Raw genomic sequence first — 168349 nt, forward strand, 5'->3', positions numbered from 1 at the left:
AATATTACTGGAAATCAAAATTTCCAGTAATATTTGATTTATAAGAAACTATATTACACAAAATTATCTACAGTCTCCAAATCTATCTATTCTCCTCTCTTGGGAGTTTCTTCATTTTTACTTATCAGCAAAGCTAATACTTTTTATTAATCTATCTTCTCCAATAATAGTATTCTTAAAAATTCTAGTTGCATTTTCTTCATATTCTTTTGGTTCTAACATCGCAGGTGAAAAATGAGTTAATAAAAGTTCTTTACAATTGCCATCTCTTGCAAGTGTTGCAGCTTCGCTAAATGTCATATGTTTTTTTCTTATAGCTTTATCTATATCATCATCACTTCCAAAATTACCTTCACAAATAAACAAATCACTATCTTCTATAAAATTAACTATACAATTTAAAGGTCTAGTATCCGTAATTAAACTTATTTTTATTCCTCTTCTTTCATCACCAAGTACCATTTCTTTTTTATATTCTTTGCCCTCATAATTTATTATTTCTTCATAACCTTTTTGTAGCTTATTCCATAATATTTTAGGTACATTATTTTTTTCAGCTTTTTCTACTGAAAACTTCCTATCACGCTTAAAATATAAACTATATCCTATACAAGGTGATGAATGATCAACTTCTAATGTTGTAAGCTTTATTTCACCACATTTTTCAACAACTTCAAGATTATCATCATTAACCTTAAAATTAATTTCCCTAGGGTTTTCTATTATATTTAAATCATATGTAAGATATTTTGCTATAACAGTAAGTCCTTTAACTACTTCTGTTATTCCTTCTGGTCCAATTATAGTTAACGGTTTTTCTCTTCCGCTATTTGCTATAGTTGATAAAAGTCCTGTTAAACCAATAATATGATCACCATGACAATGTGTTATACAAATTACATCTATGGATTTAACCCCCCATCCAATCATTCTCATAGATACTTGAGTTCCTTCCCCACAATCTATTAGAATTTTTCTTCCTTTAAAATTTAAAAGTGTTGCAGATAAATTTCTATAGGGCATTGGCATATTTCCACCACAGCCCAATAAACATAAATCAACCATACTCCCACCAACTTTCTATATTATGCATTTAATTTAAAGGTACAATTAGGATAATTTTTACATCCTTTAAACTTTCCATACTTACTTTTTTTCTTTTTAAGCTTTCCTCCACATCTTGGACACCTATTTTTTTTCAGTTTTTTCTCTGCATTTTTTACTGTTCTTTTAACATTTTTAACATGAGCCTTTCTTTCTTTAAATGAATTAACATTTAACTCTTCTAATTTCTTAAATATTCTTTCTACTTCTTCAATTGTATACTCTTTAGTTTTATATGATTTTATTATCTTATTTACTTTATTAATATATGTAACATCAGTAACTGCATTTACATTTAACCTTGCTCTTTTACTAAATAAAATAATAGATTTTATCTTTTTGTATCTTATTTCAGGAATTAAATCTTTTATTGCCTTTATATGACCATTATTTTGTTTTATAGGATTTCTTAAATTTTCATTTTTATTTATTAGTATTTGACTCCAGTTTTCATCATATTCATTTCCTTTTATTATTCCCTTATAATTTTTTGTTTCTATAACAAAAACTCCATATATAGATATAACAACATGATCTATTTGTGTACTACCATTTGCAGTTTTTAGCAATACATTATTTAGCACCTTATATTTTCGTTTATTTAATTTTCTTAATCTTTTACTTACTTGTTTTTCTCCAATATATCCTTTTATCTTAGCTTTATATACCCTTATAAAAACAAATGAAATAACCACTATTCCTATTATTATTTTCATATTATCACCTAAAATATCTTTATTGAGATATAATATTTACTTAAAAAAGCCCCAAATAATAAATTTGGAGCTCCTACATTATTTTAAAAGCTATTTAATTATATCTTCTTTTATTTTTTTCTTTTGCAAATTTTCTAGCATTTTTTATTCCACCAACACTTGCAAACATATTATTAATTTTTTCTTTTTCTAATTTTCTACCTTTTAATTCTGAATATTTTAATTCTTTTTGAATCTTCTTATAGCTTTCAAATCTATTTATATCAATTATTCCATCTTCTATTGCTTTTCTTACAGCACATCCTGGTTCACTTTCATGCTTACAATCTGAAAATTTACACTGTGCTGCTATTTCATCAATATCAGAAAAAGATTTATCTACATCTCCAGTAATAAGTTGCAACTCTCTCATTCCAGGTGTATCAATAACTACGCCTCCATTAGGTAGTACTAAAAGCTCCCTATGAGTTGTAGTATGTCTTCCTTTATCATCATTTCTTAAACCATTTGTAAGAAGAATTTCTTCTCCCATTAGTTTATTTATAAGAGTTGACTTTCCTATACCTGATGAACCTATGAATGCTACTGTTTTATTATTACCTATATAATTCTTAATTTCTTCATAGCCTTCACCATTTATAGAGCTTGTTACTAATACATCAATTCCAAATGCAACGGCTTCTACCTCTAATTGCTTTTCTAAAACATTATCACAAAGGTCAGCTTTTGTTAATACTATTACAGGTGTTGCCATACTATCCCAAGCAACTGATATATATCTTTCTAATCTTCTAATATTAAAGTCATTATTAAGTGCCATACATATAAACACAATATCTATATTTGCAGCCACTATTTGAATATCTCTTCTATTTCCAGCAACTTTTCTTTCAAAAGCACTTTTTCTTCTTAATACATGATGAATTATAGCATTTCCATTACTATCATTTAATCTATCTACCATAACCCAATCTCCTACAGCTGGAAAACTTTCTGTGCCTAATGCTTCATGCTTAAATTTACCTGAAACTTCTGCTAAAGCCTCTCCCTCTTCTGTAATAATTTTATATTTATCTTTATGCTGAACAGATACCCTTGCTAAAAATAAATTATCTTCATACATTGTTGCTTCAATTTCAAATCTTTCAGTTAGTCCAATATTATTTAAATTTGTTTTTTCCAATTTTCTTTCCTCCGAAATGCACTTAAAGTTTAAATTAATTTCAACTAAACCCTTAGTGAGGAGGTATCAAAAGTTTCATTACAATTCTGTAAGGCTAATTAATACCCACCTCACTAATTAATACACTATCCATTTCAATGCTTATTATTTTCATCATAATACATCACTCCTTTTACGAAATTAAAGGTATGAGAACCTAATTCTCATACCTAGTTTATCATTATTTTTTTAATATATCTACTATTAATTTCCTAATTTTAATTACCCTTTTACACTAATATACAATTAAATTTCACTTTATATATTTATGCATAATAAATTTAGTTTCAAGCTTCTCTCCTACTTTAAAAGAATGTTTACCAATTTCTTTAAATCCATTCCTTTCATAAAATGAAATTTCTCTATCATTTCTTTCACATATACCAAGCCATATAAATTCTTTACTATCATTTCTTGCAACTTTAATTACTTGTTCAATAAATTCCTCGACTATATCCTTACCTTGATAATCCTTTAATATATATATCTTTTCTATTTCCATTGATCTTGGATTCTTAATATCTTTTTGCGCTTTATATTTGTTTAATTTTACATATCCACCTAACATGTCATCTATATACATGAAATAAACTCCAGAGTTTTCATTTATTATTTCACGACTTAGCTTTTCAACACTAAAGCTTTTATCAATATATTTTGCCATATTTACCGGTGTATTATCTTGACCATATGTATCTACATAATTAATTATTGATAATTCTTTAAGTGTAAATAAATCATTTAATGTACACTTTTTTAAAGCAACTTTCATTACGTTATCCTCCCTTAAATTCCTCACTCTTATTCCTCTATTGTATTTTCATAATAATATATCAACAACCTATCCACTTATTAATTACACTATTATTTATTTTGTTTTTCATTCCATTCTTCTTTTAAAATTCCATAGAAAAGTTCATCATGATATTCATCTTTATAACCAACAACCTTTCTATTTTTAATAGCATGTCCCTCTCTTCTCATTCCTATATTTTCCATAACACGATAAGAACCATAATTTTCTGCATCACAAGTAGCATATAATCTATGCAATTTTAATTCCTCAAATGCAAATCGAACTAATTCTTTGCCTGCTTCGGTCATATACCCCTTCTTCCAATAATTCTTATGTAAAACCCATCCTAGCATTGCTTCATCTAATGTATCATTTAAATAAATACCACATCCCCCTATTACATTTCCTGTATCCTTTAAAGTCACTGCAAAATCGTATTGTTTTCTAGGATTTTTATTAGCATTTTCTATACATTCTACTAAAAATTCAACTGTATCATCTTCTGAATTAGGTCCCCATATCATATACTTAATATTTTCTATATCAGAAGCATAAGCATGCACCGCAGCGAAATCATTTTCATTAAATTCCCTTAATATTAATCTATCAGTTGTCAACTTTATTTCTCTTTCATCATTAATTCCCATATCCTATTCCCTTCCCATATTTCAATAATTTTTAACTAATCATTACCAATTATTATAACATATATTTAATCACTTTTCCATTATATGTATTTCAAAGAGGTTATTGTAATTTTTTATTACAATAACCTCTAAAGTAATTAATATCTATAAAACAAATTCTAACTGACAATCATAAGGTTCTTTTGAAACAATTTTTTCATTATATTCTTCAGCTTCAACACATCCCATTACTTTGTAAAATGCTTGTGATTCCTCTGAAGAATGTGCCGAAATATATAGTTTTTTTGCACCAAGTAGTTTTGCTTCTTGAATAGCAATTATGAAAAGTTCTTTACCTATACCTCTGCCACGACTTTTATAAGAAACGTGAATAGATGATAATTGTACATATTCTTTATGTGCTCCAAAGAATTCACTTTCTATAGAAAAAAATCCTATTAAACTTTCCCTATCAAATGCGCCTATAACAACTCCATTTGTTCTTATAGTATTTTTTAAACATTTTACTAAAAATTTATATTCTTCTTTACCCCATTGTTCTATAAATGGAACATCTTCTAATTCCCACTTATCTCCATGTTTTCTCCAACATCTTTTTACCTCTTGATATCTATTAAACTTTGAAAATAATTCTTCGTTTATTTCTTCTTCTTTTAACTTTTTATAAATAATCTTATCCATTTTACATCCTCTTCTCATGCTTTATTTAATAAATTTCTAAGGCATCATCTGGTAACTCTTTTATATGTTTAATAAAATTAAAACTTCTTTGTGCTTCATCATAATTATACTCATATCCTAATTGTTTAGATACACTATAAGCAACCTCTTCAAATAACTCACAAGTTATAAAAAGCGCTGTCCATGATGAATTATAATCACTCATATTAAAAGTACTCATTAATTTATCCCATAATTCTTTATCTATATATTCTTTAAGAAACTTATTAGATTTTCCAATACTAACTTTAAAATTTGTCTCTATTCCAACCTTCCACTTAATCATAGTTATTAATCCATCTCTTACATAGTTATTCATAACACCTATTGAATAGAGAATTTCTTTTCTCCATAATCCTTTTGCACAATATGGTGCTACCCACCAAAAATTATTACATTCACTAAAGTATTCTTCATAACTAGGTTTTTTAATCCAGTAATCTTCATCACTAGCAGGCTTAACTTCTGGTAAAATATTATCTTTATCTAATAATTGAACTACTAATTTATCTTTGTTATATTCCTCAGTTAACATATTAATTGGTTGCAGATGCAAATCTATTCTATTTCCATCTGTAAATTGCATCAAATAAGTATATCCATTATTAAAGTCAATATTAATTCCTTGCATTTTATCCAATTTATCTGGTTCTTGAAAAATAATTGGTTCTCCAAAATTACTTGTCCATTTTTTATCTTCTATAAAAGTTTTAGTTTCTGTTACCACATATACAATATCATAATCTTGAAATATATCTTTTTTTATATTAGGATTAGCTCTTGAGCCATTCATATATACAGCTCTAATTCTTTCATCTCGTTTAGCTATATCTAAAATCAAATCATACATTTCCTTTTCACTTCTCATAAACTTCTCCTTATATAACTCAATAGTAATTACTATTTAATTTTAATCTTGGTAAGTGATAATATGTTGGATTTCATTTTTTAAATCTTTTAATTTTTCTCTAAAAAATGTTGGATATGCTCTATACTCATTTAATTTATCTATAGGTAACCAATACATATTTTCTTTTACCCCTTGAGTATAACTATTGCTATTTAATTCTTGAGTCCCTCTCGGTTTCATTAAGAAATATAAGGCTATCTCATGACATTCCCTTCCTTCTAAAGTACCATCTCCATCAAAGAAATTTTCATGTATAAATGCTAATCTTTCTACTTCATACTCAACACCAGTTTCTTCTAACACTTCACGCTTTACAGCTTCTTCTGCAGATTCTCCAATATGAACTCCACCACCAATAGAATAATAATAACTTTCTCTTTCATTTCCAGCAAAAAGAACATGTCCATTTTCTATAATAATTGCCGCTGCACGATATCTAAACCATTTATTTCTCTTTGTAAATCCACAATCATACTCCATTTATACTCACCTCACCCTTTAAAATATAAATACTAATATTATTATACCATTGCTTATTCTCAAATAATCAGTCTCATTTTTAATTTCTGAATTCTTACAAACCTCAATTTATTTAATTTATTATTAATTCTAATAAAAAACGTATTACTAAACTAATATTAATTTAGTAATACGCCTTTAAACTATATATTATTTTCTAATATATTTTTAAATACTTTATTATGCTCTATATCTTTACTTAAACTTTGAATAACTCTTATTATTTCATCTTCAGTTATTGCCTTTTTTGAATTTAAAGCAATTCCTATTACATAAGCCTTTATTATCTTATAACTATTAATTAATACATTTATACTTAAGTTTAAGCTTTCACCTTTATTAAATGGAATTAAGTCCTTAAAAATTTGATTAACTAAATAATTTTCTAAAATATATGAGTATTCTTTAAGTCCTATAAAACCCTCTTGATTTTCACTTATATATTTGCTTAAATCATCATATTTTGAAATACCCTCTTTATATTCTACTACACATTCTTTAAGCCTTATTCCCTTTATATTATTAATAAGTTTTTCATCTATAAGGCTTAAATAAAATTCATTACTTTCATTAAAAGGACTTCCTTTTAACTCTTCTAAATTTACATTATCCTCACTAAAATCTTCTAAAAGCTCCTCTATACTTTCAAAGTCATTTTTCTTATAAAACTCTTGGATTATATTATAAAAATTCTTTAATATATTTAATCTTTCTTCTATAGTAAAATTTCTATTTTGAATTATATTTATTGAATTAACTCTTATATCCCAAAAATATTGAAGTAAACTATCGCTATCTTCAAAGGCTTCTGTATCTATTATCCTTCTAATTTCAATAGCACTTTCATCTATTTTTTCTTCACACTCAATAAACTCCATTTTTTCTTTATTTAAAAATGCAATTTTACATGCTTCTTCACATGATGGTAAAGCCGATTTTTCGTATACATCATCTATAATATTATATACTCGCGGAAACCTCTTACAAGTTATACAAAGATTTTCTTCACCTATTCCTCCATGAATATCACATAGTAAATTATCATTTAAAAATGGACATCTATTTTCTTCTTTTAAAATCATAAACCCTTTATTAAAATAATCGCCACTATTTTTATTTTCTCTAAATTTACCCTTAACTAACTCTTTAAGCTCTCCAGTACAATTACTATACTTTTTATATGTATCTTCATCTATATTTATATCCCATCCTGCACAACATGTATCTACACATTCTGATCCAATACATTTAAAAGTTAACATATATTTTGGCATAAACATATTTGCTTTCATTTTTTACTCCAATCATTTATATTTATATTTATATTTCCTATTAATAATACATCAAAATTTATATTATGTAACTAAAATTAGCTTGTAATATATTTAAAAAAAGTAAAATACATTTGAGAATTTTATCTCAATTGTATTTTACTTTATTAAAAATTAACTACATTTCTGTTCCTCAATTCTTTCAACTATTATTTCTTTTACCCTTCTCTCCTCAATTTTAGAAATAGAAATACTTAAATCTCTATATACAAAACTTTCTCCAACCTTAGGTAAATATCCAAATTCTTTTATAACCCATCCGTTAACAGTTTGTACTTCAAAATCATCTACTTCTTCCTTCATATTAAATTCTTCAAAAAAATCCCCTAATGAAACACTGCATATAACCGAATACTTATCTTCATCTATCTTTTTAAAATATTCTACAACTTCATCATGCTCATCCCATATTTCACCTACTAGTTCCTCTAATACATCCTCAAGTGTTATAATTCCCATGGTTCCACCAAATTCATCTATAACTACAGCCATATGATTTTTAAGATATTGAAACTTCTTTAAAAGTTCTGAAATCTTAGTATTTGAAGTCACATATAATATTGGTTTTATAATACTATCAATATTAACTTTTTTATCATCTAGTGCATCATAAAAATCTTTTTCATGAATCACACCAATTATATTATCTATATTATTTTCATAAACAGGAATTCTTGAAAATTTATTTTCTTTAAAAACCCTTCTTACATCCTCTATTGTAGCTTCTTTAGATATTGAAATTAAATCAACCCTTGAGGTTAGTATTTGATCTGCATCTAAATCATTAAATTCTATAGCTGAACGTATAAGCTTACTCTCATGTTCATCTATTCCACCTTTAATTTCAGCTTCTTCTACAATAGTCAATAATTCTTCTTCAACTTCTATTGGAATTTCTTCAACTTTTATTACCTTAGAAATAGTCTTTTTCCATAACCCAAACACAAAATTTAGTGGGGTAAATATAATAAGCAATACTTTTAATATTGGTGTAGAAAACATTGCAAATTTTTCAGGACTCTCCTTTGATAAGCTTTTAGGAGATATTTCCCCAAATATTAATACAACTATAGTCATAACGATTGTTGAAATTGTTACACCTGCATCCCCATAATATTTAGTAAAAACTATAGTAGCTATTGATGCTGATGCTATATTCACTATATTATTACCTATTAATATGGTTGAAAGTATGCTATCAAACTTTTTAGCGAGATTTAATGTACTTTCGGCTCTTTTACTTCCATTTACAGCTAAGTTCTTTAGCTTAATTTTATTTAAGCTAGAAAAAGCTGTTTCTGTAGCTGAAAAGTAAGCTGACATAATAATAAGAATAGCAATAACAACAATCAATATCAGGGCATTATCATCCATTTTAATATCACTCCATTTTTATAAATATTTTAGTTTACTAACAATATATGTAGAATCAATTAAAATATTATATAAATTAAGTTCATTAATTTTAAATATAATAAAAAAATAAAAACAGATGAATTTAATGCAATTCATCTGCTTTTATTTCTACTATCTTTTAAATGTTACTTCTTTTTCTTCATTTACAGTTATAAATGACTTGCTTGGTATAGTCTTTGCTATAACTCTACCTTCTCTTATTGAATATAAAACCTCTGCTCTTCTTCTAACAGCATCATAACCACTTTCAGAATTTAGTAATATTAAATTCCCTGGTTTACCTATTTCTATTCCATATATATCTTCAATATTTAATGTTCTTGCACTATTAGTAGATATAAACTTTAATGATTCATTTATATCATCATAGCCCATCATTTGGCATACATGTAACCCAAAATGAACTACTTCTATCATATTACCAGTTCCCATTGGATACCATGGATCAAAAATATCATCATGTCCAAAAGAAACATTTATTCCTGCTTCGTTTAATTCCTTAACTCTTGTTATACCTCTTCTCTTAGGATATGTATCAAATCTTCCTTGAAGATGAGTATTTACTAAAGGATTTGAAACAAAGTTTATTCCAGACATTTTTAATAACCTAAATAACTTATATGTATATGCATCATTGTACGATCCCATTGCTGTAGTATGACTAGCTGTTACCTTATTTTTAAGGCCTGTTTCTAAAGCTCTTGCTGCTACTACTTCTAAAAATCTTGATTGCTCATCATCTATTTCATCACAATGAACATCTACTAATACATTATATTTTTTAGCTAATTCAAATATTTTATTTATAGATTCTACACCATACTCTCTTGTAAATTCAAAGTGAGGTATAGCCCCTATTACGTCAGCCCCTAACTTTATAGCTTCTTCTATTAATTGAATACCATTAGGATAAGAAAGAATTCCTTCTTGTGGGAAAGCTACTATTTGTAATGTAACATAATCTTTAATTTCTTCCCTTACTTCTATCATTGCTTTTAAAGCAATTAAACTCTCATCAGTAACATCAACATGAGTTCTTATAAATTGAATTCCATTAGCAACTTGCCATTCTATAGCTTTTTTAGCTCTAGTTTTAACATCTTCTTTAGTTAAGAATTCTTTTCTTTGAGACCATCTTTCTATTCCTTCAAAAAGTGTTCCACTTTTATTCCATTCTGGTTCTCCAGCTGTTAAAGTAGTATCTAAATGTATATGTGGTTCTATAAAAGGAGCAGAAGCTAATGCTCCATTTCCTTCTATAATTTCTTCATCATTTACAACATCTAAATTTTCTGCTATTTCAGTAAACTTTCCATCAACTATTCTTATGTCAAATAATCCTTCTCTATCTAAAAGTCTTACTTTTTTAATTAACATATTATCATCACCTTATTTTTCAGTTATTTTTGTTCCTATTACGTAAACTATCATTGTTGTTAAAATTGCATTTAATGCTATAACTCCAACTGTTACAACATTTGCAACTATAAATCCTACTAAGAAAGCTATTATTGCTATCCAGTTTACATTTTTAAACTTTGCATTTTCAATATTATCATATTTTCTTTTCTTTATAAAGAAATAATCTGCTATTATTATTCCACCAACTGGAGGTAACATTGAGTTTAAGAAAGTTAAGAATGCTGTAAAGTTATTATTTAACCATATTGATCCTACTGTTCCTATAAGTCCTCCTATGATTACCATTTGTTTTTTAGGCAACTTAGTTATGTTTGATAATCCAAGTCCAGATGTATAAATTGCATTATCATTAGTTGTCCAAATATTTAATCCTAAAACTAATATTGCTGGTATTACTAAACCTTGTGAGAACATTACATCTGCTATATCAGAATTTCCTGTAACCATTGCACCTACTGCTCCAAATAAGAACATTAAAGAATTTCCTATAAAGAATGCTACTACTGTTGTTCCAACTGCTACTTTTTTATTTTTTGAGAATCTAGCAAAGTCAGGTGTTGCTGTTCCTCCGCTTATAAATGAACCAACACATAAAGTTACCGCTGTTACCATTGCCATTTTACTAGTTGGCTCTATATTCATTAACCCTTGTACTCCACCTACTGAATTAGTTGCCATCACTGCTGATGTACTTCCTAATATAGCTATTGCTGGTACTGCTATTGCACTTAATATTGTTAAAGACTTCATTCCAAAATAAGCTGTTGCTGTCATTAATAATCCTGTTACTGCTACTAATAAATATAAATTTATATTAAATCTATTTGCTACTGGTATTGCAAACATTGCTATTCCAACACCAAACCATCCAATTTGTGTAATACTAGTTATAAATGATGCAAGATATGAACCCTTTTCTCCAAATGAATACCTAGCAAGTAAATGCATCGAAAGTCCTGTATCTGTTCCTATATATGCTAACAATCCTGTATAACAAGCTAATATTAAATTTCCTAATAATACTGCTATGAAGAACTCTTTTAATGTTAAGCCTGTCCCTAGATTTCCACCTGTTAACATACTAGCCGAGAAAAATGTAAATCCAAGCATTACTACAAACATTGAAAGAAATCCTTTCTTATCTTTGCTATGCACATGACCTAATGCGTAATCATGGTCCTCCTTATTTACATTGCTATCCATTTTTAATTTTACTTCCATTTTTAAATCTCCTTAAACATAAAATTTAAAAACCAGTGCCTAAGGTATAAAAAAACGACCTTTCTTTTTATAGAAAGGTCGTTACTACTTAAAATTAAACATGGTATAAATATATTAATTTAATTTATTTTTATCATATTTAAAGCTTTATCTGTCGTACAATATCCGACCTTTTTAATCTCTCTGGATTAATTTTAAAGGACTAGTTTTTCTTGAAATCATTATATACTCAATTGTCGAAAATAGTCAACACTTTTTTATATAATTATAAAAAATATCCCCAAGGTTAATCTTAATATTAGGCTCTGTTTTAAATGAAGGTTGATTATATATTAAATTTAAAAGGACACATTGCTGTGTCCTTTTTGAGTATATATTATATTATAAAATTTATTGCAATTACCAAAAGTCCGCCAATAATTAAGGAAACTGTACTTAATCCTGCACTTATAGTAGTTTTTATATTATTAGTTTTATCTTTTTCCATTTTACTAACTTCGAGATTTGCATTAGCAATATATTGAGCATTATTTTGTCCAAGACCTTGCATAGATAATCCCATTGGATTTCCTCCAATAGAAGAAAGAACTCCTCCGACAACAAAAATTATGCCTTCAACAAAAAGTACATCTCTTAATTCATAATCTTTAAAATTTGTAATTATAAGTGCGACTCCAAATAATACTATACCCCAAATAATTCCGAAAATCACACATTTCCCAATAGTTTTTAATATACTTTTTTCCATAGATTTGCCCCCTTTTTTATGAACTAATAAAATATTCATATCTTTATTATATATCAAATATAACATAACTAAAACATTTATTGCATTTTATATATATATATTAACTATTTATATAAATATTGGTTGTCTTTCCTTGAACTCCTTTACCATAGTATAACTATGTGCTATATTACTATGAACTATCAAGTTTTTATTTCGTATTGTTTCTTTTTCTGTACTAAATGTATTTATCCATTTATGCCACTTTAAATAGTTCTCAAGATATTTTGTAGCCACCCCATTAAATTTCGCCATCCATCTCTTTAAATTAGAATGCAGACTATTTATGTGATTTATATGATATATATCTTCTTTGTGTCTACCTCTTTTAATTCTCTTGTGCTCTAATTTCATATCTGTAGCAAACTGAATATATGACTTATGAGAATCTGTGCATAGAATAGAATTTTCCCCTATACGATTACCATATAGACGTTCTAACTCATTAGCAGTAACTCTACCAGTACACAGTAATTCAATTATTATATTGCCTTCTCTATCAAGAGCAGTACCTACACAAACTTGTTCTTTACTGATACCTCTCTTTTTAACTTGTTTACCTCTCTTACGAGAAGGTCTTGGCATATTGGCAGGCTTAGTTCCTTTGTATGAGTAAGCAAAGAAAACTTCATCTGCTTCAACTACACCATCAACAGAGCCTACTCCAAGAAATTCACTAATACAATTAAGTATTTTGTGTCTCCAATAAAAAGAAGTTGCAATATTAATTTCTACTTCTTCGGCTGATTTCCTTATAGAGTAACCATTCAACATACATTTAGCATATTTTAACCATTTATCTAAGCCCATTTTGCTTCTATAAGTAGCAGAGTTAGTCAAATCGGAGAATGATTTTTTACAATTTCTGCATAAATATCTTTGCACACCATTTCTTTTTCCATTTCTAACTACATTAGTGCCATTACAATGACAACAAACTCTACCTTTAGAAAATCTCATTTCTTTAACTTCTTTAGTTACTTGTGCAACTTGAGAACCCAAAACAAGATATTCTTCTAACTGAGTTAGTAATTCTTGTTGCTCTTGTTCTGATAAGGCTTTTGCTTGTGATAATACTAATGCTACATTATTCATGGTGATACCTCCGAAAATTGATTATATCTATATTATAACCTATTTTCAGAAAAGTATCATATATCAACCACTATTTAAAACAGAGCCTAATATTAAAGTAACCTTGGAGATTATTGTATTTTTATAAATTTTCTATTTCTTTCATTAATTCTTCAATAAGGTCCTCTTCTTTAACTTTTTTAATTATTTCACCTTTTTTGAAAATTAATCCTTCACCTTTTCCACCTGCAATACCAATATCAGCTTCTCTTGCTTCCCCTGGGCCATTTACAACACAGCCCATAACTGCAACCTTAATATTTTTATTACAGTTTTCAAGTCTTTTTTCTACTTCTTCTGCAATTTTTATAAGGTTTATTTGAGTTCTTCCGCAAGTTGGACAAGATACAAAAGTCATTCCTTGCTTTCTTAAACCTAAGGCAACTAACATTTCCTTTGCTACTTTAATTTCTTCTATTGGATCACTAGTTAATGATACTCTTATAGTATCTCCTATCCCTTCCGCTAATAATGTTCCTATTCCAAGTGTAGACTTAATAGTTCCTCTAAAAACAGTACCTGACTCCGTAACCCCTAAATGAAGAGGATAGTTACACTTTGTACTCATTAATCTATATGCTTCTATCATCATAGGAACATCAGAAGATTTAATTGATATTACTATATCATGAAAATCTAATTCTTCTAATATCTTTACATGTCTTAATGCAGATTCAACAAGACCTTTTGCTGTAGGTTTTCCATCTCTTTCTAAAATATCCTTTTCTAAAGAACCTGAGTTAACTCCAATTCTTATTGGAATATTTTTAGCTTTACATGCTTCTGTAACAGCCTTTACTCTTTCAACATTACCAATATTACCTGGATTAATTCTAATTGCACTAATTCCATTTTCAACACACTTTAAAGCTAATTTATAATCAAAGTGTATATCTGCTACTACAGGCATTGGTGATCCTGCACATATATCTTTAATTGCTTCTGCAGCAATCATATCTGGTACAGCACATCTTATTATTTCGCATCCGGCAACATGTAATTCTCTTATTTGATTTAATGTTGCTTCTACATCTCTTGTATCTGTATTAGTCATAGATTGAATTGAAACTGGTGCATCTCCTCCAACATAAACAGATCCAACCTTAACTTTTCTTGTAATTTTTCTTTCCATTTTTCCTCACTCCTATAAACTAATAGGGAATAATATATCTTTTAATGTTACTACAATCATAAAGCCTATTAATATCATAAACCCTACATAGTTTGCTGCTCCAACAACTTTATCTGGAACTTTTCTTCTTGTTATTAGCTCTATTAATAATATTACAGTCCATCCACCATCAAGTGCAGGGAAAGGTAATAAATTAAACACAGCTAAGTTAATACTAATGAATCCTAAGAAATATGTCAATGTCATTAATCCATTTTTAGCTGCTTGCCCTGACATTTTAATTATAGTTACCGGTCCACCAACATCTGTTTTAAAGTTTATATTTCCAGTAACCATCATCTTAAGACTCTTAAATGTTTGTGTTACTAATGAAATTGTCTCATTAAATGACTCTCTTATAGATTCAAGTATTGTTGGATTTTCTACAGGTGTATAGTGAAATCCTATTTGATACATTTGTGTTCCATCTTGTTCAATTAATCTTGGAGTAACTGTAATGTTTTCCTTTTCTCCATTTCTATCTACTACTAAATCTACAGAATCTCCCTTAGAAAGTTGAATACCCATTGATACATCTGTAGTCGTAAATACTCTGGCCCCATCTATTGTTAATATTTTATCTCCTACTTGTAAACCTGATTCAATTGCAGGAGTATCTGGCTCTAATTTACTTATTGTAGTTTCTGTATATCCTCTATTACTAATTATTATAGAAAATGCTATAATTGCAAAAATAATATTCATTGTAGCACCAGCTAATATAACTGTAATTCGTCTTAATGGTGATTTAGAAGAAAAGCTTCTTTCATCTTCAACGTCTTCCTCTTCACCAAGCATCTTAACATATCCACCTATAGGAAATAGTCTTAATGAATATTGAGTCTCCTTTCCCTTTTTAGAGAAAACCTCAGGTCCCATTCCTATTGAAAACTCTTCTACCTTAATACCATTTACCTTAGCCATAATAAAATGTCCTAATTCATGAACAATAATTAGTAAGCTAAAGCCCAATATTGCCATTATAATATACACTTACTTCACTCCTAACTCCCATTTATTTCTTATATATTTTCTTACCTTTTTATCTAACTCTACAATATTTTCTAAAGTTAGCTCATCATAATAGTTTTCTTTAAATACATTCATACACTCTTCTATTATTTCTGCTATTTGTAAGAACTTTATTTTTTCCTCTAATAATAATGCTACTGCTTCTTCATTAGCACCATTTAAAATAGTAGGTGCAAGACCTCCAATTTTACCTGCATCGTATGCAAATTTTAAACACTTAAAAGTATCTAAATCTGGTTTTTCAAACGTTAATGATCCTACTTCATAAAAATTAAGTGGCTTTGCAATCATACCTTTTCTTTCTGGATAATTTAATGCATATTGTATTGGTAATCTCATATCAGGCGTTCCCATTTGAGCTATAATACTTGCATCCTTATACTCAACCATAGAGTGAATTATACTTTGAGGATGAACAACAACCTCAATATTGTCATAATCAGTATCAAATAAGAAATGGGCTTCTATAACCTCTAACCCTTTATTCATAAGACTAGCTGAATCTATAGATATCTTTTGCCCCATATTCCATTTTGGATGTTTTAGTGCTTCCTTTACTGTCACATCTTTTAAATCTTCTAAGTTCTTTCCTCTAAATGGACCTCCTGAAGCAGTTAATATTATTTTATTAATATCTTTATTCTTATATCCACTTAAACTTTGGAAAATAGCGCTATGTTCTGAATCAACTGGTAATATTCTAACATTATTTTCTTTTGCTTTATTCATAACAAGTTCCCCTGCTACAACTAATGTTTCCTTGTTAGCTAAAGCAATATCCTTTTTTGCTTCTATTGCAGCCATAGTTGGTTTTAATCCTATCATTCCCACAACAGAAGTAACCACAGTATCAATCTCATCTAATGTTGCAATTTTAATTAATCCATCAATCCCGCTAAAAACTTTAATTTCTGGATAGCTTTCATTACAAAACTCCTCAATAACTTTAGCAGAATTTAATTCCATCATGCCTACATATTTTGGTTTAAACTCTTTAATTATTTCTTTAATCTTATCAACGGAAGAATTAGCAGTAATTCCTATAAGGTTAATCGTCCCCTCTGAATTTCTAATTACGTCTAAAGTTTGTGTCCCAATGGAACCAGTTGCCCCTAAAATTGAAATACTTTTCATTTATACCTCCTACAATGTTCCTTCATATATTAAATCTTTTGCTATTAAACAGTATATAGGACCTATGAATATTCCTATTATTCCAAAGACTTCTGCTCCTATATACATAGATAACATTACTACTAATGGATGAATATCTAATTTAGAGCTTAGAAACTTTAATTCTAATATCTCTCTTACTACCTGTAATAATAAGTATAAAGCTATCAATCCAACTACTAGTAAGTATTTCTTCATTATTATATTGTATATTATAATTGGAATAAATACAATTATTGTTCCTACATATGGCAAAATATCTAAAATTCCGCATATAAGCCCTAAAAATATTGCACTAGGAATCCTTAATATTTTAAATCCTATAATAGTAATTATCATACATATTATTACTAATTTAATTTCTATTTTTACTACTTCTCCTAAATTATTTTTTTTCTCCCTTATAGTTTCTACAACATCATAAGGTAATAAACAATTTAACAACTTTAAAAATAACTTTTTATCCACTAAAGTAAAATATACAGTTATATTGGCTATAATATATGATATTATTCCTTGCCCTGTAACTGCTAAACTACTTTTAAAAGAAGTTACTGATGATAATCCTTGTGATCCATTATGTAGCATTTCTTCTAAATCTACATTAAATATAACTTTAATTGTGTTAAGCCATTCCTTTAAGTCATTTATATGATTTATGTAAAAGCTCTGAACTAAATCTATAATTGAATTTCCAAAATAAAATACAAAACAAAACATAAGCACATTAATTACTAAAATTGTTAGAGCTCCTGCAATTTCATTCTTTTGAAATACTTTTTTCATTAAATCATAAATTGGAGTACATATTATTAATAAAATAATAATAGATAAAAATGGTTTAAAATAATTCTTAATAACAAAAGCTATTACAATAAAAAGAAATAGCAATAATAATAAATTAACTAGTATTTGATATTGATAATGCTTTTTATATCCATTATATATTCTCATTTTACCTCCTTATTTCTACTACGATAACTTAGTTTATATTACTTCATACTATTAATTTATTATATTCATATATTTTTTAGACTACTTTTCATTCAAATAAAAAAAAGATACAATAGTTTATTTCTATTGTATCTATTAAACTTAAATTCCTATTACAAACGTTAAATAGTAAAATACTACAACTGCATTAAATAAGATTGAATCAAATCTATCTAATATTCCACCATGTCCTGGAATTAAATTACTATAATCTTTTAATCCTACATATCTTTTAATTGATGAAGCAACTAAGTCCCCAAATTGACTCATTATTCCGCATAAAGCACCAATTAAAAAGAAATGAATAAGTTTAACTTCTGGAACATAACTACTTACTATAATTCCAAATATCCCACATCCAAGTGTTCCTCCTAAAAATCCTCCTATTGAACCTTCAATAGTTTTCTTAGGGCTAACCTTTGGACATAATTTGTGCTTACCAAAAAATCTTCCAAAATAGTATGCAACAGTATCAGAAACCCATGATCCAATAAATATTAACCATACTAAATATCCACCATTAACTTTCGAATTTACTAATGGAATAAAACTAAATAGAATTACTACATATATAAATCCTAAAAATGTTACTGCAACATCTATAAATGAATATTTTAAATCTATAATTGGTATTATTAAAGCTAACACAATTGCTATAACTAAAATATACATCATATATTCAAAATTATTGTTTAGCGCGTAATAAACTACTAATAAAATGTAACTTATTATTGGAATACTCTTAATTTCTTTAGTCTTTAAGGCATGATAAAACTCATATAATCCACATACTGATAATGCTATAGTGAATAATTTTAATGGTAATCCGCCTAAAAGCACAAATATTAGTAGTGGGGCAAGTACAACTGCACCTATATATCTACTATTAATTTTCATACTTTTCCTCCTATGCTATACTCCACCAAATCTTCTATCTCTATTTTGATAATCATATATAGCTCTTTGTAAATCTTTCTCTGAAAAATCAGGCCAATTTACATTTGAATACCAAAATTCAGAATAAGCACATTGCCATAATAAGAAATTACTTATTCTTTGTTCTCCTGATGGTCTAATTATTAAATCTGGATCTGGTGAATCCTTAGTATATAAATAATCTGAGAATAATTCTTGATTTATATTTTCCTTATTAATTTTACCTTCTTGCACATCATCTATAATATTTTTTACTGCTTTTATTATTTCATCTCTTCCACCATAATTAAAAGCAAAATTTAATACTAATCCTGTATTATTTTTAGTTAATTCTATAGATTCTTCGATTTCTCTTCTACAATCATCTACAAGTGCATTAATATCACCTAACACCCTTAAAACTACTCCATTTTTATGTAGTTCGCTTACTTCTGTTTTTAAATATTGAACTAAAAGTTTCATTAAAGCATTAACTTCATCTTTTGGTCTTTTCCAATTCTCAGTTGAAAATGCATATAAAGTAATATATTTTACACCTAGTCTATCAGCTTCTTTTATAACCCTTCTAATAGTTTCTACACCAGCTTTATGACCCATAGTTCTAGGTAAATTTCTCGCTTTTGCCCATCTACCATTACCATCCATAATTATAGCTATATGTTGAGGTATATTATCAAAATCTAATTCAAAATTATTTTCTTGTACATTCTTATTAGCTTTAAAATAACTTAACATTCTTTCTGCCTCCACTTTATTTTAAATAAATCATATCATATTTAAAGTGTAAAGTAATATTTATGAATAAAATTTAATAATTACACTTAAGAAAAAAACCTGCTAAATAGCAGGTTTTAAATTGACATAATCTCTTTTTCCTTAGCTACAATTAGTGAATCTATTTCTTTAACATATTGATCTGTTTTCTTTTGAACAGCATCTTCACCTTTTTTAACTTCATCTTCTGAAATATGTCCGTCTTTCTTTAATGCTTTAATTTTTTCATTAGCATCTCTTCTAATAGATCTTATTGCTACTTTTGCATCTTCACCTAATTTTTTAACATTTTTCACAAGATTTTTTCTTGTTTCTTCTGTTAATTCAGGAACTAATAATCTTATTATAGATCCATCATTAGAAGGATTGATTCCTAAATCTGATTTTAAAATTGCTTTTTCTATTTCTTTTAATAAAGATTTATCCCATGGAGTTATAACTAACATTCTTGGTTCTGGAGCAGATATGTTACCTACTTGCTCTATTGGACATAATCCACCGTATGCTTCAACTTGAATTCTATCAAGCATCTTTGGATTAGCTCTTCCAGCTTTTAATGTAGTTAAATCTGATGATAATACAGATATTGTCTTTTGCATTTTAGATTCAGCAGTGTTTAAAACTTCTTTAATCATATATACCTCCCTATTATTTAGATACGATTGTACCTATTTTTTGACCTTCCATAACTTTTTTAATATTTCCTTCTTCACTTATACCGAAAACTAGTATTGGAATATTATTATCCATACATAATGTAGTTGCTGTTGTATCCATAACTTGTAATCCTTGTTCGATTACTTCCATATAAGTAAGTTTATCATATTTTTTAGCATCTGCAAACTTATTTGGATCCTTATCATATACACCATCAACATTTTTAGCTAATAATATAACATCAGCTTCAATTTCAGCTGCTCTTAATGCTGCTGCAGTATCAGTTGAGAAATATGGATTTCCCGATCCAGCTCCAAAGATTACAACTCTTCCTTTTTCAAGGTGTCTAACAGCTCTTCTTCTTATGAAAGGTTCAGCTATTTCTTTCATTTCTATTGCAGTTTGAACACGTGTCATAACCCCTATTCCTTCTAATGCATCTTGTAATGCAAGTGCATTAATACAAGTAGCTAGCATTCCCATATGGTCAGCAGTAGTTCTGTCCATACCTTCACCAGTTCTACCTCTCCATATGTTTCCTCCACCTACAACTAAACCAACTTCTACACCCATGTCAACTAAAGTTTTAACTTCTCTTGCGATTCTTCCTACTACTTCGAAGTCAAAACCAAATCCGTTGGCTCCAGATAAAGCTTCCCCTGAAATTTTTAACATTACTCTTTTATATGCGATATTTGCCATTGTAATCCCTCCTTGTGGTATATATGTACTCTTTTCCTTAAAAAAAGAGAACACAAAAGTGTTCTCTCGATATTACATACCCATAGTCTTAGCAACTTCTGCAGCGAAGTCTTCTTCAACTTTTTCGATACCTTCTCCTCTTTCGAATCTAGCGTATCTTGTAACAGTTATTGGAGAACCTACTTCTTTAGATTTTTCTTCTAAGAACTTAGATATTGACTTATCTCCATCTTTAACCCATGCTTGATCTAAAAGACAAACTTCTTTGTAGTACTTTTGAATTCTTCCCATTACCATTTTTTCAACGATATTTTCTGGTTTTCCTTCATTTAATGCTTGAACTCTGTAGATTTCTTTTTCTTTTTCTAAAGCTTCGTTATCTACTTGTTCTCTGCTTAAGAATAATGGATTTGCAGCAGCAACTTGCATACAAACTTCTTTAGCAACTTCTTCTAAAGCTGCAACATCTGTAGCTTCGCTAGCAACTTCTACCATAACTCCGATTCTTCCACCACCGTGGATGTAGCTAGCTATAGCACCGTTTTCTATGTTGAATTTAACAAATCTTCTTACTGTCATGTTTTCGCCTAATTTAGCGATTAAAGCTGTTAAAGCTTCAGTTACAGTAGATTCACCATCAAATTTTTCAGCAACTAATTCTTCAACAGTTGTAGCTGAAGTGTTAGCAGCCATTTCTGCAACTTTTGTTGCAAATGAAACGAATTCTTCATTAGCAGCAACGAAGTCAGTTTCACAGTTAACTTCTACCATAGCAGCAGTTTTCTTGTCAGCTGAAACGAAAGTCTTAACTATACCTTCAGCAGCAACTCTACCAGCTTTTTTAGCAGCAGCAGCTAATCCCTTTTCTCTTAAAAATTCAACAGCTTTTTCTATATTTCCTTCAGTTTCAACTAAAGCCTTTTTGCAGTCCATCATTCCTGCGCCAGTCATTTCTCTTAATTCTTTAACTGATTTAGCAGTTATCATTATTAAATTCCTCCTTGACATTAAATGTAAACCTTATTTTAGGTTAAAAGGTAAATGAAGTTTCCCTCACCTACCTCTTAAAATTATTACTCAGCTAATTGTTCGCCTTGTCTTCCTTCGATAATTCCATCAGCAAGTTTAGCAGTTATTAATTTAACAGCTCTGATAGCGTCATCGTTTCCTGGGATTACGTAATCAACTTCTTCTGGGTCACAGTTAGTATCTACGATAGCTACTACTGGGATTCCTAAGATTTTTGCTTCAGATATAGCATTCTTTTCTTTTCTTGGGTCAACTACAAACATAGCTCCGATGTTGTTAACATCTAAGTTAGTGATACCACCAAGGTTAGTTTGTAATTTTTCCATTTCACCCTTTAATTTGATTACTTCTTTCTTAGGTAAAACTTCAAATGTTCCATCTTGTTCCATTTGTTGTAATTCTTCTAATCTCTTAATTCTAGTTTTGATAGTCTTGAAGTTAGTTAACATACCACCTAACCATCTGTTGTTAACGTAGTGCATGTTTGATCTTATAGCTTCTTCTTGAATAGCTTCTTGAGCTTGTTTCTTAGTTCCAACGAAAAGAATGTCTTTTCCTTCTGTTGATACTTCTCTAATGAAGTTGTAAGCTTCTTCTACCTTCTTAACTGTCTTTTGAAGATCTATTATATATATTCCGTTTCTTTCTGTGAATATATATGGAGCCATCTTAGGGTTCCATCTTCTTGTTTGGTGTCCAAAGTGAACGCCTGCTTCTAATAATTGTTTCATTGATATTACTGACATTTTGTTACCTCCTGGTTTTTCCTCCACAGCCTTCATTCTTATAAAGCTTCCCAAATTCAGGCACCAACTTTATAAATTGGGCTGTGTGCGTATTTTATTACCTAGGTTAGTATATCACAAGCTTCTTATACTAGCAACATATTTTTTGCATATTTTATCTTTCACGTCATAAAAGAATAAATTCACTATAATTTTATTACTTCTAAACACTAATATACTACCTTTTTAATAATAATTATCTTTCTTATTATTCCCGAAATACAAAATTATAAACAATTGATAAAATATAATAAGTCAATAAACAATCATTTACTGCATTTTTTACTTTTAACACATTATATAACCATATATATGCAAAAGAGATTATACTCTCGTATAATCTCCATTTATTTTTATCTTATTTTCTTTAATTCATCAATTAACTTTTCATTTAAAATTTTGATATGAGTTCCCTTCATACCTAATGATCTAGACTCAATTACACCAGCACTTTCGAATTTTCTTAAAGCATTAACAATAACACTTCTTGTAATTCCAACCTTATCAGCAATCTTAGAAGCTACTAATAACCCTTCGTTGCCATCTAATTCATTAAATATATGGTCAACAGCTTCCAATTCCGAATAAGATAAAGTTCCAATTGCTAATTGAACAACAGCTTTCTTTCTCGCATCATCTTCTAACTCATCTTGTTTAGCTCTTAACATTTCCATTCCAACTATAGTTGCACTATGCTCAGTTAATACTAAATCATCTTCAGTAAACTCATTACCAAATCTCGCTAAAAGTAATGTACCCATTCTTTCTCTATTTCCTATTATAGGTACTATAGTAGAAATTTTATTAGACACTTCGCAAACTCCCTCACCTTTAAAAACGCAATTCCCATTGCTTTTTGAATTTGCTAAAGTTTCTGTGATCTTTAATAAAGTTTCATTATATCCTAATGGAAATCTACCTTCATCTAAAACATATTTCTTCATTATTTCACATTCAAAATCTGTTGAAAAAGTATGTCCTAAAACTTTTCCCTTCCTACTAATAATATATACATTACATTCTAGCACTTCGCTTAAAAGATTGCATATATCATCAAATACAACTGGATCAGCTCCACCCGTTTGTAAAATCTTATTTAATCTTCTCGTTTTATTTAATAATGATGACAATTAAATACTCCCCCCATCATACTTCTTATCTACTAAATGTTAATTTTCTAAATAATCAAAATCTTATGATATCTCTTATCTTTTATAGTATCATAATAATTTTTTATTTACAACATATTTTACACTCTTTCGACACTCAGTTTTGTTAGGGGTTATATTTTATTCTTCCTTTTTGTCATTTTCTAACTTATCATTTTCTAAAGGCATTGTATTTCCACATTCACCATTTGAACAAACTGCATAATTTCCTTTTGTTTTAGAAAACTTCATTGTCATATAACTTCCACATTTAGGGCATGGTTCTTTAATTGGCTCATTCCAACTTACAAAGTCGCAGTTAGGATAATTTGAACATCCAAAAAACTTTTTACCCTTTTTGCTTCTTTTAGCTAATATCTTACCTCCACATTTAGGGCATGGCACATCTAACTCTTCAACTATAGGTTTTGCATTTTTACATTCTGGATATCCTGGACATGCTAAGAATGTTCCGTATCTACCTTTCTTTATAACCATCATTCTTCCACATTTATCACATGGAACATCGCTTACTTTATCTTCAATTACAACTTTAGAAATTTCTTTTTCTGCTTTTTCTATAGCAACTTGTAATGGTTCAAAGAATTCACCAACAACTTTTTTCCACTCTTCATTTCCTTCTTCAATATTATCCAGCTTTCTTTCCATTCCTGCTGTAAAATCTACATCAACTATTTGTTTAAAATAATCTGACATTATATTATTTACAATAAACCCTAATTCAGTAGGAATTAAATTCTTCTTTTCTCTTATTACATACTCTCTACTTAATAAAGTTGAAATAGTAGGTACATATGTACTTGGTCTACCAATTCCCTTTTCTTCAAGTAATTTTACAAAAGAAGCCTCTGTATATCTTGCAGGTGGTTGAGTAAAATGTTGTTTTCCTTCAACAGATGAAGGTTCTAATACTTCTCCCTCTTCTAAGCTTGGTAGTAATACATCATTTTCATCATCTTCTGTTGTATAATCATATACCTTCATAAAACCATCAAATTTTATTGTAGATCCAGAAGCTTTAAAAGTATATTTTCCATTAGCAATATCAATGCTATTTGTATTTAATGCACATGATGCCATTTGGCTTGCAATAAATCTTTTCCATATTAAGCTATATAACTTATATTGCTCAGGTGTTAAATTAGCCTTTGCTATTTCAGGTGTTATTTCTATATGAGATGGTCTAATAGCTTCATGAGCATCTTGAATATTCTTCTTGCCCTTATATACTCTTAACTTTTCTGGTATATATTCTTCACCATAGCTTTCTTTAATAAATTCAATTGCTCTTCCTTGTGCTTCTTCTGAAATTCTTACAGAATCAGTTCTCATATAAGTAATAAGCCCAACTGTACCAAACCCTTTAACATCTACACCTTCATATAAAGCTTGAGCTATTGACATTGTTCTTTTAGTAATAAAGTTTAATTTTTTAGCTGCTTCTTGTTGAAGAGTACTTGTTGTAAACGGTGGAAGTGGATTTTTTAGTCTGCTTCCTTTTTTAACTTTTTCTACCCTATATTCATTTTCTTTTAAATCACTTATTACCTTATTAGCTTCATTTTCATTGCTAATTTCTATTTTTTTATTTTCGTATTTCGTTAATTTAATTGGGAACTTTTTTCTTTCCTTCTTTAAAACACAATCAACGGTCCAATATTCTTTTGGTTCAAATGCTTTAATTTCTTCTTCTTTATCACATATTAATTTTAAAGCTGCAGATTGAACTCTTCCTGCGCTAAGTCCCCATTTTACATTTTTCCAAAGTATTGGACTTATTTCATAACCAACTAATCTATCTAAGACTCTTCTAGCTTGTTGAGCATCAACTAAATTTAAATTGATCTTTCTTGCTCCTTTGATAGATTCTTTTACAGCACCCTTTGTAATTTCATTAAAAACTATTCTACAAGTTTCATCTTCAGAAATTTTTAAAATATTTGCTAAATGCCAAGAAATAGCCTCTCCCTCTCTATCGGGGTCGGTTGCAAGATATATTTTATCTGCTTTCTTAGCTGCTTTCTTTAATTTAGCAATTAATTCACCTTTTCCTCTTATAGTTATATACTTTGGAGTAAAATTATCTTCTATATCAACACCTAATTTACTTTTAGGTAAATCTCTAACATGCCCCATTGATGCTTCAACTGTATAATTCTTTCCTAAATACTTACTTATTGTTTTTGCTTTTGCAGGTGACTCTACTATAACAAGATTCTGACCCATACCATCAACTCCTATATATTGCTTAGGAGCTTTTACCCCCCTAAAACATCTAACTAATCTTTACGTAATAATTGCCTGGCAGGCAAATAATTTCATTTTCATTTTGCATTTCAAATAATAACTCAAATAAAGCTATTCTGTCAATATTTACACTTCCAATTATTTTATCTATATGGATAGGTTCTTTTCCTATTATTTCTAACAAATTTACTTTTATGCTACTTTTTTTATTATTTTTACTTTCTTTTTTAATTATATTAAGAAAATCATATAAATCTTCTTTTCCTATAAAAGGGCTAGCACCCTGATGTATTAACAAATTACAACCAGCACTACTTTCATTAAATATTGGTCCAGGCACAGCTAAAACATCTTTCCCTTCATCTAAAGCATAATTTGCCGTAATTAAAGAACCACTTTTCCTTGATGCCTCTACAACTATTACCCCTTTATCACTAAAACCACTTATAATTCGATTACGCTTAGGAAAATTATACGATAATGGTTTAGTTCCTGGTAAAAATTCTGACATTAACAATCCTTCACTTACAATTTGATCATATAATTTTTTATTAAACCTAGGATAAACTACATCTATTCCACACCCTAATATCCCAATCGTTTTTCCCCCTCTGCTAAGTATCTGCCTATGCATTACAGAATCTATTCCTGCTGCTACACCACTTACCACTCCATAAGAAATATCAAATAATTCATTAGCTATAAATTTAGCAACCTGTTCTCCATAAATAGTATTTTTTCTTGAACCAACAACCGCTACCATTTTATAATTTACTAATGACAAATCTCCTTTATAAAATAATACATAAGGTGGATTATTAATACTCTTTAACTTTTGAGGATATAATTCTGATGCTAATGTTACGTATTTTATTCCATTTTTATGTAAATATTCTTCAAAAGCCTCTTCTTCAATAGTATTTCTATGCTTTAATCTAGATATAAAAAACCTATTTATTTCATTTTCATTAATTATATTATCAATATTATTATAAATATTTTCTTCATTATTATACTTTTCTATTAATTTAACCTTTGATTCTTCACTTATTTTCAATAAAATAAACCATATCTTATACTTATCCATCTACGTATACCTCTCTTTAAATTATTTCCCCAAAAACATTTTTTCTAAATCCTATTGCTTCAATAATATGATAATCCATTATTTCATCTCTACATTCTAAATCCGCTATAGTTCTTGCAACTTTAACTATTTTGGTATATCCTCTAAGTGTAATATCATATCTTTTATAATATGATTCAAGAACTTTTTTCCCTTCTTTACTTAAATTACACATTTTTAAAACATCTTTTCCAACTACTTCTGAATTATATCTATAATTTGATCCTTTAAATCTCTCTTTTTGAATTTCCCGTGCAAGTATTACTCTATGTCGCATATTGTCAGAATTAATTTTATCTTTTTCTCCATAAATCTCTGTAGATTTTATTCTTGGAACAAAATTTAAAATATCAATTCTATCTAATAAGGCTCTAGACATTCTATTAATATACCTTTTTTTCTCTATCTCACTACAAGTACATACTGAAGTAGAATCATAATCAAGCATTTTTCCACAAGGGCATGGATTAAATGTTCCAACTAAAATAAAATTACTTGGCAATGTATAACTTTCTTTTAACCTTGAAACATTTATAATTCTATCTTCTAATGGCTGCCTCAATAATTCTAAAATTTCCTTTTTAAACTCAAGAATTTCATCTAAAAACAATATCCCATTATGTGCAAGTGTTATTTCTCCAGCTTTAATATCCCTTCCCCCTCCGATTAAAGCAGTTTTAGTTATAGTATGATGAGGTGCTCTAAATGGCCTTTTTATATCATATCCATCATTTAACATCCCCGATACACTATAAATCTTTGCAACTTCCATTTGCTCTTCTAAAGTCATTTGAGGTAATATTGATGGTAAAGCTTTTGCTAACATTGTTTTACCACATCCAGGCGAACCAAAAAGCATAATATTATGTCCTCCGGCTGCAACTATCTCCATTGCATGCTTTGATTTATACTGTCCCATAATATCTTCAAATTTATTTATATAAATTTCTTTCTTAACTCTTTTTTTCTCTCTCTTATAAGGAAGTAAATCATTATTTTCAATAAAGGAAATTGCTTGATTTAAAGTTTTAAAAGGATAAAAATTTCCTAATACAAAGCTTCTCATTTCCTTTAAATTTTCCAACGGAAATATGAAGTTTTTCTTTTCATTAATATCTCCTTCAAAAATTATAGGGATAGCTCCTTTAATGCCCTTTAATTCACCATTTAATGATAACTCTCCAAAGATAATATAATCATCTAATTCTTTCTCATCTATTTGTCCTGAGGCCATTAAAATTCCTAACGCAATAGGCAAATCTAATAGTGTCCCAATCTTTCTCACATCAGCCGGAGCTAAGTTTATAGTAATTCTCCCTAAAGGAAATTCATAACCACTATTTACAATTGCAAGTCTCACTCTCTCCTTAGATTCTTTAATCGATATATCAGGTAATCCAACTATATTAAATATAGGTATACCTTTCGTTATATCTACTTCAACATTAATCAATACTCCATCTAGCCCACTATGAGTTGCACTTATTATTTTTATAGCCATGTTTTTAAATCACAATCCCTTCATATTTCAATAGTACCTCTTCATTATTGACAATGTGATATTTCTTTAATCTCAAATGAATAAAAATAATTTCATAGTCCATCATTAAAATAAGGAGTGATTTTATGAATAATTACAAAAAGTTAATTGGTGAATTTGGTGAAAGTTTAGCTCGTGATTACCTAATATCTAAAGGTTATAGAATTTTAAATATGAATTATAGAAATCGATTTGGCGAAATCGACATTGTGTGTATGAATAAAGATTTGCTAATTTTTTGCGAAATAAAAAGTAGGTACTCAAATTCATTTGGTTTCCCAATAGAATCTGTTACCTACTATAAACAAAATCAAATTATTAAACTCTCAAAATTATATTCAATGTCTAAAAAATATTTTGATTACAATATTAGATACGATATAATCGAAATAATATTTAACAACTTAAACTCTTCTTATATTATTAATCATATAGAAGATGCTTTTAGAGCATATTAACTAACGTTCTAATATATTATTTAAAAATGACATTCTATGTATTTCTGTTGGCCCATATTCTTTAAGCCCTTCTATATGCTTAGATGTTCCATAACCTACATTTTCTTCAAAAGCATAATATGGGTATTTTTTTGAATATTCCTTCATTAAGTTATCTCTATATACTTTTGCAACTATAGATGCAGCTGCTATGCATGCAGATTTTGTATCTCCTTTAATAACAGATTTATTAGGTATTTTTATTCCCTTTACTGTATATCCATCAGATAAAACTAAATCTGGTTTAACTTCTAAACTATTGCATGCTTCAAGAAATACTTCATTATTACAAACACCAATTCCTCTAGAATCTATTTCCTTTGAATCACGCGAAGCAATATGATAAGCTAATGCCTTTTCTTTTATAACTTCTGCTAACTCTTCTCTTTTCTTTTCATTTAACTTCTTAGAGTCATTTATCCATAATATTAACTCTTCATCTACAACATTTAAATCTAATACTACAGCACATGAAACAATTGGTCCCGCTAATGGTCCTCTCCCAACCTCATCAACACCAGCAATAATATTAAATCCTTCAAAAGACTTATCAAAATCATACATACTTCTTACTCTTTTGATTTCATTTTCTATCTTTTCCTTAGCTCTTTGAAGTTTATCACCTAAGCTATTGATATTTTTTCTTTTATCAGCCTTTAATATATCTATAATATTAATTAATTCTTGAGAATCATGTAATTCATTGACATTAATTTCATCAACTTTTTCTTTAACAATTTTATAGCTTAAACCGCTAATATCCATAGTTAATATATCCATTATCTCTTTTCCTTTTTCTTTTCATTTCTCTTTTCTTTTCTTATTCTTCTTTTTCTTTCTTTTTCAGTTTCTTCTTTTACTACAGTTTCAACTTCTTCAAAAACATCATCAGGACGCTCTAAAGAAATCTTTCCTAGCTTTCCACCTCTAAATTCATCAATAAGCATTACGGCAATTCTATTATAATTAATTTCATTACGAGCCATAATACATCCTCTTTTTCTTGCAATGGCATCAAGATTATCTAATGGATTTTCTTGTATTTCTGTAATACCAAATCTCTCTATCAATCTATCTGGATAATACTCTTGAAGTCTTTCAACAAGCTTAAGCGCTAATTCTTCTATATCCATTATTTCATCTTTTATAGCTCCTGTGAAGGCTAAATTTAACGCAGTTCTCTCATCTTCAAATTTAGGCCATAATACACCTGGAGTATCTAACATTTCCATATCAAGAGATGTCTTTATCCATTGCTTGCTCTTAGTAACACCAGCTCTATCTCCTGTTTTAGCAATATTATTTCTTGCCATTTTATTTATAAATGTAGATTTACCACAGTTAGGTACACCAACTACCATAACTCTCATCATAAATTTAACTAATCCTTTAGCTTTAGCTCTTTCATGCTTTTCTTTTAATAGTTCTAATAATGCAGGTTTTATTTGTTGTAATCCTTGACCTTTTAAACAATTAACTTCTAAAACCTTAACATTTTCATTAGATAATTCTTTTATCCAATCTTTAGTTACCTTTGCTTCCGTCAAATCACTTTTATTTAATAAAATTATTCTTGGCTTTCCAGCACAAAGTTTATCTATATCTGGGTTTGCAGAACTTCTTGGAATTCTAGCATCTCTAATTTCTATTACAGCATCAACAAGCTTTAAATTATCTTCAATTTCTCTTTTTGTTTTTTTCATATGACCCGGGAACCAATTTATTGTAGCCATAATTCATCCTCCTTTAACTAAATATCTATTATTTATTCTTAACAATTATATTTATCTAAATCAACTTTCAATAAATATTGAACTTTAAGTTTTGTTAAGTTAATTAAAATTTCTTTTATTAAGTTTAAATCCTTCAAATGAAACTCAACTCTCTTCCATAGCTGAGTACACTAAAGTGTACCTTCAACTTAGCAAATTAAAATTTGGACTTTCAAGCAAGTTCAACTAACTAAATCGAAGATTTAGAGTTTCACTTATATTATTGCAAACAAAAAGGGACTTAATACTAAGTCCCTTAATATCTTTATTAACTTTAAATTATCTAGTTAATAATTCTTTAACTTTAGCAGCCTTACCTACTCTATCTCTTAAGTAGAATAACTTAGCTCTTCTTACTTTACCTCTTCTTGTAACTTCCATCTTTTCGATGATTGGTGAGTTAACTGGGAAAGTTCTTTCAACTCCAACTCCGTAAGCTAATCTTCTTACAGTGAAAGTTTCTCTTAAACCACCGTTTTGTCTCTTTATAACAGTACCTTCGAACATTTGAATTCTTTCTCTGTTACCTTCTTTAACTTTAACGTGTAATTTAACATTATCCCCAACGTGGAATTCTGGTAAATCAGTTCTGATTTGTTCTGCTTCTATAGCTCTTAATATTTCGTTCATCGTGCATTCCCTCCTAAATTGATAATTGACGCTCTTAACAAAACTTTGACAGCGGAACGCCCGTACTAGCACAAAAGTTATTGTAACATAAGTTTTTTTATATTTCAAGATATTATTTTTTACTATTTAATAATTTTTTATCCTCTTTTGTCAAAATAACATTTTTATATAAATCTGGTCTTCTTTCCCTTGTAATTTCTAGAGACTTTAATCTTCTCCATTTTCTAATATTCTCATGATGTCCTGAAATTAATACTGCTGGTACACTTTCTCCCTCAAAAACTTCCGGTCTTGTATATTGTGGATATTCTAATAATCCATCAGAAAAAGATTCATCTTCATGACTTTCAGATTTATTTAAAACACCAGGAACTAATCTCAAAATAGAATCTATTACTGGAATAGCAGCCATTTCTCCACCTGTTAATACAAAATCTCCAAGTGAAATTTCTAAATCTACTTCTTTAAATGCTCTTTCATCTATTCCTTCATAATGTCCACAAAGGAAAATTAAATTTTCTTCTTTGGACAATTCTTCTGCCATTTTTTGATTAAATGTTTTTCCTTTAGGACCTAAAAAAATAACCTTCCCATTATTATTTTTTCTACATGCTCTTATAGCATCTACTACTGGTTGAGCTGCCATTACCATACCAGCTCCACCCCCATATGGATAGTCATCAACCTTTTTATGTTTATTTAAAGTATAATCTCTAATATTTTCAGTATTAATAGAAATTAATCCTTTTTCTTGTGCTTTTCCTATTATACTATGATTAAATATATTAAACATTTCAGGGAAAAGAGTAAGAATACTAATCTTCATCCATCCATTCTCCTACTGGTTTTATAGTTATTTTTCTTTCTTCTATATTAATATCCAACACTATATCTTTTAATACAGGTATTAGTAATTCTTTAGGTTTTCTAATCCAATATACATCATTATTTTTAGTTTGAATAACATCATATATTTTACCTAATTCTTTACCAGTTGTATCGAATACTGTACATTCTCTTAAATCAGCTAAGAAATAGCAATCTTCTTCAAGTTCAACTGCATTTTCTCTTTCTACTTCCATAAACTTTTCCTTAAGTCTTTCAGCATCTTCAATTTTATTGATTCCTTCAAGCTTAACTATAACCCTATCTTTTTGATATTTACAGCTTTCTATCTTAACTTCTTTACCATTTATTAATACATGCTCTAAATCATCAAACCTTCTCATATCATCAGTTAATGGAATAACTTTAACTTCACCTTTTAAACCATGAGTATTTACTATCTTACCTACTTTTAAATTTTTACTCACAAACTTCACCTCTTATGTAGCTTTATTTTTTCCTATATTATTTATATCAAACTTTTCATCTTTTAGCAAAGTAATTATTGTTTACCTCTACATTAATGTACATATTAAATTCATCATGAAATAACCCTATTTTTATAATAAAAAAAGAGTTAGGAAAATCCTAACTCTTTACATCGATAATTTCAACTACTGCTTTTCGATCTTCGTTTAGTGCTGCGGCTTTTACTACGGTTCTAATAGCTTTCGCTACTCTACCTTGTTTACCGATTACCTTACCCATATCTTCAGGAGCAACCCTTAATTCAAGAATTAAGTCTTGCTCTCCTTGAACTTCATTTACACGAACTTCATCAGGATTATCCACTAGGGATTTAGCAATTATTTCAACTAAATCTTTCATAAGAGTCTGCAAATACATTATGTACTATGCAGAGTTCACCTCCCAAAAATTACTTGTTAAGACCTACTGTGTTGAATAATCTCTTAACTACATCTGTAGGTTGTGCACCATTGTTGATCCACTTTGTAGCTTTTTCTTCATCGATTTTGATTTCTGCAGGTTCTGTTATTGGATTGTAGTACCCGATTTCTTCGATGAATCTACCATCTCTTGGGCTTCTTGAATCAGCAACAACAACTCTGTAGAAAGGAGCTTTCTTAGCACCCATTCTTCTTAATCTGATTTTTACTGCCATTAATTTCACCTCCTTCAAAGGGTTATATATATAAACTCTTAAAAAGGTAATTTACCAAATAGACCTTTCTTGGACTTTTTAGTCAATGACTTCATTTGCTTCATTTGCTTTCTCATCATTTCGTGTCCTTTTATGAGTTTGTTAACTTCTTGTAATGATGTACCAGACCCCATAGCTATTCTCTTCTTTCTTGAAGAAGATCCTACTATAAGTTTTGGGTTTCTTCTTTCCTTTGGAGTCATTGAATGTATTATTGCTTTTACTCTAGCTAATTGCTTTTCACCAGCATCAAAGTCAATTTCCTTCATTTCCTTAGGAACCCCCGGTATCATCTCCATGATTTTACTCAATGATCCTAATTTTTTCATCTGCTCCATAGCAGTTAAATAGTCATCATAAGTAAAGTCATTTTCCATCATTTTTTGACCTAACTCTTTAGCTTCTTTTTCATCAATAGCTTCTTGAGCCTTTTCGATTAATGAAAGTACATCACCCATACCTAATATTCTATTAGCCATTCTATCTGGATGGAATACTTCAAAATCGTTCATCTTTTCCCCAACACCAATAAATTTAATTGGTTTTTGAGTCATATGTCTAATTGATAAAGCAGCTCCACCTCTTGTATCTCCATCAAGCTTTGTTAATATAACTCCTGAGATATCAAGTGCTTCGTTAAAGGTTTCTGCAACATTCACAGCATCTTGCCCTGTCATTGAGTCAACAACAAGTAAGATTTCTGAAGGATTAACTTCAGCCTTTACATCTTTAAGTTCAGTCATCAGCTCTTCATCTATATGAAGTCTACCAGCTGTATCTATAATTACAACATTATTTCCGTTTTCCCTACCGTATTTTATACCTTCTTTGGCAATTTGTACAGGGCTAATTTTATCACCCATTTGGAAAACTGGAATGTCAATTTGCTTTCCTACTACCTCTAATTGTTTAATAGCTGCTGGTCTATATATATCACATGCAACTAAAAGAGGTTTCTTGTTCTTGTCTTTTCTTAATTGTAGTGCAAGTTTACCAGCCATTGTGGTTTTACCCGCTCCTTGTAGCCCAACTAACATAATAACAGTTGGTCCTACACTTGAGAAGTTAATTTTACTTTCACTACCACCCATAAGATCTGTAAGTTCATCATTAACAATCTTGATGACTTGCTGAGCAGGTGTTAAGCTTTCTAAAACTTCACTACCTACACATTTTTCACTAACATTTTTAACAAAAGTTTTTACAACTTTAAAGTTAACATCAGCTTCTAATAATGCAAGTTTTACTTCTCTCATGGCTTCTTTTATATCTTTTTCACTTAATTTACCTTTGCCTCTAAGTTTCTTAAACGTTTCTTGTAACTTATCAGCTAAACCTTCAAAAGCCATGGTAACCCTCCTATGCCTATAAATTTTCTAGTGCTTCTTTATAACTCGTATAATCTTCATTTGATAAAGAATATTTCTCATTAATTTTTTCTAATAAATTAATAATTTTCTTTTCTTTTTCAAAAGACTTTTGTAGTAAATTTAATTTACTTTCATAGGCTAGAAATTGTTTATAGCATCTTTTTATAAGGTCATGAATCGCTTGGCGACTCGTGTTGTTTAATTCAGCAATCTCAGCTAATGATAAATCCTCATTGTAATATAGCTCCATGATACTTTTTTGCTTTTCCGTAAGTAATGGACCATAAAAATCCATTAATAAGGAAATCTCAACTCTATCTTCCATGCATATCACCTTACCCACATATGAGATTCTAACAGAATAATAATTAGGTGTCAAGTATTTTTACTTAACACTTAATTATTTTTTTTAAATCTCAATATAAAGTGCTAAACTACTGCTATTCCTATGATTTTATACCTATTGGTATCTATAGTTATTTTAATTAGTAAAATAATTTTTAGCAACAAATTTTTTTAGTTAATAGTTTTGAGTTTATAGTTAATAGTTAGGATTAAAACTTCTTTAAGAAGTTTTATATATTTTATAAATTTAGCACCAGCTAAATTTAACCCTTAACTCTTAACTTTTAACTAAAATAGTGCTTCTACAAAGCTTTCTGGATCGAAAACTTGTAAATCATCAATACCTTCTCCTACACCTATATACTTAACAGGTATGTTTAAAGTATTTTTAATTGAAATTACAACTCCACCTTTAGCTGTTCCATCAAGTTTAGTTAATATTATTCCATCTATCGGACAAACATCCATAAATTGCTTAGCTTGAATTACAGCATTTTGACCTGTTGTTCCATCTAAAACTAATAAAGTTTGCTTATGAGCGCCAGATAACTCTCTATCTATTACTCTATTAATTTTACCTAACTCATCCATTAAGTTCTTCTTGTTGTGTAATCTACCTGCTGTATCACAAATTAGCAAATCAACACCTCTTGATTTAGAAGCATTAATAGCATCAAATACTACAGCTGCAGGATCTGATCCTTCTTCATGCTTAACTATATCAACTTTTGCTCTTTCACTCCAAACAACTAATTGATCAATAGCTCCAGCTCTAAAAGTATCTGCTGCTGCAAGTAAAACTTTTTTCCCTTCAGCTTTATTCATTGCCGCAAGTTTACCTATACTAGTAGTTTTACCAACACCATTTACACCTATTACCAAAATTACTTCTTTTCCAGTAACACTTTCTTCACTTTCTTCATTATTATCCTTCATCATATCAGCTATTACACTCTTTAATGCAGGTCTAACTAATTCAACATCATTAATTTTTTCTTTTCTTATTTTATCTTTTAATCTATCGATAATTTCCATAGTAGTATCCATACCTATATCAGCCATTATAAGTATTTCTTCTAATTCCTCATATAAATCATCATCAATAGTTACAGCTAAATTTAAAGCTTCATTTATTTTATCTGTTAACGCATTTCTTGTTTTAGTTAATCCATTTTTAAGATTGTTAAATAATTTTCCAAACATAATCTTAACTCCTCCTAATTATTAGATAAGTCTACTGATACTACTTTTGATATTCCCTTTTCTTCCATAGTTATACCATACATTACATCACTAGCTTCCATTGTTCCTTTTCTATGTGTTATTACTATAAATTGAATATTTTCAGAAAATGCTTTTAAGAATTCTGCATATCTATAAACATTTGCATCGTCTAAAGCAGCCTCTATTTCATCAAGAATACAGAATGGCGTAGGTTTCATTTTCAATATTGCAAATAATAATGCAATTGCAGAAAGAACCTTTTCTCCCCCTGACATTAAATTAATGTTTTGAAGCTTCTTCCCTGGTGGTTCAACATTAATAATTATATTAGAATTTAATATATCATCTCCACCTAAAATAAGCTCTGCACTACCACCTTTAAATAATTCTCTAAAAGTTTCTCCAAAGTTTTCGTTTAAAATCTTAAAGTTTTCTTTGAATAACTCCTGCATTTGGATTGTCATTTCTTCAATAACCCCAATAAGCTCTTCTTTAGCCTTTTGTAAATCTAATTCTTGAGATGACATAAATTCATATTTTTCACAAACTTCATCATATTCAACAATTGCTGATAAATTTACAGTTCCTAAAGAAGCTATCTTTGATTTAAGTATTGAAATTTCTTCTTTTAAATCATTAACACTTTCAACTTCTATAGCAATTTCTTTTGCTTCTGCAAGAGTTAAATTTAATTCTGTATTCAATCTATTATATAATGACTCCTGTTCGCTTTCTATTCTAGCAAATTGTATTGCCCTTTTATTAAGCTCACCTTCATCTATCCTTATAGCTTCAATTATTTCATTAGTAGAACTTTCTTTAACTTTATATTCATCTTTAATTTTGACTTTTAAAATTTCATCTTCCTTAAAAATATTTTCAAGTTCTATTACTCTTACTTCAATTTCCTTTAATACATTTTTCTTATTATTAACATCTTCACCTAAAGCTTTTATATTGTCTTTGTTATTAGCTATACCTACTAATAATTGCTTTATTTTTACTTCTTTTTCTCTTATCTCTAAATTTTTAGATGATAATTGCATTCTTTGACCTTGAAGACTTTCTTCTAATGTAGCACTATTAACCTTTAAATTAACTAATAATTCCTTTTGTCTTTCTCTTTCTTTAGTATTATTAACTAATTCCTCTTCTATAACTTTTAATCTTTCTTTACGTTCTTCTCTTTTTGCATCTAATTTATTTAACTCTTCTTTCTTAATTTCAAGTTTTTCAATTAAATACTTAATATTACGTTTATTTTCTTCTATATCTTTTTTTGCTTTTTCTATACCTTTACTTAGCTTATCTCCATCATTAACAAGCGCTTTTATATCTCCATCTAAAACTGTTAATTCGATGTTTTTACTGTGTATTTCTTCTCTTTTATTTAATATTTCCTCGTCTAACTCTTTAATAGTACGTTTTATTTCATTAAACACATTAACTTCATTATTATAAGTTTGTTTTAACTTTAAAATATTTGAAGCAAGCTCTTCAATTTCTCTTTTTCTACCAAGAAGATTTGCATTCTTCCCCTGAATACTTCCTCCAGTTAGTGCTCCCCCTGGATTAATTACCTCACCAGTTAAAGTTACAATCTTATAATTATGTCTTCCTATTTTAGAAATATTAAGAGCACAATCCATATCTTCAGCAATAATAGTTCTACCTAAGTTGTAGTCAATTACACCTTTATATTTTACATCATACTTTAAAATATCTGATGCAATCCCTAAGTATCCTTTAGCTTTTTGAATTTCTACAGGTACATCTAATCTTTTCCCCTTAATTATATTAAGTGGCAAGAATGTAGCTCTTCCAAGACCTCTTGATTTTAAATAAGATATTAAATTTTTCGCATCATTTTCAGTAACCGTAATAACATTAGAAATTGATCCACCTAATGCAATTTCAATAGCTGTTTCATATTGCTTTTCTACTTCAAAAACTTCTCCAAGAACCTTAATATCTTTTATTCCTTGTACTCGCCCTTTTTCAATATGATCCATTAAATTCTTAACAGTCCTATTATATCCCTCATAATGCTTTTCTAAATTAGATAAAGTTGTATGAGTTGCTTCTGATTCATTTATTTTCTTAGATAACATCTTTAGCTTATTATCTTTATTATTTAAATTAGAATGCGTCTTAGATAATTCTTTTCTTATAGAAACTACTTCCTCTTCAATACTTGAAATATCATCTCTTGTATTTTTAAGCTTTTGCTTAAATTCTTCAATAGTTCCTACATTTATAGCTAAATTACCTTCTAAAGTTACTATAGAACTTTCTAAAGACTCTTCAATTTCATTTTTATCTTTAATATCTTTTTCTAATAATTGAATACTATTATTAATATTCGAATTCTTAGAAATAATTTCATACTCATTATTTTTAAGAGTTGATAACTCTCTTTGTGTTTTATCTATTTTTATAGTAATTTCATTAATTAAAGATTCTATCTCTCTTATTTCAGTAGTTTTATCTTTATTTTCCTGAGCCTTAGCATTTAAACTTTCTTCTAACTCTCTTTTTTCAATATATAATCTATCTAAAGAATCTTTAAGTCCTTTTATTTCATTTTCTTCTTTTTCAATTAATGAAGTAAAATTATTAATTCTTTCATTAAAAAGTTCAATATCTCTATTATGATTAGAATGTTCTTCTTTTTTGTTATAATATTCTTCTTTTTCTAACTTATTTTTTCTCTCTAAGCCTTCGACTTTTTCTTGTAGTTTATCAAGTTCTTCTTTAAATCTTCTAAGTTCTTCCCTCTTTTTATCTACAACTTCTTGTCTCTTTTCTATTTCAGAACTTAATCCTTCAATATCTATAGATACTTTATCAATATAGTTTACTAAAACAGAAACCTCTTTAACGTTTAACTGCTCAGCCAACTCTTTATATTTTAGAGCCTTCTCTTTTTCAACTCTTAATGGCTCTAGTCTTTCTTCATATGTAGCAATAATATCTCTAATTCTAACAAGATTATTATCTGTATTATCAAGCCTTTTTTCTGCTTCTTCTTTTCTAGACTTATATTTTACAATTCCTGCTGCCTCTTCAAGAAGAGCTCTTCTCTCTTCTGGTTTACCACTTAATATAGCATCTATTTTACCTTGTCCAATTATAGAATATCCCTCTTTACCTATTCCTGTGTCCATAAATAATTCAGTAATATCCTTTAATCTACATTTTTGATTATTAATTAAATATTCTGTTTCACCTGATCTAAATATTCTTCTTGTAACAGTTACCTCATTATATTCAGTTGCTAATTCACCATCTGAATTATCTAATGTAAGAGATACTTGTGCAAGTCCTAGAGGTTTTCTAAATTGAGTCCCAGAGAAAATTACATCTTCCATCTTCCCCCCTCTAAGACTCTTAACACTTTGCTCTCCTAAAACCCATCTTACAGAGTCAGATACGTTACTCTTACCGCTACCATTAGGTCCAACTACTGCTGTTACACCTTTTTTAAACCTTAGCTCTGTTTTATCTGCAAAAGATTTAAATCCACGTATCTCAAGCGACCTTAAAAACATAAATACACTCCTTATCTAATTTAGAAAATTGCTGGTACTAACCCAAGTATAAATGCAATTAGCATAAACACTGTAATAACATAAAGCATTTTTTGTCTTGTCTTTGCCTTCATAAATAACACACTCCATTCTTCCTTTAGTTTATATTAAAGCTAAAGAAATATCAATAAAGCAATGACAAGATTCAAAAGGTGTAAATAAAGATTGCTTAATTCCTTATTTTGTACCCCTTGCCCTTGTCATATAAGTCAAATTTATCTCATGGCTAGCTATCTGTAACACTCTCACTTCTTTAGTATAGAGATAACAACTGGCACAGCCCTAAATATGAAATTTTAATCTTAATGAGAAATTAAAACTCTATCTTAAGCTTAAAATTCAGTTTATATTTTAAATTCTTCTACTTTTTCAATAACAGTTAATTTTAGCCTACCCTTTTTTATTTTATTATTTGTATGTACATATGTCTTGCTATTTCTGCTATTTAAAAATTTATTAAAATAATACTTTCTATTAGTATATAATTTACTAATATCTTTTTCATTTATTTCTATAATTATATCTTTTTCTTGTGGCGCTTTTTCCTTTAGACTTTCACAAATTAAATACCCTTCAACAAGTTCCCTAAATGCAGGGTGGAAAGGACCATCAACTATATCTTTTCCTGTAGTAATAGTATCTGTTGGCTGAAGGCCAATTCTTATTACTTTTACTTTAGCTTCATTATATAATTTTAACATTTCTGCTGAAATATATACAGCTTCATCTAATGAATAAGGCTTATAATCTCCTCTATTATACATATCTTCCATTGGAGTATCCTTAATGACTAATGATGGATATATTCTACAAATATCTGGCTTCATTGCTATAGATTTTTTAGCACTTTCAATATCTATTTCAAAATTATCACCTGGTAATCCTGGCATTATTTGATGCCCTAAAGTGAACCCAGCTTCCTTTATTAATTTTGATGCTTTTTCAACATGCTCTACAGAATGACCTCTTCCTGATTTTCTTAATACTTCATCATTTAAGGATTGCACTCCTAACTCAATTATATCTACACAGTATTCCTTTAAATAACTTAAAATATATGGAGATATGGCATCTGGTCTTGTAGATAACCTTATTTTGTTAATTAACCCTTTTTGTTTATATTCCCTAGCTACTTCTAGCAATTCTTTTTGTTTAGCCACACTAATAGCTGTAAATGTTCCACCAAAGAATGATACTTCTACTGTAGCACCTTTGTTAATTGTGCTTAAATACTCTTCAATTGTATTTCTTACATCTTCAGCAAATACTTCTTCATATTTCCCTGCAATTCTATCTTGATTACAAAAAACACATTGATGAGGACATCCTTGATGTGAAATAAAAATAGGAATTATATAATAATTCTTACTCATTTTTTTCCTCCAAAATTTCTAATGCTGCCTTTGCTGCATTTTGTTCAGATTCTTTTTTACTATATCCTTCTCCACATGTTAATTCTTTATTATCAATAATTAGTTTTGTGTAGAATTTTCTTCTATGTGGTGGTCCTTCAAACTTAATAAGCTCATAAACTATCGATATTTCACCATTTTTTTGAAGATATTCTTGCAATCTAGTCTTATAATCTAAAATAATATCATTATTTATCGCTTTTTTAATTATTTCTTCAAATCTACCTATAATATAATCCTTAGTAAATTCTAATCCCTTATCTAAGTATATAGCTGCAATTAAAGCTTCAACTGCATCGGCAATTAATGAAACTCTTTCACGCCCTCCTGTTAACTCTTCACCTTTACTCATTCTTAAAAGATATCCTAAATTAAGAGATTTACCTATTTCATATAATGAATTTTCACAAACAATCAAACTACGAATTTTTGTTAATTCACCTTCGCTTTTATCTTTATAATTTAAAAATAAGTATTCAGTTATGCATACTTGAAGAATAGCATCTCCTAAAAATTCAAATCTTTCATTATACTCTTCATCTCTATGCTGATTTGCATAAGATGAATGTGTTAAAGCCGTAAGCAATAATTTAGGTTCATTAAATTTAATCCCTATTATTTCTTCCGCTTCTTTCTGATAGAAATTATTCATTTTTTACACTCCTTCAAGTTTATTCTTCAACTTGCTTACAAAAACAAATTCAAGAATAAACTATTTGATAAATTTTACTTAAAGTAATTTATAACATAAAATCCCGCAAATTCTGCGGGATCTTATTTATTCCTCAACATGTGACTTTACATATTTAACTACATCGCCAACAGTTACAAAACCTTCAGCATCTTCGTCTGGTATTTCCATATCTAACTCATCTTCTAAAGCCATTATTAACTCAACGATATCTAAAGAATCTGCATTTAAGTCTTCTAAAAATGATGAATCCATAGTAATTTCATCTTCACTAATGCTTAACTTATCAGCAATGATTTCTCTAACTTTCTCAAACATTCTTTCACCTCCTAAACACACCCATTTAGATAATATTATATATTTTTAATACAGTCAATATGCATTACTTATATTTATTATGAAAATAAATTTAAAGATTATAAATTTCTAAATACATAATATTAAATAAACTTTTTATGCTTTTAATTCTAATTCAACTTTAATTTTATCTAACACTTTATTATCATAAAATTGTTTACTTTGTCTTATAGCATTTTTAAAGGCCTTCCCATCTGAACTTCCATGTGCTTTAATGCATATACCATCAACACCTAAGAAAGGAGCCCCTCCATATTCCTTATAATCAAATCTTTTCTTTATATCTTTAAAAACAGGTTTCAATAAAAGTGCACCAATTTTTGCAGTTATCCCTGAAGATAACATACCGTCCTTAACAATATTTAATACTGTTGATGCCGTACCCTCATACATCTTTAATATAGTATTCCCTGCAAAGCCATCACAAACAAGTACATTTGTATCCCCTAAAGTAACATCTCTAGGCTCAACATTACCAATAAAATTAAGAGTTTCTTCATTCTTTAATAATTGGTATGTATTCTTTGTTAAATCATTTCCTTTTTCTTCTTCTGCTCCAATATTAACTAATCCAATGCTAGGATTCTCACCATTTAGCACACCTTTATAATATTCTTTTCCCATATGTGCAAATTGAACTAAATATTCCGGTTTACAATCTACATTTGCTCCAGCATCAACAATCATAAATGGTGCATTCTTTCCTGGCATAATAGGTGCTAAGGCTGGTCTTTTAACCCCCTTAATTCTTCCAACTATAAAATTACAGCCAGCTAAAAAAGCTCCAGTGCTTCCTGCAGATAATACTGCATCACACTTTTTCTCTTTAACAAGACTTAAAGCTTTACAAAGACTTGAATCTTTTTTCTTTCGTATAGCCATAACTGGATGCTCATTAGTACTTATAACTTCTTTAGCATCAACTATGTTAATTTTGTCACCATTGTAACCTTCCTTTGCTAACTGCTCCTTAATAACCTCTTCTGGGCCTGTAATATAAAATTCCAAATCGTTATATTCATTTAAAGCTTGAATAACACCATTAATAACTGCTTGTGGTGCATTATCTCCACCCATACCGTCTATAGCAATTCTCATTTCTTTCACCCCTTATTTCTTTATATACAAAGAAAAGAAAGTCAAATGACTTTCTTTTATTCTTCAGTTGAAGCAACTACTTCTTTACCTTTGTAGAATCCACAGTTCTTACAAACTCTGTGAGCCATCTTCATTTCGTGGCATTGTGGACATTCAACTATTCCTGGTAAGCTTAACTTAAAAGTTTGAGCTCTTCTAGAATCTCTCTTTGCTCTATATGTCTTTCTAGCTGGATTTCCCATTATTACACCTCCTTATTCCCCAAACAACTCTCTAAGCTTTGCAAGCCTAACATCTACATCATAATCTAAACAACTACAATTTTCAACATTTTTATTCGCACCGCATACAGAACATAGTCCTTTACAGTCCTCTTTGCAAAGTCTTTTGATAGGTAAGGTTGAAATAATACAATTTTCAATAATTTCGGTAATATCAATTGTATCACCATCTACAAACATTATTCCATCATCTTCAAGATCTGGATCGTTTGTAAACCTTTCTTCTATATCAATATCTATTGGATAGATAAAGGTATCTAAGCATCTCGAACAATTTAACTTTAGTTTTGTTTTTATCGAAGCCTCTATTAATATAACATCTTTTTCAGATATTGCAACCCCTTTAACATCAACTTTTTCAATTGCTCTAATTTCTTCTCCTTCGAATTCAAAAGGTTCTAACTCGAATGATAAAGATATTTCTTTTTTCCTATTTTTTTTAGACAATAAATCTGAAAAATTAATAATCATATCTTATGCTCTGGAAGATTTCCTCATACCTTTAAAGGTATATTATACTTTATGTATAGCTCGAGCCAAGCGATTTTTCACTCCTCGCCAAAATTTACTGAATTCAAACACAATTTATTATATAAAGCTAAGACATAAAAGTCAAGCTTATTTACATAATTACTTTTGTATTAATTCTAAAGTGTCTCTTGCAATCATTAATTCTTCGTTTGTAGGTATAACAAATGCTTTAACTTTGCATCCTGGTTTTGATATTTCTCTTACCTTACCTCTAACATTGTTAGCTTCTCTATCTACTTCTACTCCTAAGAATTCTAATCCCTTTAAGCACTCTTCTCTAGTTTCTGGACCATTTTCTCCAACACCAGCAGTAAATACTATAGCATCAACTCCGCCCATAATTGCAGCATAAGATCCTATTGTAGCTCTTACTTTATATTCAAATACTTTAAGTGCTAATATAGCTCTTGGATCTTTATCTTTGAATGCTCCATCTTCAATATCTCTGAAATCTGAGCTTATTCCTGAAATTCCAAGAACACCTGATTTTTTGTTCATTAAATCATTTACTTCATCAGCTGATAAACCTTCTTCTTTCATTAAGAAAGTAACTATTGCTGGATCAATGTTACCACATCTAGTTCCCATAGCAACTCCTTCAAGTGGTGTGAATCCCATTGAAGTATCTACAGAAACACCATTTTTAACAGCACATACACTTGCACCGTTTCCTAAATGACAAGTGATTATTTTTAAATCTTTAATATCTCTTCCCATAACTTCTGCTACTTTTTGAGAAACATATTTATGAGAAGTACCGTGGAATCCATATTTTCTTATTCCATGTTTTTGATATAATTCATATGGTAAAGCATAAATGTATGCTTCTTCTGGCATAGTTCCATGGAAAGCAGTATCAAATACAGCTACCATTGGTGTATTTGGCATTAATTCTTCACAAGCATTAATTCCTATCATATTAGCTGGGTTGTGAAGTGGTGCTAATTTAAAGCATTCTTCTATGTATGCCTTAACTTCATCGTTTATTACAACTGATTGATTGTATTTTTCACCACCGTGAACAACTCTATGTCCTACTGCTGAGATTTCATCCATAGATGAAATAACTCCATTTTTCTCATCAACTAAAGCTTCTAAAACTAGCTTTATTGCATCCTTATGATCTGCCATTGGTTGTTTTATAATGTATTTATCTCTACCTTCAACCTTTTGAGTTAAAACAGAGCCTTCAATTCCTATTCTCTCAACTAATCCTTGAGCTAATGATTCTTCTGTCGACATATCGATTAATTGATATTTAAGTGAAGAACTTCCACAGTTTATAACTAATACTTTCATTTTTGAACACCTCTTAAAACTATTTAATTTTTGTCTATTTTGTATTTTGAGCTTGTGCTTGAACTGCTGTTAAAACAACAACATTAACGATATCTTCTGAGTTACATCCTCTAGATAAGTCATTAATTGGCTTTGCAAATCCTTGACACATTGGTCCTATAGCTTCAGCTCCTGCAAATCTTTGAACAAGCTTATATCCAATATTTCCTGATTGTAAATCTGGGAATATTAATACATTTGCCTTACCTGCAACTTTACTATTTGGAGCCTTTTGAGCTGCAACACTTTCAACTATAGCTGCATCTAATTGAAGCTCACCATCAATTAATAAATCAGGTCTTAACTCTTTTGCAAGTTCTGTTGCCTTTCTAACCTTGTCAACCATTTCATGGTCTGCACTTCCCATAGTTGAGAATGATAACATAGCAACTCTTGGTTCAACCTTACAAAGGTTACGTGCTGTATCAGCTGTTGCAATTGCAATTGCAGCTAATTGTTCATAATTAGGATTTGGATTAACAGCACAGTCAGAGAATAATAACATTCCATTTTCTCCATACTTAGATCCTGGTACCATCATAATAAAGAAACTTGATACTACTGAAACCCCTGGTGCAGTTTTTATAATTTGTAAACCTGGTCTTAATAAATCACCTGTTGTATGAACAGCACCTGAAACCATTCCATCAGCATCATCTAACTTTACCATCATTGTTCCAAAGTATAATGGATCTCTAACGATTTTATCTGCTTTTTCTATAGTCATACCTTTATTTTTTCTTGACTCATAAAATGCATTTATATAATCTTGTAGTCTATCTGATTTTTCAGGATTTATAATTTCAACTCCTGTTAAATCAACTCCAAGCTCTTTAGCCTTTTGTAATATTTTTTCTTCGTTACCGATTAAGATTGGAAATGCTAAACCTAATTTGTGGATTTTTTCTGTTGCAACAATTGTTCTTTCCTCATCACCTTCAGGTAAAACAATTCTTTGCTTATTTTCTTTAGCAGCGTTCCATAATTTATCCATAAGTTCCATATCTAATTTCCCCTTTCGAATTTATACGGTCTCATCAACAATACTAATATACTCCCATGTATGCATATATTTCAATACCTAAATTGCGCAAAAAATTAATTCTTTATATTATAAATTTTCTGAATTTTATACACGTTTAAATCTTATATAATATTTATATTATATAAAACCTTTCACTTTTCCTCCTCTATGCTATAATATTTTTATATTTCCCAAAAAGGAGTTAAAATATGAATATAACAGGAATAATTACTGAATATAATCCATTTCATAATGGTCATAAATTCCATTTAGAAGAAGCAAAGAAACAAACAAACTGTGATGGTGTAATATGCATTATGAGTGGAAACTTTGTACAAAGAGGCGGCCCTGCCATAGTAGACAAGTGGCAAAGAACTGAAATGGCTTTAAATAATGGAGTTGATTTAATAATAGAACTTCCAACTTTTTATGCTGTCTCTTCTGCAGAATTTTTTGCAAAAGGTGCTGTTTCAATATTAAACTCTTTAGGAGTAGTTGATAATATTTTCTTTGGCTCCGAGTGCGGGGACAGCAAAAAACTATTAGAAATTGCTAAGGTCCTTGTAAGCGAAGATTCTGATTTTCAAAATTTATTGAAAAGAAATTTATCATTAGGTCTTACTTTTGCAAAATCTCGAGAAAAAAGCTTAATAGAATATTTAAATGATGAAGATATAAATAATATCGTCACTTCATCAAATAACATTTTAGGTATTGAATATATAAAAGCTATTTTAAAACTAGGAAGTTCCATTAATCCTGTAACCTTAAGGCGTGAAGGTTCAAATTATAACGATAAAGAGATATCTACTTCTTTCTCTTCTGCAACTTCAATTAGAGAAGTTTTAAAATCTTCATCCCCTATTGAAAATATTAAAAATTTGATTCCATTAGAGTCTTATGAAATTTTTAGTAAATTGCAAGAAGAGAATTATGATTTTATCTTCGATGAAGAAATGTTCAAGTATATTAAGTACAAAATCCAAACTAACTGTATAAATTTTAACAATCTTTATGAAATAACAGAAGGTTTAGAAAATAAAATAATTAAAGAAATATCTTCATCTAATTCATACGATGAATTTATATTAAAAATAAAAAGCAAAAGATATACATATAGTAAGATTTCAAGATTACTTACACACATATATCTAGGACTTGATAATGATTGTTTTAAAAATATAGAAGATACTAACAACTTATATGCTAGAGTTTTAGGCTTCAATAAAAAAGGAAGAGAAATTCTTTCATTAATTAAAAGTAATTCTTCTATTCCTTTAATAACTAAAGTACCAAGATTTTCAGATAATCCATTATTAAAATTTGATTTACAAGCAACAGCTGCTTATTCAATATTAAATAATAAAGTTAATCCTTATAATGATTATCTTAAAAGTCCTATAATAAAATATTAATATTACAATATATACAGCATATAAATACTATAGATGGGAGGGATGACCATGTATAGTATTATTTTTTTACTAATAATCATATTTTTACTACTGTTACTTTTATTCAAATTATTAAAAGTTAACAAAAATTATTTTATGTGTATCTTAATTACAGTATTTATTTTTTTATTTGTTTCTAATCTTCAAAGTTGTATTGACGCTGCCTTAGTAGGGGTAAATCTAGTAGTTAAGACTATAGTTCCAACAATTTTTCCTTTTTCAGTTATATGTAATTTACTAATTTCCTATGACGGTGTCAGTCTATATTCTAAAATTCTAGGACCTTTGTTTTGCAAACCATTAAAACTTTCAAAATCATCATCTTTTCCAATAGTAGCAAGTATATTAAGTGGTTACCCCCTTGGTTGCAAATATTGTTGCGATCTTTACTCTTTAGGTTACATAGACAGAAAAGAATTTGAAAGATTATTAAATATTGCAAGTAATGCAAGCCCTATGTTTTTAATAGGATCTATCGGAGCCACAATGCTCGGAGATATAAAATTAGGATTTATTTTACTTATAGGTAATTATTTAGCTCCAATGATTGTAGGTATTTTAACAATTAAACAAAGTAAAAATCTATCAAATATGAAGGAAGTTCCAGCAAATACATCCAATATTAATTTTGGAACTGCATTAAAATCTGCACTTGATAATGGTGTAAATACAACTTTACAAGTTGGCTCTTTTGTAGTTTTATTTTCTATAATTATAAGCATAATAAAAAATAATGCTTATATAAGCATTATTTTTAGTAATATAGAAAATTTTTTAAATCTTCCTCAGTATTCACTTTATGGTATATTTTTAGGTAGTGTAGAATTTACAAATGGTTGTAAACTTATAACTACATTACCTTTAACAATCCCCTTTAAGTTATCTATAATTAGCTTTATTTGTTCTTTTTCCGGATTATCAGTAATAGCTCAAATAAGCTCATTTGTATCAAAATACAATGTATCTTTAGCAAAATATAGCTTTTATAAATTGATTCAAGGAATAATTAGCTTCTTTATTACATTTGTAATAAGCAGTGTATTTACACTTAAATACACTGCTTATACATCAACATTTATTCCTGATAACTACAATATTACAATAATAATTTACTTATTTATATTACTATCACTGATATGTACTTTAATTATTGCAATATCAAAGAAATTACATCGTTCTTAATTCTGCTATATTTTCTTTAATTATAGTGCCTGTTTGTGTTAAGTTATCATCTATATCCTTTGCCACTTTTTCAAATGAATCTTGCATAGATTTTATTAATGCAGCTTTTTGCTTTTCAATTTCTGCATCTAATTGTGTTAATATTTCATTTGAATATTCTCTAGATCCTATTCTAATAGCTTTAGCATCTCTTTGTGCTAAAGCTATTATTTCATTAGCTCTTAACTTTGCTTCTCTTACAATATCATGACTTTCAACATTTTGCTTCATGATTTCAATTGTTTCTTTTTTTACACTATCATATTCTTTTTGCGCATCAGCAAGAATTCTATCCTTCTCACTAACAATCCATTGCGCCTTTTTAAATTGATCTGGAAGACAATTCATGATTTGTTCAATTACTTCATTAAATTCCTTTTTATCAATTATTGTTTTACCTGTAATAGGCATTTTCGCGGAATTTTCCACCATATCTTGTAGGTATTCTAACAATTCATATACACTCGAATCCATATTCTCCAAAAATATTCCCCCTAACTTCTATCCCTTAATTTTCTTAACAACATCTTCAACTATTTCATCTGGAACTAATCCATTAATTTTGCCACCAAACTTTGCAACCTGCTTTACTGATGATGAACTTAAAAATGAATTCGCAGCAGCTGTAGTCATAAACAATGTTTCAATCTCACAATCTAACTGGTTATTCATAAGCGCCATTTGAAATTCATATTCAAAATCTGTTACAGCCCTTAATCCTTTAAGTATAACCTTTGCATCATATTTTCTTGCTAAGTCTACTAAAAGCCCATTAAAACTAACAACCTCTACATTAGGTAAATGTGATGTTACTCTTTTTATTAATTCTACCCTCTCTTCAATAGAAAACAATCCTACCTTGTCGATATTAACCAATACACCAACTATAAGTTTATCAAAAACTTTAGACCCTCTTGTAATAATATCTAAATGCCCATTAGTAATAGGATCAAAACTTCCCGGATAAATTGCTACTCTCATATTCTTCTCCCTAAGTTAATTAATTTTATAATAACAAACTGTTGTATTACCATATTTCTTAGATTTGTATAACTTTATGCTACCATAACCTTCATATATTTCTTCTATAGAATCTATTTTAGTAACTATAATACCATCTTCATTTAACATTTTATTTTCTTCTATAATTTTCATTGCCTCAGGAATCATCTCTTTACAATAAGGTGGATCTATAAAAATAACATCCATTACCTTTCCTTTTTTAGCTAAATCCCTTAACACATCATACGAATCCTTATTTAAAGGAAAACAAAAATCACTAAATTTTAAATTATCAACATTTTCTTTTAATAATGGAAATGTTACAGCACTCTTATCTACTAAATATACTTCTTTAGCACCTCTACTTGCTGCTTCTAAACCCAAGCTACCAGTTCCAGCAAATACATCAATTACTATCGCATCTAATAAATGATTTTGTATAGTACTAAACATAGCTTCTTTAACTCTATCTAAAGTCGGCCTAGTTTCCATAGTTGCTGGAGGTATTAACTTACGTCCTCTTGCTTTTCCTGCTATAATTCTCATTTAATTTCCTCCTTTGTCATTAACATAATAATTCTAACATATAATTAATTTATTAACAATTTTTTTATTAATGGAAATTCACTCTTTACTTTTGCTCATAGGAGTAAGTTCACCTAACCAAATTAAAATTTGGAGGTTCACTTAATTAAAACAGATATATTTACTCCATCTTTCTAATGAATTTTTAACTTCGTTACAGAACTTTACCTTTTCTGGTTCATCTGAATCAAGTAATAACCTTGCTTCGCTTTTAGCACATTTTAATATATTTAAATCATCATATATATTAGCTAAAATAAATTCTTCATCTCCACTTTGCCTTCTACCAAACATTTCACCTGAACCTCTTAACTTTAAGTCCTCTTCTGATATATAAAAACCATCAGTTGAAGTCGTCATTATTTCCATTCTCTTTTTGGTATTTTCACTTTTTGCTTTTGCAATTAAAAAACAATAGGATTCATAGCTACCTCTACCAACTCTTCCTCTCAATTGATGTAATTGTGCAAGACCAAATCTTTCAGCATTTTCAATTATCATTACAGATGCATTAGGTACATTAACTCCAACTTCAATAACCGTTGTTGAAATAATAGCTTTTGTTTCATTATTTTTAAATCTTCCTATTATCTCATCCTTTTCTTTTGGCTTCATTTTTCCATGAAGAATTTCTATTGGTATACCCCTAAACATACCATCACTTAATTCATTATAAAGTTTTTCTACAGAATTTAATTTCATATCTTCATCTTCTTCAATTAGTGGACATACTATGTAAACCTGTCTACCCTTCTCTATTTCATCCAAAGCTAAATCATAAGCGGAATTTCTTTCATTTTCATTAAAAAATCTTGTATCTATAGGTTTTCTTCCAGGTGGAAGCTGATCTATAGCAGAAATATCTAAATCCGAATAAACATATAAAGCTAAAGTTCTTGGAATTGGTGTAGCTGTCATTACCATTACATCAGGTCTTCTACCCTTATTAATCAATCTGCTTCTTTGCTCAACCCCAAATCTATGTTGTTCATCCGTAATTACCATTCCTAAATTTTTAAAATCAACATCTTCTTGTATTAATGCATGAGTACCAATTACAATAAGCGGCTCATCCGTTGTAATAAGTTCCTTAATACGTCTTTTTTCTTTCATTGATGTACTTCCAGTTAATAATTCTATATGTATATTAAATGGTTCTAATAATTTCTTCGCCTCTAAATAATGCTGATTTGCTAATATTTCTGTTGGCACCATTAATGTAGCTTGATATCCGTTTTTAACTACATTAAACATTGCAATTAATGCAACTACTGTTTTTCCACTACCAACATCCCCTTGAACTAATCTATTCATCGGCCAGGGACTTTTTTGATCTCTTAATATTTCTCGCACAACCCTTGTTTGTGCATCTGTTAAACTATAGGGAAGTGCAGCTTTTAAATCTCTTAATTCATCAACTAATTGAAATGTAATTCCATTCTTAGTCCTAAGATTCTTTTTTAACATTAAAAGTTTCATTGAATAAGTAAATAGCTCTTGAAATTTCAATCTGTTTATTGCTAATTCAAGTTCCCTTCTCCCTTTAGGAAAATGTATATTTTTAATAGCAAAATCTAAATTAGTCATTTTATATTTATCTAATAGATATTTAGGTAAGTTATCCCTAATTGTTATTTGTTCCAAACAATTCCCTATAAGCTTAATTAAAATCTTATCGCTTAAATCACCTTTTAAACTATATTTAGGTACTATTTCGTTTTCCTTTGCCATTTTAACTCCAATAATAGGGTTAATAACTTCTAATCTATTAGTTACCTTTTTGAACTTTCCCATTAAATCATAACTTTGACCTATTTTAAAAGTATTTTTTATAAATCCCTGATTAAACCATTTCCCCAAAACTAAATGTCCTAAATAATTAAATCTAATAGTTGTTAAAGTTTTTCCTGTTTTAGTTCTAACATCTCTATCTATTCCAACACAAACACAAGATAAAACTTGCTTATCTTCTTCATCAATTTCGTTAAAAGGAATATTACTTCTTAAAAATTCATAATCCCTAGGAAAATACAAAAGTAAATCTAACACAGAAAAAATTCCACATTTATTTAATTTTTCTAAAAGCTTTGGTCCAACTCCCTTTAAACATTTTACATCTTGTGATATATCCATAAAACTTCTCCTAATCTGTAAAATTACAAATATATTTTACGAAACTGTAATATAATAATAATAATAATACAATTTCTTATAAAATCTTAAATATAATTTTATAATAGTATAATAAAAAAATAAAGTACAAGAAGATAATCTTCCTGTACTTTAAATAATTATTCTACAGCCATTATGAAGTAATATAAAGGTTGATCTCCTTTGTAGAATTGTACATCACAATCTTCATATTTTTCTTCTAATTTTTCTGTGAATTCTTCTATTTTACTTTCATCTACATCTTTACCATAGAAAATAGTTATAAGTTCACTATCTTCATCAACCATAGATTCAAGAACTTCTTCTGCTACTTCAAAGTAATCATTACCAACCTTATTGATCTTACCTTCAACAAGTCCTAACATATTACCTTCTTTGATTTCAATACCATCCATTTCAGTATCTCTAACAGCATAAGTAACAGAGCCTGTCTTAACAAGTTCTAATGCTTCCATTAATGCAGCTTCATTTTCATCTACTTCATGTTCAGCATTGAACATTGTAATACAAGTTATTCCTTGTGGAATACTCTTAGTTGGTATAACTCTTACGTCCTTTTCAGAGATTTCAGAAGCTTGAGTAGCTGCCATAATTATATTTTTATTATTAGGTAAAATAAATATGTGATCTGCATTTAACTTTGAAATACATTCCATCATATCTTGAGTAGATGGGTTCATTGTTTGACCACCCTCAATAACATAGTCAACTCCTAAATCTTTTAACACATGAGTTATTCCTTCACCCATAGCTACTGAAATAAATGCATATTTCTTCTTTTCTGCTGCAACTTCAGCTTCAACTTGCTTTGCAGCTTCTTGTTCTTCTTTAGAAGTTAAAAGTTCTCTATGCTCTTCTCTCATGTTATCTATTTTAATCTTAGATAATTCACCAACAGTTACAGCTTTAGATAAAACTAATCCTGGATCATTTGTATGGATATGTACCTTGATAACATCATCATATCCAACTACGATCATAGAATCTCCTAATGGTTCTATTTCATCTTGGAATGCTTTTGCCTTTGAAGCATCTCCTAATATTATAAATTCTGTACAATAACCGAACTTTATGTCTATTTCTTCAGTTCCTTGTGCATTTGTTCCTGTTGAACCATTAGCCACTATATCTTTTATTTCAGCCTTTATATCGTCTTTTAATGCATCATGCATACCTTGTAATATGATATATAATCCCATACCACCTGAGTCAACAACTTTAGCTTTTTTAAGAGCTGGTAAAAGATCTGGAGTTCTGTCAAGCATTACTTTTGCTTCTTTAACCACTTCATTTAAAAGTTCAACTATATCAGTTTTATCACTTTTTATAGCACCTTCTGAGGCTGCTCTTATAACAGAAAGTATAGTACCTTCTGTTGGCTTCATAACAGCCTTATAAGCAGCCTTACTTCCTTCAACAAAAGCATTAGCTAACTCAGCACTATCTACACTTGTTTTACCTTCTAATCCCTTAGAAATACCTCTAAGTATTTGAGATAAGATAACCCCTGAGTTTCCTCTTGCTCCCATTAAAGCACCCTTAGCTAACTTTTTAGAAGTTTCACCAATAGATTCTGAGTTTAAGTTTTCAATTTCTTTAACTGCAGCTTTAAATGTCATTGACATATTTGTTCCAGTATCACCATCTGGTACTGGGAATACATTTAAAGCATTAACAAAGTCACTTTCCTCTAACAATCTATTACTAGCATTAACAACCATATTATAAAAATCATGGCCGTTTATTCTATCATATTTCATCCTGTTCCCTCCTAGACTCTAACCGCTTGAACATTAACCGTAACTGAAGCAACCTTTAGTCCAGTATAATTTTCAACACTATAACGTACCTTTTGAATAATATTATTAGCTATTACAGAAATTTTAGTTCCGTATTCAACCATTATAGATAATTCAATTACTAATTTATCTTCATCGTTAAAATTTAATTTAACACCTTTACTTAAATTCTCAATTCTCATTAACTCCCATAAGCCTTCTGTAGCATTCTTAGATACCATACCAACAACACCATAACATTCCATTGTTGATAATCCTACTATTTTTGCTAATACTTCTTCAGAGTAATGTATACTTCCAAGGTCATTTGAATATCCTACCATACAAAATCCTCCTTTTTATCTTTCCATATAAAACATTGTATATTAGTTACCATATTAATTCAAGAGAATTTATCCTTTTCATTCTCCATTTACCGTCATTTTATAATTTTTTTTAATATTTTTTTTAAATAGCCTTGCTTTTTTTATATAACTTATGTTAAAATCAATTTTGTCCTATTGAAGAGAAATTATCTTCATATAACAAGGAGGTGTTTTCAAGTGGCAAGAAGATGCGAAGTTTGTAATAAAGGTGTAGTATCTGGAACTCAATACTCACACTCACATCGTCAATCTAAGAGAACTTGGGCTCCTAACATAAAGAGAGTAAAGGCTTTAGTTAACGGAACACCAAAAACTGTTCACGTTTGTACAAGATGTCTTAGATCTGGTAAGGTTGAAAGAGCAATATAAGTTCAAATAGAAAATGCAATTGATATAATCAATTGCATTTTTTATTTGCTTATTTTAAAACTTTTTTAAATAAAAGGCATACTATCCTTAATAACATATGTTATTTTTCTCATATGTACTTATTTTTTTCTAGTAAAAAATTTAATAATTGATGATATAAATTTAGGTAATTTAATTGCTACAATTTTCATTTTTCTCCCTCCATTCATTTACCCTTTAACTAACTTTGTGCTATTTACTCTTTATAAAATAAAAAACACCATTCCTTACTACTAATTGTATGCAGTAAAATGTGAAATGGTGCATGTTTTTTTAATCTTTTGAAAATATTATAAGTATATTTCCATTAGAAAGCTCTATTTCTATCTCATCTGAAATAAATTCATTTGAAACAGTTCGTGAATCTCCAACTTCTAAATTATATTTATTCAATTCATATTTTGCTTTCTTAATAGAAAATTCCCTTATAGTTTCATTATATGCTAAAAACGATATATATTTATACTCTTTTTCATTTTTTATGCTTGTATTAGAATTTACTAATAATATTTTATTTCTATCATCAATAATTTCTGCTCTAACATTATATTTTAAAGCCTTTAATAATAGTCCTAAATTTCCTAATGTATGATCAAATCTTTGCCCTGTAGCTCCTAAAAAGTATATCTCAGTGACTTCACTAGAAATAGCAAGCTCAAAAGCCTCTTCAGAATCAGTAAAATCCTTCTCACATTTATATTTATATTTTACAGATCCCCTTTTTTCTAAGGCTTCTATAACTTCTATATTAGAAGAATCAAAATCCCCTACTATATAATTAGGCTTTATATCTAAGTCATAAAGATAATTACACCCTTTATCAACTCCAATAATTAAATCGCAAAAATCTGCATATTGCTTTATAATTTCATCTTTTGGTTTTACACCTCCAGACATTATTAAACACTTCATTATTAGCCTCTTAATGCTTTAATATTTTCTTCTATATTTCCATTTTTAAATACAGCTGATCCAGCAACAATTACATTTGCCCCTGCTTCAACAACATCTTTAACATTATTGCTATCTATTCCGCCATCAACTTGAATTAATATATCTTCGTTATTTGCTTCAATTGCCATTTGTTTTACTTCTCTAATTTTATCTAAAGAGTAAGGAATAAAGCTTTGTCCTCCAAATCCTGGATTAACAGACATTATTAAAACCATATCTAAGCTTCCAATAATGTTTTTTAATACAACAGTAGGAGTTGCAGGATTTAATGCTACTGCAGCTTTAATCCCTTTAGATTTAATATATTGAATAGCTCTATCTAAATGTTTTTCTGATTCATAATGTAAAGTTATTATATCAGCTCCTGCTTCTATAAAATCATCTATGTACCTTTGTGGATTATTAATCATTAAATGAACATCAAAAACTTTATCTGTTTTATTTCTTATTGCTTTAATTACAGGCATACCAAATGATATATTAGGTACAAACTCTCCATCCATTACATCTATATGAATAAAGTCTGCTCCTGCATCATGAAGCTTTATTACTTCTTCTCCTAATTTTGAAAAATCTGCTGATAATATTGACGGTGCTATTTTAACCATTAATATTTCCTCCCATCCATTATTTCTTGTAGTGTTTTTATATAAAAATCATATCTAACCTTATTAATTTTCCCTTCTTCTACTGCATTTTTAACTGCACAGTTAGGCTCCTTATAATGTGAACAACCCCTAAACTTACATTTATTATTATACTCTTCAAATTCTGGGAAGCAATATTTTAAATCATCTTTCTCTATAAAAGTAACTTCTAATGTTGAAAATCCTGGTGTATCAACTATGTATCCATCTTGTACATCAATAAGCTCACTATGTCTTGTAGTATGTTTTCCTCTTCCTAGTTTATTTGAAACTTCACCAGTTTCCATATGATATTTTTCAGTCAATGTATTAATTAATGTTGATTTTCCTGCTCCAGATGGTCCACATAACACAGTTACATTACCATCTAACTTTTCTTTTAAAACTTCAACACCTAATCCCTTCTTAGCATTAATATATAATACCTCATAACCTATGGAGTTAATTTTTTCTTTTACAACTTCTCTTTCTTCATCAGATACTAAATCTACTTTGTTTAAACAAACAATGGCTTTTATATTATTATGTTCACATAATACTAAAAATCTATTTAATAAATCATAATTAATATCTGGATTCTTAATTGCAAAAACAACAAATGCTTGAGTTACATTAGCAACTGTTGGTCTAATAAGTTCAGATGTTCTTTCATGTATTTCAGAAATAACACCTTTCCCATTCTCTACTACTATTTCTACATCATCTCCAACAAGTGGTTTCATATCCCTATGTCTAAACTTTCCTCTTGCTTTACACTCTATTAGTCCATCAGCAGTTTTTACATAATAAAAGCCACCAATTCCTTTGATTATTTTTCCTTTCATAGTACCTCCAAACTTTTTACTCTTCTTAATTATAATAAACACTATTATAAAACAATTGCAATATTTTATTTAATAAAATTTAAAAAAAAAATGAGATTACACTATGGTAATCCCACTATATATATTTTTTAGTTTAAATATTTTTAATCTGAATATTTTATTTGCACCTTTAACTTACTGAATCAGTTGCCATTCCAGTATCATAAGTACTATTTGTTGTATTATCTGTATTATCTAGATCTGTATTTGGTTTTGTGTTAGTTGGTTGATCTTCTTCCCCATCATTAACATCACTACCATTATTACCATTATTACCATTATTACCATTATTACCATTATTATCAGATGAAGTAATTTTTGATATTTGGATTTTAACGCTTTCACCTTTTTTTATTTTGCTATTAAATCCTTTTACAACATATGAACTCATATCTCCATCCTGAGGTGTTCCACCTGAGATAGTATACGATATTCCTGCAGCGCTTAAACTACTTACTGCTTCATCTAATCTCATTCCAACACTAATATATTGGCTAACATCTATTGAAGTTTCTGTATACTTTCCATAAGTAAGTGTAATAGCAGATCCACTTGATACTTTAGTACCTGCTTCAATAGTTTGATTTAATACTAAGCCATTTTCTGATTCATTATCTGTTTGTTGCTCTTTTAATTTTACAACTAATCCTAAACCTTCTAACTCACTCTTAGCACTATCAACATTTTGCCCTAAATAATTTGAAACTGAAACATACTTTACTTCTGGTCCTTTACTAATAGTAAGTTCTATTATTGATCCTTTCGGTACTTCAGTGCCCTTATCTGGTGATTGTCTAATTAAATATCCATATTCTACACTATCATTATATTCTTCAGTAATATTATATTTTAAACCCTTTTGGTCTAAAAAGTCCTTAATATAATTAATTTCTCTATCTCTTAAATCAGGTACAGTAATTTTTTCTAAGCCACCTGAAACCTTAACATTAATTGTATCACCTTTTTTTGCAGTTCCATCAGCTTCTGGTGACATTTCTAGTATTGTACCTTCCTCTTTATCACTCTCAACAGTTTCTATAACATTTAATTTTAACCCTAATTTTTCTAGTTCTTTTTTAGCATCTTCAGTTAGCATCCCTACAATATTAGGAATTGTTACACTTTGAACCTTAGAACCACCAATTAACCCACTTCCAAAGGTAATTCCAAGCATTAAAGCTAAAACTATAACAACTATACCTACTATAATTCCAATATTTCTATTTCTATTTCCTTTTTTTGAATTTCTCTTATCATTGAAAGAGTCTTCATCTTCATCCTCATCTTCGTCATCATAATCATTTTCAAAATCAGACTTAGTATAAAGATTATTATTAGTATTATTATTTTGTTTAGAAGCTACATTAGAAGGTTGATTATTTAATAAATCCTCACTTCTTATAGGTTCCATTATAATAGTTCTTCCATCATCATAATTATCTCTAGTACCAATATTCACACTAGGATTTTCCTTTATTTTTTGTAAATCATTTATTAATTCTCTACAATTTTGATATCTATTAACACTTTCCTTACTCATACACTTCATAATTAAATTATTTAAACTATCTGGTATGGCTGGATTCTGTTTTTTAGGTTCAATAGGCTCAGATTGAATATGTTTTAATGCTATTGTAACTGGCGATTCCCCATCAAAAGGAAGTATACCTGTTACCATTTCATATAACACAATACCTAAAGAATAAATATCTGATCTTGAGTCTACAAATGCTCCTTTAGCTTGTTCTGGTGATAAATAATGAGCAGACCCCATAATTGTAGTTGTATTTGTTATCGTTGCTGAAGTTGAGCTTTTAGCTATTCCAAAATCAGTAACCTTAACTAATCCATTCTCTGTAACCAAAATATTTTGTGGTTTAACATCTCTATGAATAATATTGTTTTTATGTGCACATTCTAATGCCTTTGCTATTTGAATTGCAATACTTATAGCTGTAGTATAATTCAGTTTTCCACTGCTAATAATTAAATCCTTCAAAGTTTTACCATTAACATATTCCATAACAAAGTAATCAATATCTTCTTCTTCTTCATGTCCAACATCTAATACATTTACAATATTAGCATCTGAGAAATTGGCTACCGCTGTAGCTTCTTTTTTAAACTTATCTGATATATCTTTGTTATTGGCGAATTCTTTTTTTAATATTTTCACGGCAACTAATCTACTTAGCTTATTATCTCTAGCTTTATAAACAATAGCCATTCCACCTTCGCCAATCTTTTCCATCAGCTCATATCTATTCCCTAATACTTCACCGATCATCTCTACACCTCTCCTCCAAATAGCAAGACCGTAATATTATCTCTTCCCCCTCGACTTTTCGCTAATAAAACCAACTTGTCACAGGCATGATTGTAGTCATTAACTTTATTTATCTCTTCCAAAATTTCTTCATTTAATACTTCATTTGATAATCCATCTGTACACAATAAATATTTATCATAAGAACTCAAATCATATTTAAATATGTCAATCTTTACTATATTGTTTGTGCCTAACGCACGTGTAATAACATTTTTCTTTGGGTGATTTCTTCCTTCTTCTTCTGTTATTGTTCCAGAATCAATTAATTCTTGAACTAAAGAATGATCCTTAGTAATTTTCACTATTGTACTATCCTTTATTCCAAAACAACTACTATCTCCAACATTAGCAATAATAATTTCTCCATTACTAATCAAAGCTGCTACTAAAGTAGTACCCATTCCTCTATACTCACTACCACTTGTTGCACTTTCATAAATTTTAGAATTAGCAAAACTTACAGCATTTTCAAGGACCGAACTTCCTTCATTCTCATAATTATCTCTAACATAAGCCTTAACAGTATCAACAGCTATTTTGCTAGCTACTTCACCAGCATTATGACCACCCATACCATCAGCTACTACATATAATCTGTATCTAGGCTCTTCAATGTATCCAGCATAATCTTCGTTTAACGACCTAACTACACCTACATCACTTTTTATACCCACCATTTTGTTCTTCGCCCCTTTATTTTTGTGTTTCTAAATAACTTCTTCTAAGTTGCCCACATGCAGCATTAATATCTGTACCCATTTCTCTTCTAACTGTTACTTCAATTCCATGCGCTTTTAATATTTCTTCAAAATCTTCAATAGTTTTTTTAGATGGTCTTTTTAATGTATTTTCCTTTATTTCATTTACTGGAATTAAATTCACGTGACCATTCATATCCTTTAAAAGCTTAGATAAAGATTTTGCATCTTCTTTACTATCATTAACTCCTGATACCAGTGAATACTCATATGTAATTCTACGGCCTGTTTTATTCATATAATACCTACAAGCATCTAATATCTCTGCTATAGTATATTTATTGGCAATAGGCATTATAACCTTTCTTTTTTCATCGCTAAATGCATGTAAAGAAATTGCCAAAGTAATGCTTAAATCTAAATCTGCTAATTCAATTATTTTTGGTACAATTCCACAAGTTGATAAAGTGATATGTCTTTGACCTATATTTAATCCATATTCTGCATTAACTAATTTTAAAAACTTCACAACATTATCAAAGTTATCAAGCGGTTCTCCACTTCCCATTAATACTACATTAGAAATTCTTTCTCCTAAGTATTTTTGTGCAACAATAATTTCTGCTAAAATTTCTCCTGCACCTAAATCCCTTATTCTACCGCCAATTGTAGAGGCGCAAAATTTGCACCCCATTCTACAACCAACTTGAGTAGATATACATATTGAATTTCCATGTTTGTATTTCATAAGTACGCATTCTATTAAATTATTATCCTTCATAGATAATAATATTTTCTTCGTATCATCTACACTAGATTCATATACTTCAACTATTTTAGGAATATCTATAATGAAGTTTTCCTTTAATTTTTCCTTTAAACTTACAGGAATATTTTTCATATCATCAAAATTCCATATATTTTTATATATCCATGAAAAAACTTGTTTTGCTCTAAAAGCACTTTCTCCATTTTCCTTCATCCAGTTTTGTAATTCTTCTAATGTGAAATCTAAAACATTATACATTTGTTCACCTACTATTTCTTACTTATCTTTGTAACTAAGAAACTATTATTTCTTACTTATTTTAGCAACAAAGAAACCATCCATATATTCATTTGGTAATATTGTTAATGAACCATCATTATTGTATATAAAGTTATCCATGTTACCTAAGAATATTTTTTCTACCTTAGCATCTTTGTACTTATTTAAGAACCATTCAATATTTTCTTGGTTTTCTTCAACATTTAAAGTACAAGTTGAATAAAGCATAGTTCCTCCTGTTTTTAAATAAGTCCAAGCATTTTCCATAATAGCTCTTTGAGTTGGAACTAAATCCTTAAGAGACTTTCTTGATTTATTCCATTTAATTTCTGGTTTCTTTCTTATTATTCCAAGCCCTGAACAAGGAACATCTATTAAAACCTTATCTGCAAATGAAACATATCTAGAATCTAATTTTGTTGCATCCATTGCTTCTACTTCAACATTATCTAATCCTAATCTCTCTAAGTTTTCCTTAATTAAAGATAACTTATTTTCATGTAAATCAAAAGCGTATACTTTTCCTTCGCCTTCTAAAAGTTCAGCCATATGAGTAGTCTTTCCACCTGGAGCTGCACAAAGATCTAATGCTATATCTCCTTTTTCTAAATCTAAAAGCGGTGTTACAATCATAGCACTTTCATCTTGAACTGTTATTAATCCTTCGTTAAACAATTCATTATTTTCTATAGAACTACCACCCTTTATTATTATAGCTTCTGGACAAGCATATCCTTCTTCTACATCGTATCCCATTTCTTCAAGTCTTTCATATACTTCATCATAATCAGCTTTGCTTGTATTAACTCTTACAGTTACTTTAGGTGTAGCATTTAATCCCGCTAATATTTTTCTTCCATTTTCTTCACCATATTGTTTATAGATCATTCTAATAAACCATGGTTCATAAGAATATTGATATACTAATCTATCAATCTTATCCTTAATATCCATATCATCAGGATTCTTAGTATAACTTCTTAGTATTCCATTTACTAATTTAGAATCTTGAACTGAAATTTGTTTTGCTAATTCAACAGCTTCATTACAAGCTGCAAACTCAGGAACCTTATCTAAGAAATGCATTTGATAAATTGCCATTCTTAATATATTTAAAACTCTTTCATCCATTAATGATATATCTTTAATGTAATTTGATATTATCATATCTAATGTCTTTTTTCTTCTTATAGTTCCATAAACAAGTTCCGTTACTAAAGCTCTATCTTTTTCGTTTAAATCTACTTCATTTAATTCATTAGATAAAACTAAGTTAGAATAAGCTCCTTCAATTAAAACTCTATTAATTATGTTTAATGCTACTTCTCTACTATTCATACGTTACCTCTTAATCATTATTTCTATTGCTAATTGCAATTAATCTTATTAGTTGTAATATTGACATTAATGCTGCTGCTACATAAGTCATAGCTGCTGCACTTAAAACACTTTTAGCTCCTTTAATTTCATCACCATATAGAATATTTTTATTTTCTAGTATATTTAAAGCTCTCTTAGATGCATTAAATTCTACTGGTAATGTAACTAATTGATAAAATACGGCTACAGTGAAAAATATAATCCCTAGGTTTGTTAACATTGGGATACTAAATAATAATCCAAGCATAAAGATTATTATTGACGCTTGACTGCTAAAATTAACAGCTTTTGCTATAGATGTTCTTAATACTAAAGGTTTATATGCTTGCGCATGTTGAATTGCATGACCAACTTCATGTGCTGCTACTCCTGCTGATGCTATACTAGCCCTATGAAAAACTTCAGTAGATAATCTAATTTGCCTACTTACAGGGTCATAGTGATCAGTTAACTCACCTCTAACCTCTACAACCGGCACATCATAAAGACCTGCTGAATCAAGTATCATTCTTGCAATATTCTCGCCAGTATACCCATTTATTGTTCTTACAGACTTATACTTTTTATAAGTACTACTAACCTTCGTTTGTGCCCAAAAAGCAATTATAACTGCAGGAAGCAATAAAATCATAGTTCTATCAAAATAAAATCCAGGATACATCATACACCTCTCCTTTCATATTATACTAATTTACATCCAACCTCAATATCTTTACCATTTATATATTGCTCAATCGTAAGTGGTTTTCCATTTGGAAATTGTATTTTTTTAACTAATAATATACCTTTTCCACAAGAAACTTTCATACCTTTTTTGCTTACTTCTATTATAGTTCCTGCTTCTTTATTACTACTTTCAGCTAAAACTTCTGATTCATAAATCTTCATATTTTCATCTTTATAAGTAGTATGTGCTATAGGTCTTGGATTAAGCCCTCTAATTAAATTATGGATAGATTCTGCTGAATTATTCCAATTTATTTTACCAGTTTCTTTAGAAAGCATTTTTGCATAGCAAGTTTCTCCTTCTTGCTTTTCACCTTTAATTGAACCATCAGCTAATCCTTCAATAGTCTTTATTAAAAGTTCTCCACCTCTGTTCATTAAAATATCATGTAGTTCTCCAGATGTCATATTATCTGTAATTTCTACTTCATCTTTCAATAACATATCTCCTGTGTCTAAACCAACATCCATAAGCATTGTTGTATTACCACTCTTCTTTTCACCATTAATTATAACCCAATTTAATGGTGCTGCACCTCTATACATTGGTAATAATGAAGCATGTAAATTTATACATCCATACTTAGGTATATCTAACACTTCTTTAGTTAATATTTGGCCAAATGCTACTACTATTATAAAATCTGGCTTTAATTCCTTTAAATATTCTACTGCTTCTCTATCATCTTTCAACTTTTCAGGTTGAAACACCTTAATATCATGCTTTACAGCTACTTCTTTCACTGGAGAAAAGACCATTTTCTTTCCTCTTCCTCTTGGTCTATCTGGCTGTGTAAACACAGCTTCTACACCAAACTTTTCTATTAAAGCTTCTAATGACGGAACAGCAAAATCAGGAGTTCCCATAAATACTATTTTCATTAACTTTCCTCCTATTTTACATGATCAATATATAATATACCATCTAAATGGTCATTTTCATGAAGTATAGCTCTCGCTAATAATTCTTCTCCTTCTAAAACAAATTGTTCACCTTTTTCATTAAATGCTCTTACTTTAACATAATTAGGTCTTTCAACTTGCTTTGTTTCTCCTGGTATACTTAAGCACCCTTCGTCATCACATTGAGTACCACTAGTTTCTAAAATTTCTGGATTTATAAATACCATAACTCCATTTTCATCACCAATATCTATAACAAATATTCTTTTAAGTATACCTACTTGTGGTGCTGCTAATCCAACTCCATTTTCTTCATACATAGTGTCTACCATATCTTCAATAAGAGTAAGTTCTCTATTTGTTATTTCAACTACCTCTTTACATTTTTTTCTTAAAACATCATCACCAACAGTTCTAACTTTTCTTATTGCCATCTTTTTGTCCTCCTAGAATAAATTATTTGGATTTATATCTATACTTATTCGTATATCATTATATACGTTCTTGTTCTCATCATAAAGTAATTCTTTAATTTTTTTTGCAAAATCTGAATTAAATTCACCTTTTATAACAATTTGCCATCTATAATTATCCTTAACTTTAGAAATCATACATGGAATTGGTCCTAAAAGTTCAACATCAAATTCCTTTTCTACTAAAGGTTTAATCACATTAGATATTTTATGCATAAAATTCTTTAATAAATCCTCTTTTTTAGCTGTACCATTTATTAATAATAATTTACCAAAAGGCGGATATTTCATCATAGCTCTAATAGTAAACTCCTTATCATAAAACCCTTCATAATCATAATTTATAGCATATTGTAAACTGTAATGATCTGGAGTATAAGTTTGAATTATAACTTCTCCTTGTTTATCACCTCTACCTGCTCTCCCTGCTACTTGTGTAATTATTTGAAAAGTTCTTTCTGCTGCTCTATAATCTGGTATATTTATAGACATATCTGCAGCTAAAATACCAACTAATGTAACATTTTTAAAATCTAATCCTTTAGAAATCATTTGAGTTCCAATTAAAATATCTGCTTCACCATTTTTAAAGCTATTATAAATTCTTTCATAAGAATTTTTGTCTCTTGTAGTATCAACATCCATTCTTATTACTCTTGCATTTTTAAAGTATTTTTTTACTTCTTCTTCAACTCTTTGAGTACCTGCGCCAAAAAACTTAACATATTTACTTTTGCACTTTGGACACTCTTTAGGTTCTCTTTGCGTTTTCCCACAATAATGACATACCAATAATCCATTTTTATGATAAGTCATGGAAATATCACACTCTTCACATTTAAAAACATACCCACAGCTTCTACAAGAAACAAAGGTAGAAAATCCTCTTCTATTTAAAAACAAAATCACTTGTTCTCTTTTTTGCAACCTATCTTCAATTGCGTTAAATAACTCTCTACTAAATAATGATTTATTTCCACTTCTAAGCTCATTTCTCATATCAACAGTATTCATCGGCGGCATTGCTTTACCATCAACTCTAGAATTAAGCTCTAACAATTCAATCTCTCCAATTAATGCCCTGTAGTATGTTTCAATAGTTGGTGTTGCTGAACCTAAAATTACTTTACAATTCTTTAATTCACTTATAAATTCCGCTATTTCCTTTGTTTGATATTTTGGATTTTGTTCAGATTTATATGTATTTTCATGTTCCTCATCTATAATAATAAGCCCTAAGTTTTGTGCCGGTAAAAAAATAGCACTTCTAGCCCCGACTATAACTTTTGCTTTTCCTTCTTTGACCCTAAACCATTCATCAAATCTTTCCCCATCAGACAACTTGCTGTGAAATAAAGCAACATTTACTCCAAACCTTCCTTTAAATCTTTCAATCATTTGTGGAGTTAGTGCAATTTCTGGTACTAATATAATTGATGATTTATTTTCTAATAAAGCCTTTTCAACAAGTCTCATATAAACTTCTGTTTTACCAGAACCTGTTACACCTTTAAGTAAAAATAAATTACTACTAGAGCTATTGTACTGATTTATTACCTTTTGCTGTTCAATAGTCAATTGCTTCGCATTATCATCATTATATTTTCTATTATTATATCTAAAAACAGTTTCTTCTTCTACTGCTAAAATATCTTTTTCAATTAGTTTATTTAATTTATATTGAGAAATTGAATAATGATTTATAAGTTCACTCTTAGTATATTTTCCAGAATTATTTTTTAAAAATTCAATAATATCTTTATACCCATCTGGTTTTTGTATACTACTTAAATCTTCACTTTTTAATACTATAACCTTTTTACTTTTATTCTTTGCACCTTTCATTATACCAACAGGAATCAATAGTCTAAAAGCATCTATATATTTACATAATGTCTTTTCCCTCAAAAAATCGATAAGCTTAATATTGTCAGCATCAATTACAGGTTCTTTCACTAAAATAGTTGAGATATTTTTAGTTCTAAACTTTATGTCAACTTCTTCTTCATTTTTTACTGTTAATACAAAGCCTTCAGATGTTTTATTTCCTTTTCCAAAAGGAACCTTTACTATCTGTCCTACTTTAATATCACTTTTAAACTCTTCTGGTACTTTATATGTAAAAGGTCTATCTATTTCTAATGCTTCAGAATTTACAATTATTTCAGCATATAAATTCAACTTATCACCTTCTTACTTTAAGCTACAAAATAATATAATCACATATTTAATATTTAAAATTGAATACTATATAAAGAAAAGCGCAATTAGCGCTTTTCTAAAATCATATCAAATATATTACTTGCAACTTCTTTTTTACTCATTTTTTCAAGTTCAAGCTTTTCATCATTTTTAGATAAAATGACGACTTTATTATCTTCACTTCCAAAACCTGTATCAGAAGATGTAATATCATTTGCTACTATAAAATCTAAGTTCTTATTTTTTAGCTTTTTATTTGCATTTTCAAGTACATTATTACTTTCTGCTGCAAATCCAACTAAAATTTGATGTGTTTTTATCTCTCCTAGAGATTTTAATATGTCATTGTCTCTAGTTAAACAAAGATTAAGGTCACCATCACCCTTTTTAATCTTTTCTTCACTGTATTCTTTTGGTTTATAATCAGCAACAGCTGCTGATTTAATAACTATATCTGCCCATTCAAAATACTGTAAAATTTCATTTTTCATTTCTTCATTAGTTTTTATGTTAATTATTTTTACGTCTTTAGGCGGATTTAAATTTGTAGGACCTGATACTAAAACGACTTCTGCTCCTCTTTCTCTTGCTTCTTGAGCAATCGCATATCCCATCTTTCCAGTTGATCTATTTGTAATATATCTTACTGGGTCAATAGGTGCAATAGTTGGACCAGCACTAATCAGTACTTTCTTTCCTAACAAATCCTGCTCTTTTTCTTCTAGTTCTTCTAATACTCTTTCAACTATTGTATTAACATCTGCTAATTTACCAATTCCAACATCACCACAAGCTAATCTACCACTAGCTGGCTCAATAAATTTATAGCCAAAATCCTTCAATTTAGAAATATTATTTTGAACTATTTTATTTTCATACATATTTGTATTCATAGCTGGTGCTATAAGAACCTTAGCCTTTGTTGCCATTATAGTTGTTGATAACATATCATCTGCAATTCCATTAGAAATCTTACCAATAATATTTGCAGTTGCAGGAGCAACTAACATTAAATCAGCCTTTTGTGCTAATGATATGTGTTGTATTTCCCATGCTTTAGGTTCTGCAAACATATCAGTAACAACCATATTTTGACTTATAGATTGAAATGTTAATGGATTTACAAACTTTGATGCACTTTCAGTCATTATTACATGAACTTCAATATCTTTTTTTCTTAAAGCACTAATTACATCTAATGCTTTATATACTGCAATTCCTCCAGTAACGCCAATAACAACACATTTACTCATAACTATTTATTTCCTTCATCACATTTATGATAAGAAATTTCACCTTCATTTACTTCATTTATTGCTAATGTTAATGGTTTCTTTGAAGAAACTGAAGTTAATGGTTTAGCACCATCTATTATTTGTCTTGCTCTTCTTGATGTCACTATAACTAGTGAATATCTGTCTTCTACCTTTTTTAGTAAGTCCACCACTGATGGATTAATCATAGAGTTGTTCATGAATTAAGCCCTCCTTAGAATCTAATATTGTATCTTTTATTCTATCTACTCTACATTTTTCTGCGGCAATTATTCCTTCTATTTTTGTAACTGCCGTATCAACTTCATCATTAACTACTGCATAATTATATTTAGAAACATAGTTTATTTCTTGATATGCATTTTTAAATCTTGTCATTAATGATTCTTCAGTTTCACTTCCTCTTTTTATTATTCTATGCTTTAATTCTTCCATAGATGGAGGAAGTATAAAAATAAATACTCCTTCACTAAAGTTTTCTTTTACCTTTAGTGCACCTTGAATATCTATTTCTAATATTACATTTTTACCTTCTGCTAACATTTCCTCAACTTTAAACTTTGGAGTTCCATACATGTTACCATGAACATTAGCATACTCTAAAAAGTCATTTTTTTCTACTCTTGCAATAAAGTCTTCTTTAGTAAGGAAGTGATAATTTACACCATCAACTTCGCCTGCTCTTGGACTTCTTGTAGTTGCTGAAACAGAAATAAATAAATCATCTCTTTTTTCTAAAAGCGCCTTACAAATGGTTCCCTTTCCAGCACCTGATGGACCGGAAATTACAATCAATAGTCCTCTATTATGCATTATTCATCAACCTCATCTACAGCTTCATCTTTAACTACTAATCTATGTGCAACAGTTTCAGGTTGAACTGCTGATAAAATAACATGATCACTATCAGTAATTATAACAGCTCTTGTTCTTCTTCCATAAGTAGCATCAATAAGCATGCCTCTATCTCTAGCTTCTTGGATTATTCTCTTAATCGGCGCTGATTCTGGACTAACTATTGCAACTAATCTATTAGCTGATACAATGTTACCAAAACCAATATTAATTAATTTTATTCCCATTCTTCTCCTCCTACTATTCTATGTTCTGCACTTGTTCTCTAATTTTTTCAAGTATATTTTTTATATCAATAACTATATTAGTCATTTGGATATCGCTAGATTTTGAACCAATTGTATTAGTTTCTCTATTCATTTCTTGAACAATAAAGTCAAGCTTTCTTCCAATAGGTTCGTTTAACTTTAAGGTTTCTCTTACTTGATTAATATGGCTTTTTAATCTTATTATTTCTTCATCAACAGTTGCCTTATCTGCTAATATACAAACTTCAGTAGCTACTCTATTTTCATCTACTTCAACTGCTCCTAATAATTCCTTTAATCTATCTTCTAGTTTTTGTTTAAATGCTTTTGGAATACTGTCTGCAAATTCTTCAACCTTTACTACTAATTCTTCAATTTGCTTAACTTTAACTAATATATCTTCTTTTAATTTATTACCTTCAACTTCTCTCATACCAATCATCATATCTAATGAAGCACTTATTAAAGGCTTTAGTTCTTCCCACATTTCATCAACTTTATCTTCTTCTTCAACCATAGTAATTACTTCAGGGAATCGTGCAATTTGCATTACTGATATATCATTTTTAACATCTAAGTTATTTTCAATTTCCTTAAGACATTTTAAATATTCTTGAGCTAAATTAATATCTAATTTAGGAATTCCACTACCTTCGTTATAACTTTTTAAGTTAATAAATACATCAACTTTTCCTCTACTAAGAGAATTGCTAATCATTTTTCTAATTTCTTCTTCTAAAGAAATTATACTTTTAGGCATTCTTATATTTACATCTAAGTATCTACTATTTACACTTTTCATTTCAACAGTAAAGATTCTTTTTTTGCCTTCTTCACTACTGCTTCTACCAAAGCTAGTCATACTCCTTATCATATTATTCTCCTCACCGCTTATTATTTTTTATCTTTCAATAAAATTTTATTGCGTTCTTAATAACAAATTTAGTTTATAACCTAGGGTACTTTAGTGTCAATATTTTGTTAACAAATTGTTCACAATTATTTTTTCCAAAGAAAAAGAAGCTAGATAAATTCTAACTTCTTTTTGTTATAAAATATTAATATTTTCGTCAATTATTTAAGGAAACTCTGCTTGCCTCGGTTGCTGAGTACACTAAAGTGTACTTTCAACTGACCAAATTAAAATTTGGAGTTTCAAGCAACTTCGAGTAGCCAAATTAAAATTTACTACTTTTAAAATGAAACTCAGCTTCTTTCAGGCGCTGAGTAAGTTCGAGTAGCCAAATTAAAATTTGGACTCTCACTTATAGTAATATCAACTTGAATATAAATATAATTGCTAATACGTACATTATCCAAGAAACGTTATGTTTCTCTTCTTTCTTAGAAAATATATTGTATAAGAAATTAATAATTACATATGATAATATTCCTAATGTTAAACCATCACCAATACTATATGTTAATGGCATAGCTGCAATAGTTAAGAATGCTGGAACACCTTCTGTAATATTATCAAAGTCAATTTCTTTAACTGCTCCAAGCATTAAATAACCAACATAAATTAGTGCTGGTGCTGTTGCACAACCTGGAATAGCTATAAATATTGGAGAGAAGAACATTGCTATTAAAAACAATACTCCAGTAGTTATTGCTGTAAATCCTGTTCTTCCACCTGCTGCAACACCTGTTGAGCTTTCAACATAAGTAGTTACTGTAGAAACACCTAATAAAGATCCTGCTGTTGTACCAACTGCATCTACTAATAAGGCTTTTCCTGCATTAGGAACTTTTCCATCTTTATCAAGCATTTTTGCCTTAGAACAAACACCTACTAAAGTTCCAACTGTATCAAAGAAATCAACAAATAAGAATGTAAATATTACTGTAATAAACATCTTAATATTTTCTGGACTAAATGCATGCACTAAATCTACTTTACCTGCAATTTCACCTATTCCTTCAAACTTAAATACCCCTGTTGGTAAATAAATTCCAAGTGCAGCTGCAGCCTCAGTATTGATTAAAGCATATCCCCATGCAATTAATGATGAAATTAAAATTCCCCAAAGGATAGATCCTTTTACTTTCTTTTTATCTAAAACTGCAATTATAATTAAACCTATTACTGTAATTATTACTGCTGGTGAAAATTGTCCTAATTCAACCATTGTAGATTCATTTGCTACAACTAATCCTGCATTAACCATACCTATGAAAGCAATAAATAATCCAATACCTCCAGTTACAGCTAACTTCATATTTTTAGGAATTGCATTTACAACAGCTTCTCTTACTTTAAATAATGATAATATAATAAAAATAATACCTTCAATAAACACTGCAGATAATGCTACTTCCCACGAAACTCCCATTTGTCCAACAACAGTATATGCAAAGTATGCATTTAATCCCATTCCTGAAGCTAAAGCAAATGGTAAATTAGCAAACACACCCATAAGAATACATGCAATACCAGCTGCTAAACATGTAGAAGTTACTAATGCACCTGCTGGCATTCCCGTTGTAGATAAGATATTTGGATTAACTGCGATAATATATGCCATAGTTAAGAATGTTGTTAATCCACCGATCACTTCCTTTTTCATATCAACTTTTTTGTTTGATAAAATAGGAAGAAGTTTTTCCTTCATCGTTAAATTTTCCATTATAATTTCCCCTTATACTTTATATTTATAAAACTATTGCTAGTTTCATTTTAGTAGTCATGCTTTAACAATAAAAAAGCTACAAAGTTATAAGATATACTTTGTAGCTAAATTAACACTAATATTATTCGTATTATATTAAATTTCAAACAAACAACACTAAAACACGAATGTACAAGCTACCTTACAATTAAATTATACGGTATACTTACCTGTAAGTCAACATTTTTACGTATGTTGTTTGATTTTAATTATGTAATATTCGTAATTTAAAATTGTTTTTCAATTTCTTCCTTTTTTATATTACTATTAATTGCTAATGCAAGCTTTATTCTTGCCTTTTGTCCTGGTAAAGTATCCCCAAAGATTACACCTAAATCTTTAAGCATTTTTCCTCCACCTTCATATCCATAAGATTCATGTACTCTTCCTTCAAAGCATCTTGAAACAACAACAACCGGAATTTCCTTATCTAGTGCTTTTTTTATACCTTCAACCATTCTAGGCGGTACATTTCCTCTTCCTAAAGCTTCAATAACAATTCCACCAAAACCTTTTTCAACTACAAAATCAATTAATGTAGAGTCCATATCAGCAACACATTTAATAACGGCTACATCTTTATTTATTTCTTTCACTTCATACTTTTCAGATTTTTTAGCTTCTCTATAAAACATTACCTTATTATTATCAACTATTCCAATAGGTCCAAAATTAGGAGTTCTAAAAGCATTTAAAGCCATAGAATTTGCTTTTATTACTTCTGATGCAGAGTTTAATTCACCATTAAAACATACAAGTACTCCTCTACCCTTTGCATCTTCAGAAATAGCCGTACAAATTGACGCTGCTAAGTTAGAAGGTCCATCATACCCTAACTCTGAGCCACTTCTCATTGCTCCTGTAATTACAACAGGCTTGTCACTATTTATTGTTAAATCTAAAAGATATGCTGTTTCTTCTAATGTATCTGTACCATGTGTAATAACAACACCATCTATATCTTCTCTATTTAATAACTCTTTTGAAAATTCACTTAACTTTAACATCATCTCAAAAGTCATATGTGGTGACGGCATACTTGAAAAGCTATAAGACTCTATTTCTGCATATTCCTCTATACCTGTTACCATTGACATTATCTCTTCTCCAGTTAAACTAGGCACTGCTGCTTTAATTCTTTCATCAACCTTCATAGATATAGTTCCGCCATTAAAAATTACCGCTATTTTCTTCATTTTCATCCTCCCAACTTTTTACGCTTTAACTAATATACGTTTTATCCATTTCACCTTTTTAGTTTTAAACTACATAAAGGCTTTTTTAGTTTTAATTTTCAAGTTACAAATGACAAGTATTAAGTTACAAAAATATTTAATTCATGTAAAATTTAATAAATTATATTTCTTTTTCAAAAATTATTAATGGCCTAACCCTAAACATTCTATTTATATACTCTAACTTCAAACTCTTATCACTCTTAACTCACTAAATAATTATTGGCAGGTCGACACTTCCTGCATCTCTAGTTACTGAAATTCTCAGCGCATGAGGAGCCCTTTCTCACCTCAATAATCATTTATATACACAATTTCATATTATACATTTTCAAATTATTTATAGCAAATAAATTATTTATTTTCTTTAATATTAATTAACTTACCACTATAAACTCTATTTTCAATTTTTTTATCAGTTATAGGATACATAGTTGTTACATAGATATATTCTTTTTCTTCATCAACTTCAACTCCTAAAAGCAAATTAGTATAAACCCTCTTAATAAATTCTACAGCAGTCTGTCCCTCTCCATTTTTATAAATTCCAATATAGTCAGGGTCATCTAGAATTTTTTTCATCCAATCAAGAATGCTTGCCTTGGTTTTCCTATCTAATTGTTTTCCATGTCTTTTCATAATATGCTTTAGCACTCCTGGGGAGGCATATATCACTCCAGTAAACTCTATACCTAACTCATTAGCTATCTTTTGCCTTAAATATCCTACTCTTTTATAGGTACAAAATCTGCTCTCCATACTATCCCTCTTCACTATAATATATTAAGCATAATACTATCTGCTTAATATATTCTATTCTAGTAAATGGACAGTTTACACTAAAAAATGAAAATATTTTATATTTTTTTCTTTAATATTCGTGTTTTTACATAAAAAAATAATCTACTACTAAATTATAAATATTTAGCAGCAGATTATCCCTATGTTATAGTATTATACAAATTAAACCGCCATTACCTTCATTAATAATTTTTTGAAGTGTCTTTTGGATTTTAACTTGTACATCTTCCGGCATCTTATATAACTTATTTTGCAAGCCTTCTTTTACTAAAACTTCTAATGACTTACCAAACATATTACTTTGCCATAATGATGCTGGATCTTTTTCATATTGCTCCATAAGTGCTGTAACAAGCTCTTCACTTTCTTTTTCTGAACCCATGATTGGGCTAATTTCAGTTTTAATATCAGCCTTTATAAAGTGAAGAGATGGTGCACTTGCTTTTAATTTAACACCAAATTTTGTTCCTTGTTTTACAATTTCAGGCTCCTCAAATTTCATTTCACTTAATTGTGGCGCAACTAATCCATATCCTGTTTCTCTAACATCAACTAATGCATCCTTGATTTTATCATATTCTCTCTTTGCTATATTTAAATCTTTTACAAGCGCAATTAAATCACTTTCGCTTTCAATATCAACATCACAATTTTCACTAAGTACTTTATAAAAAATGGTTTCACTTGGCTTTAGTAGTATATTAGCTGTTCCTTCACCAAGTTTTATTTGTTTTAAATCAGATGCACTTAAATTTTCATTTTGTTTAGCATCATAAAATGCTGGTTTTATGTCCCTAATCTTATCTACACTATCACACATTCCCTTAATTATTTTAAAGAATTCTTTCTTTAACCAATGATCAGGATCTAAGCTTTCTACCCATGTTGGCATATCAATATTTATTTCCTTTACAGGGAACTCTTTAAGTACATGTTTAAAAAGTTTTTCCACATCTTTTTCAGTCATATTTGAAACATCCATAACTTGAACTTCTACATCATATTTCTTTTCAAGTTCATCCTTTAATGTATCAGTTTCTGGAGAGTTTATGTTCTTGGTATTAAGTACAATTATAAAAGGTTTATTTATAGCTTTAAGCTCTTCTACAACCCTTTCTTCAGCTTCAACGTATTCTTCTCTATCTATTCCTGTTATACTTCCATCTGTTGTAATTACAAGTCCTACAGTCGAATGATCTGTAATAACTTTTCTTGTCCCAATTTCTGCTGCATCTTCAAAAGGTATTTCATATTCATACCATGGAGTATTAACCATTTTAGGCTCTTCGTTTTCTAAATATCCTAAAGCCCCCTTAACTATATACCCCACACAATCTACTAATCTAACCTTTAATTTTACATCATCATCAATTGTAATTTCTACAGCTTCATTCGGAACGAATTTTGGTTCTGTAGTATGGATAGTTTTTCCTGAACCACTTTGTGGTAATTCATCTTTAGCTCTTTCTTTTTTATAAGTATTTTCAATCTTTGGTATAACCATAAGGTCCATAAATTTTTTGATAAATGTAGATTTCCCTGTTCTAACTGGACCTACAACACCTAAGTATATGTCCCCTTGAGTCCTTTCCGCAATATCTTTATATATATTGAAATCACCCATAAGTACACCCTCCTATTTATTTTTAACACTATATATATATTCCATAGTCAAAAAAAGTATACTACTTTTTTAATTTTAATAAATTAATGAAAATTCATAAACTTCAAATGCATTTGTTTTTTCTTTATCTTTTTCATTATCTATATAGTTAAAAATATGTAGTTGGAAAAGTAAATATGATATTTTTACATAATAAATAAAAAATAAATTTTACTCTAAAAAAAGAAGCTACAAATTAACTTGTAGCTTCTTTAATAATTAATAATTTTCTGCTTTTTTATCTCTTTGTAGTAATTCACTTACCATTTCTTTAGCATCCTTACCTTCAAAAAGAACTTTATATAAAGCATCTGTTATAGGCATTTCAACATCTAACTTTTCTTTTAAATCATAAAATGCATGACATGCCTTAATACCTTCAACAATCATTCCAACTTCTTCAACAGCTTCTTCTCTTGTCTTACCTGTTCCTATTAAATATCCTGCCCTTCTATTTCTAGAATGCATACTAGTACAAGTTACAATTAAATCACCCATTCCAGTAAGTCCTAAGAATGTCTCTACTCTTCCGCCAAGCTTAGTTCCTATTCTAACTATCTCAGCCATCCCTCTAGTCATAAGAGCTGCCTTTGTATTATCTCCATATCCTAATCCATCACAAACTCCAGCTGCTAATGCTATAATATTCTTTACAGCTCCTCCAATTTCAACACCAACTAAATCATCATTAGTATATACCCTAAATGTTTTAGTCATAAATAAATCTTGAACTTCTTCAGCAACCTTCATATTTTTAGAAGATGTAAGTACTGTTGTTGGAATATCAAAAGCAACTTCTTCAGCATGACTTGGTCCTGATAAAACAACTACAGGATTATTAAGTTCTTCTTCAATAACCTCAACTAATGTTTTATTACTTCCCTCTTCTATTCCTTTTGCAATACAAATAACCGGTACATCTTCTTTTATTAATCCTTTAATACTTCTTGATGCACTTCTAATTACATGAGATGGAACTGCTAATACAACATAATTTGTATCTTGTATTGCTTCCTCTAAATTATTATAAGCTGTAACATTTTTAGGTACATCTAATCCTTTAATGAACTTATCATTTCGTCTATTAACATTGATATCCTCAACAACACTACTATCTCTATCATATACTGATACAATATTTCCTTTGTTTGCTAATAAGATAGCTAAAGAAATTCCGAAACTTCCTCCGCCTAAAAAAGTCACCTTACTCATAATTAATTATCCTTTCTCTCCCTATATTCTATTTGTATTCCAGTACCACTGAAATCAAAATTATCTCTTAATTGATTTTCTAAGTATCTTTCATAAGAGAAGTGTCTGCAGCTAGAATCATTAACAAAGAATACAAACTTTGGTGGTTTTGTAGCTACTTGAGTTGCATAGTATATTTTTAATCTCTTTAATGCAACTACTGGTGGTTCTTTCATTAATATTGCTTTACTTATAACATCATTTAATACACCAGTACCAACTCTCTTATCATAATTATCATAACATTCTCTAGCAACTTCTAAAACTTTATGTGCTCTTTGGCCAGTTAATGCTGATATAAATAAGAACTTAGCATATTTTATAAATTTAAGCTTGCTTTGTAAGTCTTTTTTATAGTTATCCATAGTCTTATCGTCTTTTTCAATAAGATCCCATTTGTTTACTATAACCATTATAGCCTTATTTAATTCATGTGCAAAGCCTACTATCTTTTCATCTTGCTCAGTAACACCTTCTGTAGCATCTATCATTAAAATACATACATCAGCTCTTTCAACAGCGGCAAGTGTTCTAATTACAGAATATCTTTCGATTTCTTCTTTAACTTTGCTCTTTCTTCTAAGACCAGCAGTATCAATTAATGTAAATTTACCAAATTCACATTCAATCTTACTATCGATAGCATCTCTTGTAGTACCTGCTATATCAGATACTATTAATCTATCTTCTCCTAATAATCTGTTTATTAAAGATGATTTTCCTACATTAGGTTTACCTATCATAGCAATCTTTATGTCATCTTCTTCTTCTTCTTTTGCAGCAATTGAATCAAAATGCTCAACTACCATATCAAGCATATCTCCAAGTCCTTTTCCTTGTCCTGCAGATACAGCTACTGGATCTCCAATACCTAAATTGTAGAATTCCCAAGCATTTTCTTCATCTTTTAAGTTATCAATTTTATTAACAACTAAAACTACTGGCTTCTTAGACTTTCTTAGCATTGTTGCAACTTCATTATCAGCAGCAGTCATTCCTTCTTTACCATCAACTACAAACATTATTACGTCCGCAGTTTCTATAGCAATATTTGCTTGTCTTCTCATTTGTTTAACTATTATATCTTGGTTTTCTGGTTCTATACCACCAGTATCAATCATTGTGAAAGTATGATTAAGCCATTCAGCCTCTGCATATACTCTATCTCTTGTTACACCTGGTGTATCTTGAACTATTGAAATTCTTTTTCCTGCTAATTTATTGAATAATGTAGACTTACCTACATTAGGTCTTCCAACTATAGCAACTATTGGTTTTGCCATTATTTTATTTCCTCCTGACACGCATCGTTTATTATGCTTACTATATCTTCTCCTGTATGATCACATACAAGAACCTTAACCCCTAACTCTCTTTCTATATCTTCTACTCTTGTATCATCTAGCATGATATATTCAGCTGGGCCTAATTCATATCCTTTTCTAAACATGTTGTTTGGCATGATTAAGTACTCACTATTAATTTTTCCTTTTAATTGCCCAATAATATCAGTTCCAGTAAGAAGTCCTGCAACAGTTATTGTTTCACCAAAGAAATTATTAATAATTTTATATGTATCTATCTTAATATTAGGGTTAACGTCCATTAACTTTTTCATTCCACTTTTTACTTCTTCATAAGCAAGTTTACCTGTTGGTACTGAAAAAGTTCCTTTTATATTTTTATTTAAATCTTGAGCAGTATAATTTATGGCTTCTCTGAAACATCTAATCATTCCAATTCCATCTTCTATTTGCTCATATCCGTTATAAAAATCTTCTTCAGGCACATCTATGCCTGCAACTAAATAAAACTCATCAGAAAATCTTACAAATGGATCATTTATTTCTTCCATAAATCTTTTTTGGAATTCCATAATCATTTCTAATTCTTTTCTTGAAGTTTCTTCGTTAAATGTTTTTACTTTAACTAATCCTTCTCTATACTTCGTAACTCCTATAGGTACTACTGCAACATTGGCAACTGAAGGATATAGTTCATATAATTCAGTAATAGTCCTCTTAAGTTCTTCACCATTATTTACTTCTGGTATAAGAACTATTTGACAATGCATTTCAATTCCAGCCTCTGCTAGTCTTTTTATTCTATCATAAACAGATCCTGCAAATCTATTCCCAAGCATTTTTACTCTTAGTTCTGGATTTGTTGTATGCACTGAAATATTTATAGGGCTTATTCTATATTTAATAATTCTATCTATATCTTCCTCTTTCATATTAGTTAAAGTAACAAAGTTACCTTGAAGGAAAGAAAGACGCGAATCATCATCTTTAAAATATAAGCTTTCTCTCATACCTTTAGGATTTTGATCTATAAAGCAAAACATACATTTATTACTGCATCTTTTTGCCTTATCCATAATACCGCCACCAAATTCTAGACCTAATTCTTCGCCATAGTCTTTTTCTATTTCGTAATCCCAGATCTCTCCATTTGGTTTTTGTATTTCTAAAACTATTTCTTCATCGTTCGTTAAAAACCTGTAGTCTATAATATCAACTATCTTTTCTCCATTTACTGATAATAAAATATCATTTTCCTCAATGCCGACTTCTTCAGCAATACTATCAGGCATTACACTTGTTATTACATTTTTCATAATGTCCACTCCTATAATTACCTACCATCTCTATGATATATTAACCTAATATTTTTATTTTTGTCAACTAACAAAAAAAGAATATAGGTTTCCCCCATATTCTTTATTATTACTCATTTAAGTCTACATAATCACCTTTTGACGAAAAAATTATCCATTCACAAATATTTGTAACATGGTCTCCAACTCTCTCTAGGTACTTAGATGCAAATAACATTTGTGCTCCTTTATTTATGATTGATTCATCTTTTGCCATCTTCTTTAGCATATCATTGAATAATCCACGATATAAAATATCAACTTCATCATCCATTTTGCAAATTTCATAAGCAGCTTCTACATCATTTGCAACAAATGCTTCTATTGATTTTTTAATCATTTTTCTTAAAATATCAACCATTTGCCAAATTGGTTCGCATTCTTCACCTAGTACATCAAGTTCTACTCTTTGAGCTATTTTACAAATATCAACTGCATAATCAGCCATTCTTTCTAAATCTGTAACTATCTTTGAAGTAGTAAATATCTTTCTTAAATCAGTTGCTACAGGAGATTCCATAGCCATAAGCTTTAAGCATTGCTCTTCAATTTTTCTATTTAATTCATCAACCTTATCATCATTATCCATTACTTGCTTTGCAAGGACCATATCTTTATTTTTAAAAGCTTCTATACTATTATATATTTGCTTTTCTACTAAACTTCCCATTTCAGCAAGCTCAGACTTTAGAAGTTTCATTCTTTTATCTAAAAGATTTCTTGTCATTATCTCACTCCCTACTCACTTAATTGCATTGAAATCATATTTATATTTAAATTTTAATATATACTTAGCAATACTTAACTTTATCCAATTTAAATTTTATCCGAATCTTCCTGTGATATAATCCTCTGTTCTCTTATCCTTTGGTCTGTAGAATATATCTTCTGTCTTACCATATTCAATTACTTCACCTGATAAGAAAAATGCAGTTTTATCAGCAATTCTTCCTGCTTGTTGCATATTATGAGTAACAATTACTACAGTATATTGTTTTTTTAATTGATCCATAAGTTCTTCCATTTTATTAGTTGAAATAGGATCTAATGCTGATGTAGGCTCATCCATTAATATTATTTCTGGTGAAACCGCTATAGTCCTAGCAATACATAATCTTTGTTGTTGCCCACCAGAAAGGCCTAAAGCAGATTTTTTTAATCTATCTTTAACTTCATCAAAAAGAGCTGCACCTCTTAAACTTGTTTCTACTATTTCATCTAATTTCTTTTTATCTTTAATTCCATGGATTCTTGGACCATAAGCTATATTATCATAAATAGACATAGGAAATGGATTTGGCTTTTGGAATACCATACCAACCTTTTTTCTTAAATCTATTTCATCATATTCCTTATATATATCTTTTCCATCAATTAATATTTGACCGTTAATCTTTACACCTTCAATTAAATCATTCATTCTATTTAAAGTTCTTAAAAATGTTGATTTACCACATCCTGAAGGACCTATTAATGCTGTAACCTTTTTCGATTCTATATCTAAATTTATATTTTTTAATGCTTTATTATCACCATAAAACAGTTCTAAATTTTTAACCTGAATCTCAGGCTTAATTATATTTGACATATTTACACCTCAAAATCTTATGATTTTCTTTCATTAAAATAGTTTCATATCATAATTAAAAACTATTCATTACTTCACTATACTTAAAATTAAATATTAATAATTTGCTTTATTAAATTTCTTGCTAACAAACTTAGCTAAAAGATTTAAAATAAAAATCATTACAATTAAAACTATTCCAGCAGCAGCTGCTGATGCAATATCACCTTTTTCCTTAGTTTCAAGGAATGCATGAACTGTTAAAGTTCTACCACTTGACATTATACTTGTAGGTATTTTATAAACTGTACCTGCTGTTAAGAAAAGTGCTGCTGATTCTCCAATTACACGCCCCATTGATAGTATTACCCCTGAAAGAATACCTGGGATTGCACTTGGAAGTATAACTTTGTATAAAGTTTGAAATCTTGTTGCTCCAAGTCCAAGTGATGCTTCCCTATATGATGGAGGAACTACCTTTAAAGCTTCTTCTGTTGTACGAATAATTACTGGTAAAATTATTATTGCAAGAGTTAAAGATCCTGCTATAAGCGAATACCCAAACTTTAATGTTGTTACAAAAAATGCTGCACCAAATAATCCATATACGATTGACGGTATACCTGCAAGAGCTTCAGTTGAATATCTAATTATTCTAACTAATCTTCCTTGCTTAGCATATTCTTGTAAATAAACTGCTGCTAATACACCTATTGGTGTAGCAATAACTAATGATAATCCAATAGTATATAAAGTTGAAATTATAAATGGTTTAATTCCACCACCACCTGATGGTTTATATTCACCAAATAAATAATTAAAGTTTATAAGTTTATATCCTTTTAAAAATATAAATCCTATTATAAATACTAAAATCCCAACAGTTATTAATGCTGATAAATATAATAATATCTTTAAGATATTTTCTTTAAATTTTCTCATTTTTACTTACCTTCCTTATTAGAAAGTTTAGAAATAACTAAATTTAATATTAATATGAATGCAAATAATACAACACCTGTAGCAAATAATAACTCTTGGTGTGATTGAGTTGCATATCCCATTTCTAAGGCTATATTACTTGTAAGAGGTCTAACCTTATCAAAAATAGATGTAGGTATTTGAACTGAATTTCCTCCAACTAATATAATAGCCATTGTTTCCCCAATTGCTCTACCGCAACCTAAAACTATTGCTGCAAGTATACCTGACTTTGCTGCAGGTACAACAACTTTGAATGTTGTTTCTATATGTGAAGCTCCAAGCGCAAGAGATCCTTCTTTATAACTTTTTGGAACAGCCTTTATTGCAGTAGTAGAAACTGAAATTATTGTTGGAAGCATCATAACTGCTAAAACTATAATTACTGCTAATAAACTTTGTCCTTGTGGTAAATTAAAGGTATTCTGTATCCATGGAACAATTACTGCCAAACCAAATAATCCGTATAATACAGATGGAATTCCAGCTAAAAGTTCAACTGCCGGAATAATAATTTTTGATACACCTTTTGGTGCTACTTCTGAAATAAATATTGCTGTTAACAAGCCTATTGGCACTCCTATTATTAAAGCCCCTATCGTACCATAAATAGATGCAATTATCATTGGTAATATACCATACTTTTGATTTTCTGATGTTGGATACCATTCAGTACCAAAAATAAATTGAATAAATGATTTACCTTCTGCAAAAAATGGTCTTAATCCTTTATAAAATACAAATCCTATTATTAAAACTAAACTTACAACCGCTATAAGTGCACATATTAAAAATATTGCTCTTGTAACTTTATCTACGATGTATTTACTTTTATTTTTTTTATTTTCCTCTACCATTTTAGTCCTCCTAATGGTAATAACACACTAATATTGATTCATGTTGTAAAAACACCTCTTCATGAGAGGCATTTTTACAATATATTTTTGTTATTCTATAGTTATTAATTTGTTATCTTTTACTATTTGTTGACCTTCTGAACTTAATACAAAGTCAATTAATTTTTGTCCTTCGTCAGTTAAAGTATCTTTTGAAGTTACTAATAAGAACGGTCTAGAAATTTTATAATCTCCAGCTTTAACATTTTCAGCTGTTGGCTCAACATCATTAACACTTAAAGCTGAAACTGTATCATCAATATATTCAAAAGAAGCAAATCCAATTGCATTTTTATTTCCAGCTACTGTAGTTTTAACAGCTCCGCTACCATCTGAGATTGATGCATCTTTTGTTAATTCTTCTGATTCATATCCAACAATTTCTTGGAATGCATCTCTAGTTCCTGAACCTTCTTCTCTTGAAACAACTACGATTGGTGCATCTTCTCCACCTAAGTCTTTCCAATTTGTTATTTCACCAGTATATATCTTTTTAACATCTTCTAAAGATATGTTTTTAACAGTATTATTTGGATTTACTAATAAAGCAATTCCATCATATGCTATAGTAGTTCCCTCTACTGAACCTTTTTCTTCATCCTTTAATTCTCTTGAAGACATTCCAATTTCTGAAACTCCTCCAATAACATCTTTAATTCCTGCTCCAGAACCATTTTGTTGTATTTCTAATGTAACATTACTATTTTCTTCTTCATAAATTTCTTGAACTTTTTCCATTAATGGACCTACTGAAGTTGAACCTGAAATTGAAATAGTTACTGCTCCAGAACCAGCTTTATCTCCTTCTGCTGATTCATTAGATCCACATCCTACAAATGTAGCTCCAACCATAGTAACTAATAATGCCCCTACCATTAATTTCAATTTTTTACTTCTCATTTTTATTCCTCCACTTTCATAAATGAATTTTTTATTCATATACCTTACACAAATAATATTATTCCTCTAAAGTTAAACTAATATTACTAAAATGTTAAATAGGGTTAGAGAAATGTTAAGAGAATGTTAAACTGGTATATTTTTGTCTTATTCTGTAATAATAAAAAAAATAAAGATAAGCAGGAAATATAAAAATATTTCACTACATTATCTTTATTTGCATTTTTATTATTTTTTATAATAATTATTTTTTAATTTTAACAGTAAATGTACTTCCTACTCCAAGTTCTGATTCTACACTTATATCTCCATTAAACAATTTTACAATATGCTTAACTATAGCTAATCCAAGCCCAGTTCCCCTTGTAGACCTAGATTTATCCACTCTATAAAATCTTTCAAATATTCTTGGAATATCATTTTTAGGAATTCCTATACCATTATCACTGACCTTAAATATAAAATATTCACCCTCTAAAGTTAAATTAATTTTAACAATTGCCCCATCATTAGAATATTTTATTGAATTTTCAATTAAGTTAAGTGCTAACTGATGAAATTTATCTTTACTACCTATGATTTTATTATTAAATTCATCTTTATACTCAATAGATATATTTTTCTTTAAGGCTTGACTTTTTACTATTTCTAAAACATTTTCAACCACTTCTCCTGGTTTAAAACATTCATGATCCATTTTATGAAGATTTTCTATGTTAGATAACACTAAAATATCATTTATTAAATTAGTTAATCTTTCCGATTCCTTATCAATAATATCTAAAAACTTATTTTTAGTTTCATTATCCTCTACATATCTTAACGTTTCTGAAAATCCCTTTATTGAAGTTAATGGAGTTTTTAATTCATGTGAAACATTTGCTACAAATTCACTTCTCATGTTTTCTAATCTTTTAATATCAGTAATATCAAGTACAGAAATTACAACTCCCATTGTATTTTTTGAACCACTAATAATTGGCGCCTTTTTAACCCTTAACTCTCTTTCCACTGGATGAAATAATTTAATTTCTCTTGCACCTATTTCAGGCATTTCTCTAATAAAGTTTATTAAATCATAATCTATAATACAATCTGATAAATTTTTTCCTATAATATCTTCCTTTAGAGCAAATAACTTTTTAGAATATGGATTTATCAAAATTATTTTTTCATTATTATCAATAGCAATTACGCCACTTTCCATACTTTCTAAAATAGCTTCAAGTTTATTTTGTTTATCTAAAGAATCCTTTATTTTTATTTCAAGCTGATCTGCCATATTGTTAAAAGTTTGTGCTAAAAACCCAATTTCATCATAATTATAAACAATTGCTCTTTTATTTAAATTTCCATTTGCTATTTTCGTTGTAACTTTTTCAAGTTCTTTAATAGGGTATACTATTATTCTTACAAGTTTTATTGCAAATATTAAAGATAATATAAACACAGCAATTACTATTGCAATATAATACTTTAAAGCTCCTGATGTAAATACCTTAATTGCACTTATTGACACTGAACTTCTTAGTACCGTATTGTCATCAATTTTAGTTGCATAATAAACAAGATTAGTTCCTAAACTCTCACTATATCTCACACTACTGCCAGTCCCATTTTCAAAAGCATCTATAATTTCTTGCCTATTATTATGATTATCAAGGCCACTAACTTCATTATCAAACGTTACATCACCATCTTTATTTATAACAGTAAAACGCACTAAATTTCCTTTAAATTTATATAAAGATAAATCTACCTCACTAAAAGTTTCTTCCTTTGCTAAAATCGAATTATATAGTGCTAGAGTTTCTTTTGCATCATTTATTGTACTAATATTAACTAATGCTATAAACGAGCTAGTTACAATTATTAAAGCAAAAATTACAGTAATAATTACTGATGTTATAATTCTTTTTTTCATGTTTTAACAATTGGGATTAAATCTATATCCCACTCCTCTTATAGTTTCGATTAGCTTAGGATTTTTATCATCCTCTTCAACTTTTTTTCTTAAATATCTTATATGAACATCTACTGTTCTCGTTTCTCCTATGTATTCATATCCCCATATCTTATCAAGTAAGGTATCTCTAGTTAGTATTTTTCCTTTATTCCTAATTAAAATTTCAAGAAGTTCAAATTCTTTAAGTGTTAAATCAAGTTTTTTATCTTTAACATGTATTTCTCTTTTTTCAAAATCAGCTTTTAGATTTCCAAATACCAAAACACTACTTTCTGGTTCAACCACTGAAAATCTTCTTAACACAGCTTTTACCCTTGCAAGCAATTCTCTTACAGAAAATGGTTTAGTGATATAATCATCTGCACCTAATTCTAATCCTAATATTTTATCAAGTTCCTCACTTTTAGCAGTAAGCATTATTATTGGAATATTTCTTATTTCACTATTACTTCTAACTTCCCTGCAAACATCATATCCATCTTTACCAGGAATCATTAAATCTAATAAAATTAACTTTGGCTTTTCTTCAATTGCTAGCCTTACTGCATCAATTCCATTATTAGCTTTAATTACTTTATATCCATTATTAGTTAAATTAAAGCTTATAAGTTCTAAAATATGTTCTTCATCATCTACCACTAATATTTTTTCATTTGCCATTTTCTATCACCCCAAAATTTTATTTAATATAAATAAATGAAAATAACCTTCCGTAAGTACCATTACTAGCTCTATAAGAAAATAATTTACTTTCTTTTTCACAATGTGTACAAAGTTTTAATGAATATATATTTTCATCTTTTAATCCAATAGTTTTTAAATCACTTTCTATACAAAGCTCCATGCTTAAATTTCTTCCATTAAAAAGATTTTCTTCAGGAATCATATTAAATTTTTCAATAAATTTTTCTTTTAGTTCTTCAGATACTTCATAGCAGCATTGTCTTATATGTGGTCCAATATATGCTCTTATATCTTCAACATTTGAACCATATTCTTTAATCATTTTTTCTACAGCCTTCTTGCTTATGTCATTAAATGTTCCCTTCCAACCACTATGAACAGCCCCAACTACACACTTTACTTCATCCACTAATAGTACTGGTACACAATCAGCTGTAAATGCACCAACTATAACAGACTTTTCATTTGTTATTATTCCATCGCCTTCATTTTCAATAAATTCTTCGTCATTACCTTTATAAACAAAAACCTTGTCACTATGTATTTGTCTTATATACTGCACTTCATTAACATTAAAGTCTTCCTTTAATGATAAAAGGTTATTTATTCCCTCTTCAGTATGTCTGTTAAAGCTTCTATTCATTTCTGCATTAGAAAATACTAAATTAATCTTTTCGCCTTCTAAAACCCAAAAATCTTTAAAAACCTTAAAATCATTAACATTTAAATAATTCATAATCCACCTCTATATTTCTATATGTGTATTTTAACATTTTAGATATCCATTTACCAATTAATCTATATAACTTTTAACATGATTTTAACTTTGAAATAAAATTCTATGATTTATATTTTTGAATATATAATCATTATTGCATATTAAATCCTTATCTAATCTTAAATAACAAGGTAATTTGCCTTGATTGATTTATTATATCTATAAAAAAGACTACCCATAGGTAGCCCATTTTATTTATTATTTGTTCTTAATACATTTATCTCTTCAATAAATGTAGTTATATCCTTAAATTCCCTATATACAGATGCAAATCTTACATATGAAACCTCATCAAGATTTTTTAACCTATCCATTACCATTTCACCAATTACACTTGATTCAACTTCAGTTAACATATTATTAGAAATATTCTTTTCAATATCTTCTGCTAATTCTTCAATTTGCTTTCTAGATATAGGTCTCTTTTGACATGCAATAATAAGTCCATTTACTATTTTTTCTCTATTAAAGTTTTCTCTTGTAGAATCTCTTTTAACAACTAAAATCGGAATATCTTCAATTTTTTCATAAGTTGTGTATCTTCTGCCACAACTACTACATTCCCTTCTTCTTCTTATTGTTGTGTTATCATCAGTTGATCTAGAATCTACAACTTTACTTTCATCATAAAAACAAAAAGGACACTTCAAACAAATCACGCCTTTCCCTTATAGTTATATTTGTATTATACATTTTTTTTGTAATTAATACTATATTTTATTTTCATCTTGATTGATTTCTATACCTGTTGCATCTACAATTATTACGTCAACTCCCACTTTAACTATTTTTTCCCATGGTATCTCTATATCATCCTCTTTAGAAAACCAACCTTTATTACTGTTAGAAGGTAAAAATATTGATACTATTTTATTAGTTTCTAAATCTACTTTAAAATCTCTAATATAACCAAGCTTACTTCCTGTTGATATATCAACTACCTCCATACTTCTTATAGCATTTACAGAATATAAAATTAAGTCACTCTCCATAATTATCTCCTCCACCTTAAATATGTATTTTCTTTTACCATATTTATATATATGATGTGACCTTTCATTTTATTAAATTATTTATACTTTGTTTATACCTTAAGAAGTATTTAAAATATCAATACTTGTCCACCCCTCATAATCTTAGATTATATCATCTTTTTAGCAAAAAAAATAGGACTCAAAGAGTCCTATACATACTTCCTCATATGCTTTAATGCTGTTTTTTCTAATCTTGAAACTTGCGCTTGTGAAATTCCAATCTCATCTGCAACTTCCATTTGTGTTCTTCCATTAAAAAATCTTAATGTTAAAATTAATTTTTCTCTGTCATTTAATTTTTTCATAGCTTCTTTGATTGAAATATTCTCTAGCCAACTATCATCGCTATTCTTAGAATCACTAATTTGATCCATTACATAAATGGCATCTCCTCCATCATGATATATTGGCTCAAATAATGAAACTGGATCTTGAATTGCATCTAAAGCAAAAACAACCTCTTCTCTAGGTATATTTAATTCTTTTGCTATTTGGGACACTGTTGGCTCCTTATTATTATCCTTTATCAATTTATCTCTTACTAATAAAGCTTTATAAGCTACATCCCTTAAAGATCTACTTACCCTAATAGAATTATTATCTCTCAAATACCTTCTTATTTCTCCTATTATCATCGGTACAGCATATGTAGAAAATTTTACATTTTGAGATAAATCAAAATTGTCTATTGATTTCATTAATCCAATGCAGCCAACTTGAAATAAATCATCTACATTTTCTCCTCTATTATTAAATCTTTGAATAACACTTAGAACTAATCTTAAATTACCCTTAATAAAAGTTTCTCTTGCTTGTGTATCTCCGTTTCTCATCTTTAATAGGAGTTCTCTTTTTTCCTTTTCCTTTAGTACTGGTAATTTGGAAGTATTTACCCCACAAATTTCAACTTTGTTGATAATCAAAGTCAATCACTCCTTCAGAAGTAATAACATACTGCATTTAAAATTATTTCCGTTAGAGGATTGTTTTATACTAAAGACAACCTTAAATCATTTTATTTATTTCTTTCTTTAATCTATTTATTATTTTCTTTTCTAATCTTGAAATATAAGATTGAGATATACCAAGCATATCTGCCACTTCTTTTTGAGTCTTTTCCGTATTGCCTGAAAGACCAAATCTTAACTTCACAATTTCTTTTTCTCTTTCATTTAAATTTTTTAATGCTAAAAATAATAATTGCTTGTCAACTTCGTCTTCAATTAAATTGTATACTGTATCATTTTCAGTACCTAATATATCTGATAGCAATAATTCATTTCCATCCCAATCTATATTTAAAGGCTCATAAAATGATACTTCTGCCTTAACTTTTGTATTTCTTCTTAAATACATTAAAATTTCGTTTTCAATACATCTTGATGCATAGGTTGCTAATTTGATTTTCTTTTCAGGATTAAATGTATTAACTGCCTTTATAAGACCTATTGTTCCAACAGAAATTAAGTCCTCTACTCCAACTCCTGTATTTTCAAATTTTCTTGCAATATAAACTACTAATCTTAAGTTTCTTTCTATAAGAGTATTTCTTACTTCCTCATCACCACTTGCTAATTTTCCAACTAACTGTTCTTCTTCATCCTTTTTTAGTGGTGGTGGAAGTGCATCATTTCCACCTATATAATCTACTCTTTTTCTGAAAATATTAAATTTAGATAAAAACTTATTTAATAATAAAATTAATTTTCCCATATATCCTCCTTATACTATACCCCTTGATAACAAAGCTTGGAACTCATCTTCTTTGCTCAACTTTCTCTCACATCCGCATACTATTGCATCAACCCTTGTCCAGCTATTACTATCTTCATTTTTTATCATTATATTCCCTTTAAAACCTTTAACTTCTCCAACTTCGTTTATAGTATCATATTTAATAATAAATTTTTTATCATCTGGAATATCAAATTGATTAAAATAGTTATTCTCAACAATAACACATGGTAAATTTGTTACCGGCTCTCTTAATTCATTTCCTGTATCTAAAAATCCTTTTACTAGTACTGTTCTTGTTCCTTCGGTAATATATATATCATATAAGAAATTTTTAACTAAGGCTCTATCTTTAAGTAAATCAACAATTCTATTTATAAAAATAAATACAATCGCCACAGATAACACTATATATTTTATTGAATTGTTTTCAACTACAAACGCCTGTCCAATCATATATGTGTTTTGCATTTGTAAAGCTCCAAAGCATATTCCTCCTAGCATAAAAGCTAACATAAAAAAGACCAATATCGATTTTAATACATATTTAAATTTTTTACTTTCTAAAGAAATATATATCATAATTGCAGGTATCAATAATTTAAATGCTATGGAATTTAATAAATTTACATTACAAAAAATAACTAACCCGTATAAGCCTCCTAAAACCGCTGCAATGCATATATTCTTCTTATTAAAACTAAACCTTAATAATTTGAAAGTAAGTAATAGCAAGAATAAATTGATTACTATATTTTCAAATATATAAATATCAATATATACTTCCATATTTCTATCACCTCAATATATAAATTATAGCCTTATCTCTAAATTTTTTTTGTCATTTTAACGGAGGTAAATTTATTTTTTAAACACAGTTTTTTTACATATTTTTCCCAATTATTCTTATATATAATATTAAATCTTTTATTTCATTTTTAATCACTTTTATAATATAATTATACCCTTAATTAAAAACAAAAAAATAAATAGAAATTGTAATTATTACAATTTCTATTTATTTTATATTATAATTATTAAATTTTACTTTCTTGATCTTAAGAAGCTTGGTATATTAACGCTTTCTCTATCTAAATCTAATAATGGATCATTATGAGTTGCCTTAATAGGTTCTTCTTCTTTCTTAATAGTTTCTGCTACAGGCTTTGGGTCAATTTTTGCTTCAGGTGCTGAAGTAGTTACTTTACCATTATCTTCTTCAAATCCTGTTGCAATAACTGTTAATCTTATTTCATCATTTAAAGTTTCATCTATAACTGCACCAAAGATGATATTAGCATCTATATCAGCTGCTTCTCTTACTATTTCTGCAGCTTCATAAACTTCAATTGCTCCTAAGTCAACTCCACCAGTAAAGTTTATTATAACTCCAGTAGCTCCATCTATTGAAGTTTCTAATAAAGGAGATGAAATTGCTTGTCTAACAGCATCTTGTGCTTTATTATCGCCTTTTCCATAGCCAACACCCATGTGTGCTAACCCTTTATCCTTCATTACTGTTTCAATATCAGCAAAGTCGGCATTAACTACCCCTGGTATAGTAATAAGGTCAGAAATAGCTTGTACCCCTTGTCTTAACACACCATCTGCTAATTTAAATGAATCTAATAATGTTGTTTTCTTATCTGCCATAGCAAGAAGTTTTTCATTTGGTATTATAACTAATGTATCAACATGTTGCTTTAAATTTTCTAATCCCATTTCAGCATGTCTCATTCTTCTCTTTCCTTCAAATGGGAAAGGTTTAGTAACAACACCAACAGTTAAAATATTCATAGATTTTGCAATTTCTGCAACTACTGGAGCAGCACCTGTACCAGTTCCTCCGCCCATACCAGCAGTAATGAATACCATGTTAGCACCTTTTATTGCTTCTGCTATTTCTTCTCTACTTTCTTCTGCAGCTTTTTTCCCGATTTCAGGATTTGCTCCAGCTCCAAGACCTTTTGTAAGTTTTTCACCTATTTGAATCTTTGTATTAGCTTGTGAAAGCAATAATGCTTGTTTATCAGTATTAACAACTATAAACTCAACATTTCTTAACCCCTCAATGATCATTCTATTAACGGCGTTACCACCGCCACCACCGCATCCAATTACCTTTATATTAGTTAATTCCTGCATATCTAACTCGAAATCTAACAAAATAACTCCTCCTTAAAACTCTCTCTATTAGTAATTAAAATACTTTCATAATATTACTTTATTAGTTCTTCTTAATTAGCTTAATTATAGTATTAAACATAAATTATTCCGTACTCTAATTTTACATCATTACATATATGTTAACAATAGTAAAATGCTAACTATTGAAGAAAATTGTAATGATTTTTTTAGATTTCATAAAAAAATGATCAAAAAATGTTGCTTTTATCCTATAATGTACTATAATTTACTTCTATATCTTTATTCTATATAATAATAATTGCTAATTTTAAAATACTATATTTTAATTCATCATATAATATATTCAACAAAACTTTAAAAATTCCTCTAACTTTTAACATTTTTTTATTTTTATTGAAAATATATATTCACATTTATTCTTATAAGCTACTTTCATTCACTAAATTATAATTGGATTTTATTTATGAAAACTCTAAAATCCCCTTCATTTTAATAAATTTAATTTATTAAACTTAAAGTTTGAATTTACTTATAACAAAAGGACGTAATTTCTTACGCCCTTAAATTTTTATAAAATCATTAATCTTTTTAAAGTTTCTCTATCTACTGCATATGTCATTGCTGTGTCCATTGATATAACACCCTTTTTATATAACTCAGCTATAGCCATATCCATAGTTTTCATACCATATTTATTACCTGTTTGAACAGCTGATTCAATTTGATGTGTTTTACCTTCTCTAATTAAGTTTTGTATTCCTGGAGTACTCACCATTACTTCTAAAGCTGCAACACGACCATTGCCTTCAATATTAGGTAATAGTTGTTGAGATACAACTGCTTGTAATACTGATGATAATTGTATCTTAACTTGTTGTTGTTGATGTGGTGGGAATACATCTATTATTCTATCTATAGTTTTTGCTGCTCCAATTGTGTGTAATGTAGAAAATACTAAATGTCCAGTTTCAGCAGCTGTAATTGCAATTGATATAGTTTCTAAATCTCTCATTTCTCCAACTAAAATCACATCTGGATCTTCTCTTAATATAGCTTTTAATGCATTTCCGTAACTCTTACTATCCTTACCAATTTCTCTTTGATTAACGATGCAGTTATTATGCTTGTGTAAGTATTCTATAGGATCTTCTAAAGTTATTATATGTGCTTGTCTTGTATTATTTATTTCATTGATCATAGCTGCTAATGTTGTACTTTTACCACTACCTGTAGGTCCTGTAACTAAAACAAGCCCTCTTTTTTTAGTTACAATATCTTTAAGAACTGCTGGATGCTTTAATTCATCTAATGTTGGTATTTTTAGTGCAATAACTCTTATTGCTATAGCATCACTATTTCTTTGTTTAAAAACATTTACTCTAAATCTTCCGATTCCTTGTGCAGAATAAGATGTATCAAACTCTCCAATACTTAAATATTCCTCATATTTTTCTTGCAATATTTCTTTAGAAAACTCTTCAACATCATTTGGTAATAATTTCTCATCTCCTAAGTGGATAAGTTTTCCATTGTATCTTATAGTTGGTGGCAACCCAACAGTTAAATGTAAATCTGATGCCTTCATTTCTATCGTTTTTCTTAAAAGTTCTTGTAATACATACATATTATTTTCTCCCTAATCTAATCTCTAATCGTATATCATATTTTTATCTCTATTTATAGTTTAGTAAAATAATCCAAAAATTACAACTAACATTGTAAACTTTTTACCTTTTTTGTCATTTTGTTGTAAGTTCTTTCTTTAATTTCTTTAAAGCTTTCTTTTCTATCCGCGAAACATAAGATCTTGATATCCCAAGTAGACTTGCTATTTCTCTTTGAGTTTTGCATTTACCATCTACCAATCCATATCTCATCCTTATAATTTCTCCTTCCCTTTCACTTAGCGCTGTATTAATTTTAGAATAAAGAGCTTTTATTTGTATATTGGTTTCAACTTTATCAACCACAGAATCTTTATCACTACTTAAAACATCAATTAAACTTATTTCATTACCTTCTTTATCAACGCCTATCGGATCATGTAAAAATGTTTCTCCTTTTTGTTTTTTACTACTTCTAAAGAGCATTAAAATTTCATTTTCAATGCATCTAGATGCATATGTAGCTAATCTTGTTCCCTTTGATGCATCAAATGAATCAATTGCTTTAATTAACCCTACTGTACCGATTGATATAAGTTCATCTATATCTTTATTCGGTATTTGATACTTTTTCACAATATGTGCAACCAACCTAAGGTTTCTTTCTATCAATACTCCTTTAGCCTTCTTATCACCTGATTTTAATAGTTCAAGATATTTTTCTTCTTCTTTTTCATCCAAAGGCTGTGGAAAAGTGTTGTTACCTGAAATATATCCTGTAAGGAAAAAATTCGTACAGAACAACTCCAAAATATTACTAAAAAATATCACTAAGCTTCCTCCTAGTAGTGCTTATTATATAATATGATATTTTCTAAAAATATTGCTTGAAGATTGCAAATTAATTTTATTCCCAAATTTTATTCACTTATTAATGCTTTTATTATTTCTCTATATATTGGTGCTGCTGTATTTCCTCCAGCAAGTTCTGTTCCATTTTCATCTACACCATTTATATTTGGAGCAACAATTACTAATGTATATAATTTATTGTCAAGTTCAAAATAACCAGCAAACCAACCGTGAGTTGTTGCACCACCTTCACCTGTAGCTGTACCTGTCTTACCACCTTGTATTATACCATCTACCTTAGCTGCAGTACCAGTACCATTTGTTATAACATTACTCATACTATTTTTAACTAATTTTGATGTTGTTGATGTAAATATCCTATTTTCTTCATTTTGAATATTTTCTATAACATTATTATCATCATCTACAATTGCTTCGATAAGTGATGGCTTAATATAAATACCATCATTAACTATAGCATTAACAGCACCAGCAATTTGAAGTGGAGTTACAGTTACACATTGCCCAATAGCAAAATTGCTTACTCCATCAGTTAGCTTTGGCATTACCCCTACTGCCTCTTCTCTATTTTCACCTGCTAAACCTAGTACTTTGTTATATAATCCTAAATTAGTTGTATACTTTAACAAATTTTCATATCCTATTAATTGACCTAATTTTGCAAATATATCATTACAAGATACCTCAAATGCTTTATTAACTGTTAAAGTTCCATGAGCATAAGACTTTCCTGAATTCGTGCAAATATTTCCATTACAAGTAAAAGTATCAGTTACATTTACCAACCCTTCATTTAATGCAATAGCCTCAGTTAAAATTTTAAATATAGATCCTGGTTCAAATCCTAATTGACCTATTCCTAAATTTACATTAGCTTCTGATTCATCTTTTTGAACCATTGCTCTTATTTTACCCGTATTTGCTTCTAATAAAACAACACCAACATTATCTAAATTACTAAATGAATCATCTTTTAAAACATCTCTAATTTTATCTGACATTGAACTATCTATTGTAAGTCTTATATTCTTATTATTTACACCTGAATTTGTTTCATTAGTTCTATAAATAGATTTATCATCTAAATAAAACCCAGTAGTTGGTCTCTTATTATCTTGTATTATACTAACAACTTCACTTTCAAAAGATCCTTCTTCAACATTATCTTTATCAATTGATGCTATAATATTCTCAACTCTCCAACTTTCTTTTAAATCTAATTCATCATAAACATAAGTATATATTCCCTTTATATCATTAAGTTTATTTATTTTATCGTATGTTTCTTTAGTGATATTATAATAAATTTTTCCACTTTGTTGCATAATATCAGAAAAATTAAAAGATTCATCTTCAGATTTCATAATAAAATTCAAAGCTAATAAATCTTGTAATGTTTCTTCATAATTGTTTAACTTAAAAGGCTTTGTATCAAGAACCATTACATATTTATTTTTATAATTTATTAAACTTTCTCCATTAGTATCAAAAATCTTATAATTCTTATCACTAGTATATTCAACTTGATGATTTTCAAGTTCTCCTTGAACTGTACTAGTTGGCTTTATCATTAGAAAAAATAATCTTATAGTTAAAGCAATAAAAATGCTAAAAAATACTATCCCCACTGCAAGTGATTTTTTATTATTAATTTTAAAACCATACAAAAAAAACACCTCCTTAGCTAAATTCTAGCCTAAGAAAAGGTGTTTTATTCAAGTTACTTTAATATATCTCTGATTTTTGCCATTAATAAATCTATAGCAACATAATTATGTCCACCTTCAGGAATAATTATATCTGCATATTTTTTTGAAGGCTCAGTAAATTGTAAGTGCATTGGTCTTACAATATTAAGATATTGATCTACAACTGATTCAACAGTTCTTCCTCTTTCGTTAATATCTCTTACAAGTCTTCTTAGAATTCTAATATCAGCATCTGTATCAACATAAACTTTAATATCTAAAAGTTCTCTTATTCTTGGATCTTCAAGAATTAATATACCTTCAACTAAAATTATATCTCTTGCTTCAACTGTTGTAGTTTCTTTTGCTCTATTATGTACAGTAAAGTCGTAACTTGGTTTTTCTATAGACTCTCCATTTATTAAAGCTTTTAAATGCTCTACTAATAAATCATTATCAAAAGCCATAGGATGATCATAATTTGTTTTAACTCTTTCTTCCATTGATAAATGGCTTTGATCCTTATAATACATATCTTGTTGTATCATTGCAATACAATCATTTGAAAAATTAGAATATAACGCATCAGCAATTGTACTTTTACCAGAGCCTGTTCCTCCAGTAATTCCTATTAATATTGGTTTAGACATTACTGCATTTCCTCCTTAGTTGTTGTTTATGTTAATAACGTTATTTGCTTTTACTAGCATATCATTTACCTTTAAAGGAACATCAACCTTTACAGTAAACATCATATGTGCTCTATTGGCAACATCAGTTTTCTTATCTTTATCTAAATCATACATATCTTCTAGTTTAATTTTAAAATATGGAACTTCTGGTCTTAAAACTTCAACTTCTTCACCTTCGAATACTCTATTCTTTTGAAGAACTGTTGCTGTCTTTGTTTCCGGATCATATGATTTAACCATACCAACTATTTCGTAATCTCTAACATAGCCAGCGTCATCATAGTTTTGCTCACCATTAATACCTAAGTAGAATCCTGTATGATATGGTCTATGACTTACTTTTCTAAGCATATCCATCCATTCATCTTTAAACTTATAGTTGCTTGGATTTTCCCAGTAACTATCTAACGCTTCTCTATATGCTTTTACTACAGAAGCAACATAGAATTCACTCTTCATTCTTCCTTCAATCTTGAAAGAATAAATACCACTCTTAACAAGTTCAGGAATATAATGAATCATACATAAATCTTTTGAGTTCATTATATATGTTCCATTATCGTCTTCTATTACAGGATAATATTCACCTGGTCTAGTTTCTTCAACTAAGTGATATTTATATCTGCATACATTACCGCATATTCCCTTATTAGCATCTCTTTTAATCATATAATTTGATATTAAACATCTTCCAGAGTAAGCTACACACATTGAACCATGAATAAACGCTTCAATATCGCATCCTTTTGGAATATTTTCAGTTATTTCATTTATTTCTTTAAAAGTTAATTCTCTAGCTAATACTATTCTCTTAACTCCTAAATCATACCAGAATTTAGTTGCCATCCAGTTAACAGTATTTGCTTGTGTACTTAAATGTATTTCTAATTCTGGTGCTACTTCTTTACATATAGCAATTAATGATGGGTCTGCAACTATAACTGCATCTACACCTATATCATAAAGACCTTTTATGTATTCTCCTGCTGAAGGCAAATCATGATTTCTAGCAAAAACATTTAATGTTACATAAATTTTCTTACCTCTATCGTGACAATATTTAATACCTTCAATCATTTCTTCATTTGAAAAATTATTTGAAAATGCTCTAAGATTTAATTTGCCTCCACCAATATATACTGCGTCTGCTCCAAAATCTATAGCTATTTTTAGCTTTTCTAAATTACCAGCTGGAGCTAATATTTCAGGTTTTCTCATTTATTTACCTCCTTCTAGTTATAGCAATTCCATCTCCCATTGGAATTACAGAAGTAATTAAGTCCTTATCTTGTGATACTAAATCTAAGTAAGTTCTCATTCTCTTAACTATTGTAATTTTCCTTCTTTTAACTAAATCATCACTTGCAACCATTCCTCTAAATAACACATTATCAGCAATTATTATTCCATCATCTTTTAATAATCTTAAACAATGTGGTAAAAAGTGATTATAGTGACCTTTTCCTGCATCCATGAAAATTAAATCATAAGGTTCTTCTAATCTTTCTAATACTTCAAGACAATCTCCTGCCTCTATAGTAATATTATTTTCTAAACCATATGCTTTTATATTTTCTTTTGCATATTTTATCATTTCTTCGCTTCTCTCTATGGTAGTTATATGAGGATTACATCCTGCTGCTTCATACATTATAATTGCAGAATATCCAATAGCAGTACCAAGCTCTAAAATTCTAAGTGGCTTTTTCATGCTTACCATGAACTCTAAAAACTTTATTGTTTCTTTTTGAGCTATAGGCACTCCATTTTCCTTAGCAAAGTCTTCTAACTCTTTTAGTTTTCCTTCACTTTCAGGAATTAATCCTCTAATATATTCTTCCATATAGTCGTAGGTAACTCCACTCATACTAAACCTCCGTATATGTTAATATCCTAATTCTTCTTTTTTCTTTAAGAAATCATCATAATTATTTGTAAAATAATGTTCATCATCAGATGCTAGCAGATAAAATAAATAATCTGTACTTGCAGGATTTAATGCTGCTTTAAGTGATTCTACACCTGGATTACATATTGGGCCTACAGGTAAACCTTTGTATAAATATGTATTGTACTTTGATTCAATTGCTAAATGTCTATTTCTGACACTTTCAATATAATATCCATGTGCATAAATTACAGTTGCATCAATTTGAAGTGGCATATTTTGCTTTAATCTATTATAAATAACAGATGCAATTAATGGTCTATCTTCATCAACTCTTGCTTCTTTTTCTATAATAGATGCAACATTAACTACTTTTTCAACTTCCTCTTCAGTGATAGTATCACTAGCAGTAATTTCTTTAAATACTTCTTCAAATCTCTTTATCATTGTTTCAATTATGTACTGTGGTTCAACGCCAATCTCAAAGCTATATGTATCTGGAAATAAAAATCCCTCTAAATTATATCTTTTATCTGGATTATCCTTTACGTATGATGGCAATGGATAACTCTTTACTGCATTTAAAAATTCATCTGAAGTACATACTTCCTGCTCTTGTAGTCTTGTAGCAATATCTTCAATATTGAAACCTTCTGGAATAGTAACAGTTATTGCATTTGCGTTACTTGCATCCTTTAAAGTTTCTGCAATTTCTTTTACTGACATTCCCTTTTCTAATGTATGACTACCAGGAACAACTTCTAAATTTAGCCCAGTTAATTTTGCATATATTTTTATAATCAATGGACTTTTTATTTTATTTTCACTTTTTAATTTTGAGACAATACTATAAAAGCTATCTCCCTCTTCAACTAAAACTACTTCTTCATTAGAAATTTTAAGTGGTTTATTTATTGTAGATGTAAATTTAAAAATTCCTAAAAATAAAATAATAATCAATATCAAACCAATAATTATGTTAGAATTTCTTTTTCTCTTTTTTCTTCTTCTTTTTAATTTGTTGGTATTTTTAACTCTTTTCTTCATAAATACCCCCTGTATTTAAAAGTGAATAGCTAAAACACTTAGCTATTCACTATTATAATACTTTTCTATCAAATTTTAAACAATTTACATAATTATTTTTTGCTTCTGCTTATCATTCTCTTTCTTTCAGCAGCATCTAAGTATCTCTTTCTGATTCTTATGCTTTCTGGAGTAACTTCAACTAATTCATCATTTCCTATGAATTCAATTGATTGCTCTAAAGTTAATGTTGTAACTGGTACTAATTTAACAGCATCATCAGAACCTGAAGCTCTTGTATTTGTTAACTTCTTACCTTTACAAACATTGATATCTAAATCTTCAGCTCTAGCACATTCTCCTACTACCATTCCTTGGTATACTGGTGTACCTGGAGTTATGAATAATCTACCTCTTTCTTGAGCATTGAATAATCCATAAGCAATTGCTTCACCTTGTTCAAATGAAACTATTGATCCTCTGCTTCTAGCTTCGATTTCACCCTTGTATGGTGCATATCCTTCAAATACGTGGTTCATGATACCATTACCCTTTGTATCTGTCATGAATTCATTTCTGAATCCGATAAGCCCTCTAGCAGGAATAATAAACTCTAATCTTGTATATCCATTAACAGCAGATGTCATATTAACCATTTCAGCTTTTCTTGGTCCCATTTTTTCCATAACAGCACCCATGAATTCTTCTGGAACGTCTATTGTTAAGTATTCCATTGGTTCTAACTTCTTACCATTTTCTTCTTTGAATATAACAGATGGCTTAGAAACTTGTAATTCAAATCCTTCTCTTCTCATTGTTTCTATAAGAACTGATAAGTGAAGTTCTCCTCTTCCTGATACTTCGAAGCAATCTGGAGTTATTTCTCTAACTCTTAAACTTACGTTAGTTTCTAATTCTTTCATTAATCTATCTCTTAAATGTCTAGATGTAACGAATTCTCCTTCTTTACCTGCAAATGGTGAATCATTTACCATGAAGTTCATGTTAAGTGTTGGTTCATCAATTTCAACGAATGGTAAAGCTTCTGGATTTGAAGCATCTGCAATTGTTTCACCAATATTAGCATCCATAATACCACTTACTGCTATTATATCTCCAAGTCCTGCTTCTTCAACTTCTTCTCTCTTTAATCCATTGTATCCAAATACAGCTGTGATTTTGTAATTAGATTTTGTCCCATCTTGTCTTACTAAAGTAACATTTTGGTTCTTTTTAACTGTTCCTCTATGTACCTTACCTATAGCAATCTTTCCAACGAAAGCATTACTATCTAAAGTTGTAACAAGCATTTGGAATGGTCCATCGATGTATCCCTTTGGTGGTTCAACATGATCGATTATTGTTTTAAATAATGGTTCCATACCATCATTTGTATCTTCAACATTATATCTAGCAAATCCTTCTCTAGCTGAAGCATAGATTATTGGGAAGTCTAATTGTTCATCATCAGCACCTAATTCTAAGAATAAGTCAAACACTTCATCAATAACTTCTTCTGGTCTAGCATTTGGTTTATCTATTTTATTTATAACAACGATTGGCTTTAATTTTAATTCTAAAGCTTTCTTTAAAACGAACTTAGTTTGAGGCATTGGTCCTTCGTAAGAATCAACAACAAGTAAAACTGAGTCAACCATTTTAAGTACACGTTCAACTTCTCCACCAAAGTCAGCATGCCCTGGTGTATCAACTATATTGATTTTTGTCCCATTGTACATTACAGCAGTGTTTTTAGAAAGAATAGTAATTCCTCTTTCTTTTTCTAAATCGTTAGAGTCCATTACTCTTTCATCCATTTTTTCATTTGATCTAAATACGTGACTTTCTTTAAACATGGCATCAACTAATGTTGTCTTACCATGGTCAACGTGAGCTATAATAGCTATATTTCTAATGTCGTCTCTAGTTATTAATTCCATTTAATTTCCTCCATTAACTTTAATTCTGAACTTAAATATAAAATTTAAATTCATCGCTTTTATTTTAAAGGCTTATCTTTCTTTTTTAACTAAGCATTCAAAGTTCATATCGCTTTTGGTTTGCTAAGTTAATGAAAGTTCAAATTACTAAATCTCTAAATAATTAATATCAAATTATGTAATGAAATAAGATAATCAACTATGTACTTAAGATTTAGATTTTTAGCTTTGTAAACCTATAAATATTTTACCCAAAAAGAAAATTGGATACACTCGTATCCAATTTCCAAATCCATCAATTATTCTACTATTTTCTCAGCAACTTGTCAACTACGACTTAAATTTCCATTATAATAGGTAAAATCATTGGTTTTCTCTTTGTCTTGTCATAAAGATAGCTTCTAAGCTCATCTCTAACATTGGACTTTAATGTTGCCCAATCAGTAATGCTCTTTTCTTCACAATCAAGTAAAGTATTTCTAACTATTTCTCTTGCCTCATCAATTAATCCTTCAGATTCCCTAACATATACGAAACCTCTAGATATAATATCTGGACCAGCAACTATAGTTTTAGTTTCTTTAGATAAAGTAACTACTACTGTTAATATACCATCTTGAGATAAATGCTTTCTATCTCTTAATACTATATTTCCAACGTCTCCAACTCCAAGGCCATCTACAAATATTTGTCCTGAAATAACAGTTCCATTTTTCTTAATACCATTTCTAGTAACTTCTATAATATCTCCAACTTCAGGAATAACTACATTTTTAGAATCTAATCCTAATTTAATCGCTAATTCACCATGTTGTTTTAAATGTCTGTATTCACCATGAACAGGTATAAAATGTCTTGGTTTTACTAAAGTTTGCATTAGCTTTAATTCTTCTTGACATGCATGCCCAGAGACATGTATGTTTTCTGCAGAATCATAAATAACTTCTGCTCCCTTTTTAAATAATTGATTTACAACTTTTGATACAAGCTTTTCATTTCCTGGAATAGGTGTAGCTGAAATAATTATTGTATCTCCTTCAACTATATTTACCTTTCTGTGCTCAGATGCAGCCATTCTAGACAATGCAGACATTGGCTCACCTTGACTTCCAGTAGTAATGATAACAACTTGATCGTTATTATATTTATTAATTTGGTCAATTGATACTAATGTATTATCATCAACCTCAATATATCCTAATTCAATAGCAACATTCATTATATTTTCCATACTTCTTCCTGATACAGCAACTTTTCTGCCATATACTGAAGCAGCCTGTATTATTTGTTGGATTCTATGAATATTAGAAGCAAATGTTGCAATAATTATTCTTCCCTTAGTTTTTCCAAATATTCTTATTAAACTTTCTCCAACAATTTTTTCTGATTTTGTATATCCTGGCTTTTCAACATTAGTTGAATCAGCCATCATTGCTAAAACACCTTTTTTACCTAATTCAGCAAATCTTGCAAAATCCATAGGTTCTCCATCTATAGGTGTATAATCCACCTTAAAGTCACCAGTATGAAGTACTACTCCTAATGGTGTATGAACAGCAATTGCAACAGAATCTGCAATTGAGTGGTTTGTCTTTATAAATTCAACAGAAACAGAGTTTAATCTAATTACATCTCTTGGTTTTACTCTAACAAGTTCAGTAGTACTTAATAAACCATGCTCCTTTAATTTAGTTTCAACAATTCCTAATGTTAATTTTGTCCCATAAACCGGAACATTTAATTGTTTTAATACATATGGTAATGCACCAATGTGATCTTCATGACCATGTGTCAAGAAAATTCCAGATACTTTTTCTTTATTTTTTATAAGGTATGTTATATCAGGTATAACTAAGTCAATTCCGAACATATCTTCATCAGGGAATTTTAATCCACAATCAATTACAACAATATCATTCTTGTATTCAATTGCAGTTAAATTTTTCCCAATTTCATTAACTCCACCTAAAGGTATAATCTTAACCTTAGCTTTTTCATTCTTCATATGTCCCCTCCTTCTTTTCTCTTTTATGTAATTACAAGTAATACCTATTTAAATACTACTCTTCACTTTCACCCTTATGTTTTTTACAGCATTCAGCACAAATTCCAAAGAACTTAACACTATGGTCTAAAATTTTAAATCCATATGTACCTTCAATTCTTGCTTCTAATTCATCTAGAAGATCATCTTGAACTTCATATACAGCCTTACACTCATTACATACTAAGTGATGATGTCTATGTTGTTCTTCACTATGCACTAATTCATATCTGCTGCAACCATCATTTAAATCTAATTTAAAAATAACACCTATTTCCTCTAACAGCGAAACCGTTCTGTACACTGTAGCTAAACCAATATCAGGACATACTTTCTTTACTTCATCATATATCTCTTCTGCGGTTAAGTGTTCTCCTTCTTTTTCGATGATTATATCAACAATAGCTCTTCTTTGAGGCGTTAACTTATATCCCTTTTGTTTTAAATTTTCTTTTAATAATTCAATATCCACATTAACAGTGCTCATATTTAACACCTCATTTCTTTTTTTATTCTTCATCCATGAAAATTGTGTTATAAGCTTCTTCTATAGCTGCTAACTCAACTTCGTTATCAATTAATTCAAACATATCTTCATTATCTTCATCTTTAACTACCTTTAAAGCAAAAGGATTTTCATCTTCATATCCAACTTCTTGAACTATAACATATTCACTTTTTTCTTCAGTCTCTGGATTAACCATATCAAAGAATGCTATCACATTTAAGTTTATTTCATTTCCATCTTCATCGAATAATTGTATTGTCTTTAAATCTTTTTCCATTATTTTAACTCCTCTTTATCATCATAATTGTTTCTTATATTATTACATAAAAAACTAAAACTGCAAACAGTTAATTTTAAGTAAAAGGTAATAATTAATAAATAATAATTATCAATAAAAACTTTTTAAAAAATTTTTGATATTTATATAACTTTATATCAAAACCAATTCACCCAACACCTGGGAAATCTATTTTTACTTATATTTACCTATTACTTTTTATCTTATTTAGATGTTAATCTTATACGATCTAAATAACCTTGTAATATATATGTAGCTGCAATTTTATCAACAATTTTCTTTCTTTTATTTCTAGAAAGATCGGCTTCTAACATGGCTCTATGTGCCGCAACCGTTGTTAATCTTTCATCCCACATCTCTATAGGTAATCCTGTTTTTTCTTTAAGTAATTCTGAAAATTCTAAAGCCTTTTCTCCAGCTTCACCAATAGTTCCATTCATATTTTTAGGTAATCCAACTACTATTGTTTCAACGCCGTATTCCTTACATATCTTATGAACTTCTTCTAAATCTTGTTCCTTTTTGCTTCTTCTAATAGTTGTTATACCTTGTGCTGTCCATCCTAATGGATCACTTAAAGCAACTCCAATAGTTTTTGAACCCATATCAAGTCCTAATATTCTCATAGAAACTCCTTTGCATTTCTTTTAATAAGTAACGTATTTATTTATAATAACTTTTATCCAATTATTTTTCTAGCTTTTATTTACTTATAACACTTTAAATTTTTTTATAAACAAAAGGTGCCCGGTTAACGGGCACCTTTTATTTAATATCTAGATAAGATTTTATTACCTCTTCAAGTATTTCATCTCTTTCAAGTTTTCTAAGTAAAGCTCTTGCTCCGTTATAACTAGTAATGTAAGAAGGGTCCCCTGAAATCAGATATCCTACCAATTGGTTTATTGGGTTATATCCCTTTTCTTTCAATGCTGTATATACATCATTTAAAATTGATTTAGTTAAATCCTCTTTGTTAATGTTTAAGTCAAATTGCATTGTTCTATCAAGATTATTTTCCATATCGTGGCTGCACACTTGCAGCTTCACCCCCTTACGAAAGTATTTTATTTATTTTTAATCATTTGAAATATTAACTAATTACTTTATCTAACTATATTATAACCTAAATTTACATAATTGTATACTATTTCAACTAACTATTTTACTAAATTTTCTACTGTTTGGAATGCTGCTTCTATAGCTTGAGGGATATTTTCTGGCTTTTTACCACCGGCTTGAGCCATATCTGGTCTTCCACCACCGCCTCCGCCAACAATAGTTGCAACTTCTTTAATTATCTTTCCACAATGTATTCCTTTATCTAATACATCCTTAGTTGCCATAGTAATTAAGTTAACTTTATCACCTAAGTTACTTACTAAAACAACAACTCCTGAACCCATCTTGCTTCTTATCTTATCAGCTAAGTCTCTTAATGCATTACCATCAACACCTTCAAGTCCATAAGCTATAGTCTTAACACCGTTAATATCTTTTGCACTGTTTAAGATATCATCTAAAGCTCCACTTGTAAGTTTTGATTTAAGCTCTGCAATTTCCTTATCTTTTTCCTTAATTTCTGCACCTTGAGTAGATATTTTCTTTAAAACATCTTTTTCAGTACATTTAAGTGCTGCACAAGCTTCCTTTAATAATCTTTGCTTTTCTTCCATATATTTTATAGCAGCTCTACCTGTTAAAGCTTCTATTCTTCTGATACCAGCAGCTACACCTGTTTCAGAAACTATTTTAAATAATCCAATTTCTCCAACGTTAGATACGTGAGTACCACCACAAAGTTCCTTAGAGAACTCTCCAGCTGCAACTACTCTTACCTTATCTCCGTATTTTTCATCAAAAAGTGCAGTTGCTCCTGATTCCTTAGCTTCTTCAATTGTCATAAGCTTAGTTTCTACAGTATCAACTTCCATTATTTTATCATTTACTAAATCTTCAACCTTTTGAATTTCTTCAGCTGTCATAGCTTGGAAGTGAGTAAAGTCAAATCTTAATCTTTCATTATCAACAAAAGATCCTGCTTGGTGAACGTGAGCTCCAACAACTTCTTTTAATGCAGCTTGTAACATATGAGTTGCTGTATGATTCTTACAAACGCAAGCTCTTCTCACTTTATCAACAGTTAATGTAACTTCTTCATTTATTTTAATGCTTCCATTTTTAACTTCAACATAGTGAATTGTCTTACCACCAACATTTTTCTTAGTATTATAAACATATGCAGAACCATTAGCTCCAGTTATTATACCTGTATCACCAATTTGACCACCCATTTCAGCATAGAATGGAGTCTTATCAGTTAAGATATAACCTTTAGTTCCTTCATTTAATTCTTCTACAAATGCTTCATCAGTTGCAAGAACTACAACTTTTCCAGTTCCTTCTGTAGTTGTATATCCAACAAATTCAGTTTCAACTTCAGCTTTAACTTTATTAATTGGGTTTTCATCAGCTCCCATGTAAGAAGTTTCTCCTCTTGCACTTCTAGCTCTTTCTCTTTGAGCTTCCATTTCCTTCTTAAATTCTTCGTGGTCAACAGTCATATTCTTTTCTTCAAGAATTTCTTCTGTTAATTCTAATGGGAATCCATAAGTATCATATAATTTAAATGCTTTTTCTCCAGAAAGTACTGTAGATTTAGCTTCTTCTAACTCTTTAATATATCCATTTAAGATGTTCATTCCACTATCAATAGTTTCATTAAATCTTTCTTCTTCTAAAGTGATTATCTTTGTTATATAATCTTTATTTTCAACTAATATTGGATAATTTCCACCATAGTTTTCAACAACAGCTTCTACAACATCCTTTAAGAATAATCCCTTTATTCCAAGTAATCTACCATGTCTTGCAGCTCTTCTTAAAAGTCTTCTTAAAACATATCCTCTACCTTCATTACTTGGTTGAACTCCATCAGATATAAGCATAGTTACAGCTTTAACATGGTCTGTTACTATTCTTAATGAAACATCTGAATTTGCATCTTTTCCATATTCTACACCCGATAAAGAAGATACCTTATTTAAGATATTCTTAACTGTATCAATTTCAAATATGTTATCAACACCTTGCATTATAGTTGCAATTCTTTCAAGTCCCATACCTGTATCAATGTTTTTATTCTTTAATGGAGCATAGCTTCCATCTTCTTGTTTATCAAATTGAATAAATACTAAGTTCCAGAATTCAACTATTCTATCTGCATCAGATGCAGCAACAAAATCATCTACGTTTGTTACAGGAGCTACATCAACACCTCTATCAAAGTGGATTTCTGTACAAGGACCACATGGACCAACTGTTCCAACTTCCCAGAAGTTATCATCCTTACCTAATCTAAATATTCTATTTGGATCTATATCTGTTTTTGTAGTCCAAATTTCATATGCTTCATCATCTTCTAAATAAATTGTTACATATAATTTATCTTTAGGTAATTTTAAAACTTGTGTTACATATTCCCATGACCATGGAATAATTTCATTTTTAAAATAATCTCCAAATGAAAAGTTACCTAACATTTCAAAGAAAGTACCATGTCTTGAAGTCTTTCCTACGTTTTCTATATCACCAGTTCTAATACACTTTTGACAAGTTGTAACTCTAGTTTTTGGTGGTTTTTGTATACCTGTGAAATATGGCTTAAGTGGTGCCATACCTGCATTTATTAATAATAAACTATTATCGTTTTTAGGTACTAATGGAAAACTCTCCATTCTTAAATGTTCTTTAGATTCAAAAAAGCTAATAAAGCTTTCTCTTAATTCATTTGCTCCCATGAATTTCATGATTCTTACTACCTCCATTTTTTCTATTAGTAATTTAATTAATAACTTAAATCAAATTTTTGTTTCTTAGGAATCCAACTAATAAAAAAAGTCTCCATCCCTAAAAACAAAGGGACGAAAACTTATAATTTCCGCGGTACCACCCTAATTATGTATAAAAATAATACATCACTTAAAGTAAAATAAGCTCCAAGATAGCTTCAATATGCTAAATAAGAAGTTTTCACCACCCACTTCCTCTCTTAATATTTACATCATATTTACTCATTCTTTTCATCGCTTTATGCTATTAATTTATGACAAAATTATATTTCATTTATTCATTTATGTCAATAAACAGTCTTACACTTAAAATAAGTAATAGTCTATATCGTCATAAATTACCTTTATTATTACTGCAATTGGAACTATTAATACCATTCCAATTACTCCTCCAATCTTATCACCTAAAACTAACAAAATAATTATTATAATTGGATGCATATTAGTGCTATCACCAGTAATCTTAGGTGCCAAAAAATTACCTTCAACTTGTTGTATTAAAATAACACCAATAGCTGCAATTATTCCTTTAGTAACTGACCCTGTAAGTGCTATAAATATAATAGGTACACCCCCTATTATTGGTCCAAAATAAGGAATAATATTAGCAACTGCATTAATAATTGATAAAACTAAAGGAAACTTAACTCTAAGTATCAATAATAAAATGAAAGATAAAACTCCTATTATTAAACATAACAATAATTGACTTAAAATATATCTACTTAATATTTTATCAATATTTTTATTTATATTTTTTACTATTACCCTTTTGTCAGTTGGAAGAACTAATAATAGCTTATTATAAATAAGCTTTGAATCCGCTAAAAAATAATAAGTTGTAATAGGTACTATAGCAAGAGTAACTAAATTTTCTCCCATATCTATTAAATTATCTACTAAATGAGTAGATGTATTGCTAAGTATCATATTAATCTTTTCACCAATTTGTATATAAATTGTTTCAAATATTGGTAACCTATCTAATTTAAACCTTGCTGCTAAGCTTAAAATATATTCTTCAATACTATCAAGCATAACTCCAAAATTTCCGCTTTCATTTAACATAGTTGGAACTATACAATATATCAATCCTACAAATGATAATAAAAGTAATAATATAATTAAAAGTGAACTTTTTTTATAAGAAATATGGAGCTTTTCACAAAAGTAATTTCTTAAAGGCTTTAGTGTATAAGCAATTACTATTGAAATTATTAGTAAATTAGTAACTGCCCTTATTGGTTCAACAAAAGCGTATATCATTACTATACTAATAGCAATAATTATGGAAATTATTAACTTTACAATTAACCCTTTATACTTTTTGAACATCCTTATTTCCTCCTAAATTATGAGGTAAAGTCTTTAACTTAACAGTTGAATTACCATTATATAAAATATACTCATCACAAAGCGAACAATGTTTTAAAGTTATAACTTCCTTTCCCTTGAACATTTTATCAAATATTCCTGAACTTATAATCATACCTTTTATTTCAAAAGTTTTTTCATCTATAATTAAATCTTCAAGAACTCCAAGAAGCTTCTTTTCTTTATTTATTATATCCATATATTTTATTTCCTTAAACTTTAATCCTTCAAATCTACTTGTATTTTTAATTTTCATAATTTCATCAACTGAAATAATTGAATCCACAGAAACATATGTATGTTTTTTAAATATAGATGCTGGTGAAATTGTAAATCCCTTTACAACTCCATTATAAAAATCTATAGAAATATCATCTACAACTCCTATATATTTATTTTTAGAATCATAAATCTTCATTAAATAAAAGTTTCTCCATTTAACCATAATTTCACCTCTATAAAGATAATAAATTTAGTATTTACAAAATTCATGGTTATTATTAGTAATTTTTTATATTTATCATTTATATATTTATTTGATATTTATTTCAAAATAAAAAGCAACTATAGTAATAGTTTTACCATAATTGCTTTTTCCATTATCCATTATAAATTTTTATTTTCCATTATTTATTATTTAAATTATATTATAATCTATTTTCTTTACTTATACCTAATCTATACTCTTGAGGTGAAATACCAACGTGTCTCCTAAAAACATTGTTAAAATAATGTTGTGTGTTATAGCCAACTAATTCAGCAATTTCACTTAAAGTTAATGTTGGATCCCTCATTAAAATTATAGCATTTTTTATTCTTACATTTGTTAAATACTCAACAAATGTCATTTTCAAATTTCTCTTAAAGAGCCTTATTAAATAAGTCTGACTTACTTCCATCTTATTTGCTATTTCGGCTATAGACAAATCTTCTTTAAAATAATGTCTATTAATATATTTTTGAACCTCTATTAGCATATCTGGTCTCTTACTCTTGTCCATCAATCTATTGCATAAAGATTTATATACTATATTTACTTGAACAGGATCTTCTCTTAAAAATGATGCACAAATAACTACATTAATATTTAATTTAGCATTAATTGCATTTTCAATGTTATTTACAACCGAATGCCATTCCTTAATAGGATTTACATCACATAAAACAACCACTTGGTCTTTAGAATCAACAAATATATTTAACCCCTTAAATTTACCCATTATTTCTTTAACAACACTACTAATTGCAAAACTCAATCTTTCAGTTTCAATACCAATCTTATCAGATGATTCATTTCTTATTAAAGGCTTAATAACAATTAAAGCCATAGATTTAGTATATATTATACCAAACTTATTAATTTTCCTTTTTAAATCGCAACTTTGTACTTTTCCTAGCATCCACTCTTTTAAAAATATATCCTTTTCAACACTGTATTGCAATTTCTCACCATATTTAACTTCATCATCAGCAACTAAAATTTTAACCAAAGCAACTCCCCCCTGTATTCCTTTCTTAACCTTCTTATTTTGACTTACAGTATAACTATATTTCCTAAAATCTTTTTCGTTCTAAACTATTGCTTTTTATAATTAATTACTACAGTTAAATTTCAAATACTAAAATAAATCTTTATTATTAATTCATCTATATACTACTATATATATAGTAATATTGAATAAATAATATACTACATAATTATTTTTAAAATTAATTTAATCTAAATTTTTTCCTTTATAGTTTTAATTAGCATACCATATACAACATACACTAATACTAACTAAATCTATGACTTAGAATATCAATTAATTTAAATTAACTAAATTAAAATTTTCAATCCAGCTTTAAATTAGTTAATATTACTACCTATAATGATTCTTAGAAGAGTTGTTTTATAATAAAACATTACAACTTTATTACTGTTCTTCATTTTTAATTTTATCTTTACATTCTATAAAATTTCCCTCAAAATTTGCATACTTCTTATAAAAATTAAACCCAATAAATAATGCTATCAGATATATCATACCTTTAAATCCACCAGCATTTAAACCAACAAATATAGCAATTAATACACTTAATTGTGATAATTCTAATGATGCTGATAATAATTTAGGCTCTAATATATTTCTAGTTATCATTATTACTGAAAATAAAATAATTAAAAATATAACAGTTATATATTTACCACTAAAAAAGTAAATAGCCATAAGAGGTAAAAAGACCAATATCATACCTACTATAGGTAACAAATCTAAAATCATACACATGAAACTAAGCAGTAAAGTATATGGAATTTTTAAAATACTAAAACCTATAAAAGTAATTATAAATGTACAAAAAACTAAAATTGAATATGTTCCAATATACTTAAATACAACATCCTTAATTTCAAGGATTATTTTAATATATTTATCGTATTCACTTTCTTCTTTGATTTTATTTTCTTTATTTTGTGAATAACTCTTTTGGATAAACTTCTTTAAAAACACAAAACTTGATAATATAGCAAATATTATTACCGAAACAATATAAGGTAGTGCTGATATTATGTTGATTATATAATTAACTACACTTCCACTAAGCTCTAAAATATAATTTGATGCATCTGAAATTAATTTATTAATATTACTTCTTAAGGTATCTAAAACTGACTCATCAATATTTTCAAATGTTGATAGTGAATTTTGAACTAAATTTCCTATTTTAGAACCATTATCATAAATATATTCATATCCATCTGTAGCTAAATCCTTAATTTCAGAACTAAAATAAACAATCCCAACCACCAATAATGTAACTGTAATAGCATAAAAAACTAATGTGGAAATAATCGCTGCTATTTCACCTCGCATATTAAACTTCTTAATAAGAGCTTCCGTTGGCTTTTCTAAGATTGATGCTGCAATTATTCCAATAATAAATGGCAAAGTATATTTTATAGTTCCTGATACAAGCATAAACACAACTGTAAATACGCCAAAGAAAATTAAAATGCTTACAAAAGGTCTTACTTTCTTAACTATTGCAGTAATATATTCCATTTTTATTCTTTCCACCTTTTTAAACTTAAAAATAAAAGGAGCTATTTTTAAGTAGCTCCTTAATATATACATTATTTAATTATTTATTAAAATCGAAATCTACTTTATGATTATAAAAAAAGTCTATCCTCCTTTCTAAGTATATTAGATAAATCGGATCATCTCCTTTTTCCACCCGTTATAAGGCTTGATTTTATTACTAATTAAAAGCCTGTTTTTAATTTTTCCGCAAGCCCCCTCCCTATCATATTTGTTCACGAACTGAACATCTTCTAATAACGACATTGAGAAGCATCACCCCTTTAGCTTTATACATTATAAAATCTTTAAATTTAGTAGTTAGAATTTATAATAAAGAATTACTTAAAACTAAGAACTACTATGTGTTTAGTATACTATTCTTATTATTATTTGTAAATAATTTCCATGCACCTTTTTTTTATATTTTCTACTTTTATACTACATTCTGTCTTTTTATTTTTAAATTAAATTTATTTATTTTACCTTTTTATATATTTTTCAATCTTTAAATATTTTTTTGTTATAAATATTTTTTACTTATAACTTTAATTTATCTCTTAAAATATTTATCTTTTTCATTTCATAAAACATTCATAAATTTATAACATATAATAATATTGATTATGTAAATTTATTGGTTTAAAATATTATTTATACGTTTTTTTGTAATAATTAAATATTTTAGGGGGACTAACCATGAGTAATATTTGGATCACAATATTTTTAATAATCTTTACAATAGTACCTGTATACTATTTAACAGTTGTTTATTCTATTTACTATAAAAAGATATTTAAAAATAAAAACAATTTAAAATTTAGCTTTAAAACAACATCAATTACAACTTATCTACCTTCAATTATTTTTGCTATTATTAGTATTATTTTTGCAATATACTCTATAGCAAATAATATATCACCTTACTATTTAATAGCCTTAGTTTCAGTTAATATAGTTGTATTTGCTTGTATTCATCTTTCTTGCACAACTTTTGGTATTTATAATGATTGCGTTGTAGTAAAAAATAATTATGCTGAATTAAATGAAATACAAAGTGTTGTTTTAGAAAAATCAAAAAAAGGTAAAGAAAATCTTTATGAATTAAAGGTAACTACTAAATTTGATTTATTAATTTGTACCGTAGTAAGTGATGATGCAAAAAGCTTATTAAGACAAATTAAATCTAATTTACCAAAAAACATAAAAATAAAAGAATCAGCAGCTAAATAAGCTGTTGATTCTTTTATTTTTGCTTTAATTAAATTTCTATTGCTATAGGTTTTCTATTTTCAAATCTATATATATTCTTAAATCCAATATTCTTTAAAACTTCAATACTTTCTCTAATTCCAGCTCCAACATCCTCACTTTTGTGAGCATCAGATCCTACAGTAATAATTGTTCCACCTAACTCATGATATAACTTTAAAATATCTACTGATGGCATAGTTTCATTTACTACTGACCTTAAAGTTGAAGTGTTTACTTCAATACCTTTTCCACTTTTAATTATGTTAGTTAATACTTCTTTAATCATATCAACATACTCATTAAAATCATAATTACCATGTGTATTAAAGGCATATCTTTTCATTAAATCTAAATGAGCTACTACATCAATATATGGTGATGTACATACCTTATTTACTTCCTTAAAATATCTACTATAACTTTCTTCTTTTGTATTTTTGCTCATATATGTATTAAGCCCTACGTTATAATCAAAATTATGTATAGAGCCTAATATAAAATCAAAAGGAATATATTCTATTGCTTCTCTAAGCTCCTCTTCATTTTCATGTGGTTCACATACTTCTATTCCTACTTTAATGCTTAATTTATCTTTGTATTTTTCTCTACATTCTCTTATTTCTTCACTATATTTTTTTAAATTTAAAAAGCCATAACTTTTTATTCCTTCTTTAACTGAAAAATGTTCTGTGAAGCAAATTTCGTTAATTTTATTTTCAATTGCAGCTTCACAAACTGATTCTATAGTTGCATTACTGTCAAATGAATTATTAGAATGTAAATGATAATCTACTAAGTACATATAATTCTCCTTGTATACTATAAATTTTACTATGACCTATTAAGTATAACACAAATTAAAAACGCCTGTACATTTGGGAATATTTCCTAGGAAATGCAAAAATAAAAAGCCAGTACACCCTTTCTATATAAAATACTATTGTATTTTATACTGTACTAACTTTTTATAATCACACATAAGTAGTTAAATTATTAAAACAAACCCGTAACCTTTTATAAAATTTCAATTTCCTTTTGAATTAACTTAAGATTATCATATATATCCTTATAATCCTCAATAGTAAATATCCCAAACCCTTCTAAATCATCTTCAAAGATATACCCAATTTCACTTAAACTATATTCTACAATCTTCCCATTATTAAATTTAAAGAATATAGTGTCCCCACACTCATTAGCAGTAACTTCTACTAATGTATTTTCTTTTTTTGTACTATTTTTAACTTCATTAATTAAATTTATAGCTTTTATTGATTCCTGTAATAACTTTTCTTGTCTACCCATATTCATCCCCCTAGAACTTACTTCAAAAGTGTTTACAACCTTATTATATAGCTTCTTTTAATTTTCCTATGTCGAAACCTGCAATCGATTTGTTGGTAATTTAATCCACAATCACCACTATACTGGATATTATTATCATATTTCAAGTTATTTTCTTTTAAAAAATTAATTTAATTTATAGATTAGTTTAAAGGTTATATTTACATATTTTTTTATATTTTTACTGCTAGTTTTTTTCACTTTTATAACAAAAAAAGATAGCAATTTAGTTATCCTAATTACTATCTTTTTAACCCTTTATACCCTTTATACCCTTTATACCCTTTTATACCTAATTAAAAAATTACCCTTATACCATAGAAATTATAAAAATTATTTACCCTCTAATTTTTATTTTCGAAATACCATAACCTTACATTTATGAGTTCTTATATGTTAATAATAAAATTAAATAAATCTTTTTAATACTAATAATTGGTGTGTTATTTCTAGTATCCTAATTCATCCTCATATTCTTTGAGAATTTTTTTATTTTCATCTTTATCTTTATTTAATTCTTCATTAACTACCTCTTCATTTTTTACAACTCTTAAATCCTCTTTCATTTTTAACCCTCCCATAAATTTGTATACGTTTTCCCTCTACAAATTTATTATATCACACTTTATATATATTTCTATATTTTTTTAAAGATTTTCCCTAAAAAAGAAATTTATTTTCTATTTTAGGGAATACTATTAGTTTTTATATTAATTTATTAAAATAAACCTTGTTATTATTAACAATTAAATACTTTTACCTTTTATTTCATTAATGCTTTTTCCCTTTTTGTACCAAATAGGTAGGTTACATACATATTCTTTTATAATATTTACTCCAACTTCTTTACCATCTTCTTCAACAATCATATCTCTAACTTCATCAAGAAGATTATCTAAACTATCTTCTTGAATTATATAATATAATTGATTTAAGAATTCATCTATTTCTTCATTATCAAGTTCAAAGCAATTCGTAAAATTTATAATAAACTCTTTACCATATTTACTATTTCTTAGCCAATTATCTTTTCCAAATGTTAATAATTCTTTTTCTGAATATTCTCTATACTCAATTGATTTACTTTCACTTTCAATTTTTTCATATAATTTTTTATAATGCTTAATATTGCAATTAAAAACATATCCATCTTTTATTACGTAAGAAACACTATAATTACTGGCAGAATTAATAACATCATACTTTTCTTTAAATTCCATATTATCAAATCCAAATTTATTTAATTTATTTACTACATTATTTATAGTTAATACGCCATAAACATTTGCCATTCCAGAAACTAAAGTAATAATTTTAGAATTGTTTTTTACTTTTAATCTAAAATTAAAATCATTTAAATCAGATAATAAATCCCTTACATTAGAAGGCATTATTAATACTGCTTTTTTTTCTTCATTTTTTGCTGGATATAAAATTCCTATAGACATAAAATATTCCATAAATCTTATATATTTATGATCACTATTATTTAAAATTGTGATTCCATCATTTTTAGAAAAATATTTAAACGCCTTTAATGCATTATCATTAAAAAGATAAATTTTTTCTAATACTCTTTCTTTGTAACTACTAATTAAGTTATGTATTAATTTATCTTTATTATACTTATAAGTTTTAGCAAAGTTTAATCTTTCCGCTATACTTTCTATATCACTTCTAGGCATAGATTTTAATATTTCTTCTATATCATTAGTAAATTTTGTACTATTAAATCTTTTATCTAGCCTTGCCATCTTATTTTTCATCATATCATCAATTATATTTTCCATAGCATTTAGCATATTTTGAATTTCTTCATCATATTTTTCAGAATTAACTTTATTTCTATAATCATTTAAATTTACTTTATTATAATTTTTCTTATAACACTCTTCACAGAGCCACTCTCCTAAATTAGCATCAAAATAACTTGCAATTTTACCACATATATTACATTTTTGTACCATTAATATTCTCTCCTCTTCTGCAATTCCTTAAACTTATTTTCTTTTCACTTTTATTAAGTTTTACCAACATTTTCACTTTTTATAACATTACTTAACACTTTTTATGAAAACATATTGTATTTGACCTTATTGTAAAAATTATGATAAACTTAATTAATGTAAACACGTGTATATACACAGATTTGTTAAAGGGGGATTAACAAAATGCAAAAATTTAAGAATTATTTACATCACATATTTATAGATGGCTTAAGTGGAATGGCTTTAGGCTTATTTTCAACATTAATAATAGGTACAATTCTTCAACAAATCGGAAATCTTATTTCTGGTAATTTAGGGTCAACTATATTTTTAATAGGTAAAATAGCTGCTGCTGCAACTTGTGCAGGAATAGGTGTTGGGGTTGCTTATAAATTTAAAGAAACTCCTTTAGTAGTAATTTCTGCTGCAGTATCAGGTATGGTAGGTGGATTTGCAACAAAATTGCTTGCTGGTAGTATAATGACTGATACTGGTGTTATAACTTTAGCTGGCCCTGGTGAACCTTTAGGTGCATTTATTGCAGCTTTAGTTGGAATAGAAATTGGACATCTTATTGCTGGTAAAACAAAAATAGATATAATTATTACTCCTCTTGTTTGTATAGGGGCTGGATCTACAGTTGGGTTACTTTTAAGCCCTCCAATTTCTGAATTTATGACTTGGCTTGGAACAATAATTATGTTTGCAATGGAACAACAACCTTTTATAATGGGAATGCTTGTTTCTGTAATTATGGGTATATTATTGACTTTACCAATAAGTTCTGCTGCAATTGGTGTAATATTAAATTTAGATGGAATTACAGCAGGAGCTGCTGTTATTGGTTGCTGTTGTCAAATGGTTGGATTTGCTGTGGCAAGCTATAGAGAAAATAAATTTGGTGGATTGCTTGCACAAGGTGTTGGAACATCTATGCTTCAAATTCCTAATATAATAAAAAAACCAGTTATTTGGCTTCCTGCAATAATTTCTAGTGCTATTCTTGGTCCTATTTCATCAACCTTCTTAAAAATGACCAATAATGCAACTGGATCTGGAATGGGATCTGCCGGTTTTGTAGGACAAATCATGGCTTATCAAACTATGACTCAAACTGCTTCATCAAAAATAGTATTATTACAAATTATAGTTATGCACTTTGTACTTCCTGCTCTTCTTACATTTATAATTTCTGAATTTATGCGTAAGAAGCAATGGATTAATTATGGTGATATGGCATTAGATTTATAAAAAACTGCCTCTAGAAACAATCTAAATATTAGATTACTCTAGAGGCAGAATTATTTTATAAAATTATAAATTTACTTCTTTTCTTATAATGTCATATACTTCTTGATATGATAAACCACTACTTTTACATATTTCTACTATAGAACTATACTCAGGATAAATTCTTTTTCCATTTGATAGTTCACAAACTTTCACTTGAACTTCTCCTAATGATGTTTTCATATTAATAATTTCACGCTTTAATATAGTTCTTTCTACTTTTTGCTTTCTAATTCCAATAGTAGTAGTTTCTTTAAAAATTATTTCTTCAATATTTTCTATATCTTCTTTTTTACAAATCACACTAATTTTATATGCAGGACGATTTTTCTTCATAAAAACTGGTGTGTAATATACATCTCTTGCTTTAGCTTCAAAAAGCCTTTCCATTACAAATCCTAAAGCTTCTCCACTGCAATCATCAATATTACTTTCTAACTTATAAATATAATCATCTTTTTCAATGTTACATTCCTCATATTCATTAGAAATATCATCAATAATCATAGAACGTAAAATACTTGGTTTTTCATAATTACGCTTACCTGCACCAATTCCTATTTTAAATATAGAAAACTTTTCTGGAAGTTTATTTGAAGTACTAATTGCTGCAACTATTGCTGCTCCTGTTGGAGTTATTAGCTCTCCTTCTGTATTCGTTATACTTATATTTAATTTACATTCAGAAACAATATTAACTACAGCTGGAACTGGTACTGGAATTACTCCATGCTGGCATCTTATAAATCCTCTTCCTTCATATAAAACAGGTACAATAACTTCTGAAATATTTAAATTATCCAAACAAACAGCTGCAGCTATAATATCAACTATTGAATCTATAGCCCCAACTTCATGAAAATGAACTTTAGATATTTCAACTCCATGAGCCTTTGCTTCTGCCTTACCTAAGATTTTAAAAATCTTAATTGCAATTTCTTTAGCATTTTTAGTAATGTCAGTATTATTTATAATTTCTATTACTTCTTCTAACCCTCTGTGTTCATGGTGGCTATGATTATGTGCTGTTAAATCTGCTATTTCTTTTTCCTCATGATTATCCAAATGATTATTTATATTATGATCTTCAATTAAAATTTCTTTTTCCTCATTATTACTATTATTATTTATATTATGATTATGATTTTCACCTAAATTTTCTTGTTTATTATCTCCATATAAATACTTCATATCATGATCGTGATTATTATATTCTTCATTTAAAATAACATTAAAATCACAAGCATCAATATCACTTTTAGAAACTCTAGTTATTTTAGTTTCAAAACCCTGTATTGGTATACTTTTTAAAGCATTTTCTAAAACTTCAACACTTGCACCTAAATCAATAAGTGATGCTACAAACATATCTCCACTAATTCCAGAGTAACATTCTAAGTATAACTTATTCACAACTTCTTACCCCCAATCTATTGATTTGTGTAGCAATATAACCTGCACCATATCCATTATCTATATTAACTGTAGCTATCCCATTTGCACATGAGTTAATCATATATTATTCAAATAATTTAACTACCTTCTTTAACTCTTCTGTAATTTTTATGTGTTGAGGACAACTCTTTTCACACTTTCTACAGACTATACAATCTGAAGCTTTTCCATTAGTTTTTATATAATTATCATAATATACCTTTTGAGTTGAAAATCCTGAATTTAATGCTTGTTTTTCAGCATTATATAATGCAAAATAATTTGGAATTGCTATATTTTTAGGACATCCAGCAACACAATATTCACAAGCTGTACAAGGAATAGCTATTGATTCATTAATAATTTCAACTGCTTTATCTACTATTTTATGTTCCTCTTCTGTAAATGGCTTAAAGTTTTGCATATACCCAGTATTATCTAAAAGCTGATTCATATTAGACATTCCACTTAAAACCATCATTACATTATCTAAACTAGCAACAAATCTTATTGCCCAAGATGGTATAGACATATCCTTGTTATAATCTTTAAAAAGTTTTTCAGCTTCCTTTGGAACTTTTGCTAATGTTCCACCTTTAACTGGCTCCATTACTATTACTGGCTTATTATGTTTTTTAGCCACTTCATAGCACTTACCAGATTGAATTCCCCCATCGTTCCAATCAAGATAATTAATTTGTAATTGTACAAAATCAACTTCTGGATGTTCAGTTAATATAGTTTCTAAAACATCTGCTGTATCATGAAATGAAAAACCTATCTTTTTAACTTTTCCTTCATCTTTTTTCTTTTGAACAAAATCAAATGCATTAAACTTTTTAGCTATTTCATAGTTAGTTACTCCTAAGTTATGAAGCAAGTAATAATCAAAGTAATCTACACCACTCTTTTCCATTTGCTCATTAAAAATTCTTTCTAAATCTTCTTCCTTTTTTAAAAACATTGTTGGCATTTTTGTTGTAACAGTAAAAGTATCTCTTTTATGTCTTTTAACAACTGCTTCTCTTAAAGCAATTTCACTTTTAAAATTATGATACATATATGCAGTATCAAAGTAAGTAAATCCTCTTTCTATAAAGGTATCCACCATCTTATTTAACTGTTCCATATCAATACTTTCTTGATTATCTTTTTCTGTAAGCGGTAGTCTCATAAGTCCAAATCCTAGCTTTTTTGATTCCATTAATTTCACCTCATATAAAAAATAATTTCTCTAATTCCTTTTATCCTTAATTATTCTTTAGTTAAAATTTAACCTTTATATTAATGTTACTCCTTGAAGTTAACTCCAAGTCAAAAACTTTATGGAATTTATTAACTCTTAAATATCCAAAACATTCTAAACTCAAAGTTTTATATGCCTTCATAATTTTATTCGTAAGACATTACTATTAATGCTAATATTAATGGAATAATTGCAATTAACACAGCCTTTAAGCCCATATTTAAAGTTATTAAACCGCCTATTGTTGCTCCTAAGCAAAAAATCAATATAATGAAATAATATTGAAAGGCTATTTTTAAATGTTTTTTATCTTTATTTCTTATAAATATAACTAACTTTTCTGTACCACTTCTTAAATTTCCTGTACACATTGTTGTTGCATAAGCATTTCCATGAAACTTCCTAAAGCTTTCTACTTGCATTGCACAAATAAATGATATTATTGTATTTGCCACATAATCAAATGGTATAAAAGCAACAGATATTAATAATATTATTTCTATTGCTAAAACAGCTTGTCTCCAATGGAGCTTTTCACTTTTTGATAATTTTGTTCTTATTACTTCAGCTAACAAAACTCCTATTGCAAAAGCAATAATAGGAATAATATAATTTATAATTCCTCTGAAATTACCTTCCATAAAATTAATTCCAAGCATAACCATATTTCCTGTTTGTGCATTAGCAAATACATTGCCTCGACTTATATAAGTGTATGCATCTAAAAATCCTCCTGTTAATGCCAGCAAAATTCCTACTCTTAATGAATCTGAATATTGTCTACTACTCATATTTAGCCTCCTTACTATATTTAAACTAGAAAATTCTGATTCTTCCACACACTGAGTACACTATAGCTTACTTTAAACTAACCAAATCACTAAGTATGTAACTTTTACTAAGTCTTTGATATAAAGTATTGGTTAAAATTTGATATTTAAAGCAAGTTTCATTAACTAAATTAAAATTTTAAATCTTAGTTATAGCTAATTAACATGTAAATTTTTACCTACCACATTAATATTTTAACTTTCACAGTACAATTAAACAATATTTTACATAAGAAAAAGAAATATTCATCTTTCTATTAAAAATAAAACTTATTTATAGTATAAAAAATATAATAAAAGCATCCATCATCATTTAATTATGATGAAGAATGCCTTTATTAATTGTATATATCCGAAAATTCTATATTAAATTTTTCTACCTTAGAAACCATACTTTTTTCTCTAAGATCAGTATTAAGAGAATTTTTTATTTTTCTAATTGGTAGTTCAACACAAAACTCTGTCCCATCTTTAATTTCTGTATTTACATAAGTACATCCATTATGAAGTTCAACCAAAGCTTTAACTAATGAAAGTCCAATTTCCACTTTCTTATATTATTTTTATTTATGGTGTTAATATAGGTATTCTTTCATCTTCTAAAATGCAGTATTTTATATTATTATTAGTTAAATAATAAGTATTATTTTCAATCTCAAAAGTAAATGCAAGTTGAACTTTTATATTATTTATAAGAAAAACTACATTATTTACTCTTTCCCCTAATACATTGAAAATATTTAAAGCTATGTTTCTATATTCTTGTCCAACAACAATAATAATAGTTTCAGGACATTTCCCATCCTTTCTACATTCAATATATTCATCATAAAGTGCCCATATTATATGATTTCTATCAAATATGCTCTTTATTAATGATATAACTTCAAAGGTTCTATATCTATCTCGTTCTGAAATATATTCAAGCATATCACTTTCTAAGTTACCTATAGAATTATCAACTATATTATTAATGGTTGTATACAAATTGTTAAAATATCTTTTTCTAAATTCAATAAAGCTACTTTTTAGTAAAAACTCTGAATCCTCTTCTTTATCTCTTATATATTTTTTATAAATCTTCTTTTCAGCTTTGTAGTATTTACTTTTTATTTTAGAAACTTTTTTTCTACACAATAATTCTTTTAGCTTGCTTATTTCTTTAATGTCTGATGACATGGATCTTCCTCCAAAATATGGTTCCACTATAATATTACACTTATTATTTATAAAATATACTATATTAAATTTCTAAAATAATTATTATATGGTTATAATATTTAAATTTATCTTTCATATAATTCTAACGGTAATTTATCAGGATCCTCAAAGAACGTGAATCTTTTTCCTGTAAATTCATCAATTCTAATTGGTTCACATTCAACTCCCTGTAAATTTAGCTCTGTTATAGCTTCATCAATATTATCTACTTCAAAAGCTAAATGTCTAAGCCCTCTTGCTTCAGGATAACTTGGTCTTACTGGTGCATTAGGAAATGAAAATAACTCAATTTCACTATCACCAAGCTTTAAGTCAAGCTTATAAGAATCTCTTTCCTTTCTATAAACTTCCCTTATTACCTGAAGGCCTAAAATCTCAGTATAAAACTTTTTTGAAACTTCATAATTTGATGCAATAATTGCAATATGATGTATTTTATTTAATCTCATAAACTGTGCTCCTTATTATAAATAAAGGACAATCTAAATATAAGATTGCCCTTTATAAATTTCTATATATTATTTATGCTTACACTCATGCTTTACAACTAATTCATATAAAGTAGCAACTGGTGCTCCAGTTCCTCCCTTAGGTGTTGTATCATTTCCACTATCACTCCAAGAAGTTCCTGCTATATCTAAATGAAGCCAAGGCTTATCTTGTACAAATTCTCCAATGAACATACCTGCTGTAATTGATCCACCATAACGTCCACCAGTATTTTTAAGGTCTGCAAAATCACCTTTATATAACTTTTTATAGCATTTATCATTAGGTAATCTCCAGAACTTTTCTCCACTTCTTCTTGCAGCAACAATTAGTTCATCATAAAACTCATCATTATTACTTACAACTCCAGTTACTTCAGTTCCAAGTGCAACTAACACAGCTCCAGTAAGAGTTGCAACATCAACTACCTTATCTACTTTTTCCTTTTCAATAATATAAGTCACAGCATCAACTAAAGTTAATCTACCTTCTGCATCAGTATTTAATACTTCAATAGTCTTACCTGCCATAGAACCTATAATATCACCTGGTTTGTAGCTTCCACCTGAAATAGCATTTTCACAAGCTGCTACTACTGCAACTACATTTTTTTCTACCTTATTTTTAGCAAGAGCTTGCATTGTTCCTATAACTGCTGCAGCTCCACCCATATCACTCTTCATTGTATCCATAGATGTTGAAGGTTTAAGTGAATATCCACCAGTGTCAAAAGTAAGACCTTTTCCTACAAGACCAACTCTTTCATCACTATTTTCATTACCCATGTATCTCATAACTATTAATCTTGGCTTATGAACTGATCCCTTTGCTACTTCTAAGAATGCTTTCATTCCTAAAGCTTCGATTTGCTTTTCATCAAATACTTCTACTTCAAATCCGCTTTCTTTTCCTGCTTCTACAGCTCTTTCTGCTAAAGTTTCAGGATATAAGATATTAGCTGGTTCATTTACTAAGTCACGAGCTAAAATAATTCCATCAGCAACATTGCTTGCTTCTTCAATCTTTGCTCTCATCTTATCAAACTTTTCTTTTGGCCCGCCTATTATAGTTACATTAGGAGTATAAACTTCATTATTTCCTTTATATTTATCAAATTTATAACTTGCTAATTTTACACCTTGAGCTATAGATTTTGTAACTCCACCAGTGCATAATCCATTTGCTTTTATAAAATTAATACTTAATTCATTTATCTTTAATTTTTCAGCTTGTTTAATTCCTCTTATAACTGCATTTACTAAGTCAGTTCTTTCTAACTCTTCATATTTTCCAAGCCCTACAAAAATTTCATAATTTAAATCACTTGTAGTCTTATAAAATACTTGGCCACTTTTTCCTTCAAAAACTTTTTTAGATTTTAAAATATCAACAGTTTCATTATTTGCTGGCTTATCTTCATAAACAAGAGTAATAGCTCCTTCGAAGCTACCAACAGTTAAATCTTTTACTTGCATCATCTCTACTATTCTCCTTTTCATGCTTTATACTATATAATTTAACCTAAAACTTTATATAGTATATCTCCTATTTTATTTACTAACTTTTCTTTATTATACTACATTCTACAAATTTTTCAATTTGAACATAAAATTACCCCTATAGAAAGCTACAATGTTAAACTTTCCATAGAGGCAATTTTACATTACGCAATCAACTTTATATTAATTTACTTCTCCACCTTCAACTACTATATCTTCAGGATTTACAGCATCACCATATACAGGTTCTAATGTCTTTTTATAATCATTTAAGAAGAATTCTTCATCTGCTAAGCTTTTAATTTCATCATTAATCCAATTTAATAATTCTGTATTTCCTTTTTGTACAGCTGGTGCAATAGTATCAATATTACCTATGCTTTCTATACCAGTAGTAAAGCCTTCATTTTGGTTTGACCAAGCTAAAGCTTCAGTATTATCAGTTGCAAAAGCATCTCCTCTTCCATCTAATAATGCATCATATGCTTCTTGATATTCATCATATTTAACAAGAGTCAAATCAGGATAAGTTTCTGAGAAATATGTTTCTGCAGTTGTTCCCTTAACAACAATTAGCTTCTTGTCCTTTAATTGGTCAACATCAGTAATTAATGCATTATCAGGTGATACTATACCTAATGCAACCTTCATATATGGAAGTGCAAAATCAACAGCTTCCTTACGTTCATCTGTTACTGTAAAATTAGCTAATATTATATCAACTTTACCTGACTTAAGATATTCAACCCTGCTTGCTGCTTCAACATAAACAAACTCTACATCATCTTCACTACCTAATAAATCTTTACCTATTCTTTTTGCAAACTCTACATCATAACCTTGAACATCTCCATTAGAATCAACATACCCAAATGGATTTTTGTCACTAAACACGCCTATTTTAATTTTTCCATCCTCTTTAATTTCATCTAAAGTTCTTGCCTTAGCACTTCCACTTGTGTCAGTACTTCCCACATCATTTGATGCACTACTTGAGTCATTTGTACTAGAACCACATCCAACTAAAAGCCCCATAACTAGCATGATTGATAAAAGTACTCCTAAGAATTTTTTCATGATAAAAATCCCCCTTTAAATTTATTAATTTTAATTCTTTATACACTTTCATAACTAAATGTATTAAGAAATTGCTTAGCCCTATCAGTTTTTGGATTGGTAAAGAATTCTTCTGGTGATCCTTCTTCAACAATTTTCCCACTATCTAAAAAGATAACTCTATCAGCTACTGCTCTAGCAAATTCCATTTCATGTGTTACAATTAACATTGTCATTCCATCCTTTGCAAGCTCTAATACAACTTGAAGAACTTCCCTTACCATTTCTGGGTCTAATGCTGCAGTTATTTCATCTAATAATAATATTTGTGGATGCATTATTAAAGCTCTAACAATAGCTACCCTTTGCTTTTGTCCTCCAGATAATTGCCTTGGATAATCATTTTTTCTATCTAAAAGTCCTACTCTTTCTAAAAGTTTTTCAGCTTCTGCTTTAACCTCTTCCTTATTTCTTTTTTGTACTAAAGTTGGTGCTAAAATTAAGTTTTTCATTATATTCATGTTTGGAAATAACTCATAACTTTGAAATACCATACCTATCTTTTCACGAATTTCATGAACCTTATTATTATCAGATGATATTTCCTTTCCATTTAAAACAATTTTCCCTGAATCTATTTCTTCTAGCTTATTTAAACACCTTAAAAAAGTACTTTTACCACACCCAGAAGGCCCTACTATTACTACAACCTCACCTTTTTCTAATGAAAATGAAAGATTATTTAAAACTAATTTTGATTTATCATATGACTTAGTTAAATTTTCAACTTCTAATATTTTATCACCCATTTTAATCCCTTAGCCTCCTCTCTAATACTTCAGACAACTTTGAAAATGGAAAACAAATTATAAAATACATTATAAAAATTGTCCCATATACCCAAAGTGCTGCATCTGGTGTAGTATAACGATTTGCATCTATTATTTGCTTTCCAACTTTAACAACTTCAACTACACCTATAAGTACTACTAAAGAAGTTGTTTTAATCATTCTTGTTAATAAATTCACTGCTGATGGAATTAACCTTCTAATAGTTTGAGGTATTATAATATGTATAAATACCTGTGTTTTTGTCATTGCAAGTGCAAATCCACTTTCATATTGATGTTTTGGTACTGCAATAAGTGCACTCCTTACTAAGTCTCCCATTTCTGCTGTGCCCCAAAAAGTAAATACTATTATTGCAGCAATTCCACCAGAAAAATTAGCTCCTATGTGTTTTGCTGCACCAAAATATACTAAGAATAATAAAACAAGCTGTGGCATTATTCTTACAATTTCAAGATATACTCTACAAATTGCCCGAATAACCTTATTTTTACTGGTCATTATTATTCCCATTAAAATTCCAAGTCCTACTGAAAGAATCATTGAAATTAAAGCAATTTTTAAAGATACCCAAATACCTTGGCATAACCTTAAGAAATTACTACCCTCAAATAGCACTCGAATCCCCAAATCCTGCATAACGAACCCTCCTTTCTATGAATGTACAAATTAAAGAAATAGGAAGCAAGATAATTAAATATGCTATAACTAACATAAATAATGCTTCATCTGTTTTATAATAAATACCTATTAAATCCTTAGCTACAAACATTAAATCTGCTAAAGCAACAGCACTAAACACTGAAGTTTCCTTTATTAAGAAAATAATATTTGCACATAAAACTGGAACTGAAGTTTCAAATGCCTGTGGCAATGTAATATGCCAAAAAACTTGTGATTTTGTCATACCTAAACTTAAAGCTGATTCATGTTGCACTACAGATACATTTTCAATTCCTGATCTAAATGCTTCTGCCATATAACTTCCCCCCAAAAAGGCTAGTCCTACAATTCCACAAGTTTCTGAACTTAAGACAATTCCTATCTTTGGTAATCCAAAATACAAGAAAAATAACTGAATTAATAACGGAGTATTTCTTGATAATTCAATATATATCGAAACTATTGTTTTAAGTACTGGTATTTTCATAGTCTTAATTAAACTACAAATAATTCCTATAATTAATGATAATAGTATTCCTATTGCTGCAATCTTTATAGTTAAAATTCCAGCTTCTACATATAACTTATAGTGAGTTTGTATAAAGTTCATATCCATATTTTATCCCCCCAATCAATAATAAAATTTGACCTATACTATATATATAAAAAACAGGTAAATGCTTATTACACATTTACCTGTTTTTCCCTCTTATCTTAAAAATAACATTTTATTATAAAACCCTAATATTTAAACAGCCTTTATCATTCTATATAAAACATGTGAATAATAAGGCTCTTCCATTTCAAAAACAAAATCTAACTTTTCATAAAACCCTTTAACACTCTTATCCTTTGCTAGTAAAGAGCAAATCTTATATCCTTCTTCCTTAGCATTATTTTCAGCCAATTTAATAAGAGCTTTTCCAATTCCCATTCCCCTATGCTCTTCAAAGGTTGCTAAATTAGCAATATAAAGCTCATTTTCTTCACATTCAAAAAAATTAAACTCTAAAATAAGGTCTTTAATAAATCTTAGCTTATTTTTTATTCCATTTATATTTTTAATTAACTTTATACTTGTTGCTAGATCTAACTTTGATAAGTCTTTACCTTTTAATAATATAATAGCTCCACAAACCTTTCCGTCCTTTTCTGCCACCTTCACATTATTATAAGAATACCTAGAACCCTCGCATTCAACTAACATTTTTATTCTGTTTATTATTTCATCCTTATTTCCATAACCCCAGACGTGCTCAGGATCATCTTCTGTTTTATAAACCAGCTCTGCAATAGTTTTCGAGTCTCCTTTTGTTGCTTCTCTTAACGTGAAACTTTCCATAAAAATTCCTCTCTTTTTTAATATAATATAAATTATTTATATTATTATTATATTTTTAATTAATTTTGTATTTAAGGCTTTGTGGTACTAAAAAAATGTACTTATGTACCCTTAATTATTGTTAAGTTTTATTATATTTTGTACAAATGTCCTTTAAATAAATACTAAGTGTATATAATTATCTAAAATAAAAAGCAACCTTACATAAAGGCTGCTTACTTTAAAGTTATTGAAAACCCTTTTAACTTTTCAATATTCATAGGTTTAGCATAATAATATCCCTGTATATATACATTTTTATTAACTATTTTTTTAATTTCTTCAATTTGATACTTTTCTTCAACACCCTCAATAACAAGGCTCTTATCTGTTATTAAGGTTATTTTAGATATAAATGCTATTACCTCATTAGTAATTTTTGATATTGAAATATTATCTGCAAAACATTTATCTAATTTAATACTATCAAAATCTATTTCTTCTAAAATACTAAGATTAGAATATTCTACTCCAAAATCATCTATTGTAATTTTATATCCACTTTCTTTTAATAATGATATTGCTATTTGTATTTTTTCTAAATCTCTAGCATAAACTTTCTCTACAATTTCAAGAGAAATACTTCCCTTTTTAATATTATAATACTTTGCTAATTTAATTGCTTTATTTATAAACTCTGTATTTTCAAGCTCCCTAAATGATAAATTAATAGATATATAAAAATTTTTATTTTTGTAATTTTCATAATTACTTATTATTTTATAATCACAAATTGCTTTTTCTAATATCCAAAGTGTTAGTTCATAAAACATATCTCCTTTTTCTATATCTTTAATAAAAGTAAAAGGAGTTAATATTTTATTGTTTTTATCTTTTAATCTTAATAAACCTTCAAATCCTACCTCAATATTTTTAAAAGGATCTACTATTGGCTGATAATATAATAAAAAGTTTCCAGCTTTCATATTTTTAGTAACTCTTTGTTTTATAATTATTTTTTTTATAAATGGATATATTATCATATATATAATACCCAAAATTGTTACTATTGAAAGAGTAATTAATATAATATTCCTAAAAATTATATCTTTACGAAAATATTTATTATATATAAACCTAAGTTTATCAACTTTATTATTTGTAAAACTATTATTTAAGAAAAAATCAAAGTACTTTATGACATCTTTACTTTTCTCATTACCAACAATATAAACAGCACCTATATAATACTTCATTGTTTCTTTATAAGCTTCTAACCCCTCATTAATTCTATTCGAAGATAGTGCATCTACTTCTTTTAAATCTAATAATTTTATACACTCATCCTTTGTCTTAACCTTTACTGGTTTAACATTTATACCATGATACTTTAACAGTTGAATTAACCATTCACTTTTTATATCTCCAGCAGCATATGTAAATTTTTTCCCATTTAAATAATTTAAATTTCCATATCTAACTTCATTAATATCACCATATATATATATGTATCGATTATCAAACTGTATATGATTATCAGAATATATTAATTTAGAATTTTTATTTGGTATATTATATAATCCCATTAAAATATCTATTTCTTCATTTTCTAACATCTCTATTGCAGTATTAATATTAACATCTACATATTCATAATCTATATTTAAATTAGAACATAAAGTATCTAATAATTCATGATAATATCCATGAACATTCCCTTTTTTATCTTTATAATAATAGGGATAATATGAATAATATCCAACCTTTATTTTTCTCTCTTTGTAATTAGACTTCATATACATGAAATATGTATCTTTATAAAAAAAACAATTTATACCACAAATAATAATTAATATAGAAACAATTATAAATATTCCTTTTTTATTCATTCTCATCACCCAATCAACTAATAATATTGTTAACTATTATCACTTCTATAATATTCTTTCGACAAGTTTCGCAATCTTTACTTTTATTATTTTACTAAAATCATATTCTATTTCAACCCTTTTGACTATTTTTATATCTTATTTTTATTTTTTAATCATTTACAATTTTATAACCTTAATTATGAACTTTCATTTGCAACTTAAATCATTTAAAACATAAAGAAATTCTTATTTATAAATAACGTTTTTTAATGAATATTATTAATATCAATATTGAAATTTCAATTTAATTCTATATTTGATTTCTCCATAAGTTTTATTTGAAAATATATATCAATTGAAAATTATTATTGATTGAACTCTTTACTTAAGATATACTTAATTTAATAAAAAAATACTTTTATAAAGGAGAACTATATGAATTTATTAATTTCTTTATCTTTTACTATTTTAATAATAGGAGTTGGACATGCTTTTATAAAAAAGCACTCTAAATTTTGTTATATTTTAGCTACTATAATATCTATAATACTAATTACAATTTCATATACTGGTGCTATTGCTAATATCCCTGAATTTATAAGATTTTATATATTACCACTATTTACAAATAGTGCTTTTGCAACATCATTATTTATAGTAGTTATGTATACTGGTGCATTAAAAAATGGTAGTAAGCTTATGAAGCTTTTATTTCCTATAAGAGCTGAATTATCAATAATTGCATGTATTCTTACTCTTGCTCATAATATAATTTTTGGTAGATATCACTTTGTTGCGTTATTTACTAACCCAAAATCAATGTCATTTAATATGCTTTTAGCTGCAATAGTTAGTTTAATGTTAATTGCAATTATGCTTCCACTTATGATTACATCTTTCCCTAACATAAGGAAAAAAATGAAGTACAAATCTTGGAAAAACCTTCAAAGATTTGCTTATGCTTTTTATGGATTAACTTATTTTCACATAATGCTTATAATGATGCCTATAGCTAAAACTGGTAATACTAAATATATTATAAATGTTTTAGTTTATAGTGTTGTTTATTTAACATATGCTGTACTTAGAATTAATAAAGCTTTATCTAAAAATAAGAAACTAGCAGTACTGTCTTAAAATCTGAAAAATTCAAAAAACCTATGTGCGGATAAGAATAAATTTTGAGGAAAGTAATTAGATCTTACTATGTATGTCTTTTTACTTTCCTCTATTTTTTAACATATTTATATTACAAATTATTTAAAAATATCCATAAATATGATAATATTATGCTAGTTATTACTAATAAGGGGGAACTATTTTGAAAAATGATGATGCCATTTATAGTTATGTAGAAAGAAAAATGATTGATTCTAATACTAATAAAATTACTTTCGATCCTAATAGACACAAAAAGAATGACATATTTACAGTTAGTGACTTGCTTAAAAAAATCTTACTTTATGGTTCTATAATTTTAATAATATGTGGATTTACCTTTTATCCCACTATCGCTAAACATAACAAAAAAACTCAAGATTTTATTGTTGAAATCTCATCTATAGTACATGAGTCTAACGATATTATGAATACAATTATTACTGAATATAATAACAATAATTTTTCAACTGATTATAAAACAAGTCTACAAAATAAACTTACTATTTTACAAAGTAATAATTTAGATGATTATACTACTTCTAAATATGGTACTTTAACAATAGCAACTACTCAAATATTAAATAATACCATAGATAGTATTAATATAATTTTATACTCTTCTACCGCTGATTCTTATAACTCCGGCGCTTTAAATGCTAACTTGAAATCTTATAAAGATAATATTGATATTTATAATAAATCTCTATTTCAATTTTTTGATGATAACGGAATCTTCTATAAAATTAATAGTGATGGCTCATATACTTATAATCTATAAATTTACATTTATCTTAATAAACGCCAAATAACAGGGCTGTATCAGATTGAATTAATAAATTCAATCTGATACAGCCCCATTTTTATTTTAATTTCTAAATAAACCATCTAATTTTAAATCTAATAAATTAGCAAATAATGATAAAGTGTTATTAGTTGGAATAACATTATTATTAATGTCTAATATCTTTCCAAGACCATATTCAGTATATATATCAACTGTTGGAAAATTATTTTCATCTCCTAAATTACAGATAATATCTGTTTCTTTTAAAGATACAATATTATTATCATTAGGAGTTACAAATTCATAAAGTCTAGTCTTATAATTATGTCTTAAGACCTTTACTTTATCAGTAACTTTAATTTTATTAGTTTTATTATTTATATCATACTTTGAAATAGATGAAGCTATATTATTAATTACAAAATAATCAACATTTCTCTTATAATCTACCCTTTCCTTAAACTCTGCTAACCTTTTTAAGTTTAGGTTTATATCTACAGGTATTTCTTCCTTTTTTAAATTATCAAAGGCTTTTTTTATGTAAGACAATTCTTCAGTTCCATTTAGTTCTTTTGATGATATATCCATACAATTTCTATAAATATCTTCAAAATAATTAAATGGTAATGCATATTTAATATTATTTAAAATCAAATATACTTTAAATTTAGCAGAGCTATCACCACTTCTAAATGAGTAATTTATATCAACTAATAACATTTCATTTAAATCTTCTGTATAAAATGTTACTTTTTCAATTCCATTTCTATATTCTGCTGTATAATTTTCATCTTTAGATAATGCTTGTGTATGTTGATTTATTATATATGTACCTTTAAATCCAAGATCATCAATTGAACCTACTCTTAATGATGTCTTTGGTGATAGTTTTTTTAGGTTAATATATGGTCTATTTTCACATAGATTATTTTCTAGTATTATTCTCACAGCTTAATCTCCTTACATAGTTGAATTTAATTTTATTTATAATTTATACAAAAAAATAAATCTTATAAAAATATAAGATTTATTTTTTGGTTGCGGGGGCAGGACTTGAACCTACGACCTTTGGGTTATGAGCCCAACGAGCTGCCAACTGCTCCACCCCGCGATATTATGTTTTGTAAGCTCTCTTGCTTAACTTGTATCCTTAGTATAATCTAATAAGTATTTGTAGTCAAAGTTGAATTATGTTGTATTATGGCTTTAAAGTGTAAGAGGTAGCTTAGAGTCTTAAATGCAAGCAGATAATACTAAATATCATTTAGAGCTCCAATCTATTATTTCAAGAAATAAAGTTGTTTACTTCCATACAATGTTTATCAAAGATTGAAGGTAGTAAAAGAAATACTTTAAACATTTCTTTTACTACCTTTATAATAGATAACCCTATTTCATAAAAATAATATTATTAAACAATCTTCTTTTGAGAAACCCTCTTAGTACCTATATTCTTAAACTCAACATATATCATTAATATTGATACAGTTCCTGCAATAAAGTCAGCAATAGGACCAGAATACATTATTCCATCAATTCCAATAAATAAAGGCAATACAACTATTAATGGTAACAAAAATAAAATCTGTCTTGTTAAAGAAAGAAATATACCCTTCTTTGGTTTTCCTATAGCAGTAAAGAAATTAGATGATATAGGTTGCAGACAATTTAAAAATGTAAAAAATAAAAATATCCTAAAATACTTCACTGCAAAAGTATAATAAACTTCAGAACCTGAACCAAATATAGATACTATTTGCCTTGGTAAAAACTGAAATGCAAGAAAAGCTACTACTGATACACCTAAACCATAAGATATAGCTGTAGTATATGCCTTTTTAACTCTATCATATAGCTTAGCTCCATAGTTAAAGCTTACAATAGGCTGTAACCCTTGAGAAAGCCCAATTACTATTGACATATAAATTTGATTTACCTTTGTTATAATTCCTGCACATGCAAGTGGTATTGACTCTCCATATACAGATAATGCGCCATAATATGTTAAAGACTTATTCATTACAATTTGTACAATCATCATTGCAAGCTGATTAAAGCATGGTGCTGCACCTAATGAAATTATTTTACTTACAAAATTCCACTTCGGTATTAAATGCTTCTTTTCTATTTTACCTGTTTTATATTTTAATAAATATCTTAATACTAAAAATGCAGCAAAAATTTGTCCTATAATTGTTGCTAATCCTGCTCCTACCATTCCCATATTAAATCCAAATATAAATATAGGGTCTAAAATTATATTAATTATGGCTCCAGATAAATTGCATAACATGCTATATTTAGGACTACCATCTGCTCTAATTAAATGTCCCCCACCTGTAGAAAATATTAAAAATGGAAAACCTATTGCAGTTACTCTTGTATAATTCTTAGCATAAACTAATACATTATCAGGTGATCCAAAAAATCTAAGCATAGGTTCCAAAAATATCTGAATTATAATACATAAAACTACCCCTGAAAGAAAAAGTAATAATGCAGAATTTCCTATATAATATAATGCCTTTTCCTTTTTTCCTTCACCTAATGTCAAATTAAAAGCTGATGCTGCTCCAATTCCTAATAATAAAGCTAAAGCAATACATGAGGTTGTAAGTGGAAATGTTATGTTAGTTGCAGCATTCCCTAATTCTCCAACACTTCTTCCAATAAAAAATTGATCTACTATATTGTATAATGCACTTACAAGCATTGCTATTATACTTGGAATTGCAAAATTTCTTAATAATTTATTTATTGTCTGTGTACCTAAATTATTCTTCATTTTATTTTCCCTCGCCTTCATATTCTTTTGCTTTTATATATTATTTGTAAAACACAGTTTGTTTATAAACAAATAAATATAATATTAAGTTTTTTGATGATTTAATCATTTTTCATTATCCTTGATTTTACCAACTAATAATCATTATACCAAATATAAAATTATAAAGCATATTCCTCATATCTCATACTTTTAATTTTTCTACATCGAATTAAAAATTTACTATTTAAAACAAATAATGGAGTTATTTTCTATTTTATGTTAATATTCTATTAAATAGTTGTCAAAATTATATTATTGTATAATTAATGGGAATTTATTGAGGAGATAGGAAGAATGAATATTAGAAAAGCAACAAAAAAAGATTTATCAAGAGTATCAGAAATATATGTTTTTAATAATAGAGTGAATTATTGGCCAATTTTTAAAGATGATGGCTTTTCTTTTGGAGAATTACAAGTAGTTACTATGGTTGATAATTATTTTGGAAAAGATGAAATATTAAAAAATATATTAGTTTATGATGATGGTTTAATAAAGGGATTTATTGAAATGAAAGAAAGAGAGATTTGTAAAATATATGTAGATACTTTTTTTCAAAGTAAAGGAATTGGAAAAGAACTTATGGAATATGTAATTAATGATTATGATGCTAATAATCTTTGGGCATTAGAAAAAAATGAAAAGGCAATTTCTTTTTATATAAAACATGGATTCAAATTAACTGGTGAAAAAAAATTTGAAGAAGGTACTACTGAATATTTAGTTCATTTAACTAGATAAGTTTTAATTTATCAAATAGATCTTATGAATAATTGTAATATAGTATTCTTGACGTAATAGTAGGAATTTAAAGATGGACTTATTAGCATTATTATTTGTATATACGTTAATTATTGGAGCATTTGCATTAGTAGCATATTTTACAATTAAGAAAGCAGTAAAGGATGCAATTAAAGAAATTGATAGAGAAAGAAAAAATAATTAATATTAAAAGGGAAATAAATCATGCTTAAAAGTGAAGGATAAAATTTCTACATGAGAGGAGAATCATGAACAAGAAAACAACAACTTATTTTTTTGGAATTATTGGAATAATCACTTGGAGTATAACAATATTTTTAAGAGAACAATCAATTAATAATTCTATTATTAATTTTATATTAGGAATTATGCCAAATATATCTGCCACATGGTTCTTTATTTGGATGGCTGAATTTACACTTAATATTAAAAAGCTTAACTTTACAATTAAAAGAGCTATTTTTTCATCTAGTATAATTTTTATATTAGCTTTAGTATCAGAGATAATACATGACATATATCTAGAAAGCCCTTTTGATATTAATGATATTATAGCTACTATATTATCCATAATTCTTTATCTAATAGTTTTCTATTTTAAAAAGAATACTATTATAGAAGACCAATTTTAAATAATAACTTACTAAAAATAACGCATATTCTATTTTTGAATATGCGTTATTTTCTATGATCAATTCAAAAATATTATTAACAACCCCATTAGTCATCTATTTTCTTATAAAAGCCTTTCTTTAAAACATACTCTACACTTATAAAAACCACAGCTACAATTGCTAATTCAATTTCTAATTAAAATAAAATCATATATTACATCCGCTTTATTATAGTAAATACAATTCTATATCTAACTATACAGATATTAATTAAATTTAAATGAACTAACAAAATCATCTACTGATTTAACTACTTTATCTAACCTATCATAATCTATTAACTCAGGTGTATCATTTTCCGTATGAATTACCTCTTTTACATTTTCATCAATTATACATATTGCTGATATTCCTGCTCTGTCAAACTCAACACTATCAGCAGTTCCTTTTAAGCCTGTATTTAACTCTACTTCTAGCCCATTATTTTCTATAACTTCTTTCATTGGTTCATATAATGATGTATCCGTATTTCTATCTAAAAAAGTTACTTTCCCTCCATCTTTATATCCAACAGAATCTATATTAATATTTATTAAATTATCATATTTTCCATTTATATCTTCAATAAACTTTTCACTTCCTGTTAATCCGCACTCTTCGCCATTAAAAGCACAAAATATTATATCAAATGCTGGTTCATTTACTGAATATTTATTATTTAAAATTTCTGCTAAGTCTAATAATACGGATACTCCTGATGCATTATCAATTGCTCCTCTTATTATTTTCCCATCTTGTATTCCTATGTGATCAAAATGGGCAGAAATTATTACGGCATTATTAGAGTTACCTTCTATTTTCCCAACAATATTATTAATCGTCTTTACTTCTCCATAGTCATCTTCTGCAATCAATCCATAATTTTTATATACTTCTTGTGTATATTCCTCCTTATAACTTTCATTAAATATTGGAATTAATCCTATTTGTCCAAATAAATCATTAATATATTCTTCAGCAAGCTCATTTCCTGCACTTCCAATCCATCTACCTTCAAATTCATCTGAACATAACTTATTGATTACTTCTTGCTTATCTATTGATACAGTTTCTTCATTCTCTTCTTCTTTTAAATCATTACTTTCAATTGACTTTGAATTTTCTGTAGCATCAATAGATAAATCATTTTTACTACAACTTATTAATGATAATGAAATAATTGAAATAGATAAAACTAATAGTATTTTCTTATAAATCATATTTTTCTTTCTTCTCCTTAAATAAACTATTATATCTATTTATATTATCCATATTATGTAAATATTAATCTATATTAAATAATTTGTTTATAAAAATTTAATTTGAAGATTTATTAACAAGTGTATTATAATATGCAATAAAAATATATGAAACTAAACTGCCCCTATCAAGTAGACAGTTAAAATGATATAAAATTTTATTATTTTAACTGTCTACTATAGGTAAGTCATGTCATTATAGACATCCCTTATTTTTTTATACTTATATTATCTACTATCTATACTATAGTAATTATAAATAATATTATTTCAAAACAAATCTATATAATTAATACCTCAATTTATTTTTAATATTATTAGCACTAGGCTCAGCCTTTTCAACAAATATATAATACCAAGCCCCTGCTTCAATCTTTTCCTCTATAATTTTATTATGAGCATTTTCAAATCCCAATCCCTTAGAGGCATATGGTAAAAATACAAATGCAAATAAATATAATAAACCACTTCCTACGATAAAATAACACCATCTTAAAAATTTACTTTTCCCTTTTGAGATCATAATAAAAACCTCCCCATTTATTTAACTATTTCAAAAGCTTTTCTGTTATATCTGTAAATACAACATTAAACATTAAATAAGCAGCTAAGAAAGTTAATAATATATTTAATGCTTGTCCACAAATATATAATATAATTGGTTTTCCACCTTTAAAATACTTAAACAAATCTCTAAAGTTAGTAGATAACCCAATACTGGCAAATGCTAAACAAAATAACCATCCTTGCAATGGACTAATTATAGATTTAACCATACCTTTATCAATAAACACATTAGCAACATCGCTACCAAGAATAAAATAAATAACTGAAAATAAAATAGATGCAAATAGAAAACCTAATACAAATTTCGGAAAATTAACCCAAATCTCTTTAAACAATACTTTTGCCGAAATATTCTTTTCACTACTAGGATTTCTTTCAACTTTTAAACTCCAATAAGTAGCAACTCCAAAAGCCATAACCCCTATCAAAATGTTTTGTATCATTTTTATAGTTGAAGCAACATCACGAGCTACTGGTCCAAGCAATTCACCCGCAGCAACAACTGCCCCTGTTGAGTCTACAGTTCCTCCTATCCACGCTCCTGCTAATACTGGATTTAACCCTAACTTTTTTATTATTAAAGGCATTATTACCATCATCAATGAAGTAAACAAAATAGATATTCCAACAGCTAATGTTAACTCTTCTTTTTTAGCTTTACTTGCACTTGCAGCAGCTATTGCAGCAGATACACCACTTACTGACATATCAGCTGAAATAGTTATATTTAAAGATTTTGATTCTATCTTAAGTATTTTTTGTCCAAACCAATAAGTTGTTATTAATACAACTGGAGTTACACACCAAGTAACAAATATACCTGGAATACCAATTAAAAGCATCTTATTAATCAAAACTGTTGAACCTAATAAAACTAATCCTGTTTTAATGAAAAATTCAGTTTCTGAAGCCTTTAGTACAATCTTAGGTGTTCCTATAGTATTACTTACTAAAAAGCCAATTAATAATGCCCATACAACATACTCAAGTCCCCAAGCCTTTAAATTCACTTGAGCTGCAAGTATATATGCTAGTACTGCAACTATAAAAACTACTGGAAAACCAAGAGCAAACTCCTTAACTGATTTCCCCATAAAATGAATTCCAATTGAAAATAATATACAAAGAACAATTCCTAAAATTATTAATTCAGGTATTAAATTATAAGGTTCAACAATACTATCAGATTTAGCTGAAGCCTCAATTCCTTTTAATTCATACCAAGTATTTATATCTTCTTCAGCTTTTGCATTTAAATCTTTATCTTCATAATTTGCTTCTGCAGCAGCATTTTGAGATTCTTGTGCTATTTCTTTTGCATCACTTGTATTAGCTATAGCTTGTTCATATTTGGCTTCATTTTCAGCTGATAGTTTAGAAGCCTCTTCTTTACTTAAATAAATAGATTTTAATGGATCATCATTCCAAGAATATGGTTTAGAGAAAAGTTCACTTATTTGAGATATGAAAGGTATACTAGTAAATTTCAGCGAACTTTTTTCATCATTTGCTTCGTACCATTCTATAGTTTTAAATGGAGCCTTTTCTCCTTCTACCTCCAGAATACTGTTATAAGTGTTTAAATCTGCTTTTATACTCTTAGTATAATTTATTGAAAATACTAATAATGTACATAGTAATATTGTAAACCCCAATATAATAGCCCAATAGTCCTCAAATTTTAATAAGTTTTTAATATTATGTTTTTTGCTAGATATTTTTTGTGTTGACATTGAATAACCCCCTATTGATTTATTTAAAATTTAATATTCTTTTTTAATTCCCCAATTTTAAATACCTTAAATTTTAATAGCGCTATTAATTATTACTGATTTTTAAATAGGAATTTTTCCTTAGATCTTCACCCTCCTCTACTCTAAAATAAGAATTTAATTTATATACATGTATAATTTTTTGCAAAATAAAAAGCACCAGAGAATAAACTCCAGTGCATGCAAAATCACCTATTAATTTACTCTCTTATCGCTCAGCTAATAAAGCTGCAGGAATTAGCACCACGTTGATAGTTTTGAATTTTTAATTAGTAGTTTTTATATAAACTTCTAACTGCTAACTTTTAACTATTAACAGGTTGCTGGGTTTCATAGGGCCAGTCCCTCAACCACTCTTGATAAGAATATTTATTAAATTTTAATGTTGTTGTTATTTAATATAACCCTCTTTTAAATGTATGTCAATAACTTTTTTTGTATTTTTTCCCTTTTAGATGTTTTATTATTATTTATTTTTATATATTAAATACTTTAATAAAATAACCAGTATACATTTCCCTCAAGAAAAATATATACTGGTCATTTTATATTATTATTTGATACACTCAAATAATACTCCATAATTTATTTCTACACCATTTACATTTATGTTATATATAGGTTTAATATCATTATGAACTTTTTCTAAAAATGATATATCCTTTACAAAAGGATCATTAGTATTTAAAACTGTTACTCTAGAAACATACTTATAAATCTCTTCATTAAAATAAAGGCTCTACCTTGACGTAGATCCTTTATCATGTATTATTTATATCTATTTCTTAGTAATATACTTAAAATCAGGTTCCCTATTAAGATCATATTCAACATAATCATCAACATCTAACAAATCATTTAAATCTATACATTGAACTCTTTGATTTTCATATGTTACCCAATAAAATCTCAATGATTCAGCACACATTACAGCTGTATAAATTGTATACTCATAACGTTCTAAACATTCATCATACACAATTGTATTATTTTTTTCTGATAATTCAACTAAACCAAGAGGCACTGCAACATTATTAAATAAATGAATAATATTACTAACACCCTCCTCTTCATCTATCCCCTTAACAGCATACTTCTTCAAAAATGATAATCTAATAAACCTTGATGTAGAAGAACAATCTCCTGGAAGTCCCATTGTACCATCTCCAGTGAAACACTTATTAAATTTTTCTCCATTAATCTCTAAAGTGTCATAATCTAAATTTCTAATATTAAAGTAATTTAATAAATTTAAACAATGCCAAGAATAACTTGGACTATTAGTCATAACTCCCATGGAATTGCGATAAATGCTTACTCCGCTTTCATCTGGCTCAATAATAACAGATTCACCTGTTTTATCTGAAAATATCCAATGAATTGGTGGTACTTGTCCAAGTATAGGTATATTCATTAAAGTAATTTTATTTTCAACCATATCAACAACTTCATCTACACTTTTACATCTCGTTAAAAGATATGTAACAAGAAATGGAGGCTGCACAGCTATTGTACCCTTAGCTTTTTTATCATTATATTTAGCAAAGCAACGATAAGCTAACTGTCCACCCATTACCCCTTTTTCATTAACCCCTTCATACAAAATTGGTGTAGATTGCATAAGCCTTATTCCTGTTCCAACAGCTGCATACTTTGATACAGTTTTTGTTTTTTCAACTATGTTATTTTCTACTCTTGTCCCACATCCATAATAACTCTTACCTTTAGGAATATATATTATTTTACTTTCTTCAGCAATACAATTAAAATCGAAGTTTCTTCCCCATAAATGTTTATTATCTTCTGTAGTCCAACTCATAGAACTACATCCACCGTTCATAGCATTTGATACCTCATTGATATTGTCCATGAATTACCTCATTAAATTATTATTTTATATAAATAATATATGTAATAAACAGCTGATATTGTTATTTTATAATTACAAATTTTAAAGCAGCACTTATATCATCTAATCATAAGTGCTGCTTCATTAACTATATAATAAACATTCATCATTTAAAATACATCATTTGTATACTAACAATTAATATATTCTTTGTTATTTAATAAAATAAATAGTATTATACACATTCATTTAATTAATCTCTTATTTTTATGCAATTAAAAGTTTTTAATAATATAAAATAAACAATTCCAACACAACTAATTACTATTATTGTGTTTACTCCAATTAATAAAGTATTATAAGCTAGCAAATTCCATATTAATTTTCCAAATATAGTTGATATTAAACCAAAGATTATAGGCATGAATGCCCACTTTAATAAATCTATTTTAATATCAGTAACCTTAACTACTCTAATAAAGCTTACTGTAAAACTAAAAATAGTTGATATAGACATTGCTATAATTAAGCCTTCTATTCCTTTTATAGACCCTAAAAAATATATACCTAAAATCTTTAATACAGACTCCATAATTTGATATTCTAATACTTTAACTTGCTCATTTAATCCATTTAAAATACCACCCATAATCATATCAATATACATAAATGGAATTATAAAAGAAAGCATTTTAAAAAACGTTCCTATATCTTCTCTGTTATAAATTGATATAGATAATTGATTATAAAATGTAAAAAATATAAAGAAAGATATAATACCTATTATACTTGTAAAACCAATACTTCTAGTAATTACACTATTTAACCTTTCCTTATTATTAATAGCCTTAGCTCTAGAAATCTCTGGCATCAAAACTCTAGCTAAAGACATGAGTAATGTTGCTGGAAACATAATTATGGGAAAAACCATTCCCATAACTCCACCTAATGCACTTATAGCTTCACTTTCAGACATTCCAAACCTTACAAGAGATAATGGTATTAATATCATTTGCACTGTACTAAATGCAGACATTAGGTAGGATCTAGTAGCCATAGGTATAGATATTTTAAATAACCTTTTAATCAACCCTTTTGTATTTCCTTGTACATTACTTAAATACTTAATTTCCCTTTTTTCCAACTTATATTCTATAAATACATATAAACAAGATAAAATATCACTTATAACACTTCCTAATACAAGAACTGCACAACCATATTCTAATTTTATAGATACAGCTGAATGTAATAATAATACTATTACTGTAATTTGTATAAACTTTTCAGCAAGCTGAGTTGTTATTGGTATGAATATATCTCTAACAGCATAAAAGTATCCCTTTAAACATGATGATATTGAAATAAAAGGAATGCTTATTGCAAATATTTTTATTGAAAGTATTACTCTTGTGTCTTTTAAAAATATTAAAGCTATATTTTTAGAAAAAGCAAATAATATAATAGAAGCTGTTATTCCCAATACTCCACATATTGTAGATGCTTTAAACACCACATATTTTACATTATTGTACTCTTGCTTTGACATTTCTTCTGCTACAATTCTTGTTACTGCTGAACTTATTCCTGAAGTTGCAAAAGTTATTGCAATCATACTCACTGTTCCAATAAGCTTGTACAATCCCATCCCCTCTGTACCAATTTCATTTGATATGTATACATTAAATACAACTCCTATACTCCTCATTATCATCATTGTAATTGATAATAATATTGCATTTATAAATAAATTCTTTGTTTTATTTTCCATACAGTACCTCTTAACTTATTATATTGCTACTATATGTTAAGTGTTTACAATAAATTACTTATATTAAATTGATGAATTTAAAGTTTATAATAATTTAATAATTATATTTTCTGGTATATATTTTAAATTAAATTTCATTACATAGAAATAAAACTAATTTTTATTAATAATATCCCAAAACTCTTTTTCAGTAATTATTTCTATTCCTAGAGTTTTAGCCTTTTCTAACTTGCTCTTTCCAGCACCTTCTCCAATTACAAGCATATTAGTTTTTCCACTTATGCTAGTTGGTGAATCAGCTCCATATCTTATAGCTGTTGCTCTCATTTCTGCTCTACTTTTAGACATATCACCAGTAAAGACTATTTTCTTTTTATTAAATATATCCTTTATTAAGTTTTCCTTAGCAAACTCAATCATTTTTTTCTCTTCTGCAACTTGCTCCTTATCCTTTGCAAACTTTCTAAATCTATTTGCTGTTGGAGCTGAAGCTTGCTTAGCACCATTAGCTTGCTTAGCACCATTAGCTTCATTACTACTCTTGCTATCCTTGTTACTTTTCTTTGCAACTGATGCTGATGTTGGTGTACCTAAAGCTGACCATCTTTCAGGCTTAATAACTTTTAATAGCTCTAATAAATCTAAAACATCCTGTAATGCATTATGAGCCTGTCCCTTTTTAATATTGTAATGTTCTAATAAATTAACAAGCTTATATGAAGGTAATATTTCTTTTTGCTTTATTGTATTCATACTACAATAAAATTCTTGATTATCTTCAACCCAGCCCCAATATCTTAAAAAGTTTCTATCAAAACTTGCATTATGTGCTACTAAAGGACACTTATACTTCTTAATTAATGATTTGAATTTTGACTTAAGCTCTTCATTTTCTTCAATTGCATCTAAGCCATCACCATATCCATTTTTATATTTTTCTTCATCATTAATAATTGCTAAATGAAGGCTATCAATTACTCTATAATCTTCTACAACTATTGCAGCAACTTCTCTTATTCCATCAGCTGGACTAAAGCTTCTTGGTGTTTCTATGTCTACAATTATGAATCTTTCTTTTTTCTGCATATCTAATAAGTAATCTGGGTGTATGCTATGTAATTCACCATTTATATCTAATATTATTTCATTATTATCAACTATTCCAACAACATCGCATTCTACAGCATTTTCTGTATATGCACCTTTATAATATAAAGTTTTAACTTCATTTGCCTTAGGGCTAATTAGTTTTAATTCTTTTAAAACTTCTATTTTTTCTTCCAATGATTCAAACTTTCTCCACTCTCTTTTGGGATTTATCATACTTGTACCTCTATTCTAATTTTATAAATTTATTACTATATTAATTTAAATATATTAAAAATTATATCACATAGTTTATATTAAAAAATCATTAATACTTAAAAGTTGTTATATTGATAGCATATAGCTAGATTTAGTATTCTAAACTACTTCTTGTCCTCTAAAGGCTTAATATGGCATAATGCAGTTTTGACTATATGTAATTATAAAGTTATACTTAACCTACAAGTTAAGCAAAACAAGTTTGCAAGACATAATATCGCGGGGTGGAGCAGTTGGCAGCTCGTTGGGCTCATAACCCAAAGGTCGTAGGTTCAAGTCCTGCCCCCGCAACCAAGAAAAATAAATCTTATATTTTATAAGGTTTATTTTTTTGTATAAGTATTTAATAAATTCATATTAACTCAAAATTAAAAACAATTTATTCAAAAATTCATATAAAATAATATAAAGCTAGAAAACTAATTAATATTTTCTAGCTTTTTAAATGTATTACTTATTTACTATTTTCATATTACCCTAATAATAAAACTCATTATATAAGTTTACTTAGCTTAATAATTAACTTTTATTTTATTATAAATTTGCACCAAAATCAGTTACTAATACTTGTCCTGTTATTGCTCTAGCCTTATCACTAGCTAAGAAAGCTATAGTGTTAGCTACATCCTCTGGTTCACAAACTGGTAGCTTTAAATCTGCATGAGCCATCATAGCATTCATCATATCCATATTCATATTAGCTAAATTTTCTGATTTAGACATTGGTGTTTTTACTGAACCAGGGCACACAACATTACAACGTATTCCTTCTTTAGCCATTCTTAATGCAATATTTTTAGTTAATCCAATTATTGCTCCTTTACTAGCACAATATACAGCTCCTCCAGAACCATAAACACCAGCAACTGATGCTACATTAATAATTGCGCCACTTTTATTTTCTAACATTACCTTAGCAGCTACATTTGTAATATTTATAGTTCCTTTTGTATTAACATCTATTACAAAATTAACATCATTTTCATCAACAGCTTCAATAGGTAAAAGTGCATGATCTAGTACACCAGCATTGTTAACTAAAATGTCTAATTTACCAAATGTTTTTATTGTTTCATCTATAACATTTTTACAATCTTCTTTTTTAGAAATATCGCTAGTTACTACTAATACTTCTCCACCTAAGCCCCTGATTCTTTGGGCAACATTTTCTAATTGTTCTTTTCTTCTTGCAGTTATTACAACCTTTGCACCTTCTTTAGCAAACAATAGTGCAGTTGCTTCTCCAATCCCTGAGTTACCTCCTGTAATAATAGCTACCTTGTTCTTTAACATATAATCCCCTCCATTTGCATCTCTTTATTATCCTTTTATTTTGAATAAAAATATTATTTTTATAGTTATAATTTTATCATGTTTTTTATTAATTGTAAAAAATTTCAAATTACTAATTTCTATTAAATATTCTATAAGGTTTTATATTGCTGATTAATCTTTTATTATCCTTGCTTAAAATTATTGTTTAAATAAGTATATCTTAAAGGTATGTCTATTTTAGACACCCCTTTAAAAGTCAATATATTAAAATTGCTTGTATAAACTTAATAATCAAATTGTAACGCCTTAACTTAGGTATACTTATTTCATTACTTTTTCAAACCTAAAAAACTCTTCATTAAATTCACCATCAATCTTATCATTTTGAGAATCTTTATAATATTTATTAAAAAATTCAACAATGTGGAATCCACATTTATTAACATAAAAATTAAAAGAAGCCACAACAAATGACTTCTTTTAATTCTATTATATACTATTTTTATTTATAAATATATCTAATAAGATCTATAAACGATTTATATACCCTTTATTTTTACTGCTCTATTTATTTTATTACCATATTTCCATTTGATTAAGCTTAACATCATATTCAACATAAATGTCATTACCTTCAGCATCTACTAGAGTTAATTCAATGCTAATTAACTCCATATCATCACTACCAAAGCATTCACTAATACTACTTGTTTCTCCTGCTAATATTGTATCTGAAAATGTTAAATAAGAACCTTCTTTGACACCATCCTTAGTTATATTATACTTAAAATCTGCATACTTAACTGGATAGCTACTATTATTTGTTAATGTAGCTTGATAATATATAGTGCCCATGCTGTCTGGTTGTTGTAGTTGCCCTGTTATTACAAAATCATTTATATTGATTTCTGATTCTTTTGATTCTTCTATCTCACCATCTTCAGCTTCTTCAATTTCTGGTGAATTGTATCTTTCATTTTCTTGTAATTCTGTAGCACTTGAACAACCTGCAAATAAAGTTAAAGTAGCTAGTATTCCAACAATAAGCAATCTTTTCATATATTTGACCCCCTAAATAAAATCTTATTGCAAATAAAATCCTATATAATATATGAATAAAAAGTTTCATTTTATTACTCATATGGAGTAGTCTTTATGCTTATCTATATAATTAATAATAGGTATTAATACTATTTTCTTTATAAAGTAACTGAACTTCTTTTAAATTAAAATACAAAGAACTCTACCTTATAATTTATTAGTAGAGTTCTTTGTATTGTTTAATATCTTGTTTCAAATTAAACATTCTTTTAGGTATCGTATCGATTTATTTTCTATTTAACACCTTTTAATATAATTCCTTCTTTAAATCCACCACGTTCTTTTAACTTTTCTTGCCTTTTATTAAGTAAATCTTCTTCACTATATCCAATATTATCTGCTAGTCCAAATAAAACTTCCATAATGTCTGCAAGCTCTTCTAAGTTTTTATCTTCTAAATATTCATTAACCTCTTCCATAAGTTTAGCTTCAAGAAGTGCTGTTCTTTCTTCTTTTGGAGCTATTTCTATTTCACATTCTTTTCCTGTTGATTTTATAACTTCTGGTATTAAATCTCTTACTAACTTATTATAAGTTTTCATAACCTCTTAACTCTCCTTAACACAAATTGCATTTAACCAAGTAATATCGCCTCTTCCTGGAACAATATCAATAGTTTTATAAACTTTCATAATCTTTAAACCTTCAACTTTATTTATTAATTCATTAAAAGTTTCTTCAGTATAGCAATTAAAATATCTTCCTTTTTCATCTATATATTCATCTTCACCATACTTAAATGACATATAAAAGATTCCATTATCATTTAAATTTGAGGATACATTTTTTATAACATCTAGGATATCTTTTTTATTAACATGAAGTAATGATGCACATGCCCATATTCCATGGAACTTGTCTATTAATGATAAGTCTTCAAATTTACTAACTAAAACCTCTTGACCTATTAGGTTTGATGCACTTTGTGCTAATTCTTTGGAACCATCTACTGCTGTTATTTTGTATCCTTTATCTATAAATGCTTTACTGTCTCTACCACTTCCGCACCCTAAGTCTAGGATAGTTCCACCTTTTGGGATATTATTTAAAAACTCTTTATATAATTTGCTCATATCAATTGTAAGTGTTGTTTCTATGTATGTTTTTGAATTATTGTTGTAAAAATCTAATGTGTTATTTTTCAATGTTGCTACTTCCTTCTAGATAAATTAAAAGAAGTCACAATAAATGACTTCTTTTAATTTTATTATATACTATTCTTCATTATTAAAAAATCTATTCTTATAATAAGTTTCACCCCTAAGATCAATAGCCTCCTTCATATGCTTCTTAAAATCTTAAGTCTACTTTATCTCCTAGTTCTGATTTTAGTAAGTATATTGCTTGTGGTTATGTTATTTTTAAATAGCTTCCTGTAATAATTCTTATGTTAATACCACGTGCTAATTCTTTTTTTAGGTTTTATAGTAATAGTTTTGCTCATTACTCCATTAGGAAATAAAAAGCTCCATATAAAACTTACTAAAGTTCATTTTTATTTAATTTTTTATTTTCAAACATACTTAATCTTTCTATTCTTTTTTTATCCTCTATAATTTCATCCGTATACTCTTTTAATTCTAATAGTTCTTTACTCCTTACTGACACCTTTATTGCCATTACTGTATTCAAAATAAATAACAGAATTGCTATTTTTTTAATATTTATACTTTCACTAAATATTACAAAAGACAATAAAAATGGTATTGATAATATAGAATAAACCTTCCCAAACATTATAAATCTTTCAATTATTTTAATAGTTTTTTTATTCTCTTCAATAATTTTCTCTAACTTCAATTCTTTCAATTTATTTTTCTCCTCTATATTCTCTTCTATTATCCATAAAGGTTTTACTATCCCTACCACTTCCGAACCCTAAGTCTAGGATAGTTCCACCTTTCGGGATATTGTTTAAAATCTTTATATAATTTGCTCATATCAATTGTAAGTGTTGTTTCTATGTATGTTTTTCAATTATTATTGTAAAAATGTAATGTGTTATTCTTCAATGCTACTACCTTCTAGATAAATTAAAAGAAGTCACAATAAATGACTTCCTTTAATACTATTATATAGTATTTTTCATTATTAAAAAATCCATGTAATAAGATCTATAAATTATTTATCTATCATTTATTTTACCGATTTATTCATTTTATTACCATATTTCTATTTCATCAAGCTTAGCATCATATTCAACATATATGTTTTTACCTTCTGTATTTACAAGAGTTAATGTAATACTAATTAACTCCATATCATCACTCCCAAAGCACTCACTAACACTGCTTGTTCGCCCTGCTGATATTGTATCTAAAAAAGTTAAGTAAGTATTCTCCTCTACCCCATCCTTAGTCATATGGTATTTAAAATCTGCAAATTTGACTGAATAAATGCTATTGTTTGTTAAAGTAGCTTTATAATAAACAGTTCCTATACTATCTGGCTCTTGTAATTGCCCTGTTATTACAAAATCATTTATATTAACTTGTGGTTTAATATTCTCTTCTTCCTCAACTTCTGATAGATTATATGCTTCATTTTTTTGTGTTCCTGTAGTATTTGAACAACCTGCAAACAATGTAAAAGTAGCTAATATTCCTGCAACAATCAATTTTTTCATAAACTTAACTCCCAAATAAAATTCCATATAATATATAAATAAAAAAACTTCAATTCACTACTATATATAAAGTAATTTTAATGATTATCAATTTTTATAATCAATTAATTCTATTGTGTTTATACTATTTTATTTATAAACTAACTAAACTTCTTTTAGATTAGTTAAATCATTTTTCTTGTTAAAAAAATATCCTATAGCCCATCTAAATATTCTGCAAGTAACATACTCATCTGGTAACCCCTGATACTTTTCAGGTAACTCTTTAATTTCAGGAATCATTGAAATCATTCCTCCTTCAATATCTATAGTCCAATTTTCAAATTGATAAAGACATCTTGCCCCTTCTTTAGGAACAATAGCTAAATGTACATTGTGAGGATAATTCTTTTTTGCACTATATCCAGCATTAATAACTCCACATATGTAAAGTGCCTTAAAGCTATCTTCTGGTTGTTCATCAAATACTATTGTTGTTTCATTATTAAAATTTTCATTATGCTTACTAAATTTTTTGCTGTATTTTCCTTTTAAAGAATTTGTACAATGTTTTTGATCATTTCCATCTTGTACATATTTGCACCATAACCACTTAAATTTTTTTACATCTAAATTATGTTGTATTTTTATCATATCTGCCACCTCTTAAGTAATTTATTCTATGTGTATATAATAAATGTTAATAGTGACATATATCGTCCTTTTAATTTATTTTTAAAATTTATTTTCTTCTTTTATATAATCTATCGTATATCCTACAAAATCACTATAATCCAATATAATTTCTCCTTCCTTGTATAGTCTATTAATTATTTTCATAGCCTCTTCAAAATTATTAGCTTCAATCATTATTTCTCTATTTAGCACTTCTTCTATATTAAATCTATATTTATTCATACTTTTTAAATCTCCTTAAATAACTATTATTTAATAAGTGATTATAGATCAGGTACTATATTTAGATCAACAAAAAACAAAAGCTATGTAAGAATTTATATTTAATACTTACATAGCTTCCTTAAACATTATTTATATTGGTTAAGAATTTCTTTATATGCTTTTATGATATCATCTTTTAATTCTAATGGTTCTAAAACAGTGCAAGCTGTTCCCATTCCCATAATCCATGGAATAACTTCAGTCTTTCCTTCTACTTTTGCATTATAAATAAGGTACCCCTTTTCTATATAATCTTCTATGCTTTCTTCTTCTGTCCATGAATATTCCTTAAAGCCCATTGCATATGGATAAGTTATTTTTAACTTTATTTTATAAGTTTTATCTTTAAATAATCCAATTGAATTTTTAAGATACTCATTTATATCGAAATCATCTTTTATAAATCTATCTTCTAATAGTTCTATATTTTTTATTCTTACTAGTTTAAATTGTCTTAGTTCATTTCTTTCTTCACATTTTCCTATAAAGTAATTTGATCCATAATATGTGTACAATTTATAAGGTTGAACTATTCTTTCTGTACAACATCCTTTAGAATCCATGTATTTAATTCTTAATTTTCTATTATTTAGAATTCCATCATTAATAGTAAGCCATTTTTCACTTTCTTCTTCATGATTTGCTTTAATCTTTATTCCTTTTGAATATATACTTTCTGAATTATAATTATTATCTTTAGGGTTTATTGCTTTTATTTTTTCTATTGCTGAACTTAAGTCATTATAAAAGTGTAAGCCTTGATCTTTTAGATAATCTTTTGTTTTAGATAATGCTAAACTTTCTTTATCGCTTAACTCTAAGTTTAATAGGTAATCTTTATTTTCTAAAATGTATCCACCGTATCTACCCTTTATTTCGGTTATGGTAACTCCAGCGTATTCTAAGTCTTCTTTATATCTTGTTATTTGTCTAATATCTACTTCTAACTCTTCTGCTAATTCTTTTCTTGTTACTTTTTTTCTGCTTCTTAGTATGGCTAGCATTCTAAGTGCATTGTTTACTTTTCCCATTTAAATTACTTCCTATTATATTACACTTTTCTACTTTTTTATCTAACCTAATTATATCCTTGTTACTTATATTATAAGTCCATTCATGAAATCCTTGATTATATGCAATTTGATATAACGGATTTATCATTGCTTTCAAATCATGTATGAACTTATCTTTATTCAATTCACTATTAACATTCATTATAGCTTTAATATCCAAGGTTTTGTCTATTGATAAATACTCTTCTATATATTTTCGAGACTCTCTTTGTTTTCTAATAAAATCTATACCTTGAAACTGAACTTCGGAAAAATCCTCAATATAAATATCATATCTAGGTAATGAGTCACTTTTACTGCTATTTATATTTCTAAATGTAGGTACAAGATTCCACAATTCATCATGTCCAACAAAACTCCAAGGTAAAAAATGATCAATACTTAATGGACCATTTTCTTTATATTTTTCTTCTGTAAAATATTCTCCTGTATAAATATCCTTTATTCTAATATTTTTAATAACATTATTCCAATATTTCTTAGCATTAACCAAATTACGTTCAATAGGTGGTTCTAACTTTAATGGTATTGCTGGAACACTAGGATTCTTATTTTGTAAGAATAAAATAAGATTATAATTCGCCCACCCTCTAATAATATTTTGATTTTCACAAATATACTTGTACCAATTTTCATTTATATATATTTGTTTTTTCTCAGAATTAATTCTATAGAACACTCTACTATCATTTTTAGCAAGTTCCTCTATACTTTTATTAATTATTCCATCTTTTACTCCTCTTAATTCATTCTTATAAAATCCTCTTAATAATCTATACGGAACATATTTATAAAATTCTTTCATTATTTTTTCTAACTCTTTATTTTCTGTACTACATAATTCTTTATATAATTGAAATTTTGATATCTCCTTATCTTTTATGTATTCATTAAATATTTTTTTAATATTCTTTGACATCTGATCCTGTGATCCAAAATTCAAATTATAATTTAATAACGGATACCAAGCCTTCGCAATCATTCTTGCTACAACTTCCTTAAATGATATTATTTTCTTATTAGCTATAACTTCTTCAAATACACCTAGAAACCAAAATATTTTATAACTATTAGTCATATCATCAAATACATTTTCTAGCATTCTTATATCTATATCTTCATCAAAAGGCAATTCAATCATTTCTTCTTTTCTCCTTAAAAATACAATTACTCTATTTACATTATATATCATTATACACTTTATATTTTAAAATTTCCGAAATATATTTACGTACGTAATAAAATATTATATAATTTATACATATATTTACGTACGTAAGGAGGTATTATGGTAAGCAATTTTTTCTATACATTTCCTGCTATAAAGGGAATCCAATCTTCAAAAGAATATTTTGTTATTATGTGCCCATTGAAAATATTATCTAAACTATTCATTTTTAATGAAGAAGAAATTCCTGCTGAATACAGATCACAAAGAATTTTAAATAAAACTAGAATACCAGAAATGGCTAATTATATTATAAATAATCCAAAAGACTATGTATTTTCATCTTTAACAGCCTCAATAGATGGAGAATTTGAATTTTCATCTTTTGATAAAAACTTAAATGAAAATATAGGAGTTCTTAAAGTTGCTATGGATAGCAAACTTCTTATAAATGATGGCCAACATAGACGTGCTGCAATTGAAGAAGCTTTAAAAGCAGCTCCAGAATTAGGCGAGGAAACTATTTCCATAGTTTTATTCGTGGATGAAGGACTTCGTAGAAGCCAACAAATATTTGCAGATTTAAATAAACATGCAGTAAATGTATCTAAATCAATAGGAATCTTATATGATTCAAGAGATCCAATTGCAATAATAACTAAAAATTTATTAGATAGTAATGATTACTTGAAAAACTTTACTGATAAAGAAAATACATCACTACCTAAATACTCTGCAAAACTATTTATACTAAGTAGTATTTATGAAACAAATAAAAAACTACTTAATAAAATAAATGCTACTGATGAGCAGTCTCAAAAATTTGTTTTTGAGTTTTGGAGATGTTTATGTGATAATATAAGTGAATGGATGTTCGTTTTTAATAAAGAAATGAGTGCACATAACTTTAGAAATACATACATAAATTCTAATGGTGTTGTACTTGAAGCTATCGGTATCATAGGAAATTATTTATATAGTAATAACTACCCTAACTGGAAAGATTATATTGCTAAGCTTAACTCTATAGATTGGAATAGAAGTAATCTTAAAGATTGGGAAAATAGAGTTATAGCACCAAATGGACGTATTGTAAAAAGTGCAAGCTATGTTAAATTAACTTGTATATTAATTAAAACAAAAATTGGTCTTCCACTAACAAAAGAGGAAGAAAAACTTGAAAGTGAATTTCAAAAATAGAAGGATGATTATATGACAACTAACGATATAAACATAAAAATAAATGAAGTAATAGAAGAAATGAAGCTTGTTTATAAAAATGATAATAGACCTTGGATTATAGGATATAGTGGAGGCAAAGATAGTACAGTTGTTGTTCAACTAGCTTTCACTATGTTAGAATCACTATCTAAAGAAGAAAGGCATAAACCAATTTATGTAGTATCTTCAGATACCCTTATTGAAAATCCTATAGTGTTAGGATATCTAAAAGAAGCTTCTCAATTAATTAATAAAGGTGCTCAAGCTAAAGGATTACCTTTATATGCAGAAATGGTTCACCCTGACTATAACAATACATTTTGGACTAATATAATCGGTAAAGGACTACCTACTCCAACTTCTATCAGATTCAGATGGTGTACAGAACGCCTTAAAATTAAACCATCTAATACTTTTATTGAAGAAAAAGTTAAAGAAAATGGTGAGGTTATCGTATTACTTGGTGTTAGAAAAGCTGAAAGTATTGCAAGAAAAATAAGAATAGAAAATAGAGCAATTGATGGCTATTTATTAACTCCTCATGGTTCACTACAAAACACTTATGTATATAATCCAATAGTTGATTATACAACTGATGATGTTTGGAAAACTTTACTTAGTAATAATGGTGTAACTCCATGGGGTGGAGATAATAATGAATTATTTGCATTATATGCAGGCTCAGATGCTGGAGAATGTCCTTTTACTATAACTAAAAATGCTAAAGGAGAAGTAGATTCCCCTTCATGTGGTAATTCAAGATTTGGTTGCTGGATATGTACAGTTGTTAAAGAAGATAAATCTCTTACTGGCTTTATAAAAAACGGTGAAGATTGGTTAATGCCACTTCTTGATTTTAGGGCTTGGCTATTAAGTATAAGAGATAAACATGAATACAGACAACAATTTAGACGTGATGGTAACCATTATTACAAAAAATTATATTTAGAAGATTTACCACTTTTAGATGATTTTACATTAAATAAAAATTATATATTTACTGATAAAGAAAGTAATAAAAAATATATTGATTTAAGAAATAGTCAAGAAGATAAGATTTCTGGTAAAAGAGAATCTACTGATAAAGAAAAAATATTTTTAGAATTACTACCTCTTATTTCAGAATATAAGTTAGATGAAAATAAAATATTTGATAAGGAAACTAAGCCATATATTCATGTTATTGGCTATGGTCCTTTTAACTTCTTTGCTAGAAAAGAAATTCTAAAAAGGCTATTAGAAACTCAACTAGTAATGAATGAATTTATTGATTTTCCTCTTATAACTATTGAGGAATTAGAACAAATTGATATGATTTGGGATGACGAAGAAGATTTAACTAGAAGAAGTCTTGTTGATATTTATTATGAAGTTATTGGTGAGAAACTTCCATGGCATGATTTTAAGAAGCCTATATTTGATAAAGAAACATTAGATACAATAAAAAATCTAAACAAAGAATTTAATTTATCTGATCATTTAATTAATAAATTACTTATTGAAACTAATAAATCAAAACATTTTACTAATAAGACCGTATTAGATAAATCAATTTCGAAGGTATTAAACCAAAGATATTTACACAAAAGTATAATTGAGGAGATAGAAAATGATAATTAATAGTATAAAACTTAAAAACTTTAGATCATATGAAGATGAAACTGAATTTTCTTTTTCTCCTAAAGAAAACAAAAATATAGTTTTAATTGGTGGAGAAAATGGAGCCGGTAAATCAACTTTATTCGAAGCAATAAAGCTTTGTATTTATGGACCAATGAGCTATGGATATATAGGTATAAATTCAAACTACTTAACTAAGGTAAAAAACAACATAAATAACAATGCTTTTAAAAATGATATTGTAAATTGCGACATATCATTATCATTATCATTTAAAGAAGGTACTCAAATTAATAACTATACTTTAAATAGAAGTTGGCAATATATTAAACAAAAAATAGTTGAACATTTTGAAGTTACTAAAAATGGTTCTGTGTTAAATGAAGATGAAATTAATTACTTTAATAGATATCTTCAATCAGTTTTACCACCAAGTTTATTCGACTTTTTCTTCTTTGACGGAGAAGAACTTACTGAATTCTTTATAGGTAAAAATTCATCAAATAGCTTGAAGGATGCAGTACTGCAATTATTTAATTATGATACCTTTAATATTTTAAAGAAACAATTACTTTCTTATCAAAGAAATATTTCTAAAAATAATACTAATTTAAATGATATTCAAACTCTTTATGATGAAGCATTAAATAGAGTTAAAACTGCTAAATCTGAAATAGATTTAATCTCTTCTCATATTGAAGCTAAAGAATTAGAACTTGATGAACTTTTAGTTAAAAAAAATACTCTTGATGATGAATTTAAAAGTTCTGGTGGTATATTAGAAACTGAACGTGCTGAAATAACTTCTAAAATTACTAAGCTAGAAAATGAACGTTCAATTATAAATCAAGAAATTAAGGATTTCTGTAATGATATATTACCATTCTTAATCATTAGTGATTTGCTAGTAGATACTAAAGTACAAATTGATAAAGAAGAAAATATATCATCATATAAAGCAGTAAAAAACAAATTATCAGGTGAAATAATTAAAAAATCTTTTAATTCTATACCTACTTTAAACAATTCCTCTGCTGATTTTGATGAAATTGCAGTAACTATATTAAACAATATGTTTGATGTTAATGAATTACAAAATATAAGTGAGATATTATTATTATCTGATGATCAAAAAATCAACGTTTTATCAACAATAACTTCAATTATTGCTAATAATGAAACTTACAAAAGATCATTAATTAATAATTTTGATAAATTAAAATCTATTGCTATAGAACTTAGAGATTGTAGAGATAAATTGAATTCAACTATTTCAGGAGAATTAGTTGAAAATTATCTAAAAGAAATAGAAGCTATTAATAATAATATAATTAATACTCAGAACTCTATTCTAACATTAAAACATAAGTTAGATAATTGTAATGAAGAACTTAAAAATGCGGAATATCATTATATTAGGGCTAAAAATCAATACACTTCTTCATTACAAGATAATAATGTTTTAGAGTTATCATCTAATCTTACAGAATATCTTGATGCTTTATTAACTACATTAACTAAAGATAAACTAAGATTAATAGAAGAAAACTTTATAAGTATATTTAAGACTATAATTAGAAAAAATGAATATGTTTCAAGTATTGTAATTGATGATTCATTCGAATCAACATTATATGTTAATAGAGGATATAGCTCACTTGAAATTCAAAATATAATTAGCAACTTAGGTATAAATGATATTTCTAAGAAATATGGTCTTATGTTTATAGAAGATCTTTTAAATAAATATCCTGTTTCATCTTTATCTGAATTAATGGAATACTTAAATAATAATCCAAGTTGGGAAGATATTGAAGTAAGAACTAAAGTTAATGTTAATGACTTCTCTAAAGGTGAAAAACAAATTTATATTCTTTGCTTAATTTGGGCATTAATTAAAAGTTCTGGAGTTGAAGTTCCATTTATTATAGATACTCCTTATGCTAGAATTGACGAAAGTCATAGAAAGACTTTAACTGTAGATTACTTACCTAATATAAGTAAACAAGTAATTATTCTCTCTACAAATGAAGAAATTGATTCTAACCTATATAATGTTATTAAACCTTATATTTGTGATGAATATTTACTTTTATATAATGAGAGTGCAAGAAAAACTGAAGTTAAGAAAGGTTACTTCGAGGTGTAATTATGGGATTTAGACTTAAAACATCAAAAAAGACAAAAGAAATATTTGAAGAAATAGGTGCTAGTAGTAACCTTAAGCCATTTGCTCTATCAAAGATTGCTATTGCATTATCTTTAAAAGATACTAATTCAATTGATTTATATGGAGAAACTGATACAAATGGATTAGAATTACAAAGATCAACTGTTACTGGTGAGTTTGATAATGTATATAAATCTTTAATGGAAGTTAATTTAAATAAACATTTAACTGATGATGAATATTATCCTTTATATACAAAAAAACATATAGATAAAGGTGCTGAAATACTTCAAAACCTTTATAAATATTCAGGTGGTAATTTAGAGAAATTCCTAAGAACAATTACTCAAAAAGGAGATGCATCTATATGATATATTTAGATAATAGTGCCACTACTCCTGTTGATCCTGAGGTTTTGGAAGCTATGCTTCCTTACCTTAAAGAAGAGTTTGGTAATCCTTCTAGTAGACACTATACATTAGCAGTAAATGCAGAAAAAGCAGTTGAAAAGGCTAGATCACAAGTTGCTGCTCTTATTAATGCAAAACCTAATGAAATAATATTTACTAGTGGCGCTTCTGAAAGTAATAACTTTATTATTAAAGGTGTTGCTGATTATATGAAGTACTATGAAGAAAAAGGTAATCATATTATAACTTCTACAGTCGAACATAAATCAGTATTGCAAACTTGTAAATTCTTAAATGGTGAAGTATTTAATAATAATCCAACTAAATCTGTAGCAAGTAGATTTATAAAAAAACAAGCTGTAAAAAAAATAGACAGAGGTTTTGAAGTAGACTTTTTGCCAGTTAATGAGTATGCACAAGTAAATGCTGAATTATTTGAAAAAACTATTAAAGATAATACTATTTTAGCTTCTTTTATTTATGGTAATAATGAAATTGGATCATTAAATGATATTAATCTACTTAGCAAAATAGCTAAAGAAAAAAATATATTATTTCATACAGATGCCACACAAGTATTAGGTAAAATCGACATTGATGTTAATACTCTACCAGTAGATTTCATGTCATTTTCAGCGCATAAATTATATGCTCCTAAAGGTGTAGGTGCTGCATATATAAGACAAAATGGATTAACTAATTATAAACTAACTTCTTTAATTCATGGTGGTCAACAAGAATCTGGATATAGAGCTGGAACTCATGGAGTTCATAATATAGTTGGATTTGGTAAGGCTTGTGAAATTGCTAAGAGAGATATGAATGAATATATTAAGAAAATAGCACAACTTGAAGTTGAATCTAAAAAAATGATATTAGCTAAATATCCTGGAACTGAGTTTTTAGGTGATCCAGTTAATAAAATTCCTGGAGTTATTGGAATGTTGATTCCTGGTATAGTTAATGAAATGTTTATTAAAGATTTAGGTGATAAAGTGGCTATTTCTGCAGGATCTGCTTGTGGAATTAGTGAACCCTCTTATGTAATAGATGAATTAGGTTATAAAAACAAAACCTCAAGCTTTATTAGACTAAGTATATCTAAAAATACAGTATTATCTGATATTTTAATATAATAATAGTTAATAAAAAAATCTACCTTTAGGGTAGATTTTTTTATTAGCTTGAAAATACTAAGAAACAAATATAATTCTATGGTATATAATGAATGTTAACTCTTGATTATTTAACTAACTCCCAAAAGGCCTTATCTTTCATAAATATAGGTCTATCAGTATCTCCCATCTTAACCAAACTATAATGCTTACTTAAACTCTTAATCTTATTACAAATTATTTCTTGATCACTCTTAGCTTGAGCATTAAAGATATATTTTGCATCCTTTGGATTAATTTCAGCAACATTATGAACTATCCAAGTTAGAATATAATTAGCATAATCATTTTCCCCTGTTGAGAAATGACTTAATAATTGAGTTGAAAGTATAGTTCCTACTCCAAACTCTCTTCCTTCCTTAAGTATCTTCTTTAAAGTTTCAAAATCCTTACTTAAGAAATTATCAGCTTCATCAACTAATATCATCTTATTTAACTGTCTTAGATTTCCTTGTACTCCACTATGGCCATAAGCTTGCATTTGTGAATAGAATAAATCTAATGTAATTGCGACAACTAAGTTTTGGATATCTGGATCATATCCTGATAAATCTATTACTGTAACTCCATCAATTAATTCAAATAAACTCTTTGTTTGATGTGGATCTGGTTCAAAGATCTCAAAGTCTATTAAGTTACTAAATGCAGCATAAAGACTATCCTCTTTTAAATCTTCTCTATTTACATATATATCATAAACATCTTTTAATGTAGGAGCTGGTTTTTCCCATGTTTCTGGTTTGTTTTTAATTATTCCCCTCTTCTCATAAGCCTCCATTATTAAATCTCTTAACAATGTTTCCTGCTTAATTCCAAGTCCAAAGGCTTTAGCTAATGTAACTTTTAAACTATTAGCTGTGTGAAGTGGCAACATTGGCTTAGAGTTCTTCGCTTTTATAACTGATAAAGGATTAAATGGCAAATGATACAATTCATATACATTTGCATTCGTAGCTTCTATAAAATCTGTTTTAGAATTATTATAATCACCTTTATAGTCAAAGATTAATATTCCAACATTTTTTCCATCAACATTATATTTTGACTCTCTATGAATTTGAGTAATCATTGATTTAGTAAATTGGGTCTTTCCAGTTCCCATTGTTCCTATAATACCAGTATTAGTATGGAATACTTTATCTGTATCATTTGGATACCAATAAACTTCTTTATTATTTTTTTCATTAACTCCAAATAATATCTGCATATTTCTTTCTTCTTTTATATTTGATATATATTGATCTCCAACTTCACCTACTGTTTGAACTTCTGGATTATGCGTTGATGTTTTATCTGGTAATAGTTCTTCTGGTGTACATATATTAATATCATCTGAATCATCAGCAATTTCTTTAATATCATTACCATCAACTACTGTTGTTGATTCTGTACCAACTACTTCTACTCCATCAACAATTTCTCTAATTTCCTTAACACTCTTAGTTATAAAATTAATCCCTTCTTCTTCAGACATTTCTATTACCATAACTTCATCTTCTAATCTAATATCATTAAAAGTTACACCCTTTTTAAATGATATAACTGCAGCCTCCCCAATTGAATTATCAAAAGAACTGCTTATTTCATACTCTTCATTAAGTAATCTTCTTCTTAAATCAGAATCAATTACTTTAATCCAGTTTTCTTCATCACAAACATTATATAAATTTAACTTTTCTGCACTAGTTATAACTAATTGCATTAAGAAGTTTCTGTAAACTTTTTGAGTGCTTGTCAAATCACCATTTTCATCTGGTAATAGTGTCTCGTTAAATATCTTTTTAGTTGATTTTGCTTGTTCAATTCCCTTTTGTATATATGTTGAATTATTTTCTCCTATCTTAACTTCTATAGGATAATAATGAACAAAAACCTCATTGTTTACTGTTTCAATCCCAACGAGTAAAATATCATCACTAGTTACTCCAGTATCAAATCCTAAGTTTTTAGCAGAAAAGAATCCTTCACTTTGTTTTAATCCTGCTCCTCCAGATACCCTTAATACCTCTTCTAATGATATAGGAACCCAAATAATATTATCTTTTTTAAATTCAGCTAATGCTAATTTTATTGCAGAAAGAATGCTTATTTTTTCTTTAGGAAAATGAGATTTACTTGATAACAGCCTTAAAAGCCAATCTCCATTAACAGCATTAAACATATTTATTACTGCTGGTGAATAATCATGTGCATTTTTTATTCCTTTTTTAGTTAAGAATTCTTCTATAACTCTTTGATAAGGACCAGATTTTCTTGTAACAGTTATAGCATCATATCCCCCCGCCGTAGTATATTGATCGCTATAATGAATAATAAGCAAATCTTTAGCCTTAGGATCATTTTTAAAGAAGTTTAAATCAACTTTTGGATCGATAAATGTAATCCAGTGACTTGCATCATATATTTTATCTAAAACTGTTTTACTATTATTAGGGACTGATATAGCCTTACATTGATTACTATTAAATGGTTCACCTGCTGAACAAGCATTAACAGCATTTAACTTTATAGCTATGTTCATTACCTTATTATCTGTATTCGTATATTTCGTACCAAATCCCGTTCTATATGAATCTCCTAGAAATACTGATGGCACCCCCGAAATCATCCCATTTAATATTATTCCTGATGGTATATCATCCATATTTGAAGTAACCTTCTTAGCTTCATTATTCATTTCTAAGAAAGTTATATGTGCATATTCTATTCCATCTTCTACTTTTTTTGTATAGAAATGTACCTTTTCTCTATAAAGATTTAATACATCTTCCTCCGACATATGATCAACCTTTAAATCTAAGTTATAAATTTCTTTTAAACTATTAATATTTTCATTAAATGCTACTTCTTCAAATGCATTAGTTATGTTCTTATTCGAATATATAAATAAATCTATCGGTAATACTTCTTTAGTCTTATCACTCTTAAGTTGCTTAACATAATACTTAAATATACCTTGAAGTATTTCTTTACTATCCCCTGTGTTAATTAAATTAATTCTTATAGGAGCATTATTACCCATTTCAAACATATATTTAAAATGACCTACAAATTCTTCTAACTTTTCATTAACTAACTTAGATACAAAATCCCTAGAACTCTTGTATCTTGGAAGACTTTCATCTACATAATACTTCCATTCAGGCGTATGCTGTTGTTCCATAGGTATATATAACTTATCATTTTCATCAACTATATATGGTAAAAGATATGTTGAAGTAAATTTCTTTAATACTTCGTCAGAAATAGTCTCATCATCAATACAATTAATTAAGTGTAGTTGATATGCTATATTTAATGGATGTAAAGATGTAAATATTAACTCCCTATCTTCAACTTCTCTTTTTATTGTTCCAATCTTAAATAAATTCTTTTCAGATTGAGTTAAATAGGAACCTTCTTCAATATTATTTAATGATTTTATATATGCACCTATAAACTCTTCATATAACTTCTTTAAGTCATCATTTAAATAAGTTAAACTTGGTAGCTTTTTAGAAATTTTATAATATTCTAATATGTTACAATAAGTCTTTTTCACTTCACTATTTAAATCTAAATCAACAGCTTCAAGTCCATCTGTTGTATCAAGAAAACTTAAACCTTCATTCTCAATTATTTGTTTTTCTAGATTTAAATTTTTTCTAAATTCATCTCTAGCAAAGTATTCCCTAGTACCATGTTGTAATTTATTATCTCCTATCAACTTAAAGTCACTGTTTTTTTCTCTTTTTAACTTCCAAACTTTAAATCCTTCTATAGGAACTATTTTTTCTGTAGTTCCCACTATACCAATTGGAACCAATTCATTTCCTATTTTTAAGTTAAATTTAGCTAAATCACTATCATTTTCATATTCAAAGTTTTCACTTATTTTAACTGTTAGTTTTTCATCACTTTCAATACTTATAACATCATTATTAGAATCTAGCTCATAGTTAGTTACGTTTCCTTCAGCAAACTCATTAAATGTTACAGAAGAATCATTAGTATTAATTGATATATATTGTTCTTTCTTTTTAATTACCAATGAAAATCTAGATTTTATACTTTCTAGATATTTTTCATTACATTTAAGCATAACAATTTTAAATTCAAATTTTACTTTTTCATCCTTATAAATAACTTTATAAAAATTAGATTTTCCCTCTACATCTTTTATTGTTACCTTTAATTTTCGTCCTGAAGTTGAGGCTTCAACTTGTCCTTCAACCTTGTAAATATACTCTTTCTTTAAATAATCATCAAAAGAAAACTCTAAATCTACAGATTCAGCTTTAGTCTCATTAAATACTATTATATTTCTTATTCTTGATTTTGCTTTTGATGTTCCCTCTTCTTTATCCCACTCATGAGAAGCGGATAAATATTCTAAAGGTTTAATTAGCTTCTTTTCATCAACGGACCTCTTAACTTCTTTATATTCGACATCTTTCCATTCGCTAACCTTAAGCTTCTCTATACCTTTCTCCTCAAAGTATTTTTCTAATTGAGTTTCAGGTGTTCCATAATTGTGTATTTCATCTACTCTATTAAAATATAAAGCATTATCTTTTATTCTATTTTTTAACTCTTTCCCTTCAAATTCACTTAACTTGCTATCATAAAATAACCCAAAATCTTTATATTGCTCTTTATTAATACAGCCTTTATTTAAAATATCTAAAACTTCTCTATACTCAAATATAGAATTGTTGTCCTGAAACAGAACATTCTTCTTTCTCTCTAAATCCATATTAATAATTGCTTTATCTACATCTGTAAATGAAGAACCTTCTAACTCTGACTTAATATCTTTTTGTATAGAATCTATATGAAAAGGCATTCCTTCTTTTGCAAAAGATTCTGTCCCTCCCATAATACTATCTAAAGTAGTATTATGAATAAATAAAATAGCTTTTCTTTCATATCCCGATTCCATACCAACCATATTTCTTAATCTAGTTAAAAAATCAGGTTGAACATCATCTATGGTTGCTGATATTATTAATTGCACTCCATTAAAGTCTAATTCATAAGATTTATATTTCACTTCTCCTTTGGGATCTTTATACTCATAATCCCTATAATAAGTATTTTCTTTTAACTTCTCGTATAATTCTCTTACTTCTTCTTCTTTTTCAAATTGAATATTATACTTTGACCCTGGAGTTAAAGGATTAATTCTAAAAAACTCTATTATTTTTTCTGCTAAATAACTATAAAACTGATCTGACATATTGTGCATCCCCACTATCTGATTTCTTTTCTAATAAATTTAACTTTTCATATAACTGTACAATCTTTGTTTTTGAATCTCTATCAAAAAATATACCTCTTAATTCAAATTCATCAAACAATTTGTTAAGTTTCATTTTTTCATTGTTATTAATACATATTTTAGTCATTAAGATAATATCATCTTCTGTCATATTTAAATTATATCCTAATTGACCTCTTCTCTTTGCAAAGTTATTATATGATAAATTACAATATCAAGTGCAACACTAATTAATTGCAAAAAAAATAACCCATACGGGTACGTTCATGTTAAAGTA

Annotated in this window: 161 protein-coding genes, 2 tRNA genes, 1 pseudogene, 1 riboswitch and 1 other annotated feature; of the genes and pseudogenes, 17 read left to right on the plus strand and 147 right to left on the minus strand. The window is 28.0% G+C overall.

Annotation, left to right across the window (positions count from 1 at the left end; genetic code table 11):
- Positions 1-117: 117 nt before the first annotated feature.
- The 28 genes from ABUA17_RS01980 to ABUA17_RS02115 form a co-directional block, all read right to left on the minus strand.
- Entirely contained in the window at positions 118-1065 is a 948-nt protein-coding gene (locus ABUA17_RS01980; RefSeq protein ID WP_055290953.1) for a ribonuclease Z, read from the minus strand.
- Between the two features lie 20 nt (positions 1066-1085).
- Positions 1086-1820 (minus strand): nuclease-related domain-containing protein, encoded by a 735-nt coding sequence (locus ABUA17_RS01985; protein ID WP_055275765.1) that lies wholly within the window; start codon positions 1818-1820, stop codon positions 1086-1088.
- A gap of 94 nt (positions 1821-1914) precedes the next feature.
- The gene (rsgA, locus tag ABUA17_RS01990; protein WP_042396598.1) at positions 1915-3003 is read right to left on the minus strand and encodes a ribosome small subunit-dependent GTPase A; all 1089 of its coding nucleotides are present in this window, start codon (positions 3001-3003) and stop codon (positions 1915-1917) included.
- Positions 3004-3295: 292 nt separating this feature from the next.
- Entirely contained in the window at positions 3296-3814 is a 519-nt protein-coding gene (locus ABUA17_RS01995; protein ID WP_042396596.1) for a GNAT family N-acetyltransferase, read from the minus strand.
- Between the two features lie 92 nt (positions 3815-3906).
- The gene (locus ABUA17_RS02000; protein ID WP_052330625.1) at positions 3907-4485 is read right to left on the minus strand and encodes a GNAT family N-acetyltransferase; all 579 of its coding nucleotides are present in this window, start codon (positions 4483-4485) and stop codon (positions 3907-3909) included.
- 144 nt (positions 4486-4629) lie between these two features.
- Positions 4630-5166: a GNAT family N-acetyltransferase gene (locus ABUA17_RS02005; RefSeq protein WP_172676147.1), complete on the minus strand. Its 537-nt coding sequence runs from the start codon at positions 5164-5166 to the stop codon at positions 4630-4632.
- 25 nt (positions 5167-5191) lie between these two features.
- Positions 5192-6073 (minus strand): aminoglycoside 6-adenylyltransferase, encoded by an 882-nt coding sequence (locus tag ABUA17_RS02010; protein WP_042396589.1) that lies wholly within the window; start codon positions 6071-6073, stop codon positions 5192-5194.
- 42 nt (positions 6074-6115) lie between these two features.
- Positions 6116-6595: an NUDIX hydrolase gene (locus tag ABUA17_RS02015; protein WP_042396587.1), complete on the minus strand. Its 480-nt coding sequence runs from the start codon at positions 6593-6595 to the stop codon at positions 6116-6118.
- A gap of 182 nt (positions 6596-6777) precedes the next feature.
- The gene (fliB, locus tag ABUA17_RS02020; RefSeq protein WP_195951048.1) at positions 6778-7926 is read right to left on the minus strand and encodes a flagellin lysine-N-methylase; all 1149 of its coding nucleotides are present in this window, start codon (positions 7924-7926) and stop codon (positions 6778-6780) included.
- A 153-nt stretch (positions 7927-8079) separates the two neighbouring features.
- Complete coding sequence (locus ABUA17_RS02025; protein WP_042396582.1) at positions 8080-9339, minus strand: HlyC/CorC family transporter; 1260 nt, start codon at positions 9337-9339, stop codon at positions 8080-8082.
- Between the two features lie 153 nt (positions 9340-9492).
- Positions 9493-10758: a cytosine deaminase gene (codA, locus tag ABUA17_RS02030; RefSeq protein WP_154820421.1), complete on the minus strand. Its 1266-nt coding sequence runs from the start codon at positions 10756-10758 to the stop codon at positions 9493-9495.
- A 12-nt stretch (positions 10759-10770) separates the two neighbouring features.
- Positions 10771-12024, minus strand: coding sequence for a cytosine permease (codB, locus tag ABUA17_RS02035; protein WP_195951047.1), 1254 nt, complete (start codon positions 12022-12024; stop codon positions 10771-10773).
- A gap of 376 nt (positions 12025-12400) precedes the next feature.
- A complete protein-coding gene (locus ABUA17_RS02040) occupies positions 12401-12772 on the minus strand; it encodes a hypothetical protein (protein WP_055291452.1) in 372 nt (123 codons plus the stop codon).
- 108 nt (positions 12773-12880) lie between these two features.
- On the minus strand, positions 12881-13906 hold the full coding sequence (locus ABUA17_RS02045; protein WP_082423879.1) for an IS1595 family transposase: 1026 nt from the start codon (positions 13904-13906) through the stop codon (positions 12881-12883).
- Between the two features lie 121 nt (positions 13907-14027).
- The gene (gene ispG / locus ABUA17_RS02050; RefSeq protein ID WP_042396577.1) at positions 14028-15077 is read right to left on the minus strand and encodes a flavodoxin-dependent (E)-4-hydroxy-3-methylbut-2-enyl-diphosphate synthase; all 1050 of its coding nucleotides are present in this window, start codon (positions 15075-15077) and stop codon (positions 14028-14030) included.
- A gap of 12 nt (positions 15078-15089) precedes the next feature.
- Positions 15090-16109, minus strand: a complete 1020-nt coding sequence (locus tag ABUA17_RS02055) for a M50 family metallopeptidase (RefSeq protein ID WP_055290946.1) — start codon at positions 16107-16109, stop codon at positions 15090-15092.
- Positions 16110-17282 carry a 1-deoxy-D-xylulose-5-phosphate reductoisomerase gene (dxr, locus tag ABUA17_RS02060; RefSeq protein WP_042396573.1) on the minus strand — a complete coding sequence of 391 codons (1173 nt, stop codon included), beginning with the start codon at positions 17280-17282 and terminating at the stop codon, positions 16110-16112. It lies immediately after the preceding gene.
- Positions 17283-17291: 9 nt separating this feature from the next.
- A complete protein-coding gene (locus ABUA17_RS02065; RefSeq protein ID WP_042396571.1) occupies positions 17292-18275 on the minus strand; it encodes an AI-2E family transporter in 984 nt (327 codons plus the stop codon).
- Positions 18276-18416: 141 nt separating this feature from the next.
- Positions 18417-19211, minus strand: coding sequence for a phosphatidate cytidylyltransferase (locus tag ABUA17_RS02070; protein ID WP_042396568.1), 795 nt, complete (start codon positions 19209-19211; stop codon positions 18417-18419).
- Between the two features lie 15 nt (positions 19212-19226).
- A complete protein-coding gene (gene uppS, locus ABUA17_RS02075) occupies positions 19227-19985 on the minus strand; it encodes an undecaprenyl pyrophosphate synthase (protein ID WP_042396566.1) in 759 nt (252 codons plus the stop codon).
- 116 nt (positions 19986-20101) lie between these two features.
- Positions 20102-20659 carry a ribosome recycling factor gene (gene frr / locus ABUA17_RS02080; protein ID WP_042396563.1) on the minus strand — a complete coding sequence of 186 codons (558 nt, stop codon included), beginning with the start codon at positions 20657-20659 and terminating at the stop codon, positions 20102-20104.
- A gap of 13 nt (positions 20660-20672) precedes the next feature.
- On the minus strand, positions 20673-21383 hold the full coding sequence (gene pyrH, locus ABUA17_RS02085) for a UMP kinase (RefSeq protein ID WP_042396561.1): 711 nt from the start codon (positions 21381-21383) through the stop codon (positions 20673-20675).
- A 72-nt stretch (positions 21384-21455) separates the two neighbouring features.
- Positions 21456-22370 carry a translation elongation factor Ts gene (tsf, locus tag ABUA17_RS02090; RefSeq protein WP_042396558.1) on the minus strand — a complete coding sequence of 305 codons (915 nt, stop codon included), beginning with the start codon at positions 22368-22370 and terminating at the stop codon, positions 21456-21458.
- An 86-nt stretch (positions 22371-22456) separates the two neighbouring features.
- Positions 22457-23158, minus strand: a complete 702-nt coding sequence (gene rpsB / locus ABUA17_RS02095; protein WP_042396556.1) for a 30S ribosomal protein S2 — start codon at positions 23156-23158, stop codon at positions 22457-22459.
- Between the two features lie 392 nt (positions 23159-23550).
- Positions 23551-24327, minus strand: a complete 777-nt coding sequence (gene codY / locus ABUA17_RS02100; RefSeq protein ID WP_042396553.1) for a GTP-sensing pleiotropic transcriptional regulator CodY — start codon at positions 24325-24327, stop codon at positions 23551-23553.
- A gap of 159 nt (positions 24328-24486) precedes the next feature.
- Positions 24487-26592 carry a type I DNA topoisomerase gene (gene topA, locus ABUA17_RS02105; protein ID WP_055290942.1) on the minus strand — a complete coding sequence of 702 codons (2106 nt, stop codon included), beginning with the start codon at positions 26590-26592 and terminating at the stop codon, positions 24487-24489.
- Positions 26593-26641: 49 nt separating this feature from the next.
- Positions 26642-27700 carry a DNA-processing protein DprA gene (gene dprA, locus ABUA17_RS02110; RefSeq protein WP_042396549.1) on the minus strand — a complete coding sequence of 353 codons (1059 nt, stop codon included), beginning with the start codon at positions 27698-27700 and terminating at the stop codon, positions 26642-26644.
- A gap of 16 nt (positions 27701-27716) precedes the next feature.
- The gene (locus ABUA17_RS02115) at positions 27717-29240 is read right to left on the minus strand and encodes a YifB family Mg chelatase-like AAA ATPase (RefSeq protein ID WP_349817926.1); all 1524 of its coding nucleotides are present in this window, start codon (positions 29238-29240) and stop codon (positions 27717-27719) included.
- A gap of 125 nt (positions 29241-29365) precedes the next feature.
- On the opposite strand from ABUA17_RS02115, the gene ABUA17_RS02120 reads away from it, so the two are divergent.
- Entirely contained in the window at positions 29366-29737 is a 372-nt protein-coding gene (locus tag ABUA17_RS02120) for a YraN family protein (protein ID WP_042396544.1), read from the plus strand.
- Here ABUA17_RS02120 and rnhB read toward each other — a convergent pair whose 3' ends face one another.
- From rnhB to pta, 19 genes are all read right to left on the minus strand, one after another.
- Entirely contained in the window at positions 29738-30556 is an 819-nt protein-coding gene (rnhB, locus tag ABUA17_RS02125; RefSeq protein ID WP_042396541.1) for a ribonuclease HII, read from the minus strand. It lies immediately after the preceding gene.
- Positions 30556-31509: a ribosome biogenesis GTPase YlqF gene (gene ylqF, locus ABUA17_RS02130; RefSeq protein ID WP_042396539.1), complete on the minus strand. Its 954-nt coding sequence runs from the start codon at positions 31507-31509 to the stop codon at positions 30556-30558. Before ylqF ends, rnhB begins: the two co-directional genes overlap by 1 nt.
- Before the next feature lie 318 nt (positions 31510-31827).
- On the minus strand, positions 31828-32178 hold the full coding sequence (gene rplS / locus ABUA17_RS02135) for a 50S ribosomal protein L19 (RefSeq protein WP_042396536.1): 351 nt from the start codon (positions 32176-32178) through the stop codon (positions 31828-31830).
- A gap of 112 nt (positions 32179-32290) precedes the next feature.
- Positions 32291-33004, minus strand: a complete 714-nt coding sequence (gene trmD, locus ABUA17_RS02140) for a tRNA (guanosine(37)-N1)-methyltransferase TrmD (RefSeq protein WP_042396533.1) — start codon at positions 33002-33004, stop codon at positions 32291-32293.
- Positions 32994-33491: a ribosome maturation factor RimM gene (gene rimM, locus ABUA17_RS02145; RefSeq protein WP_042396531.1), complete on the minus strand. Its 498-nt coding sequence runs from the start codon at positions 33489-33491 to the stop codon at positions 32994-32996. The genes trmD and rimM overlap by 11 nt, the downstream gene beginning before the upstream one ends.
- Before the next feature lie 160 nt (positions 33492-33651).
- Positions 33652-33891: a KH domain-containing protein gene (locus ABUA17_RS02150; RefSeq protein WP_042397158.1), complete on the minus strand. Its 240-nt coding sequence runs from the start codon at positions 33889-33891 to the stop codon at positions 33652-33654.
- Positions 33892-33940: 49 nt separating this feature from the next.
- Positions 33941-34186: a 30S ribosomal protein S16 gene (gene rpsP / locus ABUA17_RS02155; protein WP_042396852.1), complete on the minus strand. Its 246-nt coding sequence runs from the start codon at positions 34184-34186 to the stop codon at positions 33941-33943.
- Positions 34187-34224: 38 nt separating this feature from the next.
- Positions 34225-35574, minus strand: a complete 1350-nt coding sequence (gene ffh, locus ABUA17_RS02160) for a signal recognition particle protein (RefSeq protein ID WP_042396856.1) — start codon at positions 35572-35574, stop codon at positions 34225-34227.
- 16 nt (positions 35575-35590) lie between these two features.
- A complete protein-coding gene (locus tag ABUA17_RS02165) occupies positions 35591-35920 on the minus strand; it encodes a putative DNA-binding protein (RefSeq protein WP_055276136.1) in 330 nt (109 codons plus the stop codon).
- A gap of 308 nt (positions 35921-36228) precedes the next feature.
- Positions 36229-37143 carry a signal recognition particle-docking protein FtsY gene (gene ftsY, locus ABUA17_RS02170; protein ID WP_055276134.1) on the minus strand — a complete coding sequence of 305 codons (915 nt, stop codon included), beginning with the start codon at positions 37141-37143 and terminating at the stop codon, positions 36229-36231.
- Between the two features lie 14 nt (positions 37144-37157).
- Positions 37158-40715, minus strand: coding sequence for a chromosome segregation protein SMC (gene smc, locus ABUA17_RS02175; protein WP_195951045.1), 3558 nt, complete (start codon positions 40713-40715; stop codon positions 37158-37160).
- Between the two features lie 383 nt (positions 40716-41098).
- Positions 41099-42127 carry an elongator complex protein 3 gene (locus ABUA17_RS02180; RefSeq protein ID WP_042396868.1) on the minus strand — a complete coding sequence of 343 codons (1029 nt, stop codon included), beginning with the start codon at positions 42125-42127 and terminating at the stop codon, positions 41099-41101.
- Positions 42120-42818, minus strand: coding sequence for a ribonuclease III (rnc, locus tag ABUA17_RS02185; protein ID WP_042396872.1), 699 nt, complete (start codon positions 42816-42818; stop codon positions 42120-42122). Before rnc ends, ABUA17_RS02180 begins: the two co-directional genes overlap by 8 nt.
- 126 nt (positions 42819-42944) lie before the next feature.
- Positions 42945-43175, minus strand: a complete 231-nt coding sequence (gene acpP / locus ABUA17_RS02190; protein WP_042396875.1) for an acyl carrier protein — start codon at positions 43173-43175, stop codon at positions 42945-42947.
- A gap of 135 nt (positions 43176-43310) precedes the next feature.
- Positions 43311-44312 carry a phosphate acyltransferase PlsX gene (plsX, locus tag ABUA17_RS02195; RefSeq protein WP_042396879.1) on the minus strand — a complete coding sequence of 334 codons (1002 nt, stop codon included), beginning with the start codon at positions 44310-44312 and terminating at the stop codon, positions 43311-43313.
- Between the two features lie 56 nt (positions 44313-44368).
- A complete protein-coding gene (gene rpmF / locus ABUA17_RS02200; protein ID WP_005213472.1) occupies positions 44369-44554 on the minus strand; it encodes a 50S ribosomal protein L32 in 186 nt (61 codons plus the stop codon).
- Positions 44555-44566: 12 nt separating this feature from the next.
- Positions 44567-45064 (minus strand): YceD family protein, encoded by a 498-nt coding sequence (locus tag ABUA17_RS02205; protein ID WP_042396884.1) that lies wholly within the window; start codon positions 45062-45064, stop codon positions 44567-44569.
- Positions 45065-45223: 159 nt separating this feature from the next.
- On the minus strand, positions 45224-46423 hold the full coding sequence (locus ABUA17_RS02210) for an acetate kinase (protein WP_042396886.1): 1200 nt from the start codon (positions 46421-46423) through the stop codon (positions 45224-45226).
- Between the two features lie 34 nt (positions 46424-46457).
- Positions 46458-47465, minus strand: a complete 1008-nt coding sequence (pta, locus tag ABUA17_RS02215; RefSeq protein ID WP_042396889.1) for a phosphate acetyltransferase — start codon at positions 47463-47465, stop codon at positions 46458-46460.
- Between the two features lie 230 nt (positions 47466-47695).
- Between pta and ABUA17_RS02220 the strand changes: the two genes are divergently transcribed.
- Entirely contained in the window at positions 47696-48901 is a 1206-nt protein-coding gene (locus ABUA17_RS02220) for a nucleotidyltransferase (protein WP_042396893.1), read from the plus strand.
- A gap of 48 nt (positions 48902-48949) precedes the next feature.
- Positions 48950-50122 (plus strand): dipicolinic acid transporter SpoVV, encoded by a 1173-nt coding sequence (gene spoVV / locus ABUA17_RS02225; protein WP_042396896.1) that lies wholly within the window; start codon positions 48950-48952, stop codon positions 50120-50122.
- Here spoVV and ABUA17_RS02230 read toward each other — a convergent pair.
- The 6 genes from ABUA17_RS02230 to ABUA17_RS02255 all read right to left on the minus strand — a co-directional run bounded on the left by ABUA17_RS02230 (position 50108) and on the right by ABUA17_RS02255 (position 56042).
- Positions 50108-50644, minus strand: a complete 537-nt coding sequence (locus tag ABUA17_RS02230) for a hypothetical protein (RefSeq protein WP_055276123.1) — start codon at positions 50642-50644, stop codon at positions 50108-50110. The two genes, spoVV and ABUA17_RS02230, sit on opposite strands and share 15 nt — an antisense overlap.
- A gap of 18 nt (positions 50645-50662) precedes the next feature.
- Complete coding sequence (coaD, locus tag ABUA17_RS02235) at positions 50663-51142, minus strand: pantetheine-phosphate adenylyltransferase (protein WP_042396902.1); 480 nt, start codon at positions 51140-51142, stop codon at positions 50663-50665.
- Between the two features lie 15 nt (positions 51143-51157).
- Positions 51158-51709, minus strand: coding sequence for a 16S rRNA (guanine(966)-N(2))-methyltransferase RsmD (gene rsmD / locus ABUA17_RS02240; RefSeq protein WP_042396904.1), 552 nt, complete (start codon positions 51707-51709; stop codon positions 51158-51160).
- 141 nt (positions 51710-51850) lie between these two features.
- Positions 51851-53881 (minus strand): ATP-dependent DNA helicase RecG, encoded by a 2031-nt coding sequence (recG, locus tag ABUA17_RS02245; protein ID WP_042396907.1) that lies wholly within the window; start codon positions 53879-53881, stop codon positions 51851-51853.
- Between the two features lie 158 nt (positions 53882-54039).
- Positions 54040-55680 (minus strand): DAK2 domain-containing protein, encoded by a 1641-nt coding sequence (locus tag ABUA17_RS02250; protein WP_042396911.1) that lies wholly within the window; start codon positions 55678-55680, stop codon positions 54040-54042.
- A gap of 11 nt (positions 55681-55691) precedes the next feature.
- Positions 55692-56042, minus strand: a complete 351-nt coding sequence (locus tag ABUA17_RS02255) for an Asp23/Gls24 family envelope stress response protein (protein ID WP_042396914.1) — start codon at positions 56040-56042, stop codon at positions 55692-55694.
- Between the two features lie 219 nt (positions 56043-56261).
- On the opposite strand from ABUA17_RS02255, the gene rpmB reads away from it, so the two are divergent.
- Entirely contained in the window at positions 56262-56453 is a 192-nt protein-coding gene (gene rpmB, locus ABUA17_RS02260; protein ID WP_005213497.1) for a 50S ribosomal protein L28, read from the plus strand.
- Positions 56454-56765: 312 nt separating this feature from the next.
- Here rpmB and ABUA17_RS02265 read toward each other — a convergent pair whose 3' ends face one another.
- From ABUA17_RS02265 to ytvI, 55 genes are all read right to left on the minus strand, one after another.
- On the minus strand, positions 56766-57404 hold the full coding sequence (locus tag ABUA17_RS02265; protein ID WP_042396919.1) for a thiamine diphosphokinase: 639 nt from the start codon (positions 57402-57404) through the stop codon (positions 56766-56768).
- A 2-nt stretch (positions 57405-57406) separates the two neighbouring features.
- A complete protein-coding gene (gene rpe / locus ABUA17_RS02270; protein ID WP_042396923.1) occupies positions 57407-58054 on the minus strand; it encodes a ribulose-phosphate 3-epimerase in 648 nt (215 codons plus the stop codon).
- The gene (gene rsgA / locus ABUA17_RS02275; protein ID WP_042396927.1) at positions 58054-58917 is read right to left on the minus strand and encodes a ribosome small subunit-dependent GTPase A; all 864 of its coding nucleotides are present in this window, start codon (positions 58915-58917) and stop codon (positions 58054-58056) included. The genes rpe and rsgA (ABUA17_RS02275) overlap by 1 nt, the downstream gene beginning before the upstream one ends.
- Before the next feature lie 169 nt (positions 58918-59086).
- A complete protein-coding gene (pknB, locus tag ABUA17_RS02280) occupies positions 59087-61243 on the minus strand; it encodes a Stk1 family PASTA domain-containing Ser/Thr kinase (protein WP_195952430.1) in 2157 nt (718 codons plus the stop codon).
- A 2-nt stretch (positions 61244-61245) separates the two neighbouring features.
- Entirely contained in the window at positions 61246-61962 is a 717-nt protein-coding gene (locus ABUA17_RS02285) for a Stp1/IreP family PP2C-type Ser/Thr phosphatase (protein ID WP_042396928.1), read from the minus strand.
- Positions 61963-61978: 16 nt separating this feature from the next.
- Entirely contained in the window at positions 61979-63010 is a 1032-nt protein-coding gene (rlmN, locus tag ABUA17_RS02290; RefSeq protein WP_195951041.1) for a dual-specificity RNA methyltransferase RlmN, read from the minus strand.
- Positions 63011-63055: 45 nt separating this feature from the next.
- The gene (gene rsmB, locus ABUA17_RS02295) at positions 63056-64369 is read right to left on the minus strand and encodes a 16S rRNA (cytosine(967)-C(5))-methyltransferase RsmB (RefSeq protein ID WP_042396936.1); all 1314 of its coding nucleotides are present in this window, start codon (positions 64367-64369) and stop codon (positions 63056-63058) included.
- A gap of 10 nt (positions 64370-64379) precedes the next feature.
- The gene (locus ABUA17_RS02300) at positions 64380-65075 is read right to left on the minus strand and encodes a zinc metallopeptidase (protein ID WP_042396938.1); all 696 of its coding nucleotides are present in this window, start codon (positions 65073-65075) and stop codon (positions 64380-64382) included.
- 17 nt (positions 65076-65092) lie between these two features.
- Entirely contained in the window at positions 65093-66019 is a 927-nt protein-coding gene (fmt, locus tag ABUA17_RS02305) for a methionyl-tRNA formyltransferase (RefSeq protein WP_042396941.1), read from the minus strand.
- Between the two features lie 11 nt (positions 66020-66030).
- Complete coding sequence (def, locus tag ABUA17_RS02310) at positions 66031-66474, minus strand: peptide deformylase (protein ID WP_042396944.1); 444 nt, start codon at positions 66472-66474, stop codon at positions 66031-66033.
- 12 nt (positions 66475-66486) lie between these two features.
- Positions 66487-68694, minus strand: a complete 2208-nt coding sequence (priA, locus tag ABUA17_RS02315) for a primosomal protein N' (protein ID WP_195948630.1) — start codon at positions 68692-68694, stop codon at positions 66487-66489.
- 86 nt (positions 68695-68780) lie between these two features.
- Entirely contained in the window at positions 68781-69968 is a 1188-nt protein-coding gene (gene coaBC / locus ABUA17_RS02320) for a bifunctional phosphopantothenoylcysteine decarboxylase/phosphopantothenate--cysteine ligase CoaBC (protein WP_042396949.1), read from the minus strand.
- Between the two features lie 2 nt (positions 69969-69970).
- Positions 69971-70189 carry a DNA-directed RNA polymerase subunit omega gene (gene rpoZ, locus ABUA17_RS02325; protein WP_042396952.1) on the minus strand — a complete coding sequence of 73 codons (219 nt, stop codon included), beginning with the start codon at positions 70187-70189 and terminating at the stop codon, positions 69971-69973.
- A complete protein-coding gene (gene gmk / locus ABUA17_RS02330; RefSeq protein WP_042396957.1) occupies positions 70170-70802 on the minus strand; it encodes a guanylate kinase in 633 nt (210 codons plus the stop codon). Before gmk ends, rpoZ begins: the two co-directional genes overlap by 20 nt.
- A complete protein-coding gene (remA, locus tag ABUA17_RS02335) occupies positions 70802-71071 on the minus strand; it encodes an extracellular matrix/biofilm regulator RemA (RefSeq protein WP_042396960.1) in 270 nt (89 codons plus the stop codon). Before remA ends, gmk begins: the two co-directional genes overlap by 1 nt.
- 13 nt (positions 71072-71084) lie before the next feature.
- On the minus strand, positions 71085-71966 hold the full coding sequence (locus tag ABUA17_RS02340) for a YicC/YloC family endoribonuclease (protein ID WP_042396963.1): 882 nt from the start codon (positions 71964-71966) through the stop codon (positions 71085-71087).
- Positions 71967-72357: 391 nt separating this feature from the next.
- Complete coding sequence (locus ABUA17_RS02345) at positions 72358-73722, minus strand: NCS2 family permease (RefSeq protein ID WP_349817928.1); 1365 nt, start codon at positions 73720-73722, stop codon at positions 72358-72360.
- Between the two features lie 269 nt (positions 73723-73991).
- The gene (locus ABUA17_RS02350; protein ID WP_055276105.1) at positions 73992-74960 is read right to left on the minus strand and encodes an asparaginase; all 969 of its coding nucleotides are present in this window, start codon (positions 74958-74960) and stop codon (positions 73992-73994) included.
- 393 nt (positions 74961-75353) lie between these two features.
- The gene (locus ABUA17_RS02355; RefSeq protein ID WP_042396974.1) at positions 75354-75758 is read right to left on the minus strand and encodes a PBECR3 domain-containing polyvalent protein; all 405 of its coding nucleotides are present in this window, start codon (positions 75756-75758) and stop codon (positions 75354-75356) included.
- 187 nt (positions 75759-75945) lie between these two features.
- On the minus strand, positions 75946-77424 hold the full coding sequence (gene spoIVA, locus ABUA17_RS02360; RefSeq protein ID WP_042396977.1) for a stage IV sporulation protein A: 1479 nt from the start codon (positions 77422-77424) through the stop codon (positions 75946-75948).
- Between the two features lie 258 nt (positions 77425-77682).
- Positions 77683-78675: an NAD(P)H-dependent glycerol-3-phosphate dehydrogenase gene (locus ABUA17_RS02365; protein ID WP_154820427.1), complete on the minus strand. Its 993-nt coding sequence runs from the start codon at positions 78673-78675 to the stop codon at positions 77683-77685.
- Between the two features lie 2 nt (positions 78676-78677).
- The gene (gene der, locus ABUA17_RS02370; RefSeq protein WP_042396983.1) at positions 78678-79997 is read right to left on the minus strand and encodes a ribosome biogenesis GTPase Der; all 1320 of its coding nucleotides are present in this window, start codon (positions 79995-79997) and stop codon (positions 78678-78680) included.
- On the minus strand, positions 79997-81334 hold the full coding sequence (locus ABUA17_RS02375; RefSeq protein ID WP_042396986.1) for a radical SAM protein: 1338 nt from the start codon (positions 81332-81334) through the stop codon (positions 79997-79999). The genes der and ABUA17_RS02375 overlap by 1 nt, the downstream gene beginning before the upstream one ends.
- Positions 81335-81443: 109 nt before the next feature.
- Positions 81444-82100, minus strand: a complete 657-nt coding sequence (gene phoU / locus ABUA17_RS02380; RefSeq protein WP_042396988.1) for a phosphate signaling complex protein PhoU — start codon at positions 82098-82100, stop codon at positions 81444-81446.
- 96 nt (positions 82101-82196) lie between these two features.
- Positions 82197-82961, minus strand: coding sequence for a phosphate ABC transporter ATP-binding protein PstB (gene pstB / locus ABUA17_RS02385; protein WP_042396990.1), 765 nt, complete (start codon positions 82959-82961; stop codon positions 82197-82199).
- Positions 82962-83057: 96 nt separating this feature from the next.
- Positions 83058-83882 carry a phosphate ABC transporter permease PstA gene (gene pstA, locus ABUA17_RS02390; protein ID WP_042396991.1) on the minus strand — a complete coding sequence of 275 codons (825 nt, stop codon included), beginning with the start codon at positions 83880-83882 and terminating at the stop codon, positions 83058-83060.
- Between the two features lie 2 nt (positions 83883-83884).
- Entirely contained in the window at positions 83885-84778 is an 894-nt protein-coding gene (gene pstC, locus ABUA17_RS02395; protein ID WP_042396993.1) for a phosphate ABC transporter permease subunit PstC, read from the minus strand.
- A 90-nt stretch (positions 84779-84868) separates the two neighbouring features.
- Positions 84869-85717, minus strand: coding sequence for a phosphate ABC transporter substrate-binding protein (locus ABUA17_RS02400; protein WP_042396995.1), 849 nt, complete (start codon positions 85715-85717; stop codon positions 84869-84871).
- Positions 85718-85961: 244 nt separating this feature from the next.
- The gene (locus ABUA17_RS02405) at positions 85962-87641 is read right to left on the minus strand and encodes a HAMP domain-containing sensor histidine kinase (protein WP_042396998.1); all 1680 of its coding nucleotides are present in this window, start codon (positions 87639-87641) and stop codon (positions 85962-85964) included.
- Positions 87642-87644: 3 nt separating this feature from the next.
- Positions 87645-88343: a winged helix-turn-helix domain-containing protein gene (locus ABUA17_RS02410; RefSeq protein WP_042397002.1), complete on the minus strand. Its 699-nt coding sequence runs from the start codon at positions 88341-88343 to the stop codon at positions 87645-87647.
- Between the two features lie 19 nt (positions 88344-88362).
- Complete coding sequence (gene pgeF / locus ABUA17_RS02415; RefSeq protein WP_042397004.1) at positions 88363-89103, minus strand: peptidoglycan editing factor PgeF; 741 nt, start codon at positions 89101-89103, stop codon at positions 88363-88365.
- Positions 89104-89336: 233 nt separating this feature from the next.
- Positions 89337-89795, minus strand: coding sequence for a transcriptional regulator NrdR (nrdR, locus tag ABUA17_RS02420; RefSeq protein ID WP_042397164.1), 459 nt, complete (start codon positions 89793-89795; stop codon positions 89337-89339).
- A gap of 60 nt (positions 89796-89855) precedes the next feature.
- Positions 89856-90137 (minus strand): YlmC/YmxH family sporulation protein, encoded by a 282-nt coding sequence (locus ABUA17_RS02425; protein ID WP_055276004.1) that lies wholly within the window; start codon positions 90135-90137, stop codon positions 89856-89858.
- Between the two features lie 191 nt (positions 90138-90328).
- Positions 90329-91102, minus strand: coding sequence for an RNA polymerase sporulation sigma factor SigG (gene sigG, locus ABUA17_RS02430; RefSeq protein WP_042397011.1), 774 nt, complete (start codon positions 91100-91102; stop codon positions 90329-90331).
- An 82-nt stretch (positions 91103-91184) separates the two neighbouring features.
- Positions 91185-91892 (minus strand): RNA polymerase sporulation sigma factor SigE, encoded by a 708-nt coding sequence (gene sigE / locus ABUA17_RS02435; RefSeq protein WP_042397015.1) that lies wholly within the window; start codon positions 91890-91892, stop codon positions 91185-91187.
- A 9-nt stretch (positions 91893-91901) separates the two neighbouring features.
- Positions 91902-92702, minus strand: a complete 801-nt coding sequence (locus ABUA17_RS02440) for a sigma-E processing peptidase SpoIIGA (RefSeq protein WP_055276006.1) — start codon at positions 92700-92702, stop codon at positions 91902-91904.
- Positions 92703-92957: 255 nt separating this feature from the next.
- Positions 92958-94079: a cell division protein FtsZ gene (gene ftsZ, locus ABUA17_RS02445; protein WP_042397021.1), complete on the minus strand. Its 1122-nt coding sequence runs from the start codon at positions 94077-94079 to the stop codon at positions 92958-92960.
- A gap of 550 nt (positions 94080-94629) precedes the next feature.
- Positions 94630-95685 (minus strand): type IV pilus twitching motility protein PilT, encoded by a 1056-nt coding sequence (locus tag ABUA17_RS02450; RefSeq protein WP_154820431.1) that lies wholly within the window; start codon positions 95683-95685, stop codon positions 94630-94632.
- 115 nt (positions 95686-95800) lie between these two features.
- Positions 95801-96496: an RNA polymerase sporulation sigma factor SigK gene (gene sigK / locus ABUA17_RS02455; protein ID WP_042397027.1), complete on the minus strand. Its 696-nt coding sequence runs from the start codon at positions 96494-96496 to the stop codon at positions 95801-95803.
- 89 nt (positions 96497-96585) lie between these two features.
- Positions 96586-98214, minus strand: a complete 1629-nt coding sequence (locus tag ABUA17_RS02460; RefSeq protein ID WP_042397029.1) for a peptidoglycan D,D-transpeptidase FtsI family protein — start codon at positions 98212-98214, stop codon at positions 96586-96588.
- Positions 98215-98258: 44 nt separating this feature from the next.
- Positions 98259-98876 carry a uridine kinase gene (udk, locus tag ABUA17_RS02465; RefSeq protein WP_042397032.1) on the minus strand — a complete coding sequence of 206 codons (618 nt, stop codon included), beginning with the start codon at positions 98874-98876 and terminating at the stop codon, positions 98259-98261.
- Positions 98877-98891: 15 nt separating this feature from the next.
- Entirely contained in the window at positions 98892-100136 is a 1245-nt protein-coding gene (locus ABUA17_RS02470; protein WP_042397036.1) for a peptidase U32 family protein, read from the minus strand.
- Positions 100137-100140: 4 nt separating this feature from the next.
- Complete coding sequence (locus tag ABUA17_RS02475; protein ID WP_042397038.1) at positions 100141-100785, minus strand: O-methyltransferase; 645 nt, start codon at positions 100783-100785, stop codon at positions 100141-100143.
- A gap of 18 nt (positions 100786-100803) precedes the next feature.
- Positions 100804-101853 (minus strand): endolytic transglycosylase MltG, encoded by a 1050-nt coding sequence (gene mltG, locus ABUA17_RS02480; RefSeq protein WP_052330631.1) that lies wholly within the window; start codon positions 101851-101853, stop codon positions 100804-100806.
- Positions 101854-101945: 92 nt separating this feature from the next.
- Positions 101946-103772, minus strand: coding sequence for a translational GTPase TypA (gene typA / locus ABUA17_RS02485; RefSeq protein ID WP_042397041.1), 1827 nt, complete (start codon positions 103770-103772; stop codon positions 101946-101948).
- 337 nt (positions 103773-104109) lie between these two features.
- Positions 104110-105777, minus strand: a complete 1668-nt coding sequence (locus ABUA17_RS02490) for a ribonuclease J (RefSeq protein ID WP_154820433.1) — start codon at positions 105775-105777, stop codon at positions 104110-104112.
- A 55-nt stretch (positions 105778-105832) separates the two neighbouring features.
- Positions 105833-106303, minus strand: a complete 471-nt coding sequence (locus tag ABUA17_RS02495) for a Fur family transcriptional regulator (RefSeq protein ID WP_042397047.1) — start codon at positions 106301-106303, stop codon at positions 105833-105835.
- 22 nt (positions 106304-106325) lie between these two features.
- The gene (locus ABUA17_RS02500; protein WP_042397050.1) at positions 106326-106601 is read right to left on the minus strand and encodes a DUF1292 domain-containing protein; all 276 of its coding nucleotides are present in this window, start codon (positions 106599-106601) and stop codon (positions 106326-106328) included.
- 224 nt (positions 106602-106825) lie between these two features.
- Positions 106826-107248, minus strand: a complete 423-nt coding sequence (gene ruvX, locus ABUA17_RS02505) for a Holliday junction resolvase RuvX (RefSeq protein WP_042397054.1) — start codon at positions 107246-107248, stop codon at positions 106826-106828.
- A gap of 139 nt (positions 107249-107387) precedes the next feature.
- Positions 107388-107645, minus strand: a complete 258-nt coding sequence (locus ABUA17_RS02510) for an IreB family regulatory phosphoprotein (RefSeq protein ID WP_042397057.1) — start codon at positions 107643-107645, stop codon at positions 107388-107390.
- Between the two features lie 137 nt (positions 107646-107782).
- Positions 107783-110431 carry an alanine--tRNA ligase gene (gene alaS / locus ABUA17_RS02515; protein ID WP_042397059.1) on the minus strand — a complete coding sequence of 883 codons (2649 nt, stop codon included), beginning with the start codon at positions 110429-110431 and terminating at the stop codon, positions 107783-107785.
- A 107-nt stretch (positions 110432-110538) separates the two neighbouring features.
- Positions 110539-110717, minus strand: a binding site (T-box leader).
- Positions 110718-110779: 62 nt separating this feature from the next.
- Positions 110780-111808: an AI-2E family transporter gene (locus tag ABUA17_RS02520; protein WP_055276013.1), complete on the minus strand. Its 1029-nt coding sequence runs from the start codon at positions 111806-111808 to the stop codon at positions 110780-110782.
- Positions 111792-112292 carry a PRC-barrel domain-containing protein gene (locus ABUA17_RS02525; RefSeq protein ID WP_042397066.1) on the minus strand — a complete coding sequence of 167 codons (501 nt, stop codon included), beginning with the start codon at positions 112290-112292 and terminating at the stop codon, positions 111792-111794. The genes ABUA17_RS02520 and ABUA17_RS02525 overlap by 17 nt, the downstream gene beginning before the upstream one ends.
- A 202-nt stretch (positions 112293-112494) precedes the next feature.
- Positions 112495-113337, minus strand: a complete 843-nt coding sequence (locus tag ABUA17_RS02530; protein WP_055276017.1) for a helix-turn-helix transcriptional regulator — start codon at positions 113335-113337, stop codon at positions 112495-112497.
- A gap of 426 nt (positions 113338-113763) precedes the next feature.
- Positions 113764-114891 carry a sporulation integral membrane protein YtvI gene (ytvI, locus tag ABUA17_RS02535; RefSeq protein ID WP_042397072.1) on the minus strand — a complete coding sequence of 376 codons (1128 nt, stop codon included), beginning with the start codon at positions 114889-114891 and terminating at the stop codon, positions 113764-113766.
- A gap of 717 nt (positions 114892-115608) precedes the next feature.
- On the opposite strand from ytvI, the gene ABUA17_RS02540 reads away from it, so the two are divergent.
- Positions 115609-116142 (plus strand): hypothetical protein, encoded by a 534-nt coding sequence (locus ABUA17_RS02540; RefSeq protein WP_288160784.1) that lies wholly within the window; start codon positions 115609-115611, stop codon positions 116140-116142.
- A gap of 28 nt (positions 116143-116170) precedes the next feature.
- Here the strand turns inward: ABUA17_RS02540 and ABUA17_RS02545 are convergent, their stop codons facing one another.
- The 3 genes from ABUA17_RS02545 to ABUA17_RS02555 all read right to left on the minus strand — a co-directional run bounded on the left by ABUA17_RS02545 (position 116171) and on the right by ABUA17_RS02555 (position 119474).
- Positions 116171-116965, minus strand: coding sequence for a histidinol-phosphatase HisJ family protein (locus ABUA17_RS02545; protein WP_195952425.1), 795 nt, complete (start codon positions 116963-116965; stop codon positions 116171-116173).
- A gap of 212 nt (positions 116966-117177) precedes the next feature.
- A complete protein-coding gene (locus tag ABUA17_RS02550) occupies positions 117178-117468 on the minus strand; it encodes a hypothetical protein (protein WP_042397081.1) in 291 nt (96 codons plus the stop codon).
- Between the two features lie 785 nt (positions 117469-118253).
- The gene (locus tag ABUA17_RS02555) at positions 118254-119474 is read right to left on the minus strand and encodes a hypothetical protein (protein WP_195952424.1); all 1221 of its coding nucleotides are present in this window, start codon (positions 119472-119474) and stop codon (positions 118254-118256) included.
- A gap of 204 nt (positions 119475-119678) precedes the next feature.
- Here ABUA17_RS02555 and ABUA17_RS02560 point away from each other — a divergent pair, with 204 nt between their 5' ends.
- On the plus strand, positions 119679-120746 hold the full coding sequence (locus ABUA17_RS02560) for a PTS sugar transporter subunit IIC (RefSeq protein ID WP_042397087.1): 1068 nt from the start codon (positions 119679-119681) through the stop codon (positions 120744-120746).
- A gap of 63 nt (positions 120747-120809) precedes the next feature.
- Here the strand turns inward: ABUA17_RS02560 and larC are convergent, their stop codons facing one another.
- The 14 genes and pseudogenes from larC to ABUA17_RS02630 form a co-directional block, all read right to left on the minus strand.
- A complete protein-coding gene (larC, locus tag ABUA17_RS02565) occupies positions 120810-122198 on the minus strand; it encodes a nickel pincer cofactor biosynthesis protein LarC (RefSeq protein WP_288160783.1) in 1389 nt (462 codons plus the stop codon).
- Positions 122191-122301: pseudogene (locus tag ABUA17_RS02570) on the minus strand (nickel pincer cofactor biosynthesis protein LarB); the annotation flags it as partial. The pseudogene ABUA17_RS02570 and the gene larC, both read right to left, overlap by 8 nt.
- A 3-nt stretch (positions 122302-122304) precedes the next feature.
- Complete coding sequence (locus ABUA17_RS02575) at positions 122305-123423, minus strand: aldo/keto reductase (protein ID WP_195952423.1); 1119 nt, start codon at positions 123421-123423, stop codon at positions 122305-122307.
- Between the two features lie 188 nt (positions 123424-123611).
- On the minus strand, positions 123612-124256 hold the full coding sequence (locus ABUA17_RS02580; protein ID WP_042397101.1) for a YoaK family protein: 645 nt from the start codon (positions 124254-124256) through the stop codon (positions 123612-123614).
- Positions 124257-124633: 377 nt separating this feature from the next.
- Complete coding sequence (locus ABUA17_RS02585; RefSeq protein WP_042397104.1) at positions 124634-124843, minus strand: ATP-binding protein; 210 nt, start codon at positions 124841-124843, stop codon at positions 124634-124636.
- A 19-nt stretch (positions 124844-124862) separates the two neighbouring features.
- Positions 124863-125474: a hypothetical protein gene (locus ABUA17_RS02590; protein ID WP_042397106.1), complete on the minus strand. Its 612-nt coding sequence runs from the start codon at positions 125472-125474 to the stop codon at positions 124863-124865.
- Positions 125475-125581: 107 nt separating this feature from the next.
- Positions 125582-125965, minus strand: a complete 384-nt coding sequence (gloA2, locus tag ABUA17_RS02595) for an SMU1112c/YaeR family gloxylase I-like metalloprotein (RefSeq protein WP_195952422.1) — start codon at positions 125963-125965, stop codon at positions 125582-125584.
- A gap of 69 nt (positions 125966-126034) precedes the next feature.
- On the minus strand, positions 126035-127483 hold the full coding sequence (locus ABUA17_RS02600) for a leucyl aminopeptidase (protein WP_195952421.1): 1449 nt from the start codon (positions 127481-127483) through the stop codon (positions 126035-126037).
- A gap of 204 nt (positions 127484-127687) precedes the next feature.
- The gene (locus ABUA17_RS02605) at positions 127688-128581 is read right to left on the minus strand and encodes a cysteine ABC transporter substrate-binding protein (protein WP_195952420.1); all 894 of its coding nucleotides are present in this window, start codon (positions 128579-128581) and stop codon (positions 127688-127690) included.
- A gap of 38 nt (positions 128582-128619) precedes the next feature.
- Positions 128620-129369, minus strand: coding sequence for an amino acid ABC transporter ATP-binding protein (locus ABUA17_RS02610; RefSeq protein WP_042397118.1), 750 nt, complete (start codon positions 129367-129369; stop codon positions 128620-128622).
- Position 129370: 1 nt separating this feature from the next.
- Entirely contained in the window at positions 129371-130048 is a 678-nt protein-coding gene (locus ABUA17_RS02615; RefSeq protein ID WP_042397122.1) for an amino acid ABC transporter permease, read from the minus strand.
- Positions 130017-130688, minus strand: coding sequence for an amino acid ABC transporter permease (locus tag ABUA17_RS02620; protein ID WP_055276035.1), 672 nt, complete (start codon positions 130686-130688; stop codon positions 130017-130019). The genes ABUA17_RS02615 and ABUA17_RS02620 overlap by 32 nt, the downstream gene beginning before the upstream one ends.
- A 132-nt stretch (positions 130689-130820) precedes the next feature.
- Positions 130821-131414, minus strand: coding sequence for a GNAT family N-acetyltransferase (locus tag ABUA17_RS02625; protein ID WP_195952419.1), 594 nt, complete (start codon positions 131412-131414; stop codon positions 130821-130823).
- Between the two features lie 215 nt (positions 131415-131629).
- The gene (locus ABUA17_RS02630; RefSeq protein WP_195952418.1) at positions 131630-133282 is read right to left on the minus strand and encodes an EAL domain-containing protein; all 1653 of its coding nucleotides are present in this window, start codon (positions 133280-133282) and stop codon (positions 131630-131632) included.
- Between the two features lie 417 nt (positions 133283-133699).
- Here ABUA17_RS02630 and ABUA17_RS02635 point away from each other — a divergent pair, with 417 nt between their 5' ends.
- Both ABUA17_RS02635 and ABUA17_RS02640 read left to right on the plus strand, forming a co-directional pair.
- Positions 133700-134401, plus strand: a complete 702-nt coding sequence (locus tag ABUA17_RS02635) for a ferric reductase-like transmembrane domain-containing protein (RefSeq protein WP_195952417.1) — start codon at positions 133700-133702, stop codon at positions 134399-134401.
- A 184-nt stretch (positions 134402-134585) separates the two neighbouring features.
- Entirely contained in the window at positions 134586-135203 is a 618-nt protein-coding gene (locus ABUA17_RS02640; RefSeq protein ID WP_195952416.1) for a hypothetical protein, read from the plus strand.
- Positions 135204-135290: 87 nt separating this feature from the next.
- On the opposite strand, the gene ABUA17_RS02645 is transcribed toward ABUA17_RS02640, so the two are convergent.
- The 3 genes from ABUA17_RS02645 to ABUA17_RS02655 all read right to left on the minus strand — a co-directional run bounded on the left by ABUA17_RS02645 (position 135291) and on the right by ABUA17_RS02655 (position 137994).
- Positions 135291-136157: a hypothetical protein gene (locus tag ABUA17_RS02645; protein WP_349818030.1), complete on the minus strand. Its 867-nt coding sequence runs from the start codon at positions 136155-136157 to the stop codon at positions 135291-135293.
- An 87-nt stretch (positions 136158-136244) separates the two neighbouring features.
- A tRNA-Met gene (locus ABUA17_RS02650) sits at positions 136245-136320 on the minus strand.
- A gap of 300 nt (positions 136321-136620) precedes the next feature.
- Positions 136621-137994: an MATE family efflux transporter gene (locus ABUA17_RS02655; RefSeq protein ID WP_243275928.1), complete on the minus strand. Its 1374-nt coding sequence runs from the start codon at positions 137992-137994 to the stop codon at positions 136621-136623.
- Between the two features lie 336 nt (positions 137995-138330).
- Here ABUA17_RS02655 and ABUA17_RS02660 point away from each other — a divergent pair, with 336 nt between their 5' ends.
- From ABUA17_RS02660 to ABUA17_RS02670, 3 genes are all read left to right on the plus strand, one after another.
- A complete protein-coding gene (locus tag ABUA17_RS02660) occupies positions 138331-138777 on the plus strand; it encodes a GNAT family N-acetyltransferase (RefSeq protein ID WP_195952414.1) in 447 nt (148 codons plus the stop codon).
- A 73-nt stretch (positions 138778-138850) separates the two neighbouring features.
- Complete coding sequence (locus tag ABUA17_RS02665; RefSeq protein ID WP_278244472.1) at positions 138851-138982, plus strand: hypothetical protein; 132 nt, start codon at positions 138851-138853, stop codon at positions 138980-138982.
- Positions 138983-139046: 64 nt separating this feature from the next.
- A complete protein-coding gene (locus tag ABUA17_RS02670) occupies positions 139047-139430 on the plus strand; it encodes a hypothetical protein (protein ID WP_195952413.1) in 384 nt (127 codons plus the stop codon).
- Between the two features lie 248 nt (positions 139431-139678).
- Here ABUA17_RS02670 and ABUA17_RS02675 read toward each other — a convergent pair whose 3' ends face one another.
- The 6 genes from ABUA17_RS02675 to ABUA17_RS02700 all read right to left on the minus strand — a co-directional run bounded on the left by ABUA17_RS02675 (position 139679) and on the right by ABUA17_RS02700 (position 147992).
- Positions 139679-140671 carry a M28 family metallopeptidase gene (locus tag ABUA17_RS02675; RefSeq protein ID WP_195952412.1) on the minus strand — a complete coding sequence of 331 codons (993 nt, stop codon included), beginning with the start codon at positions 140669-140671 and terminating at the stop codon, positions 139679-139681.
- Between the two features lie 328 nt (positions 140672-140999).
- Positions 141000-141233 (minus strand): hypothetical protein, encoded by a 234-nt coding sequence (locus ABUA17_RS02680; RefSeq protein WP_042397150.1) that lies wholly within the window; start codon positions 141231-141233, stop codon positions 141000-141002.
- Positions 141234-141258: 25 nt separating this feature from the next.
- Positions 141259-143010 (minus strand): YeiH family protein, encoded by a 1752-nt coding sequence (locus ABUA17_RS02685; protein WP_195952411.1) that lies wholly within the window; start codon positions 143008-143010, stop codon positions 141259-141261.
- A 244-nt stretch (positions 143011-143254) separates the two neighbouring features.
- Positions 143255-143415: riboswitch (SAM riboswitch) on the minus strand.
- A 412-nt stretch (positions 143416-143827) separates the two neighbouring features.
- Positions 143828-144919: a linear amide C-N hydrolase gene (locus ABUA17_RS02690; protein WP_195952410.1), complete on the minus strand. Its 1092-nt coding sequence runs from the start codon at positions 144917-144919 to the stop codon at positions 143828-143830.
- A gap of 232 nt (positions 144920-145151) precedes the next feature.
- Positions 145152-146669 (minus strand): oligosaccharide flippase family protein, encoded by a 1518-nt coding sequence (locus tag ABUA17_RS02695; protein ID WP_195952409.1) that lies wholly within the window; start codon positions 146667-146669, stop codon positions 145152-145154.
- Positions 146670-146822: 153 nt separating this feature from the next.
- Positions 146823-147992, minus strand: coding sequence for a 3'-5' exonuclease (locus ABUA17_RS02700; protein ID WP_195952408.1), 1170 nt, complete (start codon positions 147990-147992; stop codon positions 146823-146825).
- Positions 147993-148252: 260 nt separating this feature from the next.
- On the opposite strand from ABUA17_RS02700, the gene ABUA17_RS02705 reads away from it, so the two are divergent.
- A tRNA-Met gene (locus ABUA17_RS02705) sits at positions 148253-148328 on the plus strand.
- Positions 148329-148568: 240 nt separating this feature from the next.
- Here ABUA17_RS02705 and ABUA17_RS02710 read toward each other — a convergent pair.
- From ABUA17_RS02710 to ABUA17_RS02760, 11 genes are all read right to left on the minus strand, one after another.
- Complete coding sequence (locus ABUA17_RS02710) at positions 148569-149327, minus strand: SDR family NAD(P)-dependent oxidoreductase (RefSeq protein ID WP_042399094.1); 759 nt, start codon at positions 149325-149327, stop codon at positions 148569-148571.
- Positions 149328-149630: 303 nt separating this feature from the next.
- Complete coding sequence (locus ABUA17_RS02715) at positions 149631-149774, minus strand: hypothetical protein (RefSeq protein ID WP_156327401.1); 144 nt, start codon at positions 149772-149774, stop codon at positions 149631-149633.
- Positions 149775-149885: 111 nt separating this feature from the next.
- Positions 149886-150368: a hypothetical protein gene (locus ABUA17_RS02720; protein ID WP_195952407.1), complete on the minus strand. Its 483-nt coding sequence runs from the start codon at positions 150366-150368 to the stop codon at positions 149886-149888.
- A gap of 275 nt (positions 150369-150643) precedes the next feature.
- Positions 150644-150952 carry a nucleoside triphosphate pyrophosphohydrolase gene (locus ABUA17_RS02725; RefSeq protein ID WP_055276066.1) on the minus strand — a complete coding sequence of 103 codons (309 nt, stop codon included), beginning with the start codon at positions 150950-150952 and terminating at the stop codon, positions 150644-150646.
- A 6-nt stretch (positions 150953-150958) separates the two neighbouring features.
- The gene (locus tag ABUA17_RS02730; RefSeq protein WP_195952406.1) at positions 150959-151555 is read right to left on the minus strand and encodes a class I SAM-dependent methyltransferase; all 597 of its coding nucleotides are present in this window, start codon (positions 151553-151555) and stop codon (positions 150959-150961) included.
- A 337-nt stretch (positions 151556-151892) separates the two neighbouring features.
- Positions 151893-152279, minus strand: coding sequence for a hypothetical protein (locus ABUA17_RS02735; RefSeq protein ID WP_288218732.1), 387 nt, complete (start codon positions 152277-152279; stop codon positions 151893-151895).
- Positions 152280-152571: 292 nt separating this feature from the next.
- On the minus strand, positions 152572-153036 hold the full coding sequence (locus ABUA17_RS02740) for a hypothetical protein (protein ID WP_195952405.1): 465 nt from the start codon (positions 153034-153036) through the stop codon (positions 152572-152574).
- Between the two features lie 144 nt (positions 153037-153180).
- Complete coding sequence (locus ABUA17_RS02745; protein ID WP_195952404.1) at positions 153181-153669, minus strand: hypothetical protein; 489 nt, start codon at positions 153667-153669, stop codon at positions 153181-153183.
- Between the two features lie 81 nt (positions 153670-153750).
- The gene (locus ABUA17_RS02750; protein WP_195952403.1) at positions 153751-153933 is read right to left on the minus strand and encodes a DpnD/PcfM family protein; all 183 of its coding nucleotides are present in this window, start codon (positions 153931-153933) and stop codon (positions 153751-153753) included.
- Positions 153934-154061: 128 nt separating this feature from the next.
- Positions 154062-155006 carry a helix-turn-helix transcriptional regulator gene (locus ABUA17_RS02755; protein ID WP_195952402.1) on the minus strand — a complete coding sequence of 315 codons (945 nt, stop codon included), beginning with the start codon at positions 155004-155006 and terminating at the stop codon, positions 154062-154064.
- Positions 154981-156240 carry an HNH endonuclease domain-containing protein gene (locus ABUA17_RS02760; RefSeq protein WP_207743357.1) on the minus strand — a complete coding sequence of 420 codons (1260 nt, stop codon included), beginning with the start codon at positions 156238-156240 and terminating at the stop codon, positions 154981-154983. Before ABUA17_RS02760 ends, ABUA17_RS02755 begins: the two co-directional genes overlap by 26 nt.
- Before the next feature lie 96 nt (positions 156241-156336).
- Between ABUA17_RS02760 and dndB the strand changes: the two genes are divergently transcribed.
- The 5 genes from dndB to ABUA17_RS02785 are packed head-to-tail and all read left to right on the plus strand — an operon-like array spanning position 156337 to position 162773.
- Entirely contained in the window at positions 156337-157416 is a 1080-nt protein-coding gene (gene dndB / locus ABUA17_RS02765) for a DNA sulfur modification protein DndB (RefSeq protein WP_055291299.1), read from the plus strand.
- A gap of 12 nt (positions 157417-157428) precedes the next feature.
- Positions 157429-159057: a DNA phosphorothioation system sulfurtransferase DndC gene (gene dndC / locus ABUA17_RS02770; RefSeq protein WP_195952400.1), complete on the plus strand. Its 1629-nt coding sequence runs from the start codon at positions 157429-157431 to the stop codon at positions 159055-159057.
- Entirely contained in the window at positions 159047-161206 is a 2160-nt protein-coding gene (gene dndD, locus ABUA17_RS02775) for a DNA sulfur modification protein DndD (RefSeq protein WP_195952399.1), read from the plus strand. Before dndC ends, dndD begins: the two co-directional genes overlap by 11 nt.
- Positions 161207-161208: 2 nt before the next feature.
- Positions 161209-161598, plus strand: a complete 390-nt coding sequence (locus ABUA17_RS02780) for a DndE family protein (RefSeq protein WP_055291305.1) — start codon at positions 161209-161211, stop codon at positions 161596-161598.
- A complete protein-coding gene (locus ABUA17_RS02785; protein ID WP_195952398.1) occupies positions 161595-162773 on the plus strand; it encodes a cysteine desulfurase family protein in 1179 nt (392 codons plus the stop codon). Before ABUA17_RS02780 ends, ABUA17_RS02785 begins: the two co-directional genes overlap by 4 nt.
- Before the next feature lie 106 nt (positions 162774-162879).
- On the opposite strand, the gene dptH is transcribed toward ABUA17_RS02785, so the two are convergent.
- The gene (dptH, locus tag ABUA17_RS02790) at positions 162880-168030 is read right to left on the minus strand and encodes a DNA phosphorothioation-dependent restriction protein DptH (protein WP_195952397.1); all 5151 of its coding nucleotides are present in this window, start codon (positions 168028-168030) and stop codon (positions 162880-162882) included.
- On the minus strand, positions 168011-168223 hold the full coding sequence (dptG, locus tag ABUA17_RS02795; RefSeq protein WP_349818031.1) for a DNA phosphorothioation-dependent restriction protein DptG: 213 nt from the start codon (positions 168221-168223) through the stop codon (positions 168011-168013). Before dptG ends, dptH begins: the two co-directional genes overlap by 20 nt.
- Between the last annotated feature and the right edge of the window lie 126 nt (positions 168224-168349).

The organism is Clostridium sp. RTP31139st1_H3_RTP31139_211217, from assembly GCF_040227035.1.
Taxonomy (GTDB): domain Bacteria; phylum Bacillota; class Clostridia; order Clostridiales; family Clostridiaceae; genus Clostridium; species Clostridium saudiense.

Excerpts from the sequence above, each read along its gene's own strand:
- ABUA17_RS01980 (WP_055290953.1), bottom strand. The coding sequence starts at position 1,065 with ATGGTTGATTTATGTTTATTGGGCTGTGGTGGAAATATGCCAATGCCC.
- ABUA17_RS01985 (WP_055275765.1), bottom strand. The coding sequence starts at position 1,820 with ATGAAAATAATAATAGGAATAGTGGTTATTTCATTTGTTTTTATAAGG.
- ABUA17_RS01995 (WP_042396596.1), bottom strand. The coding sequence starts at position 3,814 with ATGAAAGTTGCTTTAAAAAAGTGTACATTAAATGATTTATTTACACTT.
- ABUA17_RS02000 (WP_052330625.1), bottom strand. The coding sequence starts at position 4,485 with ATGGGAATTAATGATGAAAGAGAAATAAAGTTGACAACTGATAGATTA.
- ABUA17_RS02005 (WP_172676147.1), bottom strand. The coding sequence starts at position 5,166 with ATGGATAAGATTATTTATAAAAAGTTAAAAGAAGAAGAAATAAACGAA.
- ABUA17_RS02010 (WP_042396589.1), bottom strand. The coding sequence starts at position 6,073 with ATGAGAAGTGAAAAGGAAATGTATGATTTGATTTTAGATATAGCTAAA.
- ABUA17_RS02015 (WP_042396587.1), bottom strand. The coding sequence starts at position 6,595 with ATGGAGTATGATTGTGGATTTACAAAGAGAAATAAATGGTTTAGATAT.
- fliB (WP_195951048.1), bottom strand. The coding sequence starts at position 7,926 with ATGAAAGCAAATATGTTTATGCCAAAATATATGTTAACTTTTAAATGT.
- ABUA17_RS02025 (WP_042396582.1), bottom strand. The coding sequence starts at position 9,339 with ATGGATGATAATGCCCTGATATTGATTGTTGTTATTGCTATTCTTATT.
- codA (WP_154820421.1), bottom strand. The coding sequence starts at position 10,758 with ATGTTAATTAAAAAAGTAAGACTTTTAGATAGAGAAGGATTATTTGAC.
- codB (WP_195951047.1), bottom strand. The coding sequence starts at position 12,024 with ATGGAAGTAAAATTAAAAATGGATAGCAATGTAAATAAGGAGGACCAT.
- ABUA17_RS02040 (WP_055291452.1), bottom strand. The coding sequence starts at position 12,772 with ATGGAAAAAAGTATATTAAAAACTATTGGGAAATGTGTGATTTTCGGA.
- ABUA17_RS02045 (WP_082423879.1), bottom strand. The coding sequence starts at position 13,906 with ATGAATAATGTAGCATTAGTATTATCACAAGCAAAAGCCTTATCAGAA.
- ispG (WP_042396577.1), bottom strand. The coding sequence starts at position 15,077 with ATGGAAAGAAAAATTACAAGAAAAGTTAAGGTTGGATCTGTTTATGTT.
- dxr (WP_042396573.1), bottom strand. The coding sequence starts at position 17,282 with ATGAAAAGTATTTCAATTTTAGGGGCAACTGGTTCCATTGGGACACAA.
- ABUA17_RS02065 (WP_042396571.1), bottom strand. The coding sequence starts at position 18,275 with ATGAGAATATATAATGGATATAAAAAGCATTATCAATATCAAATACTA.
- ABUA17_RS02070 (WP_042396568.1), bottom strand. The coding sequence starts at position 19,211 with ATGAAAATTAATAGTAGATATATAGGTGCAGTTGTACTTGCCCCACTA.
- uppS (WP_042396566.1), bottom strand. The coding sequence starts at position 19,985 with ATGTTAAGTTATTTTAAAGCTAATAAGAATGTACAAGAAAATAATTTT.
- frr (WP_042396563.1), bottom strand. The coding sequence starts at position 20,659 with ATGATTAAAGAAGTTTTAAACACTGCTGAATCTAAAATGCAAAAGACA.
- pyrH (WP_042396561.1), bottom strand. The coding sequence starts at position 21,383 with ATGGCAAATATCGCATATAAAAGAGTAATGTTAAAAATTTCAGGGGAA.
- tsf (WP_042396558.1), bottom strand. The coding sequence starts at position 22,370 with ATGATAACTGCTAAATCAGTTAAAGAATTAAGAGAAATGACTGGCGCA.
- rpsB (WP_042396556.1), bottom strand. The coding sequence starts at position 23,158 with ATGTCAGTAATATCAATGAAACAATTATTAGAAGCAGGCGTTCACTTT.
- topA (WP_055290942.1), bottom strand. The coding sequence starts at position 26,592 with ATGGGTCAGAATCTTGTTATAGTAGAGTCACCTGCAAAAGCAAAAACA.
- dprA (WP_042396549.1), bottom strand. The coding sequence starts at position 27,700 with ATGGATAAGTATAAGATATGGTTTATTTTATTGAAAATAAGTGAAGAA.
- ABUA17_RS02115 (WP_349817926.1), bottom strand. The coding sequence starts at position 29,240 with ATGGCTATAAAAATAATAAGTGCAACTCATAGTGGGCTAGATGGAGTA.
- ABUA17_RS02120 (WP_042396544.1), top strand. The coding sequence starts at position 29,366 with ATGAATAATTACAAAAAGTTAATTGGTGAATTTGGTGAAAGTTTAGCT.
- rnhB (WP_042396541.1), bottom strand. The coding sequence starts at position 30,556 with ATGGATATATTAACTATGGATATTAGCGGTTTAAGCTATAAAATTGTT.
- ylqF (WP_042396539.1), bottom strand. The coding sequence starts at position 31,509 with ATGGCTACAATAAATTGGTTCCCGGGTCATATGAAAAAAACAAAAAGA.
- rplS (WP_042396536.1), bottom strand. The coding sequence starts at position 32,178 with ATGAACGAAATATTAAGAGCTATAGAAGCAGAACAAATCAGAACTGAT.
- trmD (WP_042396533.1), bottom strand. The coding sequence starts at position 33,004 with ATGAAGATTAGTATTCTTACTCTTTTCCCTGAAATGTTTAATATATTT.
- ABUA17_RS02150 (WP_042397158.1), bottom strand. The coding sequence starts at position 33,891 with ATGAAAGATTTAGTTGAAATAATTGCTAAATCCCTAGTGGATAATCCT.
- rpsP (WP_042396852.1), bottom strand. The coding sequence starts at position 34,186 with ATGGCAGTAAAAATCAGATTAAGAAGAATGGGTGCTAAGAAAGCTCCT.
- ffh (WP_042396856.1), bottom strand. The coding sequence starts at position 35,574 with ATGGCTTTTGAAGGTTTAGCTGATAAGTTACAAGAAACGTTTAAGAAA.
- ABUA17_RS02165 (WP_055276136.1), bottom strand. The coding sequence starts at position 35,920 with ATGGAAGATAGAGTTGAGATTTCCTTATTAATGGATTTTTATGGTCCA.
- ftsY (WP_055276134.1), bottom strand. The coding sequence starts at position 37,143 with ATGTTTGGAAAATTATTTAACAATCTTAAAAATGGATTAACTAAAACA.
- smc (WP_195951045.1), bottom strand. The coding sequence starts at position 40,715 with ATGTTTTTAAGGTCGCTTGAGATACGTGGATTTAAATCTTTTGCAGAT.
- ABUA17_RS02180 (WP_042396868.1), bottom strand. The coding sequence starts at position 42,127 with ATGAGTAAGAATTATTATATAATTCCTATTTTTATTTCACATCAAGGA.
- rnc (WP_042396872.1), bottom strand. The coding sequence starts at position 42,818 with ATGAATAATTTCTATCAGAAAGAAGCGGAAGAAATAATAGGGATTAAA.
- acpP (WP_042396875.1), bottom strand. The coding sequence starts at position 43,175 with ATGTTTGAGAAAGTTAGAGAAATCATTGCTGATAAGTTAAGCATTAGT.
- plsX (WP_042396879.1), bottom strand. The coding sequence starts at position 44,312 with ATGAGAATTGCTATAGACGGTATGGGTGGAGATAATGCACCACAAGCA.
- rpmF (WP_005213472.1), bottom strand. The coding sequence starts at position 44,554 with ATGGGAAATCCAGCTAGAAAGACATATAGAGCAAAGAGAGATTCTAGA.
- ABUA17_RS02205 (WP_042396884.1), bottom strand. The coding sequence starts at position 45,064 with ATGATTATTAATTTTTCAGATTTATTGTCTAAAAAAAATAGGAAAAAA.
- ABUA17_RS02210 (WP_042396886.1), bottom strand. The coding sequence starts at position 46,423 with ATGAAAGTATTAGTTATAAACTGTGGAAGTTCTTCACTTAAATATCAA.
- pta (WP_042396889.1), bottom strand. The coding sequence starts at position 47,465 with ATGGAACTTATGGATAAATTATGGAACGCTGCTAAAGAAAATAAGCAA.
- ABUA17_RS02220 (WP_042396893.1), top strand. The coding sequence starts at position 47,696 with ATGAATATAACAGGAATAATTACTGAATATAATCCATTTCATAATGGT.
- spoVV (WP_042396896.1), top strand. The coding sequence starts at position 48,950 with ATGTATAGTATTATTTTTTTACTAATAATCATATTTTTACTACTGTTA.
- coaD (WP_042396902.1), bottom strand. The coding sequence starts at position 51,142 with ATGAGAGTAGCAATTTATCCGGGAAGTTTTGATCCTATTACTAATGGG.
- rsmD (WP_042396904.1), bottom strand. The coding sequence starts at position 51,709 with ATGAGAATTATAGCAGGAAAAGCAAGAGGACGTAAGTTAATACCTCCA.
- recG (WP_042396907.1), bottom strand. The coding sequence starts at position 53,881 with ATGGATATATCACAAGATGTAAAATGTTTAAAGGGAGTTGGACCAAAG.
- ABUA17_RS02250 (WP_042396911.1), bottom strand. The coding sequence starts at position 55,680 with ATGAAATATGATAGAATAAACGGCCATGATTTTTATAATATGGTTGTT.
- ABUA17_RS02255 (WP_042396914.1), bottom strand. The coding sequence starts at position 56,042 with ATGGTAGGATATTCAAATGACCTTGGAAGTATACATTACTCTGAAGAA.
- ABUA17_RS02265 (WP_042396919.1), bottom strand. The coding sequence starts at position 57,404 with ATGAAGTGTTTAATAATGTCTGGAGGTGTAAAACCAAAAGATGAAATT.
- rpe (WP_042396923.1), bottom strand. The coding sequence starts at position 58,054 with ATGGTTAAAATAGCACCGTCAATATTATCAGCAGATTTTTCAAAATTA.
- rsgA (WP_042396927.1), bottom strand. The coding sequence starts at position 58,917 with ATGAAAGGAAAAATAATCAAAGGAATTGGTGGCTTTTATTATGTAAAA.
- pknB (WP_195952430.1), bottom strand. The coding sequence starts at position 61,243 with ATGATCGGTGAAGTATTAGGGAATAGATATGAGCTGATGGAAAAGATT.
- ABUA17_RS02285 (WP_042396928.1), bottom strand. The coding sequence starts at position 61,962 with ATGGTGGGTATAAAAAGTGATGTAGGTGTAGTTAGGTCGTTAAACGAA.
- rlmN (WP_195951041.1), bottom strand. The coding sequence starts at position 63,010 with ATGTATAATGTTTTAGATTTCACATTAGAAGAATTACAAAACTGGATG.
- rsmB (WP_042396936.1), bottom strand. The coding sequence starts at position 64,369 with ATGAATAGTAGAGAAGTAGCATTAAACATAATTAATAGAGTTTTAATT.
- ABUA17_RS02300 (WP_042396938.1), bottom strand. The coding sequence starts at position 65,075 with ATGATGTATCCTGGATTTTATTTTGATAGAACTATGATTTTATTGCTT.
- fmt (WP_042396941.1), bottom strand. The coding sequence starts at position 66,019 with ATGAAAATAGTATTTATGGGAACTCCTGATTTTGCTGTTCCGTCATTA.
- def (WP_042396944.1), bottom strand. The coding sequence starts at position 66,474 with ATGGCAATAAGAAAAGTTAGAACTGTTGGTGATGATGTTTTAAGAAAA.
- coaBC (WP_042396949.1), bottom strand. The coding sequence starts at position 69,968 with ATGAGTAAATGTGTTGTTATTGGCGTTACTGGAGGAATTGCAGTATAT.
- rpoZ (WP_042396952.1), bottom strand. The coding sequence starts at position 70,189 with ATGAACAACTCTATGATTAATCCATCAGTGGTGGACTTACTAAAAAAG.
- gmk (WP_042396957.1), bottom strand. The coding sequence starts at position 70,802 with ATGCATAATAGAGGACTATTGATTGTAATTTCCGGTCCATCAGGTGCT.
- remA (WP_042396960.1), bottom strand. The coding sequence starts at position 71,071 with ATGGGAATAAAATTAATTAATATTGGTTTTGGTAACATTGTATCAGCT.
- ABUA17_RS02340 (WP_042396963.1), bottom strand. The coding sequence starts at position 71,966 with ATGATAAGGAGTATGACTAGCTTTGGTAGAAGCAGTAGTGAAGAAGGC.
- ABUA17_RS02345 (WP_349817928.1), bottom strand. The coding sequence starts at position 73,722 with ATGGAAAATTTAACGATGAAGGAAAAACTTCTTCCTATTTTATCAAAC.
- ABUA17_RS02350 (WP_055276105.1), bottom strand. The coding sequence starts at position 74,960 with ATGAAGAAAATAGCGGTAATTTTTAATGGCGGAACTATATCTATGAAG.
- ABUA17_RS02355 (WP_042396974.1), bottom strand. The coding sequence starts at position 75,758 with ATGGAGAGCAGATTTTGTACCTATAAAAGAGTAGGATATTTAAGGCAA.
- spoIVA (WP_042396977.1), bottom strand. The coding sequence starts at position 77,424 with ATGGGTGATTTCAATATATATAAAGATATTGCGGAAAGGACTCAAGGG.
- ABUA17_RS02365 (WP_154820427.1), bottom strand. The coding sequence starts at position 78,675 with ATGAGTAAGGTGACTTTTTTAGGCGGAGGAAGTTTCGGAATTTCTTTA.
- der (WP_042396983.1), bottom strand. The coding sequence starts at position 79,997 with ATGGCAAAACCAATAGTTGCTATAGTTGGAAGACCTAATGTAGGTAAG.
- ABUA17_RS02375 (WP_042396986.1), bottom strand. The coding sequence starts at position 81,334 with ATGAAAAATGTAATAACAAGTGTAATGCCTGATAGTATTGCTGAAGAA.
- phoU (WP_042396988.1), bottom strand. The coding sequence starts at position 82,100 with ATGACAAGAAATCTTTTAGATAAAAGAATGAAACTTCTAAAGTCTGAG.
- pstB (WP_042396990.1), bottom strand. The coding sequence starts at position 82,961 with ATGTCAAATATAATTAAGCCTGAGATTCAGGTTAAAAATTTAGAACTG.
- pstA (WP_042396991.1), bottom strand. The coding sequence starts at position 83,882 with ATGAGAAAATTTAAAGAAAATATCTTAAAGATATTATTATATTTATCA.
- pstC (WP_042396993.1), bottom strand. The coding sequence starts at position 84,778 with ATGGTAGAGGAAAATAAAAAAAATAAAAGTAAATACATCGTAGATAAA.
- ABUA17_RS02400 (WP_042396995.1), bottom strand. The coding sequence starts at position 85,717 with ATGAGAAGTAAAAAATTGAAATTAATGGTAGGGGCATTATTAGTTACT.
- ABUA17_RS02405 (WP_042396998.1), bottom strand. The coding sequence starts at position 87,641 with ATGAAAAAAAGAATTATAACATCAGTAATTATTACTGTAATTTTTGCT.
- ABUA17_RS02410 (WP_042397002.1), bottom strand. The coding sequence starts at position 88,343 with ATGGCAAATGAAAAAATATTAGTGGTAGATGATGAAGAACATATTTTA.
- pgeF (WP_042397004.1), bottom strand. The coding sequence starts at position 89,103 with ATGAATTATTTAAATGTTAATGATTTTAAGGTTTTTAAAGATTTTTGG.
- ABUA17_RS02425 (WP_055276004.1), bottom strand. The coding sequence starts at position 90,137 with ATGGAGAGTGACTTAATTTTATATTCTGTAAATGCTATAAGAAGTATG.
- sigE (WP_042397015.1), bottom strand. The coding sequence starts at position 91,892 with ATGGGAAAATTAATTTTATTATTAAATAAGTTTTTATCTAAATTTAAT.
- ABUA17_RS02440 (WP_055276006.1), bottom strand. The coding sequence starts at position 92,702 with ATGGAAGTATATATTGATATTTATATATTTGAAAATATAGTAATCAAT.
- ABUA17_RS02450 (WP_154820431.1), bottom strand. The coding sequence starts at position 95,685 with ATGTATGTATTACAAGAACTTTTAAGAAAAACGATAGAAATGAAGGCA.
- udk (WP_042397032.1), bottom strand. The coding sequence starts at position 98,876 with ATGTCTAAACCAATATTAATAGGAATTACTGGAGGAACAGGCTCTGGT.
- ABUA17_RS02470 (WP_042397036.1), bottom strand. The coding sequence starts at position 100,136 with ATGAGAAAACCTGAAATATTAGCTCCAGCTGGTAATTTAGAAAAGCTA.
- ABUA17_RS02475 (WP_042397038.1), bottom strand. The coding sequence starts at position 100,785 with ATGAGTGGAGTTACCTACGACTATATGGAAGAATATATTAGAGGATTA.
- mltG (WP_052330631.1), bottom strand. The coding sequence starts at position 101,853 with ATGAAGAAAAGAGTTAAAAATACCAACAAATTAAAAAGAAGAAGAAAA.
- typA (WP_042397041.1), bottom strand. The coding sequence starts at position 103,772 with ATGGAATTAATAACTAGAGACGACATTAGAAATATAGCTATTATAGCT.
- ABUA17_RS02490 (WP_154820433.1), bottom strand. The coding sequence starts at position 105,777 with ATGAAGAATGAAAAAGCTAAGGTTAAGATTATACCTTTAGGTGGAGTT.
- ABUA17_RS02495 (WP_042397047.1), bottom strand. The coding sequence starts at position 106,303 with ATGAGCACTGTTAATGTGGATATTGAATTATTAAAAGAAAATTTAAAA.
- ABUA17_RS02500 (WP_042397050.1), bottom strand. The coding sequence starts at position 106,601 with ATGGAAAAAGATTTAAAGACAATACAATTATTCGATGAAGATGGAAAT.
- ruvX (WP_042397054.1), bottom strand. The coding sequence starts at position 107,248 with ATGAGAATATTAGGACTTGATATGGGTTCAAAAACTATTGGAGTTGCT.
- ABUA17_RS02510 (WP_042397057.1), bottom strand. The coding sequence starts at position 107,645 with ATGGAAAATAATCTTGATAGAACAATGCAATTTGACTTAAACATTAAC.
- alaS (WP_042397059.1), bottom strand. The coding sequence starts at position 110,431 with ATGAAATTCATGGGAGCAAATGAATTAAGAGAAAGCTTTATTAGCTTT.
- ABUA17_RS02520 (WP_055276013.1), bottom strand. The coding sequence starts at position 111,808 with ATGTTCAAAAAGTATAAAGGGTTAATTGTAAAGTTAATAATTTCCATA.
- ABUA17_RS02525 (WP_042397066.1), bottom strand. The coding sequence starts at position 112,292 with ATGGTTAAATGGAGAAACTTTTATTTAATGAAGATTTATGATTCTAAA.
- ytvI (WP_042397072.1), bottom strand. The coding sequence starts at position 114,891 with ATGGAATATATTACTGCAATAGTTAAGAAAGTAAGACCTTTTGTAAGC.
- ABUA17_RS02540 (WP_288160784.1), top strand. The coding sequence starts at position 115,609 with ATGAGTAATATTTGGATCACAATATTTTTAATAATCTTTACAATAGTA.
- ABUA17_RS02545 (WP_195952425.1), bottom strand. The coding sequence starts at position 116,965 with ATGTACTTAGTAGATTATCATTTACATTCTAATAATTCATTTGACAGT.
- ABUA17_RS02550 (WP_042397081.1), bottom strand. The coding sequence starts at position 117,468 with ATGGGTAGACAAGAAAAGTTATTACAGGAATCAATAAAAGCTATAAAT.
- ABUA17_RS02555 (WP_195952424.1), bottom strand. The coding sequence starts at position 119,474 with ATGGTACAAAAATGTAATATATGTGGTAAAATTGCAAGTTATTTTGAT.
- ABUA17_RS02560 (WP_042397087.1), top strand. The coding sequence starts at position 119,679 with ATGCAAAAATTTAAGAATTATTTACATCACATATTTATAGATGGCTTA.
- ABUA17_RS02575 (WP_195952423.1), bottom strand. The coding sequence starts at position 123,423 with ATGGAATCAAAAAAGCTAGGATTTGGACTTATGAGACTACCGCTTACA.
- ABUA17_RS02580 (WP_042397101.1), bottom strand. The coding sequence starts at position 124,256 with ATGAGTAGTAGACAATATTCAGATTCATTAAGAGTAGGAATTTTGCTG.
- ABUA17_RS02590 (WP_042397106.1), bottom strand. The coding sequence starts at position 125,474 with ATGTCATCAGACATTAAAGAAATAAGCAAGCTAAAAGAATTATTGTGT.
- gloA2 (WP_195952422.1), bottom strand. The coding sequence starts at position 125,965 with ATGAGATTAAATAAAATACATCATATTGCAATTATTGCATCAAATTAT.
- ABUA17_RS02600 (WP_195952421.1), bottom strand. The coding sequence starts at position 127,483 with ATGATGCAAGTAAAAGATTTAACTGTTGGTAGCTTCGAAGGAGCTATT.
- ABUA17_RS02605 (WP_195952420.1), bottom strand. The coding sequence starts at position 128,581 with ATGAAAAAATTCTTAGGAGTACTTTTATCAATCATGCTAGTTATGGGG.
- ABUA17_RS02610 (WP_042397118.1), bottom strand. The coding sequence starts at position 129,369 with ATGGGTGATAAAATATTAGAAGTTGAAAATTTAACTAAGTCATATGAT.
- ABUA17_RS02615 (WP_042397122.1), bottom strand. The coding sequence starts at position 130,048 with ATGCAGGATTTGGGGATTCGAGTGCTATTTGAGGGTAGTAATTTCTTA.
- ABUA17_RS02620 (WP_055276035.1), bottom strand. The coding sequence starts at position 130,688 with ATGGATATGAACTTTATACAAACTCACTATAAGTTATATGTAGAAGCT.
- ABUA17_RS02625 (WP_195952419.1), bottom strand. The coding sequence starts at position 131,414 with ATGGAAAGTTTCACGTTAAGAGAAGCAACAAAAGGAGACTCGAAAACT.
- ABUA17_RS02630 (WP_195952418.1), bottom strand. The coding sequence starts at position 133,282 with ATGAATAAAAAAGGAATATTTATAATTGTTTCTATATTAATTATTATT.
- ABUA17_RS02635 (WP_195952417.1), top strand. The coding sequence starts at position 133,700 with ATGAATTTATTAATTTCTTTATCTTTTACTATTTTAATAATAGGAGTT.
- ABUA17_RS02655 (WP_243275928.1), bottom strand. The coding sequence starts at position 137,994 with ATGAAGAATAATTTAGGTACACAGACAATAAATAAATTATTAAGAAAT.
- ABUA17_RS02660 (WP_195952414.1), top strand. The coding sequence starts at position 138,331 with ATGAATATTAGAAAAGCAACAAAAAAAGATTTATCAAGAGTATCAGAA.
- ABUA17_RS02665 (WP_278244472.1), top strand. The coding sequence starts at position 138,851 with ATGGACTTATTAGCATTATTATTTGTATATACGTTAATTATTGGAGCA.
- ABUA17_RS02670 (WP_195952413.1), top strand. The coding sequence starts at position 139,047 with ATGAACAAGAAAACAACAACTTATTTTTTTGGAATTATTGGAATAATC.
- ABUA17_RS02675 (WP_195952412.1), bottom strand. The coding sequence starts at position 140,671 with ATGATTTATAAGAAAATACTATTAGTTTTATCTATTTCAATTATTTCA.
- ABUA17_RS02680 (WP_042397150.1), bottom strand. The coding sequence starts at position 141,233 with ATGATCTCAAAAGGGAAAAGTAAATTTTTAAGATGGTGTTATTTTATC.
- ABUA17_RS02685 (WP_195952411.1), bottom strand. The coding sequence starts at position 143,010 with ATGTCAACACAAAAAATATCTAGCAAAAAACATAATATTAAAAACTTA.
- ABUA17_RS02690 (WP_195952410.1), bottom strand. The coding sequence starts at position 144,919 with ATGGACAATATCAATGAGGTATCAAATGCTATGAACGGTGGATGTAGT.
- ABUA17_RS02695 (WP_195952409.1), bottom strand. The coding sequence starts at position 146,669 with ATGGAAAATAAAACAAAGAATTTATTTATAAATGCAATATTATTATCA.
- ABUA17_RS02700 (WP_195952408.1), bottom strand. The coding sequence starts at position 147,992 with ATGATAAATCCCAAAAGAGAGTGGAGAAAGTTTGAATCATTGGAAGAA.
- ABUA17_RS02710 (WP_042399094.1), bottom strand. The coding sequence starts at position 149,327 with ATGTTAAAGAACAAGGTAGCTATTATTACAGGAGGTAACTCAGGGATT.
- ABUA17_RS02720 (WP_195952407.1), bottom strand. The coding sequence starts at position 150,368 with ATGAAAAGATTGCTTATTGTTGGAATACTAGCTACTTTAACTTTATTT.
- ABUA17_RS02725 (WP_055276066.1), bottom strand. The coding sequence starts at position 150,952 with ATGAAAACTTATAATAAGTTAGTAAGAGATTTAATACCAGAAGTTATA.
- ABUA17_RS02740 (WP_195952405.1), bottom strand. The coding sequence starts at position 153,036 with ATGAAAAAATTGATTGTTGCAGGAATATTAGCTACTTTTACATTGTTT.
- ABUA17_RS02745 (WP_195952404.1), bottom strand. The coding sequence starts at position 153,669 with ATGATAAAAATACAACATAATTTAGATGTAAAAAAATTTAAGTGGTTA.
- ABUA17_RS02750 (WP_195952403.1), bottom strand. The coding sequence starts at position 153,933 with ATGAATAAATATAGATTTAATATAGAAGAAGTGCTAAATAGAGAAATA.
- ABUA17_RS02755 (WP_195952402.1), bottom strand. The coding sequence starts at position 155,006 with ATGGGAAAAGTAAACAATGCACTTAGAATGCTAGCCATACTAAGAAGC.
- ABUA17_RS02760 (WP_207743357.1), bottom strand. The coding sequence starts at position 156,240 with ATGATATATAATGTAAATAGAGTAATTGTATTTTTAAGGAGAAAAGAA.
- dndB (WP_055291299.1), top strand. The coding sequence starts at position 156,337 with ATGGTAAGCAATTTTTTCTATACATTTCCTGCTATAAAGGGAATCCAA.
- dndC (WP_195952400.1), top strand. The coding sequence starts at position 157,429 with ATGACAACTAACGATATAAACATAAAAATAAATGAAGTAATAGAAGAA.
- dndD (WP_195952399.1), top strand. The coding sequence starts at position 159,047 with ATGATAATTAATAGTATAAAACTTAAAAACTTTAGATCATATGAAGAT.
- ABUA17_RS02780 (WP_055291305.1), top strand. The coding sequence starts at position 161,209 with ATGGGATTTAGACTTAAAACATCAAAAAAGACAAAAGAAATATTTGAA.
- ABUA17_RS02785 (WP_195952398.1), top strand. The coding sequence starts at position 161,595 with ATGATATATTTAGATAATAGTGCCACTACTCCTGTTGATCCTGAGGTT.
- dptH (WP_195952397.1), bottom strand. The coding sequence starts at position 168,030 with ATGTCAGATCAGTTTTATAGTTATTTAGCAGAAAAAATAATAGAGTTT.
- dptG (WP_349818031.1), bottom strand. The coding sequence starts at position 168,223 with ATGACAGAAGATGATATTATCTTAATGACTAAAATATGTATTAATAAC.